This is a genomic window from Tsukamurella conjunctivitidis (assembly GCF_007858475.1).
In the GTDB taxonomy this organism is placed as follows: domain Bacteria; phylum Actinomycetota; class Actinomycetes; order Mycobacteriales; family Mycobacteriaceae; genus Tsukamurella; species Tsukamurella conjunctivitidis.
In genome coordinates, this window is record NZ_VIGX01000002.1 from 382,766 (window position 1) to 598,481 (window position 215,716).

At 71.0% G+C, this 215,716-nt stretch carries 243 protein-coding genes, 2 tRNA genes, 1 pseudogene and 1 riboswitch (1 of these 247 only partly in view); of the genes and pseudogenes, 109 read left to right on the top strand and 137 right to left on the bottom strand.

From position 1 onward, the window contains the following. Window positions 1-389: the 3' portion of a precorrin-6A synthase (deacetylating) gene (gene cobF / locus FK530_RS05840; protein WP_146486073.1), read on the top strand. It extends 370 nt beyond the left edge of the window; only the last 389 of its 759 coding nucleotides appear in the window; the start codon falls outside the window, past its left edge; it ends in the stop codon at window positions 387-389. Window positions 390-413: 24 nt separating this feature from the next. On the opposite strand, the gene FK530_RS05845 is transcribed toward cobF, so the two are convergent. The 5 genes from FK530_RS05845 to FK530_RS05865 form a co-directional block, all read right to left on the bottom strand. Then, window positions 414-1,166 carry a S1/P1 nuclease gene (locus tag FK530_RS05845; RefSeq protein WP_146486074.1) on the bottom strand — a complete coding sequence of 251 codons (753 nt, stop codon included), beginning with the start codon at window positions 1,164-1,166 and terminating at the stop codon, window positions 414-416. Between the two features lie 84 nt (window positions 1,167-1,250). Beyond that, window positions 1,251-1,514 carry a hypothetical protein gene (locus FK530_RS05850; RefSeq protein ID WP_146486075.1) on the bottom strand — a complete coding sequence of 88 codons (264 nt, stop codon included), beginning with the start codon at window positions 1,512-1,514 and terminating at the stop codon, window positions 1,251-1,253. 64 nt (window positions 1,515-1,578) lie between these two features. After that, window positions 1,579-2,499, bottom strand: a complete 921-nt coding sequence (locus tag FK530_RS05855; RefSeq protein ID WP_146486076.1) for a sterol desaturase family protein — start codon at window positions 2,497-2,499, stop codon at window positions 1,579-1,581. 53 nt (window positions 2,500-2,552) lie between these two features. Beyond that, window positions 2,553-3,218 (bottom strand): helix-turn-helix transcriptional regulator, encoded by a 666-nt coding sequence (locus FK530_RS05860; RefSeq protein ID WP_146486077.1) that lies wholly within the window; start codon window positions 3,216-3,218, stop codon window positions 2,553-2,555. A gap of 3 nt (window positions 3,219-3,221) precedes the next feature. Continuing rightward, window positions 3,222-3,974 carry a 3'(2'),5'-bisphosphate nucleotidase CysQ gene (locus FK530_RS05865; protein ID WP_146486078.1) on the bottom strand — a complete coding sequence of 251 codons (753 nt, stop codon included), beginning with the start codon at window positions 3,972-3,974 and terminating at the stop codon, window positions 3,222-3,224. A 22-nt stretch (window positions 3,975-3,996) separates the two neighbouring features. On the opposite strand from FK530_RS05865, the gene FK530_RS05870 reads away from it, so the two are divergent. The 3 genes from FK530_RS05870 (at window position 3,997) to efeB (ending at window position 8,224) form a co-directional block, all read left to right on the top strand. Beyond that, complete coding sequence (locus FK530_RS05870; RefSeq protein WP_146486079.1) at window positions 3,997-4,869, top strand: DNA-formamidopyrimidine glycosylase family protein; 873 nt, start codon at window positions 3,997-3,999, stop codon at window positions 4,867-4,869. Between the two features lie 66 nt (window positions 4,870-4,935). Beyond that, the gene (gene efeU, locus FK530_RS05875) at window positions 4,936-6,969 is read left to right on the top strand and encodes an iron uptake transporter permease EfeU (protein WP_146486080.1); all 2,034 of its coding nucleotides are present in this window, start codon (window positions 4,936-4,938) and stop codon (window positions 6,967-6,969) included. After that, on the top strand, window positions 6,959-8,224 hold the full coding sequence (gene efeB, locus FK530_RS05880) for an iron uptake transporter deferrochelatase/peroxidase subunit (RefSeq protein ID WP_231706511.1): 1,266 nt from the start codon (window positions 6,959-6,961) through the stop codon (window positions 8,222-8,224). Before efeU ends, efeB begins: the two co-directional genes overlap by 11 nt. A gap of 214 nt (window positions 8,225-8,438) precedes the next feature. On the opposite strand, the gene FK530_RS05885 is transcribed toward efeB, so the two are convergent. Continuing rightward, a complete protein-coding gene (locus FK530_RS05885; RefSeq protein ID WP_146486081.1) occupies window positions 8,439-9,059 on the bottom strand; it encodes a DoxX family protein in 621 nt (206 codons plus the stop codon). Between the two features lie 229 nt (window positions 9,060-9,288). Here FK530_RS05885 and FK530_RS05890 point away from each other — a divergent pair, with 229 nt between their 5' ends. Beyond that, a complete protein-coding gene (locus FK530_RS05890) occupies window positions 9,289-10,086 on the top strand; it encodes a hypothetical protein (protein WP_146486082.1) in 798 nt (265 codons plus the stop codon). 1 nt (window position 10,087) lies between these two features. Here the strand turns inward: FK530_RS05890 and yczR are convergent, their stop codons facing one another. After that, window positions 10,088-11,536, bottom strand: coding sequence for a MocR-like transcription factor YczR (gene yczR / locus FK530_RS05895; RefSeq protein ID WP_146486083.1), 1,449 nt, complete (start codon window positions 11,534-11,536; stop codon window positions 10,088-10,090). Window positions 11,537-11,597: 61 nt separating this feature from the next. On the opposite strand from yczR, the gene yczE reads away from it, so the two are divergent. From yczE to FK530_RS05910, 3 genes are all read left to right on the top strand, one after another. After that, a complete protein-coding gene (gene yczE / locus FK530_RS05900) occupies window positions 11,598-12,359 on the top strand; it encodes a membrane protein YczE (protein WP_231706512.1) in 762 nt (253 codons plus the stop codon). Continuing rightward, window positions 12,278-13,015 (top strand): SDR family oxidoreductase, encoded by a 738-nt coding sequence (locus FK530_RS05905; protein ID WP_146486084.1) that lies wholly within the window; start codon window positions 12,278-12,280, stop codon window positions 13,013-13,015. Before yczE ends, FK530_RS05905 begins: the two co-directional genes overlap by 82 nt. A 138-nt stretch (window positions 13,016-13,153) precedes the next feature. Beyond that, window positions 13,154-13,381: a hypothetical protein gene (locus tag FK530_RS05910; protein WP_146486085.1), complete on the top strand. Its 228-nt coding sequence runs from the start codon at window positions 13,154-13,156 to the stop codon at window positions 13,379-13,381. Window position 13,382: 1 nt separating this feature from the next. Here the strand turns inward: FK530_RS05910 and FK530_RS05915 are convergent, their stop codons facing one another. Further along, entirely contained in the window at window positions 13,383-14,288 is a 906-nt protein-coding gene (locus tag FK530_RS05915) for an NAD(P)-dependent oxidoreductase (RefSeq protein WP_146486086.1), read from the bottom strand. Window positions 14,289-14,344: 56 nt separating this feature from the next. Here FK530_RS05915 and FK530_RS05920 point away from each other — a divergent pair, with 56 nt between their 5' ends. Together FK530_RS05920 and FK530_RS05925 are read left to right on the top strand one after the other, a co-directional pair. Beyond that, complete coding sequence (locus FK530_RS05920) at window positions 14,345-15,400, top strand: D-2-hydroxyacid dehydrogenase (RefSeq protein WP_146486087.1); 1,056 nt, start codon at window positions 14,345-14,347, stop codon at window positions 15,398-15,400. After that, window positions 15,400-16,191, top strand: coding sequence for an IclR family transcriptional regulator (locus tag FK530_RS05925; protein ID WP_146486088.1), 792 nt, complete (start codon window positions 15,400-15,402; stop codon window positions 16,189-16,191). Before FK530_RS05920 ends, FK530_RS05925 begins: the two co-directional genes overlap by 1 nt. Before the next feature lie 3 nt (window positions 16,192-16,194). On the opposite strand, the gene pgi is transcribed toward FK530_RS05925, so the two are convergent. Beyond that, a complete protein-coding gene (gene pgi / locus FK530_RS05930) occupies window positions 16,195-17,853 on the bottom strand; it encodes a glucose-6-phosphate isomerase (RefSeq protein WP_146486089.1) in 1,659 nt (552 codons plus the stop codon). Between the two features lie 112 nt (window positions 17,854-17,965). On the opposite strand from pgi, the gene FK530_RS05935 reads away from it, so the two are divergent. Together FK530_RS05935 and FK530_RS05940 are read left to right on the top strand one after the other, a co-directional pair. Further along, window positions 17,966-19,429, top strand: a complete 1,464-nt coding sequence (locus FK530_RS05935; RefSeq protein WP_146486090.1) for an NAD-dependent succinate-semialdehyde dehydrogenase — start codon at window positions 17,966-17,968, stop codon at window positions 19,427-19,429. A 71-nt stretch (window positions 19,430-19,500) separates the two neighbouring features. Then, window positions 19,501-20,940, top strand: coding sequence for a sulfatase family protein (locus tag FK530_RS05940; protein ID WP_410468437.1), 1,440 nt, complete (start codon window positions 19,501-19,503; stop codon window positions 20,938-20,940). A 68-nt stretch (window positions 20,941-21,008) separates the two neighbouring features. Here FK530_RS05940 and FK530_RS05945 read toward each other — a convergent pair whose 3' ends face one another. The 5 genes from FK530_RS05945 to FK530_RS05965 all read right to left on the bottom strand — a co-directional run bounded on the left by FK530_RS05945 (window position 21,009) and on the right by FK530_RS05965 (window position 26,402). Continuing rightward, entirely contained in the window at window positions 21,009-21,953 is a 945-nt protein-coding gene (locus FK530_RS05945; RefSeq protein ID WP_146486091.1) for a formylglycine-generating enzyme family protein, read from the bottom strand. Window positions 21,954-22,008: 55 nt separating this feature from the next. Continuing rightward, complete coding sequence (gene cysC / locus FK530_RS05950; protein ID WP_146486092.1) at window positions 22,009-23,898, bottom strand: adenylyl-sulfate kinase; 1,890 nt, start codon at window positions 23,896-23,898, stop codon at window positions 22,009-22,011. After that, window positions 23,898-24,839: a sulfate adenylyltransferase subunit CysD gene (gene cysD, locus FK530_RS05955; RefSeq protein ID WP_146486093.1), complete on the bottom strand. Its 942-nt coding sequence runs from the start codon at window positions 24,837-24,839 to the stop codon at window positions 23,898-23,900. Before cysD ends, cysC begins: the two co-directional genes overlap by 1 nt. Beyond that, entirely contained in the window at window positions 24,836-25,633 is a 798-nt protein-coding gene (gene stf0 / locus FK530_RS05960) for a trehalose 2-sulfotransferase (protein WP_146486094.1), read from the bottom strand. Before stf0 ends, cysD begins: the two co-directional genes overlap by 4 nt. Before the next feature lie 94 nt (window positions 25,634-25,727). After that, on the bottom strand, window positions 25,728-26,402 hold the full coding sequence (locus tag FK530_RS05965; protein WP_231706513.1) for a TetR/AcrR family transcriptional regulator: 675 nt from the start codon (window positions 26,400-26,402) through the stop codon (window positions 25,728-25,730). A gap of 76 nt (window positions 26,403-26,478) precedes the next feature. Between FK530_RS05965 and FK530_RS05970 the strand changes: the two genes are divergently transcribed. Next, window positions 26,479-27,609, top strand: a complete 1,131-nt coding sequence (locus FK530_RS05970; RefSeq protein WP_146486095.1) for an FAD-dependent oxidoreductase — start codon at window positions 26,479-26,481, stop codon at window positions 27,607-27,609. Between the two features lie 15 nt (window positions 27,610-27,624). Here FK530_RS05970 and FK530_RS05975 read toward each other — a convergent pair whose 3' ends face one another. Continuing rightward, complete coding sequence (locus tag FK530_RS05975; RefSeq protein WP_146486096.1) at window positions 27,625-27,909, bottom strand: chorismate mutase; 285 nt, start codon at window positions 27,907-27,909, stop codon at window positions 27,625-27,627. Between the two features lie 43 nt (window positions 27,910-27,952). Between FK530_RS05975 and FK530_RS05980 the strand changes: the two genes are divergently transcribed. The 4 genes from FK530_RS05980 to pcrA all read left to right on the top strand — a co-directional run bounded on the left by FK530_RS05980 (window position 27,953) and on the right by pcrA (window position 36,470). Next, the gene (locus FK530_RS05980) at window positions 27,953-29,776 is read left to right on the top strand and encodes a hypothetical protein (protein ID WP_146486097.1); all 1,824 of its coding nucleotides are present in this window, start codon (window positions 27,953-27,955) and stop codon (window positions 29,774-29,776) included. 194 nt (window positions 29,777-29,970) lie between these two features. Next, complete coding sequence (locus FK530_RS05985; RefSeq protein ID WP_146486098.1) at window positions 29,971-31,785, top strand: hypothetical protein; 1,815 nt, start codon at window positions 29,971-29,973, stop codon at window positions 31,783-31,785. Between the two features lie 261 nt (window positions 31,786-32,046). Next, window positions 32,047-33,888: a hypothetical protein gene (locus tag FK530_RS05990; RefSeq protein ID WP_146486099.1), complete on the top strand. Its 1,842-nt coding sequence runs from the start codon at window positions 32,047-32,049 to the stop codon at window positions 33,886-33,888. A gap of 152 nt (window positions 33,889-34,040) precedes the next feature. Beyond that, window positions 34,041-36,470 carry a DNA helicase PcrA gene (pcrA, locus tag FK530_RS05995; RefSeq protein WP_146486100.1) on the top strand — a complete coding sequence of 810 codons (2,430 nt, stop codon included), beginning with the start codon at window positions 34,041-34,043 and terminating at the stop codon, window positions 36,468-36,470. 76 nt (window positions 36,471-36,546) lie between these two features. On the opposite strand, the gene FK530_RS06000 is transcribed toward pcrA, so the two are convergent. From FK530_RS06000 to FK530_RS06015, 4 genes are all read right to left on the bottom strand, one after another. Then, window positions 36,547-37,554, bottom strand: a complete 1,008-nt coding sequence (locus tag FK530_RS06000) for a M23 family metallopeptidase (RefSeq protein WP_146486101.1) — start codon at window positions 37,552-37,554, stop codon at window positions 36,547-36,549. Window positions 37,555-37,753: 199 nt separating this feature from the next. Beyond that, window positions 37,754-39,052, bottom strand: a complete 1,299-nt coding sequence (locus FK530_RS06005) for an ABC transporter ATP-binding protein (RefSeq protein ID WP_146486102.1) — start codon at window positions 39,050-39,052, stop codon at window positions 37,754-37,756. 28 nt (window positions 39,053-39,080) lie between these two features. Continuing rightward, window positions 39,081-40,835 carry an ABC transporter permease gene (locus tag FK530_RS06010; protein WP_231706514.1) on the bottom strand — a complete coding sequence of 585 codons (1,755 nt, stop codon included), beginning with the start codon at window positions 40,833-40,835 and terminating at the stop codon, window positions 39,081-39,083. After that, the gene (locus tag FK530_RS06015) at window positions 40,832-41,554 is read right to left on the bottom strand and encodes an MgtC/SapB family protein (RefSeq protein ID WP_146486103.1); all 723 of its coding nucleotides are present in this window, start codon (window positions 41,552-41,554) and stop codon (window positions 40,832-40,834) included. Before FK530_RS06015 ends, FK530_RS06010 begins: the two co-directional genes overlap by 4 nt. A gap of 263 nt (window positions 41,555-41,817) precedes the next feature. After that, window positions 41,818-41,986, bottom strand: a riboswitch (M-box (ykoK) riboswitch). Window positions 41,987-42,045: 59 nt separating this feature from the next. Here FK530_RS06015 and FK530_RS06020 point away from each other — a divergent pair. The 8 genes from FK530_RS06020 (at window position 42,046) to FK530_RS06055 (ending at window position 52,373) form a co-directional block, all read left to right on the top strand. Continuing rightward, on the top strand, window positions 42,046-42,660 hold the full coding sequence (locus tag FK530_RS06020; RefSeq protein ID WP_146486104.1) for a TetR/AcrR family transcriptional regulator: 615 nt from the start codon (window positions 42,046-42,048) through the stop codon (window positions 42,658-42,660). 141 nt (window positions 42,661-42,801) lie between these two features. Further along, window positions 42,802-44,334 (top strand): carboxyl transferase domain-containing protein, encoded by a 1,533-nt coding sequence (locus FK530_RS06025; protein ID WP_146486105.1) that lies wholly within the window; start codon window positions 42,802-42,804, stop codon window positions 44,332-44,334. Window positions 44,335-44,345: 11 nt separating this feature from the next. Next, complete coding sequence (locus FK530_RS06030) at window positions 44,346-46,334, top strand: ATP-binding protein (RefSeq protein ID WP_146486106.1); 1,989 nt, start codon at window positions 44,346-44,348, stop codon at window positions 46,332-46,334. Window position 46,335: 1 nt separating this feature from the next. Further along, window positions 46,336-47,484, top strand: a complete 1,149-nt coding sequence (locus tag FK530_RS06035; RefSeq protein ID WP_146486107.1) for an acyl-CoA dehydrogenase family protein — start codon at window positions 46,336-46,338, stop codon at window positions 47,482-47,484. Next, a complete protein-coding gene (locus FK530_RS06040; RefSeq protein ID WP_146486108.1) occupies window positions 47,481-48,020 on the top strand; it encodes a MaoC family dehydratase in 540 nt (179 codons plus the stop codon). Before FK530_RS06035 ends, FK530_RS06040 begins: the two co-directional genes overlap by 4 nt. After that, window positions 48,021-48,863: an HpcH/HpaI aldolase/citrate lyase family protein gene (locus tag FK530_RS06045; RefSeq protein ID WP_146486109.1), complete on the top strand. Its 843-nt coding sequence runs from the start codon at window positions 48,021-48,023 to the stop codon at window positions 48,861-48,863. A gap of 17 nt (window positions 48,864-48,880) precedes the next feature. Continuing rightward, window positions 48,881-50,506 (top strand): AMP-binding protein, encoded by a 1,626-nt coding sequence (locus tag FK530_RS06050; RefSeq protein ID WP_146486110.1) that lies wholly within the window; start codon window positions 48,881-48,883, stop codon window positions 50,504-50,506. A gap of 4 nt (window positions 50,507-50,510) precedes the next feature. Beyond that, window positions 50,511-52,373 (top strand): acetoacetate--CoA ligase, encoded by a 1,863-nt coding sequence (locus FK530_RS06055; protein WP_146486111.1) that lies wholly within the window; start codon window positions 50,511-50,513, stop codon window positions 52,371-52,373. A 54-nt stretch (window positions 52,374-52,427) separates the two neighbouring features. Here FK530_RS06055 and FK530_RS06060 read toward each other — a convergent pair whose 3' ends face one another. Continuing rightward, on the bottom strand, window positions 52,428-52,799 hold the full coding sequence (locus tag FK530_RS06060; RefSeq protein WP_146486112.1) for a DUF4189 domain-containing protein: 372 nt from the start codon (window positions 52,797-52,799) through the stop codon (window positions 52,428-52,430). Between the two features lie 48 nt (window positions 52,800-52,847). Further along, window positions 52,848-53,642, bottom strand: a complete 795-nt coding sequence (locus FK530_RS06065) for an LppX_LprAFG lipoprotein (protein ID WP_146486113.1) — start codon at window positions 53,640-53,642, stop codon at window positions 52,848-52,850. A gap of 272 nt (window positions 53,643-53,914) precedes the next feature. Between FK530_RS06065 and sucC the strand changes: the two genes are divergently transcribed. Together sucC and sucD are read left to right on the top strand one after the other, a co-directional pair. After that, window positions 53,915-55,078 (top strand): ADP-forming succinate--CoA ligase subunit beta, encoded by a 1,164-nt coding sequence (sucC, locus tag FK530_RS06070; protein ID WP_068524208.1) that lies wholly within the window; start codon window positions 53,915-53,917, stop codon window positions 55,076-55,078. A gap of 16 nt (window positions 55,079-55,094) precedes the next feature. Next, entirely contained in the window at window positions 55,095-55,997 is a 903-nt protein-coding gene (gene sucD / locus FK530_RS06075) for a succinate--CoA ligase subunit alpha (RefSeq protein ID WP_068524209.1), read from the top strand. An 82-nt stretch (window positions 55,998-56,079) separates the two neighbouring features. On the opposite strand, the gene FK530_RS06080 is transcribed toward sucD, so the two are convergent. Further along, the gene (locus tag FK530_RS06080) at window positions 56,080-57,294 is read right to left on the bottom strand and encodes an MFS transporter (RefSeq protein WP_146486114.1); all 1,215 of its coding nucleotides are present in this window, start codon (window positions 57,292-57,294) and stop codon (window positions 56,080-56,082) included. Between the two features lie 77 nt (window positions 57,295-57,371). Between FK530_RS06080 and FK530_RS06085 the strand changes: the two genes are divergently transcribed. From FK530_RS06085 to FK530_RS06110, 6 genes are all read left to right on the top strand, one after another. After that, window positions 57,372-58,238: a LysR family transcriptional regulator gene (locus FK530_RS06085; RefSeq protein ID WP_146486115.1), complete on the top strand. Its 867-nt coding sequence runs from the start codon at window positions 57,372-57,374 to the stop codon at window positions 58,236-58,238. An 88-nt stretch (window positions 58,239-58,326) separates the two neighbouring features. Continuing rightward, window positions 58,327-59,433: a DUF5336 domain-containing protein gene (locus FK530_RS06090; RefSeq protein WP_146486116.1), complete on the top strand. Its 1,107-nt coding sequence runs from the start codon at window positions 58,327-58,329 to the stop codon at window positions 59,431-59,433. 58 nt (window positions 59,434-59,491) lie between these two features. Then, window positions 59,492-60,952, top strand: a complete 1,461-nt coding sequence (locus FK530_RS06095; protein WP_146486117.1) for a cell division protein PerM — start codon at window positions 59,492-59,494, stop codon at window positions 60,950-60,952. A gap of 78 nt (window positions 60,953-61,030) precedes the next feature. Further along, window positions 61,031-61,681: a phosphoribosylglycinamide formyltransferase gene (gene purN / locus FK530_RS06100; protein ID WP_146486118.1), complete on the top strand. Its 651-nt coding sequence runs from the start codon at window positions 61,031-61,033 to the stop codon at window positions 61,679-61,681. After that, complete coding sequence (gene purH, locus FK530_RS06105; protein WP_146486119.1) at window positions 61,678-63,225, top strand: bifunctional phosphoribosylaminoimidazolecarboxamide formyltransferase/IMP cyclohydrolase; 1,548 nt, start codon at window positions 61,678-61,680, stop codon at window positions 63,223-63,225. The genes purN and purH overlap by 4 nt, the downstream gene beginning before the upstream one ends. 179 nt (window positions 63,226-63,404) lie before the next feature. Beyond that, window positions 63,405-64,169, top strand: coding sequence for a class II aldolase/adducin family protein (locus FK530_RS06110; RefSeq protein WP_231706530.1), 765 nt, complete (start codon window positions 63,405-63,407; stop codon window positions 64,167-64,169). Window positions 64,170-64,276: 107 nt separating this feature from the next. Here the strand turns inward: FK530_RS06110 and FK530_RS06115 are convergent, their stop codons facing one another. Then, a complete protein-coding gene (locus FK530_RS06115; RefSeq protein WP_146486121.1) occupies window positions 64,277-64,645 on the bottom strand; it encodes an ArsR/SmtB family transcription factor in 369 nt (122 codons plus the stop codon). 16 nt (window positions 64,646-64,661) lie between these two features. On the opposite strand from FK530_RS06115, the gene FK530_RS06120 reads away from it, so the two are divergent. The 4 genes from FK530_RS06120 to FK530_RS06135 all read left to right on the top strand — a co-directional run bounded on the left by FK530_RS06120 (window position 64,662) and on the right by FK530_RS06135 (window position 69,511). Further along, complete coding sequence (locus FK530_RS06120; protein ID WP_146486122.1) at window positions 64,662-65,129, top strand: SRPBCC domain-containing protein; 468 nt, start codon at window positions 64,662-64,664, stop codon at window positions 65,127-65,129. Between the two features lie 42 nt (window positions 65,130-65,171). Next, window positions 65,172-66,032 carry an SCO6745 family protein gene (locus FK530_RS06125; protein ID WP_146486123.1) on the top strand — a complete coding sequence of 287 codons (861 nt, stop codon included), beginning with the start codon at window positions 65,172-65,174 and terminating at the stop codon, window positions 66,030-66,032. A gap of 76 nt (window positions 66,033-66,108) precedes the next feature. Next, on the top strand, window positions 66,109-67,524 hold the full coding sequence (locus FK530_RS06130; protein WP_146486124.1) for a sigma 54-interacting transcriptional regulator: 1,416 nt from the start codon (window positions 66,109-66,111) through the stop codon (window positions 67,522-67,524). Further along, window positions 67,514-69,511: a vWA domain-containing protein gene (locus FK530_RS06135; protein WP_146486125.1), complete on the top strand. Its 1,998-nt coding sequence runs from the start codon at window positions 67,514-67,516 to the stop codon at window positions 69,509-69,511. Before FK530_RS06130 ends, FK530_RS06135 begins: the two co-directional genes overlap by 11 nt. Window positions 69,512-69,554: 43 nt before the next feature. Here the strand turns inward: FK530_RS06135 and FK530_RS06140 are convergent, their stop codons facing one another. From FK530_RS06140 to rpmB, 7 genes are all read right to left on the bottom strand, one after another. Further along, entirely contained in the window at window positions 69,555-70,157 is a 603-nt protein-coding gene (locus FK530_RS06140) for a DUF1707 SHOCT-like domain-containing protein (RefSeq protein WP_146486126.1), read from the bottom strand. Between the two features lie 151 nt (window positions 70,158-70,308). Beyond that, complete coding sequence (locus tag FK530_RS26315; RefSeq protein WP_191834070.1) at window positions 70,309-71,265, bottom strand: hypothetical protein; 957 nt, start codon at window positions 71,263-71,265, stop codon at window positions 70,309-70,311. A 137-nt stretch (window positions 71,266-71,402) separates the two neighbouring features. Next, entirely contained in the window at window positions 71,403-72,341 is a 939-nt protein-coding gene (locus FK530_RS06150; RefSeq protein ID WP_146486127.1) for an AEC family transporter, read from the bottom strand. A gap of 107 nt (window positions 72,342-72,448) precedes the next feature. Beyond that, complete coding sequence (rpsR, locus tag FK530_RS06155) at window positions 72,449-72,679, bottom strand: 30S ribosomal protein S18 (RefSeq protein WP_146486128.1); 231 nt, start codon at window positions 72,677-72,679, stop codon at window positions 72,449-72,451. Then, complete coding sequence (gene rpsN, locus FK530_RS06160) at window positions 72,679-72,984, bottom strand: 30S ribosomal protein S14 (protein WP_146486129.1); 306 nt, start codon at window positions 72,982-72,984, stop codon at window positions 72,679-72,681. The genes rpsR and rpsN overlap by 1 nt, the downstream gene beginning before the upstream one ends. Continuing rightward, the gene (rpmG, locus tag FK530_RS06165) at window positions 72,984-73,148 is read right to left on the bottom strand and encodes a 50S ribosomal protein L33 (RefSeq protein WP_146486130.1); all 165 of its coding nucleotides are present in this window, start codon (window positions 73,146-73,148) and stop codon (window positions 72,984-72,986) included. Before rpmG ends, rpsN begins: the two co-directional genes overlap by 1 nt. After that, window positions 73,149-73,385 carry a 50S ribosomal protein L28 gene (rpmB, locus tag FK530_RS06170; protein ID WP_146486131.1) on the bottom strand — a complete coding sequence of 79 codons (237 nt, stop codon included), beginning with the start codon at window positions 73,383-73,385 and terminating at the stop codon, window positions 73,149-73,151. Window positions 73,386-73,431: 46 nt separating this feature from the next. On the opposite strand from rpmB, the gene mrf reads away from it, so the two are divergent. The 15 genes from mrf to FK530_RS06245 all read left to right on the top strand — a co-directional run bounded on the left by mrf (window position 73,432) and on the right by FK530_RS06245 (window position 87,030). After that, entirely contained in the window at window positions 73,432-74,649 is a 1,218-nt protein-coding gene (gene mrf / locus FK530_RS06175) for a ribosome hibernation factor-recruiting GTPase MRF (RefSeq protein ID WP_146486132.1), read from the top strand. Beyond that, a complete protein-coding gene (locus FK530_RS06180; RefSeq protein ID WP_146486133.1) occupies window positions 74,646-74,909 on the top strand; it encodes a type B 50S ribosomal protein L31 in 264 nt (87 codons plus the stop codon). The genes mrf and FK530_RS06180 overlap by 4 nt, the downstream gene beginning before the upstream one ends. 77 nt (window positions 74,910-74,986) lie before the next feature. Further along, window positions 74,987-75,160: a 50S ribosomal protein L32 gene (gene rpmF / locus FK530_RS06185; RefSeq protein ID WP_013127873.1), complete on the top strand. Its 174-nt coding sequence runs from the start codon at window positions 74,987-74,989 to the stop codon at window positions 75,158-75,160. A gap of 74 nt (window positions 75,161-75,234) precedes the next feature. Next, window positions 75,235-75,891 carry a trimeric intracellular cation channel family protein gene (locus FK530_RS06190; protein WP_146486134.1) on the top strand — a complete coding sequence of 219 codons (657 nt, stop codon included), beginning with the start codon at window positions 75,235-75,237 and terminating at the stop codon, window positions 75,889-75,891. Between the two features lie 114 nt (window positions 75,892-76,005). Then, window positions 76,006-76,692, top strand: coding sequence for a response regulator transcription factor (locus FK530_RS06195; protein WP_146486135.1), 687 nt, complete (start codon window positions 76,006-76,008; stop codon window positions 76,690-76,692). 4 nt (window positions 76,693-76,696) lie between these two features. After that, window positions 76,697-78,190 (top strand): HAMP domain-containing sensor histidine kinase, encoded by a 1,494-nt coding sequence (locus tag FK530_RS06200; protein ID WP_166443257.1) that lies wholly within the window; start codon window positions 76,697-76,699, stop codon window positions 78,188-78,190. Between the two features lie 97 nt (window positions 78,191-78,287). Then, window positions 78,288-79,586 carry a S1C family serine protease gene (locus FK530_RS06205; RefSeq protein ID WP_146486137.1) on the top strand — a complete coding sequence of 433 codons (1,299 nt, stop codon included), beginning with the start codon at window positions 78,288-78,290 and terminating at the stop codon, window positions 79,584-79,586. Window positions 79,587-79,612: 26 nt separating this feature from the next. After that, window positions 79,613-80,209 carry a MogA/MoaB family molybdenum cofactor biosynthesis protein gene (locus tag FK530_RS06210; protein WP_410468441.1) on the top strand — a complete coding sequence of 199 codons (597 nt, stop codon included), beginning with the start codon at window positions 79,613-79,615 and terminating at the stop codon, window positions 80,207-80,209. Next, window positions 80,209-80,430: a hypothetical protein gene (locus FK530_RS06215; RefSeq protein ID WP_146486138.1), complete on the top strand. Its 222-nt coding sequence runs from the start codon at window positions 80,209-80,211 to the stop codon at window positions 80,428-80,430. The genes FK530_RS06210 and FK530_RS06215 overlap by 1 nt, the downstream gene beginning before the upstream one ends. Before the next feature lie 426 nt (window positions 80,431-80,856). Then, a complete protein-coding gene (locus FK530_RS06220; RefSeq protein ID WP_146486139.1) occupies window positions 80,857-81,516 on the top strand; it encodes an MspA family porin in 660 nt (219 codons plus the stop codon). 69 nt (window positions 81,517-81,585) lie between these two features. Then, window positions 81,586-82,284 (top strand): MspA family porin, encoded by a 699-nt coding sequence (locus FK530_RS06225; protein ID WP_146486140.1) that lies wholly within the window; start codon window positions 81,586-81,588, stop codon window positions 82,282-82,284. Window positions 82,285-82,437: 153 nt separating this feature from the next. Continuing rightward, window positions 82,438-83,835 carry a hypothetical protein gene (locus FK530_RS06230; protein WP_146486141.1) on the top strand — a complete coding sequence of 466 codons (1,398 nt, stop codon included), beginning with the start codon at window positions 82,438-82,440 and terminating at the stop codon, window positions 83,833-83,835. Between the two features lie 395 nt (window positions 83,836-84,230). Next, the gene (locus FK530_RS06235) at window positions 84,231-85,577 is read left to right on the top strand and encodes a hypothetical protein (protein WP_146486142.1); all 1,347 of its coding nucleotides are present in this window, start codon (window positions 84,231-84,233) and stop codon (window positions 85,575-85,577) included. A 217-nt stretch (window positions 85,578-85,794) separates the two neighbouring features. Then, window positions 85,795-86,496, top strand: a complete 702-nt coding sequence (locus tag FK530_RS06240; RefSeq protein WP_146486143.1) for an MspA family porin — start codon at window positions 85,795-85,797, stop codon at window positions 86,494-86,496. 330 nt (window positions 86,497-86,826) lie between these two features. Then, window positions 86,827-87,030 carry a hypothetical protein gene (locus FK530_RS06245; protein ID WP_146486144.1) on the top strand — a complete coding sequence of 68 codons (204 nt, stop codon included), beginning with the start codon at window positions 86,827-86,829 and terminating at the stop codon, window positions 87,028-87,030. 76 nt (window positions 87,031-87,106) lie between these two features. Here the strand turns inward: FK530_RS06245 and mscL are convergent, their stop codons facing one another. After that, window positions 87,107-87,556: a large-conductance mechanosensitive channel protein MscL gene (mscL, locus tag FK530_RS06250; protein ID WP_146486145.1), complete on the bottom strand. Its 450-nt coding sequence runs from the start codon at window positions 87,554-87,556 to the stop codon at window positions 87,107-87,109. Window positions 87,557-87,625: 69 nt separating this feature from the next. Between mscL and FK530_RS25765 the strand changes: the two genes are divergently transcribed. Both FK530_RS25765 and FK530_RS06260 read left to right on the top strand, forming a co-directional pair. Then, entirely contained in the window at window positions 87,626-88,150 is a 525-nt protein-coding gene (locus FK530_RS25765) for a hypothetical protein (RefSeq protein WP_158645031.1), read from the top strand. An 11-nt stretch (window positions 88,151-88,161) separates the two neighbouring features. Further along, window positions 88,162-89,148 carry a PrsW family intramembrane metalloprotease gene (locus tag FK530_RS06260; RefSeq protein WP_158645032.1) on the top strand — a complete coding sequence of 329 codons (987 nt, stop codon included), beginning with the start codon at window positions 88,162-88,164 and terminating at the stop codon, window positions 89,146-89,148. 2 nt (window positions 89,149-89,150) lie between these two features. Here FK530_RS06260 and FK530_RS06265 read toward each other — a convergent pair whose 3' ends face one another. The 3 genes from FK530_RS06265 to FK530_RS06275 all read right to left on the bottom strand — a co-directional run bounded on the left by FK530_RS06265 (window position 89,151) and on the right by FK530_RS06275 (window position 90,932). Then, window positions 89,151-89,783 (bottom strand): SAF domain-containing protein, encoded by a 633-nt coding sequence (locus tag FK530_RS06265; RefSeq protein WP_146486147.1) that lies wholly within the window; start codon window positions 89,781-89,783, stop codon window positions 89,151-89,153. Between the two features lie 91 nt (window positions 89,784-89,874). Then, entirely contained in the window at window positions 89,875-90,675 is an 801-nt protein-coding gene (locus FK530_RS06270) for an acyl-CoA thioesterase (RefSeq protein ID WP_146486323.1), read from the bottom strand. Continuing rightward, window positions 90,675-90,932 (bottom strand): FmdB family zinc ribbon protein, encoded by a 258-nt coding sequence (locus tag FK530_RS06275; protein WP_146486148.1) that lies wholly within the window; start codon window positions 90,930-90,932, stop codon window positions 90,675-90,677. The genes FK530_RS06270 and FK530_RS06275 overlap by 1 nt, the downstream gene beginning before the upstream one ends. A gap of 73 nt (window positions 90,933-91,005) precedes the next feature. Between FK530_RS06275 and FK530_RS06280 the strand changes: the two genes are divergently transcribed. Continuing rightward, complete coding sequence (locus tag FK530_RS06280) at window positions 91,006-91,557, top strand: TetR/AcrR family transcriptional regulator (protein WP_146486149.1); 552 nt, start codon at window positions 91,006-91,008, stop codon at window positions 91,555-91,557. 19 nt (window positions 91,558-91,576) lie between these two features. Here the strand turns inward: FK530_RS06280 and FK530_RS06285 are convergent, their stop codons facing one another. Both FK530_RS06285 and FK530_RS06290 read right to left on the bottom strand, forming a co-directional pair. Next, window positions 91,577-92,479, bottom strand: coding sequence for a type IV toxin-antitoxin system AbiEi family antitoxin domain-containing protein (locus FK530_RS06285; RefSeq protein ID WP_146486150.1), 903 nt, complete (start codon window positions 92,477-92,479; stop codon window positions 91,577-91,579). 179 nt (window positions 92,480-92,658) lie between these two features. Next, a complete protein-coding gene (locus FK530_RS06290) occupies window positions 92,659-93,183 on the bottom strand; it encodes a 5-formyltetrahydrofolate cyclo-ligase (RefSeq protein ID WP_146486151.1) in 525 nt (174 codons plus the stop codon). A gap of 60 nt (window positions 93,184-93,243) precedes the next feature. Between FK530_RS06290 and FK530_RS06295 the strand changes: the two genes are divergently transcribed. The 7 genes from FK530_RS06295 (at window position 93,244) to FK530_RS26265 (ending at window position 98,161) form a co-directional block, all read left to right on the top strand. Next, complete coding sequence (locus tag FK530_RS06295) at window positions 93,244-94,143, top strand: UTP--glucose-1-phosphate uridylyltransferase (protein WP_146486152.1); 900 nt, start codon at window positions 93,244-93,246, stop codon at window positions 94,141-94,143. A 12-nt stretch (window positions 94,144-94,155) separates the two neighbouring features. Then, window positions 94,156-95,397, top strand: a complete 1,242-nt coding sequence (gene glp, locus FK530_RS06300; protein ID WP_146486153.1) for a molybdotransferase-like divisome protein Glp — start codon at window positions 94,156-94,158, stop codon at window positions 95,395-95,397. Window positions 95,398-95,402: 5 nt separating this feature from the next. Then, window positions 95,403-96,032, top strand: coding sequence for a GNAT family N-acetyltransferase (locus FK530_RS06305; RefSeq protein ID WP_231706515.1), 630 nt, complete (start codon window positions 95,403-95,405; stop codon window positions 96,030-96,032). 141 nt (window positions 96,033-96,173) lie between these two features. Beyond that, window positions 96,174-97,391: a divisome protein SepX/GlpR gene (gene sepX, locus FK530_RS06310; RefSeq protein ID WP_146486155.1), complete on the top strand. Its 1,218-nt coding sequence runs from the start codon at window positions 96,174-96,176 to the stop codon at window positions 97,389-97,391. A 42-nt stretch (window positions 97,392-97,433) separates the two neighbouring features. Continuing rightward, window positions 97,434-97,506, top strand: a tRNA-Ala gene (locus FK530_RS06315). Between the two features lie 117 nt (window positions 97,507-97,623). Then, window positions 97,624-97,962: a DUF1801 domain-containing protein gene (locus FK530_RS06320; protein ID WP_146486156.1), complete on the top strand. Its 339-nt coding sequence runs from the start codon at window positions 97,624-97,626 to the stop codon at window positions 97,960-97,962. 22 nt (window positions 97,963-97,984) lie between these two features. After that, window positions 97,985-98,161, top strand: coding sequence for a hypothetical protein (locus FK530_RS26265; RefSeq protein WP_166443258.1), 177 nt, complete (start codon window positions 97,985-97,987; stop codon window positions 98,159-98,161). A gap of 10 nt (window positions 98,162-98,171) precedes the next feature. Here the strand turns inward: FK530_RS26265 and FK530_RS06325 are convergent, their stop codons facing one another. After that, window positions 98,172-98,948, bottom strand: a complete 777-nt coding sequence (locus tag FK530_RS06325) for a dioxygenase family protein (protein ID WP_146486157.1) — start codon at window positions 98,946-98,948, stop codon at window positions 98,172-98,174. 28 nt (window positions 98,949-98,976) lie between these two features. Next, window positions 98,977-99,312, bottom strand: coding sequence for a winged helix-turn-helix transcriptional regulator (locus tag FK530_RS06330; RefSeq protein WP_146486158.1), 336 nt, complete (start codon window positions 99,310-99,312; stop codon window positions 98,977-98,979). Window positions 99,313-99,412: 100 nt separating this feature from the next. Here FK530_RS06330 and FK530_RS06335 point away from each other — a divergent pair, with 100 nt between their 5' ends. From FK530_RS06335 to FK530_RS25770, 4 genes are all read left to right on the top strand, one after another. Next, a complete protein-coding gene (locus FK530_RS06335; protein WP_146486159.1) occupies window positions 99,413-99,847 on the top strand; it encodes a DoxX family protein in 435 nt (144 codons plus the stop codon). Then, complete coding sequence (locus tag FK530_RS06340; RefSeq protein ID WP_146486160.1) at window positions 99,844-100,485, top strand: NAD(P)-dependent oxidoreductase; 642 nt, start codon at window positions 99,844-99,846, stop codon at window positions 100,483-100,485. The genes FK530_RS06335 and FK530_RS06340 overlap by 4 nt, the downstream gene beginning before the upstream one ends. Before the next feature lie 61 nt (window positions 100,486-100,546). Continuing rightward, entirely contained in the window at window positions 100,547-101,320 is a 774-nt protein-coding gene (locus FK530_RS06345; protein WP_146486161.1) for a lysophospholipid acyltransferase family protein, read from the top strand. A 73-nt stretch (window positions 101,321-101,393) separates the two neighbouring features. Then, window positions 101,394-102,380, top strand: coding sequence for a DUF2189 domain-containing protein (locus FK530_RS25770; RefSeq protein WP_158645033.1), 987 nt, complete (start codon window positions 101,394-101,396; stop codon window positions 102,378-102,380). Between the two features lie 79 nt (window positions 102,381-102,459). Here FK530_RS25770 and FK530_RS06355 read toward each other — a convergent pair whose 3' ends face one another. Genes FK530_RS06355 through FK530_RS06365 form a run of 3 tightly spaced genes read right to left on the bottom strand, consistent with a single transcriptional unit; the run spans window position 102,460 to window position 104,209 of the window. Further along, window positions 102,460-103,203 carry an alpha/beta fold hydrolase gene (locus FK530_RS06355; protein ID WP_146486162.1) on the bottom strand — a complete coding sequence of 248 codons (744 nt, stop codon included), beginning with the start codon at window positions 103,201-103,203 and terminating at the stop codon, window positions 102,460-102,462. 21 nt (window positions 103,204-103,224) lie between these two features. Beyond that, the gene (locus FK530_RS06360; protein ID WP_146486163.1) at window positions 103,225-103,551 is read right to left on the bottom strand and encodes a branched-chain amino acid transporter permease; all 327 of its coding nucleotides are present in this window, start codon (window positions 103,549-103,551) and stop codon (window positions 103,225-103,227) included. Beyond that, the gene (locus tag FK530_RS06365; protein ID WP_146486164.1) at window positions 103,544-104,209 is read right to left on the bottom strand and encodes an AzlC family ABC transporter permease; all 666 of its coding nucleotides are present in this window, start codon (window positions 104,207-104,209) and stop codon (window positions 103,544-103,546) included. The genes FK530_RS06360 and FK530_RS06365 overlap by 8 nt, the downstream gene beginning before the upstream one ends. A gap of 82 nt (window positions 104,210-104,291) precedes the next feature. Between FK530_RS06365 and FK530_RS06370 the strand changes: the two genes are divergently transcribed. The 5 genes from FK530_RS06370 to FK530_RS06390 all read left to right on the top strand — a co-directional run bounded on the left by FK530_RS06370 (window position 104,292) and on the right by FK530_RS06390 (window position 108,526). Continuing rightward, the gene (locus FK530_RS06370; protein ID WP_146431505.1) at window positions 104,292-104,723 is read left to right on the top strand and encodes an Lrp/AsnC family transcriptional regulator; all 432 of its coding nucleotides are present in this window, start codon (window positions 104,292-104,294) and stop codon (window positions 104,721-104,723) included. After that, window positions 104,720-105,715: a phosphotransferase enzyme family protein gene (locus tag FK530_RS06375; protein WP_158645034.1), complete on the top strand. Its 996-nt coding sequence runs from the start codon at window positions 104,720-104,722 to the stop codon at window positions 105,713-105,715. Before FK530_RS06370 ends, FK530_RS06375 begins: the two co-directional genes overlap by 4 nt. A 4-nt stretch (window positions 105,716-105,719) precedes the next feature. Further along, window positions 105,720-107,006 carry an aspartate aminotransferase family protein gene (locus FK530_RS06380; protein WP_146486166.1) on the top strand — a complete coding sequence of 429 codons (1,287 nt, stop codon included), beginning with the start codon at window positions 105,720-105,722 and terminating at the stop codon, window positions 107,004-107,006. Between the two features lie 115 nt (window positions 107,007-107,121). After that, a complete protein-coding gene (locus tag FK530_RS06385; protein WP_146486167.1) occupies window positions 107,122-107,547 on the top strand; it encodes a VOC family protein in 426 nt (141 codons plus the stop codon). Window position 107,548: 1 nt separating this feature from the next. Continuing rightward, window positions 107,549-108,526: a sigma-70 family RNA polymerase sigma factor gene (locus tag FK530_RS06390; protein ID WP_146486168.1), complete on the top strand. Its 978-nt coding sequence runs from the start codon at window positions 107,549-107,551 to the stop codon at window positions 108,524-108,526. Window position 108,527: 1 nt separating this feature from the next. Here FK530_RS06390 and FK530_RS06395 read toward each other — a convergent pair whose 3' ends face one another. Continuing rightward, window positions 108,528-109,100 carry a TetR/AcrR family transcriptional regulator gene (locus tag FK530_RS06395; protein WP_146486169.1) on the bottom strand — a complete coding sequence of 191 codons (573 nt, stop codon included), beginning with the start codon at window positions 109,098-109,100 and terminating at the stop codon, window positions 108,528-108,530. A gap of 36 nt (window positions 109,101-109,136) precedes the next feature. On the opposite strand from FK530_RS06395, the gene FK530_RS06400 reads away from it, so the two are divergent. Beyond that, window positions 109,137-109,589, top strand: coding sequence for a PaaI family thioesterase (locus FK530_RS06400; protein WP_146486170.1), 453 nt, complete (start codon window positions 109,137-109,139; stop codon window positions 109,587-109,589). A gap of 7 nt (window positions 109,590-109,596) precedes the next feature. Here the strand turns inward: FK530_RS06400 and FK530_RS06405 are convergent, their stop codons facing one another. The 8 genes from FK530_RS06405 to FK530_RS06440 form a co-directional block, all read right to left on the bottom strand. Then, window positions 109,597-109,851, bottom strand: a complete 255-nt coding sequence (locus FK530_RS06405) for a Txe/YoeB family addiction module toxin (protein ID WP_146486171.1) — start codon at window positions 109,849-109,851, stop codon at window positions 109,597-109,599. After that, window positions 109,851-110,102 (bottom strand): type II toxin-antitoxin system Phd/YefM family antitoxin, encoded by a 252-nt coding sequence (locus FK530_RS06410; protein WP_146486172.1) that lies wholly within the window; start codon window positions 110,100-110,102, stop codon window positions 109,851-109,853. Before FK530_RS06410 ends, FK530_RS06405 begins: the two co-directional genes overlap by 1 nt. 64 nt (window positions 110,103-110,166) lie before the next feature. Beyond that, window positions 110,167-110,841: a response regulator gene (locus tag FK530_RS06415; RefSeq protein ID WP_146486173.1), complete on the bottom strand. Its 675-nt coding sequence runs from the start codon at window positions 110,839-110,841 to the stop codon at window positions 110,167-110,169. Next, on the bottom strand, window positions 110,838-113,393 hold the full coding sequence (locus tag FK530_RS06420; protein WP_146486174.1) for an ATP-binding protein: 2,556 nt from the start codon (window positions 113,391-113,393) through the stop codon (window positions 110,838-110,840). The genes FK530_RS06415 and FK530_RS06420 overlap by 4 nt, the downstream gene beginning before the upstream one ends. Before the next feature lie 24 nt (window positions 113,394-113,417). After that, window positions 113,418-114,002, bottom strand: a complete 585-nt coding sequence (gene kdpC, locus FK530_RS06425) for a potassium-transporting ATPase subunit KdpC (RefSeq protein WP_410468438.1) — start codon at window positions 114,000-114,002, stop codon at window positions 113,418-113,420. A 51-nt stretch (window positions 114,003-114,053) separates the two neighbouring features. After that, window positions 114,054-116,168, bottom strand: coding sequence for a potassium-transporting ATPase subunit KdpB (kdpB, locus tag FK530_RS06430; protein ID WP_410468439.1), 2,115 nt, complete (start codon window positions 116,166-116,168; stop codon window positions 114,054-114,056). Further along, window positions 116,165-117,823, bottom strand: a complete 1,659-nt coding sequence (gene kdpA, locus FK530_RS06435) for a potassium-transporting ATPase subunit KdpA (RefSeq protein WP_146486176.1) — start codon at window positions 117,821-117,823, stop codon at window positions 116,165-116,167. Before kdpA ends, kdpB begins: the two co-directional genes overlap by 4 nt. After that, window positions 117,823-117,912, bottom strand: a complete 90-nt coding sequence (locus FK530_RS06440; RefSeq protein ID WP_074850389.1) for a potassium-transporting ATPase subunit F — start codon at window positions 117,910-117,912, stop codon at window positions 117,823-117,825. The genes kdpA and FK530_RS06440 overlap by 1 nt, the downstream gene beginning before the upstream one ends. 92 nt (window positions 117,913-118,004) lie before the next feature. Between FK530_RS06440 and FK530_RS06445 the strand changes: the two genes are divergently transcribed. Beyond that, window positions 118,005-119,210, top strand: a complete 1,206-nt coding sequence (locus FK530_RS06445) for an MFS transporter (protein WP_146486177.1) — start codon at window positions 118,005-118,007, stop codon at window positions 119,208-119,210. Window positions 119,211-119,225: 15 nt separating this feature from the next. Here the strand turns inward: FK530_RS06445 and FK530_RS06450 are convergent, their stop codons facing one another. Continuing rightward, a complete protein-coding gene (locus tag FK530_RS06450) occupies window positions 119,226-120,827 on the bottom strand; it encodes a dolichyl-phosphate-mannose--protein mannosyltransferase (RefSeq protein ID WP_146486178.1) in 1,602 nt (533 codons plus the stop codon). Window positions 120,828-120,890: 63 nt separating this feature from the next. On the opposite strand from FK530_RS06450, the gene rsmI reads away from it, so the two are divergent. Further along, window positions 120,891-121,703 carry a 16S rRNA (cytidine(1402)-2'-O)-methyltransferase gene (rsmI, locus tag FK530_RS06455; RefSeq protein WP_223120226.1) on the top strand — a complete coding sequence of 271 codons (813 nt, stop codon included), beginning with the start codon at window positions 120,891-120,893 and terminating at the stop codon, window positions 121,701-121,703. A gap of 16 nt (window positions 121,704-121,719) precedes the next feature. On the opposite strand, the gene FK530_RS06460 is transcribed toward rsmI, so the two are convergent. Then, window positions 121,720-122,220: a hypothetical protein gene (locus FK530_RS06460; RefSeq protein ID WP_146486180.1), complete on the bottom strand. Its 501-nt coding sequence runs from the start codon at window positions 122,218-122,220 to the stop codon at window positions 121,720-121,722. Window positions 122,221-122,255: 35 nt separating this feature from the next. Next, window positions 122,256-123,446 carry an aminodeoxychorismate synthase component I gene (locus FK530_RS06465; protein WP_146486181.1) on the bottom strand — a complete coding sequence of 397 codons (1,191 nt, stop codon included), beginning with the start codon at window positions 123,444-123,446 and terminating at the stop codon, window positions 122,256-122,258. 152 nt (window positions 123,447-123,598) lie between these two features. Here FK530_RS06465 and FK530_RS06470 point away from each other — a divergent pair, with 152 nt between their 5' ends. Together FK530_RS06470 and metG are read left to right on the top strand one after the other, a co-directional pair. Next, on the top strand, window positions 123,599-123,871 hold the full coding sequence (locus tag FK530_RS06470; RefSeq protein ID WP_146486182.1) for a hypothetical protein: 273 nt from the start codon (window positions 123,599-123,601) through the stop codon (window positions 123,869-123,871). Between the two features lie 184 nt (window positions 123,872-124,055). Beyond that, window positions 124,056-125,606, top strand: a complete 1,551-nt coding sequence (gene metG, locus FK530_RS06475) for a methionine--tRNA ligase (RefSeq protein WP_146486183.1) — start codon at window positions 124,056-124,058, stop codon at window positions 125,604-125,606. Window positions 125,607-125,630: 24 nt separating this feature from the next. On the opposite strand, the gene FK530_RS06480 is transcribed toward metG, so the two are convergent. The 3 genes and pseudogenes from FK530_RS06480 to FK530_RS06490 all read right to left on the bottom strand — a co-directional run bounded on the left by FK530_RS06480 (window position 125,631) and on the right by FK530_RS06490 (window position 127,469). Continuing rightward, on the bottom strand, window positions 125,631-126,794 hold the full coding sequence (locus FK530_RS06480) for a DUF7373 family lipoprotein (protein ID WP_146486184.1): 1,164 nt from the start codon (window positions 126,792-126,794) through the stop codon (window positions 125,631-125,633). 46 nt (window positions 126,795-126,840) lie between these two features. After that, a pseudogene (locus FK530_RS27275) lies at window positions 126,841-127,044 on the bottom strand (DUF7373 family lipoprotein); the annotation flags it as partial. Further along, window positions 126,978-127,469: a DUF7373 family lipoprotein gene (locus FK530_RS06490; protein WP_146486186.1), complete on the bottom strand. Its 492-nt coding sequence runs from the start codon at window positions 127,467-127,469 to the stop codon at window positions 126,978-126,980. The pseudogene FK530_RS27275 and the gene FK530_RS06490, both read right to left, overlap by 67 nt. Window positions 127,470-127,588: 119 nt before the next feature. Here FK530_RS06490 and FK530_RS06495 point away from each other — a divergent pair, with 119 nt between their 5' ends. From FK530_RS06495 to glpK, 8 genes are all read left to right on the top strand, one after another. Then, entirely contained in the window at window positions 127,589-128,437 is an 849-nt protein-coding gene (locus FK530_RS06495) for a TatD family hydrolase (protein ID WP_146486187.1), read from the top strand. Between the two features lie 106 nt (window positions 128,438-128,543). Next, window positions 128,544-130,034 (top strand): resuscitation-promoting factor, encoded by a 1,491-nt coding sequence (locus tag FK530_RS26870; protein ID WP_146486188.1) that lies wholly within the window; start codon window positions 128,544-128,546, stop codon window positions 130,032-130,034. An 18-nt stretch (window positions 130,035-130,052) separates the two neighbouring features. Beyond that, on the top strand, window positions 130,053-130,946 hold the full coding sequence (rsmA, locus tag FK530_RS06505) for a 16S rRNA (adenine(1518)-N(6)/adenine(1519)-N(6))-dimethyltransferase RsmA (protein ID WP_146486189.1): 894 nt from the start codon (window positions 130,053-130,055) through the stop codon (window positions 130,944-130,946). Window positions 130,947-130,956: 10 nt separating this feature from the next. After that, window positions 130,957-131,871 (top strand): 4-(cytidine 5'-diphospho)-2-C-methyl-D-erythritol kinase, encoded by a 915-nt coding sequence (locus FK530_RS06510; RefSeq protein ID WP_146486190.1) that lies wholly within the window; start codon window positions 130,957-130,959, stop codon window positions 131,869-131,871. A gap of 176 nt (window positions 131,872-132,047) precedes the next feature. After that, the gene (locus tag FK530_RS06515) at window positions 132,048-133,004 is read left to right on the top strand and encodes a DUF8832 domain-containing protein (protein WP_146486326.1); all 957 of its coding nucleotides are present in this window, start codon (window positions 132,048-132,050) and stop codon (window positions 133,002-133,004) included. A gap of 23 nt (window positions 133,005-133,027) precedes the next feature. Next, window positions 133,028-135,496 carry a heavy metal translocating P-type ATPase gene (locus FK530_RS06520; protein ID WP_158645035.1) on the top strand — a complete coding sequence of 823 codons (2,469 nt, stop codon included), beginning with the start codon at window positions 133,028-133,030 and terminating at the stop codon, window positions 135,494-135,496. A gap of 119 nt (window positions 135,497-135,615) precedes the next feature. Next, window positions 135,616-136,383, top strand: a complete 768-nt coding sequence (locus FK530_RS06525; RefSeq protein ID WP_146486191.1) for an MIP/aquaporin family protein — start codon at window positions 135,616-135,618, stop codon at window positions 136,381-136,383. A 93-nt stretch (window positions 136,384-136,476) separates the two neighbouring features. After that, entirely contained in the window at window positions 136,477-137,997 is a 1,521-nt protein-coding gene (gene glpK / locus FK530_RS06530; protein ID WP_146486192.1) for a glycerol kinase GlpK, read from the top strand. Between the two features lies 1 nt (window position 137,998). Here glpK and FK530_RS06535 read toward each other — a convergent pair whose 3' ends face one another. Further along, window positions 137,999-139,801 carry an ABC-F family ATP-binding cassette domain-containing protein gene (locus FK530_RS06535; RefSeq protein WP_146486193.1) on the bottom strand — a complete coding sequence of 601 codons (1,803 nt, stop codon included), beginning with the start codon at window positions 139,799-139,801 and terminating at the stop codon, window positions 137,999-138,001. Between the two features lie 73 nt (window positions 139,802-139,874). Here FK530_RS06535 and FK530_RS06540 point away from each other — a divergent pair, with 73 nt between their 5' ends. Together FK530_RS06540 and FK530_RS06545 are read left to right on the top strand one after the other, a co-directional pair. Continuing rightward, a complete protein-coding gene (locus FK530_RS06540; RefSeq protein WP_146486194.1) occupies window positions 139,875-140,876 on the top strand; it encodes an enoyl-CoA hydratase/isomerase family protein in 1,002 nt (333 codons plus the stop codon). 369 nt (window positions 140,877-141,245) lie between these two features. Beyond that, the gene (locus tag FK530_RS06545; protein ID WP_205124184.1) at window positions 141,246-141,890 is read left to right on the top strand and encodes a LysE family translocator; all 645 of its coding nucleotides are present in this window, start codon (window positions 141,246-141,248) and stop codon (window positions 141,888-141,890) included. Between the two features lie 8 nt (window positions 141,891-141,898). Here the strand turns inward: FK530_RS06545 and FK530_RS06550 are convergent, their stop codons facing one another. Continuing rightward, window positions 141,899-142,342, bottom strand: a complete 444-nt coding sequence (locus tag FK530_RS06550; RefSeq protein WP_146486196.1) for a PaaI family thioesterase — start codon at window positions 142,340-142,342, stop codon at window positions 141,899-141,901. A 51-nt stretch (window positions 142,343-142,393) separates the two neighbouring features. On the opposite strand from FK530_RS06550, the gene FK530_RS06555 reads away from it, so the two are divergent. Continuing rightward, window positions 142,394-143,035, top strand: coding sequence for a TetR/AcrR family transcriptional regulator (locus tag FK530_RS06555; protein ID WP_146486197.1), 642 nt, complete (start codon window positions 142,394-142,396; stop codon window positions 143,033-143,035). 113 nt (window positions 143,036-143,148) lie between these two features. Continuing rightward, entirely contained in the window at window positions 143,149-143,481 is a 333-nt protein-coding gene (locus FK530_RS06560; RefSeq protein ID WP_146486198.1) for a hypothetical protein, read from the top strand. 29 nt (window positions 143,482-143,510) lie between these two features. Here the strand turns inward: FK530_RS06560 and FK530_RS06565 are convergent, their stop codons facing one another. The 4 genes from FK530_RS06565 to FK530_RS06580 are packed head-to-tail and all read right to left on the bottom strand — an operon-like array spanning window position 143,511 to window position 146,886. Further along, a complete protein-coding gene (locus tag FK530_RS06565) occupies window positions 143,511-145,115 on the bottom strand; it encodes a peptide chain release factor 3 (RefSeq protein WP_231706516.1) in 1,605 nt (534 codons plus the stop codon). A 43-nt stretch (window positions 145,116-145,158) separates the two neighbouring features. Then, a complete protein-coding gene (locus FK530_RS06570) occupies window positions 145,159-145,701 on the bottom strand; it encodes a GNAT family N-acetyltransferase (protein ID WP_146486199.1) in 543 nt (180 codons plus the stop codon). Next, the gene (gene pth / locus FK530_RS06575) at window positions 145,698-146,276 is read right to left on the bottom strand and encodes an aminoacyl-tRNA hydrolase (RefSeq protein ID WP_146486200.1); all 579 of its coding nucleotides are present in this window, start codon (window positions 146,274-146,276) and stop codon (window positions 145,698-145,700) included. Before pth ends, FK530_RS06570 begins: the two co-directional genes overlap by 4 nt. Window positions 146,277-146,280: 4 nt before the next feature. Then, entirely contained in the window at window positions 146,281-146,886 is a 606-nt protein-coding gene (locus tag FK530_RS06580; protein ID WP_146486201.1) for a 50S ribosomal protein L25/general stress protein Ctc, read from the bottom strand. 236 nt (window positions 146,887-147,122) lie between these two features. Between FK530_RS06580 and FK530_RS06585 the strand changes: the two genes are divergently transcribed. The 4 genes from FK530_RS06585 (at window position 147,123) to FK530_RS06600 (ending at window position 150,619) form a co-directional block, all read left to right on the top strand. After that, a complete protein-coding gene (locus FK530_RS06585) occupies window positions 147,123-147,569 on the top strand; it encodes a limonene-1,2-epoxide hydrolase family protein (RefSeq protein WP_158645036.1) in 447 nt (148 codons plus the stop codon). Between the two features lie 37 nt (window positions 147,570-147,606). Then, window positions 147,607-148,425, top strand: a complete 819-nt coding sequence (locus FK530_RS06590; protein ID WP_146486203.1) for an LLM class F420-dependent oxidoreductase — start codon at window positions 147,607-147,609, stop codon at window positions 148,423-148,425. A 20-nt stretch (window positions 148,426-148,445) separates the two neighbouring features. Continuing rightward, window positions 148,446-149,279, top strand: coding sequence for a dienelactone hydrolase family protein (locus tag FK530_RS06595; protein ID WP_231706517.1), 834 nt, complete (start codon window positions 148,446-148,448; stop codon window positions 149,277-149,279). 137 nt (window positions 149,280-149,416) lie between these two features. Then, window positions 149,417-150,619, top strand: a complete 1,203-nt coding sequence (locus FK530_RS06600) for a GGDEF domain-containing protein (RefSeq protein WP_146486205.1) — start codon at window positions 149,417-149,419, stop codon at window positions 150,617-150,619. Here the strand turns inward: FK530_RS06600 and FK530_RS25775 are convergent. Genes FK530_RS25775 through FK530_RS06615 form a run of 4 tightly spaced genes read right to left on the bottom strand, consistent with a single transcriptional unit; the run spans window position 150,616 to window position 155,195 of the window. Continuing rightward, the gene (locus FK530_RS25775; RefSeq protein WP_158645037.1) at window positions 150,616-150,777 is read right to left on the bottom strand and encodes a hypothetical protein; all 162 of its coding nucleotides are present in this window, start codon (window positions 150,775-150,777) and stop codon (window positions 150,616-150,618) included. The two genes, FK530_RS06600 and FK530_RS25775, sit on opposite strands and share 4 nt — an antisense overlap. After that, window positions 150,774-153,317, bottom strand: coding sequence for an ATP-dependent Clp protease ATP-binding subunit (locus FK530_RS06605; RefSeq protein ID WP_146486206.1), 2,544 nt, complete (start codon window positions 153,315-153,317; stop codon window positions 150,774-150,776). Before FK530_RS06605 ends, FK530_RS25775 begins: the two co-directional genes overlap by 4 nt. 54 nt (window positions 153,318-153,371) lie before the next feature. Continuing rightward, window positions 153,372-154,166 (bottom strand): family 1 encapsulin nanocompartment shell protein, encoded by a 795-nt coding sequence (locus FK530_RS06610; protein WP_146486207.1) that lies wholly within the window; start codon window positions 154,164-154,166, stop codon window positions 153,372-153,374. Between the two features lie 3 nt (window positions 154,167-154,169). Next, window positions 154,170-155,195 carry a Dyp-type peroxidase gene (locus FK530_RS06615; protein WP_146486208.1) on the bottom strand — a complete coding sequence of 342 codons (1,026 nt, stop codon included), beginning with the start codon at window positions 155,193-155,195 and terminating at the stop codon, window positions 154,170-154,172. A 149-nt stretch (window positions 155,196-155,344) separates the two neighbouring features. On the opposite strand from FK530_RS06615, the gene FK530_RS06620 reads away from it, so the two are divergent. Both FK530_RS06620 and FK530_RS06625 read left to right on the top strand, forming a co-directional pair. Next, window positions 155,345-155,536, top strand: a complete 192-nt coding sequence (locus FK530_RS06620) for a hypothetical protein (protein ID WP_126194823.1) — start codon at window positions 155,345-155,347, stop codon at window positions 155,534-155,536. Between the two features lie 24 nt (window positions 155,537-155,560). Further along, window positions 155,561-156,589 carry an FUSC family protein gene (locus FK530_RS06625; RefSeq protein WP_146486328.1) on the top strand — a complete coding sequence of 343 codons (1,029 nt, stop codon included), beginning with the start codon at window positions 155,561-155,563 and terminating at the stop codon, window positions 156,587-156,589. 33 nt (window positions 156,590-156,622) lie between these two features. Here FK530_RS06625 and FK530_RS06630 read toward each other — a convergent pair whose 3' ends face one another. The 6 genes from FK530_RS06630 to glmU form a co-directional block, all read right to left on the bottom strand. Beyond that, window positions 156,623-157,801, bottom strand: coding sequence for an NAD-dependent formate dehydrogenase (locus tag FK530_RS06630; protein WP_146486209.1), 1,179 nt, complete (start codon window positions 157,799-157,801; stop codon window positions 156,623-156,625). Between the two features lie 133 nt (window positions 157,802-157,934). Further along, window positions 157,935-158,822, bottom strand: a complete 888-nt coding sequence (locus FK530_RS06635; RefSeq protein ID WP_146486210.1) for a LysR family transcriptional regulator — start codon at window positions 158,820-158,822, stop codon at window positions 157,935-157,937. Between the two features lie 9 nt (window positions 158,823-158,831). Further along, window positions 158,832-159,173 carry an arsenate reductase (glutaredoxin) gene (gene arsC, locus FK530_RS26320; protein WP_146486211.1) on the bottom strand — a complete coding sequence of 114 codons (342 nt, stop codon included), beginning with the start codon at window positions 159,171-159,173 and terminating at the stop codon, window positions 158,832-158,834. A gap of 26 nt (window positions 159,174-159,199) precedes the next feature. Then, the gene (locus tag FK530_RS06645; protein WP_146486212.1) at window positions 159,200-159,502 is read right to left on the bottom strand and encodes a DUF1905 domain-containing protein; all 303 of its coding nucleotides are present in this window, start codon (window positions 159,500-159,502) and stop codon (window positions 159,200-159,202) included. Window positions 159,503-159,508: 6 nt separating this feature from the next. After that, complete coding sequence (locus FK530_RS06650; RefSeq protein ID WP_146486213.1) at window positions 159,509-160,486, bottom strand: ribose-phosphate diphosphokinase; 978 nt, start codon at window positions 160,484-160,486, stop codon at window positions 159,509-159,511. Then, window positions 160,483-161,934: a bifunctional UDP-N-acetylglucosamine diphosphorylase/glucosamine-1-phosphate N-acetyltransferase GlmU gene (glmU, locus tag FK530_RS06655; protein WP_146486214.1), complete on the bottom strand. Its 1,452-nt coding sequence runs from the start codon at window positions 161,932-161,934 to the stop codon at window positions 160,483-160,485. Before glmU ends, FK530_RS06650 begins: the two co-directional genes overlap by 4 nt. Before the next feature lie 134 nt (window positions 161,935-162,068). On the opposite strand from glmU, the gene FK530_RS06660 reads away from it, so the two are divergent. Further along, window positions 162,069-162,140: transfer RNA gene (locus FK530_RS06660), tRNA-Gln, on the top strand. A 124-nt stretch (window positions 162,141-162,264) separates the two neighbouring features. Continuing rightward, window positions 162,265-163,353 (top strand): tyrosine-type recombinase/integrase, encoded by a 1,089-nt coding sequence (locus FK530_RS06665; RefSeq protein ID WP_158645038.1) that lies wholly within the window; start codon window positions 162,265-162,267, stop codon window positions 163,351-163,353. Between the two features lie 174 nt (window positions 163,354-163,527). On the opposite strand, the gene FK530_RS06670 is transcribed toward FK530_RS06665, so the two are convergent. Next, window positions 163,528-163,749 carry a hypothetical protein gene (locus tag FK530_RS06670; protein WP_146486216.1) on the bottom strand — a complete coding sequence of 74 codons (222 nt, stop codon included), beginning with the start codon at window positions 163,747-163,749 and terminating at the stop codon, window positions 163,528-163,530. A 336-nt stretch (window positions 163,750-164,085) separates the two neighbouring features. Here FK530_RS06670 and FK530_RS06675 point away from each other — a divergent pair, with 336 nt between their 5' ends. Continuing rightward, on the top strand, window positions 164,086-164,295 hold the full coding sequence (locus FK530_RS06675; RefSeq protein WP_068524311.1) for a cold-shock protein: 210 nt from the start codon (window positions 164,086-164,088) through the stop codon (window positions 164,293-164,295). 203 nt (window positions 164,296-164,498) lie between these two features. On the opposite strand, the gene FK530_RS06680 is transcribed toward FK530_RS06675, so the two are convergent. From FK530_RS06680 to FK530_RS06875, 40 genes are all read right to left on the bottom strand, one after another. Beyond that, window positions 164,499-164,921, bottom strand: coding sequence for a DUF5994 family protein (locus FK530_RS06680; protein WP_146486217.1), 423 nt, complete (start codon window positions 164,919-164,921; stop codon window positions 164,499-164,501). 37 nt (window positions 164,922-164,958) lie between these two features. Next, window positions 164,959-165,390 (bottom strand): DUF5994 family protein, encoded by a 432-nt coding sequence (locus FK530_RS06685; RefSeq protein ID WP_223120211.1) that lies wholly within the window; start codon window positions 165,388-165,390, stop codon window positions 164,959-164,961. Next, the gene (locus tag FK530_RS06690; protein WP_146486219.1) at window positions 165,387-165,695 is read right to left on the bottom strand and encodes a hypothetical protein; all 309 of its coding nucleotides are present in this window, start codon (window positions 165,693-165,695) and stop codon (window positions 165,387-165,389) included. Before FK530_RS06690 ends, FK530_RS06685 begins: the two co-directional genes overlap by 4 nt. Continuing rightward, window positions 165,692-166,207: a DUF5994 family protein gene (locus FK530_RS06695; RefSeq protein WP_146486220.1), complete on the bottom strand. Its 516-nt coding sequence runs from the start codon at window positions 166,205-166,207 to the stop codon at window positions 165,692-165,694. The genes FK530_RS06690 and FK530_RS06695 overlap by 4 nt, the downstream gene beginning before the upstream one ends. 600 nt (window positions 166,208-166,807) lie before the next feature. Continuing rightward, window positions 166,808-167,203, bottom strand: coding sequence for a hypothetical protein (locus FK530_RS06700; protein ID WP_146486221.1), 396 nt, complete (start codon window positions 167,201-167,203; stop codon window positions 166,808-166,810). Beyond that, entirely contained in the window at window positions 167,200-167,616 is a 417-nt protein-coding gene (locus FK530_RS06705; protein WP_146486222.1) for a hypothetical protein, read from the bottom strand. The genes FK530_RS06700 and FK530_RS06705 overlap by 4 nt, the downstream gene beginning before the upstream one ends. Beyond that, entirely contained in the window at window positions 167,613-167,999 is a 387-nt protein-coding gene (locus tag FK530_RS06710; protein ID WP_146486223.1) for a hypothetical protein, read from the bottom strand. The genes FK530_RS06705 and FK530_RS06710 overlap by 4 nt, the downstream gene beginning before the upstream one ends. Then, entirely contained in the window at window positions 167,999-168,184 is a 186-nt protein-coding gene (locus FK530_RS06715; protein WP_146486224.1) for a hypothetical protein, read from the bottom strand. The genes FK530_RS06710 and FK530_RS06715 overlap by 1 nt, the downstream gene beginning before the upstream one ends. Continuing rightward, window positions 168,181-169,497: a glycoside hydrolase family 19 protein gene (locus FK530_RS26410; protein ID WP_205124178.1), complete on the bottom strand. Its 1,317-nt coding sequence runs from the start codon at window positions 169,495-169,497 to the stop codon at window positions 168,181-168,183. The genes FK530_RS06715 and FK530_RS26410 overlap by 4 nt, the downstream gene beginning before the upstream one ends. Beyond that, window positions 169,494-170,309 carry an alpha/beta fold hydrolase gene (locus tag FK530_RS06725; protein ID WP_146486225.1) on the bottom strand — a complete coding sequence of 272 codons (816 nt, stop codon included), beginning with the start codon at window positions 170,307-170,309 and terminating at the stop codon, window positions 169,494-169,496. The genes FK530_RS26410 and FK530_RS06725 overlap by 4 nt, the downstream gene beginning before the upstream one ends. A 72-nt stretch (window positions 170,310-170,381) precedes the next feature. Then, window positions 170,382-170,765 (bottom strand): hypothetical protein, encoded by a 384-nt coding sequence (locus FK530_RS06730; RefSeq protein WP_146486226.1) that lies wholly within the window; start codon window positions 170,763-170,765, stop codon window positions 170,382-170,384. A gap of 14 nt (window positions 170,766-170,779) precedes the next feature. Beyond that, on the bottom strand, window positions 170,780-171,832 hold the full coding sequence (locus tag FK530_RS06735; RefSeq protein WP_146486227.1) for a glycine-rich domain-containing protein: 1,053 nt from the start codon (window positions 171,830-171,832) through the stop codon (window positions 170,780-170,782). Next, on the bottom strand, window positions 171,832-172,023 hold the full coding sequence (locus FK530_RS06740; RefSeq protein WP_146486228.1) for a hypothetical protein: 192 nt from the start codon (window positions 172,021-172,023) through the stop codon (window positions 171,832-171,834). The genes FK530_RS06735 and FK530_RS06740 overlap by 1 nt, the downstream gene beginning before the upstream one ends. Further along, window positions 172,020-174,329, bottom strand: coding sequence for a hypothetical protein (locus FK530_RS06745; RefSeq protein ID WP_146486229.1), 2,310 nt, complete (start codon window positions 174,327-174,329; stop codon window positions 172,020-172,022). Before FK530_RS06745 ends, FK530_RS06740 begins: the two co-directional genes overlap by 4 nt. After that, window positions 174,326-174,742, bottom strand: coding sequence for a hypothetical protein (locus FK530_RS06750; protein WP_146486230.1), 417 nt, complete (start codon window positions 174,740-174,742; stop codon window positions 174,326-174,328). The genes FK530_RS06745 and FK530_RS06750 overlap by 4 nt, the downstream gene beginning before the upstream one ends. Beyond that, on the bottom strand, window positions 174,735-175,103 hold the full coding sequence (locus FK530_RS06755) for a hypothetical protein (RefSeq protein ID WP_146486231.1): 369 nt from the start codon (window positions 175,101-175,103) through the stop codon (window positions 174,735-174,737). The genes FK530_RS06750 and FK530_RS06755 overlap by 8 nt, the downstream gene beginning before the upstream one ends. Next, the gene (locus FK530_RS06760; RefSeq protein ID WP_146486232.1) at window positions 175,103-176,869 is read right to left on the bottom strand and encodes a Gp37-like protein; all 1,767 of its coding nucleotides are present in this window, start codon (window positions 176,867-176,869) and stop codon (window positions 175,103-175,105) included. The genes FK530_RS06755 and FK530_RS06760 overlap by 1 nt, the downstream gene beginning before the upstream one ends. Next, window positions 176,866-178,041, bottom strand: a complete 1,176-nt coding sequence (locus tag FK530_RS06765) for a hypothetical protein (protein ID WP_146486233.1) — start codon at window positions 178,039-178,041, stop codon at window positions 176,866-176,868. Before FK530_RS06765 ends, FK530_RS06760 begins: the two co-directional genes overlap by 4 nt. 1 nt (window position 178,042) lies before the next feature. Next, entirely contained in the window at window positions 178,043-182,386 is a 4,344-nt protein-coding gene (locus FK530_RS06770; RefSeq protein ID WP_146486234.1) for an aggregation-promoting factor C-terminal-like domain-containing protein, read from the bottom strand. Then, a complete protein-coding gene (locus tag FK530_RS06775; protein ID WP_146486235.1) occupies window positions 182,383-182,643 on the bottom strand; it encodes a hypothetical protein in 261 nt (86 codons plus the stop codon). Before FK530_RS06775 ends, FK530_RS06770 begins: the two co-directional genes overlap by 4 nt. Before the next feature lie 137 nt (window positions 182,644-182,780). After that, window positions 182,781-183,098 carry an adenylosuccinate synthase gene (locus FK530_RS06780; protein ID WP_231706519.1) on the bottom strand — a complete coding sequence of 106 codons (318 nt, stop codon included), beginning with the start codon at window positions 183,096-183,098 and terminating at the stop codon, window positions 182,781-182,783. Window positions 183,099-183,200: 102 nt separating this feature from the next. Next, window positions 183,201-184,016, bottom strand: a complete 816-nt coding sequence (locus tag FK530_RS06785) for a hypothetical protein (RefSeq protein WP_146486236.1) — start codon at window positions 184,014-184,016, stop codon at window positions 183,201-183,203. 77 nt (window positions 184,017-184,093) lie between these two features. Then, on the bottom strand, window positions 184,094-184,339 hold the full coding sequence (locus FK530_RS06790; protein ID WP_223120212.1) for a hypothetical protein: 246 nt from the start codon (window positions 184,337-184,339) through the stop codon (window positions 184,094-184,096). Further along, a complete protein-coding gene (locus FK530_RS06795; protein WP_146486238.1) occupies window positions 184,339-184,728 on the bottom strand; it encodes a hypothetical protein in 390 nt (129 codons plus the stop codon). The genes FK530_RS06790 and FK530_RS06795 overlap by 1 nt, the downstream gene beginning before the upstream one ends. Window positions 184,729-184,731: 3 nt before the next feature. Then, on the bottom strand, window positions 184,732-185,061 hold the full coding sequence (locus FK530_RS06800; protein ID WP_146486239.1) for a hypothetical protein: 330 nt from the start codon (window positions 185,059-185,061) through the stop codon (window positions 184,732-184,734). Further along, complete coding sequence (locus FK530_RS06805; RefSeq protein WP_146486240.1) at window positions 185,061-185,444, bottom strand: hypothetical protein; 384 nt, start codon at window positions 185,442-185,444, stop codon at window positions 185,061-185,063. Before FK530_RS06805 ends, FK530_RS06800 begins: the two co-directional genes overlap by 1 nt. Then, on the bottom strand, window positions 185,444-185,947 hold the full coding sequence (locus FK530_RS26875; RefSeq protein ID WP_158645039.1) for a hypothetical protein: 504 nt from the start codon (window positions 185,945-185,947) through the stop codon (window positions 185,444-185,446). Before FK530_RS26875 ends, FK530_RS06805 begins: the two co-directional genes overlap by 1 nt. Further along, window positions 185,944-186,876 carry a phage major capsid protein gene (locus FK530_RS06820; protein ID WP_146486243.1) on the bottom strand — a complete coding sequence of 311 codons (933 nt, stop codon included), beginning with the start codon at window positions 186,874-186,876 and terminating at the stop codon, window positions 185,944-185,946. The genes FK530_RS26875 and FK530_RS06820 overlap by 4 nt, the downstream gene beginning before the upstream one ends. Before the next feature lie 25 nt (window positions 186,877-186,901). Next, on the bottom strand, window positions 186,902-187,348 hold the full coding sequence (locus FK530_RS06825; protein ID WP_068524336.1) for a hypothetical protein: 447 nt from the start codon (window positions 187,346-187,348) through the stop codon (window positions 186,902-186,904). 2 nt (window positions 187,349-187,350) lie between these two features. After that, window positions 187,351-188,829 (bottom strand): phage protease, encoded by a 1,479-nt coding sequence (locus FK530_RS06830; RefSeq protein ID WP_146486244.1) that lies wholly within the window; start codon window positions 188,827-188,829, stop codon window positions 187,351-187,353. Further along, on the bottom strand, window positions 188,826-190,151 hold the full coding sequence (locus tag FK530_RS06835; protein ID WP_146486329.1) for a phage portal protein family protein: 1,326 nt from the start codon (window positions 190,149-190,151) through the stop codon (window positions 188,826-188,828). The genes FK530_RS06830 and FK530_RS06835 overlap by 4 nt, the downstream gene beginning before the upstream one ends. An 88-nt stretch (window positions 190,152-190,239) precedes the next feature. Then, window positions 190,240-191,793 carry a hypothetical protein gene (locus tag FK530_RS06840; RefSeq protein ID WP_191834073.1) on the bottom strand — a complete coding sequence of 518 codons (1,554 nt, stop codon included), beginning with the start codon at window positions 191,791-191,793 and terminating at the stop codon, window positions 190,240-190,242. Next, complete coding sequence (locus FK530_RS06845; RefSeq protein WP_146486245.1) at window positions 191,774-192,100, bottom strand: hypothetical protein; 327 nt, start codon at window positions 192,098-192,100, stop codon at window positions 191,774-191,776. Before FK530_RS06845 ends, FK530_RS06840 begins: the two co-directional genes overlap by 20 nt. Before the next feature lie 136 nt (window positions 192,101-192,236). Continuing rightward, window positions 192,237-192,578: an HNH endonuclease gene (locus FK530_RS06850; RefSeq protein WP_146486246.1), complete on the bottom strand. Its 342-nt coding sequence runs from the start codon at window positions 192,576-192,578 to the stop codon at window positions 192,237-192,239. A gap of 144 nt (window positions 192,579-192,722) precedes the next feature. After that, complete coding sequence (locus FK530_RS06855; protein WP_146486247.1) at window positions 192,723-193,487, bottom strand: hypothetical protein; 765 nt, start codon at window positions 193,485-193,487, stop codon at window positions 192,723-192,725. A 4-nt stretch (window positions 193,488-193,491) separates the two neighbouring features. After that, window positions 193,492-193,653: a hypothetical protein gene (locus FK530_RS25785; protein ID WP_158645040.1), complete on the bottom strand. Its 162-nt coding sequence runs from the start codon at window positions 193,651-193,653 to the stop codon at window positions 193,492-193,494. Next, entirely contained in the window at window positions 193,647-194,069 is a 423-nt protein-coding gene (locus FK530_RS06860; protein WP_146486248.1) for a hypothetical protein, read from the bottom strand. The genes FK530_RS25785 and FK530_RS06860 overlap by 7 nt, the downstream gene beginning before the upstream one ends. A gap of 16 nt (window positions 194,070-194,085) precedes the next feature. After that, window positions 194,086-195,192: a hypothetical protein gene (locus FK530_RS06865; protein WP_146486249.1), complete on the bottom strand. Its 1,107-nt coding sequence runs from the start codon at window positions 195,190-195,192 to the stop codon at window positions 194,086-194,088. Further along, window positions 195,189-196,550, bottom strand: a complete 1,362-nt coding sequence (locus FK530_RS06870) for a replicative DNA helicase (RefSeq protein ID WP_146486250.1) — start codon at window positions 196,548-196,550, stop codon at window positions 195,189-195,191. Before FK530_RS06870 ends, FK530_RS06865 begins: the two co-directional genes overlap by 4 nt. 3 nt (window positions 196,551-196,553) lie before the next feature. Then, the gene (locus FK530_RS06875) at window positions 196,554-196,799 is read right to left on the bottom strand and encodes a hypothetical protein (protein WP_146486251.1); all 246 of its coding nucleotides are present in this window, start codon (window positions 196,797-196,799) and stop codon (window positions 196,554-196,556) included. A 61-nt stretch (window positions 196,800-196,860) separates the two neighbouring features. On the opposite strand from FK530_RS06875, the gene FK530_RS06880 reads away from it, so the two are divergent. Further along, window positions 196,861-197,508: a RusA family crossover junction endodeoxyribonuclease gene (locus tag FK530_RS06880; protein WP_146486252.1), complete on the top strand. Its 648-nt coding sequence runs from the start codon at window positions 196,861-196,863 to the stop codon at window positions 197,506-197,508. 20 nt (window positions 197,509-197,528) lie between these two features. On the opposite strand, the gene FK530_RS06885 is transcribed toward FK530_RS06880, so the two are convergent. From FK530_RS06885 to FK530_RS06990, 22 genes are all read right to left on the bottom strand, one after another. After that, window positions 197,529-197,756 carry a hypothetical protein gene (locus tag FK530_RS06885; RefSeq protein WP_146486253.1) on the bottom strand — a complete coding sequence of 76 codons (228 nt, stop codon included), beginning with the start codon at window positions 197,754-197,756 and terminating at the stop codon, window positions 197,529-197,531. 2 nt (window positions 197,757-197,758) lie between these two features. Next, window positions 197,759-198,760: a hypothetical protein gene (locus FK530_RS06890; RefSeq protein ID WP_146486254.1), complete on the bottom strand. Its 1,002-nt coding sequence runs from the start codon at window positions 198,758-198,760 to the stop codon at window positions 197,759-197,761. Continuing rightward, window positions 198,757-199,017, bottom strand: a complete 261-nt coding sequence (locus FK530_RS06895) for a hypothetical protein (protein ID WP_146486255.1) — start codon at window positions 199,015-199,017, stop codon at window positions 198,757-198,759. Before FK530_RS06895 ends, FK530_RS06890 begins: the two co-directional genes overlap by 4 nt. Further along, a complete protein-coding gene (locus FK530_RS06900; RefSeq protein ID WP_146486256.1) occupies window positions 199,017-199,559 on the bottom strand; it encodes a hypothetical protein in 543 nt (180 codons plus the stop codon). The genes FK530_RS06895 and FK530_RS06900 overlap by 1 nt, the downstream gene beginning before the upstream one ends. Continuing rightward, window positions 199,556-199,831, bottom strand: a complete 276-nt coding sequence (locus FK530_RS06905; RefSeq protein WP_068524352.1) for a hypothetical protein — start codon at window positions 199,829-199,831, stop codon at window positions 199,556-199,558. Before FK530_RS06905 ends, FK530_RS06900 begins: the two co-directional genes overlap by 4 nt. Further along, complete coding sequence (locus tag FK530_RS06910; protein ID WP_146486257.1) at window positions 199,828-200,112, bottom strand: hypothetical protein; 285 nt, start codon at window positions 200,110-200,112, stop codon at window positions 199,828-199,830. The genes FK530_RS06905 and FK530_RS06910 overlap by 4 nt, the downstream gene beginning before the upstream one ends. Further along, complete coding sequence (locus tag FK530_RS26620) at window positions 200,109-200,729, bottom strand: molecular chaperone DnaJ (protein WP_223120213.1); 621 nt, start codon at window positions 200,727-200,729, stop codon at window positions 200,109-200,111. Before FK530_RS26620 ends, FK530_RS06910 begins: the two co-directional genes overlap by 4 nt. Continuing rightward, window positions 200,729-201,325, bottom strand: a complete 597-nt coding sequence (locus FK530_RS06920) for a hypothetical protein (protein WP_146486258.1) — start codon at window positions 201,323-201,325, stop codon at window positions 200,729-200,731. Before FK530_RS06920 ends, FK530_RS26620 begins: the two co-directional genes overlap by 1 nt. Then, window positions 201,322-202,107 (bottom strand): DUF6551 family protein, encoded by a 786-nt coding sequence (locus FK530_RS06925; protein ID WP_146486259.1) that lies wholly within the window; start codon window positions 202,105-202,107, stop codon window positions 201,322-201,324. Before FK530_RS06925 ends, FK530_RS06920 begins: the two co-directional genes overlap by 4 nt. Continuing rightward, window positions 202,104-202,418 carry a hypothetical protein gene (locus FK530_RS06930; RefSeq protein ID WP_146486260.1) on the bottom strand — a complete coding sequence of 105 codons (315 nt, stop codon included), beginning with the start codon at window positions 202,416-202,418 and terminating at the stop codon, window positions 202,104-202,106. Before FK530_RS06930 ends, FK530_RS06925 begins: the two co-directional genes overlap by 4 nt. After that, window positions 202,415-202,735: a hypothetical protein gene (locus FK530_RS06935; RefSeq protein WP_146486261.1), complete on the bottom strand. Its 321-nt coding sequence runs from the start codon at window positions 202,733-202,735 to the stop codon at window positions 202,415-202,417. The genes FK530_RS06930 and FK530_RS06935 overlap by 4 nt, the downstream gene beginning before the upstream one ends. Beyond that, window positions 202,732-202,935 carry a hypothetical protein gene (locus FK530_RS06940; RefSeq protein WP_146486262.1) on the bottom strand — a complete coding sequence of 68 codons (204 nt, stop codon included), beginning with the start codon at window positions 202,933-202,935 and terminating at the stop codon, window positions 202,732-202,734. The genes FK530_RS06935 and FK530_RS06940 overlap by 4 nt, the downstream gene beginning before the upstream one ends. After that, on the bottom strand, window positions 202,932-203,282 hold the full coding sequence (locus tag FK530_RS06945; protein ID WP_146486263.1) for a hypothetical protein: 351 nt from the start codon (window positions 203,280-203,282) through the stop codon (window positions 202,932-202,934). The genes FK530_RS06940 and FK530_RS06945 overlap by 4 nt, the downstream gene beginning before the upstream one ends. Further along, the gene (locus FK530_RS06950) at window positions 203,279-204,229 is read right to left on the bottom strand and encodes a recombinase RecT (protein ID WP_146486264.1); all 951 of its coding nucleotides are present in this window, start codon (window positions 204,227-204,229) and stop codon (window positions 203,279-203,281) included. Before FK530_RS06950 ends, FK530_RS06945 begins: the two co-directional genes overlap by 4 nt. An 8-nt stretch (window positions 204,230-204,237) precedes the next feature. Beyond that, complete coding sequence (locus FK530_RS06955) at window positions 204,238-205,041, bottom strand: PD-(D/E)XK nuclease-like domain-containing protein (protein ID WP_158645041.1); 804 nt, start codon at window positions 205,039-205,041, stop codon at window positions 204,238-204,240. Continuing rightward, a complete protein-coding gene (locus FK530_RS26325; RefSeq protein ID WP_191834074.1) occupies window positions 205,038-205,331 on the bottom strand; it encodes a hypothetical protein in 294 nt (97 codons plus the stop codon). The genes FK530_RS06955 and FK530_RS26325 overlap by 4 nt, the downstream gene beginning before the upstream one ends. After that, window positions 205,331-205,522 (bottom strand): hypothetical protein, encoded by a 192-nt coding sequence (locus FK530_RS06965; RefSeq protein ID WP_146486266.1) that lies wholly within the window; start codon window positions 205,520-205,522, stop codon window positions 205,331-205,333. Before FK530_RS06965 ends, FK530_RS26325 begins: the two co-directional genes overlap by 1 nt. After that, complete coding sequence (locus FK530_RS06970; RefSeq protein WP_146486267.1) at window positions 205,522-205,872, bottom strand: hypothetical protein; 351 nt, start codon at window positions 205,870-205,872, stop codon at window positions 205,522-205,524. Before FK530_RS06970 ends, FK530_RS06965 begins: the two co-directional genes overlap by 1 nt. Next, window positions 205,869-206,174 carry a hypothetical protein gene (locus FK530_RS06975; protein ID WP_146486268.1) on the bottom strand — a complete coding sequence of 102 codons (306 nt, stop codon included), beginning with the start codon at window positions 206,172-206,174 and terminating at the stop codon, window positions 205,869-205,871. The genes FK530_RS06970 and FK530_RS06975 overlap by 4 nt, the downstream gene beginning before the upstream one ends. Continuing rightward, the gene (locus tag FK530_RS06980) at window positions 206,171-206,431 is read right to left on the bottom strand and encodes a hypothetical protein (RefSeq protein WP_146486269.1); all 261 of its coding nucleotides are present in this window, start codon (window positions 206,429-206,431) and stop codon (window positions 206,171-206,173) included. The genes FK530_RS06975 and FK530_RS06980 overlap by 4 nt, the downstream gene beginning before the upstream one ends. Window positions 206,432-206,492: 61 nt before the next feature. After that, window positions 206,493-207,245, bottom strand: coding sequence for a phage regulatory protein/antirepressor Ant (locus FK530_RS06985; protein ID WP_146486270.1), 753 nt, complete (start codon window positions 207,243-207,245; stop codon window positions 206,493-206,495). Beyond that, entirely contained in the window at window positions 207,242-207,559 is a 318-nt protein-coding gene (locus FK530_RS06990) for a helix-turn-helix domain-containing protein (protein WP_146486271.1), read from the bottom strand. The genes FK530_RS06985 and FK530_RS06990 overlap by 4 nt, the downstream gene beginning before the upstream one ends. A 180-nt stretch (window positions 207,560-207,739) precedes the next feature. On the opposite strand from FK530_RS06990, the gene FK530_RS06995 reads away from it, so the two are divergent. The 7 genes from FK530_RS06995 (at window position 207,740) to FK530_RS07025 (ending at window position 212,522) form a co-directional block, all read left to right on the top strand. After that, window positions 207,740-208,876 (top strand): helix-turn-helix domain-containing protein, encoded by a 1,137-nt coding sequence (locus FK530_RS06995; RefSeq protein WP_146486272.1) that lies wholly within the window; start codon window positions 207,740-207,742, stop codon window positions 208,874-208,876. Continuing rightward, window positions 208,873-209,451, top strand: a complete 579-nt coding sequence (locus FK530_RS07000) for a hypothetical protein (RefSeq protein WP_146486273.1) — start codon at window positions 208,873-208,875, stop codon at window positions 209,449-209,451. The genes FK530_RS06995 and FK530_RS07000 overlap by 4 nt, the downstream gene beginning before the upstream one ends. Before the next feature lie 34 nt (window positions 209,452-209,485). Further along, window positions 209,486-210,448: a DUF2510 domain-containing protein gene (locus tag FK530_RS26625; RefSeq protein ID WP_231706521.1), complete on the top strand. Its 963-nt coding sequence runs from the start codon at window positions 209,486-209,488 to the stop codon at window positions 210,446-210,448. Between the two features lie 44 nt (window positions 210,449-210,492). Beyond that, window positions 210,493-211,350 (top strand): GAF domain-containing protein, encoded by an 858-nt coding sequence (locus FK530_RS07010; RefSeq protein WP_158645042.1) that lies wholly within the window; start codon window positions 210,493-210,495, stop codon window positions 211,348-211,350. Window positions 211,351-211,352: 2 nt separating this feature from the next. Beyond that, window positions 211,353-211,781: a Panacea domain-containing protein gene (locus tag FK530_RS07015; protein ID WP_146486275.1), complete on the top strand. Its 429-nt coding sequence runs from the start codon at window positions 211,353-211,355 to the stop codon at window positions 211,779-211,781. Window positions 211,782-211,845: 64 nt separating this feature from the next. Beyond that, entirely contained in the window at window positions 211,846-212,277 is a 432-nt protein-coding gene (locus FK530_RS07020; RefSeq protein WP_231706522.1) for a hypothetical protein, read from the top strand. Next, complete coding sequence (locus FK530_RS07025) at window positions 212,271-212,522, top strand: DUF3263 domain-containing protein (protein ID WP_146486276.1); 252 nt, start codon at window positions 212,271-212,273, stop codon at window positions 212,520-212,522. The genes FK530_RS07020 and FK530_RS07025 overlap by 7 nt, the downstream gene beginning before the upstream one ends. Before the next feature lie 159 nt (window positions 212,523-212,681). Here the strand turns inward: FK530_RS07025 and FK530_RS07030 are convergent, their stop codons facing one another. Further along, window positions 212,682-213,119 carry a pyrimidine dimer DNA glycosylase/endonuclease V gene (locus tag FK530_RS07030; RefSeq protein ID WP_146486277.1) on the bottom strand — a complete coding sequence of 146 codons (438 nt, stop codon included), beginning with the start codon at window positions 213,117-213,119 and terminating at the stop codon, window positions 212,682-212,684. A 119-nt stretch (window positions 213,120-213,238) separates the two neighbouring features. Next, entirely contained in the window at window positions 213,239-213,454 is a 216-nt protein-coding gene (locus tag FK530_RS07035) for a hypothetical protein (RefSeq protein ID WP_146486278.1), read from the bottom strand. 275 nt (window positions 213,455-213,729) lie between these two features. Between FK530_RS07035 and FK530_RS25790 the strand changes: the two genes are divergently transcribed. Genes FK530_RS25790 through FK530_RS07050 form a run of 4 tightly spaced genes read left to right on the top strand, consistent with a single transcriptional unit; the run spans window position 213,730 to window position 215,486 of the window. Then, window positions 213,730-213,903 carry a hypothetical protein gene (locus tag FK530_RS25790; protein WP_158645043.1) on the top strand — a complete coding sequence of 58 codons (174 nt, stop codon included), beginning with the start codon at window positions 213,730-213,732 and terminating at the stop codon, window positions 213,901-213,903. Window positions 213,904-213,955: 52 nt separating this feature from the next. Then, a complete protein-coding gene (locus tag FK530_RS07040; RefSeq protein ID WP_146486279.1) occupies window positions 213,956-214,165 on the top strand; it encodes a CsbD family protein in 210 nt (69 codons plus the stop codon). Between the two features lie 37 nt (window positions 214,166-214,202). Further along, complete coding sequence (locus FK530_RS07045) at window positions 214,203-215,090, top strand: DoxX family membrane protein (RefSeq protein ID WP_146486280.1); 888 nt, start codon at window positions 214,203-214,205, stop codon at window positions 215,088-215,090. 57 nt (window positions 215,091-215,147) lie between these two features. Then, entirely contained in the window at window positions 215,148-215,486 is a 339-nt protein-coding gene (locus tag FK530_RS07050) for a hypothetical protein (protein ID WP_146486281.1), read from the top strand. Window positions 215,487-215,716 lie beyond the last annotated feature (230 nt).

The following is a 215,716-nucleotide window of genomic DNA, read 5'->3' on the forward strand; positions in this document are numbered from 1 at the left end:
ATTCGACGCTGCGGGTCCTCGAGCGGGTGGCCGCGACGGTTCCGCTGGTCCCGCGGGTGATCCCCGGCATCACCAGCGTGCAGGCGCTCACCGCCGCGCACGCGATCCTGCTCAACCGGGTGGGCGAGCCGATCCACATCACCACCGGCCGGCGCCTGCACGAGGACGACGGTCGCAACACCGTGGTGATGCTCGACGCCGATTGCACCTTCCGGGCGACCGCCGAGCCCACGGACCACATCTATTGGGGCGCCTACCTGGGCACGCCCGACGAGATCCTCATCGACGGCCCCGTCGGCGAGGTGGGGGAGCGGATCGTCCGCGCCCGCGCCGAGGCGCGCGAGCGGCACGGCTGGATCATGGACGTCTACCTGCTCCGCCGGCCGTAGTCCCCCGCGCCGGCCGGGCCGCGGTCAGGCGGTGAGGACGTCGTTGAGCAGGCGGGCCAACCGGGCGCCGCCGAGGCGCAGCTGCTTCTCCAGGACGGGCGTGAACTTCGCGACGTACGCGGAGTCGATCGTCGACGACGCCGGGTACACGGTCACGGCGATGGCGCAGCTCGCCTCGGCCCAGGCCACCGGATCGGTGCTGCCGGGATCCGGCGCGGGCAGGGCGGCGACGGCGGCCGGCGTGGCGGCGGTGAGCAGGCCGGAGTCCCACAGTGCGTGCAGGTTCGTCGACCTGCCGTTGTACGTCACCGCGGTGCTGTTGCCGCCGCGGTCCCGGGCGTAGCCGGTGTGCAAGGGCTGCTCGATGTCGCCGACGAAGTGGACGAGGTACTTCAGGGCGTTCGCGCGATCGGCGCGGGGCCTGCTCCGGTCGGCGAGGATCGCGCTCTGGTTCCGGATGGCGTCGATGACGTTGCTGCCGCCGTTGCCGTTCGCCGCGGCGTCGAACCTGCAGCCGTTCTCGCCCATGTTGATGTAGTGCCACGGCGCGGTGGCGGCCGACCGCGTGTCGTCCGCCCACGACGCGACGCTCGCGAGGTTCCCGCCGTCGAGGAGGGACGCCGCCTGCGCCGCGGCCGTCGGGGTCAGCCCGGCCTGGGCGACGTCGGCGACGATCCGGTGGCCCTCGACGCCCCAGGCGGCCGCGGGACCCGCGGTGACGGTCGCCGACCCGGCGGCGAGGACGGCGGCGACGACGCTCACGGCAATTCGTTTCATGACGTAACGATCCCGCGCCGGGGCGCGCGGGGCAATCCCCGCGGCGCGGATTCGCCGAGGTGTCACGCAGCCTTCACCCGGCGGTCAGGCCGGCCAGGCGTCGAGTCGCTCCCACGTGCCGAAGCCGGGCGCGCTCGCGCGCCGGATGACGAGGCCGGTCGTGCCGACGAGGCTCCGCGGGTCGTAGTCCTCGATGTCGCAGCGCGCCGCGCCCGCGTCGACCGGGACGTCGTCGGGGAAGTGCCCGTCCACGATCACGAGCGGAGCGAGGTCGGTGAGGTCGTTGCGGACGCTGGTGCGGGCACCGTCGCTGCGTCGGAAGACGCCGGAGTTCTGTGCGGAGGTCACGGTGCTGTCCTACCACCCCCGACGGCCGGCGGCAGCGCGGACGAACCGGACCCGCGGGCTCCGGCTACCCGGTCCGCCGGCCCACCGACAGCAGCCGATCGCGCACCGTCCGGCGCGGGAGCGGGCCCATCTCGCCGCAGCCGCCGGCGGCGGTGAACGGCGCGACGAGCTGCTGGCGGTACCCCGCCGGATAGTCGGGCTTGGCGGCCATGCCGAGGTCGGCGCTGGTGAAGCGGCGCCGGCGGTCCAGCACGTAGGTGCCGAACAGGTGATCCCAGAGCAGTGTGAACAGCCCGAAGTCCACGTCGCCCGCCCCGGCCTCGCGCTGGTGATGGAACCGGTGCCCCTCGTTGAGCGCGAGCACGGACCGCAGCGGCCCCACCCGGTAGTCGGCGTTGGAGTGCTGCATCAGCAACTGCACCGCGACCATCGCGGCGAGCGCCGAGGCGACCGGCACGGGCATGCCCAGGACCAGCAGTGGCGCGACACCGCCGAGCGTCTCCAGCGTCTGGTGCAGCGGGTGCTTCATCAGCCCGTTCAGCCCGTAGCAGCGGGTCACGCTGTGGTGCACCGCGTGCAGCCGCCACAGCCAGCCGTACCGGTGGCTCGCCATGTGCACCGCGGTGATCCCCAGATCGGCCACGAGCACCGCGAGCAGCACCTGCGCCCAGAAGGGCAGCGCGTGCGGCCACCACGAGCCCGGGCCGCGCACTGCCGCCACCAGCGGGATCACCGCTAGCGAGGCGAGCATCAGCGACTCGTTGACCAGGACGTGCGCCACGTCGCGGCCCGCGTCGTCGTGGGAGTGGTTCCAGGCCCGCTCGTACGGGATGACGCGCTCGGCGGCGAAGGACAGCGCGATCGCGGCCAGGACCACGCCGATCAGCGCGATCTTCGGGGCGCCCGAGCCGGCGAGCGCGATGACGGTGCCGTTCACGCCGACGAGCATGAGCAGGGGATAGCCGTAGCGGAGCAGGTTCTTCATGCCGTCCACCCTCGCGCCGACACCGGCCCCGGGGCTTGTACGGATCGATCGGATCAGCCGAGGGCGGCCAGCAGCTGCTGCGGCGACAGGCCGAACATCTCCCGGCACACGCGGCTGGCGTGCGCCCCGTCCGCGAAGCCGGCGGCGTGCGCGGCGTCGGTGATCGACGCGCCGGCCCGCACCCGCTCGGCCATCGCGCGCAGGCGCGACCAGCGCACCCACGCCGGGAAGGCGAGGCCGAGGTCGCGGCGCCACAGCCGGCTCAGATGCGATGCGGAGACGCCGATCTCGGCCGCCACCGCCGTCAGGGACACCGCCTCCGACCGTCGCCGCTCCACCGCGTCCAGCGCCGACAGCACGTACGGGTGCACGGGGCGCAGGCCGTCGCGCGCGGTCGCCAGGTGCCGCAGATCGGCCTCAGTGGGCGTCTCGGGCAGCGCCAGCGGCACCGCCGCCGGATCGAGGTACACGGTAAGGCCCGTCGCATCGGGCGACACGGGCCCGACGGCGTGCTCGGTCCCGGCGGGGATCACTAAGGCCGACAGACCCTCCCGGACCTCGGGCGGACCGTCGGGCGGCCAGACGGTGACGGTGACCGTCCCGGAGCGCAGCGCGAGCAGCTGCCACGCCGCGTGCCGGTGCCGCCCGGTCGTCCCGACGGGGCCGTCGTAGGCGAGGGCTCCGACGCCGAGGTGCACGGACCCGGTCCAACCGCTCATGGGTCAGTTCAGCGCCGAGAGCACCTTCTCCGCCAGCTCGGGACGGCAGACGACGAGGTCCGGGAGGTAGGGGTCGGGGTTGTTGTACGTGAGCTCGGAGCCGTCGAGGCGCGAGCAGTGCAGCCCCGCGGCCCGCGCGACGCCGACCGGCGCGCAGGAGTCCCACTCGTACTGGCCGCCCGCGTGCAGGTACACGTCGACCTGCCCGGTGACGACGGCCATCGTCTTCACTCCCGCGGAGCCGAGGGAGACGGGCGTCAGGCCCAGCTGGTCGGCGACCCGGAACATGCCGGGCGTCGCGCGACTGCGCGACAGTGCGAGGTTCCCGGTGAGGGCGCCGGCGGGAGCGGTGACGGTGTCGGAGCGGAAGACCTTGTCCATCGCGGGCAGCGAGACGGCGCTGTGCACTGGCTGGCCGTTCTGTGTGAGCGCGACGTGCACCGCGTAGTCCGGACGGTGCGCCGAGTAGTCGCGGGTGCCGTCGAGCGGATCGATCACCCAGACCCGCTCGGCGGAGAGGCGCTCCGCGGAGTCCGGGGCCTCCTCGGAGAGCACGGCGTCCTGGGGCCGGTACCGGCGCAGCACGCGGGCGATCCACGCCTGCGCGAGCCGGTCGCCCGTGTCGCCCAGCACCCCGTCGTCGAGCAGTGAGCCGTGCCGGATGGCCTGCAGGATCCGACCGGCACCGTCGGCGATCTCGGCGGCGAGCTCGATGTCGGACAGGGCGCCACCGTCGGAACGGCCGAAGAAGGTCATACCCCCACCCTAGAGTGGGGTCATGCCGGAGCTTCCCGAGATCACCGCGATCGCGGACTACGTGGGCGCCAAGGCCGTCGGCACGCAGGTCCGGCGGGTCGACGTGGCGGCGCTGTCCGTGCTCAAGACCTACGCGCCGGGCCCGCACGACCTGGTCGGGGCCACCGTCACCGGAACCCGCCGGATCGGCAAGTACTTCGTCCTGGACCTGCGCCGGGGCGACGAGGCCCTCGCCCTCGTCGTGCACCTCTCGCGGGCCGGGTGGCTGCGCTGGTCCGACAAGCTCTCGCCGACTCCGCTGCGGCCCGGCGGCAAGTCGCCGATCGCGCTGCGCGTGCACGTGGGACCGGAGGGGGAGGGTTTCGATCTCACCGAGGCGGGCACGCAGAAGCGGCTCGCCGTGTGGATCGTGCACGACCCGCAGGAGATCGAGATGGTCGCGACGTTGGGCCCCGACGCGCTGGCCGTCACCCGCGACGAGTTCGGCGCGATCCTCGCCGGATCGCGGGCGCAGCTCAAGACCCTGCTGCGCGATCAGCGCACCCTCGCGGGCATCGGCAACGCCTACTCCGACGAGATCCTGCACACCGCGAAGCTCTCGCCCTTCGCCGCGGCCAAGTCGCTCGACGACGCGCAGGCCGACGCCCTGTACGCGGCGATGCGATCCGAGCTCGAGGACGCGGTCGAGCGGTCCGTCGGGCAGCACGTCGCCACGCTCAAGGCGGAGAAGCGCTCGGGGATGAAGGTGCACGCCCGCACCGGCAGCCCGTGCCCCGTCTGCGGTGACACGGTGCGCGAGGTCTCCTTCGCCGACCGGTCGTTCCAGTACTGCGCCACCTGCCAGACGGGCGGGAAGGTGCTGGCGGACCGTCGGATGTCCAAACTGCTGAAATGAGCCCAAACCGCCCTGAGGTTAGGCATCGCTGCATAGTCGATTGAAGGCGTGCCTTACCTTCTAGGCATGAACTGGGGTGATGCCGTCCCGAACTTCCTCATCGGCCTGCGTGAAGGCCTGGAAGCGGGACTGATCGTGAGCATCCTGCTCGCCGCCGTGAAGAAGTCGGGCGGTTCGCGGGTGCCGGTGTGGTTGGGCGCGCTGGGCGCGGCCTCGCTGTCGGTGAGTTTCGGCGCGGTGCTGACCTTCACCACGTCGGAGCTGTCGGCCACGGCGCGGGAGGTCGTCGCGGGCACGTTGAGCGTGCTCGCGGTGCTGCTCGTGACGATGATGATCTTCTGGATGCGGCGTACGGCGGCGTCGCTGTCGAAGGGGCTGCGCGCCGACGTCGAGACCGCGATGGTGCTCGGCGCGGGCGCGCTGGTGCTCACCGCCTTCTTCGCCGTCGCGCGCGAGGGCCTGGAGACCACGCTCTTCCTGTGGACCGCCGCCCGGGCCTCGGGTGACGCGGTGGGCCCGGCCGTCGGCGCGGCGCTCGGCCTCGCGGTCGCGTTCGGCATCTGCGTGCTGCTCTACCGGCAGGCGGTGCGGCTCAACCTCGCCACGTTCTTCCGGTACACCGCCATCCTGCTCATCGTCGTGGCCGCGGGCGTCCTCGCCTACGGCCTCGGCGACCTGCAGAACGCCGGCGTCCTTCCCGGCCGCACCTGGGTCGCCTTCGACCTGTCCGGCAGCATCAGCACCGACTCGTGGTGGGTCGCGCTGATCGGGGGCATCACCAACCTCGCCCCGAAGATGACGGTGCTGCAGGTCTTCGCGTGGCTCGCCTACCTCGTGATCGTGCTGGGGGTCTTCCTCGGCACGAAGCCGGCGCCCGCGACGCCCGAGGAGAAGAGCCGGTTCGAGTCCTGGGCCGCGCGCCTCGCGGGGACGCGCACGGGCCTCGCGGCCGCAGTCGTCGTGCTGGTGCCGCTCCTCGTCGCGGGCCTGATCATCGCGGTCCTGCCGGCCAAGCCCGCCGCCGCGGGCGCCGTCACCGTCACCGAGGCGGACTGCGCCAGGGGCTTCACGGGCGCCGCCGCGGGTCAGCAGCGGATCACCGTGACGAACAAGTCCGGCAAGTCGGGCGAGATCACGCTCGTCGACAGCGGCGACGCCGTCGTCGGCGAGATCGAGACCCTCGGCCCGGCCACGACCGCCGACCTGTCCGCGACGTTGGGCAACGGCAGTTACCGGTTCGTCTGCTACCTGGCCGGCCAGAAGGAGACCCGCTCCGAGCAGTTCACCGTCTCCGGTGGCGGGGCGGACGCGCCGAAGCCCGTCGCGCGGGTGACCAAGGACGGCCTCGACGGCGCGAACGCCAAGTACCAGGACTACGTGCTGACGGTGCTCCCGGCCGTCGAGTCCGCGCTCACCCGCGTCAAGGGCGCACTGGGCGGCGGCGACACCGCGGGCGCGAAGGCGGCGTGGCTCGATGCCATGACGGCCTGGGAGAAGGTCGGCGCCTCGTACAACAGCTTCGGCGAGGCGGGCACCGCCGTCGCCGGCCTGCCCGATGGATTCGCCGACGGCGTTCGCGACCCGGAGTTCTCCGGCATCCGGCGGATCGAGTACGGACTGTGGACCGGCGAACCGTCGGCGGCGCTGACGGCGCAGGTCGACAAGACCCTGGAAGGGGTCGCAAAGGTGCGCACGGACCTGCGCACCGACGACATCGCGGGCGATCCGATCACGCTCACCAAGCGCGCGCAGGAGATCCTCGAGGACGCCCTGCGTGATCACCTCACGGGTGTCAGCGACCAGGGCGCGCACGCCGGTTACGCGGCGACCGCCGCCGACGTCGAGGCCACCCGCGCTGTGCTCCGCGTCCTCGAGCCGCTGCTCGCGCCCCGCGTGCCCGACCTGCTGCCCACGGCGCGCCGGGAGCTGGACGACATCGTCAAGGCCCTCGACGCCGTCAAGCGGCCCGACGGCACCTACCCGCCGCTCGAGCAGCCCGCGCTGGCGCTGCGGCAGAAGATCAACGGCACCGTCGGGCAGGCCCTCGAGACCCTGTCCGCCGTGCCCAACCTCCTGGAGATCCCCAAGCATGAGCGATGAGCAGATGACCGCGCCGGAGGAGTCCGGGACCGGGCGGCGGAAGTTCCTGCAGGGCGCGGCGGTCGGCGCCGTGGGCGTGGCCGCCGTCGGCGGCGTGCTGGCCGGGGGCGCGCGCAGCGACGCCGCACAGTCCTCGGGCCCGACGGTGCGCGATTCCTACCCGTTCGAGGGCGAGCACCAGTCCGGCATCCTGACGCCCGCCCCGGCGGAGAAGCAGGCCGCGCTCATGGTCGCGGCGTTCGACGTGATCGCGCCGGACCGTGCCGGACTGGAGCAGCTGCTGCGCACCATCACCGACCGGGCGCGGTTCCTCACGGCGGGCGGCACCCCGGCGAACCTGGGTGTGGGCAAGCCGCCCGCCGACAGCGCGGTGCTGGGTCCGGTGGTCCCGGCCGACGGGCTCACCGTCACCCTCGGCGTCGGGGCGTCGCTGTTCGACGACCGGTTCGGGCTGGGCGGCCGCAAGCCCGCGAAGCTCAAGCCGATGACGGTGTTCCCCAACGACCAGCCCGATCCCGCGCAGATGCACGGCGACCTGGTGCTGCAGCTGTGCGCCAACAACCCCGACACGGTGCACCACGCGCTGCGCGACATCGCGAAGCACACCCGCGGCGCGATGCAGCTGCGGTGGAAGATGCAGGGCTACGGCGCACCGCCGCGGCCCGAGGGCGCCGCCCGCAACCTCATGGGCTTCAAGGACGGCAGCGCGAACCCCGTCGGCGCGCAGGCCGAGGAGTTGATCTGGGTCACGGGTGGCGGCGAGCCCGCGTGGGCGACGGGCGGCACGTACTTCGTGGTGCGGCTGATCCGGATGATGGTCGAGTTCTGGGACCGCGTGTCGATCGCCGAGCAGGAGGGCATGTTCGGCCGCCGCCGGGATTCGGGCGCCCCGCTCGACGGCGCCGCCGAGACCGACGAGCCCGACTTCGCCGCCGACCCCGAGGGCGACGTGATCCCGATGGACTCGCACATCCGCCTGGCCAATCCGCGCGAGGGCGAGAAGACGGAGAAGCAGCGGCTGGTGCGGCGGTCGTACAACTACGACCTGGGGCTCGACATGAACGGCAACATGGCCTGCGGCCACGTCTTCCTCTGCTTCCAGCAGGACGTCGAGGCGCAGTTCGAGGAGGTGCAGAAGCGCCTGATCGACGAGCCGCTCACCGATTACGTGACGCCCTTCGGCGGCGGCTACTTCTTCGCCGTCCCCGGGGTGCGGGGTGCGGAGGACTTCTTGGGGGCCGGACTGTTCCGGTGAGCGGTGGGTGAGCTTTCTGTTGCGCGCCGTGCCACAGCCGGGTCGCTCTCACGATGTCGAGTTCCGGGGCGGTGCAGGTGTTCCAGCGCATCTGCGTCGCCCCGGAACTCGACATCCTGAAGCGCAGGCGCGATAAACGATTCCGCCGGACCCTGGGTGAGGGGTCCGGCGGCATTCGCTCTCTCGCGGCCGGTGAGTGCCGCGGCGGCGGGGACTACTTGATGAGCTTGTCCGCGCCGTCGTTCGTGCCCGTCTCCGGGTCGTAGTCGCCGAGCAGGAAGTCGCCCTCGGCGGCCTCGTCCTCGATCTCCTGGGAGACGGCCTCGGCCTGCGCGAGCGCGGCGTTGCGGCGGGCGATGGTGATCGCGCCGCCGGCGACGGCGCCGCCCAGCGCGACGGCCGCGAGCCACGGCTTGTTCAGGCGGTCGCCCAGCACGTGGTCGACGGAGAAGCGGCCGGGGCCGGTGAGGGCCAGCGCGGCGGCGGCGACGCCGAGGGTGATCGGGTACTCGTTGCCGCCACTCTGCGCGGCGAAGCCCTGCGGGCGGTGTACCTCGGCGGCGACGAGCATCGCGCCCACGCCGCCGGCCGCGGCCAGCGGGGTCGCGGCGCCGAGCGCGAGGGCGGCACCGGCCAGCTCGCCCGCACCGGCGAGGGCGGCGTTGGGCTTGCCGGGTGCGAAGCCCATGGACTCGAAGCCCTGGCCGGTGGCCTCGAGACCGTGGCCGCCGAACCACCCGAACAGCTTCTGCGAGCCGTGGTAGGCGAGCGCCCCGCCGACGGCGGTGCGCAGGGCGAGCAGTCCGAGGTCACGTGCGGTGTTGTTCTTTCCCATGGTTGGTGTCCCTTCCAGCGGAGGTCGTCGATTCTGAGGCGTACAACCGGACCGTGGTCCCGATGATTCCGGGGAGTACCCAATGTGTTCGACGTCACTGCGGATCGGTGGGCGCGGAACGACGATCCGAAGGTCACGGGGGCAATCTACGGCCTGGAATCCCGGTGTGGCGTGAGCGACCGGAGGAAATATTCGTGATCTGCTATCGATGCTCGATTACTCTTAATTCATGAGGGTGAAATCCACGGTCGTGCTGGTGGTGGCCGCAGCGATCTCGGCGTGTTCACCGGGTGAGTCGATCGTCGACACCTGGACTCCTTCTACGGCGTCGTCGACGGCATCGGCGCCGAATGCGCCCGCCGCCGATCTCGAGCGCGTGCGCGACCTCGTCGTGGGGACCTGGCTGAAGACAGAACCCACGGTCACGGTGTGGGTTCGGTACCTCGCCGACGGCACGCAGCAGACCGTGGACTTCTCCGGGCGTGTCCTCGACTCGCGCCGCTGGGAACTGATCCCTGTGGCGGTGTCGGACGGGGTGACCGTTGCTGCGGTGCAGACCGGGGGTGACCCTCGCACCCGCATGTTGATCGGCGCGATCGACTGGCAGTCGATGACACTGTCGGTCCCGGGGCGTGGGCTGAGCCACTACTTCACCCGAGTGGGCGCTTCGCCGCTCAGGGAGTGGTACAGCGGGCACGGGCGCGGACTCACGATCCGCGCCGACGGAACCGGCACCGGCTACTACAAGACTGTCTGCGACCAGAGGGGCGCGAACTGCGTCGACCGCGTGAGCTACGACTTCGCGCTGAAGGCAGTGGTGACCACGCCGCCGACCGGGCTGGCAGGTTCGGGATACGTGACCGCGGAGCAGGTGATCACAGCGGCGCGCCCATCGAGCGCCATGCCGCTCCTCACGCCCGACACGCTGCGCCTCGACCTCGAGGCCGACATCATCTCCACGGCACCGTCGTTCGACAATGCCGCGTTCTGCGGCGCCCGCGCCCGTCCCTCCGCCTGCGGCGCGTAGGTCACACGACCAGCTGCCCCGCCAGGTCCGCGTCGGCGGGGACGCCCCCCGTCGCCCGACGGTACGCCGCACCCACCAGTTCGATGGCGCGGGCGAGCTGGTCGGCGGGCAGCGAGTAGGGGATGCGGATGTTGCGTTCGAGGGCACCGTCGACCCCGAAGGCGGAGCCCGCGGCGATGCGCACCCCGAGCCCCGCGGCGGCGGCCGCGGTGGCCGTGCCGACGGGACGCGGCAGCGTCACCCACAGGCACAGCCCGCCGACGCCGGGGGAGACGGTCGCGCCGGGCAGGTGCTCGGCGACGGCCCGCAGCGCCACGGCCCGCGAGGCGCGGAGCGAGTCGAGGCGCGCGGGGAGGAAGTCCGCGAGGTGATCGAGCGCGTAGCCGGCGGCGAGCTGCTCGAAGACGGCGCCCGCGAGGTCCATGTCGTAGCGAGCCGCGGTCATCGAGTCGGGCGCGGTCTCGGTGCGGATCCATCCCACCCGGAGTCCCGCCCAGATGGTCTTGCTCGCCGAACCGAGCGTGATGATCCGGGCGCCCCGGGGCGCGACCGCGGCGACGGGCGGCGGTGCGGGTGCGTCCAGGGCCAGCTCGGCCATCGTCTCGTCGACGACGACGGGCACCCGGTACCGCGCGGAGATCTCGCCGAGCCGCCGTCGCCCGGCCTCGTCGAGGAGCAGGCCCGTCGGGTTGTGGAAGTCGGGAATGGTGAAGATGATCCGTGGATTCTGCTGCTTGACCACGGCTTCGAGCTGGTCGAGGTCCCAGCCGTGCTCGGGGTGCAGCCCCACGGCGACGGGCCGCGCGTTGTGCCGGCGGATCGCGAGGATGGTGCCGTGGTGCGTCGGCTGCTCGATGAGCACGCGATCGCCCGGATGCACCAGCGTGTCGAGGACGACGCGCAGCGCGTGCTGCGCGCCGGAGGTGACGAGCACCTGCTCGGAATCGGTCGGCAGGCCCCGGTCCGTGTACCGCCGCGCGATCGCCTCGCGCAGCGCGCGGACGCCGCCCGGGTACAGGCCGATGCCCGCGAGGTAGGGCGGCGCGCATTCGAGGGCGTGCCGGTAGCCGTCGTGCACGATCTGGTCGGGGGCCGACGGTGCCGCGATGTTCAGTCGGATCAGGTCGGCCTCGGGACCGGTGTCCGCGGGCTCGGCGGGGACGGAGTGCGGCAGCGTGAGCACGCTGCGCGCGCCCTGCCGGGACTGCAGGTGGCCGCTGTCGCGCAGTTCGGCGTAGGCGGTGGTCACCGTCGTGCGGCTCACCTCCAGGTGGGCGGCGAGCGCGCGCTCGCTCGGGAGCGCGGTCCCGACGGGGACCCGCCCGTCGAGCACGAGCAGGCGCAGCGCCTCGGCGAGCGCGAGGTAGGCGGGCCGCGGACCGTCGGGGCGCCAGGAGCCGAGCTGACGGGTGAGGGCGGCCGCCCCGACAGTGCCAGTTGAGGGGAACACGAGGCCAGTATCTCAGAACTGGCTATGGATTGCCATGCCACTTGGCAGCAGAGTGGGTGCCATGATGATTCGACTCGGGAAGCTGTTCGTCGGCCTGTGGCTGTACGGGACCGCGATGGTCGCGATCCTGCGCGCGGGCCTGGGCAACATGCCGTGGGACGTCCTGCACCAGGGCCTCGCGGAGAAGATGGGCCTGTCGGTCGGCGTCGTCTCGATCATCGTCGGCGCGCTGGTGCTGCTCCTGTGGGTCCCGATCCGGCAGAAGCCCGGCTTCGGCACCGTTGCCAACGTGATCGTCATCGGCGTCGCCTTCGACACGATGGCGCCCCTGTTCCCCGAGAACCCGGCGCTGGTCGTCGCGATCCCCATGATGCTCGGCGGCATCGTGCTCAACGCCTTCGCGACGGTGCTCTACATCGGGGCGGGCATGGGCCCCGGCCCGCGCGACGGCCTGATGACGGGCCTGGTCGCGCGCACCGGCGGGTCGGTGCGCGTGGTGCGCACGTCGATGGAGGTGCTCGTGGTGATCGCGGGCTTCCTGCTCGGCGGCACCCTCGGGATCGGCACGGTGCTGTACGCGGTGGGCGTCGGCCCGCTGATCCAGCTCTTCGCGCGCACCGGTCTCGGCGGCCCGGCGCTGGCCCGCGGTGGCGACGCCCACGGCGCGCGGACCCCCGACGGCGACGCGCGCGGCCCCGTCGGCGACGGCCCCCGGCCCGACGGCGTGGCTAGGGTGGGGGAATGCGGATCCTCATCACCGGAGCCAGCTCCGGTCTCGGCGAAGGCATGGCTCGGACGTATGCGGAGCGCGGCGAGGACGTAGGGCTCCTGGCCCGCCGCCTCGACCGGCTCGAGGCCCTGCGCGCCGAACTCGCCTCGTGCCCCAAGGCGGGCGCCGTGGAGATCGGCCGGCTCGACGTGACGGATTTCGCCGCCGTGCCCGTGGCGATCGCGGACGTGGTCGGGCGGCTCGGCGGGCTCGATCGCGCCATCATCAACGCGGGCATCGGCAAGGGCGCGCCGCTCGGCACGGGCAAGGCGCACGCGAACCTGGAGACCGTGCAGACCAACCTCACCGGCGCGCTCGCGCAGGCCGAGGCGGTGCTCGAGGTCTTCCGCGCACAGGGCCGCGGCCACCTGGTGCTCATCTCGTCCATCGCCGGGCAGCGCGGCATGCCCAAGGCGCAGGCCGCGTACTCCGCGAGCAAGGCGGGTCTCACCGCACTGGGCGAGGGGCTGCAGGCCGAGTTCGCGGGCAGCGACATCACCGTCACCGTGATCAAGCCGGGCTTCATCGAGACCGACATCAACAAGGGCGTGAAGACGTCCATGAAGTCCTCGCTCGACGACGGTGTGAAGGCTCTGGTCAAGGCGATCGACCGCGAGCCCAAGGAGGCCGCCGTCCCGTCGTGGCCGTGGACGCCGCTGGGCGCCGTGCTCCGTCACGCACCCGACGAGCTCACCCGCCGCTTGATCTGAGCCGACGGTCCGCTGCCGTCTCACCCGTTCGGCGTAGGGGTCCAGCCCTGAGGTGAGGCCGCCGAACCCGGGGGTTCGGCCCGGATGTGCCGCGACCTCCTCGTCCCTAGCGTTAGCAGGGACGAAAGGTGGTGCGAAATGCGCACATTCATCAAGACGGCCACGATCGCCTCCGCAGCCGGGATCGCCCTCATCCTTGCGGCGGCGCCCGCCCACGCCGATCCGGACATCAGCGACTACGCCCGCGGCAGCATCGGCGAGAGCTGCGCGGGCTACAAGGTCGGCAAGCTGGCACTCGACCGCGGCCAGGGCTTCGTGCTCAGCTGCAACGCCAACGGCACCTGGCAGATCCCCAAGGAGCCGTGAGCTAGAGCTTCTCGGCGCCCGGCTTCCGCTCGGCGATGAACCGCCGCGTGACGGCCATGTCGCGCTCGCCCAGCCCGGCGTCGACGATCTCCTGGAACTCCGTCAACAGCGCGGGGAGCAGTGCCGCCTCCGTGCCGGTGGCGGCCGCGACCTCCGCACCCGATTTCAGGTCCTTGAGCAGGTACTTCGCCATCCCCGACGGGGCGTCGTCGCCGGTGACCAGCTTCTCCTTGCGCGTCTCCAGCAGCCGCGAGGCGGCGTAGCCCCCGCCGAGCAGGTCCCACATCGTGCCCAGGTCGATGCCGGACCGGTCCGCCAGCACCGTCGCCTCGCCCAGGGCGGCGATCGTCGCGGCGACCACGAGCTGGTTGCAGGCCTTGGCGACCTGCCCCGCCCCGAGCGGTCCGAGCCGCACCGGGGTGCCGCACGGCGCGAGGACCGTCGCGGCCAGGGCGCAGTCCTCCTCGGTGCCGCCCATCATGATCGACAGCGTGCCGGCGACCGCGCCGTCCTCGCCGCCCGAGACGGGCGCGTCGACGACGCGGACCCGGCCGCCGGTCTCGCGGTCGAGGCGCTCGGCCAGAGCTCGGACTCCCGGCGCGGACGACGTGGAGCCGATGAGCAGCAGCAGCGGGCGCTCGCCCGCGAGCAGACCCTCCGCGAGGACCTGTTCCACCTCGGGCAGGTCTGGCAGCATGAGGAGCACCACGTCGGCGACCGCCGCGAGCGCGGCGGCGTCCGCGTGCTGGACGGCGCCGTCGGCGACGAGGTCGGGGCGCGGGCGCCGCGCGGTGATGTGCACGGTCCCGTGCGCGCGGGCCAGGTGCCGCGCCATGGGGGCGCCCATCGCGCCCAGTCCGATCACGCCGATCGTCGCCCCGCCCGCGGGGCCCAGAGCCTCACTCATCCGTCCAGCCTAGCGAATACCGTTCGGTATGTTGGCCGATTGTCTACACTCGGCGCATGACCTCGACCCCGCTCCGCGCCGCCCTCGCCGTCGACCTGCCCGAGGACGACTGCCTGCTCATCGAGCGGCTCGAACCCCGCGTCGAGCTGCTGCGCGACCATTCGCTCAACCGCCCCGCCCGGTGGGACGCCGACTGGGAGGGCGACCCCGCGTTCACCCGCACGCCCGAACAGGAGGCCGCGTTCGCCGCCCTCCTCGAGGGCGCCGACGCCCTGTTCGGCATCCCCGACGTGGATCCCGCACGACTCGCCGCCACCGTCCGCGCCAACCCGTCCCTGCGCTGGGTGCACGCGACCGCGGCCGGCGGCGGCGCCCAGGTGCGCGCGGCCGGCCTGACCGCGGCCGAGTTGGAGCGCGTCGCCTTCACCACCAGCGCGGGCGTACACGGCTCCACCCTCGCCGAGTTCGCCCTGTTCGGGATCCTCGCGGGCGCCAAGGAACTGCGTCGCCTCGAGGCCGATCAGGCCGCGCGGCACTGGCCCGCCGAGCGCTGGTCCATGCGCCACCTCGACGAGATGACCGTGCTGATCGTGGGTCTCGGCGGCATCGGTGCCGCGACCGCCGCGCGGTTCAAGGCCTGCGGATCGACGGTCTGGGGCACCTCGCGCAGCGGCCGCCCCGTGGACGGCGTCGACCGCGTGATCCCGCTCGACGATCTCGCCGCCGCCGCGGCGCAGGCCGACGCCATCGTCGTCACCCTGCCCGGCACGGCCGCCACCGAGAAGCTCATCGGCGCCGACCTCCTCGCCGGCCTGCGCCCCGGCACCCTGCTCGCCAACGTGGGCCGCGGCACCGTCATCGACGAGGATGCGCTGCTCACTGCCCTCGACGACGGGCGGGTCGGCTTCGCGGCCCTCGACGTCTTCGCCACCGAGCCGCTGCCGCAGGAGAGCCCGCTGTGGGGTCATCCGAAGGTGCTCGCCAGTCCGCACACGGCGGCGCTGAGCCGGCAGGAGGGCACCCGCATCGCCCGCCTCTTCGCCCGCAACGCCACCGCCCTGCTCGACGGTGCGCCGATGGCGAACGTCGTCGACACGGTGGAGTTCTACTGATGCCCGACGAGACGCGCGCCCCCGCGCCCGCGGTCACCCGCGCCATCGGGATCCTCGCCCTGCTCGCGGAGTCGGAGAGCCCCGCCCTGAGCCTGAGCGACCTGGCCCGCGGCCTCGGCATCGCCAAGTCCTCGTGCGCCAACCTCTGCCAGGCCCTCGAGGACGGCGACATGATCCGCCGCGTGCCCGGCGGCTTCTCCCTGGGCCGGCGCACCGCGGAGATCGGCGGCGCGTACGCGCTGCAGTTCAACCAGGTCCGCGAGTTCTTCCCCGTCATCTCCGCGTCGCCCGTGCTGCGCCGCGAGCTGGTCCAGATCGCGATGCTCGACGGTGCCCAGGCCCTCTACCTGGCGCGGCACGAGGGGCGCGTGCCCTACCGGTTCGGCACCCCGCTCGGTTCCCGGCTCCCCGCGGTCTTCACCGCCACCGGCCACGCCCTCCTCGCCGGCCTGCCCGACGACGAGCTCGACGCGACCCTCGCGGACGCGGTGCCCGCACGCAGCGCCGTCGACGGCAGCGAGGTCACCGACGCCGCGATCCGCGCCGAGCTGGCGCGCGTGCGCGAGCGCGGCTACGCCCTGGACCCCGGCCACGGCACCCTCGGCGTCACGGGCATCGCGGTCGCACTGCCCGCGTGGGCGCCGGGCGACCCGCCGCTGGGTCTCGGCGTCGCCATCCCGTCCGAGCAGGTCGACGAGGCGCGGGTCGCGACCGTCGCCGGGGCGCTCGCCGATGCCGCCGCGCGGCTCACCAACCCCTGGCGCGAGCGGGCGGCGACGGAGCGCCCCTGAGCGCTAGACGGCCCGGCCGCGCTGGGTGCGGTACCAGCGCACCTGGGCGTCGGTCGACGAGTCGAGGTCCGCGGTGGGGGCCGCGGCGTCCGCGATGACGGGGAGCAGCTCGCCCGCCTGCACCTTGCCCAGTTCGACGCCCCACTGGTCGAAGGCGTTGATGCCCCAGACCGCGGCCTCGGTGAAGACCTGGTGCTCGTAGAGCGCGATGAGCTGGCCCACGACCGACGGCGTGAGCTTCGGCGCGAGGATCGTGGTGGTGGGGCGATCGCCCGGCATCACCTTGTGCGGCACGACCTTCGGATCGGTCCCCTCGGCGGCGATCTCATCGGCGGTCTTGCCGAAGGCGAGCACCTTGGTCTGCGCGAACAGGTTGCTCATGAGCAGGTCCTGCATGGTGCCGACGCCGTCGGTGGTGGGCAGGTCGTCGGTCGATTCCGCGAAGCCCAGGAAGTCCGCCGGCACGAGCCGCGTGCCCTGGTGCAGTAGCTGGAAGAAGGCGTGCTGCCCGTTGGTGCCGGGCTCGCCCCAGAAGATCTCGCCGGTGTCCGCGGTGACGGGCGTCCCGTCGATCCGCACGGACTTGCCGTTGGACTCCATGGTGAGCTGCTGCAGGTAGGCGGGGAAGCGCGCCAGATCCTGCGCGTAGGGGAGCACGGCGCGGGACTGCGCGCCGAAGAAGTCCGAGTACCAGAGGCCGATGAGGCCCAACATGATCGGCGCGTTCTCCGCGACCGGCGCGGACGCGAAGTGCTCGTCGACGGCGCGGAAACCGGCGAGGAACTCGCCGAACCGCTCGGGTCCCACGGCGATCATCACCGACAGCCCGATCGCCGAGTCCACCGAGTAGCGGCCGCCCACCCAGTCCCAGAAGCCGAACATGTTCGCGGTGTCGATGCCGAAGGCCGCGACCCGGTCGGCGTTGGTCGAGACGGCGACGAAGTGCTTGGCGACCGCCTCCTCGCCGGTCCCCAGGCCGTCGAGCAGCCAGCGCTTGGCGGCGTGCGCGTTGGTCAGCGTCTCCTGCGTGCCGAAGGTCTTCGACGCGACGATGAACAGCGTCGTCGCGGGGTTCAGGTGCGCCAGGGTCGCCGTCACGTCCGCCGGGTCGACGTTGGAGACGAAGTGGCAGGTGATGCCGCGCTGCACGTACGCGCGCAGCGCCTTGTAGACCATCGCGGGCCCCAGATCGCTGCCGCCGATGCCGATGTTCACGACGTCGGTGATCGGCTCGCCGGTCGCGCCGCGCCAGCGCCGCGAGCGCACCTCCTCGCTGAAGGCGCCCATCTTCTCCAGCACGTCGTGCACGTCGCCGGTCACGTCCTGCCCGTCCACCCGCAGGTCCCGGCTCGACGGTGCGCGCAACGCGGTGTGCAGGACGGCGCGGTCCTCGGTGGCGTTGATGTGCTCGCCCGCGAGCATGGCGTCCCGGCGGGCGGCGACGCCGGCCTCGTCGGCGAGCGCCGCCAGCAGGCCCAGCGTCTCGCGGGTGACGCGGTGCTTGGAGTAGTCGATGTAGAGATCGCCGACCCGGAAGACGAGCTCCGAGCCGCGCTGCGGATCGGCGGCGAACAGCTCCCGCAGGGAGGTGTCGGCGATCGCGCGGTGATGGTCGACGAGGTTCCGCCAGGCGGTGGACGCGGTGATGTCGCTGTCGCTCATGGCGTCAGCCTAGTGTCCGGTCCGCCTCCCGCGGGCGGTTCGCGCACGACGTCACAGTGGGGCCGCGGACAACGCGCTGCGCGCACGCGCGGCCCGGAGCTAGGGTGGCGGTATGGCAACCGAGCAGCGCATCCGTGACCTCCTCGACCGCATCCCCACCGGGATCTTCGTGAACGGGGCATTCCGCGATTCGAGTTCGGGCACAACCTTTCCGGTGCACGACCCCGCCACCGAGGAGGTGCTGGTCGAGGTCGCCGACGCGACGCCGGAGGACGGGGCCGCGGCCCTGGACGCGGCCGTCGCCGCGGGGCCGGCGTGGGCCGCGACGCCCGCCCGCGAGCGCGCCGAGATCCTGCGCGCCGCCTACGAGGGGCTCGTGGCGCGCACCGACGACTTCGCCCTGTTGATGACCCTCGAGATGGGCAAGGCGCTGCCGGAATCGGCGAACGAGGTCAAGTACGGCGCCGAGTTCTTCCGCTGGTTCTCCGAGGAGGCCGTCCGGATCGCCGGCCGGTACACGCCCGCGCCCGCCGGCACTGGCCGGATCCTGGTGAGCAAGGCCCCCGTCGGGCCGTGCCTGGCGATCACGCCCTGGAACTTCCCGCTCGCGATGGGCACCCGCAAGATCGGCCCCGCGCTGGCCGCCGGCGCGACGATGCTGGTCAAGCCCGCCGGCCTGACCCCGCTGACGATGCTGCTGCTCGCCGAGGTGCTGCGCGACGCGGGCGTGCCGGACGGCGTGATCTCCGTGCTGCCCACCTCGAAGTCCGGGGCGCTGACGGGGCCGCTGCTCGAGGACCGGCGGCTGCGCAAGCTCACCTTCACCGGGTCGACGGAGGTCGGTGCCGCGCTCGTCGCCCAGTCGGCGCCCGGCATCCTGCGCACGTCGATGGAGCTCGGCGGCAACGCGCCGTTCGTGGTCTTCGACGACGCCGACGTCGATCACGCCGTCGCGCAGGCGCTGCTCGCCAAGCTGCGCAACGGGGGCGAGGCGTGCACCGCGGCGAACCGCTTCCACGTGCACGAGTCGGTGATCGAGGAGTTCACCGCCAAGCTCGTCGACGGCATGGCGAAGTACGTGCTGGGACCCGGGGTGCAGGAGGGCGTCACGATCGGTCCGCTGGTCTCCGCGGACCAGCAGGCCACCGTCTCCGAGCTGGTGCAGGACGCGGTCGCCAAGGGCGCCACGCTGCGGCTCGGCGGCGTCGCGCCCGAGGGGCCCGGCCACTTCTTCCCGCCGACGGTGCTCGCCGACGTCCCCGCCGACGCGCGGATCCTCACCGAGGAGGTCTTCGGCCCCGTTGCGCCCGTCGTCCCGTTCGCCGACGAGGACGCGGGTGTCGCGGCCGCGAACGCCACTGAGTACGGCCTGGCGGCGTACATCTTCACGAAGGACCTGGATCGCGCGCTGCGCGTGGCCGACCGGATCGAGTCGGGCATGGTGGGCGTGAACCGCGGCGTGATCTCCGATCCCGCCGGCCCGTTCGGCGGCGTCAAGGCCTCCGGTTTCGGCCGCGAGGGCGGCAGCGAGGGCATCGAGGAGTACCTGGAGACCCGCTACATCGCATTGCAGTGACGGGCGTCACTCTCGGCTCATCGTGAGTGCAAACCTCGCAGGAGCACGGTGGGTTGTGGCAACGTCGAGGTGTGGTGGATACGCAGGCGGATACCGGCACCCGGGAGAACGTGATCCTGGTGCTCTGGCACGACCTCGGGCGGCACCTCACCTGTTACGGCGCCGAGGGCGTGGTCAGCCCGAACCTCGACCGCCTCGCCGCCGAGGGCATCCGCTTCACCGACGCCCACGCCACCGCCCCGCTCTGCTCGCCTGCCCGCGGCTCGCTCTTCACGGGACTGCACCCGCACCGCAACGGCCTCGTCGGGCTGGCGCACCACGGTTTCGAGTACCGCGACCACGTGCGCACCCTGCCCGCGCTGCTCGGCGCGGCGGGCTACCGCAGCGCCCTGTTCGGGATGCAGCACGAGAGCGCCGACCCGACCCGCCTCGGCTTCGACACCGTTGACGTCTCGGACTCGCTGTGCGACTACGTCGTCGCGCAGTCGCAGGCCTGGCTGGCGGACCACGTGGACGGCGGCGCGGCGAAGCCCTTCTTCCTGACCGCCGGCTTCTTCGAGACGCACCGCCCGTACCCGGCGGACCAGTACGCGCCCGCCGATCCCGCCGCGATCGGCGTCCCCGGTTTCCTTCCCGACACCCCGCAGGTGCGGGACGACCTGGCGGGGCTGCACGGCAGCATCACGCAGGCCGACGCCGCGGTCGGGCGCCTGCTCGACACCGTCGACGAGCTGGGGCTGGCCGAGACCACGTGGATCCTGTTCATCACCGATCACGGCCTGGCCTTCCCGCGGGCCAAGTCCACGCTCTACGGCGAGGGCACCGGCGTCGCCTTCATCGCGCGTCCCCCGCGGTCCCTCGGCCTCGCGCCCCGGGTCTACGACGACCTGTTCTCGGGCGTGGACCTGACGCCGACGGTGCTCGACCTGCTCGGCCTGCCACTGCCGGAGGACGTCGACGGCGAGACCCACGCCGCGGAACTGCTCGAGCCGACGGGCGAGCAGGTGCGCGCCGGCCTGTTCACGCAGAAGACCTATCACGACGCCTACGACCCGATCCGCGCCGTGCGCACCAAGCAGTTCAGCTACATCGAGAACTACGCGGACCGGCCCGCGCTGCTGCTGCCGCTGGACATCGCGGACAGCTCGTCCGCGTCCTCGCTCGATCCGTACGAGACGGCCGCGCCCCGTCCCCGGCGCGAGCTGTACGACCTCGTCGTGGACCCCTACGAGCGGCACAACGTGATCGACGAGCCCGCCTACCGGTGGGTCGCCCGCCGGCTCGCCGGCGTACTGGCGTCGTGGCGCGAGGAGACGGGCGACGTCCTGCCGTCCGAGGCCGAGGGGACCGCGATCGCCGAGTCCTTCATGGCCGCCTTCTTCGCGGGCAGGGCCGAGCCCGACGCCGACGAGACGCCGCTGCCCTCGCGTCGACCGCAGGGGGCTCGCCGCGAGCTGGCCGCCCACGAGTCGGCCGAGCCCGCCCCCGATTCACACGCCGTGAACGCCTGATCGACACGCGCACCCGCTGGAATTCGGGCGGTGATACGGACACGCCGCGCTTCCGGTGGAGATCGGACCTACGCAATCACGACGTCGGAATCGGACACGGTGCGGAATCCGATGTTGCCGGCGGAGGAGGACGGGGTGGTGTGGCTCCGGGCCGCCACGCGGTAGCGGTAGCAGTAGGAGTCGTGGCACAGGTGGCTGCCGCCGCGGAGGACGCGGGCGGTCCCGCGGTCGGGTCCGTGCGGCGCGCGCTCGGGTGACCTTCGGTAGTAGTGGGCGGAATACCGGTCGGCGCACCACTCCCAGACGTTGCCCACGGCCTGGTACAGGCCGTAGCCGTTGGGCGCGTACGAGCGCGCCGCGACGGTCCCGACGGCACCGTCGGGCTGCGGGAACGCACCGACGAAGATGTTGCAGTCCCGGCCCGGCACCGGGTGCTCGTCGCCCCAGGGGTACCGCGCGCCGGCCAGGCCGCCGCGCGCCGCGTACTCCCACTGCGCCTCCGTCGGTAGCGCCCGGCCCGTCCAGGCGCAGTAGGCCAGCGCATCCGCGTGCGAGACGTGCACGACGGGATGGTCCTCGTGGGCGACGGTGCCCGGCCCGCCCGGCGCACGGAAGGTCGCGTCCGGCACCGTCAGCCACCACGGCGTGCCCGGGACGGGAAGGCCGACCGGCGGTGCGGATTCGGCCCGCTCGCCGTGCTCCCGGTGCCGGGCCGCGCTCGCGTGGAAGACGGCCGACGAGCCGTAGCGCTCGGCGTCGGTGACGTACCCGGTGGCGTCGGCGAAGGCCGCGAACGCGGCGACGGTCACCGTCGTCGCGTCGATCGTGAAGCCCGGTAGCGCGACCCGGTGCACGGGTAGCTCGCCGTCGGCGCGGTAGCCGTCGCCGTGCGCGTCGCCCATCGCGAACGCGCCGGCGGGGATCCGGGCCTGCGCGATCGGGTGCGCGCCGCCGCCCGGTACCGCACCGGTGTGCGGCGGCAGGTCCGGCCCCTCGGGCGTGCAGCAGCTCACTCCTGCAGTATCCGCGGCCACGGGACCGGTCGCCCGGGCGCCGCGCGCACCGTCGTCATTCGCCCACTACTCCCCGCTCAGTGAGCAGCGCGATCACCCGCTGCGCCAGCTCGTCGGTGTCGGCGCCGGTGGTGTCGAAGCGCAGGTCGGGATCCTCGGGCTTCTCGTAGGGTCCGTCCACGCCCGTCAGGCCCCGCAGTTCGCCGCGGTCCGCCCGGGCGTACAGCCCCTTCGGATCCCGCTTGCGGCACTCGGAGACGGGCGTGGAGACGTGCACCTCCAGGAAGTCGATCTCGGCCGCCAGGTTCAACTCCCGCGCGATCTCCCGGTCCGAGCGCAGCGGCGAGACCAGGGACGCGATGGCGATCACCCCGGCGTCCGCGAAGAGCCGTGTCAGGTGCCCCACCCGGCGGATGTTCTCGGCCCGGTCGCCGGGCGAGAAGCCCAGGTCGTCGGAGATGCCGTGCCGGATGTTGTCGCCGTCGATCAGGTACGCCACCCGACCCCGCGAGACCAGCGCGCGCTCCAGGGCGACCGCCACCGTCGACTTGCCCGAGGCGGGCAGCCCCGTGAACCAGACGGTGGCCCCGCGCTGGCCGGTCTTCGCCCACCGCTCGGGCCGGCCCAGCGAGCTGGGGTGCCAGCGGATGTCGTTGCGGGTCGCCTTGCCCGGGATCACCTCGCGGGCCTCGCTGATCGTGCCCGCACCGACGGTGTCGTTGCTCGCCTCGTCGATGAGGATGAGCGCGCCCGTGTCCCGGTTCTGCACGTACGGATCGGCCACCACGACGGACGAGGTCCGCAGCGTGACGGTGCCGATGTCGTTGAGCGCCAGCTCGCTCGGGCCGACCTGCTCGATCAGCGTCTCCGGGTCCAGGCGCCGTTCCAGCGACTGGACGGTCGCGCGGACCGTCGCCGTGGCGTGCTTGAGCGCGACGCGGTCCCCGGCCCGCAGCGGCTTCTCCGCCAGCCAGCACACCGTGACCTCCAGCTCCCGCGCGTTCACGGGCAGGTGCGCATCGGCGGCGCCGGAGACGAGAACGTCACCGCGGCCCACGTCGATGTCGTCGGCCAGCTCGACGGAGACGGACAGCGGCGCGACCGCCGTGTCCCGATCTTCATCGAGCGTGTCCAGCGCGGTCACCGTGCTCCGGCTGCCCGACGGGAGCACGAGCACCTCGTCGCCCACGGCGAGGGTGCCGGCGGCGATGCGGCCCGCGTAGCGCCGCCGCAGCCGCGCGGTGGGCCGGGAGACCCACTGGACGGGGAGCCGCAGCTCGGTGGCCCGCGCCGACGGCGCCCGCAGCTCGACGCCCTCGAGGTAGTCGAGCAGCGTCGGTCCGCCGTACCAGGGGGTGTGCGCCGAGCGGTGCACGACGTTGTCGCCGAGCTTGGCGGCGAGCGGGATCGCGGGGATCGACTCCAGCCCGAGCTGCGTGGCGAGTTCGGCGAGCTCCGCCTCGACCTCGGTGAATCGGTCCGCGGAGAAGTCGACGAGGTCGATCTTGTTGACCGCGGCGATCACGTGCGGCACGCCGAGCAGTGTCGCGATCCGCGCGTGCCGGCGCGTCTGCCGCAGCACGCCCTTGCGCGCGTCCACCAGCAGGATCGCCACGTGCGCGTTGGAGGCGCCGGTGAACATGTTGCGGGTGTAGCGCTCGTGCCCGGGGGTGTCCGCCAGCACGTAGCTGCGGGATCCGGTGGAGAAGAAGCGGTAGGCGACGTCGATCGTGATGCCCTGCTCGCGCTCGGCGCGCAGGCCGTCGGACAGCGCCGCGAGGTCCACCTCGTCGCCGTCGGTGACGGCGTCCAGGTGGTCCGTGGGCAGGCTGCCGGTGTCGTGCAGCAGGCGGCCGATGAGCGTCGACTTGCCGTCGTCGACGGAGCCCGCGGTCGCGAGCCGCAAGAGCTGTCGGGTGGTCGGTGGTGCCAGTACGTCCGTCATCAGAAGTACCCCTCCTTCTTCCGGTCCTCCATGGCCGCGGCCGACGTGCGGTCGTCGGCGCGGGTCTCGCCCCGCTCCGAGACGGTGGCGGCGGAGATCTCCTCGATCACGGTGGCGATGTCGGTGGCGCGGCTGCGGACCGCGCCGGTGATGGTCAGGTCCCCGACGGTGCGGTACCGGACCCACTCGCGGCGCGCGGTCTCGCCGTCGCGCGGCTGCGTGAACTCGGAGACGGCGAGCAGGATCCCGTCGCGCTCGAAGACCTCCCGCTCGCTCGCGTAGTAGATCGGCGGGAGTTCGAGGGCCTCGAGCTCGATGTAGCGCCAGATGTCGAGCTCGGTCCAGTTGGACAGCGGGAAGACGCGGACCGATTCGCCGCGCCGGATGCGGCCGTTGTACAGCGACCAGGGCTCGGGGCGCTGGGCCCGCGGGTCCCACTGGCCGAACTCGTTGCGGAAACTGAAGACGCGCTCCTTGGCGCGGGCGCGCTCCTCGTCGCGGCGGGCGCCGCCGAACGCGGCGTCGAAGCGGCCGGCCTCGAGGGCGTCCAGCAGGGTCCGCGTCTGCAACCGGTTGCGCGAGCCGGAGGACTCGGTCGATTCCGCGACGCGCCCCGTGTCGATCGACTCCTGCACCGAGGCGACGATGAGCTCGATGCCGTCGGGGTTCTCGGCGGTCGGCGCCACCCGCCGGTCGCGGAAGTCGATCACCTCCGGGAAGTTGTGCCCCGTGTCCACGTGCAGGATCGGGAAGGGCAGGGGCGCGGGCCGGAAGGCCTTCTCCGCCAGCCGCAGCAGGACGATCGAGTCCTTGCCGCCGGAGAACAGCAGCACGGGCCGTTCCAGTTCGGCCGCGACCTCTCGGATGATGTGGACGGCCTCGGCCTCGAGGACGCGCAGCTCGTCGACGGCGGCGATCGGTTCGGGGGGCACGGTGGTCATAGGGGGTATCCGTTCTCGGCGGCGTCGGCGCGGTAGCGCTCCGCCCACTCCTTGGAGCGGTCGTTGGACTGGGGCTTGAGCGGCGGCGGGGGAGCGAGGCCGGGATCCTGCCCGAGGGCGTCGAGGACCCGCGCGGTGGTCGAGCGGGGATCCGCGATCAGCTCGTGGAAGTCGACCTCGAGCGGAGTGATGCCCTCGAACGCGAACCACGCCCGCCACGACCGCTCCTGCTCGCGCAGGATCCCGGCGAGGTGGGCGATCCCGTCGGCGCGGTACACGGCGCGTTCGTCGCGCTCGCGGTCGTGGTCCGGGTCGTCGCGCCACACGCGGGTCTGGACGGCCCGCCACATGGACACGGCCTGGGCGACCACGTCGGGCCGGTGGACGTGCACGTAGAGCGGGTCGGCACCGTCGAACAGCGAGCGGATCGCGGTGCGCACCGAGCCCGATCCGGTGCGGGTGCGGGTGACGAGGAGGGAGGTCTGATTCCACATCAGCTTCCCGCCCCACACGCCGTTCGGCGTCCGGCCCTCGCGCAGCAGGTCGTCGCGCCACTGCTCGGGTGTGCGGCGGTCGACGGTGCCGGGGTCGACGGGGTCGAGCAGGTCGAGCAGCGAGGGATCGTCGACGCCGGCGAACCACTCGCGCGGCTGCGGCGCGAGCGAGCTGGACGGGTAGTACTGGAAGAACTCCTGCGGCCGGCCGGCGACGCCGGTGGCTGCGAGCGACTCCACGAGGAGGGTGCTCCCGCTGCGCTGGCTGGCGCAGACAAGATAGTCGTCAGGGCTGGGCATGCCCGCTAGTCTGGCGGAGAAAGCCGCTTCGACCTGGGGTTCGACGGCACCGTGAACCTGATCCTTGACGGATCGCAGCTGGTGTGGTGCGCCGTCAGAGGGCCGCGACGCCGGTCAGGAGCAGGTCCAGCCCGGCGAGGAACTGGGCGCGGTCGTCGTGGTGGGCCATCGTGGCGGCGATCCGGTGCAGATACGGGAACTGATCGCGGTCCAGCAGTTCGATGCGTCCGGCGACGGCGCCCAGTAGCTCCTCTCGGCTCGGCCCGCTGCGCGCGAGATCCGACCGGGCGTTGGCCGCGTTCTGCGCCGCGGCGCCGAGCACGTACCCGACGATCGCGGTGGCGGCGTCGAACAGCGCCGCCTCCGGCGTCCCCATCGCGAGGACGGCGCCGCCGATCCGCTCGCTGAGGAGCAGGTTCGCGGGCCGGCCCGGATCGGCCATCACCTGCGCGGCGAGCCAGGGGTGCGCGTCGATCGTGTCGAACAGCGTCAGTGCGAGCGCGCGGATCGTCTCCCGGGGGGCGTCGCCGGTCCCGCCGGTCCCGCCGGGCGCGGCGAGGATCGGCCCCAGGACGGCGTCGGTCGCGGCGGCGAGGAGCTCGTCCTTGCCGGCGACATGGTGGTAGATCGCGCCGCTCCCGGTGCTCAGGGAGGTCGCGAGGGCGCGGAAGGTCAGCGCGTCGGGGCCGTCGGCGTCGAGGATCTCGATCGCCGCGGCGACGATGCGCTCTCTGGTGAGGGCGTCGGTGCGGCGGCTGCGGGGTGGCACGCCTCCATCTTGACACGAGTGGAACGATGTTCCAAACTTGGTTGGAACGTTGTTCCATAGGTGAGAGGAGATCATCATGGGGACACCCATCGCCATCATCGGGGCCGGACTCGGCGGCCTCGCGCTGGCCCGCGTGCTGCACGTCCACGGCATCGACGCCGTGATCTACGAGGCGGAGCCGACGCCCATGTCACGCACCCAGGGCGGCCAGCTCGACATCCATGAGGCCGACGGGCAGGCCGCGATCGAAGCGGCCGGGCTCACCGCACAGTTCCGTGCGCTGATCCACGAGGGCGGCGAGGCGACCCGCGCCCTCGGCCGCGACGGCACCGTCCTGCTCGACCTCCCGGACGACGGGGACGGCGGCCGACCCGAGGTGCTCCGCGGCGAGCTGCGGCGCCTCCTCATCGACGCGCTGCCCCCGGAGGTCATCCGCTGGGGCGCCAAGGTCACGGCGGTCCGCGCGCTCGGCGGCGGGCGACACGAGCTGACCTTCGCCGACGGGACCGCCGTCGCGACCGGCCTGCTCGTCGGGGCCGACGGTGCCTGGTCCAAGGTGCGCGCCCTCGTGACCGACGCGAAGCCCGCCTACTACGGCACCACCTACGTGGAGACCTACCTCCACGACGTCCCGCGCCGGCATCCGGGCATCGCCGAGCTCGTGGGGGAGGGCGCGATGTTCGCGCTCGCGCCCGGCCGCGGGATCAGTACCCACGCCGAGGCCGGCGACATCGTCCACACGTACGCGCAACTGCACGTCGACGAGGGCTGGGCCGACGGGATCGACTGGTCGGCACCGACGGCCGCCGACCACGTGATCGCGGAGTACCCGGGCTGGTCGGGCGAACTGCTCCGCCTCATCGGGGAATCCGATACGCCGCTCGTGCCGCGGCGGCTGTACACGCTGCCCGTCGGCCTGCGCTGGGAGCACGTCCCCGGCGTCACGCTGGTCGGCGATGCCGCGCACGTCAGCCCGCCGGCCGGCGAGGGCGCCAACATCGCGCTGTTCGACGGTGCCGAGCTCGCCCGGCACCTCGTCGAGAATCCCGGCGACCCCGAGACGGCGCTCGCCGCCTACGAGCGCGAGATGTTCACCCGCGCCGAGGAGTCCGCCGCGTCCGCGGACGAGATGGCGACCATGATGCTGGGCGACGACGCGCCGAACGCCCTCGTCGAGTTCTTCGCGGGGATGCCGGACCGCGGCTGACCGCGGACCGTCGGGCTAGCGGCCCAGCGGGCCCCGTCCCAGGCGGAGGAGGAGCATCGCGAGGGTGTGGCCCTCGCGGCCGAGCTCGGAGAACCGCTCGAGCACCTTCATCTCGCGCGAGTGCACCAGGCGCGTGCCGCCCGAGGCCATGCGCGTGCGGCCGATGATCCGCGAGACCTCGCTGCGGCGCTTGATCGCGGCCAGGATCTCGGCGTCGAGGCGGTCGATCTCCTCGCGGAGGGCCTGGATCTCCTCGTCGGCGAGCGGCGTCTCGGCGCCGGTGTCGTCCGGTGTGCTCATGGCTTCAAGTTTTCCACAGCCGCGGGCTCTACCATCGAGCACCGTGCTCCGTAGGTCCCGACTCCCCGCTCCGCGGCGACAGCTGTGGATCGGCGCGGCGGTACTCATCGCTCTGCAGCTCGTCGTTCGCGGCTACGTGCTGGCGCGCGGGGGCTTCTACTGGGACGACGTCGCCTTCATCGGCCGCGCATCGCGGCCGCTCACGGACCTGGGCGCCTGGTTCGTCGACTACGACGGCCACTTCATGCCCGGCACGCTGTTCGCGGCGGCCGCGATCACGAAGGTCGCGCCGCTGAGCTGGCCGGCCGCGGCGTTCTCGGTTCTGCTCCTGCAGCTGCTGGCGTCGCTGCTCACGCTGCGGGCGCTGGTGGTGATCGCCGGGCGGCGCCCTGTGGTGCTGATGCCCTTCGTCTTCGTCCTGTTCAGCCCGCTCACTCTCACGGCGATGGCGTGGTGGGCCTCCGGGCTCAACGCGCTGCCGCTGCAGATCGGGCTGGCGGTCGTCGTGGCGGAGACGGTGCGCTTCGTGCGCGGCCGTCGGCGATCCGGCGTCTACGCGGTCCTCGCGCTGCTCGCCTCGTTGTTCTTCTTCGAGAAGGCGCTGGTCATCCCGTTCGTCGCGCTCGCGACGGCGTGCCTGCTGCCCTACCTGCGGGGACGGCCCCGCCCGGTCCGCTCGGTGCTGCGGCGCGGGCGGTGGCTCTGGGCGGCGTTCGCGGTGGTGGTGTTCGCCTGGCTGGTGCTGTGGCTGACGGTCACGGCGTCGCGGCCGGGGACGCACACCGCCTCTTTCACGGCCCGGACACTGTGGCGGTCGGTGAACGCGGTCCTCGCGCCCGCGGCCGTCGGCGGGCCGTGGACCTGGACCCGCACCAACCCCGGACCGCCGCTGGTGGTGACCGCTGTCGCGCTCACCGTCGTGGGGCTCCTGGCGATCGCGGTGATCCTCGCGGTCACCCGGGTGCGGGCGCCGCGCGGTCTCGCCGCCTGGGGCGCCGCGGGGCTGTACTTCCTGGGCGTCTCCTCGACGGTGTTCTTCCTGCGCAGCTCCGAGTTCACGTCGCCGCTGCTGCCCCTGTCGCTGCGCTACTTCGCCGACTTCGCGGGGGTGCTGAGCCTCGCCGGCGCGCTCGTGCTGCGGTGTGAAACCGGCCGATTCCGGGGCGACGGGGCCGGATCCGGCCGCGTGAGGTCGAAGGTCGCCGGATTCACGAGCGATCGGCGGCTGTGGGTCGCGGTGGTGATCGCCTTCGCCGTGAGCGGCTCGGTCTCGGCGGTCCGGTTCGCGCCCGTCTGGCACGACAACCCGACGGGCCCCTACCTGCAGAACCTGCGCGCCGGCGCCGCTGAGTACGCCGGCCGCGAGATGATCGATCAGGAGGTCGACGGCGACGTCCTGAGCCGCCTGTCCGGCCCGTACAACCGGTTCTCGCGCATCCTCGCGACGCAGCCGGCGCACCCGCGCTTCGCCGAGTACGCGGGGGAGGCCACCGTCGCCGACCGGTCCGGGCGGTTCCAGCCCGGCCGGGTCACGCGCGTGCGCAGCCTCCCACTCGGCCCGTTCCCGTGCGGAACCCGCGTCGACGACGGTGCGGCCGCGGTCCTCTCGTACGAGGGGCCACTCGCGTTCTGGGACTGGGTCGTCGAGTTCAACTACCTCGCGTCGTCCGACGGAGTCGTCGTGCTGCAGCAGCAGCGCGGCGCCACGCCCGTCCGGGTCCCGGTGCGCAAGGGCGCGCACACGGTCTACGCGCGGGTGACCGGGACGGGCGACGGCCTCATAGCGCGGGCGGAGACGCCGGGGCTCGTCGCGTGCGTGGGCAGTGGGCCCGTCGGGCTGTTGGTCCCGGCGTCGGCGTCCCGCTGACCGATCCCGCCTTCGGGCCTGCGCGCCCGCCTGACCTGCAGTTCACCCTCGCCGCGGACCGATTGTGCGACACATCAACGCCGAACGTCGCAGAGTTCCGTCGAATCGGACGTAAATCCACACCGTGGGTTGTATGGTGCCCTGGTCCGATCGTTGGTGATCGGCATCACTCGAGCCGAAGGGTGCTTGCCTCCATGTATGCCGCTGTCCGTCGTTCCGTCCCGCGCCGCTACGCCGGCGCCTCCCTCGCCCTGGTGACCGCGGCCGCGATCGCCGTCGCGCCGATCACCGCCTCCGTCGGCGCCGTGACCGCGCCCGCGTCCACCGTCCTCGTGAACCCCGCGAAGCTCGTGAATCTGCAGACGCAGGTCGCGGGCTCCGTGGCCGGGTTGCTGCCGCGCGCCGTGGGACCCGCGGCGGCCGGTGCATCGACCGCGGCCGCAGTCCCGACCTGGGGCTGGGGCGACGTGACCTTCCTCGCTCAGACCCTGCAGGACGCACTGAAGGCGACCTTCGAGTCCGCGTCGGGTACCGGCGACTACGCCGGCGCCGGCTTCCCGAAGGCGCTGCAGACCGCGCTCGACGCGATCAAGAACGGCAGCCTGTCCGGCGCGTACAGCCCGATCGGCAGCCAGATCGAGTCGACGCTGTTCATCGGCCTGATGAGCGCGCTGTTCCCGATCGCCGACCGGTTCAACCCCAAGCTGGGCAAGCTCGGGGCCGCGCTCGATGCCGCGCTCAACGACGGCAGCATGATCGCCCTCGGGCAGGCGGCGCTCGGACTTCCGCTGCGCCTCCCGACCGAGCTGCTCAAGGCGGGCGAGGCCATCGCGAAGGCGATCATGACCGGCGACGTCACGAAGGTGGGCGCGGCCGTCGGTGCCGGCGTCAACAACGTGGGCACGTTCCTCGAGGCCTATGTCACGAACTCCGCGACCGGCCTCATCCCGAACCTGGTGAAGGTCGGCAGCACGCTGCTCGGCGCCGTGATCCCGTCGCTGCCCGCTTCGTCGCCGGCGAAGGCCGACGCGCTCGCGGCGCAGGCCGCGGTCGCGTCCGCCCCCGCGCTCGGGATGCCGGACTTCACGACGCTGTTCGAGGCGTGGAAGGCCGGTTTCGAGATGTTCGCCTCGTCGTGGAAGGGCGACCAGTGGACGCCCGGCGTCGTGGGAACGATCACGGATGCCGTGGCCAAGCTCACCAAGGGGGATCCCGCCGGTGCGATCGGCGAGGTCGCCGACAAGGCCAAGGCGCTGTCGATCATCGTCCTCCTGGGCGGAATCATGCCGATCACCGATCTCGTGAACCCCTACCTCGGTCCGATCGGCGTCGGTCTCACGAACTCCCAGGCCGACGTCATCGGACTCGGAAACTCCGCTCTGGCGGTGCTTTTCGACACGCCGGGCAAGGTCGTGTCGATCGGCCAGAACCTGGTGACCGCGCTGCTCTCCGGTGATCCCGCCAAGGCGCTCACCGGGCTCACGACGGACATCGGCGCGCTGACCACGTTCCTCAACGACCGCCTGTTCGTCGCCAAGGACAACCCGTTCGACAACGCGGTCTTCCCGGGGCTCGCGAACATCGGCAAGAACATCTTCGACGCCTTCAAGCCGGCGAAGGACGCCGCGAAGCCGGCGGCGGACGTTGCGACCGCTGCGTCGCCCGCGACGTCGGAGGTCTCCACCGCCGTGGTGGCGACGCCCGACGTGCCCTCGTCCACCGGCGGCACGACCGTCGAGACGCAGGTGATCACCGCGCCCGCCGAGAAGGCCGATGAGGGCGCGGCGCCGGCGGCGCCGGCGGAGAAGCCGGCCGAGCCCGCTGTGGAACCGTCCGCTCCGGTCGAGCCTGCGGCACCCGCCGAGCCGACCGCGGAGGCTCCCGCGGAGACCGTCGCCGAGGCGCCGTCCGGGTCCGGCGGGACCACGCCGGCCGACGATGCCACGGAGGCCGGGACCGACGGCACCGCATCCGACACCGCGTCCGGTGCGGAGGCGTCCGCGGCCTGACGTCGCCCATGCACGGCTCCCCAGCGGAGACCGCGCGGAACCACCGGCCGCGCGGACCGCTGGGGAGCTGTTCTCCTTCCTGCGGCCGAATACTGCCGTGACCTGCGGTATTCAGAAACGTGCAGACTGCATTGAGACAAATAGACGTGTGCTGTCGCAAAGCTTCTTCGAAAGTGATCCGAATGCCCACGGCGTGGGCGTATGTTCCGTTCGTCCGGTTCGTGTGTGACCCGGCTCACTCCAGTTGAAGGGTGTCTCTCCATGCTCGCTGCAGACCTTCGGTCCTCCCACCGTCGCTACGCCGCGCCCGCGGTCGCCATGGCCGCCGCCGCGGCCGTCGCCGTCGCCCCCGTGGCCACGTCCATGGGTGCGGTCGCCGCCCCGTCGCTCCCCCCGATCGTCCAGGACATCGGCGGCGCCGCCGGTGCCGTCGCGAACTGGGCGACGGCGATGGGGCTGAAGTTCGTCACCGATCCGGTGACCGGCCTGACCAAGCTGGTGCAGGACCAGCTCGGCAACGCCGGCGTGCTCGCCGGTGCTGCCGGTGACGCCGGTAAGGCCTTCTTCACGTATCTCGAGGACAATCTGCTGGCGAACCTCGAGAAGATCCAGGCCGACCTCGCCGCGGGGAAGGTGGGCGACGCGTGGACGACTCTCGCCACCACGATCACCGGCGCGATCCTCACGCCGGCGATCGGGCTCCTCCCGGTGATGGACCACTTCGGTGAGCAGCTCGGACCGATCGGCGACGGGCTGAAGGCGGCACTGCTCCCGCTCATCGGCCTCGCCCTCGGCCCCCTCCAGGCCGGCGTCGAGGTGCCGGCCCTCCTCGCCGACGGCGTGACCGCCGCACTCAAGGCGCTGAGTACAGGCGGCCCCGCCGCGGCGTTGACCTCCCTGTTCTCCACCGCCTCCGCGGTGAACGGGAAGGCGATCGAGGCGCTGTTCGGCGAGTACGGTGCGATCCCCAGCCTGGTCAACCTGATCCCGACGATCCTCGGCGGGATCGCCGACTCCGACTGGGCGAACGCGGGTCCGTTCACCCTGCCGACCGGGAACGCGGTGACCTTCACCGCCGCGTCGGCGTCCGCCCTCGCGGCCTCGCCGACCGCGCTGCCGGACTTCGGCGCCATCGGCGGGATCTGGACGGACACGCTGACCCGCATCGCGACCGGCCTGACCGGCCCCGACGGCCTGCCGAGGATCGTCAGCACGCTGCTCAGCGGTATCCCGGCCGGCAAGTGGACGGATTCCTACCAGATCATCCACGGGATCCTGGCCGCGCCGCTGCTCGAACTGGGCGGCGCGGTGCTGCAGACCGGGGACAAGCTCAACCCGTTCCTGGGTCCGCTCGGTCAGGGGCTCGACGGTGCCGCCGAACCGCTGCTGTACCTGACGCTGGGGCTCTACAACGCCACGCGGATGCTCCCGTCGGCGGCACTCACCGGCCTCGAGAACGTGGTGAAGGCGCTCGCGACCGGTGATCCCGTCGCCGCGATCAACGCCGCCGTGGCCGGCATCGGGGAGACGCTCAAGGCGGGCAACGACGCACTGTTCTCGGACAACCCGTTCACCATCGGATTGCTGCCGGGCCTCCTCGGCGTCGGCACCGGCTTCCTCGACGGCCTGACCGGGAAGGCATCGGGGCAGGCGGGCGTGGCGCTCGCCGACTCCTCGGCGAAGACCGCCGCCGGATCGGTCAGCGAGACCGTGACGACCGAGACCTCGGCCGACGGTGCGCCCGCGTCGTCCACGGGAGCGACCTCGCCGTCCACCGAGACCTCGCCCGCGGAGGTGCCCGCCACAGGCACGCCCGCCACGGGCACGCCCGCGACCGGCGCACCGGAGACCGGAACTCCGGCGACCGAAGCGCCCGCGACCGGGACGCCTGACACGGACACGCCCGCGACCGGAACGCCTGCCACGGAAACGCCCGCCACGGAGGCTCCGGCCACCGGGACCCCGGCCGACGACGAGGCTCCTGCCGCGGAGACGCCCGCGGAGACGGCCGCGGAGAAGGCCACTACCGGCGAGGCCGCCGGTGGTGAAGCCGCGGAGAGCGCGGACTCCGCCGCCGCGGACAGCGAGGCCGCTGCCGCCTGACGCGGCACGCGTTCGAAGCGTTCTGCGAGACCCCGGCTCGGGGACCTCGCAGAACGCTTCGAACGTTTCGCCGCTCTCGCGCCGGGGCACCGGACACAGCGCCTCCGGGCCTGCGGAAACCTGTCGGTCACCCCGGCTAGGCTGGACGGGAGATGAGTAACCCAGCACCGCAGCAGTCCGGACTCCGCCAGCGCCAGCCCTTCTCCCGCGAGAAAGCGCAGGTGGAGAGGCAGGAACGCGGTCAGGAGTTGCTGGAGGGGCTCAACCCGCAGCAGCGCGCGGCGGTCCTGCACGAGGGCTCGCCGCTGCTCATCGTCGCGGGCGCGGGCTCGGGGAAGACGGCGGTGCTCACGCGGCGGATCGCCTATCTGCTGGCCGCCCGGAACATGCATCCCGGCCAGATCCTCGCGATCACGTTCACCAACAAGGCCGCCGCGGAGATGCGCGAGCGCGTCGCCGGCATCATCGGCAACCGCGCGAAGATCATGTGGGTCTCCACGTTCCACTCCACCTGCGTGCGCATCCTCCGCGCCCAGGCCGGCCTGCTGCCGGGCATGAACTCGAACTTCTCCATCTACGACGCGGACGACTCCCGCCGCCTGCTCACCATGATCGTCAAGGACATGGGGCTGGACGCGAAGAAGTTCGCGCCGCGCGCGCTCGCCACCCACATCAGCAACCTCAAGAACGAGCTCATCGACCCGGAGCAGGCCTCGGCGGACGCGGCGAAGACCGGCGAGCCCTTCGCGGTCACCGTCGCGGAGGTCTACGGCACCTACCAGTCCCGCCTGCGCGGGGCCAACGCCTTCGACTTCGACGATCTCATCGGGGAGACGGTGGCGCTGCTGCAGTCGCACCCCAACGTCGCGCAGTACTACCGCCGCCGGTTCCGGCACGTGATGGTCGACGAGTACCAGGACACCAACCACGCGCAGTACGTTCTCGTCCGCGAGTTGGTCGGCCTGGAGACCGATGCGGACGGCGTCGAACCCAGCGAGCTGTGCGTGGTGGGCGACGCGGACCAGTCGATCTACGCCTTCCGCGGCGCCACGATCCGCAACATCGAGGAGTTCGAGCGGGACTTCCCCAACGCGGAGACCATCCTGCTGGAGCAGAACTACCGCTCCACCCAGACCATCCTCTCGGCGGCCAACGCGGTCATCTCCCGCAACGCCGGCCGGCGCGAGAAGAAGCTCTGGACCGACCAGGGCGACGGTGACCTCATCACCGGCTACGTCGCCGACAACGAGCACGACGAGGCGAGCTTCGTGGTCTCGGAGATCGACGCGCTGGCCGACAAGGGCGTCAAGTACAGCGATGTGGCGGTCTTCTACCGCACCAATACCGCGGCGCGCGTGCTGGAGGAGGTCTTCATCCGCCACGGCGTGCCCTACAAGGTGGTCGGCGGCGTCCGCTTCTACGAGCGCAAGGAGGTGCGGGACCTGGTCGCGTACCTGCGCGCCATCGACAACCCGAACGACACCGTCAGCCTGCAGCGCATCGTCAACACGCCGCGTCGCGGCATCGGCGATCGCGCCCAGGCCTGCCTCACGGTGCACGCCGAGAACCGCGGGGGCACGTTCGCCAGCGCCATCGAGGACGCGGTCGACGGTTCCGTCGCGATGCTGAATCCGCGCTCGCGCAACGCGATCGCCACCTTCGCCGGCCTCATGGCCGACCTGCGCCGCACCGCGGCGGACGACGAGCTGGATCTCGGCGACCTGCTCGACGCGGTCGTCGAGAAGACGGGGTACCGGGCGGAGCTCGAGGGCTCGTCGGACCCGCAGGACGGCGCGCGCCTCGAGAACATCGAGGAGTTGATCAGCGTCGCGCGGGAGTTCTCCGCGCAGGACTTCACCGACGTGGTGGTCGATGAGGGCGCGCCCGAGCCGGGCTCCCTGGCCGCCTTCCTCGAGCGGGTCTCGCTGGTCGCGGACGCGGATCAGGTGCCCGACAGCGAGGCGGGCGTGGTCACGATGATGACCCTGCACACCGCGAAGGGACTCGAGTTCCCCGTGGTCTTCGTGACCGGCTGGGAGGACGGGCAGTTCCCACACATGCGTGCCCTGGGCGACGAGTCCGAGCTCGCGGAGGAGCGGCGCCTCGCCTACGTCGGCATCACCCGAGCCCGTGAGCGGCTGTACGTCAGCCGCGCGATGATCCGCTCCACCTGGGGCGATCCGATGCAGAACCCGGAGTCGCGGTTCCTCGCGGAGATCCCGCAGCACCTCGTCGACTGGCGCCGGCTGGAGCCGCAGCGCAGCCAGTTCGGGGGCTCGCGCGGCGTCTTCGGGCAGGACCGCTCGTCCTGGGGGCAGAACGGCGGCGGCCAGTACGGCGGCCGGGGCCGGTCGTCGGGGTCCGACGGTGGCTGGACCCCCAAGCGCGCGCCCAAGACCTCACGGCGGGCCAACAAGCTCACCCTCGCGGTCGGCGACCGCGTCTCGCACGACTCGTTCGGGCTGGGGACGGTCACCGCGATCACCGGCGCCGGGCCGATGGAGCGGGCGACCTTCGATTTCGGCTCGTCGGGCACCGTCACCCTGATGACCTTCGGCGGCCTGCCGATGGAGAAGCTCTAGGCCCGCGGCCGGCAGGTCCGGATACGCGAAAGGCGCCCCGGTGATCCGGGGCGCCCTTCGGTGTGTCTCGGTGGAGCTAGACGCGGATGCCGCGCTCGGCCAGCCAGGCCTGCGGGTCGAGCTTCGCGCCGCCGACGCCGTGGACCTCGAAGTGCAGGTGCGGGCCGGTGGAGTAGCCGTTGTTGCCGACCCAGCTGATCAGGTCGCCGGCCTTGACCGTCTGCCCGGCCTGGACGTTGACGTTGTACATGTGGCCGTAGACCAGCACGGTGCCGTCCGACAGGCGGATCTTGATCCAGATGCCGAAGCCCGAGGCGGGGCCGGCGTCGGTGACCACGCCGTCGGCGGCCGCGAACAGCGGGGTACCGAGCGGGGCGGCGAGGTCGAGGCCGCCGTGCATGGCGCCCCAACGGGTGCCGAAGTTCGAGGTGAGGGTGGCGCCGTTCACGGGGGCGGTCACCTTCGGGCGCATCGAGTCGATGATGCGCTTGTCGTCCGCGTCCTTGCGCGCCTTACCCCCGGCGAGCCCGGCGGAGAACTGCTCGGTGTCCTGGGCGGCGGGCAGGGGCGCCTGGCGGCCGGCGTTGAACTCGGGGCCGGACGGCGGGACGATGGGCTGCTGCGAGGCCGACGGGGCGTCGCTGCCGGCGGCGTTGACCACGGCGGCACCGGCGACGCTGGCGCCCGCGGCGAGCGCGAGCAGGGCGGCGCGGCCCTTGAGCGCGTGCGGTGCGGTCGGAACGCGGTGCTTACCGCCCTTACGGACGGGCGTCGGGATGAGCTCGGGAGCGGCCTCCGGCGCGCCGAGGAGTGCGGTCTCCTCGAGCTCGTCCAGGTCGGTCTCGTCGAACTCGGTGTCCCCGGTGAAGAGGACCTCGGGGATCATGAGGTCCTGGGTGACCTCGGAGCTGGAGGGGCGGTAGACCAGCGCGGTGTCGTCCGGCGCGTCGGTCCAGGTCTCGGTATAGGCCTCTTCGAGGCGGGTCTCGAGCTCATCCAGCGGGATGATCGCGGTGATCGACTCATCATCGAGGACCTGTGTGCCGCCCTGCCAGCGCACGTGGTTCTCGCGACTCCGTGTCATATCTCGCCTACTCCAACCGTAAAAACCGCACTTCGGACCACTCCCGGTGATCCGACGATGTCCTCATCGTGACCGCTTCGTGATCCGCGTCCCGTCGACGATAACGAAATGATTGCGGCGAGACAACCTCTAGGGGGGCGGTTCGGATGATTGTGTGCTTGGTCACAATGCGATCACAAACAGGCGAATCACGATCGTGTCATTGCTGGTAGAGGCGGATCCGATCGTCGTCGGCGTCGTAGTCGTACAGTTCGCCGTATCGACCCCAGTCGATCGCCAGCCGCATCTGTCGTTCGGCGTCCTCCCGCCCGAAACCGCGCCGCAGCAGGTCCACGAAGAAGCCGAGCCGGGCGGCCCCGTCGGTGGACGCGCGCAGGGTCCGCAGGACGGTGCGGACCAGCGGGGCACGGGACGCGGCCTGGCGCGCGAAGACCTCTTTCGCGTCGCCGAGCGGAACCGTGACGAAGGTGCGGCCCTCCTCCGTCAGGGTGATCTCGTTCCCGGCCCCGTCGACCAGGCCCAGCATCGCCGCGGCGTCGACCAGCGGCATGATGTCGTCGACCTCGAAGTTGAGGTCCGCCGCGAGGTCTGGGAGGTCCGCGGGAGCGCCGTGCGCCGATACCAGCTCCACCAGTCCGGCGATCCCGTCGACGGTCGCGTCCGGCAGCGGACGGCTCACCGGCGTCGCCTCGACGGGGTCCGGCTCGTGCTCGATGTCGGCGGCGCGGCCCGTCAGCGCGCCGTACAGCTCGTCGACGATCGCCTCGAACGCCGGCGCCGTCCGCGACCGCGGCCGCGGGAGGTCGATCCGGGTCTCGTGGACGATGCGGCCCGGCTTGGCGCCGAGCACCACGACGCGGTCGGCGAGCAGCACCGCCTCCTCGATGTTGTGGGTGACGATGCAGACACTGCGGGTCGGGAATTCCGCGCGGCCCCAGAGCTCCGCCAACTCGCCGCGCAGGTTCTCGGCCGTCAGCACGTCCAGCGCGGAGAAGGGCTCGTCCATCAGCAGGAGGTCCGGCTCGAGCACGAGCGCACGGGCGAAGCCGACGCGCTGGCGCATCCCGCCCGACAGCTCACGCGGGTAGGCCGACTCGAAGCCGTCGAGCCCGATGGTGTCGATGGCCTTCAGGGCGCGGGCGCGCCGCTCGGCGCGGGGCACGTTCCGGGCCGTCAGGCCCAGCTCGACGTTGTCCTGGACGGTCAGCCAGGGCATGAGTGCGAAGGACTGGAAGACCATCGCGGCGGCGGGGTTGGGGCCGGACAGTGGCGCACCGTCGGACTCGACGGTGCCGGACGTCGCCGGGATGAGCCCCGCCATGATCCGCAGGAGGGTGGACTTGCCCGATCCGGACCGTCCGAGCAGCGCGACGATCTCGCCCGGCTCGACCGTGAGGTCGATGCCGTCGAGCACCGTCAGGGTGTCGCCGTGGGCGCCCTCGAAGCTCTTGGTGAGCCCTTGCAGGCGGATCAGCGGGGTGGCGAGGGTGGTGGTCATGGAACTGCTCCTAGTAATAAGGGGTCGGCTAGAGGGAGTAGCGGCGCGCGGCCGTGCGGTACAGGCGGCGCCACAGGACCGCGTTGGTGCCCACGACGAACAGGCACATCACGACGATCCCGAGCAGTAGGTGGGCGGTGTGCTCGACGCCGGTCGCGGCGGTGGCCCGCGCGATGTAGTCGCCGAGACCGTACGCGTGGTGCTCCTCGCCGTTGTACGAGACGACCTCGGCCACGATCGAGGCGTTCCAGGCTCCGCCCGCGGCGGTGATCCCGCCGGTCACGTAACCGGCGAAGACGCCCGGCAGCAGCACGGAGCGCCACTTCAGCAGTCGGGGGAGCCGCATGTCGTCGGCGGCCTCGAGCAGGTCGCCGGGGATCGCGCTGGCCGCGGCGATGACGTTGAACAGGATGTACCACTGCGTGCCGAGCGCCATCAGGACGACGCCGCCCAGATCCAGCGGAATGTTCCAGGCCACGAGGACCGCGGTGACCAGGGGGAACAGGAAGTTCGCGGGGAAGCTCGCGCACACCTGGACGACGGGCTGCAGGGCGCGGCTGAGGCGCGGGTCGAGGCCCACGATCACGCCGATCGGCACCCACACGACCGTGGCGACGATCATCACGACCGCGACGCGGGCCATCGTCGCGAGGCCCAGCAGGACGACGTGTCCCACCTCGGCGAGCCCCGCGTCGCGCAGGATCACCTCGAGCGCCCGCCACAGGCCGTACGCCACGACCGCCAGGACGACGGTGCCGAAAGCGAGGTCGCCGAGGCGGGCGCGGCGCGGGTCCGCGGGCGCGGTGTGCCCGGTGCGGCCCAGCGCGCCGAAGACCCGGTCGAGCCCCGTCACCACGGGCGCTGCCGCGCGCCGCAGCCCGTCACCGACGTGCGAGCGGCGCAGCAGCGTCAGCACGGTGGACCGTGGGACGCGGCCGGTGGCGGAGTCCTCGAGGCGGAAGCGTTCGGCCCACGCCGTCAACGGGCTCCAGAACAGCAGGTTCACCGCGATGATGACCACGATCATCGCGGCGATGGCCCAGCCGACGCGGCCGAGATCACCGTCGGCCGACGCGGTGGCGACGTAGGCGCCGATGCCGGGGAGGGCGTACTCGTTACCGGCCACCGAGACGGCCTCCGAGGCGGTGAGGAAGAACCACCCGCCGCCGAAGCTCATCATCGCGTTCCAGACCAGCGGGATCATGCCGCTGGGCACGTCGAGTCGCCAGAATCGTTGCCAGCGTGACAGTCCCAGGTCGCGGGCGGCTTCGCCGAGCTCGCGCGGCTGGCTGATCAGACTCTGGTAGAAGGCGAAGGTCATGTTCCACGCCTGCGAGGTGAAGATGGCGAAGACCGCCGCGCACTCGAGTCCCAGCGTCGATCCCGGGAACAGTGCGAGGAAGACGGTGACCGTCACCGAGAGGAAGCCGAGGATCGGCACCGACTGCAGCACGTCGAGCAGCGGCAGCAGCACCGCCCGCGCCCGCCGCGACCGTGCCGCCAACAATGCGTAGCCGAAGGTGAAGACGACGGACGCCGCGAGCGCGAGGAACATGCGCAGCAGGGAGCGCAGCGCGTAGTAGGGCAGGTTCGACGGGTCGGTGTCGACACGGGCGGTGCTGTGCGCCAGGTCCATCGGCGCGTTCATGCCCTGCCCGACGCGGATCGTCAGCCAGATCAGCGCCGCCGCACCGGCGACCACGAGGACGTCGGCGACGATCGAGCGGCGGCCCTCGCGCTCGGTGCGGCGCCGGCCGAGCAGGGGAGCGGTCAGTGCGCTCACAGGTCCGCCTCCTCGCGCTCGGGCAGCACGTCCCAGCGCACCGCCGTCACCGACGGCTCCATGCTGAGCTGGCTGATCGCCGTCTCCAGGGCGCGGTCGTCGCGACCGTCCGCGGCGAGGGTGGCCCGTACCTCCACCCTGCCGTCGTCGGTGTCGACGCTGCTGATGGACTGCAGGTGGAAGACGGTGCGGCTCAACGCCTGGACCAGCATCACGCGGACGTGCGCCTCGTTCTCGTCGCGCGTCACGGCGACGAACTCGTACCGGCTCGGCGCCTCCTTCCCGTTGTCGGGTGCGCGGTCCACGGCGTGCCCGACCGACCGCAGGGCGGTGTTGACGCCGATCACGACGGCGGTGCCGATCGCGGCCGGGATGTACATCCCGGAGCCCGACAGCGCGCCGACGGCGGCCGAGCACCACAGCGTGGCGGCGGTGTTCAGGCCGCGCACGGTGAGGCCGTCGCGCAGGATCACGCCGCCGCCGAGGAAGCCGATGCCCGAGACGATCTGCGCCGCGACGCGCGTGGGATCGCCGCCGGCGAAGCCGTAGGCGGACAGGACGACGAAGAGCGCCGAGCCGACCGAGACCAGCGCATTGGTGCGCAGGCCGGCCATGCGGGCGCGGTACTGGCGCTCGAGTCCGATCAGGGTGCCGAAGCCGACGCCCGCCGCGATGCGCGGCAGCATGTCGAGCAGGTCGATGTTCGTGGTGGCGTGCATGGTGATTCCCCTCGTCCGGGCACGCGCTACTGCGCCGCGGCCCTGGGGGCGCGGCGGAGCAGGGTGTGGAGGTGTCAGTGGGGCACAGGCGAGGGCGGGCCGACGGTACGCCGTCGGCTCACGGGCCTGCGGCCCGGATCATGGTGCGCTCAGCGGCTTCCCACGGCGATGTGGGAAGCGCCGAGCGTTCGACTACGGCCGTCGGGCATTGCATCACCTCCGTGGGTCGGCGTTCCGCGCGCCAGGACGGAGGGTGACGAAGCTGCGCCCCTCCACGTCAGACCTTCAGCACTTCGCGGCGTGAACCCGTGAACGGGAGCCAATCGGGGAGCACCCTTAAGCCGGATGCGCCTGTCCTGACCCGGGGCGTCTCTCGACGTTCGGGGTCGCTGGCCTGTTTCCGCGAAGGAGCCTCAGCGAACGATTGGCGCCTTGCGCAACCAGCATGACACGGGGTCATCGACGGGGCAAGCCGAGTAGTGTGGCCCGCCATGGAGGTACCGACGACCCGCCGGACCGGCGCGGCAGGGCCCGAGGCGGGGACGGCGCGGGAGCGCGCCAAGGCCGCCCGCCGCCGCGAACTGCTCGCCGCGGCGGCGACGCTCATGGCCGAGCGCGGCTTCGCCGGCGTGCGCCTGGAAGACATCGGCGCGGCCGCGGGCGTCTCCGGTCCGGCCATGTACCGCCACTTCGCGGGCAAGCAGGACGTGCTCGCCGCACTGCTGGTGGAGATCTCGGAGTACCTCTACGACGGTGGCCGCCGGGTGGCGGAGGAGCGCGCGGGGGATCCTCGGCAGGCGCTGCGCGACCTCGTCGACTTCCACGTCGATTTCGCGGCCTCGGAGCCCGACCTGATCCGGGTCCAGTACCGCGACATGTGGTCGCTGGCACCGGAATCGGCGCGCCGTGTGCGCCGGCTGCAGCGTCAGTACGTGGAGATCTGGACCGACGCCCTCACCGCGCTCGGCGGTGACCCGGTGGACAATCGCGCCGTCGTGCACGCCGTCTTCGGCCTCATCAACGCCGCCCCGAGCCTCCCGGCGCTGCCGCAGCCCCGGCTCCGCGCGCTGCTGCGCGACAAGGCGCTCGCCGCGCTCGGCGTCTGACGCCACGCGACTCACCCGCGGCCGCGCGCGCGAACCGCGCAATCGGCCTCGCCGAAGCTACCGCCGAGTAAGACTGGACACGGTGGCCGGGGTCACATACTCTCGTTTTCAGTTAATGGTGAATAACTCGAAGGAGCGGGCGTGACATTCCGCGAGGAACACGAGGCGAACGTCGCCGAGCTGCGGCAGCGGCTCGACCGGGTGGCGCAGGGCGGCGGTGAGCGGGCGCGCGCCCGGCACGAGGGCCGCGGCAAGCTGCTGGTCCGCGAGCGGATCCGGCGGCTGCTGGACACGGGCAGCCCGTTCCTCGAGGTGGCCCCGCTCGCCGCCGAGGACATGTACGACGGCAAGGCGCCCTCCGCGGGCGCCGTCGCGGGCATCGGCACGGTCTCCGGCCGCCAGGTGATGATCGTCGCCAACGACGCGACGGTCTCGGGTGGCACCTACTACCCGGTCACCGTGAAGAAGCACCTGCGCGCGCAGGAGATCGCGACGCAGAACCGCCTGCCCTGCATCTACCTCGTGGACTCGGGCGGCGCGATGCTGCTCAACCAGGACGAGGTCTTCCCCGACCGGGAGCACTTCGGCCGCATCTTCTACAACCAGGCGAACATGAGCGCCGCGGGCATCCCGCAGATCGCGGCCGTGCTCGGCAGCTCCACCGCCGGCGGCGCCTACGTGCCGGCCATGAGCGACGAGACCGTCATCGTCCGCGATCAGGGCACCATCTTCCTCGCCGGTCCGCCGCTGGTGAAGGCCGCGACCGGGGAGGACGTGACCGCGGAGGACCTCGGCGGCGGCCTCATGCACTCCACCAAGTCGGGTGTCACCGATCATCTCGTCGACTCCGACGACGAGGCGCTGGAGAAGGTCCGGCAGATCGTCGGGCGCCTGGGCCCCGTCGGCGAGGTGCAGTGGGACGTGCGACCGGCCCGGCCCGCGACGCGCCCGCAGACGGACCTCTACGACGTGGTGCCCACCGACTCCAGGATCGGCTACGACGTCCGCACGCTGATCGAGATCATCGCGGACGACGGCGAGTTCGACGAGTTCAAGGAGCTCTTCGGCACCACGCTGGTGACCGCCTTCGCGCGGATCCACGGCCACCCGGTGGGCATCATCGGCAACAACGGCGTGCTGTTCGCCGAGGCCGCGCAGAAGGGCGCGCACTTCATCGAGCTGTGCGACAAGCGCCGCATCCCGCTGGTGTTCCTGCAGAACATCACCGGATTCATGGTCGGCCGCCAGTACGAGGAGGGCGGCATCGCCAAACACGGCGCCAAGATGGTCACCGCCGTGGCCTGCGCCCGCGTCCCCAAGTTCACCGTCATCGTGGGCGGCTCCTTCGGCGCCGGCAACTACTCGATGTGCGGCCGCGCGTACTCGCCGCGCTTCCTGTGGATGTGGCCCAACGCGCGGATCTCCGTGATGGGCGGTCCGCAGGCCGCCGACACCCTCGGCTCCGTCCGCCGTGAGCAGGAGGGGATGGAGGAGTTCAAGCAGGGTGTGCGCGACCAGTTCGAGCGGCAGTCGCAGGCCTACTACTCGACGGCCCGGCTCTGGGACGACGGCGTGATCGATCCCGCCGACACCCGCACCGTCCTCGGCCTCGCGCTCGACGCGGCGTCACGCACGCCGCTGCCCGAGGTCTCCTACGGCGTCTTCCGGATGTGAGGCAGAAGAAGATGAGCAAGATCGAGAAGGTCCTGATCGCGAACCGCGGCGAGATCGCCTGCCGCGTCATCGATACGCTGCGCACCCTGGGCATCGCCAGTGTGGCGGTCTATTCCGATGCGGATGCCGACGCCCGGCACGTGAAGCTCGCCGACGAGGCCGTGCGCCTCGGCCCGGCAGCCGCGACCGAGAGCTACCTGCGCATCGACAAGGTCGTCGAGGCCGCCCGCGCCACCGGCGCCGACGCGGTGCATCCGGGCTACGGCTTCCTCTCCGAGAACGCCGCCTTCGCGCGGGCGCTGTCGGAGGCCGGGATCGAATTCCTCGGCCCGCCGGTCGAATCCATCGAGACGATGGGCGACAAGATCACCGCCCGCGCCGCGGTCGTCGAGCGCGACGTGCCCGTGGTCCCGGGCATCAGCCGCCCGGGCCTCACCGACGCCGACCTCATCGACGCCGCGGACGGCATCGGCTTCCCCGTGCTGATCAAGCCCAGCGCGGGCGGCGGCGGCAAGGGCATGCACCGCGTGGAGAACCCCGCGGACCTGCCGGCCGCGGTCGCCGCCGCGCGCCGCGAGGCGGCCGCCGCCTTCGGCGACGACACACTGTTCATGGAGCACTTCGTCGACACTCCGCGCCACATCGAGGTGCAGGTCCTGGCCGACAAGCACGGCAACGTGATCCACCTGGGCGAGCGCGAGTGCTCGCTGCAGCGCCGGCATCAGAAGGTGATCGAGGAGGCCCCGTCGGCGCTGCTCGACGAGGCCACGCGCGCCGACATCGGCCGCGCCGCCTGCGATGCCGCGCGGTCGGTCGGCTACACCGGCGTCGGCACCGTCGAGTTCATCGTCTCGGCGAAGCGCCCCGACCAGTTCTTCTTCATGGAGATGAACACCCGCCTCCAGGTCGAGCACCCCGTCACCGAGCTGGTGACCGGTGTCGACCTGGTGGAGCAGCAGATCCGCGTCGCCAACGGCGAGGTCCTCGCGATCGCGCAGGAGGACGTGACTCTCACCGGGCACGCCGTCGAGGCCCGCGTCTACGCGGAGGACCCGGCAGCGGGCTTCCTGCCCACCGGCGGCACGGTCACCGCCCTGCGCTACCCGCGCAGCGACCGCCGCGGCCCCGTCCGCGTGGACACCGGCATCGAGTCGGGCAGCGTGGTCGGCAGCGACTACGACCCCATGCTCGCCAAGGTCATCGTGCACGCCGACGACCGCGAACAGGCGCTGCGCCGTCTCGACGAGGCCCTCGCCGGAACCCAGCTCACGGGCCTGCGCACCAACGTCGACTTCTGCCGGTTCGTCCTCGCCGACGGTGACGTCGTGGCCGGCGAGCTCGACACCGAGCTGCTGGATCGGCTGGCTCCGACCTACACCCGGCCGGCGCCGACCGTGCGCGCCTACGCCGCCGCCGCGGTCACCGCCGTCACCGACTCCCGCGGGGAGGGCCCGTGGGGCACTGAGACCGGGTGGCGCATCGGGGGTGCGCAGCCGACGGTCGTGCGGTTCGCCGCGCCCGACGACGAGACCGGCGAGGTCCACGTCTCGGTGCTCGGTGAGGCGGTGACCGTCCGCGGCACCGCCGAGGGCCCGACGCTCGACTGGTCGGGCTCGGCCCGGCGGGTGGGGGAGCGCCTGGTGGTGGACGGCTTCTCGACGCCGGTCACTGTCGACCTGATCGGCGGAACCTACTGGGTCAGTGGCGAGGACGGCACGTACGAGCTCCCGCTGGCGAAGTCCACGTCGAAGGACCGCGACGGTGCGCACGGCGGCGACGTCGTGAGCCCCATGCCGGGCGCCGTGGTCGCGGTGCCGGTGGAGGACGGACAGTCGGTCACCAAGGGCGAGACGCTGGTGATCATCGAGGCGATGAAGATGGAGCAGCCGCTGACCGCGCCGCACGACGGCACGGTGTCCATCGCGGTGCGCGCCGGAGACAAGGTGACCGCGGCCCAGGTGCTCGCGAGCGTCACGGCTACCGAAACGGAAGAGAACTGACATGGAACTGACCCAGGACTACGCCGACCTGCGGGACACGGTGCGCGACTTCGCGAACCAGGTGGTCGCGCCCGTCTCGGCCAAGCACGACGAGGAGCACTCCTTCCCGTACGAGGTCGTGAAGCAGATGGGCCAGATGGGCCTGTTCGGCCTGCCTTTCCCCGAGGAGTACGGCGGCATGGGCGGCGACTACTTCGCCCTCGCCCTCGCGCTGGAGGAGCTCGGCCGCGTCGACCAGTCGGTCGCCATGACGGTGGAGGCCGGCGTCGGCCTCGGCGCCATGCCGATCTACAAGTTCGGCACCGAGGAGCAGAAGCAGACGTACCTGCCCTCCCTGGCCGCGGGTGAGAACCTCGCCGGCTTCGGGCTCACCGAGCCCGGCTGCGGTTCGGACGCCTCCGGCACGCAGACCACCGCCAAGCTCGACGGCGACGAGTGGGTCATCAACGGCTCCAAGCAGTTCATCACCAACTCGGGCACCGACATCACCAGCCTGGTGACGGTGACCGCCGTGACCGGCACCAAGCCCGACGGGCGCAAGCAGATCTCGACGATCATCGTGCCCAGCGGAACCCCCGGCTTCACCGTGGAGCCCGCGTACAACAAGGTGGGCTGGAACGCCTCGGACACGCACCCGCTGAGCTTCAGCGACGTGCGCGTGCCGAAGGAGAACCTGCTCGGCGAGGAGGGGCGCGGCTACGCGAACTTCCTCTCCATCCTCGACGAGGGCCGCATCGCCATCGCCGCCGTCGCCACCGGCGCCGCGCAGGGCTGCGTCGACGAGTCGGTGAAGTACGCCAAGGAGCGCAACGCCTTCGGCAAGCCGATCGGGGAGTTCCAGTCCATCGCCTTCGCGATCGCGCGGATGGAGGCGCGGGCGCACACGTCCCGCGTCGCCTACTACGAGGCGGCCCGGCTCATGCTGGCGGGCAAGCCCTTCAAGAAGGAGGCCGCCATCGCCAAGATGATCTCCTCCGAGGCGGCGATGGACAACGCGCGCATGGCCACGCAGATCCACGGCGGCTACGGCTTCATGAACGAGTACCCGGTGGCGCGGCACTACCGCGATTCGAAGATCCTCGAGATCGGCGAGGGCACCACCGAGGTGCAGCTCATGCTGATCGCCCGCTCGCTGGGACTGCAGGCATGAGTGAGCAGGAACCCGTGAAGCGGGTCACCCAGCGCGGCCTGTGGTTCGAGGAGTTCGAGGACGGTGTGCTCTACGAGCACCGCCCCGGCGTCACGGTGACCGAGGCCGACAACATGCTGTTCACCAAGCTGACCATGAACACCCAGGCGCTGCACCTGGACGCGCACTGGTCGGCGCAGCAGCCCGGCTTCGGCGGACAGCGCCTTGTGAACTCGATGTACACGCTCTCCACGCTGGTCGGACTGTCCGTCGCCCAGCTCACCCAGGGCACGCTGGTGGCGAACCTCGGCTTCTCCGAGATCGCCTTCCCCGCTCCGGTCTTCGCCGGCGACACCCTGTACGCGGAGACGCTGTGCACGGGTAAGCGGGAGTCGAAGTCGCGGCCCGGGGAGGGCATCGTCAATCTGCGACACGTGGCGCGGAACCAGGACGGCGCGGTCGTCGCGGTGGCCGAGCGGTCGACGCTCGTGCGGCGGGCGCCGGAAGCGGAGCGAGCGGGCCTGATGTCGCAGGCACCGTCGGGCGAGGGGGAGTAGATGTTCCACCACGACGCGCGCGACGCCCCGGCCTGGCAGCCGCCGGGCCCTGCCATCCTGTTCTGTCCCGCCGACCGCCCCGAGCGGTACGCCAAGGCCGCCGAGCGTGCCGACGCGGTGATCCTCGACCTCGAGGACGCCGTGACGGCCGACGCGCGCCCGGCGGCCCGGGAGGCGCTGATCGACAACGACCAGGACCCGGCGACGACGATCGTGCGGGTGAACGCCTTCGGCACCTACGACTTCGCCGAAGACATCGAGGCGCTGCGCCGCACGGCCTACCGTGTGGTCATGCTCGCGAAGACCGAGTCGGCGCACCAGCTCGACAAGCTGGCGCAGGTCGACGGGCTGCAGGTGATCGCGCTCATCGAGACACCGCTGGGCGCCGTGAACGTCAACGAGATCGCGGCGCACCCGCGGTGCATCGGCCTCATGTGGGGGGCCGAGGATCTGGTGGCGGCCATGGGCGGGCGCTCGTCGCGGTTCGCGGACGGGACCTACCGGGACGTCCCCCGGCACGTCCGCTCGGCGACCCGGCTCGCGGCCGCGGCGCACGGCAAGTTCGCCCTGGACGCGGTGCACATCGACATCGCCGACACCGACGGCCTGGCCGCGGAGGCGGAGGACGCCGTGGCGCTGGGCTTCGCCGCCACCGTCTGCATCCACCCCTCGCAGGCCGCGGTGATCCGTGCCGCCTACCGGCCCACGGACGACGAGATCGCTTGGGCCCGCGAGGTGCTCGAAGCGGAGGCGGGAAACAACGGTGTCTACCAGGTGCGGGGTCAGATGATCGACGCGCCGCTGCTCGCCCAGGCCCGGGCAATCGTCGCCCGGGCCGAGTAATCAGTAGGAGTGAAGAGATGACCACCCCGTCCTACGATCGCGGCGAGGCCGAGCCCACGCTGCTGACCGCCACGATCGGTGCCCAGCTCGAGATGACGACCGATCGGTTCGGCGAGCGCACCGCGCTCGTCGACGTGCCCTCGGGCCGCCGCTGGACGTACGCCGAACTGCTCGCCGACTCCCGCGCCTTCGCGGCCGGGCTGCTGCGCAACGGGATCCGCCGCGGCGACCGCGTGGGCGTGTGGGCGCCCAACACGCCGGAGTGGGTGATCGTGCAGTTCGGCACGGCTCTTGCCGGTGTGATCCTGGTGAATCTCAATCCCTCCTACCGGCAGCGGGAGCTGGAGTACGCGCTCAACCAGTCGGGCATCGTCGCGGTGTACACGATGACCAGCTTCAAGACCTCGGAATACGCGGCGATGCTGGAGGCGGCCCGGCCGGAGACCCCGCAGCTGCGGGACGTGGTGGAGTTCGGCACCCCGGCGTGGGACGCCTATCTCGCCGCACCGTCGGAAGACGAGCTGGACGCCCTTGCGGACCTCGGCGACGAGCTGCGCGCCGACGATCCGATCAACATCCAGTACACCTCGGGTACCACGGGGTTCCCCAAGGGCGCCACTCTCACCCACGGCAACATCCTCAACAACGGCTACCTCGTGGGCGAGCTGCTGAACTACACGGAGCAGGACTCGATCTGCATTCCGGTGCCCTTCTACCACTGCTTCGGCATGGTGATGGGCAACCTCGCCGCCGTCACCCACGGCGCGGCCATGGTCATCCCCGGCCCGGCCTTCGTGCCGCAGGACGCCCTCGCCGCCGTCGCCGCCGAGAAGTGCACCAGCCTCTACGGTGTGCCCACCATGTTCATCGCGGAGCTCGCGCTCGCCGATTTCGACACCTACGACCTCTCCAGCCTGCGCACCGGCATCATGGCCGGCTCGCCGTGCCCCGAGGAGGTGATGCGCAAGGTGGTCGACCGGATGGGCATGACCGAGGTGTCGATCTGCTACGGCATGACGGAGACCTCGCCCGTCTCCACCCAGACCCGCGTCGACGACGCGCTCGAGCTGCGCGTCGGCACCGTCGGGCGGGTGGGACCGCACCTGGAGATCCAGGTGATCGACCCGATCGACGGCACCGTGATGCCGCGCGGCGAGGTCGGGGAGCTTTGCACCCGTGGCTATTCCGTGATGAAGGGCTACTGGAACAACGAGGAGAAGACCGCCGAGGCGATCGACGCCGACGGCTGGATGCACACCGGCGACCTGGCGACGATGGACGAGAACGGCTACGTGCGCGTGACCGGCCGGATCAAGGACATGGTGATCCGTGGCGGCGAGAACATCTACCCGCGCGAGATCGAGGAGTTCCTCTACACCCACCCGGACATCCTGGACGCGCAGGTGATCGGTGTGCCCGACGAGAAGTACGGGGAGGAACTCATGGCCTGGATCCAGCTCCGCGACGGCGTGGAATCCTTCACCGCCGACGACCTGAAGGCCTTTGCGGACGGGAAGATCGCGCGCCACAAGATCCCCCGCTACGTGCACGTGGTATCGGCCTTCCCCATGACGGTCTCGGGAAAGATCCGCAAGGTGCAGATGCGGGAAGAGTCCGTGACGCTGCTCGGTCTGGAAGGCTGATCGGGTGCATTCGATCGATCGCTTCGCCCAGTCCGTCGGCCTTCCCACGGGGGACTACGACGCCGTGTACCAGTGGTCCGTCAGCGAACCCGAGCAGTTCTGGGGCGCGGTGTGGGACTTCTTCGAACTGGGCGAGCGCACCGGCCCCGTGCTCGCCTCGCGGGAGATGCCGGGCGCGCGGTGGTTCCCCGAGGTGGAACTGAACTACGTCGACCGGGTGCTGCGGTTCGCCTCGCTCCCGGGCGCGGCCATCGTCGGCCTGTCGGACGACGGGGCGCGGGTGGAGATCCCGTGGTCGGAGCTGCCGGCGCGGGTCTCCGCGATCACGGAGTTGCTGCGCTCGCTCGGGGTGGGCGTGGGCGACCGGGTGGCCGCCTACCTGCCTGACGAGCCCTTCGCGGTGCTCGCGTTCCTGGCGACCGCGTCGATCGGTGCGATCTGGTCGGGCTGCGGCCAGGACTACGCGCCCGAGGGCGCGGCCGGCCGGATGGCGCAGCTGGAGCCCAAGGTGCTCTTCGCCCGCGACGGGTACGCCTTCGGCGAGAAGTATGTCGACAAGCGCGCCGACACCGCCGAGCTCGCCGGGCTGCTGGGGGTTCCGGCGTCGCACGTGATCACCGAGCTGCCCGAGCCGGGCCCGGACACCCCGGCGCTGAAGCCCGTCCGGGTGCCGTTCGATCACCCGCTGTGGGTGTTGTTCTCGTCGGGCACCACCGGCAAGCCGAAGGGCATCGTCCAGGGGCACGGCGGCATCCTCGTCGAGCACGTGAAGGTACTGGGGCTGCACAACGAGATCGGGCCCGGCGACGTCTTCTTCTGGCACACCGCGCTGTCGTGGATGATGTGGAACTACCAGGTGGCCGGGCTGCTCGTGGGTGCCACCATCGTCACCTTCTCCGGGCATCCGCTCGCGCCCACGGCGGATCGGCTGTGGCAGGTCTGCGAGGACGAGCAGGTCACCTTCTTCGGCACCAGCCCCGGCCAGCTGCAGGCTTCCCGCAAGGCCGGCCTGAACCCCGGCACCGACCACGACCTGGTGCTCCGGACGATCGGCAGCACGGGTTCGCCGCTCGCGCCGGACCTGTTCACCTGGGTGGACGAGCACGTGGCGGCGGGGCTCCCGGTGAGCTCGGTCTCGGGCGGGACCGACGTGTGCAGCGCCTTCTGCGGCGGCACGGCCTCCGTCCCGCACGTGCCCGGCGAGCTGACGGTCCGCTACCTCGGCTGCGCCCTGGAGGCGTGGGCCCCGGACCGCACCCCGCTCATCGGCGAGGTCGGCGAGATGGTGATCACCATGCCCATGCCGTCGATGCCCACGCACTTCTGGAACGACCCGGGGGATGCGAAGTACCGCGCCGCCTACTTCGAGCACGAGTGGACCGACGGGATCGCGCCGAATCTCTGGCGGCACGGCGACTGGGTGGAGCTGACCGACCGCGGGTCGATCACCATCCACGGCCGCAGCGATGCGACGTTGAACCGCAACGGCATCCGGATGGGCTCCGCCGATATCTACGAGGTCGTCGAGGCCGTCCCGGAGGTCGCGGAGGCGATGGTCGTCGGCGTCGACGGGCCGGGCGCGAAGTATTGGATGCCGATGTTCCTCACCCTCGTCCCCGGGGCGGAGCTGACCGACGAACTGGTGCAGCGCATCCGCGCCGACGTGCGGGCACGGCTCTCGCCGCGGCACGTGCCCGACGAGGTGATCGAGGCCCCCGGCATCCCGCACACCAAGACCGGGAAGAAGCTGGAGATCCCGGTGACCGGCATGCTCGCCGGCCGCGAGGTGAACGTGGACCCCAGGTCCGTCGACGATCCCGAGCTGCTCGGCTGGTACGAGCAGCAGGGCCGCGCCCACGCCTGGTGAGCGGGTTCTCTCCCGGCGGCGTGCGCGACTGGCCCATCGAAGCTCAGCGGACGATCAGCGGGTGGTGCACTGCCACGCCTTGATCCGTGACCCGGGGAGACTCAGGGCTCCGTTCTGCGCGGCGCGCAGCGTCGGGCCCGTGTACCCGCGGTAGGTCGTGCGGTTCTCGGCGACGGCGCCACACCCGTTGGCGAACGTGGCGAGCACCTTGCAGGTGCGCCAGCCGCAGGAGTTGAGGGCGGCGCGCTCGGCGGCGGCGCGCGTCGGGTAGTCCCATGCCCGGCCCGTCGCGCCGTTGCCGGCGACGGCGATCGCGCCCCAATTCACGGCGGCGTTGGCGGCGGGGGCGACGGCGACCTGGACGCCGCCGGCGACGCTCGCGGTGGCGACCGCGGCGATCAGGGCCTTCTTGGTGATGGTCTTCATGATGGATCCTCTTTTTTCAGATGGAACAACGGGGGAGTCGACGGCCCGCTAGCGCGGGGAGTCCTGGCTGTCGGTGGGCTTGGGGCCGGACGGGGCGGCCTCGACGGCGGGCTTGGTCACGGTGACCTTCTCGCCCCACTTCGAGAACGTGAGCGTGATGGTGCCCTCGGTGGAGGGCTTCACCTCGAGGCGCACGACCTGCTTGTCGCCCGACTTCTGGATCCACGCGGTGGTGGGGACGGGCACGCTCTTCTCGGGATCGACGCGCGAGCCGGAGATCGCGGCGATCTCGGTGGCGGGCACGGTGCCGGTGACCTTGGTGGTCTCCTGGCCGTCGATGGTCTCGGTGCCGGCGGCCTTGACGCCGGTCATCTTGGCGAGGACGTTGGGGATCCCCTTGGTGGGATCGAACAGGGCGGACACGTCGTAGATGGAGGCGCCGTCGCCGTAGTCGACGTAGTTGGCACCGAGGAGCGAGGCGTACATGGTGCCGTCCGTGTAGACGAACCTGCCCTCGGACTGGCCGCCGATGTCGATCGTCGCGGTGCCGGTCGCCTGCGTCGTCGGCTTGACCTGGAGGTCACCGTCGACCTTGGTGATCGGCATGTTGGGCACCTTGCCGTCGACCTTGACGAGGAAGTGGACGCTGGTGACGTTCTTCGACGCCTCGGAGGCGGCCTTGACGAGCGCGGGAGCGTCGGTGTCGGAGGCGTTCGCCGATGCAGCGGCGGTGTCGGTCGTGCCGGTGTTCGACGTGCCCTTGTCGGCGCAGCCGGTGAGCACGACGCTCAGCGCGACGGCTGCCGAGGCCGCGATGAGGGCGGGACGGGAAGTGCGCTTCATGGATCGTTTCTCCTTCAGTGGACTGAGGAGAAGTTTCGACGGCGGGACTTAACCCGTACTTACGTCTCGCCTGCGGCGCCCATGTGGGGCGTTCGCCTGGGCGGATCCCAAAACTTACCGGCGGGTAGGTTGCGATGGCTGATAACTGCAGGTCAAGTGAGATACGTCATTGAGCAAGGGTCGGCGCCCGAGCGGATTCGCGGAGGCATAGAGTCGACCCCGGACCCGTGAAGAATGCGGGTGGACCGAGTAACCAGACAGATGGTGAGCTGATGGATCTCTTCGAATACCAAGCGAAGGAACTGTTCGTCAAGCACGGCGTGCCTACCTCGGCCGGCCGCGTGACGGACAATGTCGCCGACGCCCGCGCGATCGCCGAGGAAATCGGCAAGCCGGTGATGGTCAAGGCGCAGGTCAAGGTGGGTGGCCGCGGCAAGGCCGGCGGCGTGAAGTACTCCGCCGACGCCGATGCGGCGCAGGCCAACGCCGAGGCCATCCTGGGCCTGGACATCAAGGGCCACGTCGTCAAGAAGCTGCTCGTGGCCGAGGCGAGCGACATCGCCGAGGAGTACTACATCTCCTTCCTGCTGGATCGCGCGAACCGCACCTACCTGGCCATGTGCTCGGTCGAGGGCGGCGTGGAGATCGAGGTCACCGCCGAGGAGAACCCGGACGCGCTGGCGAAGATCGCCGTGGACGCGACCAAGGGCGTCGACCTCGCCACCGCGCGAGCGATCGCCGAGGCCGGCAAGCTGCCCGCCGAGGTGCTCGACGCCGCGGCCGTGACCATCCAGAAGCTGTGGGAGGTCTTCGTCGCCGAGGACGCCACCCTGGTCGAGGTCAACCCGCTCGTCCGCACCCCGGACGACCAGATCCTCGCGCTGGACGGCAAGGTCTCGCTCGACGAGAACGCCGACTTCCGCCATCCCGATCACGCGGCCTTCGCCGACGCCGGGTCCACCGACCCGCTCGAGCTCAAGGCCAAGGAGAACGACCTCAACTACGTCAAGCTCGACGGTCAGGTCGGCGTCATCGGCAACGGTGCGGGCCTGGTCATGTCGACTCTCGACGTGGTCGCCTACGCCGGTGAGAACCACGGCGGCGTCAAGCCCGCCAACTTCCTCGACATCGGCGGCGGCGCCTCGGCCGAGGTCATGGCCGCCGGCCTCGACGTCATCCTCGGCGACGAGCAGGTCAAGAGCGTCTTCGTCAACGTCTTCGGCGGCATCACCGCGTGCGACGCGGTCGCCAACGGCATCGTCGGCGCCCTGAACACCCTGGGCGACACGGCCTCCAAGCCGCTCGTCGTGCGCCTCGACGGCAACAAGGTCGAGGAGGGCCGGGCGATCCTGGCCGCCGCGAACCACCCGCTGGTGACGCTCGCGCAGACCATGGACGAAGGCGCCGACAAGGCCGCCGAGCTGGCGAACAAGTAAGGGAGACAACAGAAAAATGGCTATCTTCCTGACCAAGGACAACAAGGTCATCGTCCAGGGCATCACCGGCGGCGAGGGCACCAAGCACACCGCGCTGATGCTCAAGGCCGGCACCAACGTCGTGGGCGGCGTGAACGCGCGCAAGGCGGGCACCACCGTCAAGCACGTCGACAAGGACGGCAACGACATCGAGCTCCCCGTCTTCGGCTCCGTCGCCGAGGCCATGGAGAAGACCGGCGCCGACACCTCGATCGCCTTCGTGCCGCCGGCGTTCTCCAAGGACGCCATCGTCGAGGCCATCGACGCCGAGATCCCGCTCCTGGTGGTCATCACCGAGGGCATCCCCGTGCAGGACTCGGCGTACGCCTGGGCCTACAACGTGGAGAAGGGTCAGAAGACCCGGATCATCGGCCCGAACTGCCCCGGCATCATCACCCCGGGCGAGGCCCTCGTCGGCATCACCCCGGCCAACATCACCGGCACCGGCCCGGTCGGCCTCGTCTCGAAGTCGGGCACGCTGACCTACCAGATGATGTACGAGCTGCGTGATTTCGGCTTCTCGACCGCCATCGGCATCGGCGGCGACCCGGTCATCGGCACCACCCACATCGACGCCATCGAGGCCTTCGAGAAGGACCCCGAGACCAAGGTCATCGTCATGATCGGCGAGATCGGCGGCGACGCCGAGGAGCGTGCCGCGGCGTACATCCAGGCCAACGTCACCAAGCCCGTCGTGGGCTACGTGGCCGGCTTCACCGCTCCCGAGGGCAAGACCATGGGCCACGCCGGCGCCATCGTCTCCGGCTCCTCGGGCACGGCCGCCGCGAAGAAGGAGGCCCTCGAGGCCGCCGGCGTGAAGGTGGGCAAGACCCCGTCCGAGACCGCCGCTCTCGCCCGCGAGATCCTGCAGTCGCTGTAACCGCAGCACATTCGGTCCACTGCCCCGTCTCCCCTCAGGGAGGCGGGGCAGTCCCGTTTCTCCGGCCGACGATGCCGGGCCGTCAGGCCGACGGTGCGCGTTCGACGCTGCGGAAGGCCAGGTAGAGCACCAGCGCCGCGGCGGCCAGGCCCGCACCGAGCAGGCACGCCCCGGTCCAGCCCGCGAGCGGCCACAGTGCGGCGGTCGCCGCGGAGCCCAGAGTGCCGCCCAGGAAGAACGTGCCCATGAACACCGCGTTGATCCGCCCGCGAGCCTCCGGTCGGAGCGAGAAGACCACTGCCTGCGACGAATTCAGCGCCGCCTGCTGGCCGATCCCCATCAGCACCAGTCCCGCGATCAGTGCGGGCAGCCCGATCGCGCCGCCCGCGGGGATCATGAGCAGCCACGCCGAGGCCTGCAGCGCCAGCCCGCCGGCGGTGAGCACCGGCCCGTGCCCGCGGTCGACGAACCGGCCGATCGTCGGGCCGGAGAGCGCGCCCACCGCGCCGAGCAGGCCGATCGCGCCGATCGCCGCCGGCGTCCAGCCGAACCGCGGGCCGGCGAGGAGGAAGGTCACCGCGGCGCCCTGCACCATGAACGAGCCGAGGGCGAGGCCGATCAGCACCGCGCGCAGGCGCAGCACCGGGAGTTCGCGCACCAGGCCGATCATCGATCCCAGCAGCGCGCGGTACCCCGACGGGGTGAGGCCGGGCCGGTCCGGGTCGTGCCGGGGGAGCGCGCGGGCGAGCGCGGCGGTGACGGCGACGAGCAGCGCCGCGAGCACCAGGTACGGGGTGCGCCACCCCGCGAGGTCGGACAGCACGCCGGACAGGAAGCGGCTGACCACGGTGCCCAGCACGAGCCCGCTCATCACGATGCCGACGGCGCGGGCCTGGTGCTCCGGACCCGCCAACTCCGCCGCGTAGGGGACGATCACCTGCGCGCCGACCGACGTGATCGCGGCGACGGTCGCCGCGACCAGGAGCACGCCGCCCGACGGTGCCGCCCCCGCCGCGACCAGCGCCGCCGCGGTGACGAGCAGCAGGGCCAGCGCCAGCGGGCGGCGACGGACCGCGTCGGCCATGGGCACCAGCAGGATCAGCCCGACCGCATAGCCCGCCTGGGCCGCGGTGACCAGCATCCCGGCGGCGGTCTCGGACATGCCGAGCCGATCCTGGAGCAGCCCCAGGATCGGATGCGCCAGGTAGTTGCCCGCGACCGAGAGCCCCGTCGCCAGGGCCATCAGGCGCAGCAGGCCGGGCGCGGCGGTCGCGGTTCGGGTCGTCGTCGTGGTCATGTCCTCCAGTCTGGGCGCCCATCCATCATGCGTCCAACGTATGATTTCGATGAAATGATCTACCTGGGAGATTATTGATGGAGCTGCAGCAGCTGCGGTACGTCATCGCGGTGTCGGAGACGCTGAATTTCACCCGCGCGGCCGAGCGCTGCCACGTGGTGCAATCCGCCCTCAGTCACCGCGTGGCCGCCCTGGAGAAGGAGCTCGGTGCGCGGCTGTTCGACCGCACCAACCGCTCCGTCCGGCTCACGCGGGCCGGCGAGGCCTTCCTCCCGCAGGCCCGCGCCGCGCTCGCCGCGACCGAACGCGCCGCCGACGAGGTCGCCGCGACGCTCGGCGGGGTCCGCGGCACGGTCACCGTCGGCATGATCCCCACCTTCACGGCCTTCGACGTGGTCGACGTGCTGAGGGCGTACCGGTCCGCCTACCCCGAGGCCACGGTGCGGCTGCGCAGCGGGCCGAGCGAGAACCTGATCGAGGACGTGCGGACCGGCACCGTCGACCTGGCGCTGCTCGGTGTGCCGGACGGCTTCTCCACCGCCGGCGTGGTCGCGCGGCGACTCGCCGTCGACCACCTCGTCCTGGTGGTGCCCGAGGCGGAACGGGTCGACGGTCCGCTGTCCCTCGCCGAGACCGCCGGCCGGCCCTTCGTCGACTACCCCGCGGGCGGCGCCGGCCGCGCCGAATCCGATCAGGCCTTCGACCGGGCCGGGGTGCGGCGCACCGTCGCCTTCGAGGTGGACCGGTCGGAGACCATGCTCGAGCTGATCGGCGCCGGGCTGTGCGTCGGGATGGCCGCGCGGGAGACGGTGCCGGGCGGTACGGGGCTCGCAACGGTGCCGCTCGTCGACGGCCCGACCCGCTCACAACTGCTGGTGCATTCGAAGCTTCTCAGTCCCGCGGCCCGTGCGCTCTTGACTGTGGTGGATCACCACACTCGATGAGTTGAATCCCGTTGACGTGGGAGTCGGTGTATAGGGTGGTGGCGTACTGGCTCCGTGCGGAGCCGCGTCGACCTTCGGGGAGAAGAACATGACCTACTCAGGTGGAGGGTACGGACAGCAGCCGGGCCAGGGGGGCTACGGGCAGCCGGACTACTCGCAGCAGGGCTACGGCCAGCAGGGATTCGGCCAGCCGGGTCAGCAGGGCTACGGCCAGCCGGCGCAGCAGCCGGCCCCGCAGGGCGGCTACGGCCAGCCCGCGCAGCAGGGCTACGGCCAGCAGCCCGACTACTCGCAGCAGGGTTACGGGCAGCAGGGCTACGGCCAGGGCTACCCGCAGCAGCAGGGCTACGGCCAGCAGTACGGCGGCTACCAGCAGGCGCCCGCCGCGCCGTCGAAGCCGCTCGACCTCGCGCTGGTGCTGTCCATCGCCACCGCCGCGCTGGGCGTCATCACCTTCCTGCTCGGCTTCCTGACCTTCGCGGAGCGGGAGATCGGGCTGGGCTCCGCCACCGTCAGCGTGAACGGCTTCGAGCACAGCGCGCTGATCGGCCTCACCCTGGCGCTGGTCGCCGGCATCTCCGCGGGCCTGAGCCTCGTCGCCCGCGGTAACACCGGCCGCACCCCGGCCGCCGCGCTGGCCCTCGGCGCGTTCGTCTCGCTTCTCTTCGGCCTCTTCACGTGGACCGACCTGGCGTACGGCTTCTGGATCGCCTTCGTCTTCTCGCTGCTCACCGCCGCCGCCGCCGTCGTGCTGGTGCTGGTCGACGCGGGGATCGTGAAGAACCCGGCCGCCGTGGCCGCCGCCGCGGAGAGCACGTCCGCCGACGCGACCGCGACCGCCGCTCCGGCCGCCACGGAGGCGCCCTCGGCCCCGTCGAACCCGGCCGTCCCGGCGGCGCCCGCGCAGCAGGAGCAGCAGGCCCCGCAGTCGCAGGGACAGTCGCAGTGGCCCTCCTACGGCGGCTACCAGGCGCCGGCCTCCTCGGGCTACCAGGCGCCCGCGCCCTCGAACCCGGCCGGCGCCGGCTTCCCGTCGAGCGCACCGTCCAACCCGGGCGCCTCGGCCTCGGGCGACGAGGTGACCACCGCCTTCGGCCAGGCATCCACGCCCAGCACGCAGGCGTTCGGCTCGCCGGCCGCCCCGCAGCACGGCTCGCACTCGTCCGACGACGAGAACAAGCCCCAGGGTCAGTAGTCCCCGCCCGCGGCGCGCCTGAGACACCATCGGCCACTGCGATGTCACAGTGGTGAAGATGATCGACTCAGCGCGCGCCGCCGGGCCGGGCCAGAGCGAGACCCGGCCGTTGTTCGTGATGGCCTTCGGGCCGTCGCTCGTGACCCTCGCGACCACCCTGGTGGTGGGCGCGGCGGTCCTGCTCACCACGTCGACGGGATTCGGGGCGATCGCCCCCACCGTCGCCGGACTCTGGCTGGCCGTGCACCAGGTGCCGGTCACCATCAGTGACATCACCCTCGGCGTGCTGCCCCTGGTCCCCACCATCGCGCTGGTCGTGGGCGTCGCCCGGGCCGCGCGTGGCGCCGGCGGCGAGGGCCGCCCGCTCGCGGACCTGCGCTCGGTGCTGCTGTGCGCCATCGCCGGACCCGCCCTCTTCACCGCGATCGCGCTGGCCGTCGTCAACGACGCCGCCGGGCGGTTCACCATCGGCACGCCGCCGCCGCTCACCGCCTTCCTCGGGACGATCGCCGTGCACCTCGGCGCCGCCCTCATCGGCCTCGCACCCGCCTACTGGCGCGATGCCGCCCGGTTCCTCCGCATCCCCGCCTGGGTCGACGACTGCGCCCGCCTCGCCGGCCGGGCGCTGTTGGCCTTCGGCGCCGTCGGCGTGGCCATCGTCGTGGTCCGCCTCGTGATCCGCTGGGAGACCGTCTTCGAGCTGGTGCGTTCCGGCAACGACGGCGTCGGGATGGTCTCGCTGGTGCTGCTCTCGCTGCTGTACCTGCCCAACCTGGTGATCAGCGCCGCCGCGCTGCCGCTCGGCGCCACGGTCGACCTCGGCCCCATCGCGATGAGCGTCTTCTCCGCCGTCCCGGGCCGCGCGCCGGGCGTGCCGCTCCTCGCGGTGCTGCCGCAGGGCCCGACGCCCTGGTACCTGCTGCCGCTGCTCGCCGTTCCGGCGTTCGTGGCGATGCAGGTGGGCCGACGATGCGCCGCTCGGTCCCTCGACCTCGGCCCGACGGTGACCTCCGTCGCCGCGACCGCGCTGCTCGCCGCGGTGGGCTTCACCGCGGCGGCGTTCCTCGCCGGGGGCGAGCTCGGCGGCTTCGGCTACGCCGGTGCGGACCTGACCCAGGTGCTCCTGTTCACCCTCGGCTGGATCGGCCTCGTGGGCGTGCTCGCCGCTCTGGTGCTGCAGCAGGCGGGGGAGTCCCGCGCCGTGCGCGCCGCGCGCCGGGCCGCGGAGGACGCGCCGTCGGGCTACACCACCTACGCCGACGAGGCGGACGTGATCGACGACGGCACGACCGTCGAGATCGAGCCCGTCGAGCGCGCCGCACAGGACGACGACGTGCAGGATTCACCGGCGGAGCCGGCGGACACCGGCGACTTCGACGCCCTCGCCGAGCAACCCACCGAGGAGGTTCGGCCGGTGAGTCGCCCCGAGTCCCGGCAGGCCGTCGGGCCCGCGGCGACGAAGCGCGAGCGCGACATCGCGGACATCGAGGAACTCGACAGCTACACCTTCGGGCAGTAGCTCGGAGCGAACGATCAGTAGGCCCGATCAACCGGTTCGGATCGGACGATTAGTCTGAACGGGAATCGTCCCTCTGCGATGGAGTGCATCCTGACCACGCCCAGCCCCACGGTCGTGCCGCCGTGCGCGCCCGCCCGGATCGTCGTGCTGGCGTCCGGCACCGGCTCGCTGCTCGAGGCGCTGCTCGCGGCGGCGTCGGAGCCCGGCTACCCCGGGGCCGTGGTCGGCGTCGTCGCTGACCGGAGCTGCCGCGCGGTGGAGATCGCCGCGCACGCCGGTGTCGCGTCCGCCGAGGTGCCCGTCCGCGCCTACGACGACCGTGCCGCGTGGGACGAGGCGCTCACCGAGGCGGTCGCCGAGCTGGAACCGCACCTCGTGGTCGCGGCCGGCTTCATGAAGATCCTCGGCCCCGCCTTCCTCGCCGCGTTCGGGGGCCGCGTCATCAACGCGCACCCCGCGCTCCTGCCCGCTTTCCCGGGCGCGCACGCCGTTCCCGCCGCCCTCGCGCACGGAGTCAAGCTCACCGGCTCCACCGTGCATCTCGTGGACGCGGGGCTCGACACCGGACCGATCCTCGCGCAGGAGGCGGTCGCGGTGCAGCCGGGGGACACCGAAGAGACACTGCACGAACGGATCAAGGTCGTTGAGCGCCGGCTTCTGACAGAGGTCGTCGCGGCAGTCGCCCGCCAGGGCTATTCCGTGGATGGACGAAAGGTCACCATTTCATGAGCAGCAACATCCCGATCAAGCGCGCGCTCATCAGCGTGTACGACAAGTCGGGCCTGGTGGAGCTGGCCACCGGCCTGGCCCAGGCGGGCGTCGAGATCGTCTCGACCGGCTCGACCGCGCGCACCATCGCCGACGCCGGCGTCGCCGTGACCCGCGTCGAGGACGTCACCGGCTTCCCCGAGTGCCTCGACGGCCGCGTCAAGACGCTGCATCCGAAGATCCACGCCGGCATCCTCGCCGACACCCGCGTGCCCGAGCACCTCGAGCAGCTGCGCGAGCTGGACGTCAAGAAGTTCGAGCTCGTCGTCGTGAACCTGTACCCGTTCAGCGACACCGTCGCCTCCGGCGCCTCCGAGGACGAGTGCATCGAGCAGATCGACATCGGCGGACCGTCGATGGTGCGCGCCGCCGCCAAGAACCACCCGTCGGTGACCGTCGTGGTCTCGCCCGACGACTACGGCTCGGTCATCGACAGCGCCCGCCTCGGCTTCTCGCTGGAGCAGCGCAAGGCCTTCGCCGCGAAGGCCTTCCGGCACACCGCCGACTACGACGTGGCCGTCGCCTCGTACATGACGTCGGTCGTCGCGCCCGAGGCCGACCAGACGTTCCCGGCGTGGATGGGCGGCACCTGGACCCGCGAGGCCGTGCTCCGCTACGGCGAGAACCCGCACCAGGGCGCCGCGCTCTACGTGGGCGGCGCGAAGTCCGGGCTGGCGCAGGCGGAGCAGCTGCACGGCAAGGAGATGAGCTACAACAACTACACCGACGGCGACGCCGCCTGGCGCGCCGCGTACGACTTCAACGAGCCCGCCGTCGCGATCATCAAGCACGCCAACCCCTGCGGCATCGCCATCGGCAAGGACGTCGCGCAGGCGCACCGCAAGGCGCACGCCTGCGACCCGGTCTCGGCCTACGGCGGCGTGATCGCCGCGAACCGCGAGGTCAGCCTCGAGATGGCCGAGCAGGTCTCGGAGATCTTCACCGAGGTCATCATCGCGCCCGCCTACGCCGACGGCGCCGTCGCCGTGCTGCAGCGCAAGAAGAACATCCGCGTGCTCCTGGCCGAGCCGCCGGTGCTCAGCACCGAGATCAAGCAGATCACCGGTGGCCTGCTGGTGCAGCAGTCGGACGCGATCGACGCCGCCGGCGATTCGCCGGAGGAGTGGACGCTGGCCGCGGGCGAGCCCGCCGACGAGGCCACCCTCGCCGATCTCGAGTTCGCCTGGCGCGCCTGCCGCGCGGTGAAGTCGAACGCGATCCTGCTCGCTTCGCGCGGCGCGTCCGTGGGCGTGGGCATGGGCCAGGTCAACCGCGTCGACTCGGCGCAGCTCGCCGTGACCCGCGCGGGCGACCGCGTGCTGGGCTCGGTCGCCGCGTCGGACGCCTTCTTCCCGTTCCCCGACGGCCCGCAGATCCTCATCGACGCCGGCGTGAAGGCCATCGTGCAGCCGGGCGGCTCCATCCGCGACAAGGAGGTCGTCGAGGCGGCCGCCGAGGCCGGCGTGACGATGTACTTCACCGGCACCCGCCACTTCTTCCACTGAGCCCCGCCGGCGACGGTTCGCCGGAACGGCCCTGACGAACGCCCCCGCGGTGAATCATTGCCCGGGGGCGTTCGTCGTCCCGCCCACGGCGCGCGCCCGCTGCGCCGACCGACCGGAGGAGATGTTCGATGCAGGTGCCGCCCGAAGTCCGTCCGCTGCTGGAGGCCGCCGTCGGGCCCATGCCCGAGGACGCGGAGATGCCACTGCCGCCGATGGGGCTGTCGGTCGATGAGGAGCGTGAGCAGCGCAAACGCGACCTGGCGGTCGCCTTCCGCGTGTTCGGCCGCCTCGGCTTCTCCGAGGGCGTCGCCGGGCACATCACCGCGCGCGACCCCGGGGACGCCGGCCTGTTCTGGGTGAATCCGTTCGGTATGAGCTTCAATCAGATCCGGGTCTCGGACCTGATCTGCGTGGACCACAACGGCGTCGTGGTGCACGGGAGGCGACCGGTGAACCGGGCGGCCTTCGTGATCCACGCGCAGGTGCACGACGCCCGGCCCGATGCCGTGGCCGCCGCGCACGCGCACTCCGTGCACGGCAAGTCCTTCTCCTCGCTCGGCATCCCGCTCGCGCCGCTCACCCAGGACGCCTGCGCCTTCTACGAGGACCACGGCATCTACGACGACTACGCCGGCGTGGTCAACGAGACCGTCGAGGGCAAGCGGGTCGCGGCGGCGATCGGCGACCACAAGGCGGCGATCCTCAAGAACCACGGCCTCATCACGGTCGGCGGCTCGGTGTCGTCCGCGGCCTGGTGGTTCGTGACGATGGAGCGCTCCTGCCAGGCGCAGCTCCTCGCCATGGCGGCCGGGGAGCCGCAGGAGATCGATCCCGCGACCGCGCGCCTGACCCACTCGCAGGTGGGCAGCGATCTCGCCGGCTGGTTCCAGTTCCGCCCGCTGTGGGAACAGACCGTCGCCTCCTCGCCCGACGTCTTCGACTGACCGGTCCGACGACCGCGGCCGGCGAAACTCGCGTTCTGCGGGGATCCGAGCCGGGATTCGGCTTCGCACCCTCGCAGAACGCGAATTTCGAAACGTGCGGCGGCTGCTCAGCCGCGGGTGAGGTCGTCGAGGAGGGAGACGGCGGCGCGGGCGTACTCGCCGATCCAGCGGTCGTGGATGCGCTTGATGGGGACGGGCGCCAGGGTGAGGTGACGCTCGCGGCCGACCTTGCGGCCGATCACCAACTCCGCGCGCTCGAGGACGCGCAGGTGCTGCAGCACGGTGGTGCGGTCAAGGTCGGGGAAGTGATCGCACAGGTCGCCGGTGGTGCGGGGCGACTCCTTGAGCACATCGAGCATGCGCCGGCGCGTGCCGTTCGCGAGGGCCTTGAAGACCAGGTCGTCGGCGTCATCGGCCCCGGCCGCCGTCGCCCCGCCGGGTGTCTCGACTTCGCTCTTGCGATCGCGCTCAGACATGTTGTAGTTTTATCACATGTCAGAACTCAAGGAACTCACCTTCACCGTCTCCGGCTACGTGGCGCGCCCCACCGCACAGGTCTACGAGGCCGTCGCCGACCCCGAGCAGCTCTCCAAGTACTTCACCACCGGCGGAGCCCGCGGCCGGCTGGAGCCGAACACCGAGGTCACCTGGGACTTCGCCGACTTCCCCGGCGCCTTCCCGGTGCAGGTGGTCGAAGCGGATCCGCACTCCAAGATCGTCATCCGCTGGGAGGCCGAGGACGCCGTCGCCGGTGACGGCCACACCACCACGACCTTCGAATTCGCGCCAATCGACGACGACACCCGCACGCTGGTCACCATCACGGAGTCGGCGTGGACCGCCACCGAGGCCGGCGCCAAGGGCGCCTTCGGCAATTGCATGGGCTGGACCGGCATGCTCGCCGCGATGAAGGCATGGGTCGAGCACGGCATCAACCTGCGCGAGGGCTTCTACAAGTAGCCCGCCGTCGACATCCGGCGCCCGCCCTGACAGGGTGAGGACATGTCGGAGACAGCCGCCCTCGCCCGTCGCGCCTACGAGACCGTCGAGCCCTTCCACGTCGTCGCCTACTTCAACCCCGGCATCCGGGACGCCTGCAGCGACCTCGGGATCGACCAGCACGCCTTCTACGTCGGCGCCCGCGCGGCACCGATGGGTGAGGCGAACGCCTCGGTCGTGACGGCGGCCTTCTACAACTTCTCGCCCACCGTGATCGAGAACGGGTGGTCGCAGGCGCTGCGGGCGGGGCTCGCCGAGATCGACGACCGCCGCTACGCGATGCTCGCCGAGCAGTACGGCACGATCCTCGCGGGCATCGACCCCGCGGAGATCGAGGCCCTCGCGCAGGGCTTCGGCACCGTCGTCGACGGTCTGCCGCTGGAGGGCCGCGCCCTCGCCTCCGCGTGGGGCGGCTCGCCGGTCCCCGATGCGCCGGTGCTCGCGCTCTGGCGCCACATCTCCGTGCTGCGCGAATGGCGCGGCGACAACCACCTCGCCGAGCTCATCCGGCACGGCCTCACCGGCCTCGAGGCCGGCGTCTTCCACGAGGCCGACGTGACCGATCCCGAGATCCGTCGGCGCGTCATGGGCCGCCGCTTCTTCCGCATCACCCGCGGCTGGAGCGAGGAGCAGTGGGGCGCGGCCGTGGCGCGGCTCGCCGCGCGCGGCCTGGTCGAGGGCGAGCCGGAGGCGCACCGTCTGACCCCCGAGGGCATGGCCCTCTACGACGAGATCGAGGCGGGCACCGACGCCGTGAGTGGCGCCGCGTTCGGCGACGCCGCGGCGGGCCTGATCGATCGCATGCGGCCGATCAGCAAGGCCGTGATCGACGCCGGCGTCATCCCCGGTACCACGAAGAAGTAGCCCACCGGTATTCCCGGTTTCGCTGCGGGCGTACTCGCTAGGGCGGGGACGGCGGATCGGCGTAGCGTTGTCTTCCGTGAGCACTGCACGCGCTGATGTACGCACCGATCCGCCCGCCGAGCTCCCTGCGACGCTCGGCGAACTCAAGGCCTCCGGCCACCTCTATCGCGGGATCAAGGACGAGCTCCGCGGCAATCTGTTGGCCGCGCTGCGCAACGACACCGACCCCTGGGACGGCATCCAGGGCTTCGACGACACCGTCATCCCGCAGCTCGAGCGCGCCCTCCTGGCCGGCCACGACGTGGTGCTGCTGGGCGAGCGCGGGCAGGGCAAGACCCGCCTGATCCGCACCATCGTCGGCCTGCTCGACGAGTGGACGCCCGTGATCGACGGTGCCGAGCTCGGCGAGCACCCCTACCACCCGATCACCCCCGCCTCGATCCGGCGGGCCCAGGAGCTGGGCGACGAGCTGCCCGTCGCATGGCGCCACCGCGACGAGCGCTACTCGGAGAAGCTGGCGACGCCGGACACCTCCGTCGGCGACCTGGTCGGCGACGTGGACCCCGTCAAGGTGGCGCAGGGCCGCAGCCTCGGTGACCCGGAGACGATCCACTTCGGCCTCATCCCGCGGGCGCACCGCGGCATCGTCGCCGTCAACGAGCTGCCCGACCTGGCCGAGCGGATCCAGGTCGCGATGCTCAACGTGATGGAGGAGCGCGACATCCAGGTCCGCGGCTACACGCTGCGCCTGCCGCTCGACGTGCTGCTGCTGGCGAGCGCGAACCCCGAGGATTACACCAACCGCGGCCGCATCATCACGCCGCTCAAGGACCGCTTCGGCGCCGAGATCCGCACGCACTACCCGCTCGACCTCGAGGACGAGGTCGCGGTGATCGAGCAGGAGGCCGACGTCGTGGCCTCCGTGCCGCAGTACCTCACCGAGGTGCTCGCCCGATTCACCCGCGAGCTGCGCGAATCCCCGGCGGTCGACCAGCGGTCGGGCGTCTCCGCACGGTTCGCCATCGCGGCGCAGGAGACGATCGCCGCGGCGGCGCTGCACCGCGCGGCCGTGGGCGGCGAGGAACTGCCCGTCGCGCGTCCCGTCGACCTGATGACGGTGCCCGACGTGCTGCGCGGCAAGGTCGAGTTCGAGGCCGGTGAGGAGGGGCGCGAGATCGCGACCCTGGTGCACCTGCTGCGTCGTGCGACGGCGGAGACGATCGGTGAGTACCTGCTGGGCGTCGACCTGGGGCCGCTGGTGGAGGCGATCGAGGCCGGCGGGCCCATCGTCACCGGCGACGACGTGACGGCCGCCGAGCTGCTGGAGAACCTGCCCGAGGTCCCCGTGCTCGCCGAGGTCTACCGGCGCCTCGACGCCGACGAGCCCGGCGAGCGCGCCGCGGCCGCGGAGTTCGCGCTCGAGGGCCTGTACCTGGCCCGCCGGATCGGCAAGGAGTCCGACGACGAGGGGCAGACCGTCTATGGCGGATAGGTCGTCGCGCGCGCGACGCGACCGGCAGGGACGGCGCGGGCACCTGGCCCGGTACCGCCGCTACACCGGCGGGCCCGATCCGCTGGCCCCGCCGGCGGACCTGCGCGACGCGCTCGAGGAGATCGGGCGCGATGTGATGAGCGGCGTCTCCCCGCGCCGCGCGCTGCAGGAGTACCTGCGCCGCGGCAGCGAGAACCGCCGGGGCCTGGACAAGCTCGCGGAACTGGCCAACCGCCGACGACAGGAACTGTTGCAGCGCAACAACCTCGGGAAGACCTTCGAGGACGTGCAGAAGCTGCTCGACGATGCGGTGCTCGCGGAACGCAAGGAGCTCGCCCGCGCGCTGGACGACGACGCACGGTTCCAGGAGATGCGGATCTCGAACCTGCCGCCGTCGGCGGCGCAGGCCGTGCGCGAGCTGGGTGACTACCAGTGGCGCTCGCCCGAGGCGGCGCAGAAGTACGAGCAGATCCGCGACCTGCTCGGCCGCGAACTGCTGGATCAGCAGTTCGCCGGGATCAAGCAGGCCCTGGAAGGTGCGACCGACGAGGACCGCGCGGCGATCCAGAAGATGCTCGACGATCTGAACGCCCTGCTGGACAAGCACAACGCCGGCACTGCGACCCAGGACGACTTCGATGATTTCATGGCCGAGCACGGCCAGTACTTCCCGGAGAACCCGCGGAACATCGACGAGCTGATCGATGCGCTCGCCCAGCGGTCCGCGGCGGCGCAGCGGCTCTACAACAGCCTCACCCCGGAGCAGCGGGCCGAGCTGGAGGAGCTCTCGCACGCCGCTTTCGGCTCGCCGCAGCTTTCCCAGGCCCTGAACGATCTGACCGGCAAGCTCATGGACGCGCGGCCCGGCGAGGACTGGTACGGCAGCCAGGAGTTCGAGGGCGGCGAGGGCATGGGCCTCGGTGACGCCACGCAGGCGATGCAGGACATCGCCGACCTGGAATCCCTCGCCGAGCAGCTCAGTCAGCAGCACAACGGGGCCTCGCTCGACGACATCGACCTCGATGCGCTGCAGCGCCAGCTCGGCGACGAGGCCGTCGCCGACGCGCGGACGCTCGCCGAGCTGGAGAAGGCGCTCAAGGACCAGGGCTACTTCTCGCGCGATCCGGACGGTGCTCTCCGCCTGTCGCCCAAGGCGATCCGCCAGCTGGGGCAGTCGATCCTGCGCGACGTCGCGGACCGGCTGACGGCGCGCGGCGGCGAACGCAACACCGCGCGGGCCGGCGCCACGGGCGAGGCCACCGGCGCCAGCCGGGAATGGCGCTTCGGCGACACCGAACCCTGGGACGCGACCCGCACGGTGCTCAACGGCGTCCTGCGGCAGGCCGCCTCGGGGGAGACCGGCCCGGTGACCTTGGACGCGAAGGACATCGAGGTCACCGAGACGGAGGCGCGCAGCCGTGCGGCCGTCGCGCTGCTCGTGGACACCAGCTTCTCCATGGTGATGGAGGGCCGTTGGCTGCCCATGAAGCGCACGGCTCTCGCGCTGCACCAGCTGATCTCGACCCGGTTCCGCGGGGATGATCTGGCGCTCATCAGCTTCGGCCGGTACGCGCGCACGCTCAGCGTCGGCGAACTGACCGGGCTGGACGGCGTGTACGAGCAGGGCACCAACCTGTACCACGCGCTCGCCCTGGCGCAGCAGCACTTCCGGTCCCACCCCAACGCGCAGCAGGTGCTGCTCGTCGTGACCGACGGCGAGCCCACCGCGCACCTGGAGCGCAACGGCGAGCCCTTCTTCGACTATCCGCCGCACCCGCGGACGCTGGCGATGACGGTGCGCGGCCTGGATGCGGTTGCGGCGCAGGGCGCGCAGATCACGGTCTTCCAGCTGGGCGACGACCCCGGCCTCACCCGCTTCCTCACCGCGGTGGTGCGGCGCGTGGGCGGGCGGCTGGTCTCCCCGGACCTGGACGGTCTCGGCGCCGCCGTGGTCAGCGACTACCTGGGCAGCCGCAAACGGCGGTAGGGAGCACGAGGCGGATCGGGGCGCGGTGCGAGCCGGTCGGTGACTACCGGATCGCGACCTCGACGCCGCCCCAGAAGGCGAAGCCCTTCACCACGATCCGCGGGCCGGTGGGGTCGCCGGTCTGCGGGTTCTTGTGCTCGAAGGCACCCATCACACCGACGCCCTCGACGTGCACGTTGGCGCCGCGCGGCAGGATGATCTTCACGCCGCCCATCACGGCGTAGGCGTTGAGCGTCACGTCGCCGACGAGGAAGGTCGCCTCGCGCAGGTCCAGCGTGACCCCGCCCCAGAAGGCGGTGGCGGTGTGCTCGGGGCCGACGGCGATCGGGCCGCGCACCTTCGTCTCCGACATCACGGCCCACTTCGTCTCGCCCATCCGCGGCACCCCGGCCGGGGCGGACGACGGTGCGCGATACGCCGGCGCGGACGTCGCGGGGAGGTTCTGGACGGCCGGCAGGTCCACGACGAGGCTGTCGAGATCGGCGAAGGTCCGCGCGGCCACCGCCTGCTGCGAGCGCTCCTCGTACTCGGGGAGTGTCAGTTGGCCGAGGCCCAGGGCCTCGGAGAGCATCTCGACGACGCGGTTGCGGTCGTGATCGGAGGCTCGCAGGACGTCGCGGCGCAGGGGTTCCAACTCGTCGGACATGACATCGACTCTAGGGGATTCCGGCGGCCCGGCGCCCGCGAAAAACCGGGTACTCCCGGCGGCGCCGCGCGCACCCTCCCGAAACGCCGCCGTCCCCAGGTCGTGGACCTGGGGACGGCGTTCCCGTGGGGGAGTGGAGCGGGGCGCTGCGTCAGAGCAGGCGGCCGACCACGGGGAGGCGCTTGAGCAGCAGCGCGATGCCCGAGGGCTGCCCCTTCTTCGGCGCGGCCTTCGCCACGTCCTTCGACGGTGCCTCCGCCTTCACGTCCGCCTTCGCCGTCGGCGCGGCCTTGCTCTCGGTCTTGGCGGCGGGCTTCGACGTCTTCGCGTCGATCGAGGCGGGCGCCTTGCCCTTCGAGGCGGCGTCCTTCTGCGCGGCGATCGGGGTGATCTTGGCCTCCGAGGCCTTGACCGGGGTCTTCTTGGCAGCGGGCTTCGCGGCCGCCTTGGTCGCGGCGGGCTTCGACGCGGCCGGCTTCGCGGCGGTGGACTTCGCCGCGGACTTCGACGCGGTCTTGGCGGCGGGCTTCGCAGCGGCCTTCGCCGGGGCCTTCTTCGCGGGGGCCTTCGCGGTGGTCTTCTTCGCGGCCGGGGTGGCCTTCTTCGCGGGCGCCTTCTTCGCCGGAGCGGTCTTCTTCGCGGCCGGCTCGGCGGCCGGCTTCGCGGCGGCGGGCTTCGCGGGCGCGGCGGCGGCACCGTCGAGGCCCAGCACGGCCCAGGCGTCCTCCCAGCCGGCCACGGCGTCCGCGGTCACGGTGAGGTTGGTGTTGGCGGTGAGCGCCTTGCCGGGGTTCTTGCCCTCCCAGCCGGCGGCGAGCTTCGCCACGTGCGCGGCGTAGTCGGCGGCGGACGCGAGCGCGATGGGCGCACCGTCGGACAGGTCCACGAGGGCCCATGCGGTGACGGGGGCCTTGACGGCGGCCTCGCTCTTGCGGGCCTGCCACGAATCGCCGGTGGTGGCCTTGACGCGGAGCGTCTCGGTGCGGCCGTTCGCGGTCACGGTGACGAGCGTGGTGCTGCCCTTCGTGGTCACCTCTGCCTTGCCCCCGCGGGCCTCAACGGCAGAGACGAACACCTCGACGGCGCGCTGTGCGGCGGTCTGAGCCATGGGTCTCTCCTGGGTTCGGTTCGCAGCGCGCCGTTCAGCACGCTGCTCGTGGCTTCATTAACCCATGAGTAGTTTCGGGAACCCAAGCCGAAATGGACGTCACACGCGTAATGTGACCGGGTCGTTCGTCACATTCATCAGGTGAGAAGGAACGCGATCAGCATGATCGCGGGGATCGACAGCGCCGTTGTGATAAGGCCGGAGTCCCGCGCCAGGATGACGCCGCGGTTGTACCGCAGGCCGTAGACCAGCACGTTCTGTGCCGTCGGGAGCGCGGCGGTCACCGTCTGAGCGAACAGGGCGTGCCCCGTCTGACCGAACAGGTACCGCGACATCGCCCAGGCCAGCACCGGCATTGCGATCATCTTGAGCACGGTCGCCAGGGCGATGTCCCGGCGGGGCGCCTCGCCCTTCTGCAGCACGCGCACGCCGCCCAGGGAGAGCCCGAAGACCAGCAGCGCCATCGGCACGGAGGCATCGCCGAGCAGCTTCACCGGGCTCATCAGCCAGTCGGGTGGGTGCCAGCCCGCGAGCGAGATGGCGAGGCCGAGGAGCGCGCCCATCACGATGGGGTTCAACAGTGGCGTGGCGACGGTCCGCCACAGCGGCTGAGCGGGGCCCGGCCGGTCGCGCGACTCGGCGAGGTCGAGCATGGTGAGCGCGATCGTCGAGAAGACGAGGATCTGGAACAGCAGCAGCGGCGCGACGTACGAGGTGTCGTGCAGCACGAAGACCGCGATGGGGATGCCCAGGTTCGAGGAGTTCACATAGCTGGAGGCGAGCGCGCCGATGGTGGCGTCGCCCATCGTCCGCCGCCAGACGACGCGGACGATCACGTAGTAGACGGCGGCGATCGCCAGCGCCGACCCGGCGCTGACCGCGAGCCGCGAGCTGAACAGGACGGACACGTCCGTCGTCGCCAGGGCGTGCAGCAGCAGGGCGGGGGTGAGCAGGTAGAAGACGAGCAGCGAGAGCTGCTTCTCCGGCTGTTCGCCGAGGACCTCCCACCGGCCGAGGAGCCAGCCCGCCGCGATGATGATCGCGATCACGGCGAAGCCGGCCAGTACGGAGGTCACGGGCCGAAAGGTTACGCGACCGAAGTATCGCCGCCGACGGCTGCGACGGGTTGCGCCGCGCGGGGGACGGCCGTGCCCCCACGCGGCGCCGGCGACGACGTGCGGCGCTACTTCTTCGAGGAGTAGGGGAGCAGCGCCATCTCGCGCGCGTTCTTCACCGCCAGCGCCAGCTTCTTCTGATCCTGGGGCGAGAGCCGGGTCACCGCGCGGGAGCGCAACTTCCCGCGGTCGTTGAGGAAGGTGCGCAGGTAGGTGACGTTCTTGTAGTCGAGGGCGCCGTCGGGCACGCGGACGAGGCCGCGCCGCGGGGCCGGTGTGCGGGTGGGTCGACGCGCCATCACCAGCTCGACTTCCGGACGCCGGGCAGCCGGCCCTCGTGCGCCAGTTGCCGCACCTTCACCCGGGAGAGCCCGAACTTGCGCAGGTGTCCGCGCGGGCGGCCGTCGGCGGCATCGCGGTTGCGCACCCGGGTGGCCGAGCCGTCGCGGGGCAGCTTCGCCAGCGCGGTCACCGCCGCGGACCGGTCGTCGGGAGAGGTCGACGGGTGCGCGATGACGCGCTTGAGCTCTGCGCGCCGCTGGGCGTACCGCGCGACCAGGACCTTGCGCCGCTCGTTCTTGGCGATCTTCGCCTTCGTCGCCATCAGCGCTCCTCCCGGAAGTCGACGTGCTGCCGGACCACGGGGTCGTACTTGCGCAGCACCACGCGGTCGGGGTCGTTGCGACGGTTCTTCCTGGTCACGTAGGTGTACCCGGTGCCGGCGGTGGACTTGAGCTTGATGATCGGGCGGATCTCGTTGCGGGCCATTTACAGCTTCTCCCCTCGGGACGCGATGTCGGCGACCACGGCGTCGATGCCGCGGCGGTCGATGGTCTTGATGCCCTTCGTGGACACCCGGAGCACGACGGTGCGCCCGAGCGAGGGCACGTAGTAGCGGCGGCGCTGGATGTTCGGGTCCCAGCGGCGGTTCGTGCGCACGTGAGAGTGCGAGACCCGCTTGCCGAAGCCGGGCGCTCGACCCGTGACCTGGCAGTGTGCGGACATGGTCCTCCTTCTTGCGAATGATTGTCGATAAGGTAACGTACTAGAAATGGGAATCATTTCCAATAGAACCCCGGTCCTGCTGCTGACCGGCTTCGGCGGGCAGGAGCGCGCGCTGGAGCTGGCCGAACCCGGCACCGTCGTCGTGCACCACGACCTGTCCGGCCTCCGCGAGGGGCTGGTCGTCCGCTCGGAGGCCACCGTCCGGCCCGACGGCACCGCCGAGGAGCGCGTCGCACTGCTGGAACTGGCCCACGGCTGCGTCTCCTGCACGCTGCGTGAGGACCTGCTGCCGCTGCTGCGCACGCTGCACCGCCGGGCGAGCGTCCGGCGCATCGTCGTGCGGCTGGACCCGATCCTCGAGGCGGACGCGGTGCGGCACGCCATCGAGCACGTGGTCGTCGAGATGGTCGGTGCCGTGGCCGGGCCGGCCGCGCGTGACGTCGAGGTGACCGGCGTGATCGGCTTCGTCGACGGCGCGACGTGGCTGGACGACGCGCTCGGCGAGGAGGATCTCGGCGAGCGCTTCCCCGTCCCCGACGACGACGAGCGCACCGTCGCGCAGCTCACCGTCGGGCACGCGCAGAGCGCCGACCTGCTCGTCGTCTCCGGTGACAGCCCCGACCCCGCGCGACTGCGCGCCGTCCTGCGGCGGCTCGCGCCCGGTGCCCCGATCGCCCGCGAGCGCGTCCCGCTGACGAATCTGGTCGAGCGCCTGGGCGTCCCGCGCGCGCCGATCGAGCCCTTCGGGCCGCTGCTGCCGGGCTGCCCGCCGCTGGACCCCGACGGCGACGTCCGCCTGATCGAGTTCAGCGCACGCCGCCCGCTGCACCCCGGCCGCTTCCACGAGGCGATCGACGTGCTGCTCGACGGTGTCGTCCACGCGCGGGGCCGGATCTGGCTCGCCACCCGCTCCGACGAGGCCTTCTGGCTGGAGTCCGCCGGCGCGGGACTGCGCGTCGGCGCGGCCGGGCCGTGGCTCGCCGCGGGCGGCGACGGATCGCCCGAGCGGTGGGCCATGGCGTCCGCGGCCTGGGACGAGGTGCACGGGGACCGGCGGACCGACCTGGTGGTGCTCACCGCCGGCGCCGACCCCACCCGGATCGCCGAGACCCTGCGGTGGGCCGAGCTGAGCCCCGCCGAACTGGCCGCCGGACCGGGCGAGTGGGCGCGCTGGCACGACCCGTTCGGCGCGATGCACGCGGACCCGTGTGAGGACCTCGCCGCGCCCGCGGCCGAGGCCGAGATCGATGAGGAGATGTCATGAAGCAGGGAATCCACCCCGAGTACCGCCCCGTCGCGTTCCAGGATTCGTCGACCGGAAAGGTCTTCGTCACGCGGAGCACCGCCACGTCGACGCGGACCGTCGAGGTCGACGGCGCGACCTATCCGCTGATCGTCGTCGACGTCACCAGTGACTCGCACCCGCTGTGGACGGGGAAGCAGCGCGTCGTCGACACCGCGGGACGGGTGCAGAAGTTCCAGGAGAAGTACGCGCGTTTTGGCGGGCGGGCCTCGGGACGGTAGACTTCAGTGCTTGTGACGTTGGAAGCCTTCCGGGCTCGCGTCGAGAGCTTTTCTCATCAAGACCGATAGGAAGAATCATGGCTGTACCGAAGCGCCGTATGTCGCGGGCGAACACGCATGCTCGTCGCTCGCAGTGGAAGGCGAACAACCCCGAGCTGCAGGCCGTGCAGGTCGGCGGCCGCACCCACCTGGTTCCGCGTCGCCTCGTGCGCGCCGCGAAGCTGGGCCTGGTCGATCTCGACCGCCGCTAAGCTCACTGATCTTTCCCCGAGAGCGGGTCGGCCCTGTGCCGGCCCGCTCTTGAGGTGTATCCGAAGGGGCCCTCGTGCTGCTGGCGGTGCTGAACTACGCGGGCATCGCGGTCTTCGCCGCGTCCGGCGCGCTGATCGGCGTCCGTAAGCGGCTCGACCTGTTCGGCGTGTGGACGCTCGCCGCGCTCACGGGCGTCGGCGGCGGCGTCGCGCGCGACGTCCTGCTCGGCATCCACCCGCCCGCCTCCTTCCAGGGCTGGGAGAACATCACCGTCGCGTCGATCGCGGCGGCCTTCGTCTTCGTCTTCCACCCGCAGTTCGGCCGGCTCCGCAACTCCGTGCTCGTGCTCGACGCGATCGGCATGGGCGTCTTCTCCGCGACCGGCGCGCTCACCGCGCTGCACCACGACGCGTCGCCCTTCGCGGCCGCCCTCATCGGCATCACCACCGCGCTCGGCGGCGGCGTACTGCGCGACATCCTGGTCAACGAGGTGCCGCTGCTCATCCAGGAGCGCGACCTCTACGCCATCCCCGCCCTCACCGGCGCCGGCGCGACGGTGCTCGCCGCGTCCTGGGGCGCGACGGACGCCCGCGCGCTGGTGGTCGGCGCCGTGCTGGCCTCCGGATTCCGCCTTCTCGCGCTGTGGCAGGACTGGCGCGTACCCATCGCGCCCGAGGACGTCGCCGGCCGCTTCGTGGGCGCCTGCAGGCGCGCGCTGCGTCGTCGCTGAACCGGCGGACCGTGGAAGCCGTTGTCCGCGCTGAACCCGTTGTTCGCTCAGGGCCGAGCGCCGACAAGGGCCCCTTAAGCCAATTCACACACGACTTCGGTAAGACTGTGGACTATGCGAATTCTGGTGGTCGACGACGATCGTGCCGTGCGGGAGTCCCTGCGCCGCTCGCTGACCTTCAACGGGTACCAGGTGGACACCGCTGTCGACGGGCAGGACGCGCTCGACCACATCGCGAGCAACCGCCCGGAAGCGCTGGTCCTGGACCTGAACATGCCCCGCATCGACGGTCTCGAGGTGTGCCGCCGCCTGCGCAGCGCGGGCGACGACCTGCCGATCCTCGTGCTCACCGCCCGTGACGCCGTGAGCGACCGGGTCAGCGGCCTCGACGCGGGCGCCGACGACTACCTGCCCAAGCCCTTCGCATTGGAGGAGCTGCTGGCCCGGATGCGGGCGCTGCTGCGCCGCGCTGCACCGGAAGCCGGCGCCGACAACGAGGTGCTCCGCTTCGAGGACCTCAGCCTCGACCCGGCCACCCGGGAGGTGCTCCGCGGCGACCGGAACATCAGCCTCACCCGCACCGAGTTCAGCCTGCTCGAGATGCTCATGAGCAACCCGCGCCGCGTGCTCACCCGCAGCCGGATCCTGGAGGAGGTGTGGGGCTACGACTTCCCGACCTCGGGGAACGCGCTCGAGGTGTACGTCGGGTACCTGCGCCGCAAGACGGAGGCCGAGGGGGAGAGCCGCTTGATCCACACCGTGCGGGGCGTCGGTTACGTCCTGCGCGAGACCCCGCCGTGATGCGATGACGGTGCCGAGGCACGCGCGTCCGGAGGTCCGGGACCGCCGCCCCATGCGCGACCCCAACCCGATCACCCGCAACGTCAGCTTCCGCTGGCGCGTCACGCTGCTGGCCGCGGCCGTCGTGGGCATCACGGTGGCGCTCATGGCGGCGTCGGCGTTCTTCGTGGTCAAGCGGGCGATGTACGCGGACGTCGACAACCGCCTGCACCAGCAGGTGGACTCCGTCGCGCCCGCGATGAGTTCGCCGGTCACGCAGTTCACCACCGTGATGATGATGCTGATGTTCCGGCCGGACATGTCCGTGAACCGGACGATGGTGGTCTACCCCGACGGGACGCCGTACCACTCGGGCCCGTCCGGGCAGGTCCCGATCGGGGAGCCCGAGCGCGAGGTGATCTCGGGCAAGCTCGCTCAGTCGCTGCGCTCCGAGGGCGACACCCGCGTCATGGCGCGGCGTCTCGACAACGGCGTCACGATCATCGTCGCCGAGGACCTCACGCCGACGAAGAACCTGCTCAGCGAGCTGGGCACGGTGCTCGTCGTGGTCGGTGCCTGCGGCATCGTGCTCGCGGCGATCGCGGGCACGGCCGTCGCGCGGGGCGGGCTGAGACCGGTGCAGCGGCTCACCGAGGCCGCGGAGCGCGTGGCCCGCACCGACGACCTGGCCCCGATCCCCGTCACCGGGCGCGACGAGCTGGCGCGCCTCACCTCCAGCTTCAACACCATGCTCAAGGCGCTCGCCGAGTCGCGCGACCGGCAGGCGCGCCTCGTCGCCGACGCCGGGCACGAGCTGCGCACTCCGCTCACGAGCCTGCGTACCAATGTCGAGCTGCTCGTCGCCGCGAACCGGCCCGGCGCGCCGCCCATCCCCGAGGACGACATGAAGGAGCTCTCCGACGACGTCCTCGCCCAGGTCGAGGAGCTGACCACGCTGGTCGGTGACCTCGTCGACCTGGCACGGGAGGACGCGCCCGAGGCGGTGAACGAGGAGGTCGATCTCGAGGAGATCCTGCAGAAGGCGGTCGAGCGCGTCGAGCGCCGCCGCCCGACGGTCCACTTCGACGTCACGAGCGCCCCGTGGTTCGTCTACGGCGACAACGGCGGCCTGGGCCGCGCGGTGGTGAACGTCCTGGACAACGCCGCGAAGTTCTCGCCCGACGGTTCCGTGGTGCGCGTCGAGCTCGCCGAGATCGGCGTGAACCGGGCGGCGCTCAGCGTCGCCGACAGCGGGCCGGGCATCCCGGAGGAGGACCGGGAACTGGTCTTCGAACGCTTCTACCGCTCGATGGCGAGCCGGTCGATGCCGGGCTCCGGCCTGGGTCTTGCGATCGTCAAGCAGGTGGTGGAGCGGCACGGCGGCTCCGTCGCGGTCGGCACGGCCGACGGTGGCGGCGCGCTCGTGCGCCTCGAGATCCCCGGCAGCCCCGTGGCGGGCGGCCGGGCCCCGCAGGTGGTGCAACGGGAACCCCGTCTCCGCTTGCTGCGAGGCAAATGATGGAGTGTGCCCCGGGGCGAAGTGACAATCTGCTCACAGGCACTTCACAGCAGGCGTATGCAATGTGGGCGGGGAAGAACACGAAGGAGGGGGCTCCATGACCGAGGGTCCGCAGAATCCCTATGACCAGGGGCAGCCGGCCGGGCAGTACGGCCAGCAGCCGGGACAGCCGTCGCAGCCCGGCCAGGCGGGCCCGCAGGCGGGGCAGTACCGGCCCACGCAGCAGTACTCGGGCGCCTATCCGGCGCCCGGCGGCGGACCGTCGGGCTACCCGGGTCCGGGCGGCCTGCCCGCGGTGACCACGACGCCCCCGCCCGCACGCGGGCCGAAGATGGGCGCGCTGGTCGCGATGGGCGTGGCGATCGCGCTGATCGCGTCGCTGCTCTCCGTGACCGGTGCGTACCTGGTGTGGGGCAAGCAGGACTCGACATCGACGGTGACGGTGTCGGGCGGAGACGCGCCGCCGGTGGTGAAGGGCTCGGTGCAGGACGTGGCGCAGAGCGTGCTGCCCGCGGTGGTGTCGATCGACAACCAGGCGGGGAACTCCGAGTCGTCGGGCTCGGGCGTGGTGATCAGTGCGGACGGCAAGATCGTGACGAACAACCACGTCATCGCCGGTAACGGCAAGCTCACGGTCTCCTTCTCCGACGGCAGCGTGAGCAGCGGCGCCGTGGTGGGCGCCGACCCCATCACCGATCTCGCGGTGATCCAGACCGACAAGCGCGGCCTCAAGCCGCTGGCCTTCGCTGACAGCGGCAAACTGACCGTCGGCCAGGAGGTCGTCGCCGTGGGTGCGCCCCTCGGGCTCGCCGGCACGGTGACCAGCGGCATCGTCTCCGCCCTGAACCGCCCCGTGGCGACCAGCGGTAAGGACTCCGACCAGGCGACGGTGATCAACTCGGTGCAGACCGATGCGGCGATCAACCCGGGCAACTCCGGTGGCGCGCTGGTGGACATGACCGGGCGGCTCGTGGGCATCAACTCCTCGATCGCGACGCTCGGCGGGTCGAAGCTGACCGGCCAGCAGGGCGGCAGCATCGGCCTGGGCTTCGCGATCCCCTCGAACCAGGTGCAGCGGATCAGCAAGGAGCTGATGGAATCGGGCTCGGCGTCGCACGCGGCCGTGGGTGTCACCGTGGACCCGCGGGCGTCGGTGAGCCGGCCCGGTGCGCTGGTGGTGGAGGTCTCGGCCACGGGCGGTTTCGGTCGCGCGGGCATCCCGAAGGGCGCGCTCGTGACCAAGGTCGACGATCTGCAGATCTCGGACGGCTACGGATTGATCGGAGCCGTGCGCGCCTATCCGCCGGGGGCTACCGTGACCGTTACCTACCTCGACAGCCCGAGTAGTACGAGTCCGGTGACCAAGCAGGTGACGCTCGATAAGTTGGACAAGTGACTGAGGAGTCGAAGATGACCGCGGAGATGAGCCAGAGCCGAGCAGCGGATGACGCGTGGCTGGAGGACGAGGTCCTGGACGTGCCGGCGCTCGACGACACGGCGCTCGACGGTGCCGGCGTGATCGGCCGTGCCCTCGTGGTGGTCGTCGACGACCACCTGCAGCCCGGCGCCTCCCGCGCGTCCGGCGCGGGGAAGTCGGTGGGTTCGCTGGTGACGGAGCTGCTCGAGGAGGCCGGGTTCGAGGTGGACGCCGTGGTCGTGGTCCCCGCCGAGGAGGTGGACGTGCGCAACGCACTGAACACCGCGGTCATCGGCGGCGTGGACCTGGCCGTGACGATCGGCGGCGTGGGCGTGGGTGCCCGCGACGTGACGCCCGAGGCCACCGAGGAGATCCTCGACAAGAAGCTCCCCGGCATCTGCGAGGCGCTGCGCTCGTCGGGGCTCGCCGCGGGCGCGACCGACGCGGGCCTGTCGCGCGGCCTCGCCGGCGTCTCCGGCAGCACCGTCGTGGTGAATCTCGCCAGCTCGCGCGCGGCGATCCGGGACGGCATGGCGACGCTGACCCCGCTCGCCGCCCACGTCATCCGCCACATCGCGGGCGGCGACGACCAGGCCCGGTGATGACCGCCGGCGAATCCCGCCCCGAGGGCCCTGCTTCCCGGAAGTACTCCGCACGCGACATCGCACGGATCTTCGGGGACGTCCTCCCCTCGCAGACGAGCGACGATCTTCCGGACGACGCCGCACCCCGCTCGGGTGCGGCGTCACCCGTTTCCGGGTCCGACGGTGACCCGACCGAGCGCTGGTACCGCGAGAACCGGCCGCCGCACCACGGCGGCTGAATGCGGCGGATCGGGCAAACGTGCTGGTAGTGTGACTAAGGACACAGCCGCCGCGTGAAACGGTCAGGTTACGGCTCCGGGTTATCTGAGTGAACTCTCAGCAGGAAGCCTGCCCTAACTAGGGCGCTGGTAGGCGCCCGTTTCCAGTGAGTGCGACCTAAGAAGTGCAGGTTGGCGCATGAGTACTAGATTAAAAATAGTAATGGGTACGTTCACGAATTCTGCATTTACGAAGATCGAAACCGTTGCGCCGTCTCGAAACCTGAGGATATGCTCCGCGGGAACCGTAGGTCAGCGAAGACTTCCGGGGAACCGATAGTGATCCGGCGCTGAGACGATGCGCAGGATTCGGTCCGTGGCTGGGTGAGCCTCCGGGCCGGCGCTCCTACCGGAGCGTCACACCATGATTCCTGGTGAGGGGAACGAATGAGCAAGATGAGCAAGGTTGCAGGGCGCGCTGGCGTCGTTGCGATCGCGGTGGCCGCGGCCGCCTCGGTCGCCGCTGGATCGGCCAACGCCGGCCCGCTGCCCAGCGGTCAGAAGACCGTTCCGGCCCCCGAGGGCTGGAGCGTCGTCCTGAAGTCGACGGGTAACTCCTCGGCGATCCAGGGCTCGCTGGCCACCGCCCAGTCGCGTACCGCCTGGTACACGTCGAACGGCTCGGTCACGGTGAAGGCTCCGGCCGATGCCAAGGACATCCAGGGCAAGCTCGGCGTCGGCGTCATCGTCGGCTGCCAGTTCCCGGGTGCGATCGGCGTCGGCGCCAACGTCACGGGCCCCGGCGCGGGCCTCGACTCGAGCGGCCCGACCGCGAGCCTCGGCGGCGCTGGCGTGGACCTGAATGTTCCGCTTACCCCGGGTGCGACGTCGAGCGTCACCGGCTACGGCCGCGGCGACCAGATCGGTTCCACGGACTCGATCAAGTTCACCAAGGCCGGCACCTACAACGTGTCGATCAAGGACCAGAACATCGACATCAAGCACTGCTCGGGCTACGCGCAGGCGCGCGTCGTGACCTGGGTCGAGATCAAGGGCAGCAACCGTATTCAGGGCTTCCTGTACGGCGCGCCGTTCTCGCTGGGCTGATTCCCCGACCGACCTGACTCTCTCTTGCCCGCCCCGCGGGGCGGCGATTCCCGAAGGAATGTCATTTCAATGAAGAACATCGCGATCCGCGGCGCCGTCGTTGCCGCCGCGGCCGGCGTGGCGCTCGGCACCGTCTCCACGGGTGTGGCCAACGCCGACACCTTCATCCCGCTGCCCAACGGCAGCGTCTCCAACAAGGTGGGCGACTCGAACGTCGTCGTCTCCATCACCAACCAGAGCGCGAAGCTCTCGCCCGGCATGGTGGCCCTGCCCACCACCCGCAACGCGTGGGTCTCGGGCCTCGTCTCCGTCAAGATCAACGGCGGCAAGCCGGACGGTGGCTCCATCGCCGCCGGCTACGCCGTGGGCTGCCAGGTGGACGTCGGCTCGGCCGGCGTCACCGCCGGCGTGACCGGCGATTCGGGTGCGTCGATCGGCTTCAACGGCCCGACCATCCAACCGAAGGTGACCGCCAAGACCGGCGCGTCGATCAAGCTCTCCGCGGGCAGCATCGGCACGCAGATGCTGACCTATGACCGCGCCACCTGGCCGTCGCCCGGCGACGAGATCGCGCCCGACTGGGCCGATCCCAGCACCGGGTTCAAGTTCAAGGGTGCCTCGGGCTCGCTCGCCTACACCGAGCAGACCATCGGCGTCGACGGCTGCGCCGGCTACGCGCAGGCGCGCTTCTTCGCCAAGGTCAAGGTGAAGTCGGGCAACACGCAGTCGACGGTGTTCCTGTGGGGCAAGCCCTTCACCCTGGGCTGATCCCCTCCACACGCTAGAAGGCGGTGTCCCTCCGGGCACCGCCTTCTGTGTCTCATCAGATTGGTACTACCGTACGAATCGGGCACGGCGCCGCCCGGTTCGTAGCTGCATTACCTCCGGGCGCTGCATCCGTCCTCAAGGAAGCTGACACCAATGAACACGAAGGCCACCTCCCTCACATCCCTCACCGCGGTCGTCGCGGCCGCCGCCGTCGCGATCGCGCCGGTCTCCGGCGCAGTCGCCGCGACCTCCGGTCCCGCCGCCGCCCCGCAGGCCACCGTCGCGAGCGCTATCGCGACCCCCGCGGCGGTGCTCAAGAACATCGCAGCGGCTCCCGCGGCCGCCAACGCCGCCGCCGTCCCCGCCGCTCTCGGCACCTTCGTCGTCGTGACGGACGAGGCCGTCCAGGGAGCCTCGGCCGCCGCGTCGACCGCGGTCGCCCAGGCGGCCGCCGTCGAGCTGCCCACGGTCCCGAAGGCGGTGACCGACATCCTCAACGTCGCCGGCCTCCCGGTCCAGGCGGTCTACCGCGTGCTGCAGACCAGCCAGGGCGTCTACACCATCTGGTACAAGATGCTCACCTCGGTCCCGCAGGCCATCTTCAAGGGCGAGTTCGGATCCGTCCCGACCCTGTTCCAGAAGGCCGTCTCGGACTCGTTGACGTGGATCGCCACGGGCGCTGGCCCGAAGGCGCCCGAGGCGCCCAAGACCGCCTCCGCGACGTCGTCGGAGACGGCCGCCGCTGTTGCGCCGAACCCCATCACGGCCGGGCTGGACGTCCTGGGCATCCCGGTGGCGACCGCGTACGCGGGAGGCCAGGCGGCACTCTCGATCTACAAGAACTTCTACGGCCTGCTGACCTCGGTGCCCCAGGCGATCTTCCAGGGCAAGTTCGGTGACGCCGTGAACCTCGTGGCCGATGCGGTCACCAAGTCGGTGACGACCATCGTCGAGTTCCCGGGCGCTCAGATCAAGGCGGCGTCGGACAAGATCGAGAAGCTGATCGCGTCGCTGACCCCGGCCACGACGGCACCGACCGTCACGTCGTCGGACGCGGTGTCGCGCACCTCTGTCGCGAGCGCGGGCGAGTCGCCCGTGACGTCCGTCGCGGACAAGGCGGCCGTCGCGCAGAAGCCTGCGGCCGAGTCCGCGAAGCCGGCCGCCGAGTCGAGCCAGGCCGCCGTGGAGACGGCCAAGCCTGCGGCCGAGACCTCGAAGCCGGCGGCCGAGACGTCGAAGCCCGCGGTTGAGACGTCGAAGCCCGCGGCTGAGCCGACGGCGGCCAAGCCGGCCGAGTCCACGCAGACGCAGAGCAAGCCCGCGGCCGAGGAGTCGAAGCCCACCGCGGAGTCGAAGCCGTCTGCCGAGTCGAAGCCGTCTGCTGAGTCGAAGCCGGCGGCCGAGTCCAAGCCGTCCGCTGAGTCGGCCGCGACAGAGCCGAAGGCGACCTCCGACTCGAGCTCGAAGGGCTCCTCGGCAGGTGCCTCGGATTCGTCCGCCTCGGAGGGGTCGAGCGCTTCCGATTCGTCGGCGGGTTCGAGCGCGAAGTAGGTTCTTTCTTCACTGCAGCGCATCGCGCGTCCCGGCACCGCCGGGGCGCGCGATGCGCTTTTCTGCGGCCCGACCGCCCGGCGCGGTCAGGCGAGACGGGCGCATCGGGGCGATGCCGCCCCCGCTGACATGCGCTGATGTCGCCGTTGTGTGGTGGGCACCGGCTCGTGGCGGTCGACGCGTCCGGTCGGGGACGAGTCGGCCTTCGATTGCTGATGCAATTCGGAAAGGCGTGCTCGTCGTTTTCCTCACCCAGTAGTGCCGTCGTTTCTCTCGCTTCGGTAATGGATTATGTAAGGGAGTTTCTTCGCTTCGTATTCAGTTCGTGTTGCGCGGTGCTATTTTTCGGGAACAGGTAGGAATCGCCTGAGATTGAACTGAGGGGAACTAAAGTAATGAAGCGCACCACCTCGCTGGCCGCTGCGGTGACTGCGGCCGCGATCATCGCGACCCCGGTCGGCGCGAACGCCGTCGCCGCCACCTCCGCGCCGACGGCCGTCGTCGCCACCCAGCAGGCCGCGGCCCTGCCGGAGCCGCCGGCGTTGGAGTCGTTCGCGCCGGACCCGCTCAAGATCCTCGCGCTGCCCTTCAGCAACTTCGAGCTGATTCGGACCTCGGCGTTCGTCGTCACCGGCTACAAGACGAACGCCGCGGGTCAACTCGTGGACAAGAACGATAAGCCGCTGCGGGAGAAGGACAAGGACGAGTCCGACGCGGCCTACGCGAAGTACGTTGCTGAGAACCGTGTCGCGATCACGGCCAACATCTTCCAGGCCGTCAGCGACGCCGTGAACAAGTCGGCGTTGCGCGGCGACTTCGCGACCGCGGCCGCACAGATCCAGAGCTACCTGGCCCAGCTCGCCGCGCAGGTGATCGCCCTGCCCGCGGCACTGATCAATCTCAACGTCGGGGCGTTCTTCCCCAAGCCGGCAAAGACCGCGACGGCATCGGGGGCCGCGGCAACATCGGCCGACGCGAGTCCCGTCGCGCTGCCGAGCGTGGGAAGCCTCCTCACCGTCGCGGGGATCCCGCTGAAGAATCTCGACCAGGCGCGCCTCGCCGCCTTCGTCACGGTCGGCTACAAGAAGAACGACGCCGGTCAGTACGTCGGCAAGGACGGCAAGCCGCTCACGGAGGGGCAGACCAAGGAGAAGGACGGCGTCCCGCTCAGTGCGAACATCTTCCAGGCGGTCAGTGACGCCGTGAACAAGCAGGCACTCAAGGGTGATTTCGCCGGAGCGGCGAAGGCGATCCAGGGGTACCTCACGGAGCTGGCCGGGAACGTCATCGCGCTGCCGGGGCAGATCCTGCAGTACGACCTCGCGGCGATCGGCGCGGTGGTTCCCGGGCTTCCGGCCTCGAAGGACACGGCTGCGGATCGATCGAGCAGCGCGGGGACGGCTCCGGAGGTCGCCGCGAAGTCCTCCAAGCCCCTGACCAAGACGGTCGTCGGCGGAGCGTCCGAGGCGGCGGAGGGGGCGTCGCCGACCGCAACCACGGCACCCGGCGGTGCCGCCACGAGCAGTTCGGGAACCAGCCAGGCGCCGGCGGGCCGTGATCTCATCGGCGCGGTCCGGGATCTCTTCGATCGTCCCGACAAGGCCAAGCAGGAGGAGCCGAGTACTCCTACCAAGCCCGAAGCGACGACGGAGCCGGAGACGCCGAAGCAGTCGGAGCCCGCGGGCTCGACCGGTGCGGCTGAACCCGCCGCCGGAGGCGACAAGACCGACGACGGGGAGTAAGAACTCCCGCGGGACCGCCCGCCCCGGGCCCGGGGCGGGCGGTCCTTCGTTTGCGGCTCGAAAGCCTTCGGAATCACTCAGGAAGTGCCTATTCTGTTACAGCTTCCCGCCAGTGTTAACTCAGGGTTTCCACGGGCGATTTGGGCGGTTTCCGGCTGGTACCTTCCTTTCTCAATCGACGGCGAAGCTCAGCCGGCGTATTGAAAGGACTGGGTACATGACCCCGAGAATCTCCCTCGTCGCGGCGGCGCTCGCCACCACGGCCGCCACGACCGTTGCGCTGCTCGCGCCCGCCACCGCGGCCGCCGACACCGTGATCCCGCTGCGCAACGCCTCGCAGACGGCGAAGGCCGGCTCCGGCGCGATCACCGTCAGCGTGACGGCGCAGCGCGCGCGGTTGTCGCCCGGCATGGTCGCGCTGCCGACGACCCGCAATGCCTGGGTATCGGGCGTGGTGTCCGTCAAGATCACCGGCGCGGACGCGGACGGGGGATCGATCGAGGCCGGCTACGCCGTCGGCTGCCAGATCGACGTCGGCTCGGCCGGCGTCGAAGCGGGCGTCGACGTTGCTTCGGGAGCCTCTGCCTCGTTCCAGGGGCCGACGATCGAACCCTCGGTCACCGGCACCACGGGCGGTTCCATCTCGCTCGCCGCGGGCTCCATCGGCACGCAGTCGCTGACGTACGACCGCGCGACCTGGCCGAAGCCGGGCGACGAGGTCGACCCGGAGTGGTCGGTGCCGTCGACCAGCTTCGACTTCACCGGTTCGAGCGGCAGCTTCACCTACAGCGACCAGACCATCGGCGTCGACGGCTGCGCCGGCTATGCGCAGGCGCGCCTGTACGTGATCGTCCGGGCGCAGGTCGGCGACACCAAGGGGCGAGTGGTCCTGTGGGGTGATCGCTTCACCCTCGGCTGACGAGTTCCGAATACCGACCCGAAGGGCGGCCCGGCGACGGGCCGCCCTTCGTCGTGGGGTGGCCCCGCGATCTTCTCAGATCAGCCGGGAACCGATCGGTGGTCCGATGCGTCCAACTTTCATGAGGGCCTCGTTCACGTTGCGCGGTGGACGGGTTGATGAGGGAGCCAACGAGATCGACGGAGTAAGCGGTGCCGATCGTGTCACGGAGGCCTAGTATCAATGATCTGACACGGGAGGCGATACGACGTGGGCAGAGTGAAGTCTGACGGCCACAAGCGCAAGGTCCTCCGAGGAGGGCTCAAGGGGCGTCATAAACGCCTCCCAGCCGTGCCGGCGAAGGCCGGCTACGTCGTCGTGCGTCTGCAGGATGGGACCACCGCCCATGCCCGCCGCAGTCGCGACGGATCGTTCATCGTGGTCGAGCCGGAGGAAAAGCCCTCGTCGTCGGACCTGTCCGAATCGAGCTACCGGGAGCTCATGGCGGTGCTCGAGATGGAGGACACCGGGAGGTCGCGCCGGGGATCGCTGTAACGGCCCCGTCGGACCCCGAAACGAAAGCCGGCCTCCCCACACGGGGAGGCCGGCTTTCGTCGGTATGGAACCGGAATCAGATCTGCGGCTTCTGCGAGGGGAACTGGCCCGTCGGAGGCAGCACGGAGTGCGCGCCGCCCTGCGGCTGCGCGGCCTGGGCCGCGAGCAGGTCGCGGATCTCGACGAGCACGTCCACCTCGTCCTCGGTGGCCGGGCCGCTGGCGCGCTTCTTCAGCGTCTCGTACGGCAGGATCAGGACGAAGTACACCACCGCGGCGACGAGGATGAAGTTGATGGCCGCGGTGATCACGGCGCCGAAGTCGACGATGGTCTTGTCGTTGCCGTCCACGATCTGCCAAGCGAGGCCCTGCACGTCCTTGCCGCCGCCGATCGAGGCGATCAACGGCTGCACGATGTGCTCGGTGAACGCGGTGACGATCGCGGTGAACGCGGCACCGACGACAACGGCGACCGCGAGGTCCAGCACGTTGCCCTTGAGGAGGAAGTCCTTGAATCCCTTGAGCATGTTCGAGTGTCCTTCGTGAGGTTGTAACGCCAGTGACGCCTGATGCAATTTCGGACTTATGCTAACCGTATGAACCGATTGCGCGCAGTGGACGCGGGCGTTTCGGCCGGTGTGATCTTGGCCGTCGGGGGCCTGGCCGCGGGGTGGTTCGGCCTCGAACGCGCCGTGCCGACGCCGCGGACACCGGTCGCCGATTCTGCATATCGTGTTGGGAACGATTACGCCGGAGTCGATTTCCGCGCACCGTCGGGCTGGGAGCAGGTGCCGTCCGGGCGGGCCGATGTGGCGCGCTTCGTCCACGCCACCGGGAGTTCGCTCTCCGTGCGGCTCACGACCGGTATGACCGATTTCGATACCGCGGCCCCGCGTCGACTGCGCGAGTTCGAGGCCGGCGGCGTCGATGCGCGCTTCACCGGCGACCTCCGCGGTGCCCGGTTCAGCGGCCGAACCTGCACCGCCACCGGCGGCGGCAAGGCGGGGGAGTGCGCCGTGGTCGGGCGGGACGCGCTGTTGGTCACGGTGCTCACGCTCCGGCCGCCCGACGGTGCCGTGCCCGACCTGGCCGCGCTGGTCCGATCGATGCGGGAGGCCTGATGCGCGCGCGGATGACCACGATCTCCTTCTGGGTGTTCGTGGCGGGACTGCTCTGCGGCGGATTCGTGCTCGCGCGCGACATGGTGCCGCGATTCGCCGAATCCGGCGCGGGGATCGCTGCCGCACTGCCGATCATCCTCTTGGCGGCCGCTGCCATCGCCGTGATCATCTGGGCGCTCGACCGATCGCACGCCCAGGTCCGCAGCGCCTGGGGGCTCGCCTTCGCCTGGGGCGCGATCGGCGCGTGCGGCCTGTCGCTGCAGATCAACGGATTCGCCTCGGACGCCGTGAGCGACGTCCTCGACGATCCGGGCGCCACCCACTGGGGCGCCGCCCTCGTCGGACCGCTCAACGAGGAGACGATCAAGGCCGCGGGCGTCGCCCTGCTGCTGGTGATGTTCCGCGACCGGCTGCGCCGCCCCCTGCAGATCTTCGCCGTCGGCGCGTTCGCGGGCCTCGGCTTCCAGGTCGTGGAGAACCTCTCCTACGCCATCACCTTCGCCCTGCGCGACGCCCAGTCCGACGTCGCCGGCGCCCTCACCGTCACGGTGCTGCGCGCGCTGTTCGGCTTCCAGTCGCACTGGGTGTACACCGGCTTCTTCGCGCTCGGCCTCGCGCTGCTGCGCAGCCGCCCGGCGCTCGCCGCCCTCGCCGTGGCGCTCTCCTACCTGATGCACTTCTGGTGGAACGCGCCCAGCGGCGACGATCCGATGATCGCCCTCGCCCTGATCCTGCTCAAGTGCGCCGTCACGCTGACTCTGCTCGGCGGGGCCTGGTGGTGGATGCTGCTCGAGCAACGACGGTGGCTGCAGGGCGCCATCCGCACTCCGGAGGCGGCGGCACTCGCCCCACCCGCCGAACTGGCGACGTTGCCCACCCGGGCGCAGCGGCGCGCCGGCGAGGAGTACCTGCGCTACTACTACGGCCCCGCCACCGCGGCGGTCGCCCGGGAGCGGCAGAGGTGGCTGATCCGCGAACTCACCTACCGCGTGGGCTGACCTCACCGGAAGACCACGGACAGCGGTGAACTGAGCGCCGCAGCGGCCACCGCGTGCGCCTCCGACTCCGACATGGCGAGCATCGCGGTCCGGGCCTGCTGCCGCGTGGCCTGCGGCGCCGCGGCCACGGCCACCGTGGCCGACCGGGCCAGCACGGCGGGGGAATCGTCCTTGCGCTGCGCCACCACGTCGACCACATCGCCCGCGCGGAGCAGGTCCATCGTGGCCGAGTCCTGCAGCGAGACCGGTACCAGCCGCGCGCCGGGACGGATGTGCCCGGCGGTGCGGTCGGTCAGAACCCTGCGGCTCGTGAGGATCTCCCCGGCGCCCACCGGTCCCGTCACCGAGCGGCCGACGGCATCGTCGGGCCCGGTCAACGCGTCCTGCGGCGCCAGCTCCGCCGGGACGGTGCGCAGCACCAGGTCCTCGCCCGTGAGCCTGCCGCCCGGGCCCAGCTCGCGCGCGGCCACCAGCACCTGGGCCTGCGGTCCGCTCGGCCGGCTGGTGACGGCCACGACGAGGGCGAGCACCGCCAGTGCCGCGGCGGCTCCCCGTCGCGCCGTCAGTGTGCGCGCCCACCCCGGCCGCAGCGCGGCCCGGATCCGTTCCGCCCCGGTGGGTTGCAAGGAGTCCATGCCCGGGACGCTACGACGGCGCACCGTCGGAACCCGCTCCGTGCGGGGGAGCCTGTGGATAACCCCGAACCTGTGGAGGAAGGCCGGAGGATCAGGCCTGCGGATCCTTGTAGTAGACGATCTGGTGCGTGGTCGCGAGCAGCGCGCCGTTCCGGCCCCAGACCTGGCCGTACTGGTCGAAATGGCCGTGTCCGAAGCGGGCCGCGCGCGCGGTGGCGAGCACGTGGTCGTCGCCCTGCTGCTCCAGTTCCGCGGGGCTCGCGTGGAAGTAGGTCGTCAGCGAGATCGTCCCGGCGGGCACGTAGGTGCCGCGGCGCAGGAAGATGCGCGGGAAGAAGGAGTCGGAGATCGACGCGAGCGCGGCGTAGTCCAGCGGGCGCGCGGGCTTGTCGCGGATCCACATGGTGGTCGTCGACCCGTCCTGCGGGCCGTCCATCTCCAGGCTGCCCTCGACGAAGCGGGTCTCGTAGTTCTTCGCCCACTCCACGAACTCCGGCATGGACAGCTCGGGGTAGTCCGCCGGGCCCTGCACGGGCGGGAAGGACAGCTCGGTGGCGCTCCAGGTGTCGCGGCGGGTGCCGAACACCGCGGTACCGGAGGCGACGGCGCCGTCGCCCTGACTGATGACGAACGTGAAGTGCTGGTTCGTACGGTTCGTGCGCAGCACGGTGATCGCGACGTCCAGCGCGCCGTCCTTGATCGGGGCGGCGTAGTTGAGCGTGAGGCTCAGCGGGTGGCCCTGCGCATCGGGGTGCGCCTGCAGCGCGGTGACCACCGTGGCGGCGGTGATCCCGCCGAACGGCCCGACCATGTTGTTGTAGGCCGGGTGGGTCCGCGCGCGGAAGCCCCCGTCGATGGGCTGGAGCGCCGTCGCCTCGTCGAAGGCGTGCATCACGAGCCCGAGGTCGTGGCCTTATCGGCCTTCGGCGCGTCCGGCTTCTTCTCGGACTTGGCCGTCGTATCGGCCTTGGAGCTGCGGGAATCGGTGCGGTAGAAGCCGCTGCCCTTGAACACGACGCCGACGGAGTTGAACAACTTCCGCAGCGGGCCGCCGCAGTTGGGGCACACGGTCAACGGATCGTCGGAGAAGGACTGGACGGCGTCGAAGGCCTCGCCGCACTCCTTGCACTGATACGAATAGGTAGGCACCTACTGATTCTACCTCTCGAATTAGCACTCCTGCGATTCGAGTGCCAAGGATGTGAGCGGATACGATACCGCCATGACGGTTCCCTCACCTGCGCGGCGGATCGTGGACGCGGCACGCGAGGTGATCGCCGCGAACGGCATCCCCGGCGTCAGCATGGATCAGGTCGCCAAGCAGGCGCACGTCTCCCGCAGCACGCTGTACCGGATCTTCCCGAACCGCGACCAGCTGATCGCCCGGGTCGTGGCCATCGAGATCCGCACCCTGCGCCGCAAGCTCGACAAGACGATCGTCGGGTACACGCCGCAGCAGACGCTGGTCGAGGTCTTCGTGCTGAGCATCGAACAGGCCGAGTCGAACCTCGCGGTCTCGAAGGTGCTGGCCGCCGAGCCCGAGTACTTCCTACGCATCCCGCGCGGCGTGTGGGACCTGCTCATCCAGGGCATCGTCATCCGGCTGCGCAACACCGGTGCCGAGCAGGACTACGCCGAGCTGTGCTCCGTGGTGGACCTGATGCTGCGGATCACCGGATCGCTGCTCTCCAACTCGCCGACCGGCCTCGACATCAGCGATTCCGCCGCACTCCGCGCGTACGGCGAGAAGTACATCTCCCGACTGCTGGTCTGAACGCCGGGGATTTCGCGCCCTACGCGGCATCGAAGCCGGATCCGGCCTCGGTGCCCGTCTCAGTGCGAATCTCCCGGGTCTTCCCCAGGTGGCGGTCGGTCCGGACGATGTCGAGGATGTCGTCGCGAATCTCTTCCCAGTTCGCGATGACATCCTCGTAGTCGATGCGCATCACGCGATAGTCCCCGCGCACGGCGATCCGGTCGCGACGCAGGTCGGCGCGACGTTGAGCCCCGCCGTGGTAGCCCTCGCTGTCGCACTCGACGACGAACTTGTCTCCCAACAGGAGGTCGACGATCCCCCACGGCAGCGGCACCTGCGTCCGCACTGTGATTCCGAGGCAGTGCAGGCGGTAGCGGACGATCGACTCGGTTCCGCTCCCAGAAGCGGGATCGAGCAGCCCGAGCAGCCGGACGATGCGTTTCGGCGCGCCGTCGAACAACGCGCGAACGTCCTGCACGGTCCACAGGTTCGGCGGGCGCAGCAGCGAGTCGAGGACCGCGACGATCTCCTCGTCCGCCAGGCACTGCGCCGCGCACAGCACCGCGACCGGGAGCGGATCGACGGCGCTCGTGGGCGTCGCGAGAGAGCGGAACGCCCGGCACTGCCTGTGTGTCCGCTGGTGCTTGAGATGCCGAGGCCAGCGGAGATGCGTCTGGCTCCGCCGAGGGGGAATCCACACCCCGGGGTAGTACTCCAGCGCCGAAACGCACGTGATCGCGGCGCCGCATTTCACCGCGGCCAGCACGATCGGCCGCGCGTCCGGCGTCGCGTACCAGCCGCGGCGGACCGGGGTGATCACGCGGCGGCTGCGCAGCCGCTCGATCTCCGCGACGTCGACGCCCTCGCGTACGAGTTGCCGGCGTGAAACGACGCCCCCGTTGTGTGCTGCGATCCGCGCGATGAACGCTGGAGTATCCATGGAAGCGATCCTGGAGGTGCACCTGAGCCGATCGCGTGCGTACGGCCGGTGCCTGTGGATCAAACAAGTTTCGTACGTTTACCTGTGGATGGACGACCCCGGCCGGGGATTCAGCACTGCAGCCGCATCCGAAGCCGAATCCGGCCTCGGGTCTTGTCTCGATGCGAAATCGCCGGGGCTCAGAACTCCACCAAACCCGATGGTGTCAGGGCGGCGTGCACCGGTACGTCCGTGGGCTCCGCCGGCAGGGAGTCCACCAGCTCGTCGTCGTAGACCACCGCGATCAGCCGGGGGCCGGGCGTCAGCGACCGGTCGTAGTAGCCGGCTCCCCTCCCCAGCCGCACCCCCGCGCGGGAACAGCCGAGCGCGGGCAGCAGGACCGTCGAGGCGGAGGTCACGGCGTCCGGGCCGAGCCGGGAACCCGCGGGCTCGAGCAGCCCGAACGGGCCCGGAGCCAGTGACCCCGACCACGCCCAGTCCAGCGGTCCCGGCTCCGGCGGGGTCACCGGCAGCAGCACCGTCCGGTCGAGGACGAAGCCCGGCTCGGAGCCCACGGGGACGTAGGCGGCGACCACCTCGCCGAGGTCGAGACCGGCCAGGACCTCGGTCAACGACGCCGCGGCCGCCGCGCGCGCGGCGTCGGACATCGCGGCCCGGCCGCGGCGGAACCGCGTGCGCCAGGCGGCCTTGGATTCAGCGGTCATGCGGCGAACTCCCAGCCACTCGGATCGTTACCATCACGTGACCTAGCCTAAGGTGGGGGAATGACCACAGCGCCGTCCATTCCGAAGACCGCGATCGTCCCTGCCGCAGGCCTCGGTACCCGCTTCCTCCCCGCGACGAAGACGGTGCCGAAGGAACTGCTGCCCGTGGTCGACACGCCCGGCATCGAGCTGGTGGCGGAGGAGGCCGCGGCCGCCGGCGCCGAGCGCCTCTGCATCGTGACCAGTCCCGGCAAGGACGGTGTGGTCGCCCACTTCGTCGAGGACCTCGTGCTCGAGGGCACGCTGGAGAAGCGCGGCAAGACCGCGATGCTCGACAAGGTGCGCCGCGCCCCGAACCTGATCCACGCCGAGGCCGTCATCCAGGAGAAACCGCTCGGCCTGGGGCACGCCGTGGCCTGCGTCGAGCCCGTGCTGGACGACGACGAGGACGCGGTCAGCGTGCTCCTGCCCGACGACCTGGTGCTGCCCAACGGGGTGCTCACCACCATGGCGAAGGTCCGCGAGAAGCGCGGCGGCTCGGTGCTCTGCGCGATCGAGGTCAGCAAGGAGCAGATCAGCAGCTACGGCGCCTTCGACGTCGAGATCGTGCCCGACGCCGCCAATCCCGACGTGCTCAAGGTCAACGGCATGGTCGAGAAGCCCAAGGCCGAGGACGCCCCGTCGAACTACGCGGCCGCGGGCCGCTACCTGCTGGACCGCGCGATCTTCGACGCGCTGCGCCGCATCGACAAGGGCGCCGGCGGCGAGATCCAGCTGACGGACGCCATCGCGCTGCTCATCAGCGAGGGCCATCCCGTGCACGTGGTGGTGCACCGCGGAACCCGACACGACCTCGGAAATCCCGGGGGCTACCTCAAGGCTGCGGTTGACTTGGCGTTGGACCGTGACGACTACGGGCCCGACCTGCGCGAGTGGCTGCAGGTTCGCCTGACCAAGTAGGAGGCCGAGTACATGCGCTCCGTGGAGGACCATCTGGCACGGGTCACGGCCGCGGCGGTGGCGCCGCGCCCGGTGCGCGTGGGGATCTCCGAGGCGCAGGGCCTCATGTGCGCGGAGGAAGTGGTCGTCGAGAACGCTCTCCCCGCCTTCGATCAGGCCGCGATCGACGGCTACGCCGTGCGCTCGGTGGACGTGGCGACCGCCGGCGAGACCGACGAGGAGACCGGGGAGTCCATCGTGGTGTCGCTGCCGGTGGTGGGCGAGGTCCGTGCGGGCAACCGCCAGCCGATCCGGCTGCAGCCCGGCCAGGCCGTCAAGGTCGAGACCGGCGCGCCCCTGCCGACGCTCGCCGACGCCGTCCTGCCCGACAAGTGGACCGACGGTGGCCTGTCGAAGGTCCGCGTCGGACACTCCGTCCGATCCGGGCAGTACGTCCGTCGCACGGGTGACGATGTGCAGCCGGGTGATGTCGCGGTGCGCCGCGGCACCGTCGTCGGCCCCGCGCAGGTGGGCCTCCTCGCCGCCGTCGGTCGCGACAAGGTGCTGGTGCACCCGCGGCCGCGCGTCGCGGTGATCTCCGTGGGCCGCGAGCTCGTCGACATCGACCGGGACACCGGCGCAGGCCAGGTCTACGACGTGGCCTCCTACGCGCTGGCCGCCGCCGCCCGCGACTGCGGCGCCGAGGTGCACCGCGTCGGCATCGTCACCACCGACGGCGTGCGGGAGGCCGTCGAGGCACAGCTGCAGCGCTCCGAGGTCGTGCTCGTGACCTCCGCGCTCGGCGGCACCGCCTCCGAGGACATCACCGCGGCGCTCACCGAGCTCGGCGATCTCGAGGTGGACCGCATCGCGATGCACCCCGCGTCCGTGCAGGGCTTCGGCACCCTCGGCGCCGACCAGGTGCCCACCTTCCTGCTGCCCTCGAACCCGATGAGCGCGCTGGTCGCCTTCGAGGTGATGGTGCGCCCGCTCATCCGCATCGCGCTCGGCAAGCGGCAGCCCATGCGCCGGCTCGTGACCGCGAAGAGCGCCGCCGCGCACCAGTCGCCGGCGGGCCGTCGCGAGTACGTCCGCGGCCAGCTCATGCGCGACGAGGACACCGGCGAGTTCATGGTCGCGCCGATCCCGGACAACGGATCCCACCTCCTGGTCAGTCTGGCCGAGGCCAACTGCCTGATCGTGGTGGACCCGGAGGTCACCGAGGTCCGCGCGGGCGACGACGTGGTCGTCGCCTTCCTCGCCCAGCGCGGCTGACCGCGGTGTTCGGAGCGGACTGGCAGGTCGAACTCGGGCCCCTCACGACTGCCGCCGGCGTCGTGCGGTTGCGTCCCATCCGCGCCCGCGACGGTCGTCAGTGGTCGCGGCTGCGCCTGCTCAACCGGGTGGAGCTCGAGCCCTGGGAACCGTCGGGCGAGGTGAACTGGCAGCGCCGGCACGCCGCGTCGCAGTGGCAGCCGCTGTGCGCCTCCCTGCGCTCGCAGGCCCGGTCCGGCACCATCGTTCCGCTCGTCATCGAGGTCGACGGTGCCTACGCCGGCCAGATCACCATCGGGAACATCACCCGCGGGCAGCTGCAGAGCGCCTGGGTGGGGTACTGGGTCGACCGGCGGGTGACCGGCCGCGGGGTGGCGACGGCGGCGGTCGCGCTCGCCGTCGATCACTGCTTCGGGGCTCTGCGGCTGCACCGCGTGGACGCGACGGTGCGCCCCGAGAATGCGGGATCGCGTGCCGTGCTCCGCAATTCGGGGTTCCGCGAGGAGGGTTTGCTGCGGCGGTACCTGCACGTCGACGGTGCCTGGCGCGATCACCTGCTCGTCGCGATCACGGCCGAGGAGGTCGCGGACTCGATGGTCGCGCGGGTGGTCCGGTCGGGGCGGGCCCGGTTCTGAGCGTGTGACTGAAGTGACTGTTTGAGATTTTTGGGGTTTGCCTACGGCGCGTCGGGTGCGCTGATCCACCCTGGTGAAATAGCCTTCGAGGCGACTTACACGGATGTGATCCGTGCTCGCTGATTGCCGGAGGGAGCCGACATGATCCCGCAGACACTGCTCTGGGTGGGGCTGATCGTCGCGTGGCTGGTGGTGCTCGTTCCGATGCTCGCCGCGCGGCACCCCAAGGTGAACCAGGTGTCCGACGCGACGCTGAAGACGCGCCTGCTGCACCGCGGCGGCTCCGCCACCCGCGCCGTGCGGCGCCGCATCCGCCCGGCGGCCACCGTCGCCGAGACTCGCACCGAGGAGGCGCCGGCCGCGGAGGATCTCGACGAGGACGTCGACGGCCGCATCGTGCTCGGCAAGGCCGACGGTGCCGCCGACGACACACTGCTCGCCGACGAGGAGGCCGAGGCGCACGCGTACGTGGACTCGGACGTCGACGACCTGCACGGGTCGAGTCCCATGGACGGCGACACCACCCCGATCCCCACCGTCGAGCGCGCGGCCATGCGCGCGAAGGCGAAGGTCGTGGACCTGGACGACCTCGACGCCCCCGTGGCGAAGCCGGTCGCGCAGGCCGAGAACGATGCCGCCGCGCCGGAGTCGGAGCCCATCGTCCGGCGCGTGACCGCGCCCGAGCCGGAGTCCGCCGACGAGATCGAGCCGATCGCGGAACTCCCGGCCGACGAGGCCGTCGAGTTCGTGGACGAGGCCGTCGACGAGGTGCCCGCGGACGAGCAGCTCACCGAGGAGCTCGCCCCCGTCGCCCGCCCCGCGCGGGCCGCCGACGAACGCGACGACGACATCGATGCCGAGGCCGATGCCGAGTACGCGGCCGAGGACGTCGAGGCGGAGCCGCGCCGCCGGCGGGGCGGCTACGACCCCGAGAACGACGCACGCATCACCGAGGCCCGGTTCCGGTTCCGGCAGCGCGTGACGCTCGTGCTGGGTGTGCTCGCGGTGGTCGCGCTGGGCGCGGGCCTGATGAACGTGCCGTTCGCCTGGTACGGCCTCGGCGCCGTGATGGTCGCCCTCGTCGTCTACCTCGCCTACCTGCGCCGGACGGTGCGCATCGAGACCGAGATCCGTCGTCGCCGGATGGCGCGCCTGGAGCGGGCCCGCCGCGAGCGTGCCCGCGAGGCCGAGGTGCGCGACGGCGTGCCGGCGCACCTGCGGCGCGGCGGCTGCATCGTCATGGAGATCGACGACGAGGACCCGGCCTTCGACCACCTGCCGCGCTACCGCGCCGAGGAGTTCGACTTCCTCGATCGACCGGCTGACCTGCGGGAACCGTACGAGCGCAAGGTCGGTTAACAGTTTGGCCGCGGGGCTTGCTAAGGTATTCGAGTTCCGCAAGGGGCTATAGCGCAGTTGGTAGCGCGCCTCGTTCGCATCGAGGAGGTCAGGGGTTCGATTCCCCTTAGCTCCACAGAGGAAACCGCAGTTCGGGCGGGGTTCTGAGAAATCAGAGCCCCGCCCGAACTCGTTTCCGGACCGCCCCGGGCCCGTAGGGTGGAGACGCCGTCGAACAGCCAGGAGGCTCATCGTGTTCACCAAGAAGGGCGACGCCGCCGTTCTCGCGAAGCTCCGTGCCATGCCCGCGCCGTACGCCGAGATCGGGGAGCGCCTGCACGCCATCATCCGGGAGAACGCGCCGGGCCTCGAGCCCGTCGTGCGGTGGGGGCTGCCGTTCTACATCGGCGGCGGTGAGGACGTCTGCTACATCAAGCCGGGCGATACCTACGTGGCCTTCGGCTTCGGCGAGACGGTGAATCCGGCCCACGAGGAGGGTGCGAACATGCACCCCATCGTCTGGAACGTCACGGCGCTGGACGCCGAGACCGAGGCGCGGATCGCGGCCCTGGTCGCGAAGGCCGTCGCCTGACCGTCGTGACCCGGCCCCCACGATGACCCCGCTCGACCAACTGCTCCGCTGGGAGGACTCCGGCGGCACGTGGGCCGTGCTGAGTCGCTCCGACGATGCGGTCGTCGTGGCGCTGCTGCGCTGCGACGGCGGCGAGATCGTCGACCGCCTCGAATCCGGCGACCCGGCCCTGCGGGAGTACGTCGGCGCGGGAGCCTGAACCGGACGGCTCAGGCCGCGACGATGCTGCGCTTGGCCAGTCCCATCCAGAAGCCGTCGATCGGTTCCTCGGGCGCGGCCTCGGGATCGGTCGCCGCGCCGAGCGTGACGAACAGCGGCGCGAAGTGCTCGATCCGCGGGTGCGCGTACGGCATGCCGGGCGCCTCCTCGCGGAACCGCATCAGCCCGTCGACGTCGCCCGCGACGAACCGCTCGTGCGCCCACGCGTCGAACTCGCGCGACCAGCCGGGTGCGGCGGCGTCGGCGCTGGGGTCGGTGAGGAAGGGCAGGCCGTGGGTGGTGAACCCGGAGCCGATGATGAGCACGCCCTCCTCCCGCAGCTCCGCGAGCCGCCGGCCGAGGCCGAACAGCGCCTCCGGCTCGAGGGTGGGCAGCGAGACCTGCAGGACGGGGATGTCGGCCTCCGGGTACATCACGGTGAGCGGCACGTACGCGCCGTGATCCAGCCGGCGCCGCTCGTCCCGGTGCACGGGCTGATCGTCGGGCGCCATCGCCGCGATCCGGTCCGCCAGTTCCGGCGCGCCGGGCGAGGGGTAGACGGTGCGGTAGTAGCGCTCGGGGAAGCCGCCGAAGTCGTAGGTGAGCGGGACCCGGGAGTCGGTGGCGCCCACGGTGAGCGGCGCGGCCTCCCAGTGCGCGGAGACGACGAGGATCTGCTCGGGCCGCGGCAGGTCGGCGGCGAGCGTCCGGAGTTGCGCGACCCAGCGCTCGTCGTCGACGAGCGGTGGGGCGCCGTGGCTGAGGAACAGCGCGGGCATGGTGGTCATGGCATCCCTTTCGAGCGTGGGAAGCGCCCTACGACCGTTGCGTGGTGGTCATCGCGGCCTCGACGGCCTCCGCCAACTGCAGCACCGCCGCCGCCACGTCGGTACCGGCGGGCGTGAGCCGGTACTCGGTGTACGGGGGATTGGTGCCGGCGGAGTACCGGCTGACCAGCCCGTCGTCGACGAGGGACCGCAGCGTCTGCGTGAGCATGCGGTCGCTGATGCCCTCCACCTGGCGGCGGATCTCGCCGAAGCGCTGGGGCTCCGAGGTCAACCGTCCCAGGACGAGCGCGCCCCACCGCCCGGTGACGTGCGCGAAGACATCGCGCGAGGGGCAGTTCTTCGCGAAGACATCGAATTCGGCCATGAGGAAACCTTACACGTACAGAAGTATTGCGCTTACGATTCGTCTGTGCTTCGATGATAACGCAGGATTGAAGCTTCAACAATAGAACGGAGTGGTCATCATGGCCGCACAGCTCGAGCGGGGCCAAGGCCTCGCCTCCACGATCGCCCGGGTGATCCTCGGCGTCATCTTCTTCGCGCACGGCTGGCAGAAGTTCGTCACCAACGGCATCGACAACGTCGCCGCGAGCTTCGAGAAGATGGACGTGCCGCTCCCGACGCTGTCCGCGTGGTTCGCGGGCATCGTCGAACTCGTCGGCGGCGCCGCGCTGATCATCGGCCTCGCCGTGCCGCTGGTCGCGGTGCTCGGCATCATCGACATGCTCGGCGCGATCATCTTCGTGCACTGGGACGCGGGCTTCTTCGCGAGCAACGGCGGCTACGAGCTGCCCCTGGCGCTCATCGCCGGCCTGATCGCCGTGGGCATCGCCTCGCACGGCCCGCTCGCCGCCGACACCCACCTGCTCAAGAGCCGGTCGAAGGCGGTGCGCCAGTGAGGATCACCGTCTTCGGCGCCTCCGGTTACTCCGGCGGCCACATCACCACGGAAGCCCTCGACCGCGGCATCGAGGTCGTCGGCGTCGCCCGCGACGTCGCGAAGGTCCCCGCGGGCGCGACCGCCGAGGCCGGCGACGTGACCGACGCCGACTTCGTCGCCCGCGCCGTCGAGGGCGCCGCCGTCATCGTCTCCGCCCTGCCGACCGCGGCACCGTCGGGCGAGGGCACCGATCTGCCCACCGCCCTGGAGGCCCTCGTCACCGCTGCGCGCGCCACCGGCGCCCGCCTCGGCGTCGTCGGCGGCGCGGGCAGCCTGCTCGTCGCCGAGGGCGGCCCCAAGCTGGTCGACACCCCGTCCTTCCCCGACGCCGTCAAGCCGATCGCGCAGGAGCACGATCGCGCGCTCGACTACCTGCGCACCGTCGGCGACGTGGACTGGTTCTACCTGAGCCCGGCCGCGAGCTACGGCTCGTTCAACCCCGGCGAGAAGCGCGGCGCCTTCCGCACGAGCGGCGACCTGCTGCTCACCGACGCGGACGGGAACTCCGAGATCTCCGGCGCCGACTACGCGATCGCGTTCGTCGACGAGATCCTCACCCCCGCGCACGAGCGGGAGCGGTTCTCGGTCGCGTACTGAACCGACGCGGCCCGCGCCGCGCCGTCGTATCCTCGGCTCAAGAGCGAGCACAGGGGGTGTGATGGCGCGGCGCGAACCCGTCTACGAGGTGGTCCAGGTCCTGGCGAGGAGCATCCTCCGCGCGCAGGGGCTGCGAGTGGACTGGCGCGGGCTGGAGAACATCCCGGCCGAGGGCGGCGTCCTCCTCGCCGTCAACCACACCAGCTACGTCGACTTCCTCGAGGCCGGGCTCGCCGCCCGCCGCGCGGGCCGCTGGCCCCGGTACATGCTCAAGGCCGAACTCAAGAAGATCCGGATCATGGCCTTCCTGATCAAGCACTGCGGCGCCATCGGCGTCGACCGCGAACACGGCGCCGAGAGCTACCACGAGGCCGTCACCGCGCTGGAGGCCGGCGAGGCCGTGATCGTCTACCCCGAGGCCACCATCAGCCGCAGCTTCGAGATCAAGGAGTTCAAGTCCGGCGCCGCCCGCATGTCCATCGAGGCGGGCGTGCCGATCGTCCCCGTCATCGTCTGGGGAACCCAGCGCATCTGGTCCAAGGGCACGCAGCGCCGCATCGGCCGGCACCGCTTCCCGGTGGTCGTGCAGGCCGGTCCCGCGCTCCTGCCCGACGGTGACGATCCCGTCGCCCTGACGGCCCGGTTGCGGGCGGCGATGTCCGAGACCCTCGCCGACGCGCAGCGCGGATTCCCCGCCCCCGCGGGGGAGGACTGGGTGCCCGCGCGACTCGGCGGCGGCGCGCCCCCGCCCGACGAGGCGGCACGGCTCGAGGAGGAGGAATTCGCACTTCGGAAGGCCAAGCGGGAGGCCGAACGTCGGGCCGACGGCGGTTGAGTATCCACCTATGGTGTGCATCACCTGGTGTTGGTAGGTTTGCCGGGATCGTTCATGCGAGGAGGAGGAGACCATGACGCAGCCGCCGAACTACCCTGGTGACAACCAGGGCGGCTACCCGCAGAACCCGCAGGATCCGCAGCAGGGTGGATACCAGCCCGGTGGTTACCCGGAGCAGCCCGGTTACGGCCAGGGCGGCTACCCGCCGCCGCCCGCCGGTGGTTTCCCGCCGCCGCAGGACCCGGGCTACGGCCAGGGCGGCCAGGGCTTCCCGCCGCCGCAGGGCGGGCAGGGCGGCTTCCCGCCCCCGCCCCAGGGCGGCTTCCCGCCGCCCCCTCCCGGCGGCGGCTACGGCACCCCGCAGTTCGGTGGACAGCCGCCGTTCAACGTCGGTGACGCCTTCTCCTGGGCGTGGAACAAGTTCAGCAAGAACGCCGGCTCCGTCCTCGTCGCGGGCCTGATCTACGGCGTGATCTTCTACGTCGTCTTCGGCATCGGCTACAGCCTGCTGATCGGCGGAATGCTGGCGTCGAGCGACACCACGTACGACCCCACCACCAACACCTACACCGCGGACAACGTCTCGCTGGGCGCGAGCCTCGGCGGCTCGCTGCTGTTCGCGTTGGTGATCTCGATCGTGCAGTACCTCGTGCACACGGCGCTGCTCTCGGGGCTGCTGGACCTGGCCGACGGCAAGCAGGTCACGCTCGGCTCGTTCTTCAAGCCGCGCAACACCGGCTCCGCGCTGGTCGCCGCCCTCGTCGTCGGCCTGATCGTCGGCGTCGGCTCGCTGCTGTGCTTGATCCCCGGCCTGGTGGCCGCGTGGCTGTTCATGTTCGTGCTCGTCGCGACCATCGACCGGAACCTCGGCCTCGGCGACGCGCTGCGCACCAGCTTCGAGACCGCGAAGAACAACGTGGGTAACTCGCTGCTCGTGTGGATCCTCACCACGCTGATCATGGGTATCTGCGCGATCATCACCCTGCCGATCGGCCTGCTGGTGATCGTCTACACCTGGCGTCGCCTCTCCGGCGGCCAGGTGGCTCCGCTGACCCCGTAGCACCGGTTTCGACGAAGGGGCCCGTTCCGCCACCCGGCGGGACGGGCCCTTCGCCGGTCACGCGGCCCGACGCACGCCGCTACCGCAGGAAGTCGAGCACCGCCCGCGCGAACGCGGCGGAGGACTCGCGGTGCACCGTGTGCCCGCCCCGCAGTTCCAGGTACTCGCCGCGCGGCAGGGCATCGGCGACGAGCCGCAGGTACTCGGGACGCAGGAAGTCGCGCGGCCCGCCGGAGATCACGAGCGTCTCCTGCGGCGTGGCCGACAGCCGCTCCCACCACGCCGGATCGGGCCGGAACTGCGGCGAGACCGAGTCCATCATCGTCCCGTCGAACCGCGAGAGCGCGCCCGGCGTCTGCACCACCTGCTTGATCCCGAGCCACACCCGCCGCGGCGTGAGCGGCAGGTCCATCGACTCCGCGAGCTGGGACTCCTCCTGTGCGACCGGCGGCATCTCCTCGAGGACCAGGCGGCGCACACCGTCGGGCAGGCGCCACGCGAGCCGCAGCGCGGCCTGGCCGCCGAGGGAGTGCCCGACGACGTCGAACTCCTCAAGGCCCGCGTACCGCGCGACGTGCTCCGCGTCCTGCGCGAGCTCGTCGAGGAGGTACTCGGGGCTGTGATCGCTGCGGCCGTGGCCGCGCTGGTCGTAGGTGACGGTGTCGCGGCCGGCGGCGGACAGGGCGCGGACGGTCCGCCGCCACGTGCGGTGATCCGCGGCCATGCCGTGGATGAGCAGGACCGGCGGTCCGGTCGGCTCGGGCACGCGGCGGTGCTGCACCCGCAGCCGCACGTCGCCGGCGGTGATCGTCTCCTCGCGCATCAGCTCATGGTGCCAGCACGGTCAGGCCAGTGCGTAGCTCAGCGCGACGCACACGGCCGTGCCCGCGACGATGCTGAGCACCGCGTTGCGCCGCCGCAGGTGCGCCGCCGCCGTGGCCGCGACCCCCGCGATCTGCGGCAGCCCGTGCGCCGGCGCCGTGTAGTCCACCTGCGCCATGCAGTAGACGGCGAGCACCACGACGGCGCCCGCGGGCATCCACCGCCCGAAGTCGGCGAGCAGCGGCGAATCGCGCAGCACCGAGGCGAGCCCGAACGGTGCCAGCCGCAGCGCGAGGGTGACCGCCGCCGCGATCGCGATCCCCGCCAGCAGGTAGCCGGTGCTAGGCATGCGCCGCCTCCTTCGTCCGGCGGGCCAGGACGTGGCGCACCACCAGCAGCCCGGCGAAGCCGCCCATCGCGACCAGCAGCATCGCGCCCGGCGCGGCGGCCAGCGCGACCGCGCACGCCCCGAGCGCGAGCGCGAGCGTCGTACGGTCCGGGTGCGCGTCCAGCGCGAGCACCACGAACAGGGCGGTCAGCACGAAGTCGACGCCGGGCACGTCGCGCAGGAAGGCGCCGCCCGCGAGCCCGCCCACCAGCGAGCCGCTCACCCACGCGACGTGCAGGCCCACCTGGGTGCGCAGGATCATCGGCCCGGTCATCGTGGCCGACGGTGCCGTACTCACCAGGGCGTAGGCCTCGTCGGTGAGGGCGTAGACGCCGTACGCCCGTCCGATGCGGCTGCGGATGCGCCCGAGGGGGAAGGTGAGTCCGTAGAACAGGTGCCGCGAGTTCACCAGGAAGGTGGTCGCGGCGATCGCCGCCAGCGGCGTCGCGGCCGCCAGCAGCCCGGCGAGGAGGAACTCCACCGAGCCCGCGTACACCGCCATCGACAGCACCGGCGCGATCCACCACGGCAGGCCGTTGCCCGTGACCACCACGCCGAGGCCGATGCCGAGCACGAACAGGCCCAGTTGCACCACGGCGACCTTCGACGGAACTCCCATGAGTGACAATTCTATTTCGCGTTGCGCGCAATGTGCTTGCGAGAATGTTGAGCTTTCGCCTGATGCTGGCAATAATCGACTGGTGGATGCACTCGATCGAGCAATCATCGACGAGTTGGTGCGCGACGGGCGGCTCACCAACCAGGAACTGGCGCAGCGCGTGGGCCTCACGCCCGCGCCGTGCCTGCGCCGCGTGCGGCGCCTCGAGGCCGACGGCGTGATCACCGGCTACACCGCCGTCCTCGACCCGGCGGCGCTCGGCCGCGGCTTCGAGGTCCTCATCCACGCGGACCTCTCGGCGAACGACCGCGCCTCGGTGGAGGCCTTCGAGGCGCGCATCGCCTCCTTCGACGAGGTCATCGAGGTGCGCCGTATGTTCGGCCTGCCCGACTACGTGATCCGCGTGCGCGTCGCGGACCTCGACGCCTACGAGAAGTGGGTCACCACGCACCTCATGGGCGATCCGGCGATCGTGCGCGTCGACTCCCGGATGACGATGAAGGTGGTCAAGTGAGCTCCGGGGACACCGATCGGCGTGTCGCGCACCGCCTCGCCGACGGGGCCTGGCCCGGCGCGACGGTGGAGCCCCTGCTGGTCAGCGAGAACGCCACCTTCCGGGTGCGCGGCGGCCCGCGGCCCGCGGTGCTGCGGCTGCATCGGCCGGGCTACGTCGGCGACGCGGCCATCGAGTCCGAGCTGGCGTGGATCGCCACGCTGCGCCACGACACGACGGTGCCGGTGGTCGAGCCGCTCAGCGGGGTGCTGATCGACCCGCCGACGGGGCGCCGCGCGGTCCTGTTCGCCGAGTTGCCCGGCGGCCCCGTGCCCGACGAGGCGCTGGACGTCGCGCACTTCGCCGCGCTCGGCGAGATCGCCGGTGCCTTCCACGACCACGCCGAGACCTGGCCCCGCCCCGCCGGTTTCACGCGCTTCCGCTGGGATCTGGACGACACGATCGGTGGGCCGGGCGCGGCGGGAGCGGGCGGAGCCGATGCCGCCACGGGGTCGGTTCCGCGCTGGGGTTCCTGGCGCGACGGGCTCGCGGTGGGGGAGGCGCACCGTCGGGCGTTGGCACCGGCGGCCGAGCGCGTGGCCCAGCGGGTCGACGGCTTCGGTCGCACCGCGGACCGTTTCGGCCTGATCCACGGCGACCTGCGGGCCGCCAACCTCATCACGGCCGGGGCGGGACGGGGTGCGGATTTCACGGTGATCGATTTCGACGACGCCGGATTCGGCTGGCACCTCTTCGAATTCGCGGCGGCCGCGTCCTTCGTGGAGACCGACCCGCGGCTGCCGGAGTGGGCGGCGGCGTGGACCGCGGCGTACCGGCACCGCCGGGCCCTGCCGGACGCGCACGTCGCCCTCCTGCCCGACTTCGTACTCCTGCGGCGGCTGCAGCTGCTCGGCTGGCTGGGCACGCACGGGCACGCGCTGGAGGCGGATCCCGGATTCGCCGACGGCACCGTCGAACTGGCCCGGGCGTACCTCGCCGGGCGGCTACTGTGAGGGCGTGAGCTTCTCCGACTCGGTCGCCGCGCACGTCGTGCGCTACGGCGGCACCTTCGCGCCCCTGCCCATCGACCGCGCCGAGGGCACGTACGTGTACTCGGGGGAGCGCCGCTGGCTGGACTTCACCTCCGGCCAGATGAGTGCCATTCTGGGGCACAGCCATCCGGCGATCGTCGAGACGGTGCGGCGCGAGATCGCGACGCTGGACCACCTGTTCTCGGGCATGCTGTCGCCGCAGGTCGTGACGCTCGCCGAGCGGCTCGCCGCCACCCTGCCGGAGCCGCTGAGCCACGTGCTGCAGCTGACCACCGGCGCGGAGTCCAACGAGGCCGCCCTGCGGATGGCCAAGCTGTACACCGGCAAGCACGAGATCGTCAGCTTCTCGAAGTCCTGGCACGGTATGACCGCGGGCGCCGCGGCGGCGACCTATTCGTCGGGTCACAAGGGCTACGGCCCCACGGCGCCCGGCAACTTCGCCCTGCCCACGCCGAACGCCTACCGTTCACGGTTCGTCGATCCCCAGGGGAAGTACGACTGGCAGGCGGAGCTGGACTTCGGCTTCGAGCTGATCGACGCGCAATCCACGGGCTCGCTCGCGGCGTGCCTGGTGGAGCCGATCCTGTCGTCGGGCGGCATCATCGACGTGCCCGTCGGCTACCTCGCGGCACTCAAGCGCAAGTGCGAGGAGCGGGGGATGCTGCTCATCGTCGACGAGGCGCAGACCGGCCTGTGGCGCACCGGCGCCGCCTACGCCTTCGAGCGCGACGGGATCGTTCCCGACATCCTCACCTTGAGTAAGACGCTGGGCGCGGGCCTGCCCATCGCGGCCGTCGTGACATCCGCGGAGATCGAGCGGGTCTGCCACGAGCGGGGCTTCCTCTTCTTCACCACGCACGTCAGCGATCCGATGGTGGCCGCGGTCGCCACGACGGTGCTGGACGTGCTGGGCGACGGTGCCGCCGACGGCGTCGCCCGGGAGGTCGCCGCGCGCGGGGCTCGGCTGCGCGCCGGGCTCGACGAGTTGGCCGCCCGGCACGAGGCGATCGGCGACGTCCGCGGCCGCGGGCTCATGCAGGGCATCGAGCTGGTCACCGACCGGGAGACGAAGGAGCCCGCGAACGAGCTGGGCCGGCTGGTCACGGAGCGCTGCTACGAGCGGGGCCTGCACATGAACGTCGTGCAGCTGCCGGGTATGGGCTCGATCTTCCGGATCGCGCCGCCGCTCACCGCCACGGACGCCGAGGTCGACGAGGGGCTGGAGATCCTCGACGGGGCGCTGCGGGGGTAGCTCGGGCCCGCCCGGAAAAAAAGTTTCGGCGGAACCGATGAGTTCCGGCGACGAGGCCCGTCTAACCATGTGACGGTATCCGAGAGCGGATGCCGCAGACCCCAGGAGCGACGCCATGCACAAGATGATCTTCGTGAACCTGCCCATCGCCGACGTCCAGCGTTCGCGCGACTTCTTCACCGCCGTGGGATACACGATCAACGAGAACTTCAGCGACGAGAACGCCGTCGCGGTCGAGCTGGGCGAGAACATCGCCGCGATGCTGCTCAAGACCGACTTCTTCGGCACCTTCCACGAGGCCACCACCGCGGCGCCCGGCGTCAAGGAGACCCTGATCGCGCTGAGCGCCGAGAGCCGCGAGGAGGTCGACGAGATCGTGAACCGCGCCGTCGCCGCCGGCGGCACGGAGGGGCGCTCCGAGGACCACGGCTTCATGTACGGCCGCGCCTTCGACGATCCCGACGGCCACGGCTGGGAGATCATGTGGATGGATCCGGCCGCGGCCGAGGCGGGCCCGGAGCACGTGGGGGCCCAGGGCTGACATGACCGGTCGCGCCGCCGCCGGCTCCGCCGGCACCGACCCCGGCTTCGACGAGGCCACCGCACCGCTGCGCGCGGAACTGCTCGCGCACTGCTACCGCATGTCGGGCTCCGCGTCCGACGCGGAGGACCTGGTGCAGGAGACCTACCTGCGCGCGTGGAAGGCCTTCCACCGCTTCGAGGGCCGGTCGTCGGTGCGCACGTGGATGTACACCATCGCGACCAACGTCTGTCTCACCGCCGCCACGGCCCGGCGGGTGCTGCCCGTCGGGCTCGGCGGCGAGCCGGCGAACCCGCTGGAGCCGGTGGCCCCGTCGACCGAGATCCTGTGGCTGCAGCCCCTCCCGGACCGCGCGCTCGGCGACCCGGGGGAGGCGGCGGTGGCCCGGGAGGGCATCGGACTGGCGATGGTCGCCGCGCTGCAGGTGCTGCCCGCCAAGCAGCGGGCCGCGCTGATCCTGCGCGACGTCCTGCAGTTCTCCGCGGCCGAGACGGCGGACGCGCTCGCGACGTCCGTCGCCTCGGCGAACAGCGCGCTGCAGCGGGCGCGGGCCTCCATCGGCGACGGCGCCGGGCGCGACGGCCGCCGGGCGACGGAGCTGTCCGCGCACGAGCGGGAGGTGTGGGACGAGTTCTGCGCCGCCTTCGAGCGGCACGACATCGACGGCGTGGTCCGCATCCTCGCCGCCGACGCCACCTGGGAGATGCCGCCGATCCCCGGCTGGTACCGCGGCGCCGAGCAGATCGGCGAGCTGTCGCGGACGCAGTGCCCGGCGCAGGTCGCCGGCGACCTGCGCATGATCCCGACGGTCTGCAACGGTCTCCCCGCCGCGGCGATGTACCTGCGCGACGGGGACGTCTGGCTGCCCTTCCAGCTGGACGTCCTGACCTTCTCCGACGGCGCGCTCACGCACGTCTCGGCCTTCCTCGACCCCGCCGAGCTGTTTGCGTTGGCGGGCCTGCCCGTCGAGCTGCGCTGAGTCAGCGGGCGGCACCGTCGGCGTAGGCGGCGACGGCGAGCGTCCACGCCCGGTCCCGTGCGGCGGCGGTGGGGCCCAGCAGGCCGTGCCGGTCCTTGGTCGCGAGGCCCTCGAGCAGTGCGCCGAAGCCGAGGGCGAGCGCCTCGACGTCCCCTCGGTCGGCGCTCGCGGCGAGCGCGGCGAAGGCGTCGACGAGGACGCGGCGGCACTCGTGCACGGGATGCTCGGGCGGGATCGGTCCCGTGAGCGGGCGCGCGAACATCACGTCGACCAGGGCGGGCTCGTCCGCGGCGAAGGAGCGGTACGCGCGGGCGCAGGCGGTGAGCACCTCGCGGGGCGCACCGTCCGCCCGGGGGAGCCGCTCGACGAGCAGTGCGAAGCCGCGCAGCGCGACCGCGTTGACGAGCCCGTCGCGGCCCCCGAACAGCTGGCCGAGCGCGGCGATGTTGGTGCCCGCGGCGGCCGCGGCGCGCCGGGTCGTGAGCCCGTCGGCGCCCTCGGCGCGGACGATCTCCAGTGCGGCCGCGGCGATCCCGTCCGCGACCTCGGGGGTTCTCGTTCTCTGTCTCGGCATCTTCTCCAGCAATCGTATCAGTGATATGTTTCGAGCATGACGACCCTGGATCACGTCCTCGCCCGCGTCCTCGACTCCATGCCCGTCGCCCGCTGGCTCCAGCTCTCGGTCGACGATGTCACACCCGACCGCGCCGTCCTCTCGATGCCGGTCGTCCCCGACGTCACCTTCGACGGCGTGCACTGCCACGGCGGCATCGTCGCCATGCTGGCCGACATCGCCGCGGTCGGTGCCGCGTTCGCCGCGATCCACGATTCGGGCCGCATCGCCGCGACCACCGCCATGAACTCGCACAACCTCCGGCCGGCGACGGGGGAGCGGCTGGTCGCGGTCGGTCGGCTCGTCGGCCCTCCCGGCCGCACCATGATCGCGGCCGCCGACGTCTACACGGACTCCCTCGACGGCACCCGCTGCCTCACCGGCCTCTACACCGCCACCGCCCTCGACCGTCCGCTGGGTGCGGAAGGACGGCGCCCCGGTCAGGAGTGATGGCCGGTCAGTAGTGGTAGCGACAGGCGGCGATGAGCACGTCGCCGCCCGACAATTTGTACACCAGCCGGTGCTCCTCGGTGATCCGGCGGGACCAGTAGCCCGCGAAGTCGTGGCGGAGCGGTTCGGGCTTGCCGATCCCTTCGTTGCCGTTCCGCATCGCGTCGGTGACGAGGAGATCGATCCGCTTCAGGGTCCTCCGGTCCTGGGCCTGCCACCAGAGGTAGTCGTCCCAGGCTTCGGTGCTCCAGACGAGTCGCATCAGTCGATGAGGTCGTGCTCGGCGCCGTCGCCGCGCTCGAGTGCCTCCATCGAATCGAGGAGCCGGCGTGCATTGGCAGGGGAGCGCAGCAGGTACGCCGTCTCACGAAGCGACTCGTAGTCGGCGAGTGACAGGATCACGGCGGGTTCGTGCCCGGCGCGCGTGATGATCACGGCTTCGCGGTCGTCGACGACGGAGTCGAGTACCTCGGCGTAGTTCGCCCGGGACTCCGAGTAGGTCATGGTACGCATCCGTCCTCCTTCGACAGTGGTTGTACAAATAATTGTACGCCCGGTTTCGGGTGGGGCGAATCGTTCAGGGAACGAAGCGGTAGCCCATCCCCGGCTCGGTCACGAAGTAGCGCGGGTGCGCGGGGTCCGGCTCCAGCTTGCGGCGCAGTTGCGCCATGTAGACGCGCAGGTAGTTGGTCTCGCGCGAGTACGACGGGCCCCACACCTCGTGCAGCAGGGTCTGCTGCGAGACGAGCCGGTCGGCGTTGCGGACCAGGACGTCCACGATCTTCCACTCGGTGGGGGTGAGCCGCACCGTCGCGCCGTCGCGCGTCACCGTCCGCGCCTCGAAGTTCACCTCGAAGGCCTCGGTCTTCGCGGGCGCCGGGGCGTCGACGAGGCCCGTGCGCCGCACCTGCGCGCGGACCCGGGCGAGGAACTCGTCCATCGCGAAGGGCTTCGTCACGTAGTCGTCGGCGCCGATGTCGAGCGATTCGACCTTGTCGTCGCTGCCGTGCCGGGCCGAGAGCACGATCACCGGCGACGTGCAGAACTCCCGCAGCTTGCCGAGCACCGCGGTCCCGTCGAGATCGGGGAGGCCGAGGTCGAGGACGATCACGTCGGGCGTGCGCTCGCGCGCGATCTGCAGCGCCGACCGGCCGTCGGCCGCGGTCTCCACCTCGTACCCGCGGGCCCTGAGATTGATCCGCAGGGTCCGCAGGATCGCGGGCTCATCGTCGACCACCAGAACGAACGTCACGAGACCACCTCACCACTGCTCACCGGCTGGGCGGCGGGCAGGTCCACGATCATCGTCAGCCCGCCGCCCGGGGTGTCCTCCGCGGTGAGCGTCCCGCCCATCGCCTCGGTGAGCCCGCGGGCCACCGCGAGCCCCAGGCCGACGCCGTTGCCGGCGGGCGCGTCGCCCATCCGCTGGAAGGGCTTGAACATGGCGTCGCGCTGCTCCTGGGGCACGCCCGGCCCGTGGTCGCGGACGTGCACCTGCAGCCGGTCCCCGTCGGGGGTGTGCACGCCGGAGACTCCGACGGTGACGGGCCCGCCGCGCGAGTGCCGCACCGCGTTCTCGACAAGGTTCGCCAGCACCCGCTCCAGCAGGCCGGGGTCGGCGAGCGCGGTCGGCGCGTCCTCGGCGAAATCGAAGGCGAGGTCGGCGTCGGGGAGCGCGGTCCAGATCGCGGGCAGCACCTCCTCGATCCCGACCTCGCGGGTCAGCAGGGTCAGCGAATCGGACTGCAGCCGCGACATGTCCAGCAGGTTCCCCACCAGGGAGTCCAGCCGGTCGGCACTCTCCTCGATGGTCGCGAGCAGCTCGGCCTCGTCCTCGTCGGACCACTCCACGTCGTCGCTGCGCAGCGAGGTGACCGCGGCCTTGATCCCGGCCAGCGGCGTCCGCAGGTCGTGCGAGACGGCGCTGAGCAGGGCGGTCCGCGCGCGGTTGCCCTCGGCGAGCGCGCGGGCCTGCTTGGCCTCGGCGCTCAGCGCCTCGCGGTCCAGCCGGGCTGCGGCGTGCGCCGCGAAGGCGACGAGCAGGCCGTGCTCGGAGGCGCTGAGCGGATCGCCGTTGACGACGAGCGCCACCGTATCGCCGACCAGCGCCGCGTCCGTGCCCTCGTCGGGCGTGAGCGGCGACTCGCGCCGCCCCGCGACCAGCTGCCACGGGGAGTCCGCGTCCGCGCGGCGCAGTAGCGAGGCGCCGCGCAGCCCGAAGGTCACCATGGCCTCGTCGAGCAGGGCGGGGATCTCGTCGTCGGCGCTCTCCGCCGCGAGCAGGGTGTCGGCGAGGCCGCTGAGCACGTCGGCCTCGGCACGGGCGCGGGCGGCGCGGGCGGTCTGCCGGGCCGCGATCGAGACCACGCTGGCGACGGCGATCGCGGTGAGCACGAACATCGCGACGGCGAAGACGTTCTCGCCGGAGGCCACCGTGAACGTGTATAGCGGTGGTGCGAAGTAGTAGTTGAGCAGCACCGAACCGAGCAGCGCCGCGGGCACGGCCGGCCGGATGCCGCCGACCAGCGCCACCGCGACGGTCAGCATCAGGAAGAGCATCAGCTCGGTGGGCAGGGAGTGCCACTGCCGGGTCTGCGCGAGCAGCGCCGTGAGGATCACGGGCCCGGCGATCGCCAGTACCCAGCCGGCGATGGTGCGGCGCTTCCCGAGCAGCACGGGCTCGGGACCGTCGATGCGGGGGAGCAGCCGCCGGCGGCCCGCGCCCGCGGCGCGCTCGTGCGTCACGACCTGCACGTCGATGTCTCCGGAGCCCTCGATCACGGCGTCGGAGACGGGCCACCGCACGACCGAGGTCAGCGCGCGGTGCCGGGACTTGCCGAGCACGATCCGCGACGCGTTGACCGAGGTCGCGTACTGCAGGATCGCGGCGGCCACGTCGTCGCCGGTGACGATCTGGAAGGTGCCGCCGAGCGACTCCGTGAGCTGGCGCAGCTGCGCCAGCGAGGCGGGCGAGGCCCCGGACAGGCCGTCGCTGCGCGCCACGTACACGGCGCGCAGCTCGCCGCCCGCGCCCTTGGCCGCGATCCGGGCGCCGCGCCGCAGCAGCGTGCCGCCCTCCGGGCCGCCGGTCAGTGCCACGACGGTCCGGTCGCGGGTGGGCCACGCGGCGGAGATGCCCTGCTCGGAGCGGTACTGCTCGAGCTTCTCGTCGACCCGGTCGGCCAGCCACAGCAGCGCCAGTTCCCGCAGCGCGGTGAGGTTGCCGATGCGGAAGAAGTGCGAGAGTGCGGCGTCCACCTTCGCGGGGGCGTAGATGTTGCCGTGCGCCATGCGGCGCCGCAGCGCCTCGGGCGTCATGTCGACCAGCTGCACCTGCTCGGCCCGCCGCACGACGGTGTCGGGGATCGTCTCTCGCTGCCGCACGCCGGTGATCGACTCGACCACGTCGCCGAGGGACTCGAGGTGCTGGATGTTCACCGTCGTGATCACCGTGATGCCCGCGTCGAGCAGCTCGGCGATGTCCTGCCAGCGCTTCTCGTTCCGCGAGCCGGGGGCGTTCGTGTGCGCGAGCTCGTCGACCAGAGCGACCGTCGGGTGCGCGGCGATGACGGCGTCGACGTCCATCTCCTCGAGCACCGCGCCGCGGTACTCGACCCGGCGGCGGGGGATCACCTGCAGACCCTGCACCTGCGCCTCGGTCTGCGGCCGACCGTGGGTCTCGACGTAGCCGACCACCACGGACGTCCCGCGCGAGGCCCGGCGCGCCCCCTCGGTGAGCATGGCGTAGGTCTTGCCCACTCCCGGTGCGGCGCCCAGGTAGACGCGCAGCTGCCCCTTCGGCATGTGTCCCCTCCTGATCGGCCCGGACTACTTCGCGGTGGCGGTGAGGCCGGCGAGCGCGGCGTTCAGCGTCACCACGTTAACCCGCTCCTCGCCCAGGTAGCCGAGCTGACGGCCCTGCGTGTGCGCGGCGACGAGCGCGGTCACCCGCTCCGGGGCCACACCGCGCGCCTTGGCGACGCGTGCGGCCTGCTGCCGCGCGTACGCGGAGGAGACGTGCGGGTCGAGGCCGGAGAAGCTCGCGGTGACCGCGTCCGTCGGGACGTCCGACGGTGCCACGCCGTCCTCCGCGGCGACCTTCGCGCGCCGCTCGGCGATGAGCGCGACCAGCTTCTCGCTGTTCGGGCCCAGGTTGGTGCCGCCGGAGGCGAGGGTGTCGTAGTCGCCCGCGGACGGCCGCGGGTGGAACCACTGCGGACCGTCGAACTTCTGGGCCAGCAGTGCGGACCCGACGACGGCGCCGTTCTGCTCGATCTGCGAGCCGTTCGCCTTGCTGCTGAAGGCCACCTGCCCCACGCCCCAGATGACGAGCGGGAACAGGGCGCCGAGCACGACGGTCATCACGATCAGCATGCGCAGGCCGGCGAGGAGTTGACGGGGTGCGGAAGTCACCATGTCACTGTCTTTCTTCGAGAAGTCGTAGGGAAGCCGCAGCGGACGCGGTCACGAGAGCCCGGGGATCAGCTGCACGACGAGGTCGATCAGCTTGATCCCGAGGAACGGGACGACGATGCCGCCGAGACCGTAGATGGTCAGGTTCCGCGCGAGCAGCTTGTCGGCCGACTTCGCGGTGTACTTCACGCCGCGCATCGCCAGCGGGATCAGCGCGACGATGATGAGCGCGTTGAAGATGACCGCCGAGAGGATCGCCGACTGCGGGCTGTGCAGGCGCATCACGTTGAGCACGTCCAGGCCGGGGGCCAGGGGCACGAACATCGCCGGGATGATCGCGAAGTACTTCGCGATGTCGTTGGCGATGGAGAAGGTGGTCAGCGCGCCGCGGGTGATGAGCAGCTGCTTACCGATCTCCACGATGTCGATGAGCTTCGTCGGGTCGGAGTCCAGGTCGATCATGTTCCCGGCCTCCTTCGCGGCGGAGGTGCCCGTGTTCATGGCGACGCCCACGTCGGCCTGCGCGAGCGCGGGCGCGTCGTTGGTGCCGTCGCCGGTCATCGCGACGAGGCGGCCGCCCTCCTGCTGCTGCTTGATCAGCGCCAGCTTGTCCTCGGGCGTGGCCTCGGCGAGGTAGTCGTCGACGCCGGCCTCCTCCGCGATGGCCTTCGCCGTCAGCGGGTTGTCGCCGGTGATCATGACGGTGCGGATGCCCATCTCGCGCAGCTGCGCGAAGCGCTCGCGCATGCCCGCCTTGACCACGTCCTTGAGGTGGATGACGCCCTGCAGCGTCGGGGCCGCGCCGGGTTCGGCGTGCGCGACGACGAGTGGGGTGCCGCCGGAGGCGGAGATCTCGTCGACGGCGAGCCGCACGTCGACGGCGCCGAGGGCCTCGCCGACCGCCGCACCGAGGGTGTCGCCGTGGTGCTCCGCGGCCACCCAGGCCAGCACGGCCGCCGAAGCGCCCTTGCGGACGCGGGTGCCGTCGGGCAGGTCGACGCCGGACATGCGCGTCTGCGCCGTGAACGGCACGACGGTGCCCACCCGAACGGTGGGTACGTCGTGGCCGTGCTCGGTCGCCAGGTCGACGATGGAGCGGCCCTCGGGCGTCTCGTCGGCGAGCGAGGCGAGCAGTGCGCGCCCGGCCAGGGTGTGCTCGTCGACGCCCTCCACGGGGTGGAAGGACGTGGCCCGACGGTTGCCGTAGGTGATGGTGCCGGTCTTGTCGAGCAGCAGCGTCGAGACGTCGCCGGCGGCCTCGACGGCGCGACCCGACTTGGCGATCACGTTGCGCTGCACCAGCCGGTCCATGCCGGCGATGCCGATCGCGGAGAGCAGCGCGCCGATCGTCGTGGGAATGAGGCAGACGAGCAGCGCCACGAGCACCACCACGCCGACCGCGCCGCCCGAGTAGATCGCCATCGGCTGCAGCGTCGCGACGGCCAGCAGGAAGATGATCGTGAGCACCGTGAGCAGGATGTTCAGGGCGATCTCGTTCGGCGTCTTCTGCCGGTTCGCGCCCTCGACGAGGCCGATCATCCGATCGATGAAGCTCTTGCCGGGCTCGGTCTTGATCTCGACCACGATGCGGTCGGAGAGCACGCGGGTGCCGCCGGTGACGGCGCAGCGGTCGCCGCCGGACTCGCGCACGACGGGAGCCGATTCGCCGGTGATCGCGGACTCGTCGACGGTCGCCATGCCCTCGACCACGTCGCCGTCGCCGGGGATGACCTCGCCGGCGTCGACGATCACCAGGTCGCCGACCTTCAGCTCCGAGCCGGGCACCTGCTTCTCGCCGGTCTCCGTGCGCAACCGCGCCACGGTCTCCGTCTTGGCCTTGCGCAGCGACTCAGCCTGCGCGCGGCCGCGGCCCTCGGCGACGGCCTCCGCGAGGTTGGCGAAGAGCACCGTCGCCCAGAGGAAGACCGCGACGGACCATGCGAACACCGACGGGTTCACGATCGCGAGCGCCGTGGTGTACACCGACGCGATCCACACCACGAAGACCACGGGCTGCCGGATCTGCGTGCGCGGGTCCAGCTTCGCCGCGGCGCGGGGCAGCGCCGAGCGGAGCTCGGCGAACGAGAACGCGGAGCGCCGCTTCGGCGCGGCCGTGACGGCCTTGGGGTCCGACGGGGTGGGGGTGCCGGTCAGCGTGTTCGTCACTGGGTGACCTCCGAGATCGGTGCGAGCGCGAGGGCGGGGACGAAGGTCAATCCGGCCACCAGGACCACGACGCCCACGGTGAGGCCCACGAACAGCGGGCGGTGGGTGGGGATGGTGCCCGCGGTGGCGGGCACGGGGTGCTGCTTGGCGAGCGCGCCGGCCAGGGCGAGGATCGCGACCATGGGTGCGAACCGGCCGAACAGCATCGCCGCGCCCAGCGTGTAGTTGAACCAGGGCGTGTCGACGGCGAGGCCGGCGAAGGCGCTGCCGTTGTTGTTCGCGGCCGAGGCGTAGGCGTAGAGCACCTCGGACAGGCCGTGCGCACCGTCGTTGGTCATGGCGGCCACGCCCTGCTCCTGGACCACCGTGGCGGCGGTCCCGACGAGCACCAGCGCGGGCATCACCAGGATGTACAGCGCCGCGAGAGTGATCTCGGGGCGGCCGATCTTCTTCCCCAGGTACTCGGGGGTGCGGCCCACCATGAGGCCGCACAGGAAGACGGTGAGCACGGCGATGACGAGCATGCCGTAGAGGCCGGAACCCACACCGCCGGGGCTGATCTCGCCGAGCAGCATGTTCACCAGCGCGGCGCCGCCGGCGCCGGGGGTGAGGCTGTCGTGCGCGGCGTTCACGGCGCCCGTCGACGTGCTGGTGGTGGCGGTGGCGAACAGCCCCGTGCTCCACTGCCCGAAGCGCAGCTCCTGGCCCTCGAGCGCGGCGCCCGCGGCCCGGCCGGCCGTGCCCTGGTTGCCCAGCTGCGCGCCGATGGAGACGGCGGTGGAGACGGCGAAGATGATCGTCATCGAGCCGAGGATCGCGTAGCCCTGCCGGTGGTTGCCGACGAGGTTGCCCAGCATCCGGGGCATCGCCACGGGGATCAGCAGGATGAGGAAGATCTGGAACAGGTTGGTCGCGGCCGTCGGGTTCTCGAAGGCGTGCGCGGAGTTGGCGTTGAAGTAGCCGCCGCCGTTGGTACCGAGGAGTTTGATGACCTCCTGGCTCGCGACCAGGCCGCCGGTGAGCACCTGCTTCTGCCCGTCGAGCCCGACGATCTCGTGCCGCTGCCACAGCGTCTGGACCACGCCCTGCGCCATGAGGATCACGGCGCCGATCACGGCGATCGGCAGCAGCACGCGCAGCGTGATGCGGGTGAGGTCGACCCAGAAGTTGCCCAGTCGGTCGGTGCGGGAGCGGACGAAGCCGCGGATCAGCGCCACGGCCACCGCGATGCCCACGGCCGCCGAGACGAAGTTCTGCACCGCGAGGCCGATCGCCTGCGCGATCAGGTTCATCGCGGACTCGCCCGAGTACCACTGCCAGTTGGTGTTGGTGACGAAGGAGATCGCGGTGTTGAGCGCCTCGTCGAAGCGCCACTGCTTCGGCTCCACGCCGGGCAGCCACCCCTGCACGAGGAGCAGGATCGTCAGTGCCACGATGCTCACGGCGCTGAACGCGAGCGCCGCGACCGCGTAGGTGCGGTAGCCCTGCTCGGCCTCGGGGTCGGCGCCCACGAGGCGGTAGACGACGCGCTCGACGCGCCAGTGCTTCGGCGTGGTGACGACGTGCGCCATGTAATCGCCGAGCGGGCGGTACGCGATGGCGAGCGCCGCCACCAGGGTGAGGATCGTCAACAGTCCGGAGACGGTGCCGCTCATCAGAAGCGCTCCGGGCGCAGCAGGGCGTACAGGAGGTACGCCAGGGTGAGGATCGTCGCGGCGAGCGCCAGCGCGTTGGAGATGTCCATGGGCTCCACTGGACCACCGGGAACGACGGTTCTCACGCCGCGTTAACGCCCCCGATGCGGGTCTTGACGCGTTCTTAGCGGATGATGTTTCGGTGAACTCAGCAGCTTCCGCACCCGCGCCGCAGCGGGTACCGCCGGAGGTCTGGGTCCTCGTGGCGGCCAGCTTCGTGATCGCCCTCGGCTACGGCGTCGTCGCGCCCGCGCTCCCCGCCTTCGCCCGCACCTTCGACGTGGGCATCGGCGCCGCGTCCGCGGTCGTCAGCGCCTTCGCGATCATGCGGCTCGCCTTCGCCCCGGCGACCGGACCGCTCGTGAAGGCCTTCGGCGAGCGCTGGATCTACATGGCGGGGCTTCTGATCGTGGCGGCCTCGACGCTCGCGGTGGCCTTCGCCCAGAGCTACTGGCAGCTGATGCTCTTCCGCGGGCTCGGCGGCGTGGGGTCCGTCATGTTCACGGTCTCCGCGATGGGCCTGATGATCCGCATCGCGCCCGCCGAGATCCGCGGACGGGTGAGCGGCGTCTACTCGTCGAGCTTCGTGCTCGGCGGCATCTGCGGCCCCCTGCTCGGCGGCGCGCTGGTCGGCTTCGGCCTGCAGGTGCCCTTCGTCGTCTACGCGATCGCGCTCGTCGTCGCCACGCTCGTCGTGGGCATCGCCCTGCGGGGCAGCACCCTCGCCGGCCGGGAGGAGGCGTCGTCCGAACCGGGCACGACGGTGCGCGAGGCCCTCGCCGATTCCGCCTACCGGGCCGCGCTCTTCACGTCGGTCGTCTTCGGCTGGGTCTACTCGATGCGGGTCTCGCTGCTGCCGCTGTTCTTCGCGGCCGTGCTCGATCAGCCCGCCGCGATCGCCGGCTACGCGCTGGCCGCCTACGCCGCGGGCGACGTGCTCGCCATGTTCCCAGCGGGCCGCGCCTCCGACCGGTACGGCCGCCGTCCGTTCATCGTCGTGGGCATGCTCGTCATCGCCGTCGGCACACTGGCGCTGGGGTTCACCGACTCGGTGCTCGTGGCCTTCCTCGTCACCGTGGTCGCCGGCATCGGGACGGGCCTCGTCGCGCCGACGATGCAGGCCTCCCTCGCCGACGTGCTGCAGGGCAAGGGGCGCAGCGGCGGCGCGCTCTCGGCGTACCAGATGGCGCAGGACGCCGGCACCATCTCCGGCCCGCTGCTGGCCGGCGCCATCGCTCAGTACCTCGGCTTCACCTGGGCCTTCACGATCACCGCGGCGCTGTGCGTCGTCGCCGCGGTCGTGTGGATGCTGGCGCGCGAGACGCGCACCGTCGCACCCGTCGGCTGAGCGTCCCGGGGGCCGCTACTGCCAGCTGGGCAGCCAGAGCTCCAAACGCCACCACCACATGGGGATCGGTGTCGCGGTGAGGATCGGCCACAGCCACGCGAAGTTGAGCACCACGATCGTCGCGTACAGCACCACCAGCCAGCGGCCCAGTTGCAGCCGCTCGAAGCCGAAGTACCGCGCCCGGCCGTCGAGGCCCAGCACCTCCCGGCAGATCAGCGCGATCATGATGCACAGGAAGGGCATCAGGGTGAGCGCGTAGAAGTAGTACATCTGCCGGTCGAGGTTGAGGAACCACGGCAGGTAGGTCGCGAAGTACATGGTCACGGGCGCGGCGTAGGCCCAGTCGCGTTTGACGACCATCTTCCACAGCGCCCACAGCACCACCGGGATCGCGATCCAGGTCAACGCGGGCGTCCCGACGGCCATCACGGCGCGGACGCACGGCCCGTCGCCGCACATGCCGCCCGATTGGTCCGCGGTGTAGTGGTAGAGCATCGGCCGCAGGCCCATCGGCCAGGTCCACGGCTTCGACTCCCACGGGTGGTGGTTGCCGGCGGAGTTGGTGAGGCCGTCGTGGAAGTCGAGGATCGTGGTCTCGTAGAAGAACAGGGACCGCAGCGCCGCGGGCACCCACGCGAAGGGGCCGCTGTCGCCGATCTGGTTGCCCACCGCGTACCGGTACACCGAGGTCTCCGAGGAGAACCACGGCCAGAAGGTGCCGAGGTACACCAGGACGGGGACCACCCCGAGTGACATGCCCGACGGGATCAGGTCGCGCAGCAGCACCCCGCGCCAGGGCCGGATCACGCCGTACTGCCGGCGGTTCGCCACGTCGAAGGCCAGCGACAGCACCAGGACGCCGATCAGGAAGTAGGCGCCCGACCACTTCACTCCGCACGCCAGGCCCACCATGATCGCGGCGGAGAACCGCCACCAGCGAAAACCCAGCCGCGGGCCGTACAGCGAATCGGTGATCCGGCCCTCGACGGCCGCGCGGTGCAGCCGCTCGCGCATCTGGTCGCGGTCCACCAGGATCATCGAGAACGCGGCGAAGCCGAAGAAGACCAGGAAGATGTCGAGCAGCGCGACGCGCGAGGACACCATCGTGAGCCCGTCGCAGATCAGGAACAGCCCGGCGAGGCCGCCGATCAGCGTGGACCGTGCGAGCCGCCGCGCCGCGCGGATCACCATGAAGACCAGCAGCGTGCCGCACACCGCCGACATGAACCGCCAGCCCAGCGGGCTGTATCCGAACAGCCACTCGCCGATCGCGATCATCCACTTGCCCACGGGCGGATGCACGATCAGCCCGAAGCCGGGGTTGTCCTCGATCCACTGCCCGCCCGTGAGGACCTGCCAGCCCTGCGGCGCGTAGTGCTTCTCGTCGAAGACCGGGGTCTGCACCGGAGTACTGCCGATGAAGCCGGCGTTGCTGGGATAGCCCAGGTTGAAGAACCGGGTGGCCGCCGCGACGGCCGTCAGCACCAGCGTCACGGTCCAGCCGAAGGCGCGGTCGGTGGCGCCGAACACCGCGGGCGGGAGCCGCGGGCCCGGGCTCACCAGCTCGCGGTCCTCGCTACGCCCCTCGGGCATCGCCACAGCTGTCACGCGAACCATCGTAGGGTGTGACCCGTGGGAACAGAGGACGCGCGCGGGGCACTGATCGTCGCCGGGGTGCCGATGGGCAACCCGGGTGACGCCACGGCGCGGCTCGTCTCCGCGCTGGGGGAGGCCGATGTGATCGCCGCCGAGGACACCCGCCGGGCCCGCTCCCTCGCCGCCTCGCTGGACGTCGAACCGCGCGGCCGGATCCTCAGCTTCTACGACCACAACGAGCAGGGCCGCATCCCGCAGCTCCTGGCCGCGCTCGACGCCGGCGAGACCGTCCTCCTCGTCACCGACGCCGGCATGCCGTCGGTCTCCGACCCGGGATACCGCCTGGTCGCGGCCGTCGTCGAGGCCGGGCACCGCGTCACGTGCCTCCCCGGGCCGTCGGCGGTCACCACCGCGCTGGCCCTGTCCGGGCTGCCCGTCGAGCGGTTCCTGTTCGACGGTTTCGCGCCGCGCAAGTCCGGCGCCCGCCGGGCCTGGCTCACCGAGCTCGTGACGGAGCGTCGCGCGGCCGTCTTCTTCGAGTCGCCGCACCGCGTGGCCGAGACGCTCGCCGACGCCGCCGAGGTCCTCGGAACCGACCGTCGCGCCGCGGTGTGTCGCGAGCTCACGAAGACCTACGAGGAGGTCCGCCGCGGCCCGCTGGGCGAACTCGCGGCATGGGCCGCCGACGGGGTGCGCGGCGAGATCACCGTCGTGCTCGAGGGCGCGGCCGCCGTCTCGGCGAACCCCGAGGACCACGTCGCCGCCGTGCTGCGCCGCGTCGACGCGGGGGAGCGGCTCAAGGACGCCTGCGCGGCCGTCGCGGCCGAGACCGGCGCCTCCAAACGCGAGCTCTACGAGTCCGCCCTGGCGGAGCGGCGCTCGGCCCCCGAGGACTGACCCGGTCGGCCGGAGTTCACGCGGCGCTCGCCGCCCGCGTAACCCCGCGCGGGCCGGCCCCGCCCGCCGGGCGCGTCAGGATCAGGCGCAGCGCACCCACCACGACGATCCCACCGACGGCGAGGTCGAGGTAGTGGCAGGCCATCGCGCCGAGGTAGGTCGGCCCGCCCCACGCGTTGACGGTGAAGTTCGGATCCAACCCGGCCAGCACCTGCACACCCGCCCGGAACGCCGCGAAGACCACCAGGAACAGCAGCGGCGCCGCGAGCACCAGTCGCGCCGGGGTGAGGGCGGGCGTGCGGGGCGGCCACCGTCGGGCCCGGATCCCGAGCACGAGGAGCGCCCCGACCACGGCCACCACCGCGTGCTGCGGCCACGCCGCGGTCCAGGGCACGAAGCCGGCGACCTGCGGGTCGCGCCGGGTGTAGAGGTAGCCGCCGAAAGCGAGCCCGGCGGCGAAGGCCACCGCCAGGAGCAGCAGGAAGCGGCGGAGCGCGGGGGTGTGGAGGCCGATCATGCACCGAGCCTCGCAGCGTCCGGCGCGCGCCGTCGTCACCCGTGCGGGGGAGATACGGGTCCGGACCGGCCCGCTCGCTCCGCTCCCGGCGCCGCGAGGCGGAACCCGACGATCGACGCCGCCTTGTCCAGGCACTCGCGCCACTCCGCGTCCGGCTCGGAGTCGATGGTGATCCCGCCGCCCACGCCGAGCCGGAGCGCGCCGTCCCGCGCCTCGACGGTGCGGATCGCCACGTTGAGGTCCAACCCCGTCAGCGGGTGGTCGATACCGATCGCGCCGCAGTACGTGCCGCGGGTGTGCCGCTCCCACGCGGTGATGCGCGTACGGGCCGAGAGCTTCGGAGTGCCCGTGACCGACGCAGGAGGGAAGGTCGCGTCCAGCAGCTCCGCGCGGGTGACGCCGCGCCGCTGCCGCGCGGTCACCGTCGAGACCAGGTGCCAGACCCCGGGCGCGCGCTCGACCCGCAGCAGCTCCGGCGTGCGGACGGTGCCGGTCGCCGCCACGCGGCTCAGGTCGTTGCGCACCAGGTCGACGATCATCACGTTCTCCGCGACGTCCTTGATGCTCGCGCGCAGGTCCGCGGCCGGCCGGGTCAACGGCAGTGTGCCCTTGATCGGGCGTTCGGTGAGCAGGCCGTCGCGCTCGGTGAGGAAGGTCTCGGGGGAGAACGACGCGACCGCGCCCCAGTCGCCCTCCAGATAGGCGGCCTTGCCGGGGAGGGTGGCGGCGGCGATGTCGGCGAACAGATCGAGCGGGTCGCCGGCCAGGGCGCCGTCGAAGCGGGTGCACACGTTCACCTGGTAGACGTCGCCCGCGCGGATCGCCTCATGGCAGGCGAGCACCGCGGCCCGGTGATCATTCCGGTCGGGCGCGGTCCAGTCGGCCCGCCAGGCCCGCGGCGCGGGGGCCTCGTGCGGAATCGAGAACGCCGGGTCGGTGCACGTCCAGCGCCCGTCGGGGCCGAGAAGCAGGAGAGGACCCGGATCGCCGCCGATCGTCTCCGGCACCAACCGCGGCTCGTCGGTCGTGTCCGGATACCCGACGATGCCCAGCCACGGCGTCGTGCGGCTCCCGTCCGCGCCGCGCCCGGCGTCGGCGGGACCGATCCCGGGCGTCAGCGTCGGGTCCGGGGCGATCACTGCGTGGAAGCCGCCCCACGCGCCGAGCAGCGCGGCGGGCCGGTGGCCGCGTTCGCGGAGCGCGCGCAGCATGTCGACCGGTTGCACCGCGCCATCCTGTCACGGCCCCGTGCGGCGATCTCGGGGAGGAATGGGGGTTTCACCGGATGTGCGCGGCGGGGCCGGAACGGAAGAGTGGGTCTCGGCCGGCGGATCTCTCCCACCCGATCCGCCTGCCACCCGAACCACGAGGAGGAGCCATGAACTCGGTGATCGACGGCGGCACGGACCTCGGCGGACGACTGGCCTGGGTGCACGTCGCCCACGGCGAGCGCAGCCAGGTGCGGTTCTACGCGGAGGGCGAGTACGCCGGCACCGCGACCGCGCTGCCGACCGTCGACACCGAGGTCATCGGCGTGGACTACGACGTGGTCTACGTGCGCTACGGCCGCGACATCGCCCGGTTCCGGCTCGACGAGTCGGGCGCCGTCATCGCGCTGGACTCGGTTCCGGCGTCCGCGCTCGCAGGCTGACCAGCAGCGCGACCCCGGCGCCGATCACCCACGCGATGCGTGCGCTTGAGGTTCCGGTCACAGGGTGCCCCGTCCCCGCTGCCGGACGGAATCACCCGTGAGGAGGAGATCGCCGCCCTGACTTCCCGTGGTCGGCGATTCCGCCCGGAACACGCTTGCGATGCACCGATAAGCTGGGCGCACCATGGCTGCAGACAAGGCTTTCTACATCACCACGGCGATCGCCTACCCGAACGGCGTGCCCCACATCGGGCACGCCTACGAGTACATCGCCACCGACGTGATCGCGCGTTTCCAGCGCCTCGACGGCTATGAGGTCTTCTACCTCACCGGCACGGACGAGCACGGGCTGAAGATGCAGCAGACCGCCGCCAAGGAGGGCATCGAGACCAAGGCCCTCGCCGACCGCAACGCCGCTGCCTTCGAGGCGCTGCAGCGGGCCGTCGGGTCGACCTTCGACCGGTTCATCCGCACCACCGACGCCGACCACTACGAGGCGTCGAAGGCCATCTGGCAGAAGATGGTCGACGCCGGCGACATCTACCTCGGTAAGTACTCCGGCTGGTACTCCGTGCGGGACGAGGCCTACTACGCCGAGGACGAGACCACCGTCACCGAGGACGGCACCCGCGTCTCCACCGACACCGGCACCGAGGTCGAGTGGACCGAGGAGGCGTCCTACTTCTTCAAGCTGTCCGCCTACCAGGACCGGCTGCTGGAGCTCCTCGATCGCGAGGGCGGCTACCTCGAGCCCGCCACCCGCCGCAACGAGATCGTCAGCTTCATCAAGGGCGGCCTCAAGGACCTGTCGATCAGCCGCGACACCTTCGACTGGGGCGTCCCCGTGCCCGGCGACCCCGACCACGTCATGTACGTCTGGGTGGACGCGCTGACCAACTACCTCACCGGCGCGGGGTACCCCGACACGCAGTCGGAGCAGTTCGCGACGTTCTGGCCGCCGAAGCTGCAGATCATCGGCAAGGACATCATCCGGTTCCACGCCGTCTACTGGCCCGCGTTCCTCATGAGCGCCGGGATCGAACTGCCCGAGCGCGTCTTCGCCCACGGCTTCCTGTTCAACAAGGGCGAGAAGATGAGCAAGTCCGTCGGCAACGTCGTGGACCCGCACGCCCTCATCGCCGAGTACGGCCTCGACGCGCTGCGCTTCTTCCTGCTCCGCGAGGTCAGCTTCGGCCAGGACGGCAGCTACAGCCACGAGGCGATCGTCGGCCGGATCAACGCCGACCTCGCGAACGAGCTCGGCAACCTCGCGCAGCGCTCGCTGTCGATGATCAGCAAGAACTGCGCGGGCACGGTGCCCACGCCGGGCCCGTTCACCGAGGCCGACGACGCCCTCCTCGCCCGCGCCGACGGCCTGCTGTCGACGTCCCGCCGGCACGTCGGCGACCAGGCGCTGCACCTGTACCTGGAGGCGATCTGGGAGGTCCTCGCCGAGACGAACCGGTACTTCTCGGCGCAGGAGCCGTGGAAGCTCAAGGCGAGCGACCCCGAGCGCATGGTCACGGTGCTCTACGTGACCGCCGAGGTCGTCCGCCAGGTCGCCCTACTGCTCCAGCCCGTGATGCCCGAGTCCGCGGAGGAACTGCTCACCCTGCTGGAGCAGCCCAAGGACCGCCGGACCTTCGAGGCCGTCGGCACGCGCCTGGCGCCCGGCACCGCGCTGCCCAAGCCGCAGGGCGTCTTCCCGCGTTACGTCGAGCCCGAACCCGAGTAGCCGCCCGGCGGCCGGCGCGCCGCGCTACGGGTTCTTCGTGAGGATCGCGTACTCGGCGGACACCGCCTCGCGCGCGAGCTGCAGGCTGGAGCCGCCCGCAGTGGTGACCCACCGGCCCGCGGACACGATGCAGATGTAGCTGGTCGCCTCGGTACGGAAGGTGCACTGCGCCTGCGGCAGGCCCGCCGGCGACTCCACGGGGCGATTCCCCGCCCTCGCCCGGGAGTCCGCGGTCACTTCGGCGACCATCGTGGTCGCAGCAGCGGCGTCCCTCGTGCGGTACACGATGGCGGCGCCTTCCCCGACGAGGTCGACCCCGGCTTTGCGATAGGGCGCCGCGTCCGAGAGGTAGCGGATCCGATGCAGCAGTGCCTCGAGTCCGAAGTACGCGTTGCTCAGGGAAGTGAGCTCTGTCGACTCCTGGAGGAGGGTGCGGGACAGTACGCCGTCCTTGTCGCCCGGGAGGGTCCGGATCGACGTCACCGGGGTCGGACTGAAGGCGGTCGTCTTGGGGACCTGGAGGTCGAAGGCCTTCGCGACGAACCGCGCCGCCTCGGCGTTCGTGGGCGCGGTGCCGCTGACGTTGATCACGAACGGGCCCTCGGCTCGGTAGCCGTCGACGGTGCCGGGCGTGAACTCCGCGGCGGACACCTCGGCGTGGCCGTCGATCGCGACCTTCGGAAGGGCCTGTGTGGACGACGTGATCGCCTCGAGGACCGCCGCGGCGATCTCGGGACTGTCGAACCGGTACAGCCCGATCCTGACGGCGACGGTCGGTCTGTCGAAGTCGTCGCCGCGGGTCGTGGTCATCCCCACCCGCATTCGGTTGCGGGTGAAGATCCTGGCGGTGGTGTCCGGCACGCGGGTGGAGAGCTGATCGCCGGACAGAACCGGGTACGACCGCAGACCGGCACCGCCGACGGTGAGGCGTCGGTCGACCTCGTCGACCTGGACCAGGGCCTCGGCCATCCGGTTGCCCTCGATGATCCACGCGTTGTCGCCACTCGGCGAAGGCACGTCGCGCGTCGTCGTCGGGTACTGCCCCGGGTCGAGGCCTGCTGGAACGTTCGGCGTGGTCGATGCGCGCGACGAGGACGCCGGAGCGACGGTGGCCTCACCGCCGACAGTGGTGCCGCACGCGGAGACGGCCAACGCGGAGGCGAGCACCACGGTCAGGGGGCGATTCATGGTGTTTCCTGTCGTCGATCGTGCGGCTTCTGCGACGCCGTCCGCTTTACGGGGTGGTGGCGAGGATGGAGAACTGGGCGGCGGCCTTCTGCCGTGCCAGCGCCGGGTTGCTGTCGTACACCGAGGCGACGTAGCGGCCGACCGCCATCCAGCAGTACGTCAGATCGCCGCCGGTCATGCACTTCACCGCCGGGAGCTGGGGGATGCCCGCGACGGCGGGGTTCTTGCCCGCGATGGTCCGCACCATCGTGTGGTGGTCATGCCCACGCGCATCTTGTTGGCGTGGAACGCGGTGGCCGTGGCGTCGGGCACACGGCTGCGCAGGCCGTCGCCGTCGAGCACCGGGAACGAGCGCAGGCCGCCGCCGCCGATGATCAGGCGCGGGTCCACCTCGTTGGCCTGGATCAGTGCCTCGTCGCCCATCCGGTTGCCCTCGACCACCCAGGACCGGTTCTCGGAGGCGGTGATCGTGCGGGCCCGGGTCGGGTAGGCGCCGAAGTCCAGTCCGGCGGGCACCGGCACCGTCGCCGCGGGCGCCGTGCTCGCCGCGGCCGACGACGACGTGACGCTCGCGCTCGACGACGGGGCCGCGACGGGCTCCCCGCTCGTCGTGGAGCAGGCGGCGAGCAGCGCCGCACCGATGACGACGGCGGCGGGCAGGGCGGACTTCTTCATGCGTTCTCCTCGGTCGGTCACCACGCGAGCACATCAGGCCCGGCTTCGCGGCTGCTTAACGAAGTATTAAGTACGGTCCCCGGCGCGGGCCGCGCGGAGGTACCGCGACAATGGAGGGCATGGGGAAGAAGAAGCCGCCGCCTCCGCTGCCCGCACCGCTACCCGGCCTCGTGGATGCGCACACGCACCTGGACGGGTGCCGTGCCCGCACGCCCGAGGCGGTGCGCGAGCTGGTCGACCGCTCGGCCTCGGTCGGCGTGGACCGGGTGGTCACCGTCGCCTGCGACCTGGAGCAGGCCCGCTACGTCATCGAGGCGAGCCGATGGGACGAGCGGGTCTTCGCCGCCGTGGCCCTGCACCCGACGGACGCCCACCAGCTCGAGGCCGACGGTGCGCCGGCAGAACTCGAGCGCCTGGCCGCCGACCCGCGCTGCGTGGCGATCGGGGAGACGGGCCTGGACTGGTACTGGCTCGGCAAGCGGGAGGACGTCGCGACGCCGGCGCAGCAGCACGCGGCCTTCGAATGGCACATCGACCTGGCCAAGCGCCTGGGCAAGCCGCTCATGATCCACAACCGCGAGGCGGACGCCGACATCCTGGCCGACCTGGAGCGCTTCGGCGCCCCCGAGACCGTGATCTTCCACTGCTTCTCCGGCGATGCCGCGATGGCCCGCGCGTGCGTCGAGCGCGGCTACGTGCTGAGCTTCTCGGGCACCGTCACGTTCACCAACGCCACCGAGCTGCAGGAGGCGGCGCGCCTCGTTCCCGACGGTCAACTGCTCGTCGAGACCGACGCGCCGTATCTCACACCCCACCCGTACCGGGGTACCCCCAACGAGTCGTATTGCATCCCGTACACCGCGCGCTACCTCGCTGACCTGCGCGGGGTGACGCCGGAGGAGGTCGCGTCGGCTACCACGGCGACGGCGGAGCGTGTGTTCGGCGCCACATTCGCGGGCGCGAAATGAACAGAAGCTGGCACGCCTCCCACTTCTCCGTTACCGTACTGTGATGTAACGGCGACCGAAACGTCGCCGAGCGCCACACCTGCAGTCCACCCATGGGAAGTCACCAGTGCCTGAGCTCGACGCAGACGACAACACCACCACGGTGGATCAGCCCACCTCGCACCCGCGCCGCGGCGCCTTCGGCAGCACTCGGGAGCGCACCGCCGAGTTCGACGTGACCCAGGTCTTCGCCCGGTTCAGCGACCTCGACGGCAGGCCCCTCGACCCCGAGGCCGACCGCGAGATCATCGACCTCGAGGCCGAGGTCTACGGCGACGACGCCGTCGCGGAGGCCGAGAGCCTGGCCCTCGAGGCCGAGGAGAAGTACAACGCGGAGCACCCGCAGCCCGAGGCGCCCGCCGTGATCGACGCGGACGAGGCCCCGGAGCCCGCCGCGCGGGCCGAGGGCGACGACGACAAGCCGGGCATCATCGAGGGTCTGTCGGCCAAGCTCGAGAACACGCCCGTCCGCGCCGTCACCGGCGCCATGCTCGTGGCCCTCATGGCCTCCGGCGGCACCGCCGCCGCGCTGTACCAGGACTTCACCGTCACGGTCGACGGGCAGACCCGCGAGGTCTCGACGATGAGCCGCTCGGTGAAGTCGATCCTCGGCTCCGCCGGTGTCGACGCCGGCGTCGCCGACCGCGTGACCCCCGGCCTGGGCGAGTCCGTCAAGCCCGGTGAGACGATCACCGTGCAGCACGCCCGCGACGTCGCCGTCAACGTCAATGGCAAGGTCCGCACCGTCAAGACCACCGACCTCACGATGGGCGCCGCCCTCGCCTCGGCCGGCCTGGGCGACGCGAAGAACTTCGTCTCCCTCCCGGCGGACGCGCAGGTCCCGCTCGACGGTGCCGCCGTCTCGGTGGTCACGCCCGTCCCGGCCACCGTGCTCGACGCGGGCGGCAAGGTCGCCGCCAACGCCGCCGGCCGCACCGTCGGCGAGTACCTCGCGAAGATGGGCGTCCCGCTGATCCAGCAGGACTCCGTCAAGCCCAGCGCCAACACCCCCGTGACCCCCGGCATGACCATCTCGGTCAACCGGAACCGCACCGCGACGGTCACGGTCACCGAGCCGTACACCGCGCCGCCCAAGAAGATCGACGACCCGAAGCTGATCAACGGCAAGACCGAGATCAAGGACCCGGGCAAGCCGGGCAAGCAGGAGGTCCAGTACCGCGAGCACGTGGTGGACGGCAAGGTCGTCTCCCGCGAGAAGGTCGGCTCCAAGGTCCTCGACGCGGGCGTCGCCGGCGTCACCGCCGTGGGCACCGCTCCGGGTGCGCCCTTCGTTCCCGCCGGGTCGGTCTGGGATCGCCTCGTGATGTGCGAGGCCACCGGCAACTGGGCGATCAACACGGGTAACTCGTTCTACGGCGGCGTCCAGTTCACGCAGCAGACGTGGATGGCCTTCGGCGGCGGCAAGTACGCGCCGCGCGCCGACCTCGCGACCCGCGAGGAGCAGATCGACATCGCGCGCAAGACGCTGAAGGAGCAGGGCTGGGGCGCATGGCCGACCTGCGCGTCGAAGCTCGGACTGTCCGGCAACTCGGAGTAGCTCGGTAGAGTCACACCGGTGACCGGCGCCGAATTCAAGAATCAGGCACGACTGCTCGGCCCCGCGGAGATCCGCGCGCTGGCCGGGCAGTTGTCCGTTCGACCCACGAAGACGCTGGGCCAGAACTTCGTGCACGACCCGAACACCGTCCGCAAGATCGTCGCCGCCGCGGACGTCCGCCCGGATGACGTCGCGCTCGAGGTCGGACCGGGTCTGGGTTCGCTCACGCTCGCGCTCCTCGACGCCGCCGCCTCCGTCACCGCGATCGAGATCGATCCGGTTCTCGCGGAACAGCTCCCGAAGACGGTGGCCGAGCGCGCGCCCGAGTTGGCCGGGAATCTCACCGTGATCGGCGAGGACGCGCTCAAGGTCTCCGGCGCGCAGGTCTCCGCCGCCGGCGCGCCGACGGTGCTCGTCGCGAACCTGCCGTACAACGTCTCGGTCCCGGTGCTGCTGCACCTTCTCGCCGAGGTGCCCACGCTGCGCACCGTGCTGGTGATGGTGCAGCTCGAGGTGGCGGACCGGCTCGCCGCCGCGCCCGGCTCGCGGGTGTACGGCGTCCCGTCGGTCAAGGCGGCGTACTACGGGCACGTGCGCAAGGCCGGCACCGTCGGGCGGGCCGTGTTCTGGCCAGAGCCCAACGTGGAGTCGGGCCTGGTCCGCATCGACCTGTACGGCCCCGACGGCCGGCCCGCCGTGGACCGTGGCCGCCTGTGGGCGGTCGTCGACGCGGCCTTCGCGCAGCGCCGCAAGACCCTGCGCGCCGCCCTCGCGAGTTGGGCGGGGTCCCCCCCGGCGGCCGAGGAACTGCTGGTCGCCGCCGGTATCGACCCGCGCGAGCGCGGCGAGAAACTGTCCGTCGAGCAGTTCTCGGCGCTCGCCGCCGCCCGGCCCGCGGCCCCGGCCCCGTAGTCTGGACCGCGTGCTTTCCGTGGTACCGACCCCTCTGACCGTGCGGGCACCCGCCAAGGTGAACCTCCACCTCGGGGTGGGCGACGTGCGGCCCGACGGCTTCCACGAATTGGTCACCGTCTTCCAGGCGCTCTCGCTGCACGACGATGTGACCCTCACCCCGGCCGACGCGTTGACGCTGCACGTGACCGGGGAAGGTGTGCGCGACGTGCCCACCGATCCGACGAACCTGGCCGCGCGCGCGGTCGTCGCGCTGGCCGAGCGGTACGGGCGTGATCCGAACATGCGCATCGACATCGCCAAGGGCATCCCCGTGGCCGGCGGCATGGCCGGCGGCTCCGCGGACGCGGCCGCCGCGCTGCTCGGGGCCGCCACGCTCTGGGGCCTCGACATCGAGCGCGACGAGCTCGACGAGGTCGCGGCATCCCTCGGCTCCGACGTCCCCTTCTCGCTGCACGGCCACACCGCGCTCGGCACGGGACGCGGTGAGCGCCTGATCCCCGCGCTCGCACGCGGCGAGTTCCACTGGACGCTCGCGCTGGCCCGCGAGGGTCTGAGCACGCCGGCGGTGTACCGCGAGCTGGACCGGCTGAGAGAGGCCGGCGACCCGCCGCGCGCGGGGAGCCCCGACGACCTGCTCGCCGCCGTCGCCTCGGGCGATCCGCATCGTCTGGCGCCGCTGCTCGTGAACGACCTGCAGGCGGCGGCGCTGTCGCTGCAGCCGGGCCTGCGGCGCACGCTGCGCGCGGGCATGGAGGCCGGCGCCCTGGCCGGCATCGTCTCCGGCAGTGGGCCCACCTGCGCCTTCCTCTGCGCGAGCGCCGACGACGCCGTCGATGTCGGCACCGAGCTCGCGGGCGCGGGCGTCTGCCGCACGGTGCGCGTGGCCTCGGGCCCGGTGCCGGGCGCCACCGTCGTGCCGTAGTCGCCTCCGTCGTGCCGTAGGTGCGGTAGGCGCCATCTTCTCGCTGCTTCGCGGTTCGGGGCCGTCGAGGGCTTGATTCATACCCCCTGGGGGTATACATTCGGACACAGATACCCGCTAGGGGTACCCCTGACCGAGGAGGAATCATGGACGGCCGGAAGACGGAGCGGCGCTCGATGAACCCGGCGACCAAGCTGGCGGCTTTCGGCGCGGGGCTCGTGGTGGCCTTCGGTGGCGCCTACGGCATCGCCGGAGCAGTCGTGCCCGACAGCACGGTCGCCCAGTGGAACGCCGAGGCCGACCAGGGGCACGGCGGTCACGCCGCCCCGGCCGCGCCCGCGGCACCGGGTGCGGTGAACGGCGTCTCGCTCAGCGCCGACGGGCTCACGTTCGCGCCCGTCGCCGCGCCGCGCGCGGTGGGGGAGGCCGGTGCCCTGAGCTTCCGCATCGAGGGCGCCGCGGGCGCTCCCATCACCGCGTACACCACCACGCACGAGAAGGACCTGCATCTCATCGTGGTCCGCACCGACGGCACGCGGTTCCGGCACGTCCATCCGAGCCTCGACCGCACCACCGGGACCTGGTCGTTGCCGTGGAGCTGGGCCGAGGCCGGCACCTACCGCCTCTACGCCGACTTCGCGCCCGCCACCGGCTCGCCCGTCACGCTCTCGCGCACCGTCGAGGTCGCCGGCGGCTACGCGCCCGTCGATCCGGCGCCGTCGCGGACGGCTCAGGTGGACGGCTTCACCGTCACGCTCGGCGGTGACCTCACCGCCGGCGCGTCGAGCCCGCTCACGCTGCGGGTGAGCCGCGACGGCGCGCCCGTCACCGCGCTCCAGCCCTACCTCGGTGCTTTCGGTCACCTCGTCGCGCTCCGTCAGGGAGACCTCGCCTTCCTCCACGTGCACCCCGAGGGTGCGGAGCCGAAGCCCGGGGACACCGGCGGGCCCGCCGTCGCCTTCCGGGCCCAGGCCCCCACCGCGGGGCGCTACCTGCTGTACCTGGACTTCCAGGTCGACGGGGTGGTGCGCACCGCGAGCTTCGTGCTCGACGCGGGCGCATCCGGCGCGCCGCAGAACTCCACGACCGCACCCGTACCCGCTCCGCCGGCCGACGGCCACGGCGGGCACTGACACTCACGAAGGAGGTATCGACCATGAGCACACCCGGCAGCACCACCGGTGACGCGCACATCGAGCTGGACATCGGTGGCATGACCTGCGCCTCGTGCGCGAACCGGATCGAGCGACGCCTGAACAGGATCGAGGGCGTGAGCGCGACCGTCAACTACGCCACCGAGAAGGCAAAGGTGATCGCTCCCGAGGGTGTCGACCCGCAGCGGATCATCGACGAGGTCGTCGCGACCGGATACTCCGCGACGCGCGCCGGAGCATCGGCATCGTCGGATGCGGAAGGCGGGCAGGAGAACCCGGCCGACGCCGAACTGTCCTCGCTGCGCACCCGGCTCCTCGGCGCCGTCCTGCTCGGCGTGCCGGTGATCGCGATGGCGATGGTCCCTGCGCTGCAGTTCACGTACTGGCAGTGGGCCTCCCTGGCGTTGGCCTCGCCCGTGATCCTCTGGGGTGCATGGCCCTTCCACCGGGCCGCGTGGGCCAACCTCCGGCACGGCACGGCCACGATGGACACCCTGATCTCGATGGGGACGCTGTCGGCGTTCCTGTGGTCCCTGTACGCGCTGTTCCTCGGTACGGCCGGGGAACCGGGGATGAAGCATCCGTTCAGTCTCACGCTCGCTCCGTCGGACGGCGCCGCGAACATCTACCTCGAGGTGGCCGCCGGCGTCACGATGTTCATCCTCGCCGGGCGGTACTTCGAGAAGCGATCCAAGCGGCGGGCCGGGGCGGCACTGCGCGCGCTGCTCGAACTCGGTGCCAAGGAGGTCTCCGTCCTGCGCGACGGGGCCGAGGTGAAGATCGGCGTCGACGAACTGCGCGCGGACGACGAGTTCGTCGTGCGGCCGGGGGAGAAGATCGCCACCGACGGCGTCGTCGTCTCCGGCACCTCGGCCGTCGACGCCTCGATGCTCACCGGCGAATCGGTCCCGGTCGAGGTCGGTCCCGGTGACGCGGTCACCGGCGCCACCGTCAACGCCGGCGGACGGCTGCTGGTGCGCGCCACGCGCGTCGGCTCCGAGACGCAGCTCGCGCAGATGGCGCGGCTGGTCGAGGACGCGCAGACCGGTAAGGCCGAGGTCCAGCGCCTCGCCGACCGCATCTCGGGCGTCTTCGTGCCGATCGTCATCGCGATCGCCGCGGTCGCCCTGGGCGGCTGGCTGGGCGCGGGCTTCCCCGTCGCCGCGGCGTTCACCGCCGCGGTCGCGGTCCTGGTCATCGCCTGCCCCTGCGCGCTCGGTCTCGCGACGCCGACGGCCCTGCTCGTGGGCACCGGCCGAGGTGCCCAGCTGGGCGTTCTCATCAAGGGACCCGAGGTCCTCGAATCGACCCGCCGCGTGGACACCGTCGTCCTCGACAAGACCGGGACCGTGACCACCGGCCGGATGACCCTGGTCGACGTGCGCACCGAGGAGGGCGTCGACACCCGCGACGTGCTCCGCTACGCCGGGGCGCTGGAGGACGCCTCCGAACATCCGATCGCGCGCGCCATCGCCACGGGGGCGGCCGCGACGATCGGAACACTCCCGCCCGTCGACGGTTTCGCGAACATCGAGGGCCAGGGCGTGCAGGGCGTCGTCGACGGGCACGGCGTGCTCGTCGGCCGCGAATCCCTGCTCGCCGATTGGGCGCTGCGCCTGTCCGACGGGCTGGCCGCCGCCAAGGCGGAGGCCGAATCGCAGGGCGCGACGGTCGTCGCGGTGGGCTGGGACGGCGCGGCCCGGGGGATCCTCGTCGTCTCCGACACCGTGAAACCGACCAGCGCGGAGGCGATCCGGGAGCTTCGGGCGCTCGGCCTGCGGCCGGTACTGCTCACCGGCGACAACGAGGCCGCCGCCCGACGTATCGCGGCCGAGGTGGGCATCGACGAGGTGATCGCCGAGGTCATGCCGGAGGACAAGGTGGCCGTGGTGACCGGGCTGCAGGCGCAGGGCCGCGTGGTGGCCATGGTCGGCGATGGGGTCAACGACGCCCCGGCGCTCGCCGCCGCCGACCTGGGGCTGGCGATGGGCACGGGCACCGACGTCGCGATCGAGGCCGCGGACATCACCCTGGTCCGCGGGGACCTGCGTGCGGCCGTGGACGCGATCCGCCTGTCGCGCAGCACGCTCCGGACCATCAAGACGAACCTGTTCTGGGCCTTCGCCTACAACGTCGCGGCGATCCCGGTGGCGGCCCTGGGCATGCTCAACCCGATGCTCGCCGGTGCGGCGATGGCCTTCTCCAGCGTCTTCGTCGTCGGCAACAGCTTGCGCCTGCGCGGCTTCCGCGGCACGGCGGGGCAGGCGCCGGTGCCGCCGGAGGACGCGACGGTGCCCGCCGCCGACGCGACCACGTGCCCGGTGATGGTGGGCAATCCGGTCGTGAAGTCCACCGCGGAGGCAGCGGGCCTGTTCCGCGACTACGACGGCGAGCGGTACTTCTTCTGCTGCCCCGCCTGCGCCCCGAAGTTCGACGCGGACCCGGCGCGCTACGTGGCGAACGCCGCCTGAACCGCCGTCCCTCCGCCGTCCGGGCGCCGCGCGATCGCACCGCAGTTCCACAACCGCCGGTGCGATCGCCGTGCGCCTGGCACGCTGGACGCGATCGCAACATCGACGGAAGGGACACGATGACGGGCACCCTCCTGCTCGCCGCACCCGCCGCGCCGAGCCTGGCCGCGGTGTTCACCTCCGAGGTCCTCGGAACCTCGATCCTCCTGCTGCTCGGCTGCGGCGTGGTCGCGAATGCGGTGCTGCCGAAGACCAAGGGGAGCGACGCGAACTTCCTGATGATCGGATTCGGATGGGGTATAGCGGTGTTCGCCGGCGTCTACGTCGCCTACCGCTCCGGTGCGCACCTCAATCCCGCCGTCACCGTCGGGATCCTGGTCAGTGGCGGGGCCGAGTACGCGCCCGGGGTCCCGGTCACGGCCGCGGCCACCGTCGTCTACTTCGCCGCGCAGTTGCTCGGAGCCTTCCTCGGGGCCGTCGCCGCGTGGCTCGTCTACCGGCAGCACCTGGACGAACCGGGCGCGGCGGGCGGCCAGCTCGGGGTGTTCGCCACCGGTCCCGCCCTCCGCTCCTACCCGCAGAACGCCCTCACGGAGGTCATCGCGACCTTCGTCCTCGTCTTCGCCGTCCTGGTGCTCGGCAAGACCCCGTCGGGCCTGGGGCCGCTGGCCACCGCGCTCGTCGTGGTCGGGATCGGCATCTCGCTCGGCGGCCCCACCGGCTACGCGATCAACCCGGCCCGCGACCTCGGCCCGCGCATCGCGCACGCCGTCCTGCCGATCAAGGGCAAGGGGGGCAGCGACTGGTCCTACGCCTGGGTGCCGGTCGTCGGGCCGCTCGTCGGGGCGGTGCTCGCCGGGCTGACGGCGAGTCTGTACGTCGTCTGATCCGACGGTCCGTCGACCCCGGGAACAGGCCGGGGCGCAACGACTCCCAGCGCTAGCGTCGCACCACCGAGAGCAGTACGAGAGGATGCACCGATGAGCGAGACCACGTACGTGATGGCGATCGACCAGGGGACCACGAGCAGCCGGGCGATCATCTTCGACCACGCCGGCCGGATCGTCTCGACCGGTCAGATGGAGCACGAGCAGATCTTCCCGCGCGCGGGCTGGGTCGAGCACGACCCGATGGAGATCTGGGACAACGCACGGGAGGTCGTCGCGGTGGCGATGTCCACCGGCGACGTCTCGGTGCATCAGATCGCCGCCGTGGGCATCACGAACCAGCGCGAGACCGTCGTGGTCTGGGACCGCCGAACCGGCGAGCCGGTGTACAACGCGATCGTCTGGCAGGACACCCGCACCAAGGAGATCGTCGACCGGCTCGGCGGCGACGCGGGCCCGGACCGGTTCAAGGCGACGGTCGGGCTGCCCCTGGCGCCCTACTTCACCGGGCCCAAGGTGACCTGGATCCTGGAGAACGTCGACGGGGCGCGTGCCCGCGCCGAGGCCGGCGACCTCCTGCTGGGCACCACCGACAGCTGGCTGCTGTGGAACATGACGGGCGGCGTCGACGGCGGCGTGCACGCCACCGACGTCACCAACGCCTCGCGCACCATGCTGATGAACCTCGACACCCTGGACTGGAATCCCGACATCTGTGCGGAGATGGGGATCCCGATGTCGATGCTGCCCGAGATCCGGTCCTCTTCCGAGGTATACGGGCACGTCCGCGCCCACGGCATGCTCGCGGGCGTCCCGATCTCCGGGATCCTGGGCGATCAGCAGGCGGCCACGTTCGGCCAGGCCTGCTTCGAGGAGGGCACGGCGAAGAACACCTACGGCACGGGTAGTTTCCTGCTGCTGAACACCGGCACGACCCCCGTGCACAGCACGAACGGGCTGCTGACCACCGTCTGCTACAAGATCGGCGACGCCCCCGCCCGGTACGCGCTGGAGGGCTCCATCGCCGTGACCGGCTCGCTGGTGCAATGGATCCGCGACAACCTCGAGATGATCACCGACGCCTCACAGATCGAGGAGGCGGCCGGCCGGGTCGAGCACAACGGCGGGGCGTACATCGTGCCCGCCTTCTCCGGCCTCTTCGCGCCGTACTGGCGGTCCGACGCCCGCGGCGCGATCGTCGGGCTCACGCGCTTCGTCCGCAAGGAGCACCTGTGCCGGGCGGTGCTGGAATCGGTGGCCTACCAGACCCGGGACGTGGTGGAGGCGATGAACGCGGACGCCGGCACCGACCTGACGGAGCTGAAGGTGGACGGCGGCATGACGGCGAATTCGCTGCTCATGCAGTTCCAGGCCGACCAGCTCGGCGTCGCCGTGGTGCGCCCGCAGGTCGCGGAGACCACCGCGCTGGGCGCCGCCTACGCGGCCGGGATCGCCGTCGGCTACTGGGCGGGTGAGCAGGACGTCATCGACAACTGGGCCGAGGACAGGAGGTGGACGCCGGCCACCGACGACGCCGAACGCGAACGCCTCTACCGGAACTGGAAGAAGGCGGTGCGGCGCACCCTCGACTGGGTCGACGACGACGTGCTGTGAGTCAGCCCTCCAGCCCCTCCGACAGTTCGAGCCACCGCAGCTCCTGCTCGGCGAGCTCGTCCTCCAGGCCGGAGATCTTCTTCATCTCCTCGGCGAGGCCGGCGTAGTCGCCCTGATCGTGATCGGCGAGAGCCAGTTTCGCCTTCTCGATCTGGTCGGTCAGCTTGGTCATCCGCCGCTCGACGGCGGAGACCTCCTTCTGCGCCGCCCGCAGTTCCGCGCCGCTGAGCCCGGACTCCGCGGGGGCGGACGCCGTCGATGTGGCGGAGGCGGCGGCCGTCGCGCCGTGCTGTGCCCGGCGCAGGGCGAGGTACTCGTCGACGCCGCCGGGCAGGTGCCGTAGGCGCCGCTCGAGGATCGCGTACTGCTGATCGGTGACGCGCTCGAGGAAGTACCGGTCGTGCGAGACCACGATGAGCGTGCCGGGCCAGGAGTCGAGGAGGTCCTCCATCGCGGCCAGCATGTCGGTGTCCAGGTCGTTGGTCGGCTCGTCGAGGATCAGCACGTTCGGCGAATCCAGGAGGATGAGCAGCAGTTGCAGGCGCCGCTTCTGCCCGCCGGAGAGGTCCTTGACCGGGGTCGAGAGCTGCGCGCTCGCGAAGCCGAGCCGTTCCAGCAGCTGCGACGGGGTGAGCTCCTGCGCCTTCGAGCCGCTGCCCACGGTGAAGCTCGTGGCGAGGTTCGCCAGGACCACGCGCACGGGATCGTCCCAGTGCTGCTCCAGCTCGTCGAGCCGCTGGGTGAGCGTCTGCACCTTGACGGTCTTGCCGCGCTTGACGGTGCCCGTCGTGGGCTGCACGGCCCCGTCGATCAGCCCGAGCAGGGTCGACTTGCCGGCCCCGTTGACGCCGAGGATGCCGGTGCGCTCGCCGGGCGCGATGCGCCATTCGATGTCGCTGAGCACCTGCTTGTCGCCGTACGCCATGCCCACGTCGAGGATGTCGACGACGTCCTTGCCGAGTCGCGAGACGGCGAGGGACTGCAGTTCGGTCTTGTCGCGGATCTCGGGCACGTCGGAGATCAGGGCGTTCGCCGCGTCGATGCGGAACTTCGGCTTGCTCGTGCGGGCGGGGGCGCCGCGCCGCAGCCACGCCAGCTCCTTGCGCGCGAGGTTCTGCCGCTTCTGCTCGATCGACGCGGCCTGCCGGTCGCGCTCGACGCGCTGCAGGATGTACGCCGCGTAGCCGCCCTCGAAGGGCTCGACGATGCGGTCGTGCACCTCCCACGTCGCGGTGCACACCTCGTCGAGGATCCACCGGTCGTGGGTCACCATGAGCAGGCCGCCCTGGTTCGCGGGCCAGCGGGTCCTGAGGTGGCCGGCGAGCCACTCGATGGCTTCGACGTCCAGGTGGTTCGTCGGCTCGTCGAGGATCAGCACGTCGTGCTCGCCGGCGAGCAGTTGCGCCAGCTGCACGCGGCGGCGCTGGCCGCCGGACAGTTCGCCGAGGCGCGCGTCCCAGGGGAGGTCGGTGAGCAGGCCCGCGAGGATGTCGCGCACCTTCGGGTCGCCGGCCCAGACGTGTTCGGGGGTGTCGCCGACGACGGCGTGGCCGACGGTGTCCTCGTCGTCGAAGAGGTCGGTCTGGGTGAGCACGCCCACCCGGACACCGCCCCGTCGGGTCACGCGGCCGGAGTCGGGCTCGCGGGTGCCGGCGAGCATGCCCAGCAGGCTGGACTTGCCGTCGCCGTTGCGGCCGACGATGCCGATCCGGTCGCCCTCGTTCACGCCGAGGGACACCGAATCGAAGACCGTTTTGGTCGGGTACTCGAGGTGCAGCGCGTCCGCGCCGAGAAGATTCGCCATCGCGGGTCCAGGTTACGCGGGCACCTGGCATACTGATTTAGTTGGATATGCGACTAATCGCGAGGAGTGAGCTGTGAGCGACGCCGAGATCGTGACCACCGTGGTCGGGGGGACCGGGCACATCGAGCTGAACCGTCCGAAGGCGCTCAACGCGCTCACCATGGACATGGTCCACGCGATCGACGCCGCGCTGCGGGCGTGGGAGTCCGACGACACCGTGACCCGCGTTCTGCTGACCTCCGCCTCGCCGAAGGCGTACTGCGCGGGCGGCGACATCCGCGCGATCCGCGACCAGGTGGTGGCGGGGGAGGACTTCACCCCGTTCTTCCGGGACGAGTACGACATGAACCTGCGCCTCGCGGAGTTCCCCAAGCCCGTGATCGCCCTCATCGACGGCGTGAACATGGGTGGCGGCGTGGGCGTCTCGATCCACGGCTCGCACCGCGTCGTCTCGGAGAAGGCGCTCATCGCGATGCCCGAGGTCGCGATCGGCTTCCTCCCCGACGTGGGCGCCACCCACATCCTCGGCCGCCTGCCGAAGGGCTTCGGCGAGCTCATGGGCATGACCGCCGCGCGGATCGGCGCGGGCGACGCGCTGGCCGTCGGGCTCGCGACGCACTTCGTGCCCTCGTCGGCGATGCCCGACCTCCGGGCCGCGCTGCTGGCGGGCGAGGACCTCGACGGCGCGCTCGCCCGCTTCGGCGATACGGTTCCCGCGGCGACCCTGCCGCTCGGCGAGATCGCCGACGTCTTCGGCCGCGATTCGGTGACCGAGATCCTGGCGGGTCTGGCCACCACGTCCGGCGCCTGGGCCGACACCGCCCGCGAGCAGCTCTCGACGGCCTGCCCCACCTCGGTTTTCGTCACCTTCGACCTGATCCAGCAGTCGCGCACGCGCACGCTGGCGCAGTGCCTCGCCGAGGAGGCAGTGGTGGGTGCCCGCCTGGTCCGCCGCCCCGACTTCGTCGAGGGCATCCGAGCCGTCCTCGTCGACAAGACCCGCGACCCGAAGTTCTCTCCCGCATCGATGAACGACGTCGAGGAGCGCGAGATCGAGGCCCTCCTCGGCAGCTGACGGTCGCGATCAGCTCGCTGCGCTCGTGACGCTCCCTAGCGGGGCGGCCGCCTCCCCATGTCCATGGACACGGGGAGTGAACGACACACGGAGGCACTGCACGCCCCGCTAGGGAGGCGCGGCGGCGGATCAGCCGCGGCCGGCCGCGGCCGCCAGGTGAGCCGGACGAGGCGCCGGCGGGCGTGGTCGGGATCGGCCTCGACGGTGACGAGCCCCCTCCGGCGCGCATCGGCCGGCGACCGTGACGGCGGGATCGTCCGCCCCGGGGCGCTCGCTCCGTCGCTCTGACGGGGCCGGCCGGGTGGAAGCCAGTCACACTCAACTGGCTATGTACCGCAATGCCAGTTGCTCGCCAGGATGGGACTCATGATCGTTTCGTGGACCGCGATGGCGGGAATGGTGGTGACGGCGTTGGCGATGGTGCTCACGCCGGGGCCGAACATGATCTATCTCGTCTCCCGCAGCATCGGGCAGGGGCGGACGGCCGGCCTGATCTCGCTGGCGGGGACCGGCGTGGGCTTCGTCGCCTACCTCACCCTGGCGAACCTCGGACTCGCGGTGGTCTTCGTCGCGGTGCCGTGGCTGTTCATGGGATTCAAGGCGGCCGGGGCGCTGTACCTCGGGTACCTCGCCTTCCAGGCGCTGCGTCCCGGCGGACGTGGACTGTTCGAGACCACGGACCTCCCCCGCGATTCGAACGCCAAGCTGTTCCGGATGGGCCTGGTCACCAATCTGCTCAACCCGAAGGCGGCGATCATGTACCTCGCGTTGATCCCGCAGTTCATCGACCCTGCGCGTGGGCACACTGCGGCCCAGGGCTTCCTCCTCGGCGGTGTCCAGATCACCGTGTCGATGCTGGTCAACGCCGCGATCGTGGTGGCCGCGGGCGCGGTGGCGGCGCTCATCGCGCGCCGCCCCGAGTGGGCGGTGTGGCAGCGCCGGATCACCGGCACGCTGCTCGGGGCCGTCGCCCTGCTGCTCGCCCGCGAGGTCCCGCAGCGCGCTCGCATCTAGCCCGGCGGTCAGCCCACCTGGTACGTCCCGGTGGCGCTGGCCACCAACGCGTCTCCGCTCTCCGAGTACATCTCGCACCGCACGTGACTCGTCCTCCGGCCCGTGGACAGACGGTGCGCCCGCACGCGCAGGCCGTCCTCCATGAGCGGCGCGATGAAGTTCAGCGACAGCGAAGCGGTCACGCCGCGGAGCTTGTCCGGCACCGGGCGGCCCGCCCAGGCCGCGACCATGACGCCGATGTCCGCGGCGGCGGCGATGAGGCCGCCGTGCATCATCGTGCCGACCGTCGTGAGCTCCGGCCGGTAGGGCACGAGCAGTGTCGCGGCGCCGTCGGTGATCTCCTCCAACTGGACGCCGAGGAGTGCGACGAAGGGGGAGGCCGGGACGAATTGCTTCATGATCTCGGAACCGTCGGCGACAGCGGCGTCGAGGTGATCGGGCGACACGGTCATCAGTGTTCTCCTAGTTCAACTATGAAAACGAAGTACGACTAGGATAGTGCCATGGAATCGCTGCTGACGGAACCCGTGGACAAGCGCCGCCGCCGCACCCGAGCGGCACTGTTGGATGCGGCGCGCGAGCTGTTCGCGCGTCCGACCGGCTACCGCGGCACCTCGGTCGACGAGCTCGCGGTGCATGCGGACGTCGCGCTGACCAGCATCTACTCCAACTTCCCCGGCGGCAAAGCGGACGTCTACGCCGTGCTGGCGTGCCGGGTCGGCGGTGAGCACGTCGCCGCGATGGCGGAAGCGGTCGCGGGCAGCGACGGAGAGGAGGCGGCGCGTCGGGCCTTCGACGAGTACCTCGACTTCCATCGACGCGAGCCGACGGCCTTCCGGCTGCTCGGCCTCACCGACGTGCACGGCGAGGACTCGGACACGGTGCGTGCGGCGCGCAGTGAGGTGCGCGGCTACCTCGCGCGGGCCCTGGAGACGGTCATCGCCGCCGTCGGGGAACCCGCCGATGCGGCGCGGGCGGAGGTGATCCAGTGCTGGGCGGGTATCAACGGACTGCTCGCTCTCGCCGCGCGCGGTCTCGTCGAACCCGACGAGGCGACAGGCCTGATCGACGCGGTGCGGGAGCGCTGCGCGGCGAACCTCGCCGCGGCCCGACGGGGTGCCGCCCCGTTGAACACGACGATGTGAAGGATTCGCGACGGATGCACCACGCCTTCGATGAAGATTCCGCGTTTGTGTCGGATTCGTGAAAGAGTCATGTGCACAGTCGATTTCGGTACTCCCCTCGGTACCGTCGAGGCATGGGAAAGTTCCGGAAGCCAGTCATCATCACTCTCGCCCGACGGCTCGCCGTAGGGCTGATCGCCGCCGTAGCCGGCGCCACCGTCCTCGCGGCGGGTCCCGCCTCGGCGGAGCCCAGTGACCACGTGGTCAGTCCGTCGGTGGTGCGGCCCGGTGTCACGCCCGGCGGCGGCGCCAACCACTGGAACGTGCCGCCCGGTTCGGCGCTGTGGCCGGGGAACCTGAACCCGGACTCGCCGTCGACGGGCGATACCGGCCCGTCGTCCGCGGCGCCCATCGATCCCGGCGACCACCCGCGGGACGCCCCGGGTGCCGACAGTCCCGCGTTCTGACCGAGCCTTCCGACCGCGCGCGACGAGGGTCAGTCGGCAGCGGCGACCAGGGGGTCGAGTGTGAGCGCGGGGTGCTCCTTCTCGATGTACTGCAGCCGCCACTTGTCCGAGAACAGGGCCAGCAGCGCACCGTCGTTGCGTTCGAAGACCTCGACGCCGCGCTGCCGGTTGAGCTCGTCGGCGCTGGCGGAATCGGTCCGCCGCGCGACGGAGTAGCCGAGGTGCTCGACCTGCACGTCGACGTTGAACTCCGTCTTCATGCGGGCGACCACCACCTCGAACTGCATCGGCCCGACGGCGGCCATCACGGGCGAGGCGTCGCCGCGGACGTCGTTGCGCAGCAGCTGCACGACGCCCTCGGTGCCCAGTTGCTCGATGCCCTTGCGGAACTGCTTGTACTTGCCCGCCGAATCGGCGCGGACCACGGCGAAGTGCTCCGGTGCGAACGACGGGATCGGCGGGAACTGCACCTTGGCGCCGTCGTAGAGCGTGTCGCCGGGGGCGAGCGCGTTGGCGTTGACGAGGCCCACCACGTCGCCGGGGTAGGCCGTCTCGACGGTCTCGCGATCGCGGCCGACCACGGTCATCGCGTACTTCGTGGCGAAGGGTTTACCGGTCTGCGCGTGCTGGACGACCATCCCGCGCTCGAACTCGCCGGAGACGATCCGCATGAACGCCAGGCGATCCCGGTGCGCGGCGTCCATACCGGCCTGCACCTTGAAGACCACGGCGCTGAACGGATCCGTGACCTCGCGCAGCGTACCCTCGGTGCTCTCCCGCGAGTGCGGTGCGGGGGCCAGCTCGACCAGCGCCTCCAGGAGCTGTCGCACACCGAAATTGAGGATCGCCGAGGTGAAGATCACCGGGGAGGTCTGCCCCGCCAGGAACATCTCCTGGTCGTGCCCCTGCCCCATCTCCGTCATCAGCTCGGTCTCCTCGACCGCCTCGGCCCAGACGTCGCCCTCGCGGTCGAGTGCCGCATCGGTCGAAAGATGTTCCTCGGGAGCGATCTTCGCGCCGCCGGCCGTGCGCGTGAAGTGCACGTACTCGTCCTTGCGCACATCGCGCAGGCCGCGGAAGTCGCCCGCGATGCCGACGGGCCAGAACAGGGGAGTGGGCGTGAGGCCGATGCGCTCGGAGATCTCGTCGAGCAGCTCCAGCGGCGTGCGACCGGGCCGGTCCCACTTGTTGATCACGGTGATGACGGGGATCCCGCGGTGCCGGCACACCTGGAAGAGCTTGAGCGTCTGCGGCTCCAGTCCCTTCGCGGCGTCGATGAGCATCACGGCCGCATCGACCGCCGTCAGCACGCGGTAGGTGTCCTCGGAGAAGTCGGCGTGCCCGGGGGTGTCGACGAGGTTGATCACCGACGGCTCGGCGTCGTCGTCGGCCCCGGACGAGGTGTAGTTGAACTGGAGCGCGGTCGAGCTCACCGAGATGCCGCGCGCCTTCTCCATCTCCATCCAGTCGGAGACGGTCGACTTGCGTCCGGCCTTGCCGTGGATCGCGCCCGCCTCGTTGATCACCCGGGCGTGCAGCGCCAGGGCCTCCGTCATCGTCGACTTGCCCGCGTCGGGGTGGCTGATGATGGCGAAGGTGCGGCGGCGGGAGACCTCGTCGGCAATGGAACTCACGAGGAACCAGTGTACCCGTATCCGCAGGTAGAGCGTGTCGCGGTCAGGCGGGGCGGGAAAGCGCGTAGACCACGTGGTCCGGCGGGTCGACGGGGTTGTCGGGTGGGATGTCGACGTGGCCCACGAGGGTGAAGCCCGCGCGCTCCAGGGCCCGCCAGGAGCGACGGTTCCCGGCGGCGACGGCGACCACGACGCGCTCCCCACCGAGTGCGGAGAAGATCTCGGTGCACATCGCCGCGATCATGGCCGTGCCGAGCCCGCGGCCGGTCGCGGCGGGGGAGCCGATCAGGTAGTCGACGCCCCAGTCGGCGGGACCGAGCGCGACCAGCGAATCGACCGCGACGGTCTCCGGCTCGTCCGCGTAGTCGATCCACCGCTGCCGCTGGATCAGCCCGAACGGGACCCCGGCACCGTCGAGCCCGAGCCAGTCCTGGGAGGGCTCGAGGCCGTCGACGGAGGGCCCGAAGTCGCGCTCGACCGCCTCGGGGGAGGTCTCGTGGTGCCACCACCGCCGGTTGTGCGGCTCGGCGAGCCACGACGCGAGGAGTGGAAAGTCCGCGCGCGTGACCCGCCGGAAGGTGATCACCAGGCGTGCACCGTGTTCTGCGCGGACTCGAGGCCGTCGCGGATCAGCAGTTCGACGGCATCGGCGGCGTTGGTCACGAGGAGGGGCACCTCGGGCTTCTCCGCCTTGGCGAAGGGCTTGAGCACGTAGTCGGCGGGGTCCTGGCGGCCCGGGGGGCGCCCGATCCCGGCCCGCACGCGCAGGTAGTCCTTCGTGCCCAGGTGCTGAGTCAGCGAGCGCAGCCCGTTGTGGCCGCCCTCGCCGCCGCCGCGCTTGAGCCGGACCAGGCCGAAGTCGATGTCCAGCTCGTCGTGCACGGCGATGACGTCGGTGGGCTCGACCGAGTAGAACCGGGCGAGCGCAGCGGTCGGCTGGCCGGACAGGTTCATGAAGGACTGCGGCTTCGCCAGGTACACCTGGCGGCCGACGAGCCGCGCGCCCGCGACCTCCGCGCCCGACTTCTTGTGTCGGGAGTAGGAGGTGCGGGCGCGCGATGCGAGCTCGTCGACCACGTCGAAGCCGATGTTGTGCCGGGTACCGGCGTACTTCTCGCCGGGGTTACCCAGCCCCACGACGATGAGTGGCCGGTCGGTCATCGAGTTACTCGGCAGCCTCGGCGGCGGCGTCGCCCTCGGCCTCGTCCTCGGACGGGGTGTCGGCGGCGGCGATCTCGGTGATGTTGATGATCAGCGCCTCGGCGTCGGTGAGCACGGTGACACCGGCGGGAACCTTCAGGTCACCGGCGGTGACCTGGGTGCCGACCTCGAAGTTGTGCACGTTCACCACGATGTTCTCGGGGATGTTCAGCGCGTCGGCCTCGATCTCGACCTCGTTGAGATCCTGCGCGACCTGGGTGCCGCCGGCGGGCTCGCCCTCGACCAGGACGGGCACGGAGACGGTGACCTTCTCGCCCTTCTTGATGACGAGGAGGTCGGTGTGCTCGATGTAGTTGCGCAGCGGGTGCACGACGACCTGCTTGGTCAGCGCGAGCTGCTCCTTGCCGTCGATGTCCAGGCTCAGCACGGCGTTGGTGCCGTCCTTACGGAGGATGGTGGCGAAGTCGCGGGCGACGACGGTGAAGTGCTGCGGGTCGGTGCCGTGGCCGTAGAGGACCACGGGGACGAGGCCGTCGCGGCGGGCGCGGCGGGCGGCGCCCTTGCCGAACTCGGTGCGGACGGTGGCGACGAGCTTGTTGGTGTCGGACATGATGCTCCTGAAGTGCGGTGGATCGGCCTCGACGTCGTCGAGGCGGTCCGCACTGCGCCACGCGGATCCGCGGGAGGAAGTGCCGTTCGCGTCGATCACGGCGGCCTGGGCCGCCCTCGCCGAGAAGGTCGTCGCACAGTCTACCGAACCCCCCGCTCAGGAGCGAAATCGAAGCTTCGCCATTACGTCATGTCCAGTTCGTGCGGCGTCCACGCCACATGGGCACCATCGATCACGTGAACAACGCCCCGCTGTGGTCTCCGCAGGACGTCGCGGAGCGCTTCGTCGATGCCCTCGGCAGTGGCGACTACGACATCGCCGAGCGGCTGCTGGCGAAGAACGTCGTGTACCGGCGCACCGGCGGCCGACCCCTGCGCGGGCGTGCGGCGATCGCCCGCCACTTCCGCTGGCATGCGCGGACGCGGGTCGCGATGCAGGCGGTGCTGTTGACGTCGGAGCAGTCCGGCTGCGCGGCCGCGGTGACCGAACGGGTGACCGCCCTCGTCTGCGGGCCGCTGCGCCTCCAGTTCCAGGTCCGAGGCACCTTCGAGGTGGCCGGCGGACGCATCGTCGCCTGGCGCGACGAGGCCGACGTCCGGGCGGTCGTGCGAGCGGCCGCCCGCGCGATCGCGGGCGCGGTCTACGCCCCGGCCCGGCCCACCCTTCCGCGCGCGGTGATCTGAGGGGAAGGATCGCGCCCCGGCCGGTGTTGCACCGGCCATGACGACTCTGGGCAGGTTGGGTATCTGGCGCGGCGCGACACAGGTCGACGGTGCCTTCGCGGCGCGGGCCGAGGAACTGGGCTACGGCACGGTGTGGCTGGGCGGTTCGCCCGGTGGCGACCTCGCGGTGGTGGACCCGCTGCTCGACGCGACCGAGAACCTCGTGGTCGCGACCGGCATCCTCAACATCTGGCAGGACGACGCGCGGTCGGCGGCCGCGGCCTTCCACCGCATCGAGACGAAGTATCCCGGCCGCTTCGTGCTCGGGATCGGTGCCGGCCACCGTGAGGCCACCGCCGACTACCGCACCCCGTACCAGGCGCTCGTCGACTACCTGGACGTGCTCGCCGCCGAGGGCGTGCCGAAGGCGCAGACGGTGCTCGCCGCGCTCGGTCCCAAGGTGCTGCGCCTCGCCGCCGATCGCACGGCCGGCGCGCACCCGTACCTGACCTCGCCCGAGCACACGCGCAGCGCCCGCGAGATCCTCGGCGACGGCGTGCTGCTCGCACCCGAGCAGAAGGTCGTCCTCGACGAGGACGAGGCGCGCGGGCGGGAGGTGGGCCGCAAGACCGTCGACTTCTACCTCCGGCTGCGGAACTACGTCGCCAACCTGCGGCGACTCGGCTTCGACGATGCCGACCTCGAGCGCCCCGGTAGCGATCGCCTCGTGGACGTCCTGGCCGTGCACGGTGACGGCGACGCGATCGCCGCGGGCGTGCGCGCCCACCTCGACGCGGGCGCCGATCACGTCGCCGTGCAGGCGCTCGGTGACGACCCCTGGCCCGCGCTCGAAGCGGTCTCCCAGCGCCTGCGCTGAGGGTGGGGCACGATGGGCTCGTGGACCTCACAGCCGTAGCAGCCGCCAACCTCGCCGACTTCTCCCAGGAGTCCTTCACCGACGCCGGCGTCACGCACGACGTCTACCGCAAGGGCTCCGGCCCCGCGGTCATCGTGATCGCCGAGATCCCGGGCATCACCCCGAAGGTGCTCGACTTCGCGCGGAAGGTCGTCGACGCGGGCTTCACCGCGGTGCTGCCGCACCTGTTCGGCACCCCGGGCCTCGACGCCGCCAATCCCAAGGCGATCGGCTACGCCGGGACCGCGAAGAACATGGCGAAGCTCGCGGGCTCGCTGTGCGTGAGCCGCGAGTTCACCATCCTCGCCACGGGCAAGTCCTCACCGGTGGTCGTCTGGCTGCGAGCGCTCGCCCGGCAGGAGCACGAGCGGTGCGGCGGCAGGGGCGTCGGCGCGGTGGGCATGTGCTTCACCGGCGGATTCGCGCTCGGCATGGCCGTCGACGACGTGATGCTCGCGCCCGTGCTCAGTCAGCCCTCGCTGCCCTTCCGCCCGATCCCCGGCACCGGCCGCACCATCGACATCTCCCCGCAGGACCTCGACACCGTCAAGGTCCGCTGCGCCAAGCAGGGCCTCAAGGTCATGGGCCTGCGCTTCAAGCGCGACTTCATGGTTCCCGGCGAGCGCTTCGACTTCCTCCGCGAGCAGCTCGGCGACGGCTTCGTCGCCGTCGAGATCGACGACGCCGCTGCCAACCCCGACGCGCTGACTCCACCCCATTCCGTGCTCACCGAACACCTCATCGATGAGCCGGGACAGCCCACCCGCCGGGCACTCGACGACGTGATCCAGCTCTTCCGCGACACCCTGGTCTAGGAGGCGCTCCGCCCGCCATCCGGGGGTTTGAGGCCCACGCGCAGGGTCCGTGCTGTTCAGGCGACCTTCCCATAACGGTCAAGAACAGTTTTACGTGTCATTACCAAGCATTTACTCTTGCTACCCTCGGCGGCATTATGGAGATCCCTGGGGACCATCCCGGCCGCACCGGCGACGAGCTCGGCCTGGCGTTCAACCGGTTGCGGCGGCACGCCGTCGTCAGCGACTTCGTCTGGCGGTACTCGGTGGCGGGGTTCACGGTGTGCGTCGGGCTCTTCGGGGTCGCCATGATCTTCACCCCCGAAGGAGCCGGTGAATCGACGGCCCGGGCGGTGGCTCTCGGCGCCCTGTTCCTCTCCGGCGTCCCGGCGGCCTTCGCCGTGAGCCGCCTGCCGATGACGTCGCTGTGGTGGAATCCGTGCCCGCGCCGGAAGCTGATCAGCACGCTGTTCGTGCTGTACGCGGACATCGTCGTCACCAGCATCCTGGCGTTGTACAACAGCCCGGCGGCGGGGCTGGCGGGAACCGTCCTGTTCGCCACCGTCGGCGCCTACGCGGCGCACTTCCTGACCACGCGCACACTCGCAATGCACCTCGTTGTGTCGAGCGTCGTCATCGTCTTCCTGGGCGTCCGGGTCGTCCAGGTGTACGGCGCGACGCCGCTCGCCGTGAGCGCGCAGGTCGCCGTCAGCATCCTCGGCATCGGTGGTGTCGTGGTCCTCAACTACCTCTACACCTGGCAGATCAAGCAACTGATCCGGGCCAGCCTCACGGCGTCGTCCACGGACGCGATGACCGGCCTGCTCAACCGGACCGGGTTCCGCGATGCGGTCGACGAGATGTTGCGGTCCAGCACGGGGCGCATCGCGGTCTGCATCATCGACGTCGACCGCTTCAAACTCATCAACGACGTGTACGGGCATCTGGCCGGCGACGCCGCTCTGCGCGCGGTGGCGACAGCGCTGCGGCGATCCGGCGCGCCGGATGCGCTCGTCGCCCGGATCGGCGGCGACGAGTTCGCGATCGTATCCGGGCTGCCCGGCCGCGAGCTCGAGCGGAGCCTCGCCCAGGTGCAGGCGAGACTGCCCACGCTGGCGAACGGGGAGCGGGTGTCGATCAGCGCGGGCATCGCCGCGGCGGACCTCGCGGGCGCCGGCCCCCTGCAGACCTTCGACCAGCGCGGCAGGTTCTTCTCCGCGCTCGCCGCGCGGGCGGATGAGGCGCTGCGGGGCAGCAAGGAGTCCGGGGGAGAGCGGGTCACCGTCCACCGGCCGGGCCCGGCGCCGGATCCTCCGTCGGGCCGACCGCCGGGCGGTGCCGCGGGCGCCGCACAGGGCTAGGAGAGCCCCTCCTCCTCGGCGAGGACGCCCTCGTCGTCCCCGTCGAGGTCGGCGCCCACGGCTTCCCGGGCGTCGAGCTCCGCCCGCTGTGCCTCCGCCGCCGCCTCGGCCGGCGTCTCCGCCAGCTGCGAGAGATCGGGATCGTTCGGCGTACTCATTCCAGTCGCTCCTTCTCCGTCGTGGTCCCGCCACCGTCGGCGGGCAGGGAGCCCTCCGAGACGGAGCCGTCCGCGTGCTTCTCCACGACCGCGAGCACGAGTCCGTCGTCGTCGGCGTCCACGCGCACGGTGTCGCCCGCGCGGACGTCGCCACGGAGCAGCATCGACGACAGCCGGTTGTCGAGCTCCTTCTGCACCGTCCGCCGCAGCGGACGGGCGCCGAACTGCGGCTGGAATCCCTCGTCCGCCAGCCAATCCTCGGCCTTGCCGGTCACATCGAGCTCCACGTCCTGGGCGCGCAACAGGCGCCGGGTGCCGTCGAGGATCAGCTCGACGATGTTGCGGAGCTGCGCCTTGTCGAGGCGGTGGAAGATCACGGTGTCGTCGATGCGGTTGAGGAACTCGGGGCGGAAATGCGCCCGCAGCCGGTCCTTGACCTTCGGGATCACCGACTCGAAGTCGTCCTCCGGCGCGTCGAGGATGAGATCGGCGCCGATGTTCGAGGTCAGGATCACGATGGTGTTCTTGAAGTCGACGGTGCGGCCCTGCGCGTCGGTCACCCGGCCGTCGTCGAGCAGCTGCAGCAGCACGTTGAAGACGTCGGGGTGGGCCTTCTCGACCTCGTCGAACAGGATCACCGAGTACGGCTGGCGGCGCACCTTGTCGGTGAGCTGGCCGGCCTCCTCGTAGCCGACGTACCCGGGAGGCGCACCCACGAGGCGGGAGACGGTGTGCTTCTCCTGGAACTCGCTCATGTCGAAGCGGATCAGTCGGTCCTCGTCGCCGAAGACCGTGGCGGCCAGGGCCTTCGCGAGCTCGGTCTTTCCCACACCCGTCGGGCCGAGGAACAGGAACGAGCCGATGGGCCGGCTCGGATCCTTGAGGCCGGCGCGGGCGCGGCGCACCGCCTCGGCCACGGCGAGCACGGCCTCGTCCTGGCCGATCACGCGGTCGTGCAGGTCGTCCTCCAGGCGCAGCAGCTTCTCGCGCTCCTCGGAGGTCAGGTCCGCGACGGGGATCCCGGTGCGGCGGGAGACGACCTCGGCGATGTCGACGACGGTGACCTCGGGCTCGGCCTCGCTGCCGCCCGCGCCCGCGAGCCGTCCCTCGGCGTCGGCGATCTTCTCCTTGAGTTCGTCGGCCGCCTTGTAGTCCTCGCCCTCGACCGCGCTGTCCTTCTCGCGGCGCAGCGCGGCGAGCTCGTCCTCGATCGAGCGGGTGTCCGCGTCGGGGGTCTTGGTGCGCAGGCGGACCCGGGCCCCGGCCTGGTCGACGAGGTCGATCGCCTTGTCCGGCATGAAGCGGTCGGTGATGTACCGGTCCGAGAGCTCCGCCGCGGCGACGAGCGCCGCGTCCTCGTAGCGCACCTGGTGGTGCTCCTCGTACACGTCGATGAGGCCGCGCAGGATCTCGATGGTGTCGTCCACCGACGGCTCGCTCACCATCACCGGCTGGAAGCGGCGCTCGAGGGCGGCGTCCTTCTCGATGTACTTGCGGTACTCGTCGATCGTGGTGGCGCCGATGGCGTGCAGCTCGCCGCGCGCCAGCGCGGGCTTGAGCATGTTGCCGGCGTCCATGGATCCCTCGCCGCCACCGCCGGCGCCGATGATCGTGTGCAGCTCGTCGATGAAGACCACGAGCTCGTCCGAGTGCTCGCGCACCTCGTCGAGCACCTTGGTCAGGCGCTCCTCGAACTCGCCGCGGTACTTGCTGCCCGCGACCATCGAACTCACATCGAGCGCGACGACCCGGCGGCCCGCGAGCGTCTTCGGCACGTCGTCGTTGACGATGCGCTGTGCGAGGCCCTCGACGATCGCGGTCTTGCCGACGCCGGGGTCGCCGATGAGCACGGGGTTGTTCTTGCGGCGGCGCGAGAGGATCTCGATGGTCTGCTCGATCTCCTCGGCGCGGCCGACGACCGGGTCCACCTTGCCGGCGCGGGCCTCGGCGGTGAGGTCGCGGCCGTACTCGTCGAGCGTCGGCGTCGAACTCTCCTGCTGCGGAGCCTGACCCGCCGCGCCCGCCCTGCCGGCCTTCCCGGGCTTCCCCGGGGCCTGTCCGGCGGCCATTCCCCCTCCGGAGAGTGCCTGCGCGGCCACGGTGTCGGGGTTGTCGGCGATGCCGAGCAGGATGTGCTCGGGGCCGACGTAGGACTGCCCGTTCTGCGCGGCGTACTGCTGCGCCACCCGCAGCGCGCGGCGCGAGGCGGGGCTCAGCGACGGTGCGCCGTCCATCGCGGCGGGGTTCGTGCTCGCCTGCGCGGCGGCCCGCATCGCAGCGGCCACGGTGTCCGGGTCGAGTTTGAGCCGGGAGATCACGTCGCGCGTGGGCTCGTTCATCGCCGCCGCGTAGAGCATGTGCTCGGGGGTGATCTCCGGGTTGTCCCAGTCGGACGCCGCGACCTGGGCCTCGGCGAGCAGGGCCTTCGCCTGCTCGTTGAGGAGGCGGTTGAGGTCGACCCGCGCGGTGGCCGGCCGGCCCCCCGAGTTGCCGAAGAACCGCTGGAAGATGTCGTCGAAGACGCCGTCGAGTTCACTCATGGGAATGCCTTTCTTCGGTGATCGGAGGGGAGGTCGAGCGCGGGTCCTCCGCGGTCAGGTCAGGGGAACCGAGGCCTCCGCGGTGTAGGAGAGGAAGGTGAAGGTCTCCTGCAGGTACAGCTGCACGGTGTCGGCGTCGTGACTGAGGTAGCCGATCTCGACGTCGGTGCCCAGGCGCAGCTCGTAGTCCCCGCCGCGGGTGGTCAGGACGAAGCCGCCGTCGATCGCGGGCGCCCAGATGATCTCACCGTCCACCAGCCGCTTGAGCTGTTCCCGGATCGGGTAGCCGTGGTCGGTGGTCTCGCTGATCGAGGTGTAGACGTCGGCGGAGAGCAGCACGGAGTACGGCCCGTCGACGCCCGCGAGGCGCAGGTCCTCGAGCGCACTCGCGACGGCGTCCGGCACGTCGACCGGGTCGCTCGGCAGGGCGATCGCCTTGTTCGACGAGGAGGCCCGCAGGCCCTCGATCGACGCGGCGGCGTAGCCCTCGAAGACGGCGCGGTCCTCGGCGTAGGCGAGCTGCTTCGCCGCGTCCTTCACCGGATCCCAGTCCGCGTCCTGCGCGCCGCGCTCGACCGAGTCGATCGCGTCCCGCGAGACGGTGAAGGGCACGCGCAGGCGCACGAGCGGGCGGCTCTCGCGCAGGCGGGCCTGGACGCCCGCGGCGGGGCCGTCGACGGGGAGGAGGCGACCGGTGCCGACCGCGGCGGCCTCGGGTCCGTCGGGGCCGGTGACGTCGACGACGCGGCGGCCGGCGATGTTCCGCTTGAAGGTGCGGGATGCCTCGGTCTCGATCTCCTCCCAGGCCTCGGGGGTGACCGGCGCGAGGTGACGGTGCAGGTTGTTCATGACTTACCTTTCCTTGAGGCCGCCGATGCCGAGCGAGCCGTCGGCGGGGGCGGGCGTGGTCGATCCGGTCGGGTCCGCCGCGGCGGCGGGGGTCGGGAGATCGGGCGGTGCGTCGAGCCAGTCGCCCGACGGGGTGAAGAACAGGCAGCCCGTGTGTGCCGTCGAGAAGTCGAGGATCCGATCGGTGTTACCGGCCGGATCGCCGAGGAACATGTTGCGCAGCATCTGTTCGGTGACGCCGGGGTCGCGGGAGTAGCCGATGAAGTACGTGCCGAACTCGCTCGTGCCGAGCTCGCCGAAGGGCATGTTCTGCCGCACGATCTGCAGCTGCTCTCCGTTCTCGTCCTCGATCACGTTGAGCGCGATGTGCGAGTCCGCGGGCTTCACGTCGTCGTCCATCTCGATGTCCTCGAGCTTGCTGCGACCGATCACGCGCTCCTGCTCGTCCACGGAGAGCGCCCGCCACGCCGACATGTCGTGCAGGTACTTCTGCACGTGCACGTAACTGCCGCCCGCGAAAGCGGGATCCTCTTGTCCCACTTGGGTCGCGGTCACGGCCGCGTCGCCCTCGGGGTTCTCCGTGCCGTCGACGAAGCCCAGCAGGTCGCGGTTGTCGAAGAACCGGAAGCCGTGCACCTCGTCGACCACCGTGACCGCGTCGCCGAGCGCGTCGAGGATCCGCCAGGACAGCTCGAAGCACATGTCGAGGGTGCTGGCCTTGACGTGGAACAGGACGTCGCCCGGGGTCGACGGTGCGCTGTGCCGCGGACCCTCGAGCGGGATGAACGGATGCAGGTCCTTGGGCCTGGGGCCGGAGAACAGGCGGTCCCAGGCGTCGGAGCCGAACGAGGTGGTGAGCGACAGATGCTTCTCGGGGTACCGGAAGCCGACCGAGCGGGTGAGTCCGGAGAGATTGTCGAGCGCGTCGTGGACGCGGTCCTCCCGCCCCCGCTCGATCGTCGCCACGATGAACATCGCGGCGTGGGTCAACGGCGAGATCACAACTTGATTCGGGACCACGATTTTCACCCTAACTCAGGTCTGGACGGTGTGGCGGAGTAAGAACGATCGGTCCACCGGACCGCGAAATGCCGCGCGTGCGATGATGGTCCGTGCACGTCCGTCGATACCGTTTCGACGGTAACGGGCGTTGTTCACACGACTGGAGGGAGCCGACCATGACGTGGATCGCAGTGGTGGTGCTGGCAGTGGCGGCGCTCGCGGGTGTGGTGGCCGCGTGCGTGATCTCGACGCCGCGCCGGCCCGCCTCGGACGCGACCTACACGACGAACGCACTCCTCGCCGCCGGCGCGGTCAGCGGCGCCGCCGTGTGTGCGATCCTCGCCGCGGTGTTCGCCGCGTACGCGTAGCCCCGCGTGCGGCGTCCGGTGGAGATGCGCGTCCCCGATCGCTACCGGCCCGACCTGCGCGACGGCGGGCACGCGCTCCGCGTCGCGATCGCGCTCCTCGTCCCCGGCCTGGCGCTGATCGCCTGGGGGCGGCCGGAGCTGCTGATCTACGCCGAGTTCGGCGCCTTCGCGGGCATGTACGGGCGCGGCGAGTCCGGGCGGCCGCGGATCGTGCACCAGGTGCAGGCCGGCGGCCTGCTCATCGCGGGCGAAGCCCTCGGCATCACGCTCGCCCATCATCAGGCGCCGCCCTGGGTGCTCGTCGCCGTCGGCGTCGTCTTCGCCACGGTCTGCTCCGTCCTCTCCGATGCGGTGCGACTGCGCCCCGCCGGGCCGTTCTTCTTCCTCTTCGCGATGGGTGCGACCGCGACGCTGCCCGCGGGGCTCGCCCCGCCCTGGCAGGCGCTCGCGATCTGCGCCGCGACGGTCGTCTTCGCGATCGTGGTCGGCGCGATCGGCCGTCCGGATCCTTTTCGGGGCAGGCCCTGGTGGGACGGGATCGCACTGGTTCTGCGCCGACCCGCGCCGGGCGTGGGGATCCACGCGCTGCGCTACGCGCTCGCCGTCGGTCTCGCGGGCGGGGTGGGTGTGCTGATCGGTGTCGATCACGCGAACTGGGCGATGGCGGCCGCCGCCGTGCCGCTCGCGGTGATCGACGCGGGGAGGCCCTCCGACGCGGAGGCGGGACTGGTGATCACCCGCGCGACCCACCGCACCATCGGGACCTTCGTCGGGCTCGTGATCGCCGCGGCGCTGCTGGCCCTGGACCCCGGGCCCACCGCGCTGGCGCTCGTGGCGATCGCGCTGCTGTTCCCGACGGAGCTGTACATGGCGCGTCACTACGCCGTCGCGATCGGCTTCTTCACCCCGTTGATCATGCTGATGACCGAGCTGGCGGACCCGACCGATCCGGTGCGGATGCTGCTCTACCGCGGCGTCGACACCGTGATCGGCGTGGTCGTCGGCGTCGCCGTCGCGCTCCTGGTGCGGAGCCCGGCCGAGCGGCGCGGCTGAGCCGTCGCCGGGCCGGGCCCGCACCGCCGGCGATCAGGCCTGCGCGCCCGGGCTGGCGGAACCGTCGGCCGTGTAGGAGCTCGCCCCCACGCCGGCCAGCGCGCCGCCGTCCACGATGAGGTACTCGTCGCGGATCGGGGAGCCGGCGAAGAAGTCCTCGAGGATCTCCCGGGTGCCCGCGGCGTACCGGGCCTGCGCGGAGAGCGTGGTGCCGGAGACGTGCGGGGTCATCGCGTGGTGCGGCATGGTGCGCCAGGGGTGGTCGACGGCCGGCGGCTGCGGGAACCAGACGTCGCCGGCGTAGCCCGCCAGCCGCCCCGACTCGAGCGCGGCGACGACGTCGTCGCGGACCACGATCTCGGCACGGGCGGTGTTGACGATGTAGCTGCCGCGGCGCATCGTGGCGAGCAGGTCGGCGTCGAACATGTGATAGGTCTTCGGGTGCAGCGGGGCGTGGATGTCGACCACGTCCACCGAGCGCACCAGCGACTCGACGGACTCGTGGTACGTCAGGTTCAGCTCCCGCTCGAGCTCCAGGGGCAGGCGCCGAGTGTCGAAGTAATGCAGGCGCACGCCGAAGGGCGCGAGGCGGCGCATCACGGCCTGGCCGATGCGGCCCGCGGCGATGATGCCGACGTCCATGCCCTCGAGGTCGTACGCCCGCTCGACGCAGTCGGCGATGTTCCAGCCGCCCTCGATGACCCACTGGTAGGAGGGCACGAAGTTGCGGACCAGAGTGAGGATCTGCATCACCGCGTGCTCGGCGACGCTGATCGAGTTGCTGTAGGTGACCTCGGCGACAGTGATCCCGGCCTTGATCGCGGCATCCAGATCGACGTGGTCCGAGCCGATGCCGGCGGTGAGGGCGAGCTTGAGGTTCGGGGCCTTCGCGATCCGCTCGGCCGACAGGTAGGCGGGCCAGAAGGGCTGCGAGATGACGACCTCCGCCTCGGCCAGATGCCGCTCGAACTCGGGACCGTCCTTGTCGGAGGTGACGACCAACTCGTGGCCGGCGGCCTCCAGGTACGTCCGCAGCCCCAGCTCGCCCGAGACGCAGCCGAGCAACTCGCCGGGCGTGAAGTCGATGGCCGCGGGGGAGGGGAGGCTCTGGCCGCCGGGGTAGGCCTCGATCAGCGGGATGGAGTCGCGGGCGTACTCGGGCGGGTAGCCCGTCACCGGGTCGGGATACAGGACACACAGGATCTTCGCCATGATCACTCCTTGAATGGGCGAGGGGGAGAATGGATTTCGTCCCTCGGTATCCACCTTCGCGCGTTCGGGAGTGCACGTCCAATACGGGTGTCCGCTCGCCCGATAGGCGGCGCCGATCACCGCAGGCGAGGGCTCAGCCGGGGCGCTGCGCGCTCTCCGCGAGGGCGCGCGCGAGGACCGATTCCGGCTCGCCCGCGCCGCGCACGAGGGCCACGGAGGTGGCGAGTTCCTCGGTCCCCTCCAACTCCACCGTCCGCGTGCCCGACGGTGCGCGGTACGTCGCGATCCACGCGCGCGGCACGATCGAGGCCCACCGTCCGGCGCCGACCATCGCGAGGAGCGTGGCGACGGAGTCCGCCTCCAGTCGGGGCGACAGGCGCACCCCGTGCGCGCGGGCCGCCGTGTCGACGAGGTCCCGCCCGTGCATGCCCTCGTGCAGCAGGCACATCGGCAGCTGCGCGGCGTCCGCCCACGCGAGGCGGCCGTCACCGTCGGGGAGCAGATCCTCGCGAGCGATCAGCGCGAGCCGATCGGTGTAGAGCGGCGTCACCGACAGCCCGTCGATGTCGACGCCGTCCGGGTAGACGATGCCCGCGTCGAGCTCGAAGCGGCGGATCCGCGCGACCACGTCGGCGGAGCGCAGTCCCGCCCACACCCGGATGCGGACCAGCGGGTGTGCGGTGCAGAACGGGTCGGTGAGCAGCGCGGCGGAGGTCGCCGCGGCGGGGATCACGCCGAGGTTCAGCTCCCCGGTGAGACCGGTGCGCAGAGCCGTGACCTCGTGTTCGAGGGCGTCGCGATCGGCGAGGATGCGCCGCGCCCACGGCACCAGGCGTTCGCCCTCGGGCGTCAGGCCCTCGAAGGACCCGCCGCGCAGCACGAGCGGCACCTTGAGCTCGTGCTCGAGCTTGCGGATCGCCTCCGACAGCGCGGGCTGCGAGACGTAGCAGGCTCTCGCCGCCCGCGCGAAATGCTGCTCGCGCGCGAGGGCGACGAAGTACTCGAGCTGCCGGAAGAGCATCGTCCTCCGCTACAGGATCTCGTCGACGGCCTCGGTGGGGCGGGCCATGCGGGTTCCCTTGGCCGTGACCACGAACGGACGCTCGATGAGCCGCGGGTGCGCGACCATCGCGTCGAGCAGGGCGTCGTCCGACGCGTCGGCGAGGCCGAGCTCCTTGTACTCCGCCTCGCGGGTACGGACGGCCTGCCGGACGGTGAGCCCGGCGTCGGCGATCAGCTTCGCCAGCTCGGCCTTCGACGGGACCTGGTCGAGGTACTTGACCACCGTCACCGTCGCGCCGGACTCCTCCAGCCGGGCGAGCGCCTGGCGGGACTTGCTGCACTTCGGGTTGTGGTAGATCGTCGCGTCCATACCCGCCAATCTAGTCCGTGGTCGCGTCACCCCCGCACCGCGAGGTCCACGTCGACGGTGTCGCCGATGTCCACGCCCTCCGCGATGCGGACGGCCTTCTTCAGCGGCAGTACGTAGGTGCGGCGCGCCGCGTCCGGAAAGACCGAGGTATCCCAGCTCGTACCGCCGATGGTGACGGAGACGCGAACGCTCCCGAACCCGGGCTTCGAGCGGTCGACGGTGTCGTCGATCTCATCGGCCAGATGGTTCGGGAGCGAGACGAAGCGGCAGGCGGCGAAGACCTCCGAGAGCCATATCTCGGCCCGGAACGTGCCCCGGAGGCCCGCCACGAAGGACTACGCGTTGCCGTTGAACAGGCTCGTGACGGAGCCGTTCTCGAAGACCTCGCGGATGGTGCGGGCCAGCAGCGGCGCGATCGGCAGCACCGTGAGGGTGTCGAAGTGCTTCTCCGGCGGGATCGGCAGCGTGTTGGTCGCGATCACCTCGCGCGCACCGCAGTTCGCGAGGCGCTCGGTGGCGGGCTCGGAGAAGACGCCGTGCGTGGTCGCGATGATCACGTCCTTGGCCCCGGCCTCCTTGAGCACGCCCACGGCGCCGGCGATGGTGCCGCCGGTGTCGATCATGTCGTCGATCAGGACGCAGGTGCGGCCGGCGACGTCACCGACGACGCGGTTGCTCTTGACCTGGTTCGCGACGTTGGGGTCGCGGGTCTTGTGCACGAAGGCCAGCGGCGCGCCGTCGAGGGCGTCGGCCCACTTCTCGCCGACCTTGACGCGGCCGGCGTCGGGGGAGACGACCACCATGTTCTCGGTGCCGTAGTGCTCGCGGACGTAGTCGGCGAGCATGGTCTGCGCGTGCATGTGGTCGACCGGCCCGTCGAAGAAGCCCTGGATCTGGTCGGTGTGCAGGTCGACCGTGATGATCCGGTCGGCGCCCGCGGTCTTGAACAGGTCCGCGACCAGGCGGGCCGAGATCGGCTCGCGGCCCCGGTGCTTCTTGTCCTGGCGGGCGTACGGGTAGAACGGCAGGATCGCCGTGATCCGCTTCGCCGAGCCGCGCTTGAGCGCGTCGATCATGATCAGCGTCTCCATGATCCACTGATTGACCGGGAAGGGGGCGCTCTGCAGGACGAAGGCGTCGCTGCCGCGCACCGACTCCTCGAAGCGCACGAAGATCTCGCCGTTGGCGAAGTCGCGTGCCGTCTGCGGGGTGACCTGCACACCGAGCTCGTCGGCGACCTGCTGCGCCAGCTCGGGGTGGGCGCGCCCCGAGAACAGCATCAGGTTCTTCTGGTTATCGATCCAGTTGCTCACTGCTCGTCAATCCTCGCGATAGCCTGCTGGGCCGCCTCGGCCGAGCTCGTGCCCGGACGCCGGTGCAGGACCCATTCCTCGATGTTCCGCTGATCCGCGGCGGTGACCGCCAGGGCTCCCGGCGGCACGTCGCGCTTGATCACGGTACCCGCTCCGGTGTACGCGCCGTCGCCGACCTCCACCGGCGCGATGAGCATCGTGTCGGATCCGATGCGCACGTGGTCGCCGATCACCGTTCGATGTTTGTTCACTCCGTCGTAATTCACCGTCACCGTGGCGCAGCCGATGTTGCTGCCCTCGCCGATGGTCGCGTCGCCGACGTAGCTCAGGTGCGGGATCTTGCTCCCCGCTCCGATCTGCGCGTTCTTGGTCTCCGCGAACGCGCCGATCTTGCCCTTCGGCCCGAGGTCCGTGTTCGGCCGCAGGTAGCTGAAGGGCCCTACGGTCGCGTTCTCCCGGATCACCGACAGGTGCACCTCGCTGCGGAGCACGGTCGCGCCGGCGCCGACCTCGCTGTCGACGAGCGTGGTGTCGGGGCCGATGACCGCGTCCTCGGCGACGACGGTGGCTCCCCGCAGGTGGGTGCCCGGGTGGATCACGACGTCGGGGGCGATCTCGACGTCGACGTCGATGTACGTGCTCTCCGGATCGACGACGGTGACGCCGCCCAGCTGGTGCCGCTCCACGATCCGGCGGTTCAGCTCGCGGCCGAGCCGGGACAACTGGATGCGGTCGTTGCAGCCCGCGACCAGCATCTCGTCGTCGACGTGGTCACCGCGCACCAGCTGGCCCGCCGCCCGGGCGATGCCGATGACGTCGGTGAGGTACAGCTCGCCCTGCGAGTTGTCGGGGCGCAGCTGCGCCAGCGCGGCGACGAGCTGCGCGTGATCGAAGGCGTAGACGCCGGAGTTGATCTCCGTGATCGCGAGCTGCTCCGGGGTCGCGTCCTTCTGCTCGACGATCTGGGTGACCTGCCCGTCCTGCGTGCGCAGCACGCGGCCGTAGCCCGTCGGGTCGTCGACCGCGGTGGTGAGGACGGTGACCGCGGCGCCCTCGCCGCCGGTGTGCGTGTCGAGGAGTTCCCGCAGGGTCCTGGCGTCGAGGAGGGGGACGTCGGCGGCCGTGACGATCACGGTGCCGGCGAAGTCCGCCGGAAGGGCGCCGAGCCCTGCCTGCACCGCGTCGCCGGTGCCGCGCTGCTCCTCCTGCACCGCGACGAGGATCTCGTGCTCCAGCTCGCCCGCCGTGGCGAGGGCGGCCGCGGACACCCGGTCCCGGTCGTGCCCGACGACCACCACGAGGTGCTCCGGCGCCGTGCCCGCCGCGGCGTGCAGGGCGTGCCCCAACAGCGTGCGGCCGGCGATCGCGTGCAGCACCTTCGGTGTCTTCGACCGCATCCGCGTTCCCGCGCCCGCGGCGAGGATCACCACCGCTGTACCGTTCGCCATCGCTGCTCCTGAGGTCTCGTGCCGTGTCGTACGTTCGCGTCGAGCGTCGGCGCAATCCTACGAGAGCCGCCCCCGTGGAGCGTCCGTGGCACAATGCTGAACGACGGTCCCGCGCAGCTGCTGCCCGGGCTCGATCTCCCGTGGTGTAATCGGCAACACTTCTGATTTTGGTTCAGACATTTCAGGTTCGAGTCCTGGCGGGAGAGCAGCGAAAGGCCAGTTCAGAGAGCTACGACCGACACGTCTCAACAGATCTGGTGGACGTATCAACGGTTCTCGCACTACCCTCGGCCTATGGCGAGCGTGCGACCACACACCTCTCGCAAGGGTGTGACTACCTACTCGGTGCTCTACCGCGACCAGGGCAAACAGCGCTCCGTCACGCTCACAGACCAGTCGCGCGCGGAAGAGTTGGCCCAGCTCATGGGCATGATCGGCGTCGAGAAGGCGCTCGCGGTGACCTTCGGCGAGACCGAGGAAGACGCGGATGAAGATGCACCGGCGGTCCGCACTCTCGCGCAGTACCTCGACCAGCACATCGAAGAGTCGACGAGCGCCAGCTCGGCGACCAAGGGGAACTACCGCAGATACGTTGCGACACTTCGAGATGGGATCGGCGCGATGCCCCTGGACGAGGTGACCAAGGCGGATGTTCGGCGATGGGTGAAAGGGCTGCAGGCCTCAGGCAAGACCGGGAAGACGGTCAAGAACCACCTCGCGTTCGTGGCGGGCGTGCTCAACGGGGCTGTCGAGGACGGTGACCTGCAGAAGAATCCGTGTCACGGCGTCAGTGTGGGCGACTCCTCGCGCACCATCCAGCCGGTGTTCCTGACCGCCCAGCAGGTCCGAACCATCGCCGAGGCATGCGGCCCGTACGAAGGCCTGGTGATGTGGCTCGCGGGGACGGGGATGCGGTGGAGCGAGGCGACCGCACTGCGAGTGTCTGACGTCGATGTTGCGGCGCGGACTGCTCGGGTGACGCAGGCATGGAAGCGGCAGTACGGGGAGAACCGCGGCGACGGGATGCGGCTCGGGCCGCCCAAGTCGAAGAAGTCGGTGCGCACAGTCAACGTGTCGGCGGACCTACTCGCCGCCGTCGAGACGGAGCTCGAGCGCGCGCCGGGCGAACTGCTGTTCCAGTCGACGGTGGGGACGCGCGTGAACATCGACGTGTTCCGGTCCACGTACTGGGTCCCGGCGGTCGCCGGGATGGTCCCGCGGCCGAGGATCCACGACCTGCGGCACACATGCGCGTCGCTGATGATCAAGGCCGGCGTGCCGCTCACCACTGTGCAGGCGCACCTCGGCCACGAGTCGATCAAGACGACATCCGACATCTACGGGCACCTGGACAGGGAGGCCGGCCAGCGCGCAGCCGCTGCTATTGCGGCGGCGTTCGCGGAGGATTCGGGGGAGTAGGTCCCCGCGGCGGCACGGATCGCCGCGACGATGCGGGCGTCGAGCTCGGGCGCGGGCGGTGCGCTGCGGCCTCGGCCGGCCATCGCGAGGGCGTACCAACCGCGGAGTCGGGTGCGGGCGTAGCGGACGAGGCTCATACCTATTGGACGCACCAGCCCGCCGATCGGTTCCCGATCACGTGCGGTCGATGAACACCGCCTCGACGGTCAGGCCGGGCGCGCGCTCGGTAAGCAGGTTCGCCACCGTTCGGCGTGCGCCTCTCTCGGTGATGTGACTGGCATTCCAGCGCCGTTCGCGGCCGATGCAGTTGCGCGTTGTCCATGAGACCTCCCAGAGGAGCACGTCGAGGATCGCGATGTGGTCGCTTGGTTCAGAGGTGCGGATCGTCAGCTCCACGCGAATGACTCTCCGACTTAGGTCCATGCGGCGGACGGTACGCCTTGCGGATGACTTGCCGGTGGCATCGCTGCACCAGCGAAGTACGCCTAGGGGGATTTTCGGATGTTCGCGCGGAGGGGAGGAGGTAATCAATTCACCCTGATCGAGCGCAGCGCAACAGCTGCGCATGTGCTACTCTGAAAGAGGTTGAGTTTCTTGGTGATACGCTCGCGAGAACTTCACGCGGTAGGTAATCATCGAATTCCCGTATGTCTGTACTTCGACTTCGTAGAACTCCGCACGCCCAGGGCCGAATCCTTCGCGCCCTGTCAATTCATACTTCAGGAGATCTTCATGGCTCAAGGTACCGTCAAATGGTTCAACAGCGACAAGGGATTCGGCTTCATCACCCCTGACGACGGCAGCAAGGACCTCTTCGTCCACTTCTCCGGGATCGTCAGTAACGGCGGCTTCCGCACTCTCGAGGAGAACAACCGCGTCTCCTTCGACGCAGAGGCCGGCGACCGCGGGCCCCAGGCCGTCGCGGTGCAGGTCCTACCCTGACCAGCACTGACGTAGATCGCACCGAGTCCCCTACCTGGTGGGACAAGTTGCGACACTCCGTCGACGAATTCTTCCGCCGCGGCGAGCAAGGAACGAAGCTCTACCCCTAGCGGCTGATACACCGACCTACCGGGTCACTGGCCCCCGCCGAAAGGCGGGGGCCAGTTTCGTTGCCATGGGTGCGGCGCTTTCACCGCGCGGGGTCAATCCGGCGCGTGCGCGACGTGACCGCCTGCGCCGTGCCTAGTGGGCGGCACGACTGTGAGTCGGAGGATGTGCCCTGTGTCCGCCTGCACGCGCATCTCCTCGCGCGGCTGATCACGCTCCGGGGCGTCGAGGACGAGACCGTTGAGGTGCATCCCCTGAAGTCGCCCGGCAGTTTCGTAGTTCCATGCGAATGTGATTCGCTCGACGCTCCGTCCGAGCGCCAGCCCGCAGCTGTAGGCGAGGTCGTGGATCTCGGCAGCGTAGTCGGTCGAGCGAGGCCACCACAGGCCGGCTTTCAGGTCCTCGTCGAGGTCCAGTCGTACGCGCTGTGTGCCGGTGTCCAACCGGTGCTTGGCGTGAGGGGAGCTCAACGCGCCATGTTCGTTGGCGGTTGATGAGGTCGGATGGGCATCGCTCACACCGTTCCGCTCTGGCGTGATGCGATAGGTGCATCGCTCATGCGGGTAGATTGCGGGCGGCGATCTCTTCCGCGGCCGATGTGGACGCGTCAGGGGCGATGAGGGCGTAGATGATCGCGACTCGGGGGCCGCTGAAGACCACCAGCCCCGCGGTGACGAGAAGGCGGGTTGCGATGGCGTCGCCGTCGCGCGCCGGGAGTTGGCGGGCACGTGTCGTCCAATCCGCGGGGCTGAAGTGGATGCACTCGAGAGCCTGGAGCTTCAACCCGACCGACGGGAGCACGGTCGGAAGCTCGGCCTGCAGATCACGACTGCGGGGCCACCACACGCCGTCGATCCCGCGCGTGAGAGCGGTCCTGTGCGGTAGGAGGACTCGGCCGGGTATCGGCGTCGGGGTTCCGTCCCGGGTGAGTCCCCGGCTGAGGAGTCGGCGTAGGGCCTCGGGCCCGGGCTGTGCGCGTGATCTCACTCGACGCCCGGGTCGGTGGAAATGACTGCCCTCGCGTCATCGCGCGCGGTGGTCAAGGCTGCGATGACGCTATCGAGGACGGCGATCGGGATCCCGATTCGCCGCGGCGACTTCTGGTCGGTGACCAGTAGTTCGACATCGGCGGCGGAAATGTCGCCGGCCTTGTTGTTGAGCGTCTTGATCGTGGTCTCGATGGTGACCTGGCGGTGGGTCAGTGTGCGGGCCGACCACCATCGTTCGACGGAGCCGTCGAGGTTGCGGTAGGTCGTGATGGGGTCCAGATCCATGCGCAGGTGATCGTTCATGGCGATACCTCAGCGACAGGCGGAGCTGTTCGGGAAGCCGGCGGTGCATGGCCGCCCTCGTTGTCCCACACGCGCTCAGCGTCCTGCCGTTGATGGAGCCTCGATGTGGTCTCAGCCGCTTTCACGTTGAAGGCGTGCGCGAACTGGGATAGAGCGCCGGTCATGGCGAGCACGGAGGCCAGCTCCGCGACCTCCTGTTCCGTGCCTGGAGGGATCAGAGCGCACACCAACGAGGACTTGATTCCAACGAATCGAACTGTGTCGAGCTCCTGCGTGGTGTAGCCGTCCAGCCGAACGACATCGCCGTCGATCAGCACCTTCCGAGGAGCAGCGTCCCAGTTGGAATAGCGATAGCACACCCTCTCAAGTCCGCAGACGCGGTCGCGGAGGAGCGGATATACCTGCTGCAGTTCGTCATGCAGGTCGCGTGAGCGAGGCCACCAGACGCCGTCGACTGCGCCGACGATCGAGCCGATCGGTTTCAGTTCGAACCGCGCAGGGACAGGTGCCATAGGGGGAAGTGGATGCGTCATGAGGACGCTCCGATCCGGAACAGAATTCCGATGAGCAAGCCGAGAGCACCAAGGGGATCCCGGTGGGAAATCAACTCACCCTCAGTCTACGCCCCGCGGCTCTCGTGCGCTGTTCTCGCTCAATAGCGTTCGCTCAGCTCATGCTCCAAGCGAGGAGAACCGCGACCACCCCGCCAACGATCCACGGCCACTTGCGACGACGCTTGGGCTCTATTTCTCGTTGTTCGCTCATCTTCCCTGTCTACCGGAACTGATCGCAGCGTGCCCGTGGCGTGGCCTCGTTGGCGCCTGGACGTCTTCCGCGTCAATCGGTGTCTGCAAATCAGGCGTACGCTATACCGCATGATGGGTTGGCGGGTACGCATCGGAGGGTGGAGTACCACCGTCCGAGCTGACGACCAGCCCAGCGCCGTCAGATCTGCGCTCGCGCGAGCAGCCAGAGTGGGCCTGGTGCAGAACTGGCCGCACAGTCAGCGAGTGCACGTGCGGCGACTGCGGTCAGCATGAACGATTAAGGCGGCTCCAATCTGTAATTCTCGGTTACAGTTTGGGGCCGTTTCTCATGCTCGCGACCAACGGCTACACCAGGTCGCGGAGTCGTTCCGGCGGCTCCGGGATCGGTGCGTCTGGGGCGTGCCGACGGTGCGAGTCGATCAGCACCCGGATGTAGCCGATCGCGTCCCACCGCAGGCGCTTCTCCGCGGTCAGCTCGGCCTCGAGCCGGTCGAGGCGCGCGGTGAGTTCCTCGTAGTCCTCGTGCACCGCCTGGTACATCTCCTCGAGCCGCTTGATCTCGGACTGCGACACCCGATAGCTGGCGGTCGCGGGCTCGCGGTTGTGCCACCAGCGCGCCGCCGCGCCGAGGATGCCGGGCGCGCGGGCGGCGGTCTTCGATAGCAGCGCGGGCGGGCCGACGAGCAGGAAGATCACGAGCCACACGAGCGGCGGGATCCCCACGGGCGCGTCTGCGGTCACTGGCGTACTCCCCTGGTCTGGTCGGCGTAGCCGAGCGCGGACAGCCACGACGAGAACGCCACGATGAGGTACACCCATGGGCCGCGGAACCCGCCCAGCTCGTCGATCTGCGATGAGCCGACGCCGACGGCGAGCGCGAACCACAGGACGCCGGCCACATGCAGCCCGGTGATACAGGTACGCGGCCACCGTGCGACGTACCCCCCGACGGCGAGCACCCCGGCCAGGATGAACAGGACGCCCCACACCGTCGCGGGCACGGACTGCTCGACGACGGACTGCGCCGCCGCGTTCTCGCCGAGCATGAAGTCCGCGCCCGCGACCGGCGACGCCGACACGAGCAGGAACATCGTGGGCCACCGGTAGCGCGGCGGCAGCAGCGGCGACCACGTACCGCGCCGGATGCGGATCACGACGGCCAGCCGAGCCGCCGGCGCACCTCGGCCTGCGCGGCGTCGATGCCCTGGTTCAGCTCGTGCGGCAGCGGTACGCCCGCCTGCACCTGGTCGACGATGCTGTCGGCCTGCCGCTGGGCCTCACGGGCGGCCTTCTTGGCGGCGCGCTCGGCGACGATCACCGGCAGCGTCGGCAGGGTCGCGACGTCGGCCGCGCTCGCCGCGCTCTTGAAGATCGACTGCGCGGTGGTCAGCAGCACGGCGGCGCCGAGCTGCAGCAGGTCCTCGCGCGTCGACGGGAACACGACCAGCACGGTGAGCGCGGTCTGCCCTGCGGTGGCGACGGCCCGGTTCACCCAGCCGGGCGCGAGCAGCGGCCCCTGGATTGCGTCCTTGAACATCACCGGCCTGCCTTCCGTGCGATCGAGCGGAGGTTGAGCACCCACACCAGGCCGTCGACGAGCACGGTCACCGGCCAGGAGTTGAGGATGCGGCGCGCGCGGTTTGGCACCGGCGACAGGATCGCGTCGACGGGCATGGCGGGCAGAAAGCGGAGGCGGTCTATCAGACCGGGGCGGCGCTTCACGGCTTCACCCCGGCGGCCGCGGCGAGGGCGCGGATGATGCGGCCCTGCTCGGCCACCTCGTCGCGGAGCTTCTTGTTGTCGAGGCGCATCTGCTCGACCTTCGCGTCGTTGAGCAGCACGTACGTCGGCAGATCGGCCTTGAAGGTCGAGCGCTGGCCGGTGTCGGGGTCGACGTACAGCGACTGGTACTGGGTGTTGTCCATGAGGAAACCTCCGTCGTTGGTGGATGGGAGCAGTCGGTCGCCGAGCGCGAGGCACCTGCTCCACCGCGCGCGCCGGTCGTCGATTCCGTTGGTGCCGCCGTTGATCGCTCGGGTGGCACCGTCGAGGTCCCGTGCGTCCGAGAGGCGGTTGAGCTGGGGGCGCGCCGCGGTCCAGTACCAGACCGGGCCGATGAACCCGTACCGGTCCGAGGCGAGCTCGGCGGGCTGGTCGACGAAGTACGTCGACGAGGGCACGAGGCCGCGGCCAAAGGCCCACTGCGAGCACGCGGTGTAGTTCGCGCGGCCGGTCACCTGGATCGGGCCGCGCCCCTTGAAGCGGCGGCCGTCGCCGGGCTGCGTGTTCCCGAGATCCGTGCGCCCCTCGTAGGCGGAGCCGTCGGCGATCTCCTCCATCCAGCGCAGGCCGCCGGACTCGTGGCCGAGCTGTGCGCACCACATCGCGGCGCGGTTGACGTTCGTGATGTCGGCGGCGCGCATGGCCTCGACGAACGCGGGGTGCAGCGCGGCGTACCGCTCGCGGGGCAGGCTGTTGCCCATCGCGTCGGCGAGGGTGTCGACCGTCATCCCCACGGGGGCCGCGGCGGGCTCGAGGCGGGCGTCGAGGTACCAGAAGTCGTGGAACAGCGGATCGTTCCAGGCACGGGCGCCGTCGTAGAGGAAGACGCCGTCGCCCTGGGACTCCCAGTCGACGCCGCGCGCCGCTTCGACGACCGGCCCGCCGGGCTGGTCCATCGTCATCAGCGTGCACGCGGTGTGCGAGTAGATCCCGCCGCCGCCGTGCTGCAGGCCGACGAGCATGACGGGCTTGAAGGGCAGCGCGGCGACGCCGCCCGCGGGGAGCCGCTTGAACCCGAGGTCGAAGACGATCTGGTGGTTGAGGCGGAACGACTCGGTCGAGCCGTAGCGGTTCCCGGGCCAGTCGGCGCGGCCGCCGTACCAGGCCGCGGTCTGCAGCACGAGCCCCGAGCAGTCGGTGGTGTCGCGCGGGTTGCGAGTGAACGCGCCGCCGTAGCCGTACGGGAGCCCGGCGCGGGCACGGGCGAGGTCGTGGACCTCTTGCGCGCGCTGCCGCGTGATGATCATGGTCATGGTGCTGCCTTCCGGTCGAGGTCGTAGAGGATGTGGTGGGCGACCTGCTGCAGGTAGGTGCGGCGTATCCCGGGGATCGGCCACGCGGGGTCGCCGTAGCGGGTGTGCAGGTGTGGGTAGCCGCGGACCTCCTCGGCGGCGCGGGCGCCGCGGGGTGCGAGCTCGAGGAGCGTCGCCGGGTCGCGGCGGAACCGCTGCCACCATCCGGCGTTCTGCCACGCCTGCTTCCGCGCGAGGGCGAGGAGCTTGCCGGGCCAGGCGATGACGTCCTGCCAGGTGAAGCCCATCCACTCGGAGAAGTCGGCGATGTCGCGCACCAGCGAATCGGGGGTGGCGTCGCAGATGACGTCGCCGCGGATCGAGTACCAGCGGGCGCGGACCGTCGTGATCGGGCGCTGGCCGGCGACGCCCCACCCGTTGAAGTTCTGCGATTCGGTGGCGCCGTTGCTATCGGTGCCGCGGGGGCGCAGCGCGTCGGCGACGAGGTACACGCCAACCACCGCGGCGGCCAGCTCCGGGGTGAGGGCCGCGGCGACGTTCCCGGCGACGACGGCGCCCTGCGAGTAGCCGACGATCACGATCAGGTACCCGCGGGCCGCGTAGTCGCGGACCGCGGCGAGGAGGTTCGTCTCTCCGACGGTGCGGGAGCGGCCGTAGCTCATCGGCAGCGCGTACTGCCGTGGGTAGTCGATCACCTTGGTCTCGACGCGGCCGGGCGCGAGGCGGGCGAGCTCGGCGGTGACGCCGCCGAGCATCCCGGCGGCGGGTTCTCCTGTGCCGGGGACGATGAGGACGATGGTGGGCTTGGGCATGGCGGACCTCCTGCGGGTACGCGGGAGCCCCGCGTGCTGGTGCTCGCGGGGCTCGGGGGGGGGGTAACGGTTCTACTGCTCCTTGTGGCGGGTGCGCGGGGTGACGTCGATCGGCACCGCCTCCGCGTTCGACGTGAGCGACGAGTCGAGGTTCGCGGCCCACAGGTACGTGGATCCGTTCCACACGCTGTAGCTGCGCGCGGTCTTGTTCGGCGGCAGGCTGTACCCGCATTTCGAGCCGACTGCGACGGCGTACCCGGCGTCGGCGCCGGACCCCATCGCGGACGCGGCCCAGGTGGTGGCCGCGCTCGCGGGCGTGGTGGCGATCGGCGCGGCCGCGCCGGCACCGGACGCGGCGTGGACGGTGTCGCGGTCCTGCTCGTGGACCTTGACGACGTTTCCGAGGCTCGCCTTGTAGTCGCAGACCTGCTTGTTGACGGCGTCTGTAGCTGGCATAGTGTTGTCTCCGTTCAGGATTGACGTGCGTAGAAGGATGCGCGGCCGTTGCCGCCTGGGCCGCCGCGGGTGCGGGAGCCGAAGAATCCGCCGTTGCCGCCCGCCCCGGCGCCGCCTGGTGCACTGCCGGCGCCCGCGTTGCCGGTGCCACCCGCACCGGACGGATAGTTCTGGCCGGCCACCGTGGTCGTGGTAGAGCTGGCGCCGTTCTGCCCCGACGCGACGGTCCCGGAGCCGCCGGGCGAGGTGATGCTGCCGCTGCCCCAGTCCGCGGTGGTGTCGCCGCCGGGGTTCGGCGCGGCGTTGTCGGAGTTGGCGGCCTGCGCGCCGCCCGTGCCGACGGTGCCGGTGATCGTCGACTGCGACCACGGGATGTCGACGCCGCGCTCAAGGGTGCGCACCACGTAGATCGCGGCGTTGCCGCCCTTGCCCGCGGTGCCGATCGCGCCGCTGCCGGTCTGCCCGGATGCGGCGCCGCCGATGATCACCTGGTCGATGAACCGGGACCATCCCGGGATGTTGTAGGTGTACGCGCCGGTGGCGGTGATGTCGGTGCGCGCGGGCGCGTGAGCGGAGAACGCGGACATGGCGGCGCCGTCGCCGGTGGCTGTGCCGCCGCCCGCGAGGTGGGCGAGGACGGCGGCGGCGCTGGCTCCGAGGCTGATCCCGGTGCCCTGCAGGTGCGCGAGAATCGTGGCGGCGGCGTCGCTGAGGCTGGTGCCGATGCCGGTGAGCGGGAAAGCTGCGCGGCCCGCGCTGTCGCCGAGGCTCGTGCCGGTGCCGGCGAGGTGCGCGAGGACGGTGGCGGAACTGTCGCTGAGCGGTGTGCCGGTGCCGATCAGATGGGCGAGGACGGTCGCGGCGCTGTCACCGATGCTGGTCGCGGTACCGAGGGAGCTCATGGCTACCCGGGCCGCGCTGTCACCGATGCTGGTGCCGGTGCCGATGAGCTGCGCGACGCCGTCCCACCCGGGGACGCCACCACCGGTCTCGCGGGGTGGCCCTTCGGGGGACCAACCGAGCCGGGCCGCCCGGAGCCGCCCCGTCGGGTACGGGGTCCACGGCATCAGGGCACCAACCAGGGCATGACCTCGCGGACCAGCGCGGCGGGGCTGCGCCACCATCGGCCGTCGCGGTAGACGCACAGGTCGTCGCCGTTCTCGTGCACGGCGTACATGTCCGGGTGCGAGGCGGGCAGCGGGTCGAAGGCGCCGATGTAGTGGTACGCGGCGTCGTCACCGGGCGCGACGTCGGTCACGCCGGTTCCTCGAAGACATAGAAGGTGACCTCGCCCGGGCCGCCCGCGGCGCCGTTGCCGGTACCGCCGCCGAGGCCGCTGTACGGCGACCCGCCGCCACCGCCACCGCCACCGCCCGGATTGCCTCCCGGCGCGCCGTCACCGGACAGTGTCGTGGAGTTCGGTCCGGCGTATCCACCACCACCACCCGGGGCGCCGAACCGGTACACGGGGTCCGTGCGGGCCGCGGGACCTGCGGCGGCGTTTGTGGTGGAGCCACCGAGCCAGCCGCCCGACGAGCGGCCACCTGCGCCGCCGACGCCGCCTGCGCAGGATTCGCCGTCCTCGCCGTCGCCGCGGCTGTACGACTTGCCGGTGACCGCGCCGTTGCTGTCGGTGGTGATGTCCTTGAGCAGCGCGTCGCCGCCGCGGCCGCCGCGGCCTGGCTTGGTCTCCAGTCGGACGGGAACGGCGCCGACGAGCTTCGCGAACGCGGCGCCCATAGTGGCCTCGGCGAACACGGTCGCGCCGTTCATGACGCGCGTCGCGCTCGGCATCGCCCCGGGGCCTGTCGACGTGGCGCCCGCGCCACCATTCGCGACGACGACCGACAGGCTCGCCGGCATGTCGGCGGGCAGCACCTCAAGGTAGAAGGCGCCGCCGTCGATGCCGTCTGCGGCACCCTGGCCGTTGCCCTTCGCAGCCTTGCCGCCGCCCTGGCCAGCGCCGATGACGTGGATGCCGAACTTGGTGATCTTCTTCCCGGACGACGGTGCCGGCCGGCTCCAGGTGTAGCTGCCCGGGGCGTAGACCGTGCGGGTGATCGTCTCGTCGGGGTTCACGACCACGGTGGTGAGGGCCGAGGAGGCGACCGCGGACACGGATTCTTGTGCACCTGTGGCGGTCGATCGGACGCCGAGGAACGAATTGATCAGCCCGTCGAGCGCGGGGATGCCCGTCGACGGGGCGGTGCCGTTGTTCCCGGCAGCGGTGAATCCGCTGAGGAACTTGGTCCAGTCCGTCTTCGGGAGCAGCAGGTCGAGTGCGTCGTCGAGGTCGCCGATCAGGGCCTTGGGGATTTCGCCGATCACCGACACCGGATCGGTGAGGAGGCCCGACAGTAGGTCGTCGAGGTCCGCCTGCGTCCCGTCGGTCTGCGCCTGCCACGATCCGAATCCGTCGGCGAGGTCCGTGATCTGCTGGAAGAAGTCGCCGACGATCGGGATGCCGAGGGCGTTGAGTCCGTGCTGAATCCAGGTCTCGAGCCACCCGAACAGGTTGCCGAGGTCCTCGACGAGGCCTGAGATCCACGCCTGCGGGAGGTTCTGCGCGGGCTTCCGCAGCCACAGGTCGTCCCAGTTGACGGTGCCGCCCGTGGCCGCGGTGGTGCACTCCATACGCACGCGCACGTAGGCGGTGTTGGCGGGCGGCGCCCACGATCCCGCCATGCCGGCCTCGAAGTCGGGAGCGTTCGCCGGCGACGGCGTGACCGCGCCGATCTGCTGGCTGCCGAGGAGTTGGTCGCCGGCGTTGTACGCGAGGGTGCGGAGGACGAACGCGGGGCCGCCGGTCCCGGCGAAGTTGTCCCAGCGGAGCTTCCCGCCGATGTCGAGGGGCTGCCCGGGGGCGGCTTCGATCGCCTCGGACGTCTGGACGTGCTCGGTGCCGTCGAGTGCGCATTTGGCGCTGCCGGGCGCGGTGCGGCCGACGGTGGCGTCGTGCGACCAGTTCGGGTCGGTGTCGGTCTTGATCGACTCGGGGGTGTCGAACGGCTCGAGCCAGTTCTTCTCCTGGCCGGCCGCGGGGCGCCAGAGCTGCCCGAGCTCGACGTTGCCGAGCAGGCCGCCCGTCGCGAGCGAGAGGATCGCGCGCAGCATCACCTGCGGTAGCTCGCCGAATAGGAAGCTCGCGTCGAGCTTTCCGTCGGGGCGCAGGAACCCGAACAGTGCCTGGATCTGCAGGAGCACCTCGTCGTCGCCGTCGTAGGTGCCGAGGATCGCCTCGAGCAGGCCGACGAACTCGCCGATGACGGGCAGGTTCTCGATGAAGCTGAGGAGCAGCTCGGGCAGGTCGTCGGGGCCGTTGATGTCGGCGGGATCGGCGTTGGCGACGGCGCTGTTGAATTCGGCCCAGATCCGCGTGAGGATGCCGAACGGGGTGAAGTCCGACAGCGGCGTACCGCCGGACGAGCCGCCCATGATCGACGGGAACCGTTCGCCGGCGCGGGAGCGCATCGCGCCGCCGGACATGTCCTGCAGGCGGGCCTGCATCGTCTCGAGCGTCAGCGCGCCGGTCGGCAGGTTCGTGACGCCACCGGGAGTGGTCACAGCGACACCGCCCGGGCGGCCGCCTTGATCTTCTTCGGCGGGGCCGGCGCGGTCGCGGTGCGTGCCACGTAGGGCTCGGCCTCGGTGGGCTGCGGCTGCTCGGGGAGCTGCACGGCCTCCTGCCGCACGCCGTCGGTGATCCACGTCGGCGCGTGGATCGCGGTCGAGTCGATCTGGTCGGTCTGGCGTACGCCGAACGCGACCATCTGCGAGGCGAGGTCGGCAACGTAGGGCTGCAGCATGTGCATCGGCATCTCGGTCGCGGTGAGCAGCGCGGAGGCGAGCGCGCCGGCGAGCGCGGTCTTCTGGCCTTCGATGTCGTCGAGGGCGGGCACCTTCTTCGGGATGACCGTCTCGTCGATCACCTGGTCGGCGATGGCCTTCGCGGCTTCGGGGGTCAGGTCGTCAGGCACCGAGCACCTCCTCGACGAGGGGGCGCCGCTGCGCGAACAGGCGCGGCGCGGCCGCGCCGCACAGCACGGGCAGGACGGACGCGCGGACGTCCTCACGCCAGGTGTCGAGCACCAGCGTGTCAGCCTGGCACCCGCGGGCCGCCGACGTGGTCGCGGCGACGAACCACACGCGACCACCGTTCGTGCACTCGATCTCGTGCTGCCGGTACCCGCGGGACACCTTCCGCACGAGGTGGTCCGGCAGCAGCGCGCGGATCGCCTCGAGCGCGTCACGATCACGCGCTTCGGAGTCGGTTACGTACAGGACACGTCGCCCCGCGAGCAGCTCGTCGCGGACCACTTCCGGGGTCAGCTCATTCATCACCACAGTCCGATCTGTTGCAGTCCGCTCATCGCCTTCGCGACGAGCTCGGTCATCCGCTCCATGGCGTCCTTCGAGTTCCGGGTCGCGCCGAACTCGGCCTCGAGGGCGATGCCCTTGCCGCCGTCCCACGAGCCGGACAGCTTCCGGTTGCGGCGCACGAACACCCGCGGCATCAGGTACTTCGAGGTGCCGCCGACGCGGTCGCCGAGCCACCAGTGCCCGAACCCGTTGTCTCCGATCAGCCACGGGAGCGCGTTCGCGACCTGCAGCGTGAACGCGGTGTCGGGGTCGGTCTCGCGGCGCCGCGCGCGCAGATCCATCACGGACGCGGCGGTGAAGGCCTGCGTGACGTTCGTGCTGGTGGTCTCGAGGTAGTGGCCCCATCCCTGCCGCTGTGCGCGCAGGAGCAGCGGCACGCTCATGTGCGCGAGGATGCTGTCCTTGTAGATCGGGTTCAGGAACGAGTCGAGGGCGCCGCCGAGGGAGCCGACGGACACGGAGAACCCGACGCCCGCGGAGATCGCCGCGGACAGGTTGTCGCCGAGGACGTCGCCGCCGTACTGCACCAGCGCGCTGATGAGCTCGTTGACGCCGGGCATCGACTGGCCGCCGACGGTGATGCGGCACGGCCCGCCAGGGCCGCGGGAGAACGACGACGTGAGGATGCCGGTGATGTCGGCGTCGCGGTACACGACGTAGGGGTGCTCGGCGGCGGTGAACAGCTTGCCGGGGAGCCGGTAGCCGGTCTCGTCGATCGTCTCCCCGGTGAACAGGTCGTAGCTGTCCTCGACGTGGTTCGACAGGACGTCGGCGATGGTGCGCGTGAACCCGGTGAGGAGGTTGCCGCCGATGCTGGTGCCCCTGCGGAACGCCGACTTGTCCTCGATGCCGACGAACAGTTGGCCCTGCCGCCAGTTGGTGCCGGCGCCGGGCCACGGCTCGGGGTCGCCGTTCTTCCAGCGGCGGGTGACGATCTGCAGCTCGGCGTCTTCGAGGATCGGCGCGGCCACGTCGAACCAGCTCGTGTTGATGCTGCCGACGATCAGCGCGAGCGGCGCGACGGAGTCCCCGAAGTGGCGCGGCATGATGACGATCTGCGACTCGTGCCACAGGTGGAGCAGCCCGTCGAGGGCGCCCTCGATCGTCCAGTTCGCGGGGTTGAGCAGCTTGAGGATGCCGTCGACGTTGATGTTCGCGAGCTGCAGGCGCGGCATGTTCGCGGCGAGGGTCAGCAGCAGCCCGTGGTCGGCCTGCAGCGGGAGCATCCACGCCTTCGGCTGCTGGATCAAGCTGATCGGCAAGAACGGGTTCCCGGCGGTGTGGATGTATTTGAACTCCTCGGTGTCCTCGAGGAAGTCGATCGTGACCTCGTCGCCCTGGTCGCTGCGGGTGAGGGTGACGCCGTCCTTGGGCTTCATGCGCCCTGCGATGCGGGCGCCCATCGTCTCGATGATGACGTGGATGTTGCTGGTGCCGCGGGCTTCCTCGTCGAGCGCCCAGAACGCGGCCCACGTGCCGCGGCGGTCGTCGAGGTCGATCGGCAGCCGCAGTTGGATGGTGCCGGTCTCGTTGACGATCAGGCCGAAGCTGCCGCCGAGTTCGCCGTAGACGCGGCCGCGGAAGACCCAGTTGCCGTCGTACAACTCGATGACGGGGCGATCGTAGGCGCGCTCGATGCGGTAGTCGCGGAGCTCGCGCGCCCATTCGCGGAAGTCGGCGTGGTCGGTGCCGGTGTACGGCTCGGCGTACGTCGCGGTTGTCATGCTGCGGCCTCGAGTCCGCTCTCGGCCGACCAGAACCGGCGCATCGACAGCGACGCCTTCGCGCCGGCCGGGCCGCGGCACACCACCGGCATCAGGATCGGATCGTCGGCGGTGCCGGTGTACTGCGGCACCGGGTAGACCGGCTCGACGCCGTTGAACAGTCCGGCGGCGTTGGACAGGTCCGCCGACACGTACGTGTCCATCAGCGGGTCGGACATGATCGAGAGCATCTGCGTCAGCTCCGGGGTCACGATCATCCGCGCGGCGTCGGACCCGATGGGCCGGTTCCACTTGCGCTCGGCGCCGTTGAACGCGAAGTCGGGGAACTGCCACTCCTTCGCCGGGTCGAGCTCCCACTCGTTCCACAGGTCCTGGTCGGTCGGGTTCCACACCTCGAACCAGCCGGTGTTCGGCGCGTAGTCGATGTCGACCTTCTTGCCGAGGCCGGTGAGGTTCGACGCCGAGCCGGTGAGGACGCCGTTGGTGCCGACGGCGAACACGACGAGGTAGTTCCCCGCGGTGCCGGTGACGGTGACCTTCCCCGCGCCGACGTTCGGCAGGGCCTCGAGGGCGGACTGCACGGCTGCCGGTGCGGCGTTGTACGCGATCCCCGCGGTGGTGTTGCCGCCGAACGTGAGGGGAAACGTGCCGCCCGTCGCGGTGATCTTGACGGTGAAGCGGTCGTCGGGGTTGGTCCACGCCTGGACGTCCTCGGTGCCCTCGAACATCGGGTTCACGGCGAGCGCGACCGCGACCGCGTGATAGGCGTCGTCGATGGCGGCGTCGAACCCGTCCTCCGTCTGGTAGGCGACCTGCTTCGACAGGCGCAGCGTGAGCGACCGGCGGCCGCTCGGCCCGTCGTAGTGGTACCGGACCTTGCGGAAGTTCCCCGGTGTGCCCCACAGGCGTTGGAACCGCGGCCGCGACGCGGGCGTGAGGTGGAACGGGAGAGTGAGCTCGCGGATCGGGATCGAGTCGCCGATGATGCGACCGCCGGGCGCGAACGCGGCGGTGACGGTGCGCGCGGTGAACGCGGCGTCGTAGATCCCGTCGGGTTCGGTGTCGAGGATGATGTCGCCCTCGAGGAAGTCGTCGTTCGGGGAGGAGACGACGACGGTGTCGACGACCTGGCCGTGGAGGAGCGACTCGAGGGTGATCGTTGCAACTGGCATGTCAGAACCTCGAAAGCTTCGCTGCGGCACGCTCTTTCTCTTGCCGCTGTGCACGGATGAATGCGTCCTCGGTGTCCCGGGCCGCGATGTTGTAGACGACCTGCCCGCCGGCGGGGAGTTTCTTCCCGGTCTGCCCCTGGACCGTCGCCATCGCGACGTCCATGCCGCGGCGGGCGATGTCGGTCCAGTCCAGCGAGAACCCGACGCGGCCGCCCTCGGCGTAACCGGGGACCTGCCCGGTCGCGTTCATGCGGTCGAGGAGCCCGGGCGCCTTGCGCTCGATGGAGCCGCGCGCCCACTTGGAGAGCACGAACTCGTCGGCGTGGACGATGCCGGCGATGTCGTACTTGCCGCCGGGGCCGGTGTGCCCGCCTTCGGCGTACCAGCCGTTCTTCTGCCAGAACTCCCAGGCCTTGGTGGGGTTCTCGTACCGGTCCTTGAGGTATTGCATCATCCCCTTGGCCTGCACGTCGACGGGGACGTTTCGGTTCTGGCCGCCGAGGTACTTGTCGACGTTGCCCTTGCCGAGGAACTGCGCGAAGCCGTAGGCGTCCGAACGTGGGTTACGTGCCTCGGGGTCCCATGCGGCCTCGTTGTTCTCGATGTTCACGAAGTCGGGCCACATAGCGTCGGTGAACCCGGCGGCGCGGAACTCCTTGTAGACCGCGTCGTAGATCGGCTGGCTGCCGCCCTTGTACTTCGCGGCAGGTGCCGACACGGTCTGCGTTGCCGGGCTGGCGGGCTCGGCGGGGGTCGCCTGCTGGCCGACGAGGGGCAGCGCGCCGCCTGGCATCACGGTCTTCTCATCGGTGCCGGTGCCGGTGCTGGGCGAGGCCTTGGCGGGGGTGGTCGTCTTGCCGTCGACCGCTCCGGTCAGCGCGGCGAGTGGGTTCGACCCGTCGAAAAGCGATTTGCCGCTCTTGTCGGAGACCTTGATCCCGCCGACGAGCTGGCCGAGACCCTGCATCCAGCTCGGATTGTCGGGGATCCCGAACACGGACAGCAGTGACTTGATCTGGCCGCCGACGAAGTGTTCGCCGATGAATCCGGCCCACCCGGAGATCGTCGTCGGGTAGCTGCCCGATCCGGTCTTGCTGTCCCCGGAGCCCTTGCTTCCGCTCTTCGCTGCCTCGTAGGCCTTCTTTCGGGCGTCGGTGGCGGCCTTGAACTTCGCGTCGAGGTCGTCCTTCGCGGCGTCGTACGCGGCCTTGTCGCCAGTCTTCTTCGACGACGCGGAGTCCTTGTCGTCGGCGAGCTTGTCGCCCTCGTCCTTGAGGGCGTTCGACGCTGCGGTGTAGGCGTCGGCGAGCTGCTTGAGCTTGTCCTTGTCGCCCTTCGCGGCGTCCTTGTCGGCGCGGTACTGCGCGGCGAGGTCGCGCTTGCGCTTGGCGAGATCGCGGGACCGGTCGGAGAGGTCCGACGAGCCGCCGCCGATGCCGTACTTCGCCTTGAGCGCGTCGAGCGCGGAGTCGTATTCCTTTTTCGCCGCCTCGGTGTCCTCGTCGTACTTGGTCTTGAGGGCGTCACCGGTGAGCCCGGTGTAGTCGGCGGTCGACGTGCTGGTGGTGCTGGCCGCCGCGGAGATCGGAGACGTGCCCGACCCCGTGTCCGTCGTGGTGGGAGTATCGGCGGCGCCTTCGAGCCCGGTCGGGATCGCGGTCGCTGCAGCCCCGGAACCGCGCCCCTTACCGAGGATCACGTGCAGGTGGTCCATGTGGTTCTGCGTGTCCGAGCCGCGGGAGTCCATCGGCTTGCCGCTGTCGAGCGATCCGCCGTAGCCGAAGCTGGCCTGCTGCCAGATCACCCCGTTGAGGTCGATAGCGGCCGCGTTCTTCTGCAGGAAGGCGAGCACCGCGTCGCCGAGCGCCTTGCCCTGCGCGGTCGCGTAGTTCGGGATCATGATGTCGAGCGCGTTGCCCGAGCTGTGCTCGCCGTAGCCGTCCTCGGCTCGTCGGCCTCCGATCGTGGTGATCTCGGGCCACTTCTTCATGATCAGCGTGCGCAGGTAGTCCGCGCCGGGGTTGAGCCCCTCCGCAGTCTGTACACGGCCGCCCTCGGCGTACCCGGGGACCTTCCCGGTTGCGTTCATGAAGTCGAGCAGCCCGGGGTTGGTGCCCTCGATCGCCCCGCGGGCGCGCTTCGACAGCACGAACTCGTCGGCGTGGACGACGCCGGCGACGTCGAACTTGCCGCCCGGTCCGGTCCACCCGCCCTCGGCGAACAGCGGGATGTCCGGGGTGTCGAGGGTGAAGCCCTTGCCGCCGATGATCGGGATGCTGTCGGGGATCTTCGCCTCGATGCGGAACGAGTTCCACTTCTCGATGATCCAGTTCAGCGCACCACGGAAGGCATCTTTCAGGCCGTCCCACATGTTGCGCGTCTTCTCGCTGATCTTCGAGGGCAGCGAGCCGACGAAATCTACGATGCCCGTGAACTTGTCGCGGATCCCGGACCACACCTCGCCCGCGACTGCGACGAGCCACTGCCACTTCCCCGCGATGTTGTCGATGACGCCCTGCAGGAACGGCCACGCCGTGTCGGTGAACCACGAGACGACCGCCGACGCGGCGTCCTTGATCCAGTTCCACGCACCGGCGACGATGTCGCGGAAGGTCTCGCTGTTGCGGTAGGCGATGACGATGCCGGCGACGAGCGCACCGATCGCGGTGACCACGATGCCGATCGGGTTCGCGCTCAGCGCGGCGTTGAGGAGCCACTGCCCCGCGGTCCACAGCCGGGTCGAAGTGACCATCGTCTTGATCGCGGTCAGCACAGCCGGGCCCGCCATGAGGAGCAGCGCGCCGCCCGCGACGCCCGCCGCGATCCCGAGGTCGCCGAGGAGCTGCTTGTTGTCCTGGATGAACCCGATCGCGGAGCCGAGGCCTTCGATCAGGCCGGTCTGGATCCCGCGGCTCAGCGCGGTCAGCTTCGACTGCGCGGTGTCGTTGAGCGTCTCGCCGAGCTGGTCGGCGGCGCCCGCGGTGTCGGTCATCGACTTCGACGACCCCGACAGGGCGGTGAGGAACTGCGGGACCTTGTCGACGCCGAGATCCTCGAGCGGGGTGCCGAACAGGGCGATCGCCTGCTGCGCGCGCTCCGCGGGATCCTGGATCGAAAGGAGCCCCTTCGCGATGTCCTGCATCGCGGCCTGCGACTGCGGCCCGCCGGACGCGATGGCCTTCGCCATGGCGTCGCCGTCGACCTTGATGGCCTTGAACGCGGCCGTCGTCGACTTCGACCCGTCGGTCGCGCGGATCGACAGCTCCTTGATCGCGTCGCCGGTCTTGTCGAGCGCGATCTTCCCCTGCGGCGCCATGTCGACGATGAGGCCCATCGCGGCCTCACCGGACAGACCGAACGTCTGGAAGTGCTTGCCGTACTCGTTGAGCACCTCGGGGAGCTCGCCGCGCATCGCGGCGGGCACACGCTGCATCGCGGCGGTGAGCATGTCCATCGCCTGCGTGCTGTCCTTCGCGAGCCCGTTCGTGATGAGCTGCGACGCGGTCTGCGAGGCCTCGGCGACGTCGATGTCGAAGACCTTCGCCAGGTTCAGGGCGCGCCCGGCGGCCTTGTCCATGGCGACTTCACCCTCGGCGCCGAGCGTGGGGAACGTCGTCGCGACGGACTCGACGGCCTTGGTGACGTCCTCCATGGAGTCGCCGAAGCCCTTGCCGTACAGCGACGCGGCGGTCTTGCCGTACTCCTCGGCCAGCGGCCCCGTCGCACCGAGGGACGCATTCATCTTCGCAGTGGCGCCCTGCATGTCCATCGAGGCCGAGGCGATCTCCATCGCCGATCCGATGCCGGCAGCCGCGACGGCGAGGTTCTTGAGGTTCCCGATCGCGCCGCCGGCCTTCTGCCCGACGGTGTCGACGGCGCCCGCGAACCGGCGGGTCTGCTCGCCCTCGTTCTGGGCGGCGTTGGCCGACTCGGCGCGGGCGGTCGCGAGCCGCTGCCGCGCAACCTGCAGGTCGCGGGTCGCGTTCTCCTGCTGCCCGAGCGCGGCGGTGTGGTTGCGTTGCGCCGCGGCGACCTTCTCCTCGGCGGCGGCGAGACGCCCGGCGTCGGTGACGCCGCGGTCGCGGAGAGCCTGTAGCTGCTGCTCGGCGACGCGGACCTTCCCGGCCTGGTCCTCGACCTTCTTGTTCGCGGCGACGATCTTCGCCGAGGCGGTCTCGACCTTCGTCTTGGCCTGGTCGACGCCGGCGGCGAGGTCTTCGCCGAGGCTGCGGCCGGCGGCGCGACCGATGCCGGGGAGGACGCTGCCGAGGCTGCGTTGCACAGCCGCGGAGACACCGTCGAGGGAAGGGATGATCTGCAGCGTGGCGTACCCGATGGACGTCAAGACGTCTCCCTTCTGGTCTTGTACCTGTTCTTGAGCCGCCGGAAGCGGTCGACGAGTTCGCTGGTGCGCGCGGCCTTCTCGGCGGCGCGTGCGCGCGCTTCCATGAGGGCGCGCACGGGATGATCGGGGGTGCTGTCCGCGGTGCTGTTTGCGCGGACGGTGATCGCCCAGAGGTCGGCGAGCAGGTGGTCGGTCTGCGACCACCCGGGGCGGCCCTCGTTGAGCTCCCGGACCAGCGAGGAGTCCGGGCGCTTCAACAGGTCCGTGATCAGCAGGTCGAGCCGCCTGGGCGACAGTTCGGTTCGGTACAGGTCGAGCAGGTCGACCTGGTAGTAGTGCAGGAGATCCGCCTCGATGTCGTCCCCATGCTCGACGAGCAGGAGCGCGAGGCGGTCTAGTTTCCCGCGGCCTCCCGGATCAAGGTGCCGATGGCGTTGAAGTCCTCGGCGAGCGGGTCGGTCTCGAGGAATGCCTCCCACTGCTCATCGCCGAACAGGATGCGCGTGCCCTCGAACTCGTCGCCGCGCTTGAACGCCATCAGCGCCTTGAGCGGCACCTTGCCGCGGACGGGCACCCGCAGCTCGAGGCCCTTGTACTCGATGTCGACGAACCCGCCGTTCGCCTCGGCCTCGCGTGCCGCGTCGGACTTCTTCTTCTTGTGGTCCTGCGGCTGCGGGGCGTGGGCGGGAATCTTGGAATCGTTCTCGGACATGACTGTGCCTCCCTCGGCATCGTCTCCCTCGGCGAGGAGTGGTGAAGCCGGCCCGCGCCGCGCCGAGGGAGGAACCTACGGCGCGGACCGACGATCGGTGGGTCAGGCGACGCCGACGGTGCCGCCCGTTCCGGTCGCGGACACGGTGCCCACGGGGCCGGTGAAGGTCGCGACGAGCGGGCCGCCCGACGGGCCGGTGACGGTGACGCCGGGCGTGGGGAGCGCCTGCACCGAGGCGAGGGCGCGGAGCGCGGTCTGCAGCGCCGTCGCGGTCTTCGTGGTGATCGCGGTCGTGGTGTCCGCGCCGACGGTGGCGGTGTACTCGGTGACGCCGGCCGCGATGGTGAACGTCTTCTCGACATCGTCCGTGGTGCCGTCGACCACGATGAAGATGTCGCCGGCGCCGTCGGTGGTGTGCGCGATCTCGATCTCGGCGGACGCGAGCTCGCCGTCGATGATGCCGCTGTGGCTCTTGAGCTGCACCGGTGCCTTCGTCAGCGAGCACCACACGATCTGGCCCTGCGTGGTGGCCTCGTCGACGTACCGGTACAGCACGAAGATCTGCACGTCCTTCGGTGCGCCGATCTTGTTCGGCGCCGACCCGGGGAGCACGATCTTGCGCACCACCGGATTGACCAGCTCGAGCGCCGTGAAGCCGGTGGACAGCTTGCCCTTCTTGAACTTGACGCGGAACCGCGGGCGGCCGAACGCGTCGTACTCCTTGAGCTCGCCCGACGGCGAGAGGGGGATGCCCTTCGCGGCGTCGATGAGACCGACGAAGTCCCAGCCGAGGGCTTCGAGGTCGTCGTCCGGACCGTCGGGGATCATGTCCGGGTCGATGGCGGTGCCGGCGGTCGCCAGGGCGATCCACACCTCCGCCTTGTCGGGGATCTGTGTGGCGTCGGGATTCTCGGCCATGGGGGTTTCCCTCCTTCAAGGGGATAACGAAACCCCCACCGGCGGTGGGGGTCAGGGGACAACTGGGCGGGGTGCGGCTACTTGAACCGCACCTCGACGCCTGCCGCGGAGGCGGCACGCGTGAGGACGCCGTCAGCGGCTTGCTGGTCGGCGGGAACGGACACCGACGCCGCGGCGCGGTCCGTCGTGTACGGCTCGACCTCGGCGTCGGGGCCGGCCTGGGCGGCGATCTGACGGGCGAGCGCGTTGATCTGCTCGGCGGCGAGCTGCTTGAGCACCTCGGCGCCACCGCGCTTGTCGAGCTTGAACTTCGGGTCAGCCATCACAGATCCTTCATTCGCGCCTGGGAGGTGATGAGCACCGACGCGAGGTAGGCGCCCGTCCCTTGGTCGCGGGCGTCGAGCACGGCGCTCGCGCGCTTCGACGTGTGGACGATCCCGGGCGGCCGGCCGTCGACGAGCCGCCCCGCGGCCTCGGCGGCGAGGTCGCGCACTGTCGTCTTGTCGCCGCCCCACGCGGTGATCCGCACGGTGTGGGTCGTGCGGATCGGGTACTCGGCGGGGCCGCCGTCGTCCGAGAGGATGACGCCGGCCGCGGCCTTCGGTGTCCAGTCGGTCGGGAGGGTCGCGCGGACCCACCCGGCGGCGGGCATGTTGGCGCGCAGCCAGTCCCGCATGGCGGGCATCGGGTCGACCTGGACGCGGACGGTCATCGGTCAGCCCTTCCCGCGGGTGACGATGAGGACCCAGCCGGCGAGGTCCGGGTCGCCCTCGTCGGAGACGAGCTCGAGGGGGTCGCCGATGATCCGCCACCCGGACAGCCCGCGGACCGTGAGGGTGACGCGGTGATCGACGGCAGGTGCACCGACGGGCAGGTAGATCGTGAGGGTCTGCGCCGCCGCGTTGCGGTCGACGGCGATCTGCTCGGATCCGCTGCCCGACTGAACGTTGCAGCGCTCGACGTTCCACGACGGGCCGGGGGTCGGGTTCCCGTCGTCGTCATCGCCCAGCGAGCGAGTGAAACCGACGGTCTCGGTGCCGAGCATCAGTAGTCCCCGACCGGGAAGTTGTAGCGCGGCTCGGGGTTGACCGGCAGGCCGAGCAGCTCGCGGTGCCAGGGCAGCAGCGTGAGGCTGCCGCCCGCGGCGGCGAGGGTGCCGGACTTCGCGCGCGGGCCTTCGGTGCGTCCGTACACGAGGTGCCCCGCGTAGGTGCCGGTCGTGAGCGCGGTCTTCGCGATGTCGAGCGACACCGTCTTCGCCGCCGGGAGCCGGTCGGCGGGCACGTCGCGGGTGCCGTAGGCGAGTTCGAAGGCGTCGCGGATGAGCACCGCGGCCGACTCGAGGTAGGAGTCGACCGCGGCGCTCTCCGCGGTGGACAGCGTCCGCCACTGGGCGGCGAGCTCGCCCGAGTTGGCGAACGCGGACATCAGCCGCCGACCTTGGCGATCAGGTCGACCTTGCTCATCTTGGCGACGTCCTCGGCGTCGAGCCCCTGCGCGACAGCGTAGGCACGCCAGTCATCGACCGGAGCGGCCTTCTTGGGCTTCTCGACCTCGGCCGAGATCAGGCCGGACTCGACGGTCCCGACCGGCCCGTCGCTGTCGGGCACCTCGGCGGGCTGGTCGCCCGAGTCGGTGGCGTCGGCGGGCGGGGTCTCCGCACCGGCGTCGTCCCCGTCGGCGCCCGAGGCATCAGCGTCGCCCTGGCCGGCGTCGTCGTCCGAGTCGTCGGCCGGCTCGTCCTCGAGCGGCGCGAGCGCGCCGGCCGCGAGCAGCCGGGCCTCGTCCGCACCGTCGACGTCGACCACGTCGCCTTGACGGTGCCGGATGGTCTCGACCTGCCGCTCGCCGCGCGCGCCGCAGGCGTCACACACGGTGGTGTGGTCGACCTCCTGCCACCACTCGAGGGCAGCCAGCCGGTACTGGGTCACGGGGTCACCAGCCCGGTCAGCCAGATCGCGGCCTTCGGCTGGTCGAGGCCGAGGGCGCGCTTGTGCGAGGCGTCCGAGCGCCACGTCTCCCGCGCGCCGCCGTTCGGGCCGTTGCCCTCCGGGTAGAGGGCGGTGAACTGCAGCGGACGGGTGTCGCTGTAGAAGCCGACGGTGCCGCGCTCGAGGATGAGCGCCTTGTCGATCGGGAACGTGCGGGACTGGATCACGTTGAGGCCGAGGAGCTGGCCGGGGATCGCGCCGGTGTAGGCGATCGACTCGCCCGCCACGTTGCCGTTGAACACCTTGAGGATCTGCTCGTTGTCCATCAGCGTGGCGAGCAGGCCCGGGTGCACGACGAGGGTGTCGGGCTGGAAGCCGTAGTACTCGTCGGCGGTGGCCTCGGCCGGCGCGGCGGTCGACACCTTCTCGATGGCGCGGACGATGTCCGTGCGCGGCTTGCCGTTCGTGGTGTCCCACCCGGCCGACACCGGCATGGTCGGCACCGCGTTGGACTGCAGCAGCGCCTTCGCGGAGCGGTCGTTCGCGCGGATGAACGTGTTGCGCAGACCGGTCATCTGCTTGTTCACCGCGTCGACGTTGTTCTCGTCGATCATCTCCTTGGAGACGCGGATGCCGAGCGCCTTCTTCACGGCGAACGCCGTGCGGGGCAGGCCGAGCTCGCCCGTCGCGACGGGGATCTCGCCGAACTCGGCGATCTCCTGGACGTCGCGGTCGAGGAACGTCGGATCGCCTTCGCGATAGGCGACGACGCCCGCGGGGTTGGCGCCCGCGTTGCGGAACAGCGCCTCGCTGATGAACTGGTTCTCCATCAGCTCCTTGAGCTTCGTCGGAACGAAGAGGGGCTGCTTGATGAGGTCGGAGACGGTGAAGCGCGACCCGTCGGAGACGCTCACGATGCTGGTAGCCATGTGCGTGTTGTCCTTTCGTGAGGGCTCAGGCGAGCCGGATCAGGCCGGTCGCGTTGGCCGCGACGCCGGACTCTTCGGTGCAGACGCCGACGATGGTGCGGGCGTCGGGGGTGGCGGCCGCCGGGGCGACGGTGCCGGTCGCGGTCGCGACGAGCTTGTCGCCGAAGTTCGCCGCGGCGCTGTACTTCACCTTGACCTCGGTGCCCGCGTAGGCGACGGCGACGGAGGTCGGGATCGGGACGGCCGAGACGACCGGGCGGCCGAGCGCGTCGGTGGTGTTGGCGGGCGGGAAGCCCTCCGGGGCGACGGCGTCGGTGAGCGCGACGCCGAGGACCTTCGCGGACCCGGCGGCGGCGACACCGATGCGCCCGCTACCGCGAGCCTCGACGAGCTGGCCGCCGAGGATGACCTCGCCGCTGGCCGGGACGAAGGTGCGGGGGCCGCCCTGCGTGAACTGTGCGATGCCGGACATGATCAGACCTCCCAGGCCTTGTAGGCCGCGTTATCGCGGACGTCTTCGGGGGCGTCGGCGACGTCGACGCTGTGGCCGAGCTCGCTGACGGGGAACGCCGACGAGGCGGCGAGGGTGTCGAGGACCTTCTTGGTGCCCTCGTAGTCGCTGCGGGCCATGCCCTTGTACGCGGCCACGGACGGCTTGCCGATCTTCCCGGCCCGGAACGCGGCGTCGACCATGTCGTCGGCGCGCTTGACCTGATCGGCCTCCTCGCGCTGGCGGGCCGAGGCCATGAACTGCTGGACCTGGTTCCACTGCTCGGCGTCGACGGTCACCGTCTCCGGGGCCTGCGTGGCGGTGGAGGCGGCGACCTTCTTCTTGGCCGGGTCCTCCTCGGGCGCACCGTCGGCCGGGGCGGGGTCCGCGGGCGCGGCCTCGGTGCCCTCGTCGGCGCCGCCGTCCGCGGCGTCCTCGCCGGCGTCGGCCTGCGCCTTCTTCACGAGCGCCTCGAGGGCGGCCGCGAAGGTCGCGTCGTCGGCGGCGTCCGTGAGGCCGAGCACCTCGCGGAGCTTCGCCTTCTGGTCGTCGGTCAGGCCCCCGCCGCTGGTCGCGTCGCCGGAAGCCTCGGCGGCAGCAATGCGCTGTGCCATGGTTTCTCCTTCTGTCGTGGCCCGCTGCGCGGGCCGGGATTCAGTCCGCGACGCGAACCGAAGCTTGGATGCGGCGACCTGCTGGCCGCCTTCGCTGGCCGCCGGCGCGGCGACGTCGTCGTAGCGGACGACGACGGGCACTGGCTCGCCGAACGTGATCGCGGCGTCGCCGTCCTGCTCCGGATCGACGGTCACGGCGATGCGCGCGCGGGTGCCGTCGGCGTCGTTGACGACGATGAGCTGCAGCGGCGCGAGCTGGATCTCCTCGATCCACAGGTCGTAGTTCTGCTCGCGGTCGTAGTAGGCGCGCCGGATGTCCTCGACGGTCGCGGCCGCGGCGATGGTCTTACCCATGGCGGATCCCTTCATCTGGGCGGGCAGGGCGGGCTGGTAGTCGTCGGCCCACATCGCGGCGATGTCGTCGAGCGGGGCGAGCGACCCGATCGCGGGCTCGGTGATGCCGAGCAGCGCGAGGCCTGTGATGACGAACGAGTGGACGTGGCCGACGGCGCAGCGGTGGTTCCACTCGCCCTCGATCGACCGCGAGGGGTACGCCGAGGCGAGGATCGGGCCGAGCCAGCCGGGCATCCCGGTCAGGTCGCCGACCAGCGAACAGGCGTTGCGGACCGACAGGTTCGTGATCCGGCCGAACGCGGGCTCGCCGTCGAACCGCGGGTCGGTGTGCCCGAGCTTGATGATCGGGTCGCGCACCGCGGGGCAGTCCATCGCGGCCACCGCGGCGGTCAGGTCGTCGCGGGTGATGGTGGAGACGCCCGTCGAGGCGGACCACTGGCCGGTGCGGGCGAGTTCGACGCCCGGGACGTTCGACAGGGCGGGCCGCGCGGTCACCACAGCGCGCCCTGCTCGGCTGCAGCGGCCGATCCGGCGCGCGCGAGCGTCTTGCGGGGCGCGCGGGACGCCGACACCGCCGCCGGCACCGCCTCGGCACCGAGTGGCGCGAGCTCAGGCGCGGACGGGAGGCCCATCCGCTGCTTCATCGACTGCGCGAGCACGGAATCGGGCGACAGCACGCCGGCCTGGACGAGCTGGACCACCGCGGCGGCGGTCGCGTCCTGCTGCGAGCCGATCGCGTCGAAGATCAGGCGTGGCGCGGCCTCGTCCGGCCCCCAGTTCACGTCGACGAGGTCCTCGATGACGTGCGCGTTGAACACGTCCCGGACCATCTCGGCGTGCGTGTTCGTCGACTGCGCGAACACGTCCGCCTGCACGGACGCGAGCGCGTAGGAGCCGCCGCCGGCGAGGTTCAGGAAGTGCGCGAGACCGGCGATCGCGATCATCTGGTCGTGGTACTCGATCGCCCGCGCGGTGTCGGGCATGTTGCCCTGCACGCCGAGGAGTTCGAGCTTCGCTTCGTAGGGCAGCGCGGCGCCGGCCTGCTCGCCGACGCGGTACGCGGACGCCATCTTCCGCAGCTTCTCGAGGTCCTCATCGCTCGCGTTCGGTGCGCCGGTCGCCACCGGGACGCCCATGCCGTTGCGGCGGATCGACGTCGCCTGGATCCGCAGGAGCTCGTCCTTGAGGAGCCAGTGCTTGAACGACGGGCGCAGCAGCGACCGGCCGATCCAGAACCCCGGCTCCATGTCGCGGGTGTAGACCACGAGGCGGTCGACGGGGATCTCGCTGGGCGTGCCCGACGCGGCGCCGGCGTACAGCACCGGCCCGCCGGTCGTCGGCGCCCACTGCTGGATCGACAGGAGCGCGCCGGATTCGGCGACGTTCCACTGCGAGATCGTGCGCTGCGGGCGCGGCGCGAGCTTGTGCAGCCAGATCATGCCGGCGTCGTCGGTGCGGTAGACCTGCTCGAACACCGCGTGCCCGTACTGGTTGCAGGTCAGCGCCCACATCAGGTGTTGCGGGAAGCTGAACCGGCCGCGGGTGCGCGTCGACAGCGGCTCATCACCCGCGCCGTCGATCGGGAGGCCGAGATTCTGCGCCACGAAGGCGGTGACCTCGTCGGAGGCGCCGCCCTGGGCGATGCGCCACGGCGTGCGGCGGATCGGGAGGCTGATTGCGGAGAGCAGCGAGCTCACGCGGGAGTCTTCGCGCTCCATCCGCGTGAACGTGCGCACGCTCGCGGGCCACTGCAGGTCGGGGACCTGCTCGAAGGTCTCCCACTGCGAGAAGCCGTTCGCCGACGGCGGCACCACCATGCCCTTCTCGCGGAACGCGGGCGTCGCGGGCTTCGGCTTCTTAGCGGTCTTCGCCACTTCGGCTCACCTCCCTCTCGCGGTTCGGGTTTCAGAAAGCAACGGTCAGCAGGTCCACGCCGGGCGCACCATCGTCGGTGGCCCGCGGTGCCTGGAAAGCGGGGGAGGCAGGCGCAGGCTTCGGTTTCGACGCGAAGCGGAGCACGCCCTCGCGGGCGAGCATCGCTGCGACGATCGGCGCAGCCTCGGTGGTCGCCTCGAAGACGAAATCCCCCTGCGGTAGGTCGCGGAGCGTCAAGCCGCGCGCCGCGGTGTCCAGCAGTGGCTGCCCCGAGTGCGAGATCACGCCGTCCTCGACGTCGTCGATGAACCCGCCGCATGCCCCCGCGACCTGCGGGGTGTTCAGCAACTCCGGTTCGATGCCCTCGGCCTGCAGCTTCGGCACGATCACCTTCGCCAGGCCCTTCGCGTCGAGCACCACAGCCGCCGGATCCCAGTCGGTGACCACCGCGGACACGTACCGCACGACGTCGTCATGCGACATCGGCCGCCAGGAGCCCAGTTCGACGTGGATCCGGCCGGCGTCGGTGTGCTGGCCAGCCACGATCGCCCAGTGCCGACGGTCCGGCGCGAGCACGAGCCCGATCACGGGGCTGCCGACCGGCTCCGGGGCGTCGTCGCGGCGCTTGCCCCACTCCTCGGGGTCGATCGCGGGCTTCTTGTCGAGCTCGTCGTCCGGCCAGTCGCCGCGACCGAGAGCCTCGACGTCGTACGACTTGCGCCCCGCCTCGGTGGAGAGGTCCGCCTTGATGTCGAGGAGCTTCTCCTCGGTCTGGATCACGCCGAACGACGGGTTCGCGTACATGGCGGTCGCGATGTCCTCGCGATCCATCTCGCCGGCGGCCGCGCACGCGGCGCAGCACCCCGGATCGTCCGGCGCCATCCACTCGAGGAAGCCGAGCCGGGGCTCGCCCGCGAGGCCGCGGCGCCGAACAGCGGCCAGGACCGCGCCGTTCGGGTGCTGGTCCTGATTCACGGCCGACGAGGCGTAGATGCGCTGCGGGTTCACCGCCGCCATCTGCGTGAACGCCATCGCGGCGATCTCGCTGTCCGTCAGGTTGTAGGCCTCGTCGTAGATGATCAGGTCGATCACCGTCAGGCCGCGGCCGGCGTCAGCCGAGCGGGTGCCGAAGCTGATCAGCGCGCCCGTGTCGAGCTCGATCACGCCCTCACCTTGCGAGCAGGTCTGCCGCACAACGTGCTTGCGGAGCCACGGCCGTCGCTTGATCAGCTTCATCATGCGGCGCCAGGCATCTCGCGCGGTCTTCCAGCGCTGCGCGGTGTAGAGGATCGTCTCGTCCAGCTTGAACAGCCCATACAGGCACCGGTCGATCAGGATCTCCGACTTGCCGTTCTGTCGAGTGCAGATCAGGCACACCGTCGGGTGCGTCCATCGGCCCGCCGGCGTGGTCGACATGATCACCTGCTGCGAGAGGCGCTGCCACGGCATCGACTCGACACCGACGCGGCGCTTCAACTCGATCGCCTTGTCACCCATCGACGTGTCGCCCGGGGTCACCGAAAGGTGGTGCGGCTCCTGCCGCCCGGTGAGCGTCGGGAACAGGTCAGAGATCGACGAGGCCATCGGTCTCGGGCTCCTCGGCGTCATCGCCCTTGCGCTTCGCGATGTCGGCGAGCAGACGTTGCAGCGCGCCGGCCTGCTGCCGGGCCTCCGAGAGGGCGTTGTCGATCTTCACCTCGACGACGTCGTCGCTCCGCTCAATCAGTTCGATGATGCCGTCCGCCTGAATCGCCGCGTGCAGCCGGTCGAGCCGGTCCGTGATGCGGCACGCCTCCTGGATCAGCACCGTCAGGTCGGCCGGGTCCAGGTCGTCGTGCAGCTCGTCCCACAACGCGGCGCCGCCGGTACCGAATTCGTCGTCGAGCGCCATGATCAACCGCACCTATCCGCCCAGGCAGAGCACATTTTCCGATTTCGCGATCGCCAGCCGTAAAAAAATCCCTGGCTACCGGGGCAGTCAGCTCGGAGCTCCCCTTCGAGATTTCAAAGGGGGGCTTGTGGTTCGGCTACCAGGGCCAGTGGAGGTGGCGTGGCGAGAGGCCGTCGGCGGCGGGGGAGGTGCCGTCGATGGGTTGTCCGGTGAGGGCTGGCCGGAGGTGGTCGCGGCTGCCGTCCTGGCGTTGCCGGTTGCAGGTCATGTGCAGGAGTCGGTCGGCGCGGTGTCCGCCGCGGGAGCGAGCGAGGCTGTGATCGGCCTCGAGCGCGGCGCCGTCGAAGTTGCGACCGGGGTCGCGGTACATCGGCTTGCCGCACCACCAGCAGGGTGCGCCGTCGCGGTGGCTTGCGAGGAGGCGCTTGCGGTTCTGCTGGTGTGCATGGCCGAGGCCTCGTGCCGTCGTGGTCTTCAAGGGCGTGCTCCCTTGCGGCTCCTGAGACGACGAGAGCCCCAGCGCTTGGCGCGTGGGGCTCGGGTTGGCGGTTGGTCCAACTCTCCGCCGACGCGGCTAGCGTAGCACGGGCAGGGCTCAGTGCAGGTCATGGGATTTCGGTTGTCACCCTGCGCGGCCCGCGAGGGCGTCGAGTACGTCGCCGCAGCGGTAGAGCGCATGCCCGCGGCGGTCCTGTCCGTGGGTGGTGATCCGGTAGCGCGCGAGGTTGCGGATCGTCTTGGTGGTGATCTTGATGCCGAGGCGCGCCTCGACGACGTCGACGAGCTCGGGTGCGGTGAACAGGCGGCCGTCGAGCTCGCCGTCGATGCGCTGGTCGTTGTCGGCCCGGGTGGTGACGACGCGCTCGCATTCGCGGCAGGTGATCTTCTCGGCGCCGCGGCGGGCGTACAGGTCTCCCTTGCAGACCGGGCACGCGCCGACGTAGCCGGGCTGCTCGTGGCGGTCGACGACGCGGCGGGCCTGGGCGATGGCGTAGCACAGCTCGTCGAGCGCCTGCGGGCCCTCGGGGGTGAGCGCGAGCCCGGTGACGTGCCGGGCGGTGTTGAGCCATCTCGCGGCCGCTGAGACGCCGAGGCGGCCGGGATGCGTCATGAACCGTTTGGCCGTCACGTGCGTGATCCACGCGTTTAGCGTGTTGGCGAGGACCCACTCGACGTCGGAGGCGAGCCAGTGCATCGGGAGCGAGGAGTCCTCCTCGGTGCTGCCCTTCTTGGCGCGGCGACTGCGCGGGCCGGCCGGGTGGCTGGTCTGGCCGGTGACGGTCTCCTCGAGAGCTTCGGCGATCCACTCGACGACGGCGTCGAGCTCGGCCCTGAGCTTGGCCTGCTCGGCCGTGCTGAGGCTCATGTGGTCGGTGGCTGCGGGCATCGCGTCAACCTCTCTGAACTGGGTGGACGGTGAACTCCGGGTCCTCGGAGTCGCCGTTGAGTCGGTCGCGGCTCGCCTCGGCCGCCTCGAGGGACAGCAGGTCGGAGACGCGGTGCTTGCTGCCGTCGGGGAGCGTCCGGACGACGAAGTACAGGTCGGTCAGCATGGGATGTCCTCCTCGTCGGTGGCGGTCCAGGTGAGCTCGACCCAGAGCGCGGCGGGCTGGCCCTTGGCGGGCGGGTGACCGACGGCGCGTTGGGTCATGTGGTCGGGGGAGTCGTCGGCGACGACGGGCCAGGCGGGGCCGGTGTCGCGGCCGCTGTGCCCGTGGAGCGCATCGAAGATCGCCTTGCACCCGGCGAGACGGTTGTCGTCGTCCCAGACGCCGCGGCCGTCGGCGGGCCGGTGGTGGACGGTGACGGCGACGTGGTCGAGGCCGGTGGGCGCGCCGGCGCCGCGGGCCCGGACCATGAGCTCCCAGCGGACCTCGCGCCGGATCCGGTTGGTGGAGGACCAGTGGAGGCGGCTGTTCGGCGACTCGGGCGGCCGGGTCATGGTGGTGGTGAGCGTGATCGTTGGCACGGTAAACCCTTCGTGGTCAGGCGGCGGCGCGGCGCTGCAGGTCGGCGTGGACGAGGCGGGCGAGACGGTCGAATCGGTCGAGGATCCACTCGCGACGCTGCTGGTCCTCGGTGGTGCCCCAGTCGGGGTTGAACTCGAAGCCGTGGCCGGCGAGGGCTTCGGGATCGTCGGAGGCGAGCCACAGCGGCTCGAGGCGGGTGATGTCGCCGTCGTGTCGCGCGGTCTCGACGATCTCGCGTGCTTGCTCGGCGAGCGCGGCACGGGCCGCAGCGGGGTCACCTGCGATCGCGGCGGCGCGCGCTGTGGTGGCTGAGAGCTCCTTCGCCGCATCGTCGATCAGGTACGGCAGCAGGCCCGGCTTCGCCTTGTCGCGATCGCGCCACTGCGCGAGGGCGGTGCGGATCGCGGCCTCGGGGACGTCCTGGGCGAGGGCGGCGGCGACGTGGCGAGCGAGGCCGTCGATCGCGTGGCGTGAGAGGCGCCCGACGATCTGCCGGACCATCGTCCGGAGCGCGTCGGTGACGACCGGCCCACCGGGCGGCGTGGGCTCCGCGGGGTCGGGCGGATACGGGATGCCGTTGCTGAACCGTCCGTCGTTCGGGTCGCTGTCGCGGTCCTCGCGTATACCAACGCAACTACTACTATCTGATGGTCCCGCACTGACGCCCGGTGAGCACTGCTTACCGGGCGTGAGCGCGGGGGATTCGAGAAAGCTACCGGGCGTCAGTGCGGGTGTTCCCGAATCGTCACCGGGCGTCAGTGCGGGGGAATCGCTTTCGCTACCGGGCGTGAGTGCGGGTGTTTCATCGTCTACACCGGGCGTGAGTGCGGGTGTTTCTGCGGCTGCCAGCACGCCCAGGGAGTACATCGAGGCGCGTCGTCGGCCACCTCCGCGGGAGGTCTGCACGATCACTCCGCGGTCCCTCAGCGTCCGCATCGCGCGCTCCGTCGTAGACACCGCGAGGCCGGTATCGCGGGCCACGGACGCGGCCGAGACGAACGCTCCGACCCCGTCGCCGTTGCTGTTGTTCCACACCGCGATCGCGCACGCGTACTGCGCCGCGCTCAGCCCCTTGGTGCGGCCGAGCGCCTTCATCCATGCGAACTTGTCCGCGTCGCTCATCTCAAGCCCTCCGTTCCGATGTGTCCCATGCGCGCCTGGTGCGGCGCCCAGCCGAGCCGCAGGTGTCCACCCGCCGGCCCGGTGCGGTTCTTCGCCGCGATCACCTGCACCTCACCGCTGTTCGGGTCGTCCGGGTCGTGGTGCAGCAGCAGCACGACGTCGGCGTCCTGCTCGATCGCGCCGGACTCGCGCAGGTCGATCAGCGAGGGCACCCGCTTCTCGCCCGCGGAGCCGCGGTTCAGCTGGCAGGCGATGATGATCGCGAGGTCCAGCTCGACAGCGAGCACCTTGAGGGCACGCGACATCGAGGCCACCTGCCGCTCGCGCGCGGCTCGGCTGTCCGTCTCGCGGAGCAGCTGCAGGTAGTCGACGAACACGACGCGCACGCCGTGGCGGCGCTTCATCCGCCGGCACACCGTCGCGATGTACTCGGTCGAGATGTTGTGCTTGTCCACCACGAACAGGGGCAGCGTGGCCTCGTGCTCGGCGAGGTAGGTGTCGACGGAGTCCTTGTGCCACTGGGACAGGCGGCGGCGCTGCAGCTGCGTGTAGTCGGCCTGCGCACCCGCGGCGATCATGCGGGCCGCGACCTCGTGCACCGGCATCTCCGCGGAGAACACCAGCGCCGGCACGCCGCACTCGGCGGCGTACTGGGCGAGGTTCGCGCCCATGATCGACTTGCCGGCGCCGGGCCGCGCGCCGATCACGTAGGTGCGGCCGCCCTGCAGCCCGTCGGCGATCACCGCGTTCAAGTCCGGAAACGGCGTCGGGATCGGTTGCGACAGAGGTCGGGCCTGACGTTCCCGCCATGCCGCGACAGCTTCGCCGAACGAGAGCACGTCGTCGCCGGTGCGGGTGTCTGCCTCCTCAAGGCGGCGCAGGTGCTCGCCGAGCAGCTCCGACGTCGAGCCTGCATCCTGTCCTGCCTCAAGGGCGAACATCGCCGACTGCAGCGCGCCGCGCAGGCGTCGCCGCTCGGCGAGCTGGCGCACGGTGCGCGCAGCCTCACCGGCCTGTCGGTCGGTGGCCGTGCGCATGTCCGCGAGCTCGAGGCGGCCGGTCAGCACGTGCTGACGCAGCTCGGTGCCGGTGTGCGCGACCTGCTCGAGGATCCGGGAGCGGGTGCACAGCTGGCCGGCGTCGAGGATGGCGCGCGCCGCGGCCCACAGGGCGCCAGTCGCGGGATCGGAGAAGTCGGACGGGGCGACGCTCGCGAGTAGCGTCGGATCCGGGTCCGCCAACGACAGACCCCGGGAGAGCAGTGTCAGCTCGGCCTCGGGGTCGTCGAAGGTGTAGTCGCGGCGGTCCTGCAGTGTGTCGCGTGGATCGTCGCGTGCGAGTTGGTCGATGGGCTCCACGTGCTACCGGCCCACCATCCGGTCGATCTGCTCCTGCCGGCCGCTGTCGCGCCACCACGCGTTCCACGACCGGTCGCGGGATGCCTGGAACTGCTTCTCCAGCGCGATCTTCTGGTCGAACAGTGCCGCCCGGTCGTCGTCGGACAAGTCCATCGCCTCGAGGTGCCGCGAGAGCTGCATGTCCCGCTGGATCATGACGGCCTGCTCGGCGGTGAGCGGCGGCACGTCGGGAACGTCAAGCATCGACATTGGCCCTCCGATGCGTTGCACACGTCCTGGTGGGCGTGGTTCGTCGGCTAAGTTTTGACCGGTGAACGCGAGCCCATTCGTTGTCGAGGAGTGGCCCGAGGCAGCTCGGGTGATCATTCGAAGCTCGATACCGCCGGTGTCCCTGCAGGCCTCGTCGGCGCGTAAGCGCGCGTTCAAGGGCTTGCTCAGCGCGGCGATCGCGAGGAACACGAGCTTCCACTTCGCGCACGACGTCAAGGTCGAGTTCACGTGGGAGATTGAGGAGCGGAAGCGATACGAGACGCACATCGTCGCCGACCTCGACAACCTGTTGAAGCCGCTCCTCGACGCGGCCACGGGACCGGAGGGCGTGCTGTTCGACGACAATCAGGTGCAGCAGATCGGTGCATCGTGGATCAGCGTGGGCGACGGGTGGCCAGAAGGGTTCACCTTGGAGTTCGCAGCTCTCCTCCCTGACGAGATTGTTCGGCGCGGAGGGACGTTCATCGAGTTCACCCGCACGCGGTGCTACTACCTTCCGTTGGATCGAGGAGATCCAAGGCTCGTTGTGCTCGTCAATTCGCTGAGGCGAATGTTCGCGGGCGTTGACGAGTTGGTCGCTCTGGGGTTGCCTCCGCAGGAGGGCCGCGGTGCTCTGCCGAGCCTGCGTTCGTTTCCTCGCGCCCGTCTGAGCAGGTTCACCGTCGTGCCACACAACGAGATTCGATAGCGCGACCCGAGCTGCCTCGGTCACGATGCATCAACGATCTGGTCGGCCGCGGCGCGCAGGACCTCGGCGAGGCCGTCGCGCACGCGGTCCTCGTCGAGCTCCATCTTGATCTGCGGGATGTCGCCGGGCCCGACGGTGCCCGCGATCGTGATCGGCAACTCGCTGGTGGTCTCGATCGTCGCGACGGTCTCGCCGTTGAGCGCGACGGTGACGGTGAAGTTGGCGGGGATGGTGCCGAGTGCGGCCATGATCAGTGCTCCGTGGGTTCGGTGTAGACGGTGGGTAGGCGGCGATGCTCGGAGGCGGCCTCGATGCGGATCGGGCCGCTGGGCGTTGACGAGAGCGCGGTGACGATGCCGGCGATCCGTTCGCGGGGGCCGCCGGGGCCTTCGAGGAGGATCCGGTGCGGGACGCCGAACGACTGACTGAACCTGCCGTCGATCTCGACGGTGAAGCCGGTGGCGGCCTGCTCGTAGCTGACGACGCGCGCCTTGCGGCCGAGACGGACCGGCCTACCGGCCTCGGTGAACAGGCGGACAGTGAGCCGAGCCGGATCGACCGCGAGACCGGCGGAGACCGCTGCGCCGCGCATCTCAGACCAGGCGTTGGTGACAGCGTCGGTGACCGCGGTGAGATCGCCGAACGCATGGACAGTGGCGGAGAGGATCTCTCGGAGCAGTTCCCACGGCGCCGGCGGACGGATGACCTCCCATGCCTCGTCGTAGACGGCCAGGTCAGAAACGTGACCTCGAGCAAGAGGCTCAGGAGCGTCAGCGCTACCTGCTGCCCATGGCCGGAACAAGACGTTGTCGCCGTCTGCAGTGGTGCCGATGACCGAGTAGCCGCTGGCGCTGAGTTCCGCCTCGAGTGTGGTACGCCGCTCGGCTAGCCTCCGTTCGAAGTCGCGACGGGCCTCCGCACGCGCCTGGGCGCGCTGCTCCCGGACGTGCGCCCGCCGGAACCCGATCGGGCCGGGCACGTTCGTGCCGGGGCAGACGACGCGCGAACCGTCCTCGTCGTACCGGTAGGTCTCGTCGTACAGGCCCCAGTCGCGCATCTCCTCGATGCGCTCGGTGATCGCGAGGTGATGCTCGTCGCTGCCGCAGTGCCCACACTGGGGCTGGCCGACGCTGTAGTCGTAGCCGGTGCGCTGGTCGTACCGCGCGAGCTGCTCGTCGACGATGTCGGTGATCTCGTCGCTGGTGAGCGCGCGGTCGATGCTGGCGATAACGCGGTCAGTCTCGGTGCTCATGCCGGCACCGCCTGGGGCTCGGTGTCGTGGAAGGTGAGCGTCTCGGTCCGGCCGTCGCGCAGGGTGATGACGAGCGCGTCGCCGTCGAGCTGGTGGTTCAGGCGGGCTTCGCGGCACCGCGCGATGCGGTGCCGGCGGATGTCGGCCGCGGTGTACCCGGTCCAGCGGTGCACGACCACGCCCGAGACGGTGCCGTCCTCCCAGCGCTGGACGGCGCGCAGCCACGCGGTGGCGCCGGCGGTGCGAGTCTCGGGCATCACTCCTCCTCGGGCGCCGCTGTGAGACCCAGCCGGGCGCGAGCGAAATCGAGCAGCGCGCCATGGGCTTCGTCGTCGAGGTCGTCCCAACCGACCAGCGTGGCCGCATCCGGCAGCGGGTCCAGACCGAGCGCGTCCGTGAGGCGCTGCACGGTCGGCGCCACGGCGGCGTGGCCGAGGGTCGCCAGCATGTCGCGGGCGCTCAGCTCGACGGCGCGCTCGAGTGCGGCGTCGGTCTCTTCGAGCGCCGCGGCCATGCGGCGCACGAGATCCGGGGCTGCGGCGATGAACGCAGCGTTCGCCCTGCTCGTCGGTCCGTCGCCGGTGATCGCGGGCAACACGTACGCCCACCGCTCCGGGGCGGGGCTCGGTGCGCACACCACGTACAGCAACGCGCTGTCCGGGCGAAGCGTTGCCGCCACGTACTCGGCCGGGGTCTCGTCGCTCCCGCGCGCAGGGGCGGTCGCGGGCTCCCACGGACCGGGCGTGATGCCGTCGAGTGCGGCCCGGGCCTCGCTCGCGAGGTTCTTGGTCTCGGTCATGATCTGCCTCTCGTGTTCTGGTGGCGCGCTGCGGAGCGCGGGGTGAGGCCGCTGCGCGTCACCGCGACGGGCACGCTGCGGCGCATGGCGTTCTTCGCGGCGCGTACGTCGTGGATGTCCATCCAGTAGCGGCGGCCGTCCCACCGGCAGTGGTCCTTGAAGGCACCGTCGCGGCACTGCGCGCGGATCCACTCCTCGGAGTGGTTGCCGAAGACCTTCGCCTCGGCGAGCTCGCGCGGGGACATGAGCCTCTCGTCATCGAGGGTGCTCATCGGATGCCCCGCAGGTGCTCGCCCGGCTTCGGCACGCGAGGCGCACCGTCGGGTGGTGCGAGCTCGACCGCGACGCCGAGTCCGGTCCTCGCTGCAGGCGCGGGCTTCGCGTCGGTGCGGGTGATGTATCCGCGGATCACCTCGGCGTCCGCCACGAGTTCGGTCGCGCTCGGCTTGGCGCCGGTGGTCTCGGCGAGGTGGATCGCGCGGTCGACGGCCTTGAGGCGAATCAGCTCGGCGGGGGACATCAGGTTCCTCTCGTAGCGGTGCGGGCCGGTCATGACGCGACCCCCAGGCGTTCGGCGGCGGCCTGGACGCGTTCGAAGTCCTCGCGCCGGCCACCACGGTCGGGATGAGTGGCCTTGGCGGCGCGGCGATAGACGTCGCGCCACGAATCGCCCTCACGGAGGCCTTCGCCGAACTGCATGAGCACGGCCTCGGCGTCCGCGGTGCTCGACGGCGCGGGCCCGGAGTCGAGCTGCCGCCATCCGGTGTACTGCTGGCTCCCCGCGGTGATTCCATAGCGGTCGAGACGGCGCAGACCTTCGAGGCCGAGCGCGATCGCACGGAGGTTGTCCTGCCAGCGAGTGAACCGGTCACACGGGAACGACAGCGCGCCCTTGGTGCTCTCCACGTTCAGGATCACCCCGGGGTGCGCGGGCGCGCTGTTCGCGCGGGGCATCCCGTCGAGGCGGAAGTCCTGCTCGCGCATCGCGATCTGCAGCACAGCGTCGGCGTTCCGGCCCGCGGGGCCGAGGTGCCAGAGCTCGCGGTCCAACTTGTCGAGCGTGTCCGCCCACGGCGCGGAGAACGGCGAGCGGATTCGGTCGGCAGTGAGCGCGCCGGGCCACGCCGTGATCGGGCGCAGTCGCGTGCCGGTGGGGTAGTTGGTGGTCATCAGATCGACGTCTCCTTGCCTCGGGGGCCCGGGTTGTCGAGGTCGGCCATGCGGCCGGACCCGAGATCGACGACGGATACGCACGGAATCAGGACGAGGTCGAGGTAGCCGCGGGCCGCGATCACCTCGGTCACGCGGTAGGCGCCGCCGCGCCACTGGGCGAACAGGTCGCCGTCGTGGTCGCGCACGAACTCCTGGGCGCGCGGCCGGTCGGCACAGCGGACCCGGAACCGGAGGCCCGACAGCTCGGTGGCCTCGACGTCGATGTGCGCGATGAAGCGGCCGTCCCACAGCGCCATCGAGTTCGGGTTCGGCTCGTCGCGCTGCCGGGTGTTCTCGTGCTCGCGGGCGACGGGAAGACCGACGCGGTGCGGCCCGTTCGCCCACGGGTCGGGCACGGGCGTGCGGTAGTCGTGCCCGAGGTAGTCGAGCACGATCGCGGCGGTGGCCCGGGCCGTGCCGACGAGCGCGTCGTGCAGCTCGGGCGCGTCGAGAAGGTCGGCGGGCACGTCCTCCTCGATGAGCGCGATCCGGGCCGCCTGGTGGGCGACATCGCCGAACCAGTCGGGGAGGGGGCGCAGCTGGTCGGTGGTCATGACGCCGCCCGAAGCACGGTCTGCGGGTCGATGTTCCCGCGGCCGGCGCGGTTGTAGGCCTCGACGATCACGCGCACCGTGCACTGCCAGTGCTGGCCGTCGTGGATCTTCCGGGACTCGACGGCGCGGGCGTGGAGCTGAGTCGGTGTCACCTCCGAGAGCGCGTCGGCGAGCCGGCCCGTGTCGGGCAGCGACTCCGACCACAGGATCTCGAACAGCGCGCGGACGACGCCGTGCTTGAGGCCAGCGGCGTCGCCGGGCCACACGTCGCCGACGAACTCGAGCGTGCGCGCCAGATACTGCGGGTCAATCCCGTAGCAGTATTCGAGGGCGGACAGGCACACGATGTAGTTCGGCCCGCTGCTCTGCGTGACCTTGAGGCCGAAGCCTTCGGCGATCGCGTCGATTCCGGTGACGACGACGTCGCCGGCAGCACGGCGTGCCTTCCACCGGTCCCACACGGTGAGCTTCTTCGTGGACTGGTCGATGTCGCGGAACAGTGCGGCCTCATTGGCGACGGTCAGGCCGGTGTGCACGTTCGCGGCAAGGTGCGTGGTGGTGCCGGCGTGCGAAGCGGCGGCCCACCGATGCTGGCCGTTGACGACGGCGTACCGCGGCGACTGCTCCTCGCCGCGGTCGGCGACGTCGAGGACGCCGACGAGGCGCGGATCCCATGTCGCGCCCATGCGGTGCGCGCGGCGCTCGTCGAGCTCGCGCTGATACGACCGGTCGACGAACATCTCGGCGACGGGGATCGCGGCCGTGTAGACGTTCTCGCTCATGACTGCTCGTCTCCGTGGCGGCACGCGCCGACGGCGTGCGCGAACGTCGGCAGCATCTCGGTGCCGAGCACGCGGACCGCGGTGCACGCCGCGGCGGGGTCGTCGTAGTGCACGTCGATGTCGATGCGGTTGATGCCGTCGTCGGTCACCACATCGATCCGGCACTCCTTGACGTGCGCGAACTGCGGGTCGGGGACTTCCCGGCGTGCGCGCCGGCGAGCGATCGCCCGGCTCGCGAGGTAGGTGGCGGCGCAGGCCGGCACGCCGCTGACGACGGCGCCGACCACGAACGCGAGGATCTGCTGCATCATCTGGCCTTCTTCTTTGGGGGCTTCTCGGGTTTGGTGGCCTCATCGGCCGTCTTCCACAGCTCGGCGTGGGCGCTGCACAGTCGCAGCTGCGTGCCGTCGGGCATGGTGCGGACCATCCGGACGTGGAGCCGGGGCCCGTACGCGCCGCCGGACTCGTGCTGAGCGGCGAAGCACTCGTCGCACGTGGCGCGCTGGCGCGATCCGGCGTACTTGGGGCGCCACGTCTTCGTGGACAGGTATGGCGCGCGCTGGAACGTCTTCGAGAGGCGCCGTTCGAGCTCGCCGGTCTGCATCGGGGAGACGTACGGCGCGTTCATCGCTGCGCCTTCCGCGCTTCGAGGCCCGCGGTCACTGCGTGCTCGGCCGCGACCTCCATGGCGCGCTCGGCGTGCCGACGGTTCAGCGCCGCGGCCTGCGCCGCGTGCTCGGCGCGTTCCGCCGCAGCCCGGGCCGTGGTCATGCAGAGCACCTGCACAACCACGGCCAGGGCGATGAGGACGATCAGCGCGGTGATCACGGCTCGGCCTTGATCGCCTGGGCTGCGCGCTCGCGGGCGTCCTCGACGAGCTCGATTACCCAGGCTGGCGGGGGAGTGCTGTCCGTGTGCTTGAACGCGCACTGCCGCGTGGCGGCGCCGAGCTTCCCGTCCTTCTTCACGAGCGGCCCGCCCACGATGACCGTCCAGTTACCGCCTGCCTTCCAGAAGCGGACCGACGCCGTCTCGGGTCGAAATCGCGTGTTCCCAGCACCGTGCGCGGGCAGCATGTAGAGCTTGGTGCCGTCGATGCCCTCGTGGTCGGACGGGTTGAGCTGGTACTTGATGTCGATGTCGATCGGCATGTGCGAGCTGATGGCGGTGATCACTGGTCGACCGCCTCGGTGTCGACGGGCTCATCGGCGGGGGCCGGCGCCGGGGCGTCCTCGGCAGGCGGGTCGGTGAGCGCCTCCCGGCGGGCCGCGGTGGCCGCCTTCACCTGCTTTGTGCGGTTGCTGTTCGGGTGCGGCAGCCGCGGCGCGACCTCCTTGACGTACCCGTTCAGCTGGTCGACGGTGGTGCACTGTTCGATCTGCTTGAGGACGTCGTCGATCTCGGCTTCGGTGAGTGCGGCCGCCGCGGTGTTGCTGGCGACCTGCTCGGGCGTGCTGGCCTGCTTGGGCGACTCGACCTCACCGTCGACGACTTCGGGCACCTCGGCGTCCTCGAAGATCCCGCCCATGTCGGCGGGGAACGCCATGCGCCAGGCCGCGGCCTCCGCGCACTTCGAGAGCATCCACGCGGGCTGCGTGGCCCACTGGCCGGTGAGGGCCTGACCGTTCTGCGTGTTTCTGGTCTGCGCGCGCTCGGAGAACGCGACGACGGCGGCGAACTCGATGCCGTCGACGGTGACGATGCCCTTCGCGGCGGCCGGCGGCTGCGACGGATCGAGCCACACGTCGCGCCACTCACCGTCGAACCCGCAGTACTCGTGGCGGGGGACCGGGTAGCCGCGGCCCTGCGCCTTCGCGATGCGGTTGCCGAGGATCCGGAAGCCGTCGATGCCGACCTGGATCGTGTACTTGGTCTCCCAGCGTTCCGGCTCGCCGCGGTAGCCGCCGACCTTCGTGCGGCGCCCGATCATGTAGATCTGCTTGAGGAACGGGTCGAGCTGCGTGTTCGCGCAGTAGTGGAAGAACACGGCGAGGTCCGCGTCGGGGGCGTCGTCGATGCCGAGCTGCTTGAGGTGCTCGCGCTGCTCGGGCGTGAACTCCCGCTGCTGCGGGGTGATCGCGAGCTTGCTGCGGTTCGTGGTCGCGAGTGCGGTGGTGGACATGGGAGCTCCTACTTCTTCTTGAACGGGGGGACGCTGATGGTGTTGATCTGGTCGCCGTAGCCGGGCCAGTTGCCGGTGTCGGTGCAGATCGCGTACGTCGTGATGGCGCGCCGGTTCGCAGTGCGGCCGTCGATGACGTCGTCGCGGGTGAGCCGGTTCACCGACACGAGGTGCGGCGGCTCCGTGGACTGGACGATGAAGATGAAGTCGTCCACGGGGCTGCCGAGCAGGTGCAGCAGGTCCCGGTAGAACGGGTCCTGCTGGTAGTAGCCGAAGTCGCCGGCTGCGCGAGCGAACGCGTGCGGGGAGGCGTCGGCGGCGGTCTTGAAGTCGACGACCGCGTCAGGGCGCAACCAGTCGAGGCGGCCGCGCAGACGTACGCCGGTCTCGGGGTCGGTGCCGAGCATCGACACCTCAGGGGCGCCGACGCTCAGCAGGTCGGTGGCGGTCTTCGACAGGCTCAGCGCGTCGGCCATGCGCTCGGCCCGCTTCCAGTCCCGCTCGAGCACCGGCGTCTTGCCGTCGGCGTACGCCTGGTCGCGCTCTTCCTTAGCCGCCTTGGTGCGCCAGTCGGCGGCGTCGACGGTGACGATGGTCGCGCCGGCGCCGAGCACGATCTTGTGCACCAACGTGCCGAGGTCGAACACCTTCTTCGGCGCGCGCCCGTTGAGCTGGTTGTGCCGGAACTCGGCAGGCGTCCGCGTGGCGAGCAGCTTCGCGCCCGTGCTCGACAGCGAGCCCGGGTGCGCGTGGTACTCGGCCTCGGGTACATCGAAGTGGAGACCGTCGGTCTCGTCGGCGAACTCGATCACGATGCGCTCCTCGTGATCGAGGTGTGCCAGCGCGTGGTCTGGTCTGCACCTTCGTCGCTGCCGACCATCTGGTTCACCTCGGGGAGCGCGGTGGCTGCGGCGAGCGCGAGGGTGGCGTGCACCTGGGCGCGGGCGAACAGGCCGGTCGCCTGCTTCCCGAGTTCGTCGCGGCGTGCGCGGACATCCTCCGGGCTGAGCGGGTCTTCGCGGGTCGCGGTGATCGCGCGGCCCACCTCGGTCGCGATCGCGAGGAGACGTTCGGCTTCTGCGTAGTGCTCGGGGCCCGTCATCAGCGCACCTCGATTCGAGGGAGGAGCGCGAGCATGATGGCGGTCTGGCTGGCGCACCGCATCGCGGCCGGCCAGCTGTCGTGGTGGCACATTGGCGCGGGCCCGGCGTCGGGGCCGAAGATCGAGGAGACGTGCCAGCCGCCGCACTCGACCGCCCGGGTCACGCGCAGCCGCGGGTACCGGCGGGCCATCAGTTCGCCACCCGAACGCAGTTCGCGGTGCTGCCGCCCGGCGCCCACGCGCTGTAGACGAGATCGCCGGTCGCGACGTCGAACACGCGGCACGAGACCGCCCAGCCGGTGGGGGAGACGATGGACGCGCCGAACCGGTCGCCCGCGAAGATGGGGCCCTGGATCACGGTGGTCTGCCCGCACTCGGTGTGCACGTAACCCTTCGGCCACGTGATCGACGCGCAGCCCTCGGTGTTGAGGACAACGGCGACGTTGCCGCCGCGGGTGTAGGCGCCCGGGGTGGCGCCGGCGGGGGCCGCGCATGAGGCCAGCGCCACGGCGAGCACGGCGAGGATGATCGTGTTCTTCATCGGTTGCTCCCAGCGCGCACCATCTGCGTGCGCAAGTAGTTGTATTCGGGGACAGTGAGGTTCATCGCCTGCCGCAGTCGCACGCCCACTCCGCGGGGGAGGGTCGGCGCGGCCGGGTCGAAGCCCCAGCGCGTGAGCGCGCGGCGGGCCGCGCGGATCCGCTGCTCGGTGATCTCGTTCGGGCCGAGCGGCCGGCCGTAGTCGCTGCGGGGCCGGTCCTTCACGACGGTGATCCCGTGCTCGGCGCGGAGCCGGGCGACGGTGGCGTCGTCGAGGCGCCGCGGTGTGCCGCGGGGCGTCACCGGCCCGCCCCGTCCCGGTTGTGGGGCCCGGTGCGATGCACCGACATGCCCCAGGCTCCGAACCCGATCGCGCCGAGCGCGACCGCGGCACCGACGACGGTGGGGTACGCGCGGAGCAGCTGCGCGAGCAGGTACACGACTGCGAACGCGATGCATGCGAGCACGACCACCTCGGTGGTGTGCGTCGCGGGCGGCGAGCCCGACGGAGGCGTGGACGGTGTGCCATTCGCGCCGGGATTGGTATTCTGGTGCTGCACTTGAACTCCTCTCGCGAGTTCTCGTTCTGGAAGGCCCGCCCGGCATGGCGGGCCTTTCGCCTTACGTGGTGGACGGAATCGCGCCGAAGTCGGCGAGGAGCCGCTGCAGGCCCTTCGGGGTGACCCGCGGCTGAGGCGGATCGAGGACGAGCACCCCGGTCTTCGGGTGGTAGTGCGACTGTGGGATCACCGACATCCAGCCCGCCTCGATGGCGGCCTGCTTCACGCGGTACCGGCCGTCGCCCACGGCGCGGGAGATCCAGCCGTACGACTTGTCGAGCACCGCGAAGAGTCGGTTCTGGCCGACCTTGATGCCGGCCCGGGTGAGGGCCTGCGCGGCGTCGCGGACGGACAGGTCGCCGGTGGCGTCAAGGATCTTGTCTGCGACCGCGGCGCGCGGCTCAAGCTCGGCGATCTGCTGATCCTTCGCCTTGAGCATCTCGGCGGCCTCTAGGACCGCGGCGGCGAGGAGCTCCGGGCCCTGCAGCGCGGGCTGCTGGGCGACGCGGTCACGCAGCTCGAAGAATGCGCGGACGAGCGCGACCTTGAACCGGACCACCACGTCGCTGTTCCGCATGAAGGTCATCAGGAGCGTCGCCTGCTCCTCGGTGAGCAGCGCGACCTCGCGGCTCTGCACTCCGCCCGCAGTCTTGAAGGGTCGCGTTTCAAACGCGACCCTTCCGAACTGCTCGAAGTCTGAGATTCGAGTGCGCACGAGCTCGAGCACGTTCTTGTGCTGGGTCTCGGTGCCGGCGGCGATCGCGAGCGACGTGGTGACGGCCTGGCCGTCGATCAGGGTGACGATCTCGTTCATGACAGCACCACCGATTCGACAACGGTGGGGGTCGCGCGCGGCACGTAGTTGGTAGTGATCGAGCCGTCGGGAATTCCGAGGGCCCGCTCGAGTGCGTCCAGGAACTCCTTGCTGGCGCCTCGGTGGCCGTTCTCGATCGCGCTCAGAGTTCCCCGAGCGGGGGCCTCGCCGAATTCGGCCATCCGCTCCGCGACGTCATCGAGCGTGAGGCCAGCCGCGATGCGCAAGATCTTGATCGACACGTGGGGAGGCGTGCGTCGCGGACGGGCATCCTTGCCGTACCGCCGCCTTGCGGCCTGCTGTTCCTTGGGCATGAGCCTAAAGTAGCACGATTATGACGCTCGGCAAGCAATCATCGGCAAGGATGGCATCGTTTGGCAAACTTCCTGACCTGCGGAATCACAGCGGTGTGATTGCTGTTTCACTTGAACTACCAGCGTGAGGTTTGCCAAACTGGGGCAAGGTTTGCCAAATATTTTTGAGAGAGTCGGTGCATGACCACACGCGAAGGGGTGCTCAGCCTCGCCGAGGCAGTGCTGTTGCGCCGCGGCCAGCTAGGACTCAGTCAGGCCGATGTTGCAGCGGCGGGCGGGCCGTCCGACACAACGCAGTCGAAGATCGAGCAAGGTGTAGCGGCGAAGGTGGGGCGGCAGACGCTCGCGAAGTACGACACTGCGCTTCAGTGGGGCACGGGCACGGCAGCCGCGTTTCTTGCCCGCGACACCGAGAGCCCTGTCTACAGGCGTGCGCGCAACGAGATCTTCCACGGGGTTGGCGCTCAGGCGGCTCTACCGGAGCTCGAACCCACGCGAGCGATGACCTTCGAGGACGCGCGACGCGAGAATTTGGACCTCACGCTCCCATCTGAGCCCGGGCACGCCGCACTGCGGCCTACTGGGGGGTACCGCCTCTTGGATATGAACCTCACCCTGATGGAGTCGTGGCTCGACACCATCGGGAGCGCGGAGTCCGACGTAGAGGTGATGGTCGCGACCACGCTCCTCAAGAACGTCGACGTGATGCTCGACGCCATCGCTACCTCGGCAAATGCGGTTGTCGGAAGTGAGTTCGAGGACATCCAGCGGCGGCTTCGGCGCGCCAGTGAGCAGCACGCCACTCAGCGTCTCCGCTTGGGGCTCCCCATCCGGGTGAGCACCGGCGACCCCCGCTCGCGCGCCGAGGGGACCCTCGCGGCGATGCGGGCCACAGACCCTGACGACACCGACCAGGTCGACTGGTTCGAGGGCCGGTACAACGACCCGACCTTGAAGCCGGGCCGGCTGACCCTCCATGCGACACCGGCTGATCGCGCGGATGCCGACACCGCTTCGCCCGCCGACGGCGGCTTCGATCTCACCGTCCCCGAGCCACCGCCGATCGAGTCGGATGGCCCGGACCGCTGGCCCAACGGAGAACCGGTCTACGACGAGCACTGGGAGCAGTGGAAGGCTTGGCGGGACGCGGGCGCCCCAGATGGAGCGTGGGAGGCGTTCCGGGCCTCGGAACGTCAGCAGGCGTACGACCTCGCGGCCCGGTTCATCGAAGGCCCCACCGACGCGGAGAGGCTGCACGCCGCTCAGGATGACGCGGCGACCACGCCAGATGCGGACGGGCCGGAGGACGGGGCGTGAGCACCTTCGCGGGCCCGCTGATCGCGGCGACGATCGGCGCGTGGAGCGCGTACTGGATGAGTCGTCGCGCTCTGGCTCGTCACGGGCAGATGACCGCAGTGAAGAACGATCTCGACGCAGCCGACAAGCTGCCGGTCGGCGCGCTCCGAGACCTGGTCGTTCGATGGGCTGCTGTCCGCACGACTGCGATCGGCTACGCGGAGACGGGCCCCGCCTACACACGCTCGACCAGGATCCTCTTGATCCTGAGCTGCATCGCGTTCCCGGTCGGCCTTGCAGTGTGGTTGTACCCGATCGGGCGATGGATCCTCACCAGGGAGGTGAGCGACGGTGTCGCCTTCGGATTCGCGTGGTTCTTCGTACCCGGAATCATTGTGACCGGCGCTGAGGCGTTCGGGTACTTCCGCAATGCCCGAGAGAAGCGTCAGCCACAGCTGCGAGGCGTGCCCGCGGACATCGCGAACGCCCTGCAGGCCCAGATAACGGAGATCCACCTCGGATTCAAGGCGCTCATCGAAGAACCCGACGAGGCCGACGAAGCGCCGGACAGCGAGGGCCCGGACAAGGGAGCATAGGCTCTCGCGCGTAACGGACATTCGGGGAGGATTCATGACCACTACGAACTACAAGGGCTTCGGCTGTGAAGCCGTGCTCGACACCGCGGCGGGGACGGTGACGCTCACACACGCGGGGATGACGGTGCTCAAGCACAAGAAGGAGTCGTCGCCCTGGGTGATTCCGCTCGGCGCGATCACCGACGTCGAGGTCCGCGACAAGACCGCGCTCGTCCGCGGTCACGTGCGTTTCATCCTCGCCGACCGGGTCGGCTGGGCGAAGGACGTAGTCGAGGACGTCAACGCGTTCATGACGGGCAAGGACAAGGTCGGCGACTTCGTCGCTGCGGTGAACGCCGCGCGCGCCGGCGCGGCCCCGACGACCATCAGCACGGGGCCGGCGCAGTCGACCCGCGCGCGGCTCGAGGCGAAGAGCGAAGAGCTGCGGGCCCGGGCGGCCGAGACCGAGCAGCTGATCCGCGATAACCCCCAGTTCCAGGGGATCGTCGTCCGCGGCGACGTGATCGAGTTCAACAGGCAGACCTTCCCGCTCGCTGGGGCCCGCGCGACCGTCGAGATCGGCAGCACGCAGCGCCGCACCACCGCGACCCGCGTGGTCGTCGGCTCCGTCATCACGCTGGGCGTCGGCACCGTAATCGGCGCCATGGCGAAGAAGAAGACCAGCAACGTGTACGTCACGGTCGAACTGGCCGACGGCCAGGTGATCGTGGTCGAGGCCGACTCGAAGGCTGAAGGGAGGGCGCGCGAGTTCGCTGCGGCGCTCACGTCCACGGCGGCCCGGGCCGCCTCGGCTGTGGCGTCCCCGTCGGTCGCGCCCGCGATCGACGTCGAGTTCGACGAGGCACTGCCGGCGGACGCCGCGCCCGCGATCGCGCCGCCTCCGCCGCCGCCCTCGGTCCCAGCGAACTGGTACCCCGATCCCGACAACGGCGAGCTGCTCCGGTATTGGGATGGCGCGGCCTGGACCGCTCACACCGCCCCGCGGCCCCCGCAATGATGGCGTCGGACTCAAGCCACTGGGTCAGTGAACGTTGGGAAAGCATGCTCTTGTTCTTCCTGACAAAGGCTCTACCGGTCGTGGCCGCAGTACCGATGGTGTTCGCTTGGCGAGCCGAGACTGGAAAGGGGAGATTCTGGCTCATAATTCTTGCGGTGGTGATCTACGGTGTGTCCTTCGGGGTTGACTGCTGTGTGAAATACGCGGAAAAGCGTCGCAAGGAAGCGAAGGAGGACACCCTCGAGGGGGCGCGCTCCAAGCGGACTAGGGAGATTTGCTACTCGTTCAATTCAATACCGCAGTACACGACCGATTTCTACTCGCAGATCAGTGCGAGCGACTCAAGCGCGCGCCCGCACCTCGACCGGTACCTCGGCGACATCCTCGGCGCTCTCGCTCGATCCGCTACCGCCAGCGAGGTCCGCGTATGCCTCTACCGGGTAGATCGCGGTGAGGCGCGTAAGTCAGGTGAGGGTAACGGAAACGAGTCGATCTCCCTGATCCTCTTTGGCAATGGGGTTGGACGCGCGGACCCACCGCGTCCGGCATTCGATTCAACGTCGGACCATGGGCGATTCTTGATTCAATGCATGAACGAGAGGAGATCGATTCGAGTCCAGGATACCGAAGAGCCCCCGAGTAACTACCGACTGGACTGCAGTGACAAAAAGTACAAGTCATTCATCGCTGTTCCCGTCACCTATAATGACCATGAATATGGAATGCTCATGCTCGATTCACCTGATCAAGATGGTCTGACACCCGACGATGAGGTCGTCGCACTGCTGTTCGGCAAGTTCCTCGGCAGTGGATTTCATCTGGTCGAGTCAACTCCGGCGAGCCGCCCCAGGCTGTCGGGGCCTAGTGTTAGCGTTGCGACAAGTAGCGATGGAGGTGTATAGAGATGGCTTCGGTTCACGATGTAGCGGCATACCTCGTCGACAAGTTCGGCGTTCTCGGCACCATGAAGCTTGAGAAGCTCGCCTACTACAGCCAAGCATGGTGGGTAGCCCGGAACTCCGTGCCTCTGTTTCCGGAGCACCTTGAGGCGTGGCGCATGGGCCCCGTGTGCCCCGAGCTGTACGTGTGCCATCGCCGCCAGAACTTCGTGGATTCGTGGGCGTGGGGGGATGTCGACGCTCTTACTTCCGTCGAGAAGCAGCACATCGACGCGATCGCCGACGTCTACGGGGCCTATTCGGGCTTCCGACTTGGCGACATGACCCACCAAGAGCGCCCCTGGAACATCGCGATGGCTAAGGGGCAGAACTCCACCATCGAGATCGAAGACATGCGCAGCTTCTTCCGTGAACGCGACACGGCTGGCGCTTAATTACACCAATGTAGTTCCTGGTCAGAGCGTTTTCGTGTCGGTCGGCGCGTGTACAACGTCCGGTATGACCAGAACGAACCCACCGTGGCATCCGTGGCGCGAGGCGCGCGCCCGCGGGCACCTGCGGATCAGCTTCGAGGCGCCGACGACGGTGCGCGGCCGGCACGGTCGTGACGGTCGGATCGAGCTGCACCCGACGATGACGCAGGCCGAACGCAGGTCGGCGCTCGCGCACGAGCTCGTCCACGACGAGCGTCAGGTGTACCCGCGCGACGTCGTGCTCGCGGCGAAGGAGGAGCGCACCGTCGAGACGATCGCAGCGCGCCGGCTGATCGACCTCGAGCGCCTCGTTGAGGTGCTCCGCTGGACGAGGCACGCCACCGAGGCCGCTGAGGAGCTCTGGGTGGACGTGCCGATGCTCCTCGCACTGATCCGGTCACTGACCGAGGACGAGCGGCTCTGGATCAACATGAGGGTCGAGGAGGGGCCATGCTGAGCGATCGCGACCGTGCCATGCTCGACTTCGAGGCGGGGTGGTGGCGGCAGCGGGGCTCGAAGGAGAATGCGATCGCCGCCCAGTTCGACCTGACGCCCGTGCGGTACTACCAGCTACTGAACCGTCTGCTCGACGATACTGCGGCCGTGGCTTACGCGCCCGCGGTCGTCGGCCGGCTTCGGCGCATCCGAGGCGGCGGACCCGAGCGCCGACATGAGGCCGAATCCGGCGACCTGGCGGGTTGAGGGTTGTTGATATATCAACCTGTCGCGCCGGTTTCGCCTGGTCGTGGCTCTCGCCTCGCTCGATGCCGCGTCTTGGCGATTCCCGGTGTATTCGCAGGTCAGCGCCTTTTCGGAAACAGGTTCGAGTCCTGGCGGGAGAGCAGTACTTCACCGCCGTCGTCAGCGTCGCGCGCGCTCCCACGACGCGACGGGTCCCGGCAGCATCCGGAAACTCCGGTGCGGATCCGGCCGTTCGACGGTGTTCCACCGCTCCGCTACCTCGGGGCTGCGCGCCTCGAGCTTGGCGGTCAGGTGCGCCCACTCGAGAGCGAGCTGTCCGTCGGTCACGTCGATCGCCGCGACGGTCGCGTCCGGCTCGTCGATGCGTGTGCGGTCGAAGTTGTAGCCGCGGGCGTCGGCCTCGTCGGCGAGCGCGGCCAAGTACGCGCCGACCGCGGCGAGAGGCTCCGGCGCGGCGCGGAACCGCTCCAGTTGCGGGTGCTGCGTGTACCCCTTCGTTCGGCCGGCGAGGACGGCCTGCGCGAGCAGTGTCTCTCTCCAGCAGGCGATGAGCGCCTGTCGGTCCAGATAGCGGGGGTGGAGCGACCAGATGCGCATGGCTCCACGCTATCCGTACGGTGTGCGCCCCAGCAGGCGCGGGCCGCCGGACTCGAGGTACAGCGGCCCGCGCCTCCGCGGGATCGCGCGCCGGGGGAGGGGAGCGCGGCGATCGGGTCTCAGTTCGGCGCCTGCCAGTCGTAGCCGGTGCCCGTGTCCACCTCCACGCATTCGAGGGTGTCACCGTCGGGCGTGGTGATGCGCTGTCCCTCCTGGGTGGAGCTGCACGAGTCGTACATCGACGGGATGTCGGCGGCCGCGATGGCCGGCGTGAAGGCGAAGGTGGTGGCCGCCAGGAATCCGGCGGCGGCGAGGGTCTTTCGGCTGATGGTCATGGTTCGACGGTGCGCCGCGAACCTGAGGCTCCGGTGTCAGCGCGATGCCGGTTCGCTGCGGGTGCCCTCGCCTCGCAGCGGCCGTTCGATCTCCGTCGGCACCACCTGGCGCCACGGGGGACTGTGACGACCCGCACAGTGCGGTGAACGCCCAGCTCACCGCTGATCCTGCTCCTGTGCAGGAGCCTTTTCTGTCCCAGCTGTTGACAGGAATAGGCGTTACTCATAACGTGAAATCTGTTCGACACGACATAGATTTTTGATCGGAGCGAGAGATGAACAACGACCGAGTCACACCGATGACCCGTGCTCCGCTCCGCTCTGTGGACGCGGCTCCGCCGCTCGTCCTCCATCCCCGCGGTGGTGTCGTGATCGTGGCGCTGCTGGTGCTGGCGCTGGGCCTGATGGTCCCGCTCGTCGCGCACCTCGCGAGCGCCCCGATCGGCTGATGGGAATCGGCCGTCGAGCGCACGTGCAACCCCCGATGCGAAGGAGATCACCATGAGCTTCACCGACGACGCCAAGAACAAGGCGCAGGACCTCAAGGGCCGGGCCAAGGAGACCGCCGGCACCGCCTTCGACGACCCGCAGCTCAAGGAGGAGGGGCGCGGCGACCAGGCCGAGGCCTCGATCAAGGACAAGATCGCCGGCGCCGCGGACAAGGTCAAGGAGGGCGTCGACGAGGTGAAGGACAAGCTCTCGGGCAACTGACCCGCCCGTGACCCCCCGACGATGATGGGAACTGGACATGATTCGACGTATCGCACGACCCCTACTCGGATCGGTCTTCGTCTACACCGGGTACACCGGTCTGACGAGCGACCCGGGGCGTAAGGCGGACACCGTCGCACCGCTGGTGAACAAGGCGACCGAGGCCCTGCCGGATTCGGCGGTGGTCCCGACCAGCGCCCGGACCTGGGTGCGGATCAATTCGGGCGTCCAGCTCGGCGGCGGTCTGCTGCTCGCCGCGGGTCGCGTTCCCCGCGCGGCGTCGCTCGCCCTCGCGGGCACCCTGGTGCCGACCACGGTCCTGGATCACCCGTTCTGGGAGCAGAGCGATCCTGATGTGCGGCGCGAACAGCAGCTGCACTTCGTGAAGAACCTCTCGCTGCTCGGCGGCCTGCTCATCGCGGGCTTCGACACCGAGGGCAGGCCGGGTCTGACCTGGCGTGCCCGTCGCGCGGCCGATCGTGCGTCCGAGCGCGTCACCTCGGTGATCGGCTCGACGGACGAGGCGCCGTCCTGGCAGGACCGCGCCCACGCCGCGCAGGAGTACGGGGCGGCCGCCGTCGAGAGGGCCAAGCCCGCGATCACGGGAGCCGTCGATAAGGCGAAGCCCGCCATCAGCGACGCCGTGGACAAGGCCGGGCCCGCGATCACCGATGTGGTCGACAAGGTGAAGCCGGCGTTGAACGATGCCGCTGATCGGGCGCGGCCGGTCCTCGCCGACGCGGCCGACACCGCCTCGGGCCTGTTGGGCGCCGCGAGTGAGCGGCTGCAATCCCTCGGAACGGAAGCGGCCGACGAGGCCACCACCGCGGCCCGTCGGGTTCGCAGAAGGGCGCCCGAGATCGCCGAACGCGCCCGGGCACTCAAGGACGCGGCGGTCGCGGAGCGGAAGAGGGCGGTCACGTAGCCTTGGGGCGCCCGGCCGGGATCCCGGCCGCGGCAGGTCGAGAGAAGCGAGTCGCCCGTGCCCCGTAGGCCAGAGTTCACCGGGCGGTACACCGATGCCCTGCACGCTCTGGAGGTGTCGACGCAGCGCACCGCGCGGGTCGAGAACCTCGGCGGGCAGTACGCCCTGCGGGTGGACTTCGAACTCGGGCGGTACCTGTTGGCGACGAACACCGACGCGGTGATCGGCCTCGCGGACGACGACGCCGGAGCGCCCTGGCGGGTCCGGTTCTTCGACGGCGCGCTCGACGACGGCGCGTCCGTGCAGATCGCGGACAGGTCGGCGGCGTGGCTGATCGACGCCTACGACGCCGCCGTCGCGGACCTGCCGCCCCTCACCGACGTCCCGCACAGCTGACGCCGTCCCCGCGGATCCGTTCCGCGGGGACGGCGGGGCGACACCACCGGCGGATCCGCAGGATCTATACTGCAAAGAACAGGTTTTCGCCCCTGGGTGGCACTGGCTATGACAGCTTGAAGAGGCCCCGGCTCGACGGCTAGACCTGGCCCCGTTTGCGACTCGCCGGTGGTGTTGCGACGGTTTGATCTGGCCCCACCTGATGGTTGCTCGTGAACATCGTTTCCGAG

Coding starts and splice junctions, on each gene's coding strand:
- FK530_RS06140 (WP_146486126.1), bottom strand. CDS start 70,157: ATGTCCGACGAGTTGGAACCCCTGCGCCGCGACGTCCTGCGAGCCTCC.
- FK530_RS06000 (WP_146486101.1), bottom strand. CDS start 37,554: ATGACACGGAGTCGCGAGAACCACGTGCGCTGGCAGGGCGGCACACAG.
- FK530_RS06395 (WP_146486169.1), bottom strand. CDS start 109,100: ATGCCGAGACAGAGAACGAGAACCCCCGAGGTCGCGGACGGGATCGCC.
- FK530_RS06795 (WP_146486238.1), bottom strand. CDS start 184,728: ATGACCGTCCGCGTCCAGGTCGACCCGATGCCCGCCATGCGGGACTGG.
- FK530_RS06345 (WP_146486161.1), top strand. CDS start 100,547: ATGGCGCGGCGCGAACCCGTCTACGAGGTGGTCCAGGTCCTGGCGAGG.
- glmU (WP_146486214.1), bottom strand. CDS start 161,934: ATGGCGAACGGTACAGCGGTGGTGATCCTCGCCGCGGGCGCGGGAACG.
- mscL (WP_146486145.1), bottom strand. CDS start 87,556: ATGCTCAAGGGATTCAAGGACTTCCTCCTCAAGGGCAACGTGCTGGAC.
- FK530_RS06480 (WP_146486184.1), bottom strand. CDS start 126,794: ATGAATCGCCCCCTGACCGTGGTGCTCGCCTCCGCGTTGGCCGTCTCC.
- FK530_RS06020 (WP_146486104.1), top strand. CDS start 42,046: ATGGAGGTACCGACGACCCGCCGGACCGGCGCGGCAGGGCCCGAGGCG.
- FK530_RS06950 (WP_146486264.1), bottom strand. CDS start 204,229: ATGTCCACCACCGCACTCGCGACCACGAACCGCAGCAAGCTCGCGATC.
- FK530_RS06550 (WP_146486196.1), bottom strand. CDS start 142,342: ATGACCGTGTCGCCCGATCACCTCGACGCCGCTGTCGCCGACGGTTCC.
- FK530_RS05925 (WP_146486088.1), top strand. CDS start 15,400: ATGCCCGACGAGACGCGCGCCCCCGCGCCCGCGGTCACCCGCGCCATC.
- FK530_RS06060 (WP_146486112.1), bottom strand. CDS start 52,799: ATGAAGACCATCACCAAGAAGGCCCTGATCGCCGCGGTCGCCACCGCG.
- FK530_RS06935 (WP_146486261.1), bottom strand. CDS start 202,735: ATGAACGCGCCGTACGTCTCCCCGATGCAGACCGGCGAGCTCGAACGG.
- yczE (WP_231706512.1), top strand. CDS start 11,598: ATGATGATTCGACTCGGGAAGCTGTTCGTCGGCCTGTGGCTGTACGGG.
- FK530_RS07020 (WP_231706522.1), top strand. CDS start 211,846: ATGACCAGAACGAACCCACCGTGGCATCCGTGGCGCGAGGCGCGCGCC.
- FK530_RS06460 (WP_146486180.1), bottom strand. CDS start 122,220: ATGATCGGCCTCCACACCCCCGCGCTCCGCCGCTTCCTGCTGCTCCTG.
- FK530_RS26410 (WP_205124178.1), bottom strand. CDS start 169,497: ATGACCATGATCATCACGCGGCAGCGCGCGCAAGAGGTCCACGACCTC.
- FK530_RS05915 (WP_146486086.1), bottom strand. CDS start 14,288: ATGAGTGAGGCTCTGGGCCCCGCGGGCGGGGCGACGATCGGCGTGATC.
- FK530_RS06765 (WP_146486233.1), bottom strand. CDS start 178,041: ATGCCAGTTGCAACGATCACCCTCGAGTCGCTCCTCCACGGCCAGGTC.
- FK530_RS06115 (WP_146486121.1), bottom strand. CDS start 64,645: ATGTCTGAGCGCGATCGCAAGAGCGAAGTCGAGACACCCGGCGGGGCG.
- FK530_RS06965 (WP_146486266.1), bottom strand. CDS start 205,522: ATGGCCCGCCGGTACCCGCGGCTGCGCGTGACCCGGGCGGTCGAGTGC.
- pgi (WP_146486089.1), bottom strand. CDS start 17,853: ATGAGCGACAGCGACATCACCGCGTCCACCGCCTGGCGGAACCTCGTC.
- kdpA (WP_146486176.1), bottom strand. CDS start 117,823: ATGAGCGGCACCGTCTCCGGACTGTTGACGATCCTCACCCTGGTGGCG.
- FK530_RS06040 (WP_146486108.1), top strand. CDS start 47,481: ATGAGTGAGCAGGAACCCGTGAAGCGGGTCACCCAGCGCGGCCTGTGG.
- FK530_RS06335 (WP_146486159.1), top strand. CDS start 99,413: ATGGCCGCACAGCTCGAGCGGGGCCAAGGCCTCGCCTCCACGATCGCC.
- FK530_RS06525 (WP_146486191.1), top strand. CDS start 135,616: ATGACGGGCACCCTCCTGCTCGCCGCACCCGCCGCGCCGAGCCTGGCC.
- FK530_RS07010 (WP_158645042.1), top strand. CDS start 210,493: ATGCTCTTGTTCTTCCTGACAAAGGCTCTACCGGTCGTGGCCGCAGTA.
- FK530_RS25765 (WP_158645031.1), top strand. CDS start 87,626: ATGAACCGATTGCGCGCAGTGGACGCGGGCGTTTCGGCCGGTGTGATC.
- FK530_RS06820 (WP_146486243.1), bottom strand. CDS start 186,876: ATGGCTACCAGCATCGTGAGCGTCTCCGACGGGTCGCGCTTCACCGTC.
- FK530_RS07040 (WP_146486279.1), top strand. CDS start 213,956: ATGAGCTTCACCGACGACGCCAAGAACAAGGCGCAGGACCTCAAGGGC.
- FK530_RS06325 (WP_146486157.1), bottom strand. CDS start 98,948: ATGACCACCATGCCCGCGCTGTTCCTCAGCCACGGCGCCCCACCGCTC.
- FK530_RS05975 (WP_146486096.1), bottom strand. CDS start 27,909: ATGAGCACACCGGACGACACCGGCGCCGAGACGCCGCTCGCCGACGAG.
- FK530_RS06520 (WP_158645035.1), top strand. CDS start 133,028: ATGAGCACACCCGGCAGCACCACCGGTGACGCGCACATCGAGCTGGAC.
- FK530_RS06515 (WP_146486326.1), top strand. CDS start 132,048: ATGAACCCGGCGACCAAGCTGGCGGCTTTCGGCGCGGGGCTCGTGGTG.
- FK530_RS06280 (WP_146486149.1), top strand. CDS start 91,006: ATGACGGTTCCCTCACCTGCGCGGCGGATCGTGGACGCGGCACGCGAG.
- FK530_RS06635 (WP_146486210.1), bottom strand. CDS start 158,822: ATGCTCTTCCGGCAGCTCGAGTACTTCGTCGCCCTCGCGCGCGAGCAG.
- FK530_RS06710 (WP_146486223.1), bottom strand. CDS start 167,999: ATGTTCAAGGACGCAATCCAGGGGCCGCTGCTCGCGCCCGGCTGGGTG.
- FK530_RS06490 (WP_146486186.1), bottom strand. CDS start 127,469: ATGAAGAAGTCCGCCCTGCCCGCCGCCGTCGTCATCGGTGCGGCGCTG.
- FK530_RS06045 (WP_146486109.1), top strand. CDS start 48,021: ATGTTCCACCACGACGCGCGCGACGCCCCGGCCTGGCAGCCGCCGGGC.
- FK530_RS05990 (WP_146486099.1), top strand. CDS start 32,047: ATGCTCGCTGCAGACCTTCGGTCCTCCCACCGTCGCTACGCCGCGCCC.
- FK530_RS05970 (WP_146486095.1), top strand. CDS start 26,479: ATGGGGACACCCATCGCCATCATCGGGGCCGGACTCGGCGGCCTCGCG.
- FK530_RS06895 (WP_146486255.1), bottom strand. CDS start 199,017: ATGCCCGAGACTCGCACCGCCGGCGCCACCGCGTGGCTGCGCGCCGTC.
- FK530_RS06930 (WP_146486260.1), bottom strand. CDS start 202,418: ATGATGCAGCAGATCCTCGCGTTCGTGGTCGGCGCCGTCGTCAGCGGC.
- FK530_RS06800 (WP_146486239.1), bottom strand. CDS start 185,061: ATGCTCGGCACCGAGACCGTCGGTTTCACTCGCTCGCTGGGCGATGAC.
- rpsR (WP_146486128.1), bottom strand. CDS start 72,679: ATGGCGCGTCGACCCACCCGCACACCGGCCCCGCGGCGCGGCCTCGTC.
- FK530_RS06690 (WP_146486219.1), bottom strand. CDS start 165,695: ATGAACGATCACCTGCGCATGGATCTGGACCCCATCACGACCTACCGC.
- FK530_RS06225 (WP_146486140.1), top strand. CDS start 81,586: ATGAAGAACATCGCGATCCGCGGCGCCGTCGTTGCCGCCGCGGCCGGC.
- FK530_RS06970 (WP_146486267.1), bottom strand. CDS start 205,872: ATGAAGAACACGATCATCCTCGCCGTGCTCGCCGTGGCGCTGGCCTCA.
- FK530_RS06260 (WP_158645032.1), top strand. CDS start 88,162: ATGACCACGATCTCCTTCTGGGTGTTCGTGGCGGGACTGCTCTGCGGC.
- glp (WP_146486153.1), top strand. CDS start 94,156: ATGCGCTCCGTGGAGGACCATCTGGCACGGGTCACGGCCGCGGCGGTG.
- FK530_RS05865 (WP_146486078.1), bottom strand. CDS start 3,974: ATGACCTTCTTCGGCCGTTCCGACGGTGGCGCCCTGTCCGACATCGAG.
- FK530_RS06035 (WP_146486107.1), top strand. CDS start 46,336: ATGGAACTGACCCAGGACTACGCCGACCTGCGGGACACGGTGCGCGAC.
- FK530_RS06825 (WP_068524336.1), bottom strand. CDS start 187,348: ATGTCCGGCATCGCACAGTTCACGCAGGGCGGCCCCCGCACCTTCGTC.
- FK530_RS06270 (WP_146486323.1), bottom strand. CDS start 90,675: ATGCACGCCTTCGACGAGGCGACGGCGCTCCAGCCCATCGACGGGGGC.
- FK530_RS25785 (WP_158645040.1), bottom strand. CDS start 193,653: ATGCTGACCGACCTGTACTTCGTCGTCCGGACGCTCCCCGACGGCAGC.
- FK530_RS06080 (WP_146486114.1), bottom strand. CDS start 57,294: ATGACCACGACGACGACCCGAACCGCGACCGCCGCGCCCGGCCTGCTG.
- FK530_RS05910 (WP_146486085.1), top strand. CDS start 13,154: ATGCGCACATTCATCAAGACGGCCACGATCGCCTCCGCAGCCGGGATC.
- FK530_RS05890 (WP_146486082.1), top strand. CDS start 9,289: ATGAGGGTGAAATCCACGGTCGTGCTGGTGGTGGCCGCAGCGATCTCG.
- FK530_RS06755 (WP_146486231.1), bottom strand. CDS start 175,103: ATGAATGAGCTGACCCCGGAAGTGGTCCGCGACGAGCTGCTCGCGGGG.
- FK530_RS06885 (WP_146486253.1), bottom strand. CDS start 197,756: ATGGCCGCACTCGGCACCATCCCCGCCAACTTCACCGTCACCGTCGCG.
- rpmB (WP_146486131.1), bottom strand. CDS start 73,385: ATGTCCGCACACTGCCAGGTCACGGGTCGAGCGCCCGGCTTCGGCAAG.
- FK530_RS06420 (WP_146486174.1), bottom strand. CDS start 113,393: ATGCCGAAGGGGCAGCTGCGCGTCTACCTGGGCGCCGCACCGGGAGTG.
- FK530_RS06760 (WP_146486232.1), bottom strand. CDS start 176,869: ATGACAACCGCGACGTACGCCGAGCCGTACACCGGCACCGACCACGCC.
- FK530_RS06215 (WP_146486138.1), top strand. CDS start 80,209: ATGACCGCCGGCGAATCCCGCCCCGAGGGCCCTGCTTCCCGGAAGTAC.
- sucD (WP_068524209.1), top strand. CDS start 55,095: ATGGCTATCTTCCTGACCAAGGACAACAAGGTCATCGTCCAGGGCATC.
- cysC (WP_146486092.1), bottom strand. CDS start 23,898: ATGACGGACGTACTGGCACCACCGACCACCCGACAGCTCTTGCGGCTC.
- FK530_RS06855 (WP_146486247.1), bottom strand. CDS start 193,487: ATGCCCGCAGCCACCGACCACATGAGCCTCAGCACGGCCGAGCAGGCC.
- pcrA (WP_146486100.1), top strand. CDS start 34,041: ATGAGTAACCCAGCACCGCAGCAGTCCGGACTCCGCCAGCGCCAGCCC.
- FK530_RS06560 (WP_146486198.1), top strand. CDS start 143,149: ATGGGAAAGTTCCGGAAGCCAGTCATCATCACTCTCGCCCGACGGCTC.
- FK530_RS25770 (WP_158645033.1), top strand. CDS start 101,394: ATGACGCAGCCGCCGAACTACCCTGGTGACAACCAGGGCGGCTACCCG.
- mrf (WP_146486132.1), top strand. CDS start 73,432: ATGGGAATCATTTCCAATAGAACCCCGGTCCTGCTGCTGACCGGCTTC.
- FK530_RS06805 (WP_146486240.1), bottom strand. CDS start 185,444: ATGTCCGCGTTCGCCAACTCGGGCGAGCTCGCCGCCCAGTGGCGGACG.
- cysD (WP_146486093.1), bottom strand. CDS start 24,839: ATGACCACCGTGCCCCCCGAACCGATCGCCGCCGTCGACGAGCTGCGC.
- FK530_RS07015 (WP_146486275.1), top strand. CDS start 211,353: ATGGCTTCGGTTCACGATGTAGCGGCATACCTCGTCGACAAGTTCGGC.
- FK530_RS06050 (WP_146486110.1), top strand. CDS start 48,881: ATGACCACCCCGTCCTACGATCGCGGCGAGGCCGAGCCCACGCTGCTG.
- FK530_RS06580 (WP_146486201.1), bottom strand. CDS start 146,886: ATGTCCGACACCAACAAGCTCGTCGCCACCGTCCGCACCGAGTTCGGC.
- FK530_RS06910 (WP_146486257.1), bottom strand. CDS start 200,112: ATGACCGGCCCGCACCGCTACGAGAGGAACCTGATGTCCCCCGCCGAG.
- FK530_RS06220 (WP_146486139.1), top strand. CDS start 80,857: ATGAGCAAGATGAGCAAGGTTGCAGGGCGCGCTGGCGTCGTTGCGATC.
- FK530_RS05855 (WP_146486076.1), bottom strand. CDS start 2,499: ATGAAGAACCTGCTCCGCTACGGCTATCCCCTGCTCATGCTCGTCGGC.
- FK530_RS06495 (WP_146486187.1), top strand. CDS start 127,589: ATGGGGAAGAAGAAGCCGCCGCCTCCGCTGCCCGCACCGCTACCCGGC.
- FK530_RS07035 (WP_146486278.1), bottom strand. CDS start 213,454: ATGACCATCAGCCGAAAGACCCTCGCCGCCGCCGGATTCCTGGCGGCC.
- FK530_RS06030 (WP_146486106.1), top strand. CDS start 44,346: ATGAGCAAGATCGAGAAGGTCCTGATCGCGAACCGCGGCGAGATCGCC.
- FK530_RS06440 (WP_074850389.1), bottom strand. CDS start 117,912: ATGGACATCTCCAACGCGCTGGCGCTCGCCGCGACGATCCTCACCCTG.
- stf0 (WP_146486094.1), bottom strand. CDS start 25,633: ATGCCCAGCCCTGACGACTATCTTGTCTGCGCCAGCCAGCGCAGCGGG.
- FK530_RS06195 (WP_146486135.1), top strand. CDS start 76,006: ATGCGAATTCTGGTGGTCGACGACGATCGTGCCGTGCGGGAGTCCCTG.
- sucC (WP_068524208.1), top strand. CDS start 53,915: ATGGATCTCTTCGAATACCAAGCGAAGGAACTGTTCGTCAAGCACGGC.
- rpmG (WP_146486130.1), bottom strand. CDS start 73,148: ATGGCCCGCAACGAGATCCGCCCGATCATCAAGCTCAAGTCCACCGCC.
- FK530_RS06610 (WP_146486207.1), bottom strand. CDS start 154,166: ATGAACAACCTGCACCGTCACCTCGCGCCGGTCACCCCCGAGGCCTGG.
- FK530_RS07045 (WP_146486280.1), top strand. CDS start 214,203: ATGATTCGACGTATCGCACGACCCCTACTCGGATCGGTCTTCGTCTAC.
- FK530_RS05935 (WP_146486090.1), top strand. CDS start 17,966: ATGGCAACCGAGCAGCGCATCCGTGACCTCCTCGACCGCATCCCCACC.
- FK530_RS06005 (WP_146486102.1), bottom strand. CDS start 39,052: ATGACCACCACCCTCGCCACCCCGCTGATCCGCCTGCAAGGGCTCACC.
- rpsN (WP_146486129.1), bottom strand. CDS start 72,984: ATGGCGACGAAGGCGAAGATCGCCAAGAACGAGCGGCGCAAGGTCCTG.
- FK530_RS06285 (WP_146486150.1), bottom strand. CDS start 92,479: ATGGATACTCCAGCGTTCATCGCGCGGATCGCAGCACACAACGGGGGC.
- pth (WP_146486200.1), bottom strand. CDS start 146,276: ATGACCGACCGGCCACTCATCGTCGTGGGGCTGGGTAACCCCGGCGAG.
- FK530_RS06735 (WP_146486227.1), bottom strand. CDS start 171,832: ATGCCGTGGACCCCGTACCCGACGGGGCGGCTCCGGGCGGCCCGGCTC.
- FK530_RS06985 (WP_146486270.1), bottom strand. CDS start 207,245: ATGAACGAGATCGTCACCCTGATCGACGGCCAGGCCGTCACCACGTCG.
- FK530_RS06090 (WP_146486116.1), top strand. CDS start 58,327: ATGACCTACTCAGGTGGAGGGTACGGACAGCAGCCGGGCCAGGGGGGC.
- FK530_RS05905 (WP_146486084.1), top strand. CDS start 12,278: ATGCGGATCCTCATCACCGGAGCCAGCTCCGGTCTCGGCGAAGGCATG.
- FK530_RS06125 (WP_146486123.1), top strand. CDS start 65,172: ATGTCGGAGACAGCCGCCCTCGCCCGTCGCGCCTACGAGACCGTCGAG.
- FK530_RS06205 (WP_146486137.1), top strand. CDS start 78,288: ATGACCGAGGGTCCGCAGAATCCCTATGACCAGGGGCAGCCGGCCGGG.
- FK530_RS06730 (WP_146486226.1), bottom strand. CDS start 170,765: ATGCCAGCTACAGACGCCGTCAACAAGCAGGTCTGCGACTACAAGGCG.
- FK530_RS06240 (WP_146486143.1), top strand. CDS start 85,795: ATGACCCCGAGAATCTCCCTCGTCGCGGCGGCGCTCGCCACCACGGCC.
- FK530_RS05885 (WP_146486081.1), bottom strand. CDS start 9,059: ATGGGAAAGAACAACACCGCACGTGACCTCGGACTGCTCGCCCTGCGC.
- FK530_RS06200 (WP_166443257.1), top strand. CDS start 76,697: ATGACGGTGCCGAGGCACGCGCGTCCGGAGGTCCGGGACCGCCGCCCC.
- FK530_RS06400 (WP_146486170.1), top strand. CDS start 109,137: ATGACGACCCTGGATCACGTCCTCGCCCGCGTCCTCGACTCCATGCCC.
- FK530_RS06780 (WP_231706519.1), bottom strand. CDS start 183,098: ATGTCCGAGAACGATTCCAAGATTCCCGCCCACGCCCCGCAGCCGCAG.
- FK530_RS05985 (WP_146486098.1), top strand. CDS start 29,971: ATGTATGCCGCTGTCCGTCGTTCCGTCCCGCGCCGCTACGCCGGCGCC.
- FK530_RS26620 (WP_223120213.1), bottom strand. CDS start 200,729: ATGACCACCAACTACCCCACCGGCACGCGACTGCGCCCGATCACGGCG.
- FK530_RS06675 (WP_068524311.1), top strand. CDS start 164,086: ATGGCTCAAGGTACCGTCAAATGGTTCAACAGCGACAAGGGATTCGGC.
- FK530_RS06535 (WP_146486193.1), bottom strand. CDS start 139,801: ATGGCGAATCTTCTCGGCGCGGACGCGCTGCACCTCGAGTACCCGACC.
- FK530_RS05860 (WP_146486077.1), bottom strand. CDS start 3,218: ATGAGCGGTTGGACCGGGTCCGTGCACCTCGGCGTCGGAGCCCTCGCC.
- sepX (WP_146486155.1), top strand. CDS start 96,174: ATGATCCCGCAGACACTGCTCTGGGTGGGGCTGATCGTCGCGTGGCTG.
- FK530_RS06095 (WP_146486117.1), top strand. CDS start 59,492: ATGATCGACTCAGCGCGCGCCGCCGGGCCGGGCCAGAGCGAGACCCGG.
- FK530_RS06925 (WP_146486259.1), bottom strand. CDS start 202,107: ATGAGCGAGAACGTCTACACGGCCGCGATCCCCGTCGCCGAGATGTTC.
- efeU (WP_146486080.1), top strand. CDS start 4,936: ATGAACTGGGGTGATGCCGTCCCGAACTTCCTCATCGGCCTGCGTGAA.
- rsmI (WP_223120226.1), top strand. CDS start 120,891: ATGGGCAACCCGGGTGACGCCACGGCGCGGCTCGTCTCCGCGCTGGGG.
- FK530_RS05870 (WP_146486079.1), top strand. CDS start 3,997: ATGCCGGAGCTTCCCGAGATCACCGCGATCGCGGACTACGTGGGCGCC.
- FK530_RS06390 (WP_146486168.1), top strand. CDS start 107,549: ATGACCGGTCGCGCCGCCGCCGGCTCCGCCGGCACCGACCCCGGCTTC.
- FK530_RS06990 (WP_146486271.1), bottom strand. CDS start 207,559: ATGCCCAAGGAACAGCAGGCCGCAAGGCGGCGGTACGGCAAGGATGCC.
- FK530_RS25775 (WP_158645037.1), bottom strand. CDS start 150,777: ATGAGTACGCCGAACGATCCCGATCTCTCGCAGCTGGCGGAGACGCCG.
- FK530_RS06110 (WP_231706530.1), top strand. CDS start 63,405: ATGCCCGAGGACGCGGAGATGCCACTGCCGCCGATGGGGCTGTCGGTC.
- FK530_RS06120 (WP_146486122.1), top strand. CDS start 64,662: ATGTCAGAACTCAAGGAACTCACCTTCACCGTCTCCGGCTACGTGGCG.
- arsC (WP_146486211.1), bottom strand. CDS start 159,173: ATGGACGCGACGATCTACCACAACCCGAAGTGCAGCAAGTCCCGCCAG.
- FK530_RS06900 (WP_146486256.1), bottom strand. CDS start 199,559: ATGACCGAGACCAAGAACCTCGCGAGCGAGGCCCGGGCCGCACTCGAC.
- FK530_RS06995 (WP_146486272.1), top strand. CDS start 207,740: ATGACCACACGCGAAGGGGTGCTCAGCCTCGCCGAGGCAGTGCTGTTG.
- FK530_RS06360 (WP_146486163.1), bottom strand. CDS start 103,551: ATGCCTAGCACCGGCTACCTGCTGGCGGGGATCGCGATCGCGGCGGCG.
- FK530_RS06625 (WP_146486328.1), top strand. CDS start 155,561: ATGCGCGTCCCCGATCGCTACCGGCCCGACCTGCGCGACGGCGGGCAC.
- FK530_RS25790 (WP_158645043.1), top strand. CDS start 213,730: ATGAACAACGACCGAGTCACACCGATGACCCGTGCTCCGCTCCGCTCT.
- FK530_RS26265 (WP_166443258.1), top strand. CDS start 97,985: ATGACCCCGCTCGACCAACTGCTCCGCTGGGAGGACTCCGGCGGCACG.
- FK530_RS05920 (WP_146486087.1), top strand. CDS start 14,345: ATGACCTCGACCCCGCTCCGCGCCGCCCTCGCCGTCGACCTGCCCGAG.
- FK530_RS06865 (WP_146486249.1), bottom strand. CDS start 195,192: ATGAGCGACGCGGACAAGTTCGCATGGATGAAGGCGCTCGGCCGCACC.
- FK530_RS06450 (WP_146486178.1), bottom strand. CDS start 120,827: ATGGTTCGCGTGACAGCTGTGGCGATGCCCGAGGGGCGTAGCGAGGAC.
- FK530_RS06290 (WP_146486151.1), bottom strand. CDS start 93,183: ATGACCGCTGAATCCAAGGCCGCCTGGCGCACGCGGTTCCGCCGCGGC.
- FK530_RS06180 (WP_146486133.1), top strand. CDS start 74,646: ATGAAGCAGGGAATCCACCCCGAGTACCGCCCCGTCGCGTTCCAGGAT.
- FK530_RS06725 (WP_146486225.1), bottom strand. CDS start 170,309: ATGCCCAAGCCCACCATCGTCCTCATCGTCCCCGGCACAGGAGAACCC.
- FK530_RS26625 (WP_231706521.1), top strand. CDS start 209,486: ATGACCACTACGAACTACAAGGGCTTCGGCTGTGAAGCCGTGCTCGAC.
- FK530_RS06620 (WP_126194823.1), top strand. CDS start 155,345: ATGACGTGGATCGCAGTGGTGGTGCTGGCAGTGGCGGCGCTCGCGGGT.
- purN (WP_146486118.1), top strand. CDS start 61,031: ATGGAGTGCATCCTGACCACGCCCAGCCCCACGGTCGTGCCGCCGTGC.
- metG (WP_146486183.1), top strand. CDS start 124,056: ATGGCTGCAGACAAGGCTTTCTACATCACCACGGCGATCGCCTACCCG.
- FK530_RS06085 (WP_146486115.1), top strand. CDS start 57,372: ATGGAGCTGCAGCAGCTGCGGTACGTCATCGCGGTGTCGGAGACGCTG.
- FK530_RS06785 (WP_146486236.1), bottom strand. CDS start 184,016: ATGGCCGAGAATCCCGACGCCACACAGATCCCCGACAAGGCGGAGGTG.
- FK530_RS06590 (WP_146486203.1), top strand. CDS start 147,607: ATGACGACTCTGGGCAGGTTGGGTATCTGGCGCGGCGCGACACAGGTC.
- FK530_RS06295 (WP_146486152.1), top strand. CDS start 93,244: ATGACCACAGCGCCGTCCATTCCGAAGACCGCGATCGTCCCTGCCGCA.
- FK530_RS26325 (WP_191834074.1), bottom strand. CDS start 205,331: ATGACGGGCCCCGAGCACTACGCAGAAGCCGAACGTCTCCTCGCGATC.
- FK530_RS06845 (WP_146486245.1), bottom strand. CDS start 192,100: ATGGCGCTCGACGACGAATTCGGTACCGGCGGCGCCGCGTTGTGGGAC.
- FK530_RS06605 (WP_146486206.1), bottom strand. CDS start 153,317: ATGAGTGAACTCGACGGCGTCTTCGACGACATCTTCCAGCGGTTCTTC.
- FK530_RS06790 (WP_223120212.1), bottom strand. CDS start 184,339: ATGGCTGACCCGAAGTTCAAGCTCGACAAGCGCGGTGGCGCCGAGGTG.
- FK530_RS06265 (WP_146486147.1), bottom strand. CDS start 89,783: ATGGACTCCTTGCAACCCACCGGGGCGGAACGGATCCGGGCCGCGCTG.
- FK530_RS06600 (WP_146486205.1), top strand. CDS start 149,417: ATGGAGATCCCTGGGGACCATCCCGGCCGCACCGGCGACGAGCTCGGC.
- FK530_RS06385 (WP_146486167.1), top strand. CDS start 107,122: ATGCACAAGATGATCTTCGTGAACCTGCCCATCGCCGACGTCCAGCGT.
- FK530_RS06355 (WP_146486162.1), bottom strand. CDS start 103,203: ATGCGCGAGGAGACGATCACCGCCGGCGACGTGCGGCTGCGGGTGCAG.
- FK530_RS06015 (WP_146486103.1), bottom strand. CDS start 41,554: ATGCACGCCACCACGAACATCGACCTGCTCGACATGCTGCCGCGCATC.
- FK530_RS06235 (WP_146486142.1), top strand. CDS start 84,231: ATGAAGCGCACCACCTCGCTGGCCGCTGCGGTGACTGCGGCCGCGATC.
- FK530_RS06875 (WP_146486251.1), bottom strand. CDS start 196,799: ATGTCGATGCTTGACGTTCCCGACGTGCCGCCGCTCACCGCCGAGCAG.
- FK530_RS06890 (WP_146486254.1), bottom strand. CDS start 198,760: ATGAGCACCGAGACTGACCGCGTTATCGCCAGCATCGACCGCGCGCTC.
- FK530_RS06330 (WP_146486158.1), bottom strand. CDS start 99,312: ATGGCCGAATTCGATGTCTTCGCGAAGAACTGCCCCTCGCGCGATGTC.
- rpmF (WP_013127873.1), top strand. CDS start 74,987: ATGGCTGTACCGAAGCGCCGTATGTCGCGGGCGAACACGCATGCTCGT.
- efeB (WP_231706511.1), top strand. CDS start 6,959: ATGAGCGATGAGCAGATGACCGCGCCGGAGGAGTCCGGGACCGGGCGG.
- FK530_RS06470 (WP_146486182.1), top strand. CDS start 123,599: ATGAACTCGGTGATCGACGGCGGCACGGACCTCGGCGGACGACTGGCC.
- FK530_RS05845 (WP_146486074.1), bottom strand. CDS start 1,166: ATGAAACGAATTGCCGTGAGCGTCGTCGCCGCCGTCCTCGCCGCCGGG.
- FK530_RS06365 (WP_146486164.1), bottom strand. CDS start 104,209: ATGGGAGTTCCGTCGAAGGTCGCCGTGGTGCAACTGGGCCTGTTCGTG.
- FK530_RS06230 (WP_146486141.1), top strand. CDS start 82,438: ATGAACACGAAGGCCACCTCCCTCACATCCCTCACCGCGGTCGTCGCG.
- FK530_RS06405 (WP_146486171.1), bottom strand. CDS start 109,851: ATGCGACTCGTCTGGAGCACCGAAGCCTGGGACGACTACCTCTGGTGG.
- FK530_RS06210 (WP_410468441.1), top strand. CDS start 79,613: ATGAGCCAGAGCCGAGCAGCGGATGACGCGTGGCTGGAGGACGAGGTC.
- FK530_RS06630 (WP_146486209.1), bottom strand. CDS start 157,801: ATGGCGAAGATCCTGTGTGTCCTGTATCCCGACCCGGTGACGGGCTAC.
- FK530_RS06840 (WP_191834073.1), bottom strand. CDS start 191,793: ATGGCCTCGTCGATCTCTGACCTGTTCCCGACGCTCACCGGGCGGCAG.
- FK530_RS26315 (WP_191834070.1), bottom strand. CDS start 71,265: ATGGCTCAGACCGCCGCACAGCGCGCCGTCGAGGTGTTCGTCTCTGCC.
- FK530_RS06835 (WP_146486329.1), bottom strand. CDS start 190,151: ATGGTGGTGCCGCCGTCGGCGAACGGCTTCTCGCAGTGGGAGACCTTC.
- FK530_RS06135 (WP_146486125.1), top strand. CDS start 67,514: ATGGCGGATAGGTCGTCGCGCGCGCGACGCGACCGGCAGGGACGGCGC.
- FK530_RS06065 (WP_146486113.1), bottom strand. CDS start 53,642: ATGAAGCGCACTTCCCGTCCCGCCCTCATCGCGGCCTCGGCAGCCGTC.
- glpK (WP_146486192.1), top strand. CDS start 136,477: ATGAGCGAGACCACGTACGTGATGGCGATCGACCAGGGGACCACGAGC.
- FK530_RS06920 (WP_146486258.1), bottom strand. CDS start 201,325: ATGACCACCGACCAGCTGCGCCCCCTCCCCGACTGGTTCGGCGATGTC.
- FK530_RS07030 (WP_146486277.1), bottom strand. CDS start 213,119: ATGCGCATCTGGTCGCTCCACCCCCGCTATCTGGACCGACAGGCGCTC.
- FK530_RS06695 (WP_146486220.1), bottom strand. CDS start 166,207: ATGGCACCTGTCCCTGCGCGGTTCGAACTGAAACCGATCGGCTCGATC.
- FK530_RS06555 (WP_146486197.1), top strand. CDS start 142,394: ATGGAATCGCTGCTGACGGAACCCGTGGACAAGCGCCGCCGCCGCACC.
- FK530_RS06905 (WP_068524352.1), bottom strand. CDS start 199,831: ATGAGCACCCTCGATGACGAGAGGCTCATGTCCCCGCGCGAGCTCGCC.
- FK530_RS07025 (WP_146486276.1), top strand. CDS start 212,271: ATGCTGAGCGATCGCGACCGTGCCATGCTCGACTTCGAGGCGGGGTGG.
- FK530_RS06410 (WP_146486172.1), bottom strand. CDS start 110,102: ATGCGTACCATGACCTACTCGGAGTCCCGGGCGAACTACGCCGAGGTA.
- purH (WP_146486119.1), top strand. CDS start 61,678: ATGAGCAGCAACATCCCGATCAAGCGCGCGCTCATCAGCGTGTACGAC.